At 58.2% G+C, this 213,113-nt stretch carries 192 protein-coding genes, 8 tRNA genes, 1 other RNA gene and 4 pseudogenes; 70 read left to right on the top strand and 135 right to left on the bottom strand.

Annotated elements, in window-relative coordinates:
* Nucleotides 1-344 precede the first annotated feature (344 nt).
* From ABD827_RS13580 to ABD827_RS13570, 3 genes and pseudogenes are all read right to left on the bottom strand, one after another.
* Nucleotides 345-488 (bottom strand): annotated as a pseudogene (locus tag ABD827_RS13580) (transposase family protein); the annotation flags it as partial.
* A gap of 85 nt (nt 489-573) precedes the next feature.
* Nucleotides 574-1,008, bottom strand: a complete 435-nt coding sequence (locus ABD827_RS13575; protein ID WP_344965249.1) for a potassium channel family protein — start codon at nt 1,006-1,008, stop codon at nt 574-576.
* A 170-nt stretch (nt 1,009-1,178) separates the two neighbouring features.
* Nucleotides 1,179-2,255: a nickel/cobalt efflux protein RcnA gene (locus tag ABD827_RS13570; protein ID WP_344965248.1), complete on the bottom strand. Its 1,077-nt coding sequence runs from the start codon at nt 2,253-2,255 to the stop codon at nt 1,179-1,181.
* Between the two features lie 134 nt (nt 2,256-2,389).
* Here ABD827_RS13570 and rcnR point away from each other — a divergent pair, with 134 nt between their 5' ends.
* Nucleotides 2,390-2,662 carry a Ni(II)/Co(II)-binding transcriptional repressor RcnR gene (gene rcnR / locus ABD827_RS13565; RefSeq protein ID WP_344965247.1) on the top strand — a complete coding sequence of 91 codons (273 nt, stop codon included), beginning with the start codon at nt 2,390-2,392 and terminating at the stop codon, nt 2,660-2,662.
* Nucleotides 2,663-3,030: 368 nt separating this feature from the next.
* Complete coding sequence (locus ABD827_RS13560; protein ID WP_344965246.1) at nt 3,031-4,431, top strand: heavy metal sensor histidine kinase; 1,401 nt, start codon at nt 3,031-3,033, stop codon at nt 4,429-4,431.
* A gap of 59 nt (nt 4,432-4,490) precedes the next feature.
* On the opposite strand, the gene ABD827_RS13555 is transcribed toward ABD827_RS13560, so the two are convergent.
* The 9 genes from ABD827_RS13555 to ABD827_RS13515 form a co-directional block, all read right to left on the bottom strand.
* The gene (locus ABD827_RS13555; protein ID WP_019933363.1) at nt 4,491-4,841 is read right to left on the bottom strand and encodes a hypothetical protein; all 351 of its coding nucleotides are present in this window, start codon (nt 4,839-4,841) and stop codon (nt 4,491-4,493) included.
* 50 nt (nt 4,842-4,891) lie between these two features.
* Nucleotides 4,892-5,332 carry a hypothetical protein gene (locus tag ABD827_RS13550; RefSeq protein WP_019933362.1) on the bottom strand — a complete coding sequence of 147 codons (441 nt, stop codon included), beginning with the start codon at nt 5,330-5,332 and terminating at the stop codon, nt 4,892-4,894.
* Between the two features lie 92 nt (nt 5,333-5,424).
* Complete coding sequence (locus ABD827_RS13545; protein WP_083928679.1) at nt 5,425-5,712, bottom strand: DUF2933 domain-containing protein; 288 nt, start codon at nt 5,710-5,712, stop codon at nt 5,425-5,427.
* Between the two features lie 72 nt (nt 5,713-5,784).
* Nucleotides 5,785-6,138, bottom strand: a complete 354-nt coding sequence (locus tag ABD827_RS13540; protein WP_344965245.1) for a cupredoxin domain-containing protein — start codon at nt 6,136-6,138, stop codon at nt 5,785-5,787.
* Nucleotides 6,139-6,149: 11 nt separating this feature from the next.
* A complete protein-coding gene (locus ABD827_RS13535; RefSeq protein ID WP_344965244.1) occupies nt 6,150-8,456 on the bottom strand; it encodes a heavy metal translocating P-type ATPase in 2,307 nt (768 codons plus the stop codon).
* Nucleotides 8,457-8,632: 176 nt separating this feature from the next.
* Nucleotides 8,633-9,046: a c-type cytochrome gene (locus ABD827_RS13530; protein ID WP_344965243.1), complete on the bottom strand. Its 414-nt coding sequence runs from the start codon at nt 9,044-9,046 to the stop codon at nt 8,633-8,635.
* A gap of 80 nt (nt 9,047-9,126) precedes the next feature.
* Nucleotides 9,127-9,615 (bottom strand): cupredoxin domain-containing protein, encoded by a 489-nt coding sequence (locus ABD827_RS13525; protein ID WP_344965242.1) that lies wholly within the window; start codon nt 9,613-9,615, stop codon nt 9,127-9,129.
* A gap of 39 nt (nt 9,616-9,654) precedes the next feature.
* The gene (locus ABD827_RS13520) at nt 9,655-10,497 is read right to left on the bottom strand and encodes a copper resistance protein B (RefSeq protein ID WP_344965241.1); all 843 of its coding nucleotides are present in this window, start codon (nt 10,495-10,497) and stop codon (nt 9,655-9,657) included.
* Nucleotides 10,494-12,263, bottom strand: a complete 1,770-nt coding sequence (locus ABD827_RS13515) for a copper resistance system multicopper oxidase (RefSeq protein ID WP_344965240.1) — start codon at nt 12,261-12,263, stop codon at nt 10,494-10,496. The genes ABD827_RS13520 and ABD827_RS13515 overlap by 4 nt, the downstream gene beginning before the upstream one ends.
* Before the next feature lie 208 nt (nt 12,264-12,471).
* Between ABD827_RS13515 and ABD827_RS13510 the strand changes: the two genes are divergently transcribed.
* The gene (locus ABD827_RS13510) at nt 12,472-13,149 is read left to right on the top strand and encodes a heavy metal response regulator transcription factor (RefSeq protein WP_019933354.1); all 678 of its coding nucleotides are present in this window, start codon (nt 12,472-12,474) and stop codon (nt 13,147-13,149) included.
* 274 nt (nt 13,150-13,423) lie between these two features.
* Here the strand turns inward: ABD827_RS13510 and ABD827_RS13505 are convergent, their stop codons facing one another.
* The gene (locus tag ABD827_RS13505; protein WP_344965239.1) at nt 13,424-13,924 is read right to left on the bottom strand and encodes a TonB-dependent receptor domain-containing protein; all 501 of its coding nucleotides are present in this window, start codon (nt 13,922-13,924) and stop codon (nt 13,424-13,426) included.
* Here ABD827_RS13505 and ccmI point away from each other — a divergent pair.
* Nucleotides 13,905-14,777, top strand: a complete 873-nt coding sequence (ccmI, locus tag ABD827_RS13500) for a c-type cytochrome biogenesis protein CcmI (protein ID WP_344965238.1) — start codon at nt 13,905-13,907, stop codon at nt 14,775-14,777. The two genes, ABD827_RS13505 and ccmI, sit on opposite strands and share 20 nt — an antisense overlap.
* A gap of 20 nt (nt 14,778-14,797) precedes the next feature.
* On the opposite strand, the gene ABD827_RS13495 is transcribed toward ccmI, so the two are convergent.
* Together ABD827_RS13495 and ABD827_RS13490 are read right to left on the bottom strand one after the other, a co-directional pair.
* Nucleotides 14,798-15,853, bottom strand: coding sequence for a YVTN family beta-propeller repeat protein (locus tag ABD827_RS13495; RefSeq protein WP_344965237.1), 1,056 nt, complete (start codon nt 15,851-15,853; stop codon nt 14,798-14,800).
* A gap of 95 nt (nt 15,854-15,948) precedes the next feature.
* Nucleotides 15,949-16,209: a DUF2933 domain-containing protein gene (locus ABD827_RS13490; RefSeq protein ID WP_344965236.1), complete on the bottom strand. Its 261-nt coding sequence runs from the start codon at nt 16,207-16,209 to the stop codon at nt 15,949-15,951.
* 269 nt (nt 16,210-16,478) lie between these two features.
* On the opposite strand from ABD827_RS13490, the gene ABD827_RS17845 reads away from it, so the two are divergent.
* Nucleotides 16,479-16,802: a heavy-metal-associated domain-containing protein gene (locus ABD827_RS17845; protein WP_425568004.1), complete on the top strand. Its 324-nt coding sequence runs from the start codon at nt 16,479-16,481 to the stop codon at nt 16,800-16,802.
* Nucleotide 16,803: 1 nt separating this feature from the next.
* Here the strand turns inward: ABD827_RS17845 and umuC are convergent, their stop codons facing one another.
* The 5 genes from umuC to ABD827_RS13465 form a co-directional block, all read right to left on the bottom strand.
* The gene (umuC, locus tag ABD827_RS13480; RefSeq protein ID WP_344965235.1) at nt 16,804-18,075 is read right to left on the bottom strand and encodes a translesion error-prone DNA polymerase V subunit UmuC; all 1,272 of its coding nucleotides are present in this window, start codon (nt 18,073-18,075) and stop codon (nt 16,804-16,806) included.
* Nucleotides 18,072-18,497: a translesion error-prone DNA polymerase V autoproteolytic subunit gene (umuD, locus tag ABD827_RS13475; protein ID WP_344965234.1), complete on the bottom strand. Its 426-nt coding sequence runs from the start codon at nt 18,495-18,497 to the stop codon at nt 18,072-18,074. The genes umuC and umuD overlap by 4 nt, the downstream gene beginning before the upstream one ends.
* Before the next feature lie 108 nt (nt 18,498-18,605).
* Nucleotides 18,606-19,184, bottom strand: coding sequence for an inovirus Gp2 family protein (locus ABD827_RS17840; protein WP_425568003.1), 579 nt, complete (start codon nt 19,182-19,184; stop codon nt 18,606-18,608).
* A gap of 243 nt (nt 19,185-19,427) precedes the next feature.
* A complete protein-coding gene (locus tag ABD827_RS13470) occupies nt 19,428-19,610 on the bottom strand; it encodes a helix-turn-helix transcriptional regulator (RefSeq protein WP_106454187.1) in 183 nt (60 codons plus the stop codon).
* 49 nt (nt 19,611-19,659) lie between these two features.
* Complete coding sequence (locus ABD827_RS13465) at nt 19,660-21,114, bottom strand: hypothetical protein (protein WP_344965233.1); 1,455 nt, start codon at nt 21,112-21,114, stop codon at nt 19,660-19,662.
* Between the two features lie 171 nt (nt 21,115-21,285).
* Here ABD827_RS13465 and ABD827_RS13460 point away from each other — a divergent pair, with 171 nt between their 5' ends.
* Nucleotides 21,286-21,717, top strand: coding sequence for a hypothetical protein (locus ABD827_RS13460; RefSeq protein ID WP_344965232.1), 432 nt, complete (start codon nt 21,286-21,288; stop codon nt 21,715-21,717).
* A 218-nt stretch (nt 21,718-21,935) separates the two neighbouring features.
* Here the strand turns inward: ABD827_RS13460 and ABD827_RS13455 are convergent, their stop codons facing one another.
* Nucleotides 21,936-23,228: a tyrosine-type recombinase/integrase gene (locus ABD827_RS13455; protein ID WP_344965231.1), complete on the bottom strand. Its 1,293-nt coding sequence runs from the start codon at nt 23,226-23,228 to the stop codon at nt 21,936-21,938.
* Nucleotides 23,229-23,457: 229 nt separating this feature from the next.
* Here ABD827_RS13455 and mutS point away from each other — a divergent pair, with 229 nt between their 5' ends.
* Nucleotides 23,458-26,058, top strand: a complete 2,601-nt coding sequence (gene mutS, locus ABD827_RS13450; protein ID WP_344965230.1) for a DNA mismatch repair protein MutS — start codon at nt 23,458-23,460, stop codon at nt 26,056-26,058.
* 599 nt (nt 26,059-26,657) lie between these two features.
* Here the strand turns inward: mutS and rpoS are convergent.
* From rpoS to pyrG, 11 genes are all read right to left on the bottom strand, one after another.
* Complete coding sequence (rpoS, locus tag ABD827_RS13445; RefSeq protein ID WP_298723374.1) at nt 26,658-27,629, bottom strand: RNA polymerase sigma factor RpoS; 972 nt, start codon at nt 27,627-27,629, stop codon at nt 26,658-26,660.
* A gap of 42 nt (nt 27,630-27,671) precedes the next feature.
* Nucleotides 27,672-28,667: a peptidoglycan DD-metalloendopeptidase family protein gene (locus tag ABD827_RS13440; protein ID WP_344965229.1), complete on the bottom strand. Its 996-nt coding sequence runs from the start codon at nt 28,665-28,667 to the stop codon at nt 27,672-27,674.
* On the bottom strand, nt 28,667-29,248 hold the full coding sequence (locus ABD827_RS13435; RefSeq protein ID WP_344965228.1) for a YqaA family protein: 582 nt from the start codon (nt 29,246-29,248) through the stop codon (nt 28,667-28,669). Before ABD827_RS13435 ends, ABD827_RS13440 begins: the two co-directional genes overlap by 1 nt.
* Nucleotides 29,245-29,871: a protein-L-isoaspartate(D-aspartate) O-methyltransferase gene (locus ABD827_RS13430; protein ID WP_344965227.1), complete on the bottom strand. Its 627-nt coding sequence runs from the start codon at nt 29,869-29,871 to the stop codon at nt 29,245-29,247. The genes ABD827_RS13435 and ABD827_RS13430 overlap by 4 nt, the downstream gene beginning before the upstream one ends.
* A 3-nt stretch (nt 29,872-29,874) precedes the next feature.
* A complete protein-coding gene (gene surE / locus ABD827_RS13425) occupies nt 29,875-30,621 on the bottom strand; it encodes a 5'/3'-nucleotidase SurE (protein ID WP_298723386.1) in 747 nt (248 codons plus the stop codon).
* Nucleotides 30,602-31,642 (bottom strand): tRNA pseudouridine(13) synthase TruD, encoded by a 1,041-nt coding sequence (truD, locus tag ABD827_RS13420; RefSeq protein ID WP_344965226.1) that lies wholly within the window; start codon nt 31,640-31,642, stop codon nt 30,602-30,604. Before truD ends, surE begins: the two co-directional genes overlap by 20 nt.
* Nucleotides 31,639-32,115, bottom strand: coding sequence for a 2-C-methyl-D-erythritol 2,4-cyclodiphosphate synthase (ispF, locus tag ABD827_RS13415; RefSeq protein WP_344965225.1), 477 nt, complete (start codon nt 32,113-32,115; stop codon nt 31,639-31,641). The genes truD and ispF overlap by 4 nt, the downstream gene beginning before the upstream one ends.
* The gene (gene ispD / locus ABD827_RS13410) at nt 32,112-32,807 is read right to left on the bottom strand and encodes a 2-C-methyl-D-erythritol 4-phosphate cytidylyltransferase (RefSeq protein WP_344965224.1); all 696 of its coding nucleotides are present in this window, start codon (nt 32,805-32,807) and stop codon (nt 32,112-32,114) included. The genes ispF and ispD overlap by 4 nt, the downstream gene beginning before the upstream one ends.
* Entirely contained in the window at nt 32,804-33,094 is a 291-nt protein-coding gene (gene ftsB / locus ABD827_RS13405) for a cell division protein FtsB (protein ID WP_344965223.1), read from the bottom strand. The genes ispD and ftsB overlap by 4 nt, the downstream gene beginning before the upstream one ends.
* Nucleotides 33,095-33,786: 692 nt before the next feature.
* A complete protein-coding gene (eno, locus tag ABD827_RS13400; protein ID WP_298723401.1) occupies nt 33,787-35,088 on the bottom strand; it encodes a phosphopyruvate hydratase in 1,302 nt (433 codons plus the stop codon).
* Nucleotides 35,089-35,191: 103 nt separating this feature from the next.
* Nucleotides 35,192-36,829, bottom strand: coding sequence for a CTP synthase (pyrG, locus tag ABD827_RS13395; protein WP_298723404.1), 1,638 nt, complete (start codon nt 36,827-36,829; stop codon nt 35,192-35,194).
* A 381-nt stretch (nt 36,830-37,210) separates the two neighbouring features.
* On the opposite strand from pyrG, the gene tenA reads away from it, so the two are divergent.
* A complete protein-coding gene (gene tenA, locus ABD827_RS13390) occupies nt 37,211-37,879 on the top strand; it encodes a thiaminase II (protein ID WP_344965221.1) in 669 nt (222 codons plus the stop codon).
* A 197-nt stretch (nt 37,880-38,076) separates the two neighbouring features.
* Nucleotides 38,077-38,349 (top strand): annotated as a pseudogene (locus tag ABD827_RS13385) (transposase); the annotation flags it as partial.
* A 99-nt stretch (nt 38,350-38,448) separates the two neighbouring features.
* On the opposite strand, the gene ABD827_RS13380 reads toward ABD827_RS13385, so the two are convergent.
* On the bottom strand, nt 38,449-39,336 hold the full coding sequence (locus ABD827_RS13380; protein ID WP_344965220.1) for a LysR family transcriptional regulator: 888 nt from the start codon (nt 39,334-39,336) through the stop codon (nt 38,449-38,451).
* A gap of 330 nt (nt 39,337-39,666) precedes the next feature.
* On the opposite strand from ABD827_RS13380, the gene ABD827_RS13375 reads away from it, so the two are divergent.
* The 3 genes and pseudogenes from ABD827_RS13375 to ABD827_RS13365 all read left to right on the top strand — a co-directional run.
* Nucleotides 39,667-40,233 (top strand): cytochrome b, encoded by a 567-nt coding sequence (locus tag ABD827_RS13375; protein WP_344965219.1) that lies wholly within the window; start codon nt 39,667-39,669, stop codon nt 40,231-40,233.
* A gap of 53 nt (nt 40,234-40,286) precedes the next feature.
* Complete coding sequence (locus ABD827_RS13370) at nt 40,287-41,054, top strand: glutathione S-transferase family protein (RefSeq protein WP_344965217.1); 768 nt, start codon at nt 40,287-40,289, stop codon at nt 41,052-41,054.
* Between the two features lie 66 nt (nt 41,055-41,120).
* Nucleotides 41,121-41,401 (top strand): annotated as a pseudogene (locus ABD827_RS13365) (IS5/IS1182 family transposase); the annotation flags it as partial.
* A 117-nt stretch (nt 41,402-41,518) separates the two neighbouring features.
* Here ABD827_RS13365 and ABD827_RS13360 read toward each other — a convergent pair.
* Together ABD827_RS13360 and ABD827_RS13355 are read right to left on the bottom strand one after the other, a co-directional pair.
* The gene (locus ABD827_RS13360; protein ID WP_344965216.1) at nt 41,519-42,445 is read right to left on the bottom strand and encodes an electron transfer flavoprotein subunit alpha/FixB family protein; all 927 of its coding nucleotides are present in this window, start codon (nt 42,443-42,445) and stop codon (nt 41,519-41,521) included.
* Entirely contained in the window at nt 42,445-43,194 is a 750-nt protein-coding gene (locus tag ABD827_RS13355; protein WP_344965215.1) for an electron transfer flavoprotein subunit beta/FixA family protein, read from the bottom strand. The genes ABD827_RS13360 and ABD827_RS13355 overlap by 1 nt, the downstream gene beginning before the upstream one ends.
* A 133-nt stretch (nt 43,195-43,327) precedes the next feature.
* Between ABD827_RS13355 and ABD827_RS13350 the strand changes: the two genes are divergently transcribed.
* The gene (locus ABD827_RS13350) at nt 43,328-44,974 is read left to right on the top strand and encodes an electron transfer flavoprotein-ubiquinone oxidoreductase (protein ID WP_344965254.1); all 1,647 of its coding nucleotides are present in this window, start codon (nt 43,328-43,330) and stop codon (nt 44,972-44,974) included.
* A 458-nt stretch (nt 44,975-45,432) separates the two neighbouring features.
* On the opposite strand, the gene ABD827_RS13345 is transcribed toward ABD827_RS13350, so the two are convergent.
* The 6 genes from ABD827_RS13345 to ABD827_RS13320 form a co-directional block, all read right to left on the bottom strand.
* On the bottom strand, nt 45,433-46,194 hold the full coding sequence (locus ABD827_RS13345) for an SDR family oxidoreductase (protein ID WP_344965214.1): 762 nt from the start codon (nt 46,192-46,194) through the stop codon (nt 45,433-45,435).
* A 2-nt stretch (nt 46,195-46,196) separates the two neighbouring features.
* A complete protein-coding gene (gene mmsB / locus ABD827_RS13340) occupies nt 46,197-47,099 on the bottom strand; it encodes a 3-hydroxyisobutyrate dehydrogenase (protein WP_344965253.1) in 903 nt (300 codons plus the stop codon).
* 14 nt (nt 47,100-47,113) lie between these two features.
* Entirely contained in the window at nt 47,114-48,241 is a 1,128-nt protein-coding gene (locus tag ABD827_RS13335; protein ID WP_344965213.1) for an enoyl-CoA hydratase/isomerase family protein, read from the bottom strand.
* Nucleotides 48,242-48,566: 325 nt separating this feature from the next.
* The gene (locus ABD827_RS13330) at nt 48,567-49,721 is read right to left on the bottom strand and encodes an acyl-CoA dehydrogenase family protein (protein WP_344965212.1); all 1,155 of its coding nucleotides are present in this window, start codon (nt 49,719-49,721) and stop codon (nt 48,567-48,569) included.
* Nucleotides 49,722-49,807: 86 nt separating this feature from the next.
* Entirely contained in the window at nt 49,808-51,301 is a 1,494-nt protein-coding gene (locus ABD827_RS13325) for a CoA-acylating methylmalonate-semialdehyde dehydrogenase (RefSeq protein ID WP_344965211.1), read from the bottom strand.
* Between the two features lie 33 nt (nt 51,302-51,334).
* Nucleotides 51,335-52,516: an acetyl-CoA C-acyltransferase gene (locus ABD827_RS13320; RefSeq protein WP_344965210.1), complete on the bottom strand. Its 1,182-nt coding sequence runs from the start codon at nt 52,514-52,516 to the stop codon at nt 51,335-51,337.
* Nucleotides 52,517-52,904: 388 nt separating this feature from the next.
* Between ABD827_RS13320 and ABD827_RS13315 the strand changes: the two genes are divergently transcribed.
* The 5 genes from ABD827_RS13315 to ABD827_RS13295 all read left to right on the top strand — a co-directional run bounded on the left by ABD827_RS13315 (nt 52,905) and on the right by ABD827_RS13295 (nt 59,572).
* Nucleotides 52,905-54,068, top strand: a complete 1,164-nt coding sequence (locus ABD827_RS13315) for an isovaleryl-CoA dehydrogenase (RefSeq protein ID WP_344965209.1) — start codon at nt 52,905-52,907, stop codon at nt 54,066-54,068.
* Nucleotides 54,069-54,260: 192 nt separating this feature from the next.
* Complete coding sequence (locus ABD827_RS13310) at nt 54,261-55,865, top strand: carboxyl transferase domain-containing protein (RefSeq protein ID WP_344965208.1); 1,605 nt, start codon at nt 54,261-54,263, stop codon at nt 55,863-55,865.
* Nucleotides 55,866-55,873: 8 nt separating this feature from the next.
* The gene (locus tag ABD827_RS13305) at nt 55,874-56,671 is read left to right on the top strand and encodes an enoyl-CoA hydratase-related protein (RefSeq protein ID WP_344965206.1); all 798 of its coding nucleotides are present in this window, start codon (nt 55,874-55,876) and stop codon (nt 56,669-56,671) included.
* Nucleotides 56,664-58,685, top strand: a complete 2,022-nt coding sequence (locus ABD827_RS13300; RefSeq protein WP_344965205.1) for an acetyl/propionyl/methylcrotonyl-CoA carboxylase subunit alpha — start codon at nt 56,664-56,666, stop codon at nt 58,683-58,685. Before ABD827_RS13305 ends, ABD827_RS13300 begins: the two co-directional genes overlap by 8 nt.
* Complete coding sequence (locus ABD827_RS13295; protein WP_344965204.1) at nt 58,682-59,572, top strand: hydroxymethylglutaryl-CoA lyase; 891 nt, start codon at nt 58,682-58,684, stop codon at nt 59,570-59,572. Before ABD827_RS13300 ends, ABD827_RS13295 begins: the two co-directional genes overlap by 4 nt.
* Nucleotides 59,573-60,036: 464 nt before the next feature.
* Here ABD827_RS13295 and mdh read toward each other — a convergent pair whose 3' ends face one another.
* The 5 genes from mdh to ABD827_RS13270 all read right to left on the bottom strand — a co-directional run bounded on the left by mdh (nt 60,037) and on the right by ABD827_RS13270 (nt 63,909).
* Entirely contained in the window at nt 60,037-60,975 is a 939-nt protein-coding gene (mdh, locus tag ABD827_RS13290) for a malate dehydrogenase (RefSeq protein ID WP_344965203.1), read from the bottom strand.
* Between the two features lie 123 nt (nt 60,976-61,098).
* A complete protein-coding gene (gene artM, locus ABD827_RS13285) occupies nt 61,099-61,776 on the bottom strand; it encodes an arginine ABC transporter permease ArtM (RefSeq protein WP_344965202.1) in 678 nt (225 codons plus the stop codon).
* The gene (gene artQ / locus ABD827_RS13280) at nt 61,769-62,416 is read right to left on the bottom strand and encodes an arginine ABC transporter permease ArtQ (protein ID WP_298722115.1); all 648 of its coding nucleotides are present in this window, start codon (nt 62,414-62,416) and stop codon (nt 61,769-61,771) included. The genes artM and artQ overlap by 8 nt, the downstream gene beginning before the upstream one ends.
* Before the next feature lies 1 nt (nt 62,417).
* Nucleotides 62,418-63,152: a transporter substrate-binding domain-containing protein gene (locus tag ABD827_RS13275; protein WP_298722120.1), complete on the bottom strand. Its 735-nt coding sequence runs from the start codon at nt 63,150-63,152 to the stop codon at nt 62,418-62,420.
* Nucleotides 63,153-63,171: 19 nt separating this feature from the next.
* Complete coding sequence (locus tag ABD827_RS13270) at nt 63,172-63,909, bottom strand: ATP-binding cassette domain-containing protein (RefSeq protein ID WP_344965201.1); 738 nt, start codon at nt 63,907-63,909, stop codon at nt 63,172-63,174.
* A 133-nt stretch (nt 63,910-64,042) separates the two neighbouring features.
* Between ABD827_RS13270 and argR the strand changes: the two genes are divergently transcribed.
* Nucleotides 64,043-64,543: a transcriptional regulator ArgR gene (argR, locus tag ABD827_RS13265; protein ID WP_298722129.1), complete on the top strand. Its 501-nt coding sequence runs from the start codon at nt 64,043-64,045 to the stop codon at nt 64,541-64,543.
* Nucleotides 64,544-64,787: 244 nt separating this feature from the next.
* On the opposite strand, the gene ABD827_RS13260 is transcribed toward argR, so the two are convergent.
* From ABD827_RS13260 to glnK, 6 genes are all read right to left on the bottom strand, one after another.
* Nucleotides 64,788-65,702 carry a Dyp-type peroxidase gene (locus ABD827_RS13260; protein ID WP_344965200.1) on the bottom strand — a complete coding sequence of 305 codons (915 nt, stop codon included), beginning with the start codon at nt 65,700-65,702 and terminating at the stop codon, nt 64,788-64,790.
* A gap of 111 nt (nt 65,703-65,813) precedes the next feature.
* Nucleotides 65,814-66,875 carry an ABC transporter ATP-binding protein gene (locus ABD827_RS13255; RefSeq protein WP_344965199.1) on the bottom strand — a complete coding sequence of 354 codons (1,062 nt, stop codon included), beginning with the start codon at nt 66,873-66,875 and terminating at the stop codon, nt 65,814-65,816.
* Nucleotides 66,875-68,497, bottom strand: a complete 1,623-nt coding sequence (locus ABD827_RS13250; RefSeq protein ID WP_344965198.1) for an ABC transporter permease — start codon at nt 68,495-68,497, stop codon at nt 66,875-66,877. The genes ABD827_RS13255 and ABD827_RS13250 overlap by 1 nt, the downstream gene beginning before the upstream one ends.
* A gap of 34 nt (nt 68,498-68,531) precedes the next feature.
* Nucleotides 68,532-69,545: a Fe(3+) ABC transporter substrate-binding protein gene (locus tag ABD827_RS13245; RefSeq protein ID WP_344965197.1), complete on the bottom strand. Its 1,014-nt coding sequence runs from the start codon at nt 69,543-69,545 to the stop codon at nt 68,532-68,534.
* Nucleotides 69,546-69,850: 305 nt separating this feature from the next.
* Nucleotides 69,851-71,077, bottom strand: coding sequence for an ammonium transporter (locus ABD827_RS13240; protein ID WP_344965196.1), 1,227 nt, complete (start codon nt 71,075-71,077; stop codon nt 69,851-69,853).
* 15 nt (nt 71,078-71,092) lie between these two features.
* The gene (glnK, locus tag ABD827_RS13235) at nt 71,093-71,431 is read right to left on the bottom strand and encodes a P-II family nitrogen regulator (protein ID WP_298722146.1); all 339 of its coding nucleotides are present in this window, start codon (nt 71,429-71,431) and stop codon (nt 71,093-71,095) included.
* Nucleotides 71,432-71,605: 174 nt separating this feature from the next.
* Between glnK and arfB the strand changes: the two genes are divergently transcribed.
* Entirely contained in the window at nt 71,606-72,022 is a 417-nt protein-coding gene (gene arfB / locus ABD827_RS13230) for an alternative ribosome rescue aminoacyl-tRNA hydrolase ArfB (RefSeq protein ID WP_344965195.1), read from the top strand.
* Nucleotides 72,023-72,084: 62 nt separating this feature from the next.
* Here arfB and ABD827_RS13225 read toward each other — a convergent pair whose 3' ends face one another.
* Entirely contained in the window at nt 72,085-72,444 is a 360-nt protein-coding gene (locus ABD827_RS13225; protein ID WP_298722152.1) for a YacL family protein, read from the bottom strand.
* A 62-nt stretch (nt 72,445-72,506) separates the two neighbouring features.
* The gene (locus ABD827_RS13220; protein ID WP_344965194.1) at nt 72,507-73,547 is read right to left on the bottom strand and encodes a sterol desaturase family protein; all 1,041 of its coding nucleotides are present in this window, start codon (nt 73,545-73,547) and stop codon (nt 72,507-72,509) included.
* Between the two features lie 775 nt (nt 73,548-74,322).
* Here ABD827_RS13220 and ABD827_RS13215 point away from each other — a divergent pair.
* A complete protein-coding gene (locus tag ABD827_RS13215) occupies nt 74,323-75,723 on the top strand; it encodes a uracil-xanthine permease family protein (RefSeq protein ID WP_344965193.1) in 1,401 nt (466 codons plus the stop codon).
* A 103-nt stretch (nt 75,724-75,826) separates the two neighbouring features.
* On the opposite strand, the gene ABD827_RS13210 is transcribed toward ABD827_RS13215, so the two are convergent.
* The 11 genes from ABD827_RS13210 to ABD827_RS13160 all read right to left on the bottom strand — a co-directional run bounded on the left by ABD827_RS13210 (nt 75,827) and on the right by ABD827_RS13160 (nt 95,814).
* Nucleotides 75,827-76,507 (bottom strand): Fe2+-dependent dioxygenase, encoded by a 681-nt coding sequence (locus tag ABD827_RS13210; RefSeq protein WP_344965192.1) that lies wholly within the window; start codon nt 76,505-76,507, stop codon nt 75,827-75,829.
* 440 nt (nt 76,508-76,947) lie between these two features.
* Entirely contained in the window at nt 76,948-79,167 is a 2,220-nt protein-coding gene (locus ABD827_RS13205; protein ID WP_344965191.1) for a TonB-dependent receptor, read from the bottom strand.
* A 199-nt stretch (nt 79,168-79,366) separates the two neighbouring features.
* On the bottom strand, nt 79,367-81,964 hold the full coding sequence (gene acnB, locus ABD827_RS13200) for a bifunctional aconitate hydratase 2/2-methylisocitrate dehydratase (protein ID WP_344965190.1): 2,598 nt from the start codon (nt 81,962-81,964) through the stop codon (nt 79,367-79,369).
* Nucleotides 81,965-82,191: 227 nt separating this feature from the next.
* The gene (locus tag ABD827_RS13195) at nt 82,192-84,453 is read right to left on the bottom strand and encodes a patatin-like phospholipase family protein (protein WP_344965189.1); all 2,262 of its coding nucleotides are present in this window, start codon (nt 84,451-84,453) and stop codon (nt 82,192-82,194) included.
* A gap of 173 nt (nt 84,454-84,626) precedes the next feature.
* Nucleotides 84,627-86,501 (bottom strand): HAMP domain-containing methyl-accepting chemotaxis protein, encoded by a 1,875-nt coding sequence (locus ABD827_RS13190; RefSeq protein ID WP_344965188.1) that lies wholly within the window; start codon nt 86,499-86,501, stop codon nt 84,627-84,629.
* A gap of 266 nt (nt 86,502-86,767) precedes the next feature.
* Nucleotides 86,768-88,195: a dihydrolipoyl dehydrogenase gene (gene lpdA, locus ABD827_RS13185; RefSeq protein WP_298722174.1), complete on the bottom strand. Its 1,428-nt coding sequence runs from the start codon at nt 88,193-88,195 to the stop codon at nt 86,768-86,770.
* A 152-nt stretch (nt 88,196-88,347) separates the two neighbouring features.
* Nucleotides 88,348-90,240: a pyruvate dehydrogenase complex dihydrolipoyllysine-residue acetyltransferase gene (gene aceF / locus ABD827_RS13180; RefSeq protein ID WP_344965187.1), complete on the bottom strand. Its 1,893-nt coding sequence runs from the start codon at nt 90,238-90,240 to the stop codon at nt 88,348-88,350.
* A 10-nt stretch (nt 90,241-90,250) separates the two neighbouring features.
* The gene (gene aceE / locus ABD827_RS13175; RefSeq protein ID WP_344965186.1) at nt 90,251-92,911 is read right to left on the bottom strand and encodes a pyruvate dehydrogenase (acetyl-transferring), homodimeric type; all 2,661 of its coding nucleotides are present in this window, start codon (nt 92,909-92,911) and stop codon (nt 90,251-90,253) included.
* Between the two features lie 61 nt (nt 92,912-92,972).
* Nucleotides 92,973-93,734, bottom strand: coding sequence for a pyruvate dehydrogenase complex transcriptional repressor PdhR (gene pdhR, locus ABD827_RS13170; RefSeq protein WP_298722183.1), 762 nt, complete (start codon nt 93,732-93,734; stop codon nt 92,973-92,975).
* A 298-nt stretch (nt 93,735-94,032) separates the two neighbouring features.
* Nucleotides 94,033-94,875 carry a carboxylating nicotinate-nucleotide diphosphorylase gene (nadC, locus tag ABD827_RS13165; protein ID WP_344965252.1) on the bottom strand — a complete coding sequence of 281 codons (843 nt, stop codon included), beginning with the start codon at nt 94,873-94,875 and terminating at the stop codon, nt 94,033-94,035.
* 435 nt (nt 94,876-95,310) lie between these two features.
* A complete protein-coding gene (locus ABD827_RS13160; RefSeq protein WP_344965185.1) occupies nt 95,311-95,814 on the bottom strand; it encodes a retropepsin-like aspartic protease family protein in 504 nt (167 codons plus the stop codon).
* A 100-nt stretch (nt 95,815-95,914) separates the two neighbouring features.
* Here ABD827_RS13160 and ampD point away from each other — a divergent pair, with 100 nt between their 5' ends.
* The 6 genes from ampD to coaE all read left to right on the top strand — a co-directional run bounded on the left by ampD (nt 95,915) and on the right by coaE (nt 101,847).
* Nucleotides 95,915-96,481, top strand: a complete 567-nt coding sequence (gene ampD / locus ABD827_RS13155) for a 1,6-anhydro-N-acetylmuramyl-L-alanine amidase AmpD (RefSeq protein WP_344965184.1) — start codon at nt 95,915-95,917, stop codon at nt 96,479-96,481.
* A 204-nt stretch (nt 96,482-96,685) separates the two neighbouring features.
* On the top strand, nt 96,686-97,144 hold the full coding sequence (locus tag ABD827_RS13150; protein WP_344965183.1) for a pilin: 459 nt from the start codon (nt 96,686-96,688) through the stop codon (nt 97,142-97,144).
* Between the two features lie 3 nt (nt 97,145-97,147).
* A complete protein-coding gene (gene pilB, locus ABD827_RS13145; RefSeq protein ID WP_344965180.1) occupies nt 97,148-98,860 on the top strand; it encodes a type IV-A pilus assembly ATPase PilB in 1,713 nt (570 codons plus the stop codon).
* Between the two features lie 39 nt (nt 98,861-98,899).
* A complete protein-coding gene (locus tag ABD827_RS13140) occupies nt 98,900-100,126 on the top strand; it encodes a type II secretion system F family protein (RefSeq protein ID WP_344965179.1) in 1,227 nt (408 codons plus the stop codon).
* A gap of 264 nt (nt 100,127-100,390) precedes the next feature.
* Complete coding sequence (locus ABD827_RS13135) at nt 100,391-101,245, top strand: prepilin peptidase (protein WP_344965178.1); 855 nt, start codon at nt 100,391-100,393, stop codon at nt 101,243-101,245.
* On the top strand, nt 101,242-101,847 hold the full coding sequence (gene coaE, locus ABD827_RS13130) for a dephospho-CoA kinase (protein ID WP_344965177.1): 606 nt from the start codon (nt 101,242-101,244) through the stop codon (nt 101,845-101,847). Before ABD827_RS13135 ends, coaE begins: the two co-directional genes overlap by 4 nt.
* Before the next feature lie 14 nt (nt 101,848-101,861).
* On the opposite strand, the gene ABD827_RS13125 is transcribed toward coaE, so the two are convergent.
* From ABD827_RS13125 to ABD827_RS13100, 6 genes are all read right to left on the bottom strand, one after another.
* A complete protein-coding gene (locus tag ABD827_RS13125; protein ID WP_344965176.1) occupies nt 101,862-103,049 on the bottom strand; it encodes a CsgG/HfaB family protein in 1,188 nt (395 codons plus the stop codon).
* Between the two features lie 10 nt (nt 103,050-103,059).
* A complete protein-coding gene (locus ABD827_RS13120) occupies nt 103,060-104,469 on the bottom strand; it encodes a DUF6844 domain-containing protein (protein ID WP_344965175.1) in 1,410 nt (469 codons plus the stop codon).
* A 50-nt stretch (nt 104,470-104,519) separates the two neighbouring features.
* The gene (gene lpoB / locus ABD827_RS13115) at nt 104,520-105,128 is read right to left on the bottom strand and encodes a penicillin-binding protein activator LpoB (protein WP_344965174.1); all 609 of its coding nucleotides are present in this window, start codon (nt 105,126-105,128) and stop codon (nt 104,520-104,522) included.
* A gap of 23 nt (nt 105,129-105,151) precedes the next feature.
* Nucleotides 105,152-106,546, bottom strand: coding sequence for a COG3014 family protein (locus ABD827_RS13110; protein WP_344965173.1), 1,395 nt, complete (start codon nt 106,544-106,546; stop codon nt 105,152-105,154).
* Nucleotides 106,547-106,826: 280 nt separating this feature from the next.
* A complete protein-coding gene (gene trmB / locus ABD827_RS13105) occupies nt 106,827-107,552 on the bottom strand; it encodes a tRNA (guanosine(46)-N7)-methyltransferase TrmB (protein ID WP_344965172.1) in 726 nt (241 codons plus the stop codon).
* Between the two features lie 198 nt (nt 107,553-107,750).
* Nucleotides 107,751-108,929 carry an aminotransferase-like domain-containing protein gene (locus ABD827_RS13100; protein ID WP_344965171.1) on the bottom strand — a complete coding sequence of 393 codons (1,179 nt, stop codon included), beginning with the start codon at nt 108,927-108,929 and terminating at the stop codon, nt 107,751-107,753.
* Nucleotides 108,930-109,150: 221 nt separating this feature from the next.
* Here ABD827_RS13100 and mutY point away from each other — a divergent pair, with 221 nt between their 5' ends.
* From mutY to ABD827_RS13065, 7 genes are all read left to right on the top strand, one after another.
* Complete coding sequence (gene mutY / locus ABD827_RS13095; protein ID WP_344965170.1) at nt 109,151-110,209, top strand: A/G-specific adenine glycosylase; 1,059 nt, start codon at nt 109,151-109,153, stop codon at nt 110,207-110,209.
* Complete coding sequence (locus ABD827_RS13090) at nt 110,206-110,481, top strand: oxidative damage protection protein (RefSeq protein ID WP_298722226.1); 276 nt, start codon at nt 110,206-110,208, stop codon at nt 110,479-110,481. Before mutY ends, ABD827_RS13090 begins: the two co-directional genes overlap by 4 nt.
* Nucleotides 110,482-110,575: 94 nt before the next feature.
* Nucleotides 110,576-110,651: transfer RNA gene (locus tag ABD827_RS13085), tRNA-Phe, on the top strand.
* A gap of 63 nt (nt 110,652-110,714) precedes the next feature.
* Nucleotides 110,715-110,790, top strand: a tRNA-Phe gene (locus tag ABD827_RS13080).
* Between the two features lie 28 nt (nt 110,791-110,818).
* Nucleotides 110,819-110,894: transfer RNA gene (locus ABD827_RS13075), tRNA-Phe, on the top strand.
* A 20-nt stretch (nt 110,895-110,914) separates the two neighbouring features.
* Nucleotides 110,915-110,990, top strand: a tRNA-Thr gene (locus ABD827_RS13070).
* Nucleotides 110,991-111,183: 193 nt separating this feature from the next.
* Nucleotides 111,184-112,167 (top strand): hypothetical protein, encoded by a 984-nt coding sequence (locus ABD827_RS13065; RefSeq protein ID WP_344965168.1) that lies wholly within the window; start codon nt 111,184-111,186, stop codon nt 112,165-112,167.
* Between the two features lie 384 nt (nt 112,168-112,551).
* On the opposite strand, the gene ABD827_RS13060 is transcribed toward ABD827_RS13065, so the two are convergent.
* Entirely contained in the window at nt 112,552-112,863 is a 312-nt protein-coding gene (locus ABD827_RS13060) for a putative quinol monooxygenase (RefSeq protein ID WP_344965167.1), read from the bottom strand.
* A gap of 291 nt (nt 112,864-113,154) precedes the next feature.
* Between ABD827_RS13060 and ABD827_RS13055 the strand changes: the two genes are divergently transcribed.
* A complete protein-coding gene (locus ABD827_RS13055; protein WP_071472183.1) occupies nt 113,155-113,364 on the top strand; it encodes a cold-shock protein in 210 nt (69 codons plus the stop codon).
* Between the two features lie 522 nt (nt 113,365-113,886).
* Here the strand turns inward: ABD827_RS13055 and ABD827_RS13050 are convergent.
* Nucleotides 113,887-115,059: an MFS transporter gene (locus ABD827_RS13050; RefSeq protein WP_344965166.1), complete on the bottom strand. Its 1,173-nt coding sequence runs from the start codon at nt 115,057-115,059 to the stop codon at nt 113,887-113,889.
* Nucleotides 115,060-115,181: 122 nt separating this feature from the next.
* Here ABD827_RS13050 and hfq point away from each other — a divergent pair, with 122 nt between their 5' ends.
* Nucleotides 115,182-115,559 (top strand): RNA chaperone Hfq, encoded by a 378-nt coding sequence (hfq, locus tag ABD827_RS13045; protein WP_344965165.1) that lies wholly within the window; start codon nt 115,182-115,184, stop codon nt 115,557-115,559.
* A 111-nt stretch (nt 115,560-115,670) separates the two neighbouring features.
* On the opposite strand, the gene dapA is transcribed toward hfq, so the two are convergent.
* Nucleotides 115,671-116,543: a 4-hydroxy-tetrahydrodipicolinate synthase gene (gene dapA / locus ABD827_RS13040; protein WP_344965164.1), complete on the bottom strand. Its 873-nt coding sequence runs from the start codon at nt 116,541-116,543 to the stop codon at nt 115,671-115,673.
* Nucleotides 116,544-116,835: 292 nt separating this feature from the next.
* On the opposite strand from dapA, the gene rsmC reads away from it, so the two are divergent.
* The 5 genes from rsmC to ABD827_RS13015 all read left to right on the top strand — a co-directional run bounded on the left by rsmC (nt 116,836) and on the right by ABD827_RS13015 (nt 119,585).
* Entirely contained in the window at nt 116,836-117,861 is a 1,026-nt protein-coding gene (rsmC, locus tag ABD827_RS13035; protein ID WP_344965163.1) for a 16S rRNA (guanine(1207)-N(2))-methyltransferase RsmC, read from the top strand.
* 125 nt (nt 117,862-117,986) lie between these two features.
* Nucleotides 117,987-118,072 (top strand) — tRNA-Leu (locus ABD827_RS13030).
* 71 nt (nt 118,073-118,143) lie between these two features.
* Nucleotides 118,144-118,229, top strand: a tRNA-Leu gene (locus tag ABD827_RS13025).
* 73 nt (nt 118,230-118,302) lie between these two features.
* Nucleotides 118,303-118,388, top strand: a tRNA-Leu gene (locus ABD827_RS13020).
* Nucleotides 118,389-118,751: 363 nt separating this feature from the next.
* Nucleotides 118,752-119,585, top strand: coding sequence for an ion transporter (locus tag ABD827_RS13015; RefSeq protein WP_344965162.1), 834 nt, complete (start codon nt 118,752-118,754; stop codon nt 119,583-119,585).
* Nucleotides 119,586-119,612: 27 nt separating this feature from the next.
* Here ABD827_RS13015 and ABD827_RS13010 read toward each other — a convergent pair whose 3' ends face one another.
* The 3 genes from ABD827_RS13010 to ABD827_RS13000 all read right to left on the bottom strand — a co-directional run bounded on the left by ABD827_RS13010 (nt 119,613) and on the right by ABD827_RS13000 (nt 121,890).
* On the bottom strand, nt 119,613-119,813 hold the full coding sequence (locus ABD827_RS13010; protein WP_344965161.1) for a hypothetical protein: 201 nt from the start codon (nt 119,811-119,813) through the stop codon (nt 119,613-119,615).
* Between the two features lie 428 nt (nt 119,814-120,241).
* A complete protein-coding gene (gene rlmD, locus ABD827_RS13005; RefSeq protein WP_344965160.1) occupies nt 120,242-121,579 on the bottom strand; it encodes a 23S rRNA (uracil(1939)-C(5))-methyltransferase RlmD in 1,338 nt (445 codons plus the stop codon).
* 226 nt (nt 121,580-121,805) lie between these two features.
* Nucleotides 121,806-121,890 (bottom strand) — tRNA-Leu (locus tag ABD827_RS13000).
* 214 nt (nt 121,891-122,104) lie between these two features.
* On the opposite strand from ABD827_RS13000, the gene ABD827_RS12995 reads away from it, so the two are divergent.
* Nucleotides 122,105-122,560, top strand: coding sequence for an RDD family protein (locus tag ABD827_RS12995; RefSeq protein ID WP_344965159.1), 456 nt, complete (start codon nt 122,105-122,107; stop codon nt 122,558-122,560).
* A gap of 108 nt (nt 122,561-122,668) precedes the next feature.
* Here the strand turns inward: ABD827_RS12995 and lptG are convergent, their stop codons facing one another.
* Entirely contained in the window at nt 122,669-123,739 is a 1,071-nt protein-coding gene (gene lptG / locus ABD827_RS12990) for an LPS export ABC transporter permease LptG (RefSeq protein WP_344965158.1), read from the bottom strand.
* On the bottom strand, nt 123,739-124,848 hold the full coding sequence (gene lptF / locus ABD827_RS12985) for an LPS export ABC transporter permease LptF (protein ID WP_298721175.1): 1,110 nt from the start codon (nt 124,846-124,848) through the stop codon (nt 123,739-123,741). The genes lptG and lptF overlap by 1 nt, the downstream gene beginning before the upstream one ends.
* A 161-nt stretch (nt 124,849-125,009) precedes the next feature.
* On the opposite strand from lptF, the gene pepA reads away from it, so the two are divergent.
* From pepA to ABD827_RS12970, 3 genes are read left to right on the top strand one after another with little or no spacing between them, the layout of a single operon-like run.
* A complete protein-coding gene (pepA, locus tag ABD827_RS12980) occupies nt 125,010-126,521 on the top strand; it encodes a leucyl aminopeptidase (protein WP_344965156.1) in 1,512 nt (503 codons plus the stop codon).
* A 2-nt stretch (nt 126,522-126,523) separates the two neighbouring features.
* Nucleotides 126,524-126,970 carry a DNA polymerase III subunit chi gene (locus ABD827_RS12975; protein WP_344965155.1) on the top strand — a complete coding sequence of 149 codons (447 nt, stop codon included), beginning with the start codon at nt 126,524-126,526 and terminating at the stop codon, nt 126,968-126,970.
* Nucleotides 126,971-126,974: 4 nt separating this feature from the next.
* Nucleotides 126,975-129,827, top strand: a complete 2,853-nt coding sequence (locus ABD827_RS12970; RefSeq protein ID WP_344965154.1) for a valine--tRNA ligase — start codon at nt 126,975-126,977, stop codon at nt 129,825-129,827.
* An 86-nt stretch (nt 129,828-129,913) separates the two neighbouring features.
* Here ABD827_RS12970 and ABD827_RS17835 read toward each other — a convergent pair whose 3' ends face one another.
* Both ABD827_RS17835 and ABD827_RS17830 read right to left on the bottom strand, forming a co-directional pair.
* Complete coding sequence (locus ABD827_RS17835) at nt 129,914-130,297, bottom strand: methyl-accepting chemotaxis protein (protein ID WP_425568002.1); 384 nt, start codon at nt 130,295-130,297, stop codon at nt 129,914-129,916.
* A gap of 141 nt (nt 130,298-130,438) precedes the next feature.
* Nucleotides 130,439-131,119: pseudogene (locus ABD827_RS17830) on the bottom strand (PAS domain-containing protein); the annotation flags it as partial.
* A gap of 318 nt (nt 131,120-131,437) precedes the next feature.
* Between ABD827_RS17830 and ABD827_RS12960 the strand changes: the two are divergent.
* A complete protein-coding gene (locus ABD827_RS12960) occupies nt 131,438-131,914 on the top strand; it encodes a CAP domain-containing protein (RefSeq protein WP_344965152.1) in 477 nt (158 codons plus the stop codon).
* Between the two features lie 43 nt (nt 131,915-131,957).
* Here ABD827_RS12960 and ABD827_RS12955 read toward each other — a convergent pair whose 3' ends face one another.
* From ABD827_RS12955 to ABD827_RS12945, 3 genes are all read right to left on the bottom strand, one after another.
* Nucleotides 131,958-132,188 carry a glycine zipper 2TM domain-containing protein gene (locus ABD827_RS12955; RefSeq protein ID WP_344965151.1) on the bottom strand — a complete coding sequence of 77 codons (231 nt, stop codon included), beginning with the start codon at nt 132,186-132,188 and terminating at the stop codon, nt 131,958-131,960.
* 124 nt (nt 132,189-132,312) lie between these two features.
* Nucleotides 132,313-132,720 carry a hypothetical protein gene (locus ABD827_RS12950; protein ID WP_298721156.1) on the bottom strand — a complete coding sequence of 136 codons (408 nt, stop codon included), beginning with the start codon at nt 132,718-132,720 and terminating at the stop codon, nt 132,313-132,315.
* A gap of 30 nt (nt 132,721-132,750) precedes the next feature.
* Entirely contained in the window at nt 132,751-135,027 is a 2,277-nt protein-coding gene (locus ABD827_RS12945; RefSeq protein WP_344965150.1) for a DUF6351 family protein, read from the bottom strand.
* Nucleotides 135,028-135,122: 95 nt separating this feature from the next.
* On the opposite strand from ABD827_RS12945, the gene ABD827_RS12940 reads away from it, so the two are divergent.
* The gene (locus tag ABD827_RS12940) at nt 135,123-135,656 is read left to right on the top strand and encodes a GNAT family N-acetyltransferase (RefSeq protein WP_344965148.1); all 534 of its coding nucleotides are present in this window, start codon (nt 135,123-135,125) and stop codon (nt 135,654-135,656) included.
* A 3-nt stretch (nt 135,657-135,659) separates the two neighbouring features.
* Here the strand turns inward: ABD827_RS12940 and rraB are convergent, their stop codons facing one another.
* The 22 genes from rraB to rsmI form a co-directional block, all read right to left on the bottom strand.
* Nucleotides 135,660-136,004 carry a ribonuclease E inhibitor RraB gene (rraB, locus tag ABD827_RS12935; RefSeq protein ID WP_298721147.1) on the bottom strand — a complete coding sequence of 115 codons (345 nt, stop codon included), beginning with the start codon at nt 136,002-136,004 and terminating at the stop codon, nt 135,660-135,662.
* 32 nt (nt 136,005-136,036) lie between these two features.
* On the bottom strand, nt 136,037-136,756 hold the full coding sequence (locus ABD827_RS12930) for a 1-acylglycerol-3-phosphate O-acyltransferase (RefSeq protein ID WP_298721144.1): 720 nt from the start codon (nt 136,754-136,756) through the stop codon (nt 136,037-136,039).
* A gap of 165 nt (nt 136,757-136,921) precedes the next feature.
* On the bottom strand, nt 136,922-138,592 hold the full coding sequence (locus ABD827_RS12925) for a methyl-accepting chemotaxis protein (RefSeq protein WP_344965146.1): 1,671 nt from the start codon (nt 138,590-138,592) through the stop codon (nt 136,922-136,924).
* A 196-nt stretch (nt 138,593-138,788) separates the two neighbouring features.
* Nucleotides 138,789-141,515: a preprotein translocase subunit SecA gene (gene secA, locus ABD827_RS12920; protein WP_344965144.1), complete on the bottom strand. Its 2,727-nt coding sequence runs from the start codon at nt 141,513-141,515 to the stop codon at nt 138,789-138,791.
* A 301-nt stretch (nt 141,516-141,816) separates the two neighbouring features.
* Nucleotides 141,817-142,740, bottom strand: a complete 924-nt coding sequence (gene lpxC / locus ABD827_RS12915; RefSeq protein WP_298721130.1) for a UDP-3-O-acyl-N-acetylglucosamine deacetylase — start codon at nt 142,738-142,740, stop codon at nt 141,817-141,819.
* A 96-nt stretch (nt 142,741-142,836) separates the two neighbouring features.
* Nucleotides 142,837-143,988 carry a cell division protein FtsZ gene (ftsZ, locus tag ABD827_RS12910; RefSeq protein WP_425568000.1) on the bottom strand — a complete coding sequence of 384 codons (1,152 nt, stop codon included), beginning with the start codon at nt 143,986-143,988 and terminating at the stop codon, nt 142,837-142,839.
* A 40-nt stretch (nt 143,989-144,028) separates the two neighbouring features.
* Nucleotides 144,029-145,285 (bottom strand): cell division protein FtsA, encoded by a 1,257-nt coding sequence (gene ftsA, locus ABD827_RS12905; RefSeq protein WP_298721127.1) that lies wholly within the window; start codon nt 145,283-145,285, stop codon nt 144,029-144,031.
* Nucleotides 145,245-146,012: a cell division protein FtsQ/DivIB gene (locus tag ABD827_RS12900; RefSeq protein ID WP_298721125.1), complete on the bottom strand. Its 768-nt coding sequence runs from the start codon at nt 146,010-146,012 to the stop codon at nt 145,245-145,247. Before ABD827_RS12900 ends, ftsA begins: the two co-directional genes overlap by 41 nt.
* 1 nt (nt 146,013) lies before the next feature.
* Complete coding sequence (locus ABD827_RS12895) at nt 146,014-146,931, bottom strand: D-alanine--D-alanine ligase (protein ID WP_344965143.1); 918 nt, start codon at nt 146,929-146,931, stop codon at nt 146,014-146,016.
* Nucleotides 146,928-148,391 (bottom strand): UDP-N-acetylmuramate--L-alanine ligase, encoded by a 1,464-nt coding sequence (gene murC, locus ABD827_RS12890; protein WP_344965142.1) that lies wholly within the window; start codon nt 148,389-148,391, stop codon nt 146,928-146,930. Before murC ends, ABD827_RS12895 begins: the two co-directional genes overlap by 4 nt.
* Nucleotides 148,392-148,405: 14 nt before the next feature.
* Nucleotides 148,406-149,491 carry an undecaprenyldiphospho-muramoylpentapeptide beta-N-acetylglucosaminyltransferase gene (murG, locus tag ABD827_RS12885; protein WP_344965141.1) on the bottom strand — a complete coding sequence of 362 codons (1,086 nt, stop codon included), beginning with the start codon at nt 149,489-149,491 and terminating at the stop codon, nt 148,406-148,408.
* A complete protein-coding gene (gene ftsW, locus ABD827_RS12880; protein WP_344965140.1) occupies nt 149,488-150,663 on the bottom strand; it encodes a cell division protein FtsW in 1,176 nt (391 codons plus the stop codon). The genes murG and ftsW overlap by 4 nt, the downstream gene beginning before the upstream one ends.
* Nucleotides 150,660-151,970 carry a UDP-N-acetylmuramoyl-L-alanine--D-glutamate ligase gene (murD, locus tag ABD827_RS12875; RefSeq protein ID WP_344965139.1) on the bottom strand — a complete coding sequence of 437 codons (1,311 nt, stop codon included), beginning with the start codon at nt 151,968-151,970 and terminating at the stop codon, nt 150,660-150,662. The genes ftsW and murD overlap by 4 nt, the downstream gene beginning before the upstream one ends.
* Before the next feature lie 4 nt (nt 151,971-151,974).
* Complete coding sequence (mraY, locus tag ABD827_RS12870) at nt 151,975-153,057, bottom strand: phospho-N-acetylmuramoyl-pentapeptide-transferase (RefSeq protein ID WP_344965138.1); 1,083 nt, start codon at nt 153,055-153,057, stop codon at nt 151,975-151,977.
* Nucleotides 153,051-154,394, bottom strand: coding sequence for a UDP-N-acetylmuramoyl-tripeptide--D-alanyl-D-alanine ligase (locus ABD827_RS12865; protein WP_344965137.1), 1,344 nt, complete (start codon nt 154,392-154,394; stop codon nt 153,051-153,053). The genes mraY and ABD827_RS12865 overlap by 7 nt, the downstream gene beginning before the upstream one ends.
* On the bottom strand, nt 154,391-155,863 hold the full coding sequence (gene murE / locus ABD827_RS12860; RefSeq protein WP_344965136.1) for a UDP-N-acetylmuramoyl-L-alanyl-D-glutamate--2,6-diaminopimelate ligase: 1,473 nt from the start codon (nt 155,861-155,863) through the stop codon (nt 154,391-154,393). Before murE ends, ABD827_RS12865 begins: the two co-directional genes overlap by 4 nt.
* Nucleotides 155,847-157,559: a penicillin-binding transpeptidase domain-containing protein gene (locus ABD827_RS12855; RefSeq protein ID WP_425567999.1), complete on the bottom strand. Its 1,713-nt coding sequence runs from the start codon at nt 157,557-157,559 to the stop codon at nt 155,847-155,849. Before ABD827_RS12855 ends, murE begins: the two co-directional genes overlap by 17 nt.
* Before the next feature lie 29 nt (nt 157,560-157,588).
* Entirely contained in the window at nt 157,589-157,900 is a 312-nt protein-coding gene (gene ftsL / locus ABD827_RS12850) for a cell division protein FtsL (RefSeq protein WP_425568001.1), read from the bottom strand.
* A complete protein-coding gene (gene rsmH, locus ABD827_RS12845) occupies nt 157,900-158,844 on the bottom strand; it encodes a 16S rRNA (cytosine(1402)-N(4))-methyltransferase RsmH (protein ID WP_298721086.1) in 945 nt (314 codons plus the stop codon). Before rsmH ends, ftsL begins: the two co-directional genes overlap by 1 nt.
* A gap of 1 nt (nt 158,845) precedes the next feature.
* Nucleotides 158,846-159,304, bottom strand: coding sequence for a division/cell wall cluster transcriptional repressor MraZ (gene mraZ / locus ABD827_RS12840; protein WP_344965131.1), 459 nt, complete (start codon nt 159,302-159,304; stop codon nt 158,846-158,848).
* Between the two features lie 258 nt (nt 159,305-159,562).
* An RNA gene (rnpB, locus tag ABD827_RS12835) (RNase P RNA component class A) lies at nt 159,563-159,946 on the bottom strand.
* Between the two features lie 150 nt (nt 159,947-160,096).
* Nucleotides 160,097-160,939 carry a 16S rRNA (cytidine(1402)-2'-O)-methyltransferase gene (rsmI, locus tag ABD827_RS12830; RefSeq protein ID WP_344965130.1) on the bottom strand — a complete coding sequence of 281 codons (843 nt, stop codon included), beginning with the start codon at nt 160,937-160,939 and terminating at the stop codon, nt 160,097-160,099.
* A gap of 134 nt (nt 160,940-161,073) precedes the next feature.
* On the opposite strand from rsmI, the gene ABD827_RS12825 reads away from it, so the two are divergent.
* Genes ABD827_RS12825 through dolP form a run of 4 tightly spaced genes read left to right on the top strand, consistent with a single transcriptional unit; the run spans nt 161,074 to nt 164,342 of the window.
* The gene (locus ABD827_RS12825) at nt 161,074-162,843 is read left to right on the top strand and encodes a penicillin-binding protein activator (RefSeq protein WP_344965129.1); all 1,770 of its coding nucleotides are present in this window, start codon (nt 161,074-161,076) and stop codon (nt 162,841-162,843) included.
* A complete protein-coding gene (locus ABD827_RS12820) occupies nt 162,797-163,162 on the top strand; it encodes a YraN family protein (RefSeq protein WP_344965128.1) in 366 nt (121 codons plus the stop codon). Before ABD827_RS12825 ends, ABD827_RS12820 begins: the two co-directional genes overlap by 47 nt.
* 8 nt (nt 163,163-163,170) lie before the next feature.
* Nucleotides 163,171-163,764: a D-sedoheptulose-7-phosphate isomerase gene (locus tag ABD827_RS12815; RefSeq protein ID WP_298721071.1), complete on the top strand. Its 594-nt coding sequence runs from the start codon at nt 163,171-163,173 to the stop codon at nt 163,762-163,764.
* The gene (gene dolP, locus ABD827_RS12810; protein WP_298721068.1) at nt 163,761-164,342 is read left to right on the top strand and encodes a division/outer membrane stress-associated lipid-binding lipoprotein; all 582 of its coding nucleotides are present in this window, start codon (nt 163,761-163,763) and stop codon (nt 164,340-164,342) included. Before ABD827_RS12815 ends, dolP begins: the two co-directional genes overlap by 4 nt.
* A gap of 79 nt (nt 164,343-164,421) precedes the next feature.
* Here the strand turns inward: dolP and ABD827_RS12805 are convergent, their stop codons facing one another.
* The 8 genes from ABD827_RS12805 to zapE form a co-directional block, all read right to left on the bottom strand.
* Nucleotides 164,422-164,856 carry a ClpXP protease specificity-enhancing factor gene (locus ABD827_RS12805; protein ID WP_344965251.1) on the bottom strand — a complete coding sequence of 145 codons (435 nt, stop codon included), beginning with the start codon at nt 164,854-164,856 and terminating at the stop codon, nt 164,422-164,424.
* An 11-nt stretch (nt 164,857-164,867) separates the two neighbouring features.
* Entirely contained in the window at nt 164,868-165,497 is a 630-nt protein-coding gene (gene sspA / locus ABD827_RS12800; RefSeq protein WP_298721065.1) for a stringent starvation protein SspA, read from the bottom strand.
* Nucleotides 165,498-165,583: 86 nt separating this feature from the next.
* Nucleotides 165,584-166,318, bottom strand: a complete 735-nt coding sequence (locus tag ABD827_RS12795) for a cytochrome c1 (RefSeq protein ID WP_344965127.1) — start codon at nt 166,316-166,318, stop codon at nt 165,584-165,586.
* Entirely contained in the window at nt 166,315-167,532 is a 1,218-nt protein-coding gene (locus ABD827_RS12790; RefSeq protein ID WP_298721058.1) for a cytochrome b, read from the bottom strand. Before ABD827_RS12790 ends, ABD827_RS12795 begins: the two co-directional genes overlap by 4 nt.
* A gap of 2 nt (nt 167,533-167,534) precedes the next feature.
* Nucleotides 167,535-168,125 (bottom strand): ubiquinol-cytochrome c reductase iron-sulfur subunit, encoded by a 591-nt coding sequence (gene petA / locus ABD827_RS12785; RefSeq protein ID WP_298721055.1) that lies wholly within the window; start codon nt 168,123-168,125, stop codon nt 167,535-167,537.
* A gap of 281 nt (nt 168,126-168,406) precedes the next feature.
* The gene (rpsI, locus tag ABD827_RS12780) at nt 168,407-168,799 is read right to left on the bottom strand and encodes a 30S ribosomal protein S9 (RefSeq protein ID WP_298721054.1); all 393 of its coding nucleotides are present in this window, start codon (nt 168,797-168,799) and stop codon (nt 168,407-168,409) included.
* 15 nt (nt 168,800-168,814) lie between these two features.
* Nucleotides 168,815-169,243, bottom strand: a complete 429-nt coding sequence (gene rplM, locus ABD827_RS12775) for a 50S ribosomal protein L13 (protein ID WP_298721049.1) — start codon at nt 169,241-169,243, stop codon at nt 168,815-168,817.
* Nucleotides 169,244-169,494: 251 nt separating this feature from the next.
* Complete coding sequence (zapE, locus tag ABD827_RS12770; RefSeq protein ID WP_344965126.1) at nt 169,495-170,595, bottom strand: cell division protein ZapE; 1,101 nt, start codon at nt 170,593-170,595, stop codon at nt 169,495-169,497.
* A gap of 214 nt (nt 170,596-170,809) precedes the next feature.
* Between zapE and ABD827_RS12765 the strand changes: the two genes are divergently transcribed.
* Both ABD827_RS12765 and degS read left to right on the top strand, forming a co-directional pair.
* Nucleotides 170,810-172,168, top strand: a complete 1,359-nt coding sequence (locus ABD827_RS12765; RefSeq protein WP_344965125.1) for a Do family serine endopeptidase — start codon at nt 170,810-170,812, stop codon at nt 172,166-172,168.
* Between the two features lie 102 nt (nt 172,169-172,270).
* The gene (degS, locus tag ABD827_RS12760; RefSeq protein ID WP_344965124.1) at nt 172,271-173,368 is read left to right on the top strand and encodes an outer membrane-stress sensor serine endopeptidase DegS; all 1,098 of its coding nucleotides are present in this window, start codon (nt 172,271-172,273) and stop codon (nt 173,366-173,368) included.
* A 95-nt stretch (nt 173,369-173,463) separates the two neighbouring features.
* Here the strand turns inward: degS and murA are convergent, their stop codons facing one another.
* The 7 genes from murA to mlaF are packed head-to-tail and all read right to left on the bottom strand — an operon-like array spanning nt 173,464 to nt 177,993.
* Nucleotides 173,464-174,720 (bottom strand): UDP-N-acetylglucosamine 1-carboxyvinyltransferase, encoded by a 1,257-nt coding sequence (gene murA / locus ABD827_RS12755; RefSeq protein ID WP_344965123.1) that lies wholly within the window; start codon nt 174,718-174,720, stop codon nt 173,464-173,466.
* A 12-nt stretch (nt 174,721-174,732) separates the two neighbouring features.
* On the bottom strand, nt 174,733-174,993 hold the full coding sequence (locus ABD827_RS12750; RefSeq protein ID WP_298721031.1) for a BolA family protein: 261 nt from the start codon (nt 174,991-174,993) through the stop codon (nt 174,733-174,735).
* A gap of 17 nt (nt 174,994-175,010) precedes the next feature.
* Nucleotides 175,011-175,280 carry an STAS domain-containing protein gene (locus tag ABD827_RS12745; RefSeq protein WP_344965122.1) on the bottom strand — a complete coding sequence of 90 codons (270 nt, stop codon included), beginning with the start codon at nt 175,278-175,280 and terminating at the stop codon, nt 175,011-175,013.
* Nucleotides 175,277-175,918 (bottom strand): phospholipid-binding protein MlaC, encoded by a 642-nt coding sequence (mlaC, locus tag ABD827_RS12740; protein WP_298721204.1) that lies wholly within the window; start codon nt 175,916-175,918, stop codon nt 175,277-175,279. Before mlaC ends, ABD827_RS12745 begins: the two co-directional genes overlap by 4 nt.
* A gap of 25 nt (nt 175,919-175,943) precedes the next feature.
* A complete protein-coding gene (gene mlaD, locus ABD827_RS12735) occupies nt 175,944-176,417 on the bottom strand; it encodes an outer membrane lipid asymmetry maintenance protein MlaD (protein WP_298721025.1) in 474 nt (157 codons plus the stop codon).
* A gap of 6 nt (nt 176,418-176,423) precedes the next feature.
* On the bottom strand, nt 176,424-177,203 hold the full coding sequence (mlaE, locus tag ABD827_RS12730; protein WP_298721022.1) for a lipid asymmetry maintenance ABC transporter permease subunit MlaE: 780 nt from the start codon (nt 177,201-177,203) through the stop codon (nt 176,424-176,426).
* On the bottom strand, nt 177,193-177,993 hold the full coding sequence (gene mlaF / locus ABD827_RS12725; RefSeq protein WP_344965121.1) for a phospholipid ABC transporter ATP-binding protein MlaF: 801 nt from the start codon (nt 177,991-177,993) through the stop codon (nt 177,193-177,195). The genes mlaE and mlaF overlap by 11 nt, the downstream gene beginning before the upstream one ends.
* Nucleotides 177,994-178,630: 637 nt before the next feature.
* Here mlaF and ABD827_RS12720 point away from each other — a divergent pair.
* The 11 genes from ABD827_RS12720 to mgtE are packed head-to-tail and all read left to right on the top strand — an operon-like array spanning nt 178,631 to nt 186,719.
* Nucleotides 178,631-179,605 carry a KpsF/GutQ family sugar-phosphate isomerase gene (locus tag ABD827_RS12720; protein WP_344965120.1) on the top strand — a complete coding sequence of 325 codons (975 nt, stop codon included), beginning with the start codon at nt 178,631-178,633 and terminating at the stop codon, nt 179,603-179,605.
* On the top strand, nt 179,605-180,156 hold the full coding sequence (gene kdsC, locus ABD827_RS12715) for a 3-deoxy-manno-octulosonate-8-phosphatase KdsC (protein WP_425567998.1): 552 nt from the start codon (nt 179,605-179,607) through the stop codon (nt 180,154-180,156). The genes ABD827_RS12720 and kdsC overlap by 1 nt, the downstream gene beginning before the upstream one ends.
* Nucleotides 180,153-180,701 carry an LPS export ABC transporter periplasmic protein LptC gene (gene lptC, locus ABD827_RS12710; RefSeq protein WP_344965119.1) on the top strand — a complete coding sequence of 183 codons (549 nt, stop codon included), beginning with the start codon at nt 180,153-180,155 and terminating at the stop codon, nt 180,699-180,701. Before kdsC ends, lptC begins: the two co-directional genes overlap by 4 nt.
* The gene (gene lptA / locus ABD827_RS12705; RefSeq protein WP_344965118.1) at nt 180,670-181,200 is read left to right on the top strand and encodes a lipopolysaccharide transport periplasmic protein LptA; all 531 of its coding nucleotides are present in this window, start codon (nt 180,670-180,672) and stop codon (nt 181,198-181,200) included. The genes lptC and lptA overlap by 32 nt, the downstream gene beginning before the upstream one ends.
* Nucleotides 181,201-181,202: 2 nt before the next feature.
* On the top strand, nt 181,203-181,928 hold the full coding sequence (gene lptB, locus ABD827_RS12700; protein WP_298721008.1) for an LPS export ABC transporter ATP-binding protein: 726 nt from the start codon (nt 181,203-181,205) through the stop codon (nt 181,926-181,928).
* A gap of 49 nt (nt 181,929-181,977) precedes the next feature.
* Nucleotides 181,978-183,417, top strand: coding sequence for an RNA polymerase factor sigma-54 (locus tag ABD827_RS12695; RefSeq protein ID WP_344965117.1), 1,440 nt, complete (start codon nt 181,978-181,980; stop codon nt 183,415-183,417).
* 24 nt (nt 183,418-183,441) lie between these two features.
* Nucleotides 183,442-183,729, top strand: coding sequence for a ribosome hibernation promoting factor (gene hpf / locus ABD827_RS12690; protein WP_344965116.1), 288 nt, complete (start codon nt 183,442-183,444; stop codon nt 183,727-183,729).
* Between the two features lie 2 nt (nt 183,730-183,731).
* A complete protein-coding gene (gene ptsN / locus ABD827_RS12685; protein WP_344965115.1) occupies nt 183,732-184,178 on the top strand; it encodes a PTS IIA-like nitrogen regulatory protein PtsN in 447 nt (148 codons plus the stop codon).
* A 10-nt stretch (nt 184,179-184,188) separates the two neighbouring features.
* Entirely contained in the window at nt 184,189-185,049 is an 861-nt protein-coding gene (gene rapZ / locus ABD827_RS12680) for an RNase adapter RapZ (RefSeq protein ID WP_298720995.1), read from the top strand.
* The gene (locus tag ABD827_RS12675; protein ID WP_298720993.1) at nt 185,042-185,317 is read left to right on the top strand and encodes an HPr family phosphocarrier protein; all 276 of its coding nucleotides are present in this window, start codon (nt 185,042-185,044) and stop codon (nt 185,315-185,317) included. The genes rapZ and ABD827_RS12675 overlap by 8 nt, the downstream gene beginning before the upstream one ends.
* A gap of 40 nt (nt 185,318-185,357) precedes the next feature.
* Nucleotides 185,358-186,719: a magnesium transporter gene (gene mgtE, locus ABD827_RS12670; protein ID WP_344965114.1), complete on the top strand. Its 1,362-nt coding sequence runs from the start codon at nt 185,358-185,360 to the stop codon at nt 186,717-186,719.
* Nucleotides 186,720-186,855: 136 nt separating this feature from the next.
* Here the strand turns inward: mgtE and pmbA are convergent, their stop codons facing one another.
* On the bottom strand, nt 186,856-188,196 hold the full coding sequence (pmbA, locus tag ABD827_RS12665) for a metalloprotease PmbA (protein WP_344965113.1): 1,341 nt from the start codon (nt 188,194-188,196) through the stop codon (nt 186,856-186,858).
* A 103-nt stretch (nt 188,197-188,299) separates the two neighbouring features.
* Between pmbA and yjgA the strand changes: the two genes are divergently transcribed.
* Nucleotides 188,300-188,830 (top strand): ribosome biogenesis factor YjgA, encoded by a 531-nt coding sequence (gene yjgA, locus ABD827_RS12660; protein WP_298720984.1) that lies wholly within the window; start codon nt 188,300-188,302, stop codon nt 188,828-188,830.
* Nucleotides 188,831-188,907: 77 nt separating this feature from the next.
* Here yjgA and ABD827_RS12655 read toward each other — a convergent pair whose 3' ends face one another.
* The 9 genes from ABD827_RS12655 to ABD827_RS12615 form a co-directional block, all read right to left on the bottom strand.
* A complete protein-coding gene (locus ABD827_RS12655) occupies nt 188,908-189,102 on the bottom strand; it encodes a hypothetical protein (RefSeq protein ID WP_298720981.1) in 195 nt (64 codons plus the stop codon).
* Nucleotides 189,103-189,232: 130 nt separating this feature from the next.
* A complete protein-coding gene (gene tldD / locus ABD827_RS12650) occupies nt 189,233-190,678 on the bottom strand; it encodes a metalloprotease TldD (protein WP_344965112.1) in 1,446 nt (481 codons plus the stop codon).
* Nucleotides 190,668-191,498: a carbon-nitrogen hydrolase family protein gene (locus tag ABD827_RS12645; RefSeq protein WP_344965111.1), complete on the bottom strand. Its 831-nt coding sequence runs from the start codon at nt 191,496-191,498 to the stop codon at nt 190,668-190,670. Before ABD827_RS12645 ends, tldD begins: the two co-directional genes overlap by 11 nt.
* Before the next feature lie 10 nt (nt 191,499-191,508).
* Nucleotides 191,509-195,291, bottom strand: coding sequence for a YhdP family protein (locus tag ABD827_RS12640; protein ID WP_344965110.1), 3,783 nt, complete (start codon nt 195,289-195,291; stop codon nt 191,509-191,511).
* A gap of 23 nt (nt 195,292-195,314) precedes the next feature.
* Entirely contained in the window at nt 195,315-196,784 is a 1,470-nt protein-coding gene (gene rng, locus ABD827_RS12635) for a ribonuclease G (RefSeq protein WP_298720966.1), read from the bottom strand.
* Between the two features lie 67 nt (nt 196,785-196,851).
* Nucleotides 196,852-197,427: a Maf family protein gene (locus tag ABD827_RS12630; protein ID WP_344965108.1), complete on the bottom strand. Its 576-nt coding sequence runs from the start codon at nt 197,425-197,427 to the stop codon at nt 196,852-196,854.
* A gap of 8 nt (nt 197,428-197,435) precedes the next feature.
* Nucleotides 197,436-197,933, bottom strand: coding sequence for a rod shape-determining protein MreD (gene mreD / locus ABD827_RS12625; RefSeq protein WP_425567997.1), 498 nt, complete (start codon nt 197,931-197,933; stop codon nt 197,436-197,438).
* Nucleotides 197,930-198,808 (bottom strand): rod shape-determining protein MreC, encoded by an 879-nt coding sequence (gene mreC, locus ABD827_RS12620; protein ID WP_344965107.1) that lies wholly within the window; start codon nt 198,806-198,808, stop codon nt 197,930-197,932. Before mreC ends, mreD begins: the two co-directional genes overlap by 4 nt.
* 36 nt (nt 198,809-198,844) lie before the next feature.
* Entirely contained in the window at nt 198,845-199,888 is a 1,044-nt protein-coding gene (locus ABD827_RS12615) for a rod shape-determining protein (protein ID WP_344965106.1), read from the bottom strand.
* A gap of 172 nt (nt 199,889-200,060) precedes the next feature.
* On the opposite strand from ABD827_RS12615, the gene ABD827_RS12610 reads away from it, so the two are divergent.
* Entirely contained in the window at nt 200,061-200,981 is a 921-nt protein-coding gene (locus tag ABD827_RS12610) for a 1-aminocyclopropane-1-carboxylate deaminase/D-cysteine desulfhydrase (RefSeq protein WP_344965105.1), read from the top strand.
* On the opposite strand, the gene ABD827_RS12605 is transcribed toward ABD827_RS12610, so the two are convergent.
* From ABD827_RS12605 to ABD827_RS12595, 3 genes are all read right to left on the bottom strand, one after another.
* The gene (locus ABD827_RS12605) at nt 200,976-202,889 is read right to left on the bottom strand and encodes an EAL domain-containing protein (RefSeq protein ID WP_344965104.1); all 1,914 of its coding nucleotides are present in this window, start codon (nt 202,887-202,889) and stop codon (nt 200,976-200,978) included. The two genes, ABD827_RS12610 and ABD827_RS12605, sit on opposite strands and share 6 nt — an antisense overlap.
* Before the next feature lie 206 nt (nt 202,890-203,095).
* A complete protein-coding gene (gene ssb, locus ABD827_RS12600) occupies nt 203,096-203,707 on the bottom strand; it encodes a single-stranded DNA-binding protein (RefSeq protein WP_298720942.1) in 612 nt (203 codons plus the stop codon).
* Between the two features lie 14 nt (nt 203,708-203,721).
* A complete protein-coding gene (locus tag ABD827_RS12595) occupies nt 203,722-205,095 on the bottom strand; it encodes an MFS transporter (protein ID WP_344965103.1) in 1,374 nt (457 codons plus the stop codon).
* A 411-nt stretch (nt 205,096-205,506) separates the two neighbouring features.
* On the opposite strand from ABD827_RS12595, the gene uvrA reads away from it, so the two are divergent.
* On the top strand, nt 205,507-208,335 hold the full coding sequence (gene uvrA, locus ABD827_RS12590; RefSeq protein WP_344965102.1) for an excinuclease ABC subunit UvrA: 2,829 nt from the start codon (nt 205,507-205,509) through the stop codon (nt 208,333-208,335).
* A gap of 18 nt (nt 208,336-208,353) precedes the next feature.
* Nucleotides 208,354-210,105 carry a PglL family O-oligosaccharyltransferase gene (locus ABD827_RS12585; protein WP_344965101.1) on the top strand — a complete coding sequence of 584 codons (1,752 nt, stop codon included), beginning with the start codon at nt 208,354-208,356 and terminating at the stop codon, nt 210,103-210,105.
* Nucleotides 210,106-210,475: 370 nt separating this feature from the next.
* On the opposite strand, the gene ABD827_RS12580 is transcribed toward ABD827_RS12585, so the two are convergent.
* Nucleotides 210,476-211,279, bottom strand: a complete 804-nt coding sequence (locus ABD827_RS12580) for a glutaminyl-peptide cyclotransferase (protein WP_344965100.1) — start codon at nt 211,277-211,279, stop codon at nt 210,476-210,478.
* 329 nt (nt 211,280-211,608) lie between these two features.
* Between ABD827_RS12580 and ABD827_RS12575 the strand changes: the two genes are divergently transcribed.
* Together ABD827_RS12575 and ABD827_RS12570 are read left to right on the top strand one after the other, a co-directional pair.
* Nucleotides 211,609-212,001 (top strand): PA2779 family protein, encoded by a 393-nt coding sequence (locus ABD827_RS12575; RefSeq protein ID WP_344965099.1) that lies wholly within the window; start codon nt 211,609-211,611, stop codon nt 211,999-212,001.
* Nucleotides 212,002-212,066: 65 nt separating this feature from the next.
* The gene (locus ABD827_RS12570; protein WP_344965098.1) at nt 212,067-212,978 is read left to right on the top strand and encodes a PA2778 family cysteine peptidase; all 912 of its coding nucleotides are present in this window, start codon (nt 212,067-212,069) and stop codon (nt 212,976-212,978) included.
* Nucleotides 212,979-213,113 lie beyond the last annotated feature (135 nt).

Raw genomic sequence — 213,113 nt, 5'->3', positions numbered from 1 at the left:
GTCATGCCTACTATACGCCGGACACCATTTACGCAGCATTCGGAGTTCACTCGTAAACTTGTCCCAGAAGATAGAAGCGCCTCTGGTTTTGATGTCGGTCTGGAAATAACGACGCGTCAACATAGGTTCGGGGTAACTCATCTCTCTGTATCGCACATCACCAGATCTTGTCTGGCTTTTCCCCAACGCTCACTACCATGACTCTTAATCACAGCAGCTTGGGGCTGTTTGAGACCGGCTTCCGACAGCAGATCCCAGTGGGCCCACCACCATCTCTTCGTAAGCTTATGCCTACTCCATGCTCAGCAATCCTCACTGAGCATGTTTTGTGCCTACGGCACACCCTCGATGTCCTCCCAACCTTCGGCGCCGGCGATGACGGCACAGACCGTCAGGAACAGGACATCGAACAAGGGATAGCTGATTTTGGCGGACTGACGAGGGTCTTCCAGCTCACCGAAATACTGAGAAAATGCATCAAGGCTCATCATGGCTCTCCCAAAAAGGGAGTATCAGATCACAACACGATCTGCGGGTCAAATAGAACGAAGTGTCCAAAAAACGTTCGCGATCTCACCCTGCCTGGCGGGTCAGCAGTTCGGGGTGTCCCAGCCAGGCCGCCACCATCTCGCCCATGGCCTGCTCCGGATTGATGGCCCGGCTCACCCCCACCTTCAGCGCCAGCTGGTAATGGTAGTTGTCGCGGGTCTTGCACCAGATCGCCTCCACCCCAACTTCCTTCAGGTTGAGGATGGTGATCAGGCTGCTTTGCAGATCGGTGCCGATGGCCACCACTACCGCAAAGAACTGCCGCCAGTCGATATTGGCGGTTACCTTGGGATCAGTACTGTCGGCGATAATCGCTTCGGCCACATCATCGGCAATGGCGTGCACCCGCCCCTGATCCGAATCCATTGCCATCACCTCCAGGCCAGCGCCCCGCGCCGCCCGGCAAAAGGCGGAGCCAAACCGACCCAGGCCGATCACCGCGATACGTTTTTTTGCCATGGTTTGAAGTCTCCGTAAGCCATGACCCCAGCCTACGCCGGCTCCTGTAAAAAAGCTGTTTAGAGTGCGGAAATGGGTATAAAGAAAATATAAAGAAAGTGCGGTCGGTAACCTGTCATATTGGAGCCGAATTACTGTCCGGGAGCATTAGACCACTACAGGGTGCACGTTTAACCCATCAGCGCCACATAGCCATGAGTACCCATATACAGCCCCACGGCACTGATCAGCAGGCCCGACAAGTAGGGAGCCTTGCGGGCAAGTTCATTCAGGCCATTCCATTTACTGCTGGCTTTTTGAACTCCAACCGCCGCCACAACACCCACCGTAACCAGGATAAGCGCCAACCCAATGCTGAATGACACCACCAGTGTCGCCCCCAGCGTCAAGGCTTTCAGCTGAATACAGATCAGCAGCACGGTTACGGCGGCCGGGCAGGGAATGAGTCCTCCGGTCAGGCCAAACAGCAGAATTTTCCGGTTGCTGACCTCCCGGTTGGCGAAACGCCGCTGAATCTCCAGAGCATGGGCCCGCTCGTGTGTATCCTGATATTCCTGACCATCTTCGCTGTCATGCGCATGGGGGTGAAAATGCACATCGAAGTCATGGGTATGATCGTGGTGCCCTATGCTCAGGGTCAGCGCCAGGTCTTCTGCTTTCTCTACACACGAGGCCGATTCCAGGTAACCTTCTTTCTCAATGAAATGATATACCTCGGGGGATGAGGCATCAGTGGAAGCCACCCGCAGGTGCACATGGTCTGCGCTCAAGAGGCTTCCGCTGAGAGTTTTCAGCTGAAAGCGCTGATATCCGTCTATGTCCGCAATCGACAGGGCGACATGCCCATGCCCTGTATCCACCACTTGGGTTTTCCAGTCCTGAGCATGGCTCTGGGCCCGCTGCCATCTTTGCTCATCGCGCCAGGTTCGCCAGAACATCCAAAGCCCTGTCGACAGTATGATCACCCCCGACACCAGTTGCATCCAGGGCTCTGCGGCTTCTGCGGTGAACTTCTGACTGATGTACATGCCACCCACAGCGATAAGCCAGACGATGGCGGTGTGTGACAAGGTGGCCGCCAGCCCCAGCATGACCGCCTGTCTGACAGTGCCTTTTACTGCCACGATGAACGCCGCCATCATGGTCTTGGAGTGGCCGGGCTCCAGGCCGTGCAAAGCCCCCAGCAAAATCGCACTAGGAATAAAGAACCAGCCATTGCCCTGTTGCAGTAACGCCGCAAAGTCCATGCTCAACCTCTTGAATACCGTTTTAATCGAGCTGAACTATACTCCCCCCTAGTATTAGATGCTACCCCCCAGTATCAGCCGGATGGTACATTCACAATCGGATACAGTGGTTTTTATGACTGAAGAGGTATGCCATGTCTCATACCATGCGAGAACAAAAGAAGCTCAATGCACGGGTCAGCAAAATCCAGGGCCAGGTGAATGGCCTGCAGAAAATGCTACAGGAAGATCATGAATGTCAGCAGGTATTGCAGCAAATTGCCGCCATTCGTGGTGCCGTGAACGGATTGATGCGGGAGGTGATAAAGGGCCATCTCGCCGAGCATCTGGTACTTGAAGAAGACCTCAGCAAGCGCGAGGCCGATATGGACGTGGTTCTGAAGGTACTGGATTCTTATATGAAATAGTTACCCCCGATAGGCCAAGTCAGGGGCCGAAGATAAAGGGGCGAAAGGAAAAGCGCCTTACTGCATACCCCCGCCCCTCTGTGGTTCACATGACAATAAGCAAATCATCTGGCCGTACTTGCCATCGGTGCACAGCATCAGGGTTATATTCGCGCTATTTCTGTTGTGAAGAACCAGGCATTGCTCGCCTGAAGGCCACGGTCAGCTCACCTGTACCACTATGGGCCCTCCATGTGTGATTGATGATCTGTACACCCGCTGACCAAGGTAATACCGGTTGCCTCTTCTTTTACTCGGCTTCCTGTATTTGCTAACATCGCATTCCCTTTATAGATCACGATCGGGATCATTCAACCGGGCGGCATACCATGCGCAATCATCTTTCCCTTACCGCACGCCTGAGCTTGATGTTCAGCCTGACCATGCTGGCTATCTGGGGCTTGGTCAGCATGGTGTTGATACAGTCGTTGGAGCAGCACTTCGCCCGCCAGGACGAGGCCGATCTCAGGGGCAAAATGGTACTGGTGAAAAACCTGCTGGCTACCCAGTTGGACAATGGCCAGCCGGACTGGGCCAGGCTGGAATCCGGGTTGCATAGCGCTCTGGCCGGCTATGGCGACCATAGGTTGCAGATCACCACTCCCCAGGGGCGACTGCTGGCGGGCAGTCAGCTATTCCGACCTCCGGCCACAGACGTCAATGCTGGGCCTGTGATTGAAAGCTGGGAAGAAAACGGCATTCACTACCGCAGCATATCAGCTCCTTTTGCTCTGCCGCCCCGGACATCCGTGTCGGAGATGCCGGATACAGTGATGATCCGCGTGATATTCGACACCCGCTACCACCAGCATTTTATCCATGACATCAAAAACGGCCTGCTTTGGCTGACCGGCGGCATTGCCTTGATCTCAATTTTGCTGGGCTGGATGGCCTCGCGCGCCGGACTCAAGCCCCTACGTTCCCTGGCCAGGCTGTCCACGCAAGTCACCGCCAACAAGCTGGATCACCGGCTGCCGGTAAGCGGTGCTCCGGTCGAGCTGCATGGGCCCATTCACGCCTTTAACAACATGCTGGATCGGCTGGAAGAGTCCTTTCAGCGGCTCACCACCTTTTCCTCCGACATTGCCCACGAATTGCGCACCCCGGTGAACGGCCTGCTACTGCAAACCCAGGTTGCCCTGAGCCAGATCCGCTCGGACCATGACTACCGGGAAGCCCTCTATGCCAACCTGGAAGCCGCCGAAAGATTGAACAGAATGATCAATGAGATGCTGTTTTTGGCCAAATCGGAGCAGGGACAATTAGCCATACAGTGCCAATCGCTGGATCTGGCGGAAGAAGTGGACGAGTTGATCGAGTTTTTCGAGCCGCTGGCCAGTGAACGACAGGTGCGGTTGCAACGCCTGGGCCATGCCCGGTTGTGGGGAGACAGGGCCATGCTGCAACGGGCCATCAGCAACCTGCTGACCAATGCCATTCGTTACACCCCGGCACACCAAGAAGTGAGTATTCGTGTAAACGGCAATGACAGCGCCGTGACTGTGGAGGTGGCCAACCCGGGCTCCCCCATTCCTCCCGAGGAATGGCCTCGGCTGTTTGACCGGTTTTACCGGGCGGATCACACCCGCCAGCAGGTGACCGAAGGCTCTGGACTGGGCTTGGCCATCGCCAAGGCCATTGTGACCAGCCACGGAGGCACCCTGTCGGTACACTCCGACGAACAGGAAACCTGCTTTACCGCCCGCTTTCCTCTTTCCGGCACGGAATGAACGGTAAGCAAATGAGCCCATGCAAGCATATAACCGACAGCATGGGCTGATACATTATTTCAATGGCCAGGTGGAGCTTTATTACAACAATGCGGCTCATGCTTTGCATTATTTTTAATGTTCTCGTCGGTTTGCCGCTGCCAGCCAAGTTTTGTACGACTCCACCAGCTATCTTTTAACGCTGCACCATGCTGCTCAATGATGTCGATAATATCATCGATTTTATGAGATGATGCCTCATAAGCAACCTTCAGCTTTTTCGTTTTACTATCCAGCGCCAGCGTGTCAACCCAGTGCTGCGCTTCAATCTCCGCCAGCATGGCATCCATATTGGCCCGACTCATTTCAGTCAGACTCAGGGTATGGGTTGTCAAAAACCCCGGGTTAATCCCTGCTCTATGATTCGCCATACCTACCCCTCCTTTCATTGAAACATGGCTAGAGTCCCTGCCCCCTTAGATCATTCATCCCTGTGTATTTTCTCACGCCGCTGTTCACTTTCATGCATTTGCATCTGGTCCATCATCATCTTCGTCATATCCATATTTTCGTTCATCATGTTCATGCGCTGCTGCAACATATCCATCATATTAGGCATTGAGAGCTGACCATCATTACCCTCATGCATCATGTCCATCATCTGCATGCCTTCCTGCATCTGCTCCAGGTGTTCCTGCATCAGAGCCTGACGTTTTTCGGGATCGGTTTCTCCCTGCAATTGCATCATGGTGTCAGCAGCCGATCGCATATGTTCACGCATCGTCATCATCTGCTCATGGTTCATCATCATATCCCCCTGAAAGGGTATATTCTGGCCTTGCTGATGATGATTATCCTGTTCAGCCATTGCAGGCATTGCGAACAGGGAGGACAGGGTTAAAGCGAAAATTAACTTTTTCATGATATTTCTCCTGATATGAGTAACTGTATTTCAGTACAAATAACATCGAAACTCTGTAGCAGTGTAATTACTGTTACCACTCCAACTGCATGTTAATCCTCTGGTTTGTCTTTAGCTTCTCGACGCCCCTGCTCCAACCCCCGACGATAAGCTTCTTCCTTGCTCTCATCGGCACCAGGGTCGTGATGGTGATGTTCGCCATGCTTATGCCCTCTGTGCATAAACAGGTGCATTAATGGACACAACAAAAAAATAAGATAGGGTAAAAATATAAATAGGTGCTGTTTATGCTCAACCAATAAGAAGTAAGTGAGAGAAGCAACCACACCTAAAATTAGCCACCCTCTGGGCGTCGATAAAAATGATAGCTTTTTATTCATTTCACACCTCGATCCAATCAATGTACCCGCTTAAAACCGGAAGCCTCACTTTAATCTTCATTGCCCCCGCCTTTACTCAACAACAAGTCGACCTCGGTACATTTTCATCTGACAATGAAACTCATATTCACCTTTTCTCATCGCCGGCAGTGCTATTTTTTTGACCTTGTTTAATGGCAATGTATCGCTAAGCTTCAAGTCGGGTATCAAAATGGTTTCAGAGCAGGGGGACGAATCTTTTCTCAAAAAGTGAAGGCTAGCTGGCTGGTCAGCGAGCAGCTTTATGCGTGACGGCTGATAGGTGCCATTTTCCACTACAATGATCAGTTCACTGTCACCCAGGTCGGTTGCCTGGGGTTGATATAACCAAAACCACCAGACAATCAAGGCAATGAGCAAAACGCCAAGTACGTTAACTAACATCATTCCCCGCCTCCTTAGTGCTCCCGGGTTTTGAACAGTCTCAGGCGGTTGGCATTGGTGACCACCGTCAACGAAGAAAACGCCATGGCGGCCCCCGCAATGACAGGGCTTAGAAGAAGCCCGAAGAATGGGTATAACAAACCGGCGGCAACGGGCACCCCCGCAATATTGTAAATAAAAGCACCAAACAGGTTTTGTTTGATATTACGCAATGTCGCCTTGCTCACGGCAATGGCATCGGCCAATCCATGCAGTGAGCCACGCATCAGGGTAATGTCGGCACTCTCAATCGCCACATCGGTTCCGGTACCGATGGCGAAGCCCACATTGGCCATCGCCAATGCCGGCGCATCGTTGATGCCATCACCGGTCATACCGACCACCTCCCCTTGCATTTGCAGTTCCTGTACTTTTTGGGACTTCTCTTCCGGCAGTACCTCGGCAAAAAACTCGTTGATACCGGCCTTTTCTGCCACGGCCTTGGCTGTGGCCCGGTTGTCCCCGGTCAGCATCACCACACGAATACCGTTCTGTTGCAGACGCTTAATAGCCGCAATGGAGTCTTCCTTGATGGGATCGGCCACGGCAATGAGTGCCGCCAGCCTGCCATCCACGGCAAAATACATGGGTGTTTTTGCCTCTGCCGCCAGCTGTTGTGCCTTGTCAACGAAGTCATCAAGGGCAACGCCCTGATCCTTCATTAACTTTTCGTTGCCAAACAGCAGGTTTTTACCACCGACAACCGCCTCGACGCCATGCCCTGCTATGGCGTTAAATCCGGTAACAGACAACGGTTCAATGTTCCTCTCCTTGGCAGACTCGACCACCGCCAGCGCCAACGGGTGCTCCGATCCAGACTCTAAACTGGCAGCCAGCTGCAATACACGTTTTTCATCCAGCCCGTCAACGGTAATAATGTCCGTCACTTTGGGGCTACCCAAGGTAATGGTACCGGTTTTATCCAGGATCATGGCGGTGATTGTGGAGGAGCTTTGCAGGGCTTCGCCGTTGCGTATCAATACCCCCGCTTCTGCGGCCTTGCCAACGCCCACCATCACCGACATGGGCGTTGCCAGACCAAGGGCACACGGGCAAGCAATAATCAATACCGTGGTCGCCGATACTACCGCCAAGGCCACCGCCGGTTCAGGCCCAAAATTCAGCCAGGCCAACGCACTGACGATGGCAATAATCATGATCACAGGGACAAAATACGCCGAAATCATATCTGCCAGCCGACCAATAGGCGGCTTGGAGTTCTGAGCCCGTTTTACCATACCGATAATTTGCGCCAGAGCCGTGTCCTTACCGACCCGGGTCGCCTTGAACACTATCGCCCCCGTTTTATTGATGGTGCCCGCTACCACCTCATCCTGTTCCTTTTTCTCCACCGGCATGGGCTCTCCGGTCAGCATGGATTCATCAATGGCGGTATGACCTTCAATGACTTCACCATCCACCGGCACCTTCTCTCCAGGGCGCACTCGAACCAGGTCATGCAACCTGACTTGCTCGATGGGAATATCCATGTCATTGCCATCGCGAATGACACGCGCCGTTTTGGGCTGAAGACCAATCAGCCGTTTGATCGCTTCCGAGGTTCGACCACGCGCTTTCAATTCCAGTGCCAGCCCCAGATCGATCAGACCAATAATCATGGCGGTCGCTTCAAAATAAACATGGCGGGCCATGTCGGGTACGACCTGGGGGAAAAACACCACCACCATTGAATACAGCCAGGCCGTGCCCGTGCCCAGGGCAATCAGGGTATCCATGTTGGCAGAATGATTTTTACAGGACTGCCAGGCCCCTACATAAAAATGCTTTCCGGAAAAGATCATCACTCCCAATGTCAGCAGGCCAACCAGCAGCCAGACAATGCGTTCCGCTGTTGTGGTGACGGTCATTTCACCGATAAGCAGACCATAAATCATCAAGGGCACACCCAGACCAAGAGCAATGGTCATTTCCAGCATCAGGCGTTTGTAGTAGGCACGGTCGGCTTTTTCTTTTTCCTCCAGGGCGTCGTCATCGCTGTCTGCAGACTGAGTTTGTGCGCCATAGCCGGCCTGCTCTATCGCCTTGATCAGGATGCTGGCGTCGACCGCCCCTTCAACACTGACAGTACGCTGAGCAAAATTCATTTCGGCATGGGTGACACCAGGCACGCTTTGCAAGGCTGTTTCAATTTTTTTGACACAGCCGGCGCACCTGGCTCCTTGAATCAACAGCTCCTGTTGCTGCTCCTTGCCATCATGGCAACGTTGCTTTTCAGCATCCGCCTTGCCGTGTTTGTCCTGGTGTCGTACCGCTTTCGCCATGATCTGGTTTCCTTGAAAATGAAAAGGTAAAACCAAGGGTCCGTTTCTTTAGATGTGCAGACTGCTCCTGTGTTCAACATGCAAGGGCTTACGGCATATGGACTTTGCAGAGTGTTCGACCTGATATCACCGGCTCAAGCCGACATCACACAGCCACCATCGGGGCCATTTCCCGATCATCTAATGCCATTCTGCCGTTGCTGCTCACGCACATAGCCGATAATGTCGCTCACCTCGTCGCGACTGATACCTTCCACCGGCGGCATGTCGCCAAAGCGCCAGTGATGGGCACGCACACCGTTAGCGGCGGCCCGGTAAAAGGCCTCGTCACCGTGGTGTGACGGCTCGTATACCTTGTGAATAAAGGGTGGCCCCTCTGGGGTGCCTCTGAGGTCAGCACCATGGCAACTGGCGCAATATTCACCGTAAGCGGCCTGTCCCTGCGTCGAAAGTGCCCGATCGTGGGGTATGTCCCCCCACATTTGGCTGCCGCCCATCAGAAAATGGCCGGCGATCATGGCCAGTAACACCAGGGCCACGGCCCCGGCCAGCCAGAGCACCCAGCGGGATGAATCCGATGACTTGCTCACTTCTTTCCCCTTTTGTTCCAGAGTCTTTCGCCCAGCGTCGCCAAAGCAGACAGGCCCGCCTTCAGGCGGGCCTGTTTGTGTTATTGCGTAACCTTAACTTGCCCTGTCATGCCAGCTTCCATGTGCCCCGGGATCAGGCAGGCAAAGTCCACGGTACCGGCCTGGTCGAAATGCCAGACAAGCCCCCCTTTCTGACCAGGCTTGAGGCTCAGCATATTGGGTTCGGCGTGCTGCATATTCGGCATTTCACGCATCATGTCGGCATGCTCCTTCAGCATGGCCAGGTTGCCCAGCACCAGCTCGTGATTAAGCTTGCCAGCATTCTTTACAAAAAAGCGCACGGTTTCTCCCGCCTTTACCTCAATGGCCGCCGGGGTGAAACGCATGTCATCCCCCATGTCTACAGCTATGGTACGGCTGACCTCGGCCGGCTGACCGGAGCGACCCACCCCGTGCATGCTCTGTTGCATGGAAGCGGCATTATGGCCCTCATGGCCACCATGCTCACCGGCGGCCAGCGCCAGGCCGGGCAACAATGACAGCATTAAAACGGACAACGTGGTTTTCATTGGTATTGCTCCTGATAAATAAAAAATAATGTCTGCAGCTTAAAACCAGAACCTGACCCCGGCTACCCAGCGATTTTCCTGAGTAGCCTCGTCTTCTTCTCTGAGTTGATCAGCGCGATCACCCAGGGCAGCCTGCCATTCCCAGCCCACATAGGGAGCGAACTGGCGGCTGAATTCGTAACGCAGGCGGGCCCCGGCCACCAGATCCGACAGCCCCCGGCCCTGACCGCGCTCAGCGTCGTTGCTGCCATAGGCGGTGAGTTCAATGGCCGGCTGCAGCACCAGCCGCTGGGTCAGCAGCAATTCATATTCCGCCTCCAGTGCCAGGGCGGTCTGGCCGTCGTCGCCCAGGTAGGCGGTGGCGTCCAGCTCCAGCCAGTAGGGCGCGAGCCCAGACACACCAGCCGCCAGCCAGCCCTGATCCGGGCCGTGACCGGTGTCGTAACGCACTCCCAGCTCGCGGTTCCAGAATGCGGTCAGGGCATGGCGCCACAGCAGCTCGGTACTGGCTTCCGCCAGCCGGCCCTGTTCAATGTCGCCTTCCGCCCTCACCACGGCCCGGTCGTAATCCAGTCCGGCCCAGGCTTCCAGTTCATAGGCCAGGGCCTGATCATCGCCGTTGTCCACCCGTTCCAGCCGGTCGGCCAGCACACCGTAAAACCAGTGCTCGTCGGCCAGTGTCAGCTGGCGGGGCCCGGGCAGCGCATAAGGCCCTTCGTCCAGGGTAAAGCCGCCGGAGTAGGCATGAGGATCCCGGGCATCGGCGGGCGGCTGGCCGCCCTGCATTTGCATATCGCCGTGATCCATCTGGGCCATGGCAGGAAGGGCGGTCAGCGCCAGCGCGCCCAATACATGTTTCATCATTACTGTATGTTTGCTCATGACACCACCACCATGCGGAACATGCCTGCGTCCATATGGAACATCAGATGACAATGCCAGGCCCAGCGACCAAGGGCATCGGCGGTCACCAGAAAGCTGATGCGCTGGGCCGGCTGCACCGGTATGGTGTGGCGGCGGCATAAAAACCCGCCATCGGGGCTTTCCAGCTCGCTCCACATGCCGTGCAGGTGCATGGGATGGGTCATCATGGTGTCGTTGTGCAGAATAATGCGCACCCGTTCGCCATAGCTCAGGTGAATGGGCGTGGAGCCGCCAAACTCAACGCCGTCGAACGACCAGGTGTAGCGCTCCATGTTGCCGGTGAGGTGCAGTTCAATTTCCCGCTCGGGCGGACGCGGGTCCATGGGGCCACCGGGAGTACGCAGATCCGCCAGGGTCAGTACCCGCCGGCCGTTATTGCGCAGGCCCACGCCGGGGTCATCGAGGTTGGTGCGCGGCATGTCTACTCGCATGTCGACGCTGGGGCCATATTCGGTGCGGGCATGACGGACTTCCTTGCTGGCCGCCGCCAAACCGCCAGCCATGGCACTGTGGTCCATGCCCGCCATACCATTCATGGCACCGTGGTTCATGCCCGCCATGCCATTCATGGCACCATGATCCATACTGCCCATCATGTCGGTCATGGTCAGGGATTGAGGTTCATCCAGTGGCGGCACCGCCGCACTCAGCCCTTCGCGGGTGGCCAGGGTGCCCCGGGCATAACCGGTCCTGTCCATGGCCTGGGCGAACAGGGTATAGGCCTCGGCGGTGGGCTCCACCAGCACATCGTAGGTTTCACCGGGTCCAAAGCGGAATTCATCCACCTCCACCGGCGCAACATTCAGGCCATCGGCCTGCACCACGGTCAGCTTCAGACCGGGAATACGCACATCGTAAAAGGTGTTGCCGGCGCCATTAACAAAGCGCAACCGCACCCGCTCACCGGGTTTGAACAGCCCGGTCCAGTTGCCAGCAGGCGTGGTGCCATTCATCAGGTAGGTCAGGGTTTCGGAAGACAAGTCCGCCAGATCACTGGGGCTCATGCGCATTTCATTCCACATTTGCCGCTTTTCCAGCGCCGCCCCCACACCGCCACTGGCCATATCGCGGAAAAAATCCGCCACCGTCGGCTGGTTGAAGTTGTAGTAATCGCCCTGATTTTTCAGTTTGCCGAATACCCGCATGGGATTTTCGTCGGTCCAGTCCGACAGCACCACCACATGCTCCCGATCGGCCTTGATTGAATCGGCATCGGCCGGATCCACAATCAGCGCACCGTACATGCCGGTCAGCTCCTGCATGCCCGAGTGGGAGTGATACCAGTAGCTGCCGCTCTGTTCCAGAGTGTAACGGTAGGTAAAGGTTTCGCCGGGCGGAATGCCAGCAAAGCTGATACCGGGTACGCCGTCCATTTCGAAGGGCAGAATGATGCCGTGCCAGTGAATGGAGGTAGGCTCCTTGAGCCGGTTGGTGACGCGAATGGTAACGGTATCGCCCTCGCGCATGCGCAAGGTGGGGCCCGGAATAGAGCCGTTAATGGTGGTGGCCATGCGCGCTTTGCCGGTGAAATTGACCGGGGTTTCATCGATCACCAGATCGAATTCGGTTCCGGTAAGCGTGGGCACATGGCCGGTCACGGTAGCCGGCACGGGTGAGCGAGCTGAGGCCAGCATCGGCGCCAACCCCAGCACCACGCCGCCTGCGGCCAGTCCCTGCACAAAGCGCCGCCGAGGCAGATTGAGCGTGTTTTTTGGCTGTGTCATCACATTCCCTAAATTGCCTACTGTCATAGAGACAGCATAGATAGGCGCACCTGAAGCCAACATGACGAGAAGATGACAAAATTGTCCATGACGAGAAGATGACAAAATTGTCATCTTCTGGCGAGACAATCAGCAGCCCGCTATAGCGGGCTTGAGAACAGGGCTAAAGTGCGCCATCATCGGGGTAACCAACCCCACGGAGCTAACCATGAAACTGCTGCTCATCGAGGACGAAGAAAGCACCGGCAATTACCTGCAAAAGGGCCTGCGCGAGGCGGGCCTGGTGGTAGATCTGGTGCGCAACGGCCTCGATGGCCTGCACCAGGCCTGCGCCGAACCTTACGATCTAGTGGTAGTGGACGTCATGCTGCCGGATTTGGACGGCTGGCACATCGTGGCGAGTCTGCGGGAGCAGGGCCGGCAGATGCCAGTACTGTTTTTGACCGCGCGGGACAGTGTGGAAGACAGAGTACGCGGCCTGGAACTGGGCGCCGATGACTATCTGGTTAAGCCCTTTGCCTTTGCCGAGCTGCTGGCCCGGGTGCGCAGCCTGTTGCGCCGGGGTACGCCCCGCCGGGAGGAGCACCGACTGCAGGTGGCCGATCTGGTGCTGGACTTGCCCCGCCGTCAGGTAAGCCGTGCCGACACTCCCATTCACCTGACCAACAAGGAATTTGCGCTGCTGGAACTGCTGGTACGCCGGCAGGGAGAAGTGCTGCCGCGCTCACTGATTGCGTCCCTAGTATGGGACATGAATTTTGACAGCGACACCAATGTGATTGATGTCTCCATTCGCCGGCTGCGTGCCAAGATTGACGATGGCTTTGAGCCAAGGCTTATCCATACCATCAGGGGTATGGGCTACACCCTCGACACGGGCAGGTAACAGCTTTCTCTGGCGTAGGTTCTTCGCTCGTCATTCTGCTTTCAACGCAGGCATGTTGCCAGCTTAATCTAACCCGCCATATCGTTGTAATTAATTGCAGTCTGATAATCATCAGAAGTTTGATAACTGTAGCTTGCTCATCACCGTTACATCCTCCCCAATCTTTTATCCATGATGATATTGCTGGCATGCTTGAGAGTACCTTTAACATTTACGTTTTCTGAAAAAAAAGGGCTGCTTATGCAGCCCCTGTATCATCTTCGAGTGCTTCACCTTAGAAGCTGAGCTCACCTTCCAGCACATAGGTGCGGCCGGGCATGGGAATACGACCGATTGCGCTCAAATCAGCGCCGCGGAAGTAGGCGTCGTCGTCCAGCAGGTTGATCACGCCCATGCCCACGTTCAGGGTCATGTCGTTGCCCAGGGGAATGTCCCGGCCCAGGCGAGTGTTGACCAGGGTGTAGGACGGCAGCTCGCCGACGCTGCCCATGCTGTCTTCGTCGACGGTGTTGGCGGCGTCGCTGAAGCTGCTGGAGGCGTACAGGGCGGTGGCGCTGGCGGTCCACAGGCCGGTGCGATAGACGGCGTCGGCACTCACGTGATGGCGCGGCGCATTTCGAAGCTCGTTGCCTATGTTAACATCTGTCAACTGTTCAGTGTCGAGATAGGTATAACCCAGGCACGATGCTAAGCAACGAAGAACGCAAACAAGCCGAAGCTCTGTTGAGCGAGCCCAACAATATCCCTGATTGACTATGAATCTGATCTTTCTCATCATCGCAGCCTTGCTAATCGGCAGTGCCACTCTGTGGCTCTGTGCAATACTTTGGCGAGGTCCTAAGCAGACAAACCGCGTAGAGCGCGGCGGCGTGAATACCGCCGTGCTGCGCGACCAATGGGCCGAACTTGAGCGGGACCATGCCCACGGCACTATTTCGGCCAACGATTTGGCTGATGCCAGGGCCGACTTGCAACGACGCGCTCTGGACGAAGCGACATCGTCGAACGCGGGTTCAGTTATCAACGCCGGAAGCAGGCGCAGCGCAATAGCGCTTGCCATTGTGCTGCCTGTTGCGGCGACGTTGACGTATCTGTACTTGGGAAATCCTGCCGCGATAAGTCCGTCTTCGGCTCCAGGCACCAGTGCAATCACGCAAGCGGATGTGCAGGCCATGGTAGCTTCTCTGGAGGGGCGACTGAAACAGAATCCCGACGATCCGGCAGGCTGGCTCATGTTGGCTCGTTCTTATCGACATTTTGGACGATACGAAGAAGCCGCCAACGCATTCTCAAATGCCACGAATCTCGTCCAGACCGATCCATTGGCATTGGCAGAATATGCGGAGACACTAGCACGAACACGAAGCTCGGGCTTTGAGGGAGAACCGACCCGGTTGCTTGAGCGCGCATTGTCGCTCAGCCCTGGGTCACCGATGCCCCTAACACTTGCTGGCGCGGCAGCCATGCAACGTGAAGACTATCCTGCCGCCATTAATTACTGGGGTAAACTACTGGAAGTGCTTCCACCTGATTCGGATGCAGCAAAGGTGGTCTCCGAGAGCATCGAACACGCGCGAAAACAGCAGGCTGACCTGGCCCGCAGGTCAGCTACCGACGTCCCGCAGTAGCTGCCCATGCAGGCAACGCCTTATGGAAGCGCGCGATAAGTGATGCCGTTTGGAGCGGGGCCGACCTTATAGGTCCCGACTACTGCCTGCGTGCTCGTGTCGATGGCGCTCACGGTATCGGCCTTGTTGTTCGTAATGAACACCAATTTGCCATCATCACTCGCCACCACCCCGTGCGCGCCCATATCCGTCGTTACAGTATCGACAACGCGCTGCGTCCCGATATCAATTACAGACACCGTATTATCGGGATTGCTGTCACTGCCTTGATTGGCCACATACATTCTGCTGCCGTCTGGCGTGGAAAAAAGCTGGATCGGGTTGCGCCCCACTTGGATATTACCGGCGACTTTCCGAGTGCTCGTATCGATGACCGCAACACTGTTCTCGTCGCGCAGAGACACATAGACCTGTGCCCCATCGGGTGTAAAAGCCACCTGAACCGGCGCTTTACCCACAGGGATACGTGCAGATTCTTTCAGATTCTCCGCGTCGATTACTGACACGCTATTGTCAGTAACGTTCGCTACGTATAGTTCACGCCCATCCGGGCTGAGACGCAAACCATGGGGATAACTGCCGGTAGGAATTTCGGCGACAACGGCTTTCCGGCTGATATCGACTACCGTTACCTGATTCGTATCAGCATTGGTTATATAGGCGAAGTCGCCGCTCTTGCTGGTGACGACATGGGCAGGATGGTCGCCGGAGGGCAGCGTCGCGATTAATTCCCCTGGCTTGCCTGCATCCAAAAGCACCAGGCCCGCCTGACTGCCATGGCCGTGCGTGGCGGCTGAAGTCGTTGGCTCGCTCTTCTCGCCACCATGGCCTCCATGGCCACTGGAAGACGTGCCAACGGCTAGGAGAAGTTTGCCATTGGGCGATATTTGTACGTTATGAGGCACGACGGGAATATCCACCGTACGGACTTCGCCCGAACTTAGTGTGATCACGCTGATGGACCCATCGCCCTCATTAGCGCTATAAACGACTCCATTGGCTAGCGAAGCTGCATTCGCAACTCCTATGGTGGCGGCGAGAACAGCTGTAATCAAGCTAACGCGGAACTTCTGCATTTTAATCTCCAGAATTGAAGCAGGTGGTTTTGGGGGAAGAGACGGCTCAAATGCATGTTGGACGCTGTTGAACAACAGTCGTCGAACTGGCCTCGTCAACGCCGCTCATCAAGAATGTTTTTCGTATCGGGTAGCGGCACCGGTCGTGCTTCGGGCTTCCTGATGTCTTGTTCTTTGTGGCAAGACTGCATGCCTTTCATCATGAAGAACATCATCATGGGACAAATCAGGAAGAACAATGCTGGCGCCCAGGCAGTGATCAATTCACGGGCGGCGGGAAAGGTGGCGTAGGCAACGGCTACCACAGCGGCCAGGCCGGCCCCCGCTTTCAGCATCATCTTGATATCGCATTTCATAGTGTTCTCCTTGTGCGAGCTGCGCTGAACTCTCAGCATGGCCAACGTTGTGCGACCATTAGAAGAACTGTAGCGGGGTGACCCTGTCGGACGCGTTGCAGGCCGATTACATATTTGTCATCTATCGCGAGGCGCGGACGAATGAAATAGTTTGTATCTGTGCGCTTGGCAAGGTTGTCAATGCTTGCGGTGGACGCGTCCCAATCGGAGACGAGTCGGAATTTTTACAATGCCCGGAGAATACGAGTACCTCTTGTGTTGACCTTACCATGGTGGGAAGGTTTATCGTACAGGTATTCAATCACGAACCAAGAGAAGGAACGTCAATGGTCAATTTTCAGGTAAATGACATGACTTGCGGTCACTGTGCGGGCGTTATACGAGCCGCAATAACCACCGCCGCTCCGCAGGCGGACATTGAGGTGGACCTCTCCGCACGTCGAGTAGCCGTAGAAGGCGTTACAGACATAGACGCGGTCGAGCGCGCCATCCGTGAGGCCGGTTACACCCCCGAGCTTTTTTGTAATCGCGATATGGGGTTTCACTCTGAACACCAGATGCGTCTTACCATATTTCGAGTCAATGCCAGTTAGGTTAACTCACTTTAGGAATATCACTTATACGGGTGGTGTATGCCGGTGACAAAAAACCCCGTTTCATCTGCCATTCTTGCTCAATGCCTTCAGCTGCCAGGAACACTCTCCCCTTTCCGGAGGAGTTGATGTTGTCCATCACCTGCATCAAGGCTTGGCTTTTCGGCTTGCTGCACGGTGTTTCGAACAGGTTTTGTTGGTAACTGCCCGGCGGCCAGAAGTCGGTGAGCATCACCGATGCCTTCTGATAACGGTAGCCGGCTTTCCAGATCTGTCTTAAGCCCTGACAGGCAGCCTGTACAAGCTCCCGACTATCAGCGGTTGGGAGTCCCAGCTCCACGATAGCACTGTTGCTGTAGAACGGCTCCTGCGGAGAAAACGGACTGGTTCGGAGCGATACCTGCACAAGCCGGCAGTACTCCTGCTGTACCCTGAGCTTTTCCGCCGCTCGGCTGGTGTATTTGCTTACAGCCTCTCGCATAGATTGAAACTCAGTTATTCTCTCGCCAAAGCTACGGCTACTGATAATTTGTTTTTTAGGCTCAGGCTGCTCATGCAGCGCCAAGCAGCTCAGGCCATTCAGCTCACAGACAGTCCGTTCCACCACCACGGAAAACTGGCGTCGGATCACCTTCTGGTTTGCCTTGGCCAGTTGCCAGGCTGTGCGTATTCCCATCTCATTGAGCTGTCGGGCCAGGCGACGACCGATGCCCCACACTTCTTCCACCGGCACCAACTGCAGCAACTTCTGCTGTCTTATTGGGTCACGCAAATCCACCACGCCATCTGTCGCCGGCCAGCGTTTGGCTGCATAGTTGGCAAGCTTGGCCAAGGTTTTGGTCGGTGCAATCCCTACGCCGACCATGATCCCAACCCAACGCAGCACACGCTGCCGAATGTCGGCCGCAAACTCACTCAAAGAAACCAGGTGTTCGAGGCCACTCAAATCAAGAAAAGCCTCATCAATGGAGTAGACCTCTACCCGTGGCACCTGCATTTCCAGTACCGTCATCACCCGGCGAGAAAGGTCAGCATAGAGTGCGTAGTTGCTTGAAAATACTACGCCACCGGCACGCTCATAAGCCTCTTTAATCTTGAAATAGGGAACGCCCATACCAATCCCCATCGCCTTGGCTTCAGCACTGCGAGCGACCACACAGCCATCATTATTTGATAGCACAACGATTGGCCGGCCATTCAGATCTGGCCGAAACAGGCGCTCGCAGGAAGCATAAAAATTATTACAGTCCACCAGGGCAAAGACCGGTTTCACAGCGGCAACCGGCGGATGATGTTGGTTACCACACCAAAAATCTCCATCGAATCTCCTTCCTCAGGCTCAATGGGCGGGTATACCGGATTTTCGGCCACCAGCCGGAACCGGGGTTTCAGCTCCAGCCGCTTGCAGGTCATCTCGCCGTTCACGCATGCAATCACGATATGGTGATGGGCCGCCTCTATAGAGCGGTCCACCACCAGCAAGTCACCTGAGTAAATCCCCACTCCAACCATGCTGTCTCCGCTGGCCTGCACCAGATAGCTAGCCGCAGGATGTCGGATACAGTAGGCGTTAAGGTCAATCCCCTGCTCCACATAGTCCTGTGCCGGGCTAGGAAAGCCGCATGATGCACGCTCTACCAGTAATGGCAGCAGATAGTCGGAGTCGGCTCTGAGAGAGCCCAGTATGATGGTCATATGAACACCTTTTAACTGTATATTAATACAGTATATTTTCAGGTGTAGAGAAGGGCAAGAGAAGGAAAATATCAGGGCTTAAACATGACTCTAGAACTGAGAAAAGAGCTACCCTCTGGAGCTGCCAAAGGCATGCTGACGTATGCCAAACTCCTTGGAGTGCTCTTTGCACATGTAGCTTGCAGCTTGGAAGAGCGGCCCGATATCTTCACCAGACTTCCAATGGAACGTACCTGCAACATTCACCAGTCCTCGCGTATCAAACTCTTCAATGCCCAGGGCGGTTGCCCAGGCCGAGTTTAGCTTGCTGTAGAGAGTTCCTTCCGAGCTCCTCATGTCCCCTAGGGTAAAGTAAGCATCCCGGTTTAACAGTAGTAATAAGTGATAGTGCGGATGACCATCCTGGCCCAATTCCCTTGCCCATAAATACCTCAAGCCTGGCTCATGCACCCTGCGACCTTGACGCAGGGCACTTTGATAGGCATGCTTCAGCTTTGCTCTAAGGGAGCAAATGAATCTGTTTATCACGTCGCTTGAGTAACACTCTGTGTTCACAAAACTTGGAAACCTCAAGTCCAGGCGTATGGCAAACACTCGGTTGTGGTATGCCAAGTGTGTGTTAATTACCTGGTGTGTTTTATGAAGGTACTCAGTGATGCAAGGCCCATTGCCAGTTAGTACTGGCATACCGTTATACTCCTCATTATGCCATCTACTTAAGTTAGTATTCATTTCAACTCTAACGTTATTCATAACCACCTTCAATAAATTAATTTACCCAATATTACTATACCGACAACAGCACTATCTAAAACAAAGAGAAACAAGCAATAGAAAATAAATAGGCACCGATGAAATCAGATGTTAACGGCAAGAGCTCAACTCTCCAAAAAAATCAAAACAGAAGGGAAATATTTAGTGATTATCCTCTTAGCCATTTCTCTTGGCTAAGCGTTCCAGCATCCAATCCTCTATCTCGCTTTCAAGCCAGCCTGTGGCTTTACCTCCGAGAGGAATACCTTTAGGGAAACAGCCCTCAGCAATCTGACGGTAGATAGTAGAACGAGAAAGGCCAGTTTTATCGATGACGTCTTTAAGTCTTAAAAATCTCATGACCAGCTCCTTGAATATGGTTCATGAGATACGGCGGAGGTGTAAGATTTTACATTTCTACATCATCTAGCACACTGACAATGAGTTTGCTTATATCACCCACCTCCTCAAAAATATCGACCTTCCTTTTGGATCTCCTTCCGCTATCAAGTAACTTATTGCTTGGATATACCTTAATACTGTACTTATCCGGAAGTGGCAGAGTTCCTCTACGTTCGCAGAAATGCATAGAGAAACACCTCATTGAGCGATCGTTACCCACTTTAAAAATTAAGAAATTACACAGCCCCGACCTCTCTTTGCTCAGTTCGCTCAAAGAAAAACTAACTTTGCGAGCCAACATCAAGGATGCCCGAAAGATAAAACTAGCTAATTTGAAAGTCAGTTGACAGGAGTCACGATTTAGTGCAGCTACTACCATCCCATCAAAGTCAAAACATGCCTCTACATTCATAAACCTCCGGGCTATATAGTTGCAGAATGTCACTTCTCCAGCATGAAACTCTGAAGACTTGTAGGGCGGTGTATCAAAAAGAGAAAACCTTACCGCTGACTCAAGCAAACTTTTCCTTTCATTTATCAGGTAAGAGCTGGAGGCTAGCACCACCCAGCGAAGATAGACTCTGAATTTCTCATCTAACACAAAGCGAAGCTCATCAACGCTAAACTTGATCCCGAAGAAGCAAAGTGTACTCTGTGTGTCGGGAGACCTTCTCAAGACTAGAGAGCGAACTCTGGAGTACACAGCATCCACTGCTGATGCTTCATTGAGAAAGGTGACCGCAAGCTCTTCATAATCAACACAACCATACCTGGCTGAACACGCACCAAACACCACATGAGACAAACCTAAAGCGAACTCGCTTTTCACTTTCCCTAACAAAGCCCCCCCATTAAACCCAGGCATGTAACCACAAAGGATAGAACTATCCAGTAAATTTTTAATCTGCCCTCGTAGGCGCTGCTCCGTCATACCTGTCAGCTTGCGCAACTCAGCGTTTGACACCCCAGTGACCATGCCTAGAGCATCAGAGTGAGCCAGCATTACGGCCAGAAGGTATCTGCTGGCGCGACTAAAGCCTCCGCGCTTCACACGTTCTGGGTTATCTCCATGCTCAGGGAAAAGCACAGCGTATATCTGCTCATGTAAAGGTGGCGGAGGTGATCCTGCCGGTGATCTGCTTACTATGTACTGCTGAATGAAGCCGCTGACTTGGTAAAGAGTTTTACCCGATGAGTCTCTTACCTGGGTAATCAAGCCTGCCTGCTTTAGGTAGTCCATACCTTTTCTCACAGCCCGATCATCAGAGTCGCACTCCTTCACCAAGCTCTTCACTGTGCCGGAGAACGAGACCGATGCCCCATGTATCACGAACAACCTGATGATGAAAAGCCTGGCTTCTGGGGGGAGATCACTGCCCTTTTCCAGCACTGCACTGTTCTGTACTGGGGCAAGCTGTATCAGCTCACCGAAGCCATTTTTGAGCAAGTAATAGTGAAGCACAATACGCACCATAGACCAATAAAGGACAAATAATACCTATAAAAAATGACAATATCCATAGACGATTATTTAACGTTGAAACAAACGTTGACAAAAACGTTGACACAAACGAAAATCTGAGAGACTCTCAACCTGCAAAACCTCCAACATTTTCAGCCTCAAGGAAATCTAATGAAAGACAACAAGCCAGGCCTGATAAAGAAATGGGTTTATAAAGCAACGGATGTACAGATCTACCACGCCACTAGCTACATACAGAGCAAGGGGATTGAACTCCCATTCGCTCCAAACCCTCGACAATCATTGATTTATCTATTCACAGGTGGGCCGACTCAAATGTCCCCCTACTCACCAGAAAAATGGATACTTTTTCAGAAGATGACTGCTCACTGCCGCCAGGTGAAACATACTCTTCATTCGGGTAAAGTTAAGCTATCAGCATCGATAGGAAGAGAGTATAAAGAAAAACTAGAGAGAGTAGCGCAAGAGATGAACATATCTAAAAGTGCGGTGCTAGAGCTTCTTATTGAAAACGCTGATAAAATAAAGTCAAAACAAAAGAAGAAAGGCAGCAGCCAAAAACCACTACCCATCAACAGGTGATACCTACCGGACCCGAGACACTACATGTAGTAATTTTTTAGCGATGGCAAAAGGTCTCCAACCCATATCACTCACGACCAGGTCACCCATACCTAACTCAGGAGATAACAAAGATGCAATCTGATAAAAAGCCAATCAATAATCAAATTGGCTAACCCCAAAATATAACTCAAAGTGAAAATTTCAGTCGCACACGAGATACATCTAGTAAAACTCGCTTATAAGGTCAATTCATCAAGATAGTTCGCCCACACCTGCAACCAATGGCGACTTTCCTTTTCATAACGGTGAAGGTCATAGGTCCCTTCAATACCTGAGCGAGAGTGGCCGAGTATAGCTTCAGCAACTTCATTAGGACATTGCAATCTAGCCAGTGAAGTTCTTACAGTCCTCCTCAAGTCATGCGGAGTCCAGCGAGGAAGGTCCAGCATAATCCCTCTTGTTCTCATTACCCAGGTTTGCTCTGTTAGTTTTTTTTGCTGTACGGGCAACCCTGTGCGTTGGGAAGGAAACAAATATTTTGACTTACCATGTGATGGAAGCTTTTTCAACAAATCTACGGCTTGCCGTGGAAGTTGCACATAACGCTCAACATCAGTTTTTGTTTCTCTCAGGTGTAAGGTTTTCTTTTTAAAGTCCACATCCCCCCACTCTGCCGCACACAATTCACCACTACGGCATCCTGTATACAACGTAAGCTTTATTATATTTTTCTGCGCAGGGGTGAATGCAGAGTCTGGAAGCCAGGCTAACAACCTGATCAGTTCTTTATCCGAAAGAATCCGCTTTCCGGGCTGATGTGTTAACTTCACTTTTGCTTGTCTTAAGCTTGCCTTGGCCAGCAAAGCCGGGTTAGCAACATCGTTCGGCAAGCGACCGATACCTATTGCAAACTCATAGGCAGCTGAAAGCTCACGCAACACATTCCCCGCTTGCACATTAGCGCCACGCCTGACGATCTTCATGACTAGATCCACTACATCCTGGCGGGATATTTCGGAAGCAGGCCGGCTACCCAACTCAGGGACAGCATCGCCATAGAGTGTTCTGCGAGTTTCACTCTGACCTTTTGGCTTACGCGCCCCTGGCAAAATCTTGCCACTAGGGGATCTTTTATCTTCAATGTACTCAGTCAGATAAAGCTCAATCAGTCCCTGTATCGTGAGCTGATCCTCAACTCGATTGATACTCTCTTCCCTCTCCTGAGCTTCTTGCTTGGCTCGCTTTATTTGAGCTGCTGGACATATCCCATGGCGTCGCTGAAGCTTCCACTCCTGAAGTATCGCTCTTGCCTGCGCCAGCGACACATCAGGATAGTTGCCAATTTTCGCTTGAACCAGCTTTTGGGTTTCAGGGCTATTATATCGATAAAAGAATGTTTTTAATCCAGTCCGGCCACAGGTGACCCTCAGTCCCCTGTACTCACCCACATCAGCAAGATCCGCCGCTCCAGGCTTCAGCGCTTCGATTGTTCTTGTAGTAAGAGGTTTGCTAATCTTCTCGGCTTTCATGGTCAGGCTCCCAGCTTCTACGCGTGGTGGTGACATAGTGCAGCCTGCTTGTCGTGTGGCTTTTCAGGCTATCAAAGGTGTATGGTCAAAATCCTACACTACTACCTACACTAAAACCTACACTTTTGTGTAGGCTTCAGTGAGATTCATTGGGACAACATGATACGGTCAGAGAAAACAGCAAAAAGTAAAAATCCTTTAAATACAGCAACTAGCGGCATCTAACATCATGAAAAAAGAAGAGATATCACACCAACACACACCTATGATGCAGCAATATCTGGCACTGAAGGCGCAGCATCCGGACATACTGCTGTTTTATCGCATGGGCGATTTTTATGAGCTGTTCTTTGATGACGCCAGGAAAGCCTCGCGCCTGCTGGATATTTCCCTGACCAAGCGCGGCAAATCCGGGGGCAACGCCATTCCCATGGCGGGGGTCCCCCATCATGCGGCGGAAAACTATCTGGCGCGGCTGGTACAAATGGGCGAGTCGGTGGCCATCTGCGAGCAGATTGGCGATCCGGCCACCAGCAAGGGGCCGGTGGAGCGCCAGGTAGTCCGTATTATTACCCCCGGCACCCTGTCGGACGAGGCGCTGCTGGCCGACCGCCAGGACAACTGCCTGGCGGCGGTGTATCACGATGGCCAGCAGTTCGGTTACGGCATCATCGATGTCAGCACCGGCCGTTTCGTGCTCAACCAGTTCGACACCGAAGAGGCGCTGGTCGCCGAGCTGCAGCGCACCCAGCCTGCCGAACTGCTGTATCCGGAGGGCTTTCACTGGTATGCGCTTATCGAAAGCCGCAAGGGGCTGCGTCGCCGTCCGGAATGGGAGTTCGATCTGGACACCGCCCGTCACCTGCTGTGTCAGCAGTTCGGCACCCGGGATCTGATTGGCTTCGGCGTCGAGCAGTCCACCACCGCACTTTGTGCCGCCGGTTGCCTGCTGCAATATGTAAAAGACACCCAACGCACCGCCCTGCCCCATATCGGCAGCGTGAGCCTGGAGCGCAGTCAGGACATGGTGATCATGGATGCCGCCACCCGCCGCAACCTGGAACTGACCCTGAACCTGTCCGGCACCATGGAAAACACCCTGGCCGAGGTGCTGGACAACACCGCCACCCCCATGGGCAGCCGCCTGCTCAAACGCTGGATCCACCAGCCCAGCCGGGATATCGACGAGCTGAGCCGGCGTCAGGACATGATTGCCCTGCTGATGGATCAGGGGCGCCATGACGATCTGCGTCCGCCCCTGCGGCAGGTCGGGGATATGGAGCGGGTGCTGGCACGACTGGCGTTGCGCTCGGCCCGGCCCCGGGATCTGAGCCGGCTGCGCGCGGCATTGCAGGCGCTGCCCGACATTCAGGCCGTAGTAAGCGAGGTCACGCCTTGCTGTCTGGATGCCCTGGCCGCGCGCATCGGCCAGTTTCCGGATCTGGCCGAGCTGCTGGAGCAGGCGGTGGTCGATACACCGCCGGTGTTGATCCGCGACGGCGGCGTCATTCGCGATGGCTTCAGCCCCGAGCTGGACGAGCTGCGCGAGCTGGCCGCCGGGGCTCACCGTTATCTGGAAGAGCTGGAAGCGCGGGAAAAGGCTGCCACCGGTATCTCCACTCTCAAGGTGGCCTACAACCGGGTACACGGTTTTTATATCGAGGTCAGCCGGGCCAGCGCCCATCTGGTGCCGGTGCACTATGTGCGCCGCCAGACCCTGAAGAACAACGAGCGCTACCTCATTCCCGAATTGAAAGAGTACGAAGACAAGGTGCTCAACGCCCAGAGCAAGGGCCTGGCGCTGGAAAAGAAGCTGTACGAGGCGCTGCTGGACCGTTTGCTGGAACAACTGCAGCCGCTGCAGCACAGCGCCGTCGCCCTGGCCCAGCTGGATGTGTTCGCCAACCTGGCCGAGCGGGCCGAAAGCCTGAATTACTGTCGCCCGCAACTGACCGGCGACGAGGTGATCGATATCGAGGAGGGTCGCCATCCGGTGGTCGAGCAGGTGATGAGCGCCCCCTTTATCGCCAACCCGCTGTTGATGTCGGAGCAGCGCAAGATGCTGGTGATCACCGGGCCGAACATGGGGGGTAAATCCACCTACATGCGGCAAACGGCGCTGATCGTGCTGATGGCTTACATCGGCTCTTTCGTGCCGGCCCAACACGCCCGCATCGGCAAGGTCGATCGCATTTTCACCCGTATCGGCGCCTCGGACGATCTGGCTTCGGGCCGTTCCACCTTCATGGTGGAGATGACCGAAACCGCCAATATCCTCAATAACGCCAGCCGCCACAGCCTGGTGCTGATGGATGAAATCGGCCGCGGCACCAGCACCTACGACGGCCTGGCCCTGGCCTGGTCCTGCGCCGATGCGCTGGCCAATCGGCTGCATGCCTACACCCTGTTTGCTACGCATTACTTCGAGCTCACCGAGCTGGCAGGCCTGTGGCCCGACGTGGCCAACGTGCATCTGGACGCGGTGGAGCACGAAGACACCATCGCCTTCATGCATGCGGTACAGGAAGGGGCGGCCAGTCGTTCTTACGGCTTGCAGGTCGCCGCCCTGGCGGGCGTGCCGAGAGCGGTATTGACTCTGGCTCGACAGAAACTGGCCGAGCTGGAAAGCGGCCAGATGCTGCCGGCAAGCGAAGTGGAGAAAACCAGCCCCCCATCGACAAATGGCGAAGCACTGCAGCCGTCGTTGCCACTGTTCGAGGCCGAGCCTGAACCGGCGCTGACTCTGCTCGACGAGCTGGATCCGGACGAACTCACGCCACGACAGGCGCTGGAGCAGTTGTATCGGTTAAAGCAGGCGAGAAAGCCGTAAGCGGGAAGCGGGAAGCGGGAAGCGGGAAGCGGGAAGCGGGAAGCGGGAAGCGGGAAGCGGGAAGCGGGAAGCGGGAAGCGGGAAGAATAGTCATACCAAACTGATTAACTAACTGATTTATTCGGTGCTCTGCAAAGGTCGGACAAATGGCCCGCTCCTCCGACACGCCGTGAACCCATCCATGGGGGCTCCACCGCGCCATCCCTGGCGCGGAGGGTCGGCGGAGCAGATCCCTTTATCCTCCCTGATGCCAAGGAGTTGCCTGTTGGCGTTGTTTACAGGCAGCTCGGTGCTCGAGAAGAGGCAACAGAGATCGACTGCCACGACCGTGAAATGCCATGGACGGCATTTCCCGAGCCCTCAGGGATGAGTTTATGGCGTGTCGTGGGAGGCGGCTGTGTTGCCTCTGAGCTCGGGTTTAAAAATGATCAGATCTTTATTCAAATTGGTATCACTCCGGCGAAGGCCGGAGTCCATGGCCGTTGCACCCTTGTTTGCGAAAAGATGCCCGCTCGAAATCCAGCATATGATAAAGCCCCGACAGAGCCTGTACTCTGCCGGGGCTTAACTTACAGCTTATGGCTGACAGCTTTCTGTGATTAATCGCTGTAGAACAGGGTATCTATCGACAGCCCCTGCTGGGTAAGCACTTCTTTCAAACGGCGCAGGGCTTCCACCTGGATCTGCCGTACCCGCTCCCGGGTCAGGCCTATCTCTCTGCCCACATCTTCCAGCGTCGAGGCCTCGTAACCAAGCAGGCCGAAACGTCGGGCCAGCACTTCCCGTTGCTTGGGATTGAGCTCTTCCAGCCAACGCACCAGGCTCAGCCGAATATCGTCATCCTGAATTTCGGTTTCCGGATCCAGATCATTCTCGTCGGTGATCACATCGAGCAATGCCTTGTCGCCATCCCCGCCGATGGGGGTGTCGACCGAGCTGATTTTTTCGTTCAGCTTGAGCATGCGGGACACGTCGGCCACCGGCTTGTCGAGGGCGTCGGCGATCTCTTCGGCGGTGGGTTCATGATCGAGCCGATGGGCCAGCTCGCGGGCGGTACGCAGATAAACGTTGAGTTCCTTGACCACGTGAATGGGCAGGCGAATGGTGCGGGTCTGGTTCATGATGGCACGCTCTATGGTCTGGCGAATCCACCAGGTAGCATAGGTCGAGAAACGGAAACCGCGTTCGGGATCGAATTTTTCGACGGCGCGGATCAGACCGAGGTTACCCTCTTCAATCAAGTCCAGCAGCGCCAGTCCCCGATTGTTGTAACGGCGGGATATCTTGACCACCAGCCGCAAGTTGGACTCGATCATCCGTTTACGGGCAATCAAATCACCTCGCAGGGCGCGGCGGGAATAGAGCACTTCCTCCTCTGCCGTCAGCAGGGGGGAAAAGCCAATTTCTCCCAGGTAAAGCTGGGTCACGTCCAGCGTGCGGGCGTTGGGTACATTGAGGACTTCTTCTTCCTGAATACTGTCCTTTTCATCGCTACCGGTCATGACATCCTGTTCAGTACCGGTATTCAAACCCACCTCATCGTGATGGGTGTTTTTTTTGCTCTGGCTCATGGCAGTTCTCCCTCAATCCGGGTACTACCTGTTTCCCGGAATCTATCGCTTTGGCAGATATTTCATCGGGTTAACCGAAGATCCCTGATACCGGATTTCGAAATGCAAGCGCACATCGGTGGTATCACTACTGCCCATATCCGCTATGTGCTGACCGGCACTCACCGCTTGCTGCTCCTTGACCCGAAGCACCTCATTGTGAGCGTAGGCAGACAAGTAATCATCGTTGTGTTTGATGATGATCAGATTGCCGTAACCACGTAGCGCATTCCCTGCGTAAACAACCTTGCCAGCGGCGGCCGACTTGATGGCCTGGCCCCTGCTTCCCCTGATATCAATGCCTTTATTACCGGTTTCGGCCAGCGAAAACCCGGTAATCACCGGACCTGCGGTTGGCCATTGCCAGCGAATGGTGGCATTGACAGCGGCGTTTTTTTGTACTCGTGAACCAGCGTATGCTTTTCCCGAAGCGGGCGCAAGTGGCTTGAGTGCTTTTGCCCGAGTGCTCTTACCAGCGGCTGCCGACGGTTTGGATCCGGCCTTGCCCGAGGCGGGCCGAGGGGTTGTTTTGGTTGTCCGCTGGCGGTTATCGGCCGTAGAAGGAGCGCCGCGCAATGCCAGAGTCTGACCCACATAGATGCGATAAGGTGGTTTAAGGCCGTTGAGGGTAGCCAGGTCGGCCACCCCGTGGCCGGTACGGCGCGCTATGGTATTGAGGGTGTCACCCCGGCGAACCCGATACCGGGCACGCGCGGCACCGGGTACATCCAGCCGCAGGGTCTGACCGGGATAAATGGCGTAAGGGGGCGGAATACGATTATGTCGTGCCAGGGTAGGCACATCGGTACCGGCCTGCCAGGCGATGGAATACAGGGTATCGCCCTTGACCACCACATAATGGCGGCCATTCGCCTTGATTTGGCCACGGGCATGCACCCCTACCACCGGCGCCGGACGAGAGGAAGAGCAGGCCGTCAACAGGGTGATCAACAGCAGGTTGAAACACGCCAGTCTGAATGTGCCGCTCCGCCGTTGCATCAGTTTCTCAGTAACAGGTAGGCCACCACCGCCGCCGCCAGACACAGCCAACCGAGGATGTCGATATACTGAATCAGCTTGCGCTCCATTCTGACGCCGCCCCACACCATGAGGCCCGAGACCAGAAAAAAGCGCAGACCCCGCCCGACCAGCGAGATCAGCAGAAAGGGCAGAAAAGCCATCTGCAGCAGGCCGGCCGTGACCGTAAAGACCTTGTAGGGAATGGGGGTGAAACTGGCGATGAAGATGACCCAGACACCCCATTCATCGAACCACTGCTGGGCGATGGCCATCTTGCCCTCATACCCCATGGTGGCGATAAAGGGCTGCACCACCGGCTCCCATAACGCATAGCCCAGCAGGTAACCAAACGCGGCACCCAGCACCGAGAAAAAAGTGGCGAGCGCGGCATAGTGCCAGGCCCGTTCCGGTTTCGACAACGCCATGGGCGCCAGCATCACGTCTACCGGCACCGGCCAGAAGATGGACTCGACAAAGCTGTTCAAAGACAAATAAACCGGCGCATGCCGGTGCACCGCCCACATCATGACCTGCCGATACAACCGAGAAAAAATCTTCACTCAAGATCACCCTTCACCAAAGGTACAAAACGCACCGATTCCAGCTCGGTACGAGAAAATTGATCACCACTGCGTTGATACAACCACAGCGATTGCTGGCTCTGCCCCACCGGTATTACCATGCGCCCGCCATCGGCCAGCTGCGACAACAGCGCCTGGGGCGTTTCCTGCGCCGCCGCCGTCACCATGATGGCATCGAAGGGGGCCTTGCTGGACCAGCCCAGCCAACCATCGCCATGCTTGGTCGACACATTGTGCAAATCCAGCCGCTGCAACCGACGCCGGGCCTGATATTGCAGCGACTTGATCCGCTCAACGGTAAAGACCTGCTCTACCAGTTGCGCCAGTACCGCGGTCTGAAAGCCCGAGCCGGTGCCCACTTCCAGCACCCGCTTCGGCTGCTGGGCCAGCACCACTTCCGTCATCCGCGCGACGATATAGGGCTGCGATATGGTCTGGCCACAACCGATAGGCAAGGCACTGTTTTCCCAGGCCTTGTGGGCCATGGCTTCATCGACAAACTGGGTTCTTGGCAGGCCGGCGATGGCCTGCAGTACCCGTTCGTCACTGATTCCCTGCTGTTGCAGCAAACGATAGAGTTGCTGTCCCGCTAACGTGAGCACCTGTCACTCCACTTCTTTAATCCAGCTGGTCAGCGCCGCCATTTGCGCATAGGCCGTCATATCGATGGTTAACGGCGTGATGGAGACATAGCCCCGTTCCACCGCGTCGAAGTCGGTGCCTTCACCCGCATCCTGAATGGCGCCGGGGGGGCCTATCCAGTAAATGGGGCGACCACGGGGGTCGTACTCCTTGAGCACGGCATCGCAGCGGTGACGGTTACCCAAACGAGTCACCTTGATACCCTGAATCTCCTCCAGGGGCAAGTCGGGTACATTGACGTTCAGGATCTGGTTGGACGCCAGCGGCGCCCGCAGCAGCCCCTGCACCAGCAGGCAGGCATAATGGGCGGCGGTCTCGAAGTAGCGATCGCCGCACAGCGATATTGCCACCGAGGGCAAGCCCAGGTGGCGGCCTTCGGTGGCCGCCGCCACAGTGCCGGAGTAGATGACGTCGTCACCCAGGTTGGCACCGTGATTGATGCCGGCCACCACCATGTCCGGATCCGGGTCCAGCAGGCCGTTCACCGCCCAGTGTACGCAATCGGTGGGCGTACCCTTGACCGAATAAAAGCCGCTGTCATCCAGCTTGTCGGCCCGCAGCGGCACTTCCAGCGTCAGCGAGTGACTGGCTCCGCTGCGGTTACGGTCGGGCGCCACCGTGACCACCTCGGCAAATTCCGCCAGCACCCGGCTCAGAGTACGAATGCCTAAGGCATTCACACCATCATCATTACTCACCAGTATCTTCATCGGTTCCATTATCCTTGATCAATTCCCGCACCAGGCTGGTGGCGTAGCTTCCTGCCGGTAACCAGAACGACAGCGTCAGGCTGTCGCCTTCTCTGTGCCAACTCATCTGCTCGGGCTTGAGCAGCAAGGGCCGCCGTTCCTGTTTGAGGCCGTTGGCTTCCAGCCCAGCACACAGATCTTGCTGCCCTTCAATCGCCGCCTGTTCCAGCTCGCCGGGTTTGCCGCTGCTCGCCAGCCGGCCCCGGCCCCACAGCGGGGCACTCAGGCGTACATCGCCTTCGTCAAAACGGGCCTGCATGGCGTCGTCCAGTGGATTGTCTTCGCCCAGAGTAAAGAAAGACTGGCTACCCGCCAGCATCACACAGTCGCCGTCCTGCAGTTGTTCACCGAGGCCGGCGGCCAGTCGATGACTGACCGCCAGGTTGAACAGGTAGCTGCGGGCAGAAGACAGGTAAAGGGAACGCTTGTTGCGGTCTTTAAACCGGCGACCGTTGAACATGGCTCTGGCCTGATCCAGGTTACCGAACTCCCGGCCAAAACGCTGGTCGCCGTAATAATTGGGCACGCCGCGTTCGGCAATGGCCGTCAGGCGGGACTCCAGATCGCCCTGCCCTTCCAGCTCGGTGATCCTGAGCTCGAACCAGTTGCCCTTGAGAGCACCGGTTTTCAGCTTCTTGTTATGGCGGGCGATGGCCAGAATTTGCACGTCGTCGTTTTCAAGACTGGAAAAGTCCGGCATCTCCTTGCCCGGCAGATGTACCCCAAACCACTGTTCGGTCACTGCATGTCGGTCCTTGAGCCCGGCCCAGGTGACCTCACGCTGGGTCACACCGGCCAGCCGTGCCAGCTCGCGCGCCACCCACTGGGTATTCTGACCGCGCTTGCGAATATGCAGCAGTATATGCTCGCCTTCGCCACCGGGGCCAAAGCCCAGATCTTCGCGTACGATAAAATCTTCCGGTGCCGCCTTCAGGCGGCCACGGTATTCGGGTTGTCCGTGCAGATAGTGCCAGTTGTTCATGCTGTTACCAGTAGCACCACGGCTTCTGCCGCTATGCCTTCTTTGCGGCCCACAAAACCGAGCTGTTCGGTGGTGGTGGCCTTGACGTTGATAAGGGAGGGATCGGCCTGCAGATCGGCGGCGATATTGGCCACCATGTCCCCGATGAAAGGCGCCAGTTTGGGCGCCTGGGCCAGCACGGTAATGTCCGCGTTGCCCAGTGTAAAACCGGCCTGACCGACCCGCTCGAACACGTCGCGCAGCAGGATTCGGCTGTCGATACCGGCATAGGCCGCATCGGTATCCGGAAAGTGGCGACCGATATCGCCGGCGCCGATGGCGCCGAGCAGGGCATCGCTCAGTGCGTGCAGCACCACGTCACCGTCGGAATGGGCCTGCAGCCCCTGGGCGTAAGGCACCGCCACCCCGGCCAGGATACAGGGCCCCTGACCGCCAAATTTGTGCACGTCAAAACCGTGCCCGATTCGCATCATAGTTTGCTCTCGTTCATCTGCTGCAGAAAAAAGCCCGCCAGGCCAAGGTCTTCCGGGCGGGTTATCTTGATATTGTCGGCGCGCCCTTCCACCAGCCGGGGATGAAAACCGGCCCACTCCATGGCCGAGGCCTCGTCGGTGATGGCGCAACCGGCGACCAGGGCATCATTCAGGGCCTGCCGAAGGGGGGCGGTAGCAAAGCATTGCGGTGTCAGGGCGTGCCAGAGTTCGTCGCGAGGCACGCTGCTGCTGATGGCGCCCTGACCATCACCCCGCTTCATGGTGTCACGCACCCGGCTGGCCAGCAGGGCGCCCTGGGGTTGCCGGCCCGCCGCCAGTACGGCATCGAGATCGGCTCGGTGCAGACAGGGCCGCGCCGCATCGTGCACCAGCACCCAGTCGGTTTCTACATGAGCCAGCGCATTAAGCACCGAATCGGCCCGCTCGCGCCCGCCATTCACTCGCAATATCCGCGGCTCACGGGCAATGGCCAGCCGTTCAAACCAGGGGTCCTGCTCGGCAGTGGCCACGATAATGCGACCGATGGCCGGATGATTCAGCAGCCGAGCCAGAGTCTGTTCCAGCACGGTGCAGCCAGCCAACGGCAGGTACTGTTTCGGTATCTCGGCCGCCATACGGCTGCCGATCCCGGCCGCGGGTACCACGGCGGTAAAAGACTGATCGGGTATCATGGTGATGATGGCTCTTCCGCCAGCAACAGGCGGTAAAAGGTTTCTCCGGGCTTGATCATGCCCAAGTCGTTGCGTGCCAGCTCTTCCACCGCCGCCAGACCCTTGTTGAGATCTTCGATCTCCCGGTATAGCAAGGCGTTACGGGCAACCAATTGTTCGTTATCGGTCATCTGGCGGGTAACGTTAGCCTGGGCTTCGTTATATTCGGCCAGACCGTTTTTCCCCCACCACAGGTGGTATTGCAGGGTGCCTAACAGGGCGAGCAGTATCAGCGTCAGGGTGCGCATCAATCCTCCAAAAGTAGCGCGCTAGTTTCCCATATTCGGGAGCCGAACAAAAGAAACCCCGCACGGGGCGGGGTCAGACCACGACGAGAACATTCGTCGACCAAAGTAATACCAAACTAAATAAAAATATGATCTAGGTTAAACTGGATACTCGAGGAAACAGAGCCACCTCCCACGACACGCCATTTAGCCTTGCCACTCGCTGTTTCAGCCTACTGCGAACATTCACTGGATATTCGGTCAGGCTGAAACAACTCGTTACGGCGAGCAAGCTCGCCCCATGGGGGCTCGGGAAATGCCGTCTGACCGCCAGGGAAGGCGGGAATGCCGGAACGGCAGGAGCATTTTCCGGCCATGGCATTTCACGGTCGTGGGAGGCGATCTCTGCTGCCTCTTCTCGAGCATCGAGTTGTCTGTAGACGGCGCTAACAGGCAACGCCGGTGCATCAAGGAGGACAAAGGGATCTGTTCAGCCGACCATCCGCGCCACGGATGGCGCGGCTGAGCCTCCAGGGAGGGATTCACGGCGAGTCGGAGGAACGGGCCCTTTGTTCGACTTTTATACAAAAATGAAATAGATCATTTGTTTAGTGGGATTGGTATAACCTGCTGAGGCTTCGCATTGCGCACCACACCAACAATGAACAAAAAGCCCCGCTCAAGGCGGGGCTTTGTTCATTTCAGGGAAGGCATTAAGCCTGGCCTTTCACCTCGGACAGACCGCGGTACGGGGCCTTGCCTTCCAGCTCTTCCTCGATGCGGATCAGCTGGTTGTACTTGGCAACCCGATCGGAACGGCTCATGGAGCCGGTCTTGATCTGGCCGGCGCAGGTGCCCACCGCCAGATCGGCGATGGTGGCATCTTCGGTTTCACCGGAACGGTGGGAAATCACCGCGGTGTAACCGGCGTCCTTGGCCATCTTGATGGCATTCAGGGTCTCGGTCAGGGAGCCAATCTGGTTGAACTTGATCAGAATGGAGTTGGCGATGCCCTTGTCGATCCCTTCTTTCAGGATCTTGGTGTTGGTGACGAACAGATCGTCACCCACCAGCTGGATCTTGTCGCCCAGTACCTTGGTCTGGTAAGCGAAACCATCCCAGTCAGACTCATCCAGACCGTCTTCGATGGACACGATCGGATACTGCTTGGTCAGCTCTTCCAGATAATGGGTAAACTCCTGAGAAGTGAAGATCTTGCCTTCGCCTTTCAGGTTGTAGTTACCCGCTTCCTTGTCGAAGAACTCGGAGGCCGCACAGTCCATGGCCAGGGTCACGTCTTTACCCAGCACGTAACCGGCCTGCTCTACCGCTTCCTTGATCGCGGCCAGGGCGGCAGCGTTGGACTCCAGATCCGGCGCGAAGCCACCTTCGTCGCCCACCGCGGTGCTCAGACCCTTGGCCTTCAGTACCTTGGCCAGGTTGTGGAACACCTCGGCACCGATGCGCAGCGCTTCCTTGATGTTCTTGGCGCCGACCGGCTGAATCATGAACTCCTGAATGTCGACGTTGTTGTCGGCATGCTCACCACCGTTGATGATGTTCATCATCGGCAGCGGCATGGAGTACTGACCGGGGGTACCGTTCAGTTCGGCAATCCAGGCGTACAGCGGCAAGCCCTTGGCGGCGGCAGCGGCCTTGGCAGCGGCCAGAGACACGGCCAGGATGGCGTTGGCACCCAGGGTGGCCTTGTTATCGGTACCGTCCAGGTCGATCATGATCTGGTCAATCTCGGCCTGTTGGGTTGCATCCTTGCCAATCAGAGCGGCAGCAATCTGGTCGTTGATGTTGGCAACGGCAACTTGTACGCCTTTACCCAAAAAGCGGGACTTGTCGCCGTCACGCAGTTCCAGCGCCTCGCGGGAACCGGTAGAAGCACCGGACGGCGCCGCAGCGCGGCCCATGACGCCACCTTCCAGGTATACGTCGGCTTCTACGGTAGGGTTGCCACGAGAGTCGATGATTTCACGACCGATCACTTTAACGATCTTAGCCATTCTCTAACTTCCTCTTTGTTGAAGGTAAAAATAGTTGAAAGGTAAAAACGAAATAAAGCACTAAAAAAGACGGCTGAGTCGTTGGCTCAGCCGTTATATCAGATTATTCCAGCTCGCCCTGCTGGTATTGCCCCGCCGCCTTCACGAAACCGGCAAACAGGCCATGACCATCACGGGGAGTAGAGGTAAATTCCGGGTGGAACTGCGCCGCCACAAACCAGGGATGATCCGGGTTTTCGATAATTTCGACCAGCTTCTTGTCGGCAGAGCGACCGGTCACCTTCAGGCCGGCGGCTTCAATCTTCGGCAGCAGACGATTGTTCACTTCATAACGGTGGCGATGACGCTCGTAGATGGTGTCGGAACCGTACAGATCGTGAACCTTGGAGCCCGGCTCCAGGTGGCACAGCTGGGCCCCCAGACGCATGGTGCCGCCCAGATCGGACAGCTCGTCACGCACTTCGACATTGCCTTCTTCATCGATCCATTCGGTGATAAGACCCACCACCGGATAAGGGCTCTGCTTGTCGAACTCGGACGAATGAGCACCTTCCAGACCGGCTACGTTGCGGGCGTATTCGATCAACGCGACCTGCATGCCTAAGCAGATGCCCAGGTAAGGTACGCGATGTTCACGCGCATAACGGGCGGCCATAATCTTGCCTTCTACACCGCGTTCGCCGAAGCCACCGGGCACCAGAATGGCATCCAGACCTTCGAGCAGACCCAGACCCTTGCTTTCCAGATCCTGAGAGTCGATGTACTTGATGTTGACGGTCAACCGGTTTTTCAGGCCACCGTGCTTGAGCGCCTCGTTCACCGACTTGTAGGCATCGGGCAGCTCGATATATTTGCCGACCATGCCAATGGTTACTTCGCCCATGGGGTTGGCTTCTTCGTAGATCACCTGCTCCCATTCGGACAGATCCGAGGGCGGGCACTCCAGACCGAAACGCTTGACTACCAGCTCGTCCAGACCCTGAGAGCGCAGCAGCGCCGGGATCTTGTAGATGGAGTCCACGTCTTTCAGCGAGATAACGGCCTTTTCGGACACGTTACAGAACAGCGCTATCTTGCTCCGCTCATTGGCGGGAATGGCGCGATCGCTGCGGCAAATCAGAATATCGGGCTGAATGCCGATAGACAGCAGCTCTTTCACCGAGTGCTGGGTCGGCTTGGTTTTCACCTCACCGGCCGCCGCCATGTAGGGCACCAGGGTCAGGTGCATGAACAGGGTATTTTCCCGGCCCACCACCACCGCCAGCTGGCGCAACGCTTCGAGGAACGGCAGGGATTCGATATCACCCACGGTACCGCCGACTTCCACAATAGCTACCTGATGCCCTTCGGCACCGGCAATCACTCTGTCCTTGATGGCATTGGTGATATGCGGGATCACCTGAATGGTTGCCCCCAGGTAGTCGCCACGTCGTTCCTTGCGCAGCACGTCCGCGTAAACGCGGCCGGAGGTGAAGTTATTGCGGCGAGTCATCTTGGTACGAATGAAACGCTCGTAATGGCCAAGATCCAGGTCGGTTTCAGCACCGTCATCCGTCACGAAGACTTCACCGTGCTGGGTCGGGCTCATGGTTCCCGGATCCACGTTGATGTAAGGATCCAGCTTCATAATGGTCACATTAAGACCACGAGCCTCGAGGATGGCCGCCAGGGAGCCGGCAGCAATGCCTTTACCCAGAGAGGAAACAACCCCACCAGTAACAAAAATATATTTAGTCGTCATGCAGAACCTGAAGAAAGCTAGGGAACGAATGAAATGTGGAATTCAAGACGGGGTAAAAGTATACGCAAGATGGTCGATAACGACAATGAAACAATGTGCGGGTACCGGCGGTAGGGCGATTATTCTGTGCCATATTTCCCCTTGTTCTCATGTGAGCGTCCATTCGAACCGGCTGCCGGCGGCAGACTGGAGGCCACTATAGCCGCTTTAGTTGTTTTATTACAACAGAGCGCAGCTTGAATCCTGATGTTAGTGTGCCTCCTTCATGCTCTCGGTTGATATTGCAGGGAAAAACGCCAGAATGGTCACCGTTCATTCGCCCTCGACCGGGATTCAGGCCGGTGAGGGCGTTTTCGGCAACATCCGCAATAAGGACATGAGATGAGCTTTACTTTCAATGACTTGAAACAAGACAACCAGGCGCCTTGGCGGGCTTATATAGAACATGATTTTGTGTGCCAGCTCGGTGACGGCACCCTGGAACCCAGGGCATTTCGCCATTATCTGAAGCAGGATTATCTGTTCTTGATCCAGTTTGGTCGCGCCTTCGCTCTGGCGGCTTATAAAAGCCCGACCCTGGCCGACTTGCGCCATGCCAAGGCCGGTCTCGATGCCATTATCGATCTGGAACTGGGTCTGCACATCGATTATTGCAAGCAATGGGACATTAGCGAGCAAGACCTGGCCGAATTGCCCGAAGCCAGAGCCACGCTGGCCTACACCCGCTATGTACTGGACACCGGCAACAGGGGTGACTTGCTGGATATGCATGTGGCCCTGGCGCCTTGCCTGGTGGGCTATGCAGAAGTGGCACGCTGGTTGATTTCAAAGCCGTCTACGGTACGCGGCGACAATAATCCCTATGAAGCCTGGCTGGCCATGTATGAAAGCGCCGAGTTTCAGGCGGCAGCCCAGGCAGAAGTGGCCTGGCTAAATGAACGACTGGCGGAGGTGTCTCCCACCCGCTTCAAACAGCTGAGCCGCATCTTCAACGACGCCACCCGACTGGAAATCGATTTCTGGGACATGGGGTTGAATCAGCAGATGTAATTGTTCATGAGGAGTGAGTCGTTAAATGTGAGGGGGAAAACAAGCACACCCGGCTGCAGATTCTGGGGGTGTTGGGTCGATTTCAATCGAGCGTCCCTGAGCGGCATTGTTTCCTAAATCAGGAAACTATCTGCTTCTCCCGTGATCCGATCTCCTGACGAACGGACTCGGGAGCAGCACTATGGGCACGACACAACATCAGTAGCTGGCGGCAGTACAATCGAGCCTTGATTAATCGCGGCTCACTCACCTGCCAGGTCGATGAACAGACCATCGAACAATGGCATTGCCATGAGCACCATGGCCGCCGGGATCGCGGTTTCCAATACAGCGATAGTGCCATTCAAACAGCGCTGATGCTCAAATCCTTCTTCGGTTTGCCGTTGCAGGCATTGGAAGGGGTCATCAACTCCATTTTTCAGCTAATGGATGTGCCGTTAACCTCGTCGGGATACAGCTGCATCTACAAGTGAGCCAAGACCGTAGACAGGGCTGCCTCGGCTCTGATTTGATCAACAATGCCGGTTATTAGGGCTCAGATTAACCATCTACTTTTTCAAACTGATACATTAAGTAGATAAATTCTCAGCTAAAAAATCAATCAATATCCTTACTCTCCGGGGTAAATTGCGACTGAGCGGGTAGAGTGCCGATATAGAGGTCGGTTGTTGATAGTAATTGGTGAGCAATAACTGTAAAGAGCCTTCTTCAACATGTTTCTTGAACAAAAAACTGGGACCAAAACCGATACCTAGGCCCTTTAGCATTCCATCGATAACTAACTTTCCGTCATTACTAGTTAGATTGCCTTTCACTTTCACCGTGATTAATTCACCACTAAGCGTTCGAAAAGGCCAACCATGGTTGGATCTTGAAGCAGCATAGATCAGGCAGTTGTGTTGAGTCAGATCAGCTGGTTGAGTTGGCTCTCCCCTCTTTTCTATATACTCAGGAGATGCTGCCACCTGGAAAGTACAGTCTGCCAACCGGCGGGACATCAGACTGGAATCTTCCAGTTGTCCAACCCGCAGGGCGATATCGATGCCTTCTTCTACCAGATCCTCAACCCGTCCACTGGCAATAACATTCAGGTCGATATCTGGATATTGATGTTGAAACTGAATCAATAGCTGACTGACGCCCGAAATGATGAGACTTTGAGGGACCGTTATGCGGATCTTGCCCCGTGGTGCGCTTTGGCTGTCCATTATTTCGGCACAGGCATTCTCCGCCTCTGCCATGATAAATTTACAGTGGTTGTAGAATTGAGAACCTTCCTCAGAAAGACTTAGCTTACGCGTTGTGCGGTACAGTAAGCGAGCGCCCAAGTCTCGCTCCAACATAGATACCTGTTTACTGACAAACGATTTGGAAAGTCCCAGTCGCTCTGCTGCTGCTGTAAAACTGCCTGCTTCCACAACTGCTGAAAAAGTTTCCATCAACGTTAAAGTATTCAAATTACCACCTGTCAGAAAACAATAAGTTCACTCATAGACTATATATCAAACCACAAGAATACAATAAGCTTGATTCATATGGTTTTCACCAAGCTTTAGGTGCTAAGTAATGAGGTATAACAGGTGTGGTGCTGTCGTAACTCCCGCACGTCCTCTCTTGTCATTCCCGCGAAGGCGGGAATCCAGAGCTTGTAACGCAGAACGGTCAGACTGCGAGTCGCCTGCAAAGCACTGGCTCCCGCCTTCGCGAAGGTGACGATAAAGGAAAACCAGCCCCAGTATCCACATCAGTTATGGACATTACTTAAAAAAATATTATGGAGATGACTTATGAATACAGTGTGCGTTGACGAGCAGAGCTATGGAAAATTAGCGAAATGGCTTCATTGGGGGATGGCGCTGATGTTAATAGTACTAATCTCAGTCGGTACTTATATGACAGGGCTGGATAAATCAGATCCCAGTCGTTTGCAGATTATGGGGGTGCATAAATCTTTTGGTGTAATTTTTATGCAACTGGTCATTCTTCGTTTGATTTGGAGCCGTATCAACCGTTCACCATCGTTGCCGGCCGTACTAGCTGGTTGGGAACGAGGACTATCACGTATCGTCACAGCTTCACTTTATTTATTAATGTTAGCGATTCCCTTTAGCGGGTTTGCCATGACGAACTTTGCGGGCTTTCCCGTCAGCTTATTCGGCTTGATCGAGATGCCGCAGCTGTTTGATAAAAATATAGAAATGGCAGGCTGGGCTAAACAAGCTCATTGGATTTTAGTCTACACTTTGGTGGCAGCGATCTTCATGCATATTGCAGGGGCACTTAAACACCGTTTCCTGGATGCACCTGAAGCCGATGTTCTTCCCCGAATGCTTCCATTAAAGCCACGCGTCTAGGTATTTCAGAAAGCTATTCTTGATAACTTTTTTATAAACTTGAGGTTAACGTGATGTCTTTATTAACGCTTTATCATCATCCACTTTCGGTCTGTTCAATGAAAGTTCGCCTTGCACTAGAGGAGAAAGGTTTAGATTGGTCTTCCCGTATTGTCGACATTGTACGAGAGCAAGAACAGCTTGAGCCATGGTATATAAAATTAAACCCCAATGGTGTTATCCCTACGCTGGAGATCAGCAACGGCACAACGGAAGTCGTCACTAATTCGGCCAGTATCATTCGGTTTATCGCGACATTACCTGAAGGTAATTCTCTGTCACCAACCGATAAGAATGATGTCCAGTTAATGGATAAACTAATTGACCTAGCTGATGAGATTGACCTTCAGATTCTCAGTTATGCACGTCACCCCTCCATGGAAAAGTCTGAGAAAATCCTGGATACCCGCATCAATAAATCGTTGTTACTCGCCGAACAGCATCCCGAGCTTAGGAATAACTATCTTGCTTGTGCTGCCAGATCGGAGAAAAACAAAACGTTCAGGGTAGACGAAAAACATATCAAGGACATTGAGCAAAAGGCTGTTGAGTCCCTTTCTTTTGCTGAAAAAAAATTGAACGGTAACATATTCCTACTGGGCGATAGGTATTCACTGGCTGACGTCATATGGACAGTGGTGCTATCAAGACTTGATTTACTTGGCTATACCGACTGGGTTGACGGTAATCGTTTCCCGTTACTAGGAAGTTATTACCAACGCGCCCAAGACCGTAAAAGTTTCACCCTCGCCCAGATTCAAAATGAGTGGTGGGATAAATAATTTCTAATATCCGATATCCTGACAAACGGACTCGGGAGCAGAGCGATCACGACACAACATCAGTAACTGATCCGGCAAGGCAGCAAAGCGACGCTCCCCCCCGAAAGAATGCCGACCAACGAGGCCGTTACTACACTCAAATCGGGGCATTTGGCCGACTGGAAAACCACGTCTGGTTACTATCATTGGTCGCTGCTGGAAACGGCGATGTCCCGATATAAACAGTTGGTGAACCCCAGGTTCAGCTGCGTAACTACAACGGCCAGGTCGGTGAAATACTGGCCGGAGTCAAGATCATAAACAATGTCATAAGACTTGGCATGCCTGTTCGTCAGCCGGTCAGTTAAGGACGGAAAGCTGCCTAGAGACAGACGGCCTCGGCTCTGGTTTGATCAACAACGCCTCTATGATCGAATACATTCGCCCCTAAAAAAGACGATTATCTGTCTTCTTCACCTCACTCCTCACAACAACTTATTCAGCTCGGGTAATACTTCGAACAAATCGGCGACCAGGCCGTAGTCGGCCACCTCGAAGATGGGCGCCTCGCCGTCCTTGTTGATGGCGACGATGATTTTGGAGTCTTTCATTCCCGCCAGATGTTGTATGGCGCCGGACAGGCCCACCGCGATATAGAGCTCGGGCGCCACTATCTTGCCGGTTTGCCCTACCTGCATGTCGTTGGCGGCAAAACCCGCATCTACCGCCGCACGGGTGGATCCCACCGCCCCGTTCAGTTTGTCGGCCAGTTGTTCCAGCAAGGCAAAACTCTCTTTCGAGCCCATTCCCCGACCGCCGGAGATCACCACCCGTGCCGCCGTCAGCTCGGGCCGTTCGCTGACCGCCAGCTCCTCGCCGACAAAGCGGCTACCTTCAGGGCCGGCAACCGGCGCCAGCACCTCAATTTCCGCCTGTTCATCGCCGGAAGCCATGGCGTCAAAAGCGGTGGTGCGCACGGTCAGCACCTTGACTGGATCCAGCGACTGCACAGTGGCGATGGCATTGCCCGCATAGATGGGCCGCCGGAAAATGTCATCGGCTTCGATGGCAATCACATCCGACACCATGCCCACATCCAGCAACGCCGCCACCCGGGGCAACAGATTCTTGCCCTGAGTGGTGGCCGCCGCCACCAGATGACTGTAACCATCGGCCTGCGACACCACCAGGGCGGCGCAGGGCTCGGCCAGCTGATGTTCATAACGGGCATCATCTGCCAGCCATATCTTGCCGACGCCAAGCCCGCGAGCGGCCTCGGCCACCGCCCGGCAACCATGCCCCATCACCAGCAGATCAACCTCGCCCCCCAGTCGGGCGGCGGCAGTCAGGGCATGTAAACTGGCCGGCTTGAGTTCAAGGTTGTCGTGTTCCGCTATCACCAGAGTCGCCATCAGATCACCTTTGCGTCGTTTTTCAGTTTATCCACCAGCTCGGCCACATCCGCCACCCTGATGCCCGCCTTGCGCACCGGGGGCGCCGTTACCTTCAGCAGTTGGCTGTGCGCCCGGCTTTCCACGCCCAGCTCTTCGAAGCCGAGGCTGTCCAGCGGTTTCTGTTTCGCCTTCATGATATTGGGCAGCGACGCATAGCGCGGTTCGTTCAGCCGCAGATCCGTGGTCACCACCGCCGGCAGCGTCAGCGCCAGGGTCTGCAGGCCGCCGTCGACTTCCCGGGTGACCTGCAGTTCGTCGCCCTGTCGCTCGATGCGGGAAGCGAAGGTTCCCTGCGGCCAGCCGGTGAGTGCGGCCAGCATCTGCCCGACCTGATTGTTGTCGGTGTCGATGGACTGCTTGCCAAGCAGCACCAGGTCGGGCTGTTCTCGCTCGACCAGTTTTGCCAGCAGCCTGGCCACCGTGAGCGGTTCAACCACGCCGTCGGCAAGCACCAGCAGCGCCCGATCGGCGCCCAGCGCCAGCGCCATGCGCAGTTGCTCCTGTGCCGCCTGCGGCCCGATGGACACGGCAACGATTTCCGATACCCAGCCCGCTTCCTTCATGCGTACCGCTTCTTCCAGCGCAATCTCGCAGAAGGGGTTGGCCGCCATCTTCACATTGTTCAGATCCACGTTACTTTCATCATTCAGTACTCTGACCCTGACGTGGTAATCGATAACCCGCTTGATTGAAACCAGCACCTTCATCCTTGCCTCCGCAGGTGTTCGGACGTGACTTAATACTATGCCATCCCCCCGAATCCTGCCGATTTAGCCGTTTGTTAAATACCACAACCAATACAATACTTTAGCCATTAGCCCGAAAGGATGGAGCCGGATGATGCAACGGGAATCGATGGAGTTTGACGTGGTGATAGTGGGAGCCGGTCCTGCCGGCCTGGCCGCCGCCTGCCGACTGATGCAGCAGGCCGCCGCTGCCGGCCTGACGCTCAGTGTCTGCGTGGTGGAAAAAGGCGCCGAGGTAGGCGCGCATATTCTGTCCGGTGCCCTGCTCGAGCCTCGCGCCCTGGACGAGCTGTTTCCCGACTGGCGCCAGCGGGGAGCCCCGGTCACCACCGCCGTCAGTGAAGAACGGCTTTATATGCTGACCAGCGAACAGGGCGGTATCGAGCTGCCCCCTGCACTGCTACCGACACCGCTGCACAATAACGGCAACTACATCATCAGCCTGGGTAATCTGTGCCGCTGGCTGGCGGCACAGGCCGAACAGCTGGGGGTGGCCATTTTTCCCGGCTTTGCCGCCCGGTCACCGCTCTACGACGATCAGGGTGCCGTGTGCGGTATTCTGACCGGCGACATGGGGCTGGCGGCCGATGGTAGCCCCAAGCCCGGTCACGTACCGGGCATGGAATTGCGTGCCCGATACACCCTGTTCGCCGAGGGCTGTCGGGGCCATATCGGCAAGGAGCTGATCGCCCGCTTCGGGCTCGATCAAGGTCGGGATCCTCAGCATTATGCGCTGGGCATCAAGGAATTATGGCGAGCGGCGTCGCATCGTCATCAGCCGGGGCTGGTACTGCACGGCACCGGCTGGCCACTGGCAGAAGCGCAAGGCGGTTTTTTTCTGTATCACGGCGATGAGGGGCTGCTCACCGTGGGCCTGATTGTGGATCTCGACTACAGCAATCCTTATCTCGATCCTTTCGAAGAATTTCAGCGGTTAAAACAGCACCCCTTGCTGGCACACCATCTCTTTGAAGGCAAGCGACTGGCGTTTGGTGCCCGTACCCTTGCCAAGGGCGGTTTGAACTCGCTGCCGCAGATGACCATGCCCGGCGCCCTGTTACTGGGCTGCAACGCCGGCACTCTGAACGGCGCCAAGCTCAAGGGCATTCATACCGCCATGAAGTCGGGCATGCTGGCCGCCGATACCCTGGTACAGTCTTTGGCCGGGGGAGATGCCGGCGCACGCAGACTCACCGACTTCGATGCGATCTTCAAGGACAGCTGGCTGCATCGGGAACTGTATCAGAGCAGAAATTTCATTCCCGCACTGCACAAGTTCGGTCCCTGGCTGGGAGGCGCCTTCAATTACCTGAATCACAACTGGCTGGGAGGCAGGCTGCCATTGACCCTGCACGACCGCACACCCGATCACGCCACCCTGTTTCCCGCCGCCGAGTGCCGTAAAATCCATTACCCCCGGCCAGACGGCCAGTTGTCGTTCAACCGGTTATCATCGGTGTATCTGGCCAATACCGGCCACATTGAGGATCAGCCCTGTCATCTGCAACTCGGGGATCCCGAGTTGCCAATACGCGACAACCTGCCCCGCTTCGATGAACCGGCCCAGCGTTATTGCCCCGCCGGTGTTTACGAAATTATTGATACGGACGGTTCACCCCGCTTTCAGATCAATGCTGCCAACTGTGTGCATTGCAAGGCCTGCGACATCAAGGATCCGGCGCAGAATATTCGCTGGACACCGCCGGAAGGCGGCAGCGGGCCCAACTACCCCAATATGTGAACACTAGGGTCTGTTGACCTTTCGAGATGATTTTTGCAGCAGTTTGTGGGGTCTTGATACAAGGCAGCGCTTATGCCATGTAGTCACGCTACATAAATAAGCGATAACGCAGTAGCAAGCCCCCACAAGCGCTGCCCTGCGGGTTCGGCTAAACGCGTTTTTCTCTTTGTTGAGAGGGCATTGCTTAGAATGACTAGGCTACATCCCTCTCGCCGCGATAAAAACGCGTTTAACTCGAACAAAACTTAACCGCGAAAGGTCAACAGACCCTAAACATAAAAAAATCCCCGAAAGCAGTGATTCAAATGACCGAGGAGAATCAATGCATTCAGGGATATGGCAGTGCTTGTTATTATTTTTTATCGTTAGCTCTGTAGTAACGCCGGGCACGTCCGTTCTTGTGTGCGTTGCAAAAACTCTACGCTTCAGCCCTTCGTTAAACAAGCCAGACTTTAGTCCTACAGCCGCAGGCCGCCGTCCATTTCCAGCATGCGACCATGAAAATAATCGTTGTCGATGAGGTACTGCAGGCTGTGCACCAGCTCGTCGACCTCGGCCAACCGGCCCAGAGGAATGTGTTGGGTAATGCGGGCCATCGCCTCCGGTTTCATCTGCGCCGTCATGGCGGTGTCGATCACGCCGGGAGCGATGCCCGCCACCCGAATACCATAACGGCTGAGTTCACCGGCCCAGCACACCACCAGCGCGGCCACCCCGGCCTTGGTGGCCGCATAATTGCTCTGACCCCGGTTACCGGCCCGGGCCACCGACGAGATATTAACGATAAGCCCGCCTTCGTCCCGTCCGGCCATGACTGCCGCCGCTTCCCGCCCGCAGAGAAAGGTGCCGGTCAGATTGACATCCATCACCTGCTGCCACTGCTCCAGGCTCATCTTGCCGGTGAGTTTGCCATCCTCCAGCTTGACCAGCAGGGCATCACGCATCAGGCCCGCGTTATTGACCAGCACCTGCAGCCCACCCAGCTCTCGCACCAGATGGCCAAAGGTTTCCGTTACCTGGGTTTCGTCGGTGATATCACACAGATAAACGCCTACCCGGGCGCCGGTGGCCGCCACCATTTCGCCGCTTTTGGCCAGCGCCGACTCGTCGTTGTCGATCAGCGCCAACGTCGCCCCCTGCCGGGCCAGATGATGCGCCATCGCCTGCCCCAGCCCCCGGCCCCCACCGGTAATCGCAACCACCTTGCCTTTGATATCCATGATTATTTACCTCCCTCTGTCGGCCGAAACAGTCGGAACAGGCTGGAAAAGTCCAGTTCCTCATGGCCTGCCACCTGATGCAGGTTGAACAACGCCCTGGCCGCCGCTCCCATGGGTACCGGCGAGCCGCTGTCTCGACTCAGATCCATGGCCAGATTCAGATCCTTGCACATCAGTTTGACCAGAAAACCGCCCTGATAACCGCGGGATGCGGGCACCTTGTCCATCACGCCCGGCACCGGATTATAAAGCTGTAGCACCCAGTTATTGCCCGAGCTCAGCTTGATGATCTCCGACAGCACGCCGGGATCCAGGCCGTTGTTGATGCCCATGTTCAGCGCCTCGCAGGTGCCTGCCATCTGCACCGCCAGCAGCAGGTTGTTGCAGGCCTTGGCAATCTGGCCCGCGCCGTGCTCCCCCGCATGCAGCACCTGCTTGCCCATCTGCTGCAATACAGGCTTTGCTTTAGCAAACTGCGCTTCGCTGCCACCGACGATAAAGGTAAGGGTACCGGCCTCGGCGCCGGCCACGCCGCCCGAAACCGGGGCGTCAACGAACTCCAGCCCATGGGTCAGGGCCTGAGCCGCCGTGGCCCTGGCGGTGGCCGCGTCTATGGTAGAGCAGTCGATCACCAGGGTGCCCGCGGGCAGATGATCGAACAAGGGGGTCGGACCACTCACGTAGAGTGAGTCCACCTGGGTACCGCTTTGCAGCATGGAGATCACCACTTGTGCCTGCTGCACCGCCTCAACGGCAGAAGTGGCCGGCACGGCTCCCTTCTCGGCGGCACCTTGCACCGCAGCCTGCTGCAGATCGAACACCTGCACTCTGTGCCCGGCCTTGAGCAGGTTCGCCACCATGGGGCTACCCATGTTGCCCAGACCGATAAATGCGATGGTTGCCATCATGCTTACCTCCGTTACAGATCCACCAGTGGGCTCACCGGCCAGGGTGACGCGAACAAATGCGCCAGCAAGGCCTCATCCACCTCATCGAGACGGCTGAAGGTCCAGTCGGGCCGGTTGTCCTTGTCGATGAGCCGGGCTCGCACCCCCTCGGCAAATTCCCGAAACCGGCACAGTTGCACCGACAGCGCCAGTTCGGACCGAAACACCTCGGCCAGCGAACGATGACGACAACGCTGCAACTGCTCGGCAATGATACGAATGGCCAACGGGCTGCCCGCCGCCAGACTCTGCCGGGCGTGTTGATACCAGGCATCTTCCATTTCGGCACCACGTATCGCCGCCACCTTTTCCGCCAGGCTGTCTTTATCCAGCAAGGAACGGATCTGTTGTTGATGGCGCCGCAACGGCGATACCAATTCGGCAAAAACCTCGTGCGATTCGACTTCCAGCTGGCGCAACACCCGGTTCACCGCCGCCTCGGGCCGACTCCAGTCTGCCACCAACCGCAGGGCCGGCAGCAGCTCGCCCCGCTTGCCGGCGGCAATGGCCCTGTTGCCCAGTCCCAGCCAGTGCGCATCCTTCCCATTGATGGCGCACCCGGTCAGGGCAATAAACTCCCCCAGCCCCGGCGGTAAATGATTGAGAAACCAGCTGCCGCCCACATCCGGATACAGGGCTATGGTCACTTCCGGCATCGCCAGCCGGCTGGTCTCGGTCACGATACGATGCGAGCTGGCGCTGAACAGCCCCAGGCCGCCTCCCATCACAATACCGCTGCCCCAGCACAGCACCGGCTTGCCGAAGGTATGCAGCAGGTAATCGAGCCGGTATTCCTGCTCGAAAAAACGCGCCGCCAATTCGGGAACCGGCGTCAGCCCCCGCTCATCGGCAGGCCCGGTTTCACGTATAGCGTGATACAGACTTACCACGTCACCGCCGGCGCAGAAGGCCCTGTCACCGGCACCATCGAGCAGCACGGCCACCAGCTGCGGGTCCTGCTGCCAGGCCCTCAGGGTCGGCAACATCTGTTCGATCATCTCCAGCGTTAACGCATTGAGACTGCGCTCGGCATTCAGCCGGACATGACCGATAAGCTTGCCATCACCCGTCGGATATTCTTCGATACTCAGGCCGCTCATGCATTCTCCTTATAGCCTCATACCTATGCCTCAGGGGAAACAGGGCCACCTCCACCGACACGCTACGAGTACATCCGTGTAAGCTCACACATGCCATCCATGGCATGTGACGGTCGGCGGAGGCAATCCCTGTTACCCCTTGAATGACTCGGAGTCGCCTGTTGGCTGTGTCATCAGACGACTCTGCGGCCATGAGGAGGGCAAAGAGATCTGCTCCGCCGACCTTCCGTTTCAGGGATGAAACGGAGAGCGTACATGGAAGTATCCACAGCGTGTCGGAGGAGCAGGTCTTTGTCCGACTTGTGCCCCTTTTCCACAATCATCATCACAACTCCCCGCTTCCTTCCGCCAATACCCGCCGGGCGATCAGCAGCTTCATGATTTCGTTGGTGCCTTCCAGAATACGATGCACCCGGGTATCGCGCAGATAACGTTCCAGCGGATACTCCCGAATATAACCGTAGCCGCCATACAGCTGCAGCGCCTGATCACACACCTTAAACCCCACATCGGTGGCAAACCGCTTGGCCATGGCACAATAAGTGGTGGCATCCGGGTGGCCCGCATCCAGCCTGCAGGCGGCCAGCCGTACCAGCTGTCGAGCCGCCACCAGCTCGGTGGCCATGTCGGCAAGGGTAAATTGCAACGCCTGAAACTCGGCCAGCTTGCGGCCAAACTGGCTGCGCTCCTGCAAATACTGCCGCGCCTGATTCAGCGCCTGCTGAGCCGTACCCAACGAGCAGCTGGCAATGTTGATGCGCCCGCCATCCAGCCCCTTCATGGCGATTTTGAAGCCCTCGCCTTCTCGTCCCAGCAGCTGCCCCGCCGGCACCTTGACCCCCTCGAAGGTGACGGTGCGGGTTGGCTGGCTGTTCCAGCCCATCTTGTCTTCGGGCCGACCGTAGCTGATGCCGGGACTGTCGGCATCCAGCGCGAAGGCGGAAATACCGCCCGCGCCTTCGCCGCCGGTACGGGCCATCACCACCAGCACCTGGGTGCTGCCGGCGCCGGAAATAAACATCTTGCTGCCGGTGAGCTCATAATGATCGTTTACCCGCCGGGCAACCGTTTTCAGGGCGGCGGCATCGGAGCCGGCGTTGGCTTCGGTCAGGCAGTAGGAGCCGAGTAAACGGCCGCCGAGCAGTCCCTCACCCCAGCGTTCCCAGCAGTCCTGTGCTCCGAAGCTCGCCACCATCCAGGTGACCATGTTGTGAATGGTGAGAAAGGCGGTAGTAGAAGTGCAGCCCATGGACAGACGTTCGAAGATAAGACTGGCATCGAGCCGGCTCAGCCCGAGGCCACCGGCCGCTTCGGGGGTGTAGAGGCCGCAAAAACCGAGCCCCCCGGCCTTTTGCAGCACCTCGACCGGAAAGTGATGCTCCCGATCCCAATCGGCGGCGTGAGGCTCCAGTTCATTACGGGCAAAGTCATCGGCCAGCTCGACGAAGGCACGCTGTTCGTCACTCAGTTCAAAGTCCATACACACTCCATAAGAAAGCGGTAAGCTAAAAGCACCATTGGTCGAATGAATTCGACCCTACACTGATGGCTTATCGCTTACGGCTGTCATTTCAGGTGAATCGACATGTTGGGTCCGGCCACAACGTCATCATCAAACCAACGGGCGGTGACGGTCTTGGTCTCGGTATAGAAGCGTACCGCCTGCTTGCCATAGGCATGCAGGTCGCCGTAGAAAGAGTTGCGCCAGCCGGTGAAGGAGAAAAACGGCAAGGGTACCGGTATGGGCACATTGATGCCCACCTGCCCTACCTGAATTTCGTGCTGATATTTGCGGGCCGCCGCCCCCGAGGCGGTAAAGATCGAGGTGCCGTTGCCGTAGGGATTGGCGTTCACCAGCGCGATCGCCTCCTCCAGGTTGTCTACCGTTATCACCAATAATACCGGGCCGAAGATCTCTTCTTTATAAATGCTCATGTCGGTGGTCACGCCGCTGAACAAGGTGGGCCCCAGCCAGTTGCCGTCCGGGTAACCGCTTACCTCGGCATGGCTGCCGTCGAGCAGGCAGTTGGCGCCCTCGCGCTTGCCCTCGGCAATCAGCCGCAGCACCCGCTCCCTGGCCGATGTGCTGATCAGCGGGCCGTAACCGGCCTTGGGGTCATTCCAGATACCGGGTCGCACCTTGGCCATCGCCGCCTGCAACTCGGGAATCCAGCTGGCGGCTTCGCCCACCAGCACCGCCACCGAAATCGCCATGCAGCGCTGGCCGGCGGCACCGACCGAGGCGCCGACCAGATTGTTGATCGCCTGCTGCCGATTGGCATCGGGCAGCACCACCATGTGGTTTTTGGCACCGGCAAAGGCCTGTACTCGCTTCAAATGTTCGGTGCCGGTACGATAAATATGCTGGCCCACCGCCACCGACCCGACAAACGAAATGGCGCGCACCTGTGGGTGTACCAGCAGCCGGTCGACCACTTCCTTGCCGCCATGCACCACTTGCAGCAGACCGTCGAGCGCCCCCGCTTCCATAAACAGCTCCGCCAGTCGCATCGGCACCAATGGATCCTGTTCCGAAGGCTTGAGCACGAAGGTGTTGCCGCAGGCGATGGCCAGCGGAAACATCCACAGCGGTATCATCGCCGGAAAGTTGAACGGCGTGATGCCCACGCACACCCCCAGCGGCTGGGTCAGGCTGTAGCAGTCGACGCCACTGGCCACGTTTTCCAGGGCTTCGCCCATGCTGAGGGCCGCGATATTGGCCGCCTGCTCCACCACCTCGATGCCGCGCCAGACATCGCCTTTGGCATCTTCGAAGGTCTTGCCGGTATCACGACTGAGCAAGCGCGCCACATCGTCGTGATGCTCTTTCAGCAATGCCTGATATCGCAGCATTAACCGGGCCCGCTCCGGCACCGGTGTTTCCTTCCAGGTCACAAACGCTTCGCTGGCCGCCTGTATCGCCGCTGCCACTTCCGCCTCGGTGGCACAGGGCAGGCGGGCGATCACTTTCTGGGTGGCCGGGTTGTTGACCTCCAGCCAGTGTTCGGTGCGGCTGGCCACCATGCTGCCGCCAATCAGCAGCGGAATCTGATACGCCATGGCTGTTCCTCCTTCAGGTTCAATTGCACCGGGTTACATCAGCTCCAGTGCCATTGCCGTGGCTTCACCGCCACCGATACACAACGCCGCCACCCCTCGCTTCAGCCCGCGTCGGCGCAGGGCATGCAGCAGGGTCACTACAATACGGGCACCGCTGGCACCAATGGGGTGACCCAGGGCGCAGGCGCCACCGTTGACGTTGACCTTGCCCGCATCGAGCCCGAGTTCGTTTATCGCCAGCAGAGTCACTACCGCAAAGGCTTCGTTGATTTCAAACAAGTCCACCTCGTCGACCTGCCAGCCGACCTTGTCCAGCAGCTTTTGAATGGCACCGATGGGGGCCAGAGTGAATTCGGCAGGCAGCCGGGCATGGGTGGCATGGCCCACTATTCGGGCCAGGGGAACAATACCCTGCGCCCGGGCCTGCTCGGCGGTGGTCACCACCAGCGCGGCGGCACCGTCGGAAATGGAGCTGGAATTGGCGGCCGTGACGGTGCCGTTGCTGGCAAAGGCGGGCTTGAGCCGGCGAATCTTCTCCGGCCTGGCCTTGCCCGGTTGCTCATCGGTAGCCACCGCCACCCTGTCATGCTTATGCTCGACCAGTACGGCGGTAATCTCATCGGTAAATGCCCCCTCGGCCATGGCGCGCTGGGCTCGACTCAGGGAGTCGAGTGCAAAGTCATCCATCGCCTCACGGCCGATGCCGTATTTGTCGGCCGTTTGCTGGGCAAAGCTGCCCATCAGGCCGCCTTCGTAGGCGTCTTCCAGGCCGTCGAAAAACATGTGATCGAGCAGTTGAGTATGCCCCATGCGCAGGCCCGCCCGCGCCTTAGGCAACAGGTAGGGCGCCAGGCTCATGCTTTCCATGCCGCCGGCAACCATCAGCTCGGCACTGCCGGCCCTGAGCTGATCGTGCGCCAGCATCAGCGCCTTCATGCCGGAACCACACATCTTGTTGACCGTGGTGCAACCCGTGCCCACCGGCAACCCCGCCGCCAGCGCCGCTTGCCGGGCCGGCGCCTGCCCCAGGCCCGCCGCCAGCACGCAGCCCATCACCACTTCGTCAATTTGCTCCGGCGTGACTCCGGCCCGTTGCAGGGCGGCGGCAATGGCGGTCCCACCCAATTGTGGCGCCGGTACCGTGCCCAGCTCCCCCATCAGAGCCCCCATCGGCGTGCGGGCCGCCCCCACTATCACTATTTCGCTGTTGCTCATGCTGGCTCCACCCACCTGTAATATAAGGCTTTCATGTTTGCACCAAACCTAACGTTTTCCGGCGCCGCCGCTAGCCCAGAGAAGGGGAAAGAGATCTGTTCCGCCGACCATGAAATGCCATGGATGGCATTTCGAGCCCCCATGGACGGGTTCACGGCGTGTCGGAGGAGTAGACTCTTTGCCCGACCGACATCGCAACTGCCCCAACCATGCCAAGCCGCTCTTTGCCTTCCAGCGCCATCCACTTAATCCCCTTACTACGAATACTTATTCAAGCTTAGCCGCCGCCAATCGCCCTGTGGCAACTATAGTTAATTCGGCAACACCGGCAGCAAACGAACCCATATTTGGCACCGCAGTCCCTGCCCCCCATCAAGAGGAGGACGCCATGACTCTCAACTCCCCCCTGAATATTGGGTTGGACGACACCCTGACCATGCTGCGCGAGCAGGTCGCGGCCTTCGCCAAACACGAAGTCGCCCCGCTGGCCGATGCCATCGATCGGGAGAATCGTTTTCCCGCCGAGCTGTGGCCCAAACTCGGTGACATGGGATTGTTCGGCATCACGGTGGACGAGGCCTACGGTGGCGTGAACATGGGTTATCTGGCCCATGTGCTGGCGATGGAAGAAATAAGTCGGGCTTCGGCGGCGGTGGGGCTGTCTTACGGCGCTCACTCCAACCTGTGCGTCAATCAGATCCACCGCCATGGCAGCGAAGCCCAGAAACAACGCTACCTGCCTCCTCTGCTGAGCGGCGAGCATATCGGCGCCCTGGCCATGTCGGAGCCCAATGCGGGATCCGACGTGGTGTCGATGAGCCTGCAGGCCCGGGCCGACGGCGATCACTTCGTGCTGAACGGCACCAAGATGTGGATCACCAACGGGCCCGAAGCTCAGGTGCTGGTGGTGTACGCCAAAACCGAGCCGCAGGCCACAAGCCGCGGTATCAGTGCCTTCATCGTGGAGCGCGACACGCCCGGTTTCAGTCATGCCCAGAAGCTCGACAAACTCGGCATGCGCGGCTCCAGCACCTGCGAACTGGTGTTTCAGGACTGCCGGGTGCCGGCGGCCAATCTGCTCGGTCCGCTGAACGGCGGAGTGGATGTGCTGATGAGCGGCCTCGATTACGAACGGCTGGTGCTGGCCGGCGGCCCGCTCGGCATCATGCAGGCGGCCATGGATCTGGTGCTGCCCTATGTGCGCGAGCGCAAACAATTCGGCCGGGCCATCGGCGACTTTCAGCTGGTGCAGGGCAAGCTGGCCGACATGTATACCAATATGAACGCCGCCCGTTGCTATACCTACATGACCGCCATGGCGGCGGATCGGGGCGAGCTGAATCGCAAGGATGCCGCCGGCGTGATTCTGCTGGCTTCAGAAACTGCTACCCAGATGGCACTGGATGCCATTCAGATGCTGGGCGGCAACGGCTATATCAACGAGTTTCCCGCCGGCCGCCTGCTGCGGGATGCCAAGCTGTATGAAATCGGCGCCGGCACCTCGGAGATCCGCCGCATGCTGATCGGCCGAGAGCTGGTGCAGAATCGGTGAGGTGGTCGATGACAACTCGTTTCCGACGACATCAGGCGACCAGGAGTCTGAAGAGCGAACAAAGGGATCGGCTCCGCCGACCTTCCGTTTCAGGGACGAAACGGAGAGCCTACACGGATGCATTCATGGCGTGTCGGCGGAGCTGGCCCTTTGGTCGCGGCTCAAGGCTACACAGCAACGCAGGAGTCGGCCATGACTATTCTGCCTAATAACATTAATCCCGAGTCGGATCGGTTCAAGCGCAATCATGAGGCCATGGCCGCCGAAGTGACGGCCTTGCGGGAGCAGGTGGCGATCATCGAGCGAGGCGGCGGCGAGACCAACCGACAACGACACACAAACCGAGGCAAGCTGCTGCCTCGGGAGCGAGTCCGCCTGTTGCTGGACCCCGGGGCGCCCTTTCTCGAACTATCGCAACTGGCGGCCTTTGATGTCTACGACGACGCCGTGCCGGCGGCCGGGCTTATCGCCGGTATCGGCCGGGTCAGCGGCGTCGAGTGCATGATAGTGGCCAACGACGCCACGGTAAAAGGCGGCACCTATTACCCGCTGACGGTCAAGAAGCACCTGCGCGCCCAGGAGATTGCCGCCCGCTGCCGCCTGCCCTGTATTTACCTGGTCGACTCGGGCGGTGCCCACCTGCCCAGCCAGGCCGAGGTATTCCCGGACAGGGAGCATTTCGGACGCATCTTCTTCAATCAGGCGCGAATGTCTGCCGCCAATATTCCCCAGCTGGCGGTGGTGATGGGACTTTGTACCGCCGGTGGCGCCTATGTGCCGGCCATGGCCGACGAATCAGTCATAGTACGCAACCAGGGCACCATCTTTCTCGGCGGGCCGCCGCTGGTACGTGCCGCCACCGGCGAGGTGGTCAGCGCCGAGGAGCTGGGCGGCGCCGAAGTGCATACTCGGCAGTCGGGGGTGGCGGATCACGTCGCCGAAGACGACACTCACGCCCTCTGTCTGACTCGCCGCCTGGTGGCCAATCTCAATCGTTCACCGCTGCCCGCACCGACTCATGCCCCCCTGCCGCCCCGTTACCCGGTAGCAGAGCTCTACGGCATCGTCGGTACCGACTTGCGCAAGAGCTTCGAGGTGCGCGACGTCATCGCCCGGCTGGTGGACGACTCGGCCTTCGACGAATTCAAACGCGACTACGGCACCAGCCTGGTCACCGGCTTCGCCCGCCTGCACGGCTACCCGGTCGGCATTATCGCCAACAACGGCATTCTGTTCAGCGAATCGGCCCAGAAAGGCGCCCACTTCATCGAGCTGTGCTGTCAGCGCCGCATCCCTCTGCTGTTTCTGCAGAACATCACCGGCTTCATGGTGGGTAAAAAATACGAAGCCGAAGGCATCGCCAAGCACGGTGCCAAACTGGTGATGGCAGTCGCCTGCGCCAATGTACCCAAAATCACCCTGATCATCGGGGGCAGCTTCGGCGCCGGCAACTACGGCATGTGCGGCCGGGCCTATGATCCGGACTTTTTATGGATGTGGCCCAACGCCCGCATTTCGGTAATGGGCGGCGAGCAGGCCGCCGGTGTGCTGGCAACGGTGCGGCGCGAAGCAAAGGAAAAAGCCGGTGACGCCTGGAGCGAACAGGACGAAGCCGAATTCAGGGCCCCCATCGTCGCGCGCTACGAGCGGGAAGGCCACCCCTGGTATGCCAGCGCCCGCTTGTGGGACGACGGCGTGATCGATCCCGAAGACAGCCGCACCGTGCTGGCCATGAGTCTGGCACTGGCGCTGAATCGCCCCATGGACGAGCCCCGCTTCGGGGTATTTCGCATGTAGGAGGCAAGATGAAGGATCCCGTGCTGCTGCAGCAATGCCGCCCCGGCGTGTGGGAGCTGATACTGAACCGGCCCGAACGCCGTAACGCCTTCGACGAACGGCTGATTGCCGCCATGCGCGAGCAACTGGAGCAGGCTGCCCGCCAACCCGGACTGCGGGTGCTGGTGCTGCGCGGGGCCGGTAGCCACTTCAGTTCCGGGGCGGATCTGGGCTGGATGCAAAAGGCGGCCAGTCTCGATGAGACGCAGAATCTGATTGATGCCCGGCAATTGGCCCAACTGTTATGGCAACTGGATCGCTTTCCTCATCCCACTCTCGCACTGGTACAGGGTGCCGCCTACGGGGGCGCCTTGGGGTTGATTGCCTGCTGCGATCTGGTGGTGGCCGCGGCGGACGCACGCTTTGCCCTGAGCGAGGTGAAGCTGGGCCTGATTCCCGCCACCATCAGCCCCTATGTGTTACGCGCCATCGGCGCCCGGCAGGCCCGGCGTTACATGCTCACCGCCGAAGTCATGGCAGCCTCGGTAGCCGAGCGGCTGGGGCTGGTGCATCTGCAGGCCTCCCCCGACCAAAGCCTGGATGACGCGGCGGCCCCCCTGATCAAGGCCATAAAACAGAATGGCCCCCAGGCCCTCACCGCCGCCAAGCAGCTGGGGCGGGGTTTTTCCGGCCGGGTCATCGACGAGGCGCTAATCGAAGACAGCGCCCGCCGCCTCGCCGAACTGCGGGTCGGCACCGAGGCCCGGGAAGGGCTGGATGCCTTTATCAACAAACGCAAGCCTGCCTGGGAGGACAAGGATGTTTAACCGAATACTGATTGCCAACCGGGGTGAAATTGCCTGTCGCATCATCCGCACCGCCCACCGACTCGGCATCGAGACGGTGGCGGTGTATTCCGATGCCGATGCAAATGCTGCCCATGTGGAGCTGGCCGACCAGGCCTGGCGGCTGGGGCCGGCCCCGGCCAGCGACAGTTATCTTTGCCAGGACAAGTTACTGGATATCGCCAAGGCCTGTGGCGCCGAGGCCATTCATCCGGGCTACGGCTTTCTGTCGGAGAACGCCGACTTCGCCCACGCCTGCGCCGAGCAAGGATTAATCTTTATCGGGCCGCCCGCCGCCGCCATCACCGCCATGGGTTCCAAGTCTGCCGCCAAGGCGCTGATGAGTGCCGCCGGTGTGCCGGTGGTGCCCGGCTATCACGGGACCAATCAAGATCTCGGCCAGCTGAGAACAGAGGCCGAGCACTGCGGCTTTCCGCTGCTGCTGAAGGCGGTAGCCGGCGGCGGCGGCAAGGGCATGCGGGTGGTCCATTCGATTGATGACTTCGACGAGGCACTGGCCTCGGCCCGCCGCGAGGCCAGTGCCGCCTTCGGTGAAGATGCCATGCTGCTGGAACGCTACCTGCCCCAGGCTCGTCATGTGGAGGTACAGGTATTCTGCGACCAGTTCGGTCACGGCATTTACCTGTCGGAGCGAGACTGCTCGGTGCAGCGCCGTCACCAGAAGGTGCTGGAAGAAGCCCCCGCCCCCCATCTTGCACCACAAACCCGCATCGCCATCGGCGAAGCGGCGGTCAGGGCGGCGCTGGCCATCGACTATCGCGGCGCCGGCACGGTGGAGTTTCTGTATCTGGCCGACGGCGACTTTTTCTTTATGGAAATGAACACCCGCCTGCAGGTGGAGCATCCGGTTACCGAGCTGATCACCGGGCTGGATCTGGTGGAATGGCAGCTGCGCGTCGCCTATGGCGAGCCACTGCCGCTGGCCCAGGAACAAATAAGGCTTCAGGGTCACGCCGTGGAGGCCCGAGTCTATGCGGAAGATCCCGAGCATGACTTTCTGCCCGCCGCCGGTACCCTGCATTATCTGCACGAGCCCGGCACCGGCACCACTGGCAGCCCAGCGGCCGTTATTCGGCTGGATACCGGCGTGCGCCAGGGTGACGAGGTCGGAATTTTCTACGATCCGCTGATCGCCAAACTGATCGTCTGGGCCGAAAGCCGCGAGCAGGCCCTGCGCCAGCTGGCCCGCTCGCTGGCGCAGTATCGCATCGGCGGCGTGCGCACCAATCTGCGTTTTTTGCATACGTTGGCCGAGTCGGCTCCGTTGAAGGCCGCCGAGCTGCACACCGGCTTTATTGAGCAACACGGTGAGCTGTTGTTTACCCCTCCTGCCCTGCAGCCATCCCGGGTGCTGGCACTCTGCGCCGCCTTTGTACTGCTCACCGAATCCGACGAAGACACTTCGCCCTTCGCCTGCCGTCAGGGCTGGCGGCTCAATCTGCCAGCCAGCAGGAAATTAGTGTTGAAACGGGAAGAAAAAATCGGTGAAGTCGACATTAATGCCGATCATTCGGGCTGGCGAATGACGGTTGACGATCAGTCACATAGCATCACCGCCGAACTGCACGGGGACCAACTGCAGGCGGTGCTCGACGGCATACCGCTGCGTTGCCATCTGGCCCGGCATCAGGATCGACTCTGGCTGTTTTATCAGGCCGAGTGTTACCAGGTGCAATTGCACCAGGCCGATGTCCAGCAGACCAGCACCCATGATGGCGGCGGCCTCAGTGCCCCCATGCCCGGGATGGTCAGCCAGCTCAAGGTGGCGGTCGGCGATGTGGTTGCCACCGGCCAGACGCTACTGCTGCTGGAGGCGATGAAGATGGAGCACCCCATCGTCGCTCCCATTGCCGGGCGGGTAGCCGAGTTGTATTACCGGCAAGGCAGCCAGGTCGATGAAGGTGCCGAATTGCTGCGACTAGAGCCAGAGTTGAAGCCCGAGTTACAGCCAGAGCAGGAGCCAAAGGCGCCATGAACGACAAGGTCAAACTGGTGGAAGTCGGCCCGCGCGACGGCCTGCAGAACGAGCCGGGGCTGGTGCCGACGGCGGTGAAAATCGCGCTGGTCGAGCGTCTGGCCGACTGCGGCCTTAGCCATATCGAGGCCGCCAGCTTTGTCTCGCCCAAATGGGTACCGCAAATGGCCGACGGCCACGCCGTGCTCACCGGTATTCGGCGTCGGCCCCAAGTGATCTACAGCGCCCTCACCCCCAATATGCACGGCCTGGAGGCAGCCCTGACCGCCGGTGCCGACGAAGTGGCGGTGTTTACCGCCGCTTCCGAGTCGTTCTGCCGGCATAATATCCATTGCTCCATCGCAGAGAGCCTGACCCGCTTCGCGCCGCTGCTGGCCTTGGCCCGGCAGCATCGGCTGCGGGTACGCGGCTATGTGTCCACCGTGCTCGGCTGCCCCTATGAAGGCAAGGTGTCGCCCGCCGCCGTGGCCCGGGTGGCCGACGCCCTGTATCAACTGGGCTGTGCGGAAGTCTCCCTCGGCGACACCATCGGCATAGGCACCCCGAACCGGGCCCGGGCCATGTTGACCGCGGTGCGCCAGCATGTGCCGATAGAAAACCTGGCCGTGCATTTTCACGATACCTACGGCCAGGCCCTGGCCAATATTCATGCGCTGCTGGAAGGCGGCATTCGCATCATCGACAGTTCGGTCGCCGGGCTCGGCGGTTGCCCCTACGCCCCCGGCGCCTCGGGCAACGTCGCCACCGAAGACCTGGTGTATCTGCTCAACGGGCTGGGCATGGACACCGGCGTCGATCTGGACCGACTGGTGGACACCGGCCGCTGGATCAGCCAACAGCTGGGCCGGCACAACGGCTCCAAGGTGGGCCTGGCCTGGCCAAAGTGAGGATGTAAAAATCTGGCAATGTCGGACAAAGGGTCCGCTCCGCCGACTCGCTATGAATACCTCCGTGTACGCTCTCTGTTTCATCCCTGAAACAGCAGGTCGCCGGAGCAGATTCCTTTGTCCTTCTTGATGCTACCGCGTCTTCGGTTAGCCTTGTCTACGGGCAACTCGGTATTCAAGAAGAGGCAACAGAGAACGGCTCCCACGACCGTGAAATGCCAGGGATGGCATTTCCGAGCTTACATGGACGTACTCGTAGCGCGTCGTGGGAGGTGGCTGTGTTGCCTCTGGAGATAAAGCCAATTCATCGTAAAAGGTTAGATCTGTGCATCATAACCTGCTCTGCAGGTTTTCGCGGCTGAAGCACGCGACTACTCCCCCTCAAATCTCCAATCCCTATTCCCCAACCCCTGAACTGAAAAAGGGAGCCGAAGCTCCCTTTTTTACCGGACCGAATTCGAACCTTACTGGTTAACGAACTCGACACCCTTGACGATATCGCCTTTCAGGGTTTCCAGCATGCCGTCCATCGCGGCCTGCTCGAAAGCGCTGATTTCGCCGTAAGGCAGCACTTTCTCAACGCCGTTCTTGCCCAGCAGTACCGGCTGTGCGAAGAACTGCGCGTGCTCGCTGCCACCATCGACATAGGTGCACTCGACCACGTTGGATTCGCCCTGCATGGCCTTGACCAGAGACAGTGCGAAACGGCAGGCAGCCTGACCCATGGACAGGGTGGCGGAGCCGCCGCCGGCCTTGGCTTCAACCACTTCGGTACCGGCATTCTGAATGCGGTAGGTCAGCTTCTCGATTTCTTCATCGGAGAAAGAAGCGCCTTCTACCTGAGACAGCAACGGCAGAATGGTCACGCCGCTGTGGCCACCGATAACCGGTACCTTGACGTCGGCCACGTTCAGACCCTTGGCTTCGGCCACGAAGGTCTCGGCACGGATCACGTCCAGCGTAGTGATACCGAACAGCTTGTTCTTGTCGTAAACGCCAGCTTTCTTCAGCACTTCGGCAGCAATCGGCACCGTGGTGTTCACCGGGTTGGTGATGATGGCGATGCAGGCCTTGGGACAAGTGGCAGCGGCTTTCTCGATCAGGTTCTTGACGATACCGGCGTTCACGTTGAACAGGTCGGCACGATCCATGCCCGGCTTACGAGCAACACCGGCGGAGATCAGCACGATATCGGCGCCTTCCAGCGCAGGAGTCGGATCTTCACCACCAAAACCAACCACGCTGACGGCAGTCGGGATGTGGCTCAGGTCGGCGGCAACACCGGGAGTGACGGGGGCAATATCGTACAGGCTTAATGCAGAACCGGCAGGCAGGTTGTTTTTCAACAGCAGGGCCAAAGCCTGACCGATACCACCGGCGGCTCCAAGTACGGCAACTTTCATAGCTGAACTCCGTTTTATTATGGGTTGTTAGACGTTTCCTAGGGCTTTAGCAACATAGCGAAAGCGCCGTAGAAAGACAATGGGTAAGGCTGGGTGAATGCGCAGTTCTGTGAAGCGCGCGGCTCATCCTTGAGTCTGAAATTCCAGTGCTCGCCGTTCAAGCAGACGAAACAAAAAGGTCAGCAGACCATTCAAAACCAGATAAATGGCGCCCGCCATCCCGAACACCGCCAGGGTGTCGTAGGTCTGGCCGTTAAGCCGCTGGGCCAGGCCCATGATTTCCATGATCGAGATGGTACTAGCCAGCGAGCTGCCCTTGAGCACCAATACCACTTCGTTGGAATAAGCCGGAATCACCCGTCTTGCGGCATGGCGCAGCTTGACGCTCAGCGTCTGCCAGCCGTTCATGCCCAGCGCCTGGCAGGCCAGGGTTTCGCCTTTCGGCACCGCCTCCAGCGCGCCCTTGAACAGGCGGCAGGTATAGGCACCGGCATTCATGCCCAGCGCCAGAATGGCACAGAACATCGGCTCGCGCAGATACGTCCAGGCCCAGCTGGTCTTGATCCAGTCAAACTGGGCCGGGCCATAGTAAACCAGAAAAATCTGTACCAGCAGCGGCGTCCCGGTCAGTAACAGCAAATAACCTTCCGTCAGTTGCGCCAGCACCGGCACCCGGAGCTCCAGCACCCAGGTCAGCAGCAGCGCGATCACCAGCCCCAGTAACAGGCCGGCACCGGTAATGGTCAGGGTGATTTTCACCCCCTGCAGCAGGGTCGGCAAATAATTAAGCCACTCAGTCATAACGGGTTACCCTGGTTCTCAGCCGTTTCAGCCCCTGCTGGCTAAGCACGGTAATCGCCAGATAAATCAGCGCCGCCATGCCGTACCAGGTAAAGGGCTCGTAGGTGCGGGCAGCAATGGCCTTCGCCTGATACATCAAATCGTGCACCCCGATCAACGACACCAGCGCGGTGTCTTTCAGCAGGATCAGCCACTGGTTACCCAGCCCCGGCAGCGCATGGCGCCAGGTTTGCGGCAACACGATACGCACAAAGGTGTACAGGGGCGGCAGGCCCAGTGCCTGCGCCGCCTGTCGCTGGCCCTTGGGCACCGCGTTCAGCGCCCCGCGCAAGGTCTGGGCGGCGTAGGCGGCAAACAGCAGTGACAAGGCCGTTACTCCACACCAGAAGGGGCTGAATTCCAGATACTCGCCGGTCAGCAAAAACAGTATCTGGGTCGAGCCGAAATAGATGAAAAACACCACCAGTATTTCGGGCAGGCCGCGCAGTACCGTGGTGAGCAGGGTGGTCGGCCAGCGTAACACCGCAAAGCGGCTCATCTCGGCGCCGCACAGCAGAATGGCCAGCACCAGGCCGGCCGCCAATGACATCAATGCCAGCCCCAGCGTCATCAGGCTGGCATTCATCAGGTGAGTCAGCATCTTACTGGGGGAAATACTTTTGGTAGAGACGGTCGTAGCTGCCGTTGGCCTTGAGCTCGCTCAGGCCCTGGTTCAGCTTGTCGAGCAGCTCCTGATTCCCCTTGGTCACCGCGATGCCGAAGCCGGTACCAAAGTAATTGTCATCGGTAATGCGCTCACCCAGTACCGCATAGCCGTCGTTCTTGCCCAGCCACTCCCCCACCACGGCGGTATCGGCAAACACCGCATTCAGGCGGCCATTGGTCATGTCCAGCAGGGCGTCCTGCACACTCTGATAGGGACGCGCTTCCAGTCCTTCGCTTTCCAGCTTGTCCTGAATGTATTTCTGGTGCGAGGTGCCGTTCTGCACGCCGACGGTCTTGTCGTTCAGATCGTCGATGCCGTCGAACTTGCCGGTTGGCGCCACGAATACGGCGGAATTTTCATAATAGATATCGCTGAAGTCCACCTGCTTGGCACGCTCGGGGGTGATGTCCATGGCGGCGATGGCGGCATGATAACGACGGAACTTGAGGCTCGGAATCAGGCTGTCGAAAGACTGGTTGTGAAAGCTGCACTGCAGGGCGGCCACGTCACACAGCGCTCGGGCCAGATCGAGATCGAACCCCTGCATTTCGTTGTTTTCATCGACAAACTCGAAGGGAGGATAGGCCGCATTGGTAACAAACTTCACTTCTGCCGCCTGAGCGGTGCCAACAGTGGCCAGCAGGGCCAGGGATAACAGGGTCTTGTTCATGATGATGTCCTTATGGTCATTAATGGGTCAGAAACTCGGCCAACCGCTGAGTCTGAGGATGTTCGAGCAGCCCGGCATCGCCGTACTCTACCAGACGGCCCTGTTCGAGATAGGCCACCCTGGTCGCTATGCGGCGGGCAAAGCCGACTTCGTGGGTCACAATCACCTGGGTGATACCGGTTTGACCCAGCTGCAGTATGATGTCCGCTACTTCCTTGGTGATCTCCGGATCCAGTGCCGCCGTGGGTTCGTCGAACAGCAGCACCGACGGATTCATCATCAGCGCCCGGGCAATGGCCACCCGCTGCTGCTGACCGCCCGACAAGGCGCCCGGCCAGGCATGCCGCTTGTCGGCCAGCTTCAGCTGACTCAGCAGGTAACCGGCCTTATCCTGCGCCTTGGTCTTGTCCATGCCCAGTACCTTGAGCGGTGCCTCCAGCAGGTTCTGCTCTACCGTCAGATGTGGCCACAGGTGATATTGCTGAAACACCATACCCACCTTGCCGCGCAGTTGCTGCGCTCTTTTCTGCAACTGGCTGCCGCGAACATCGGGAAAGGAAAAATGTTCACCGGCAATGGTCAATTGACCGGAATCCGGAATATCCAGCAGGTTGAGCAACCGTAACAGCGAACTTTTACCTGCACCGCTTGGCCCAAGTAGCACTAATGTCTCTCCGGCATCGCATTTAAGCGAAACCTGGCTTAAAATTTCCTGACCAGCCCAGGACTTGCAAATGCCGCTGAATTCTATGCCCATGCGCTATGTTCACATCATTTGTCAGAGTGTTCGGCTGATTTTATTTTGCATTGTTGTTAATGCAAGCTTATTTTGCATCTTTATGCAAAATAAATGACTATTCCTTGATAAAAAATGGCCACGGATAGACAATATGTCCCATTCAACCACGCTCAGTCGGCTGCAAAAAATGAACGAAAAGCAAGAACAACTGATCAAGGCCTTCAAGGCCCTGCTCAAGGAAGAACGCTTCGGCTCCCAGGCAGAGATAGTGAGTGCGCTGCAGGATTCGGGGTTCGACAATATCAACCAGTCCAAAGTCTCGCGCATGCTGAGCAAGTTCGGCGCCGTGCGTACCCGCAATGCCAAGATGGAAATGGTCTATTGCCTGCCGGTCGAACTGGGCGTGCCCACCAGCAGCAGCCAGTTGAAAAATCTGGTGCTGGATGTGGGCCACAACAGTGCCCTCATCGTGATCCATACCAGCCCCGGTGCCGCCCAGCTGATTGCCCGCATGCTCGACTCGCTCGGCAAGGCGGAAGGTATTCTCGGCACCATCGCCGGTGATGACACCATCTTCATTACTCCCACCAACGATACCCCGATAGAAACCCTGTTCCAGGGTGTACTGGAGCTGTTCGAGCAGTACGTCTGACTCGGGACTCGGACATTGTAGGCCCCGCTTTAGCGGGGCATCAAGCACACACCCGGCCCGATTAGCCCTGAATAAATCAGGGACTGCGAGCATCTCTGTACCAATCCCTAATCCCCAGTCCCTAATCCCTAATCCCCAGTCCCTAATCCCTAATCCCCAGTCCCTAATCCCGGGGTTCATCAGCCCTGAGTGGTCGAATAAATTCGACCCTACGCCCCCCTCGATTTCCCCCTCACAATCGATTTTACACATCGCCCTGCGTAACCAGCCACTCTTGCGAGGGTGCGAAGAAGGCGGCGCCGGTTTCGGCCTGGGTAAACAGCGTCAGGTGGTCGAAGTGCCCGTTGTCGTCGGGCTGAAACATGTTTTCCAGCATGCGGGTAAAGTGCAGCGAGGTGTTGCAGCAGGCTACAAACACCAGCCCCTGTGTGGAGGCCGTGCCCCAGGGCATGCTCTGGCGCAGAATTTCCATGCTGTTGCCGGCCGCATTCTTGAGGCTGGTTCTTCTGGTATGAGCCGTTGGCGCCTTCTGTGCCGATTCGTACTCGATGTTATCCACCTTGGTACGACCGTAGATATCTTCCTGCGCCTTTACCGCCAGCCTTTGCCAGCGAGCCATCTTGTGCTTGTAACGCTGCACATGAAGGTAACTGCCATCGACAAAACGGCCCTCGCTCACCAGCGCCACTTCGGCCTTGTGTTCCCCTTCCGGGTTTTCGGTACCGTCCACAAAACCGGTCATGTCGCGACCATCGAGATAACGAAAGCCCTGCCGCTCGTCTTTCAACTCGACCTTGCCGGCCAGTAACGCCATGACCCGTTGCACCGCGATATAGGCCACATCCAGCCGGTCGGCACGCAGCTGAAAAAACAGATCGAACGGGGTTTCCGGGGCGATACGCTGCCCTTCCTGCTGGGCCGGAAAAGGCGCCAGCTCGGCCGGGCGAGCCGCAGGATAGAGTTCATCCCAGGCCTCGTTGCCCACGGCCACCAGCCCGGTAAAGGCCGCATCGGGATACTCTTGCTGCAGGGTCTGCCACAGGGCCGGCACCTCGGCCAGGGCGGCACGAGTCGCACCAAAAGCATCGGGCTTGATGTCGAACATCAGATAATAGGCATGAAGATTGGGGTCGGCGCAAATACCGGCTTGTGCTGTCATTCTCTGCTCTTCCGTTGCTTCGAAAGAGGCCAGTATAACGACAAAAACGGGAGCTGGGGAACGGGGACTGGCTGTTACGAGTCCCACATCACGAATCCCCAATCCCCGGGGTCAGGCGACGGCGCGCTGGCCTTCGGAATCGGGAAAGAAAGTCAGGGCATGGGGCAGCACCTTCACGCTGACCTGGCTGACCGCCGGCAAGGGCTCGTTGATGCTCACTTCCAGCTGCAGACCCTGACATTCCACCACACAGCGGGTATGGGTACCGAGGAACTGCTGTTCCAGCACCCGGCCATTGCCCTGTTCGGTCAGCGACAGCTGAATTTGCCGCGGCCGCAGCATCAGCTGGCCGCTGGTGCCCGGGTCGACATTAAGTGCCGCCTGACTCGCAATGGGGCCCATGGCGGTCAACAGGGAATTGTTGTCGAGCACGGTGGCGGGCACATAGTTGGCCTGACCGAGAAAATCGGCCACGAAGCGGCTTTGCGGATGCTGGTACAGGGTTTGCGGCCGCCCCACCTGCTCGATATGGCCGGCGCGGAACAGCGCCAGCCGATCGGAAAAGGCGAAGGCTTCTTCCTTGCTGTGGGTGACGAAGATGGCGCTGATGCCCTGCCCCTTGAGCAGATCCCGGATTTCACCGATCAGCCGCATCCGCACCTGGGTGTCGATGTTGGAGAAGGGCTCATCCAGCAACATCAGTCCCGGCTGGCAGATCATGGCCCGGGCAATGGCGACGCGTTGCTGTTGGCCACCGGACAGCTGGTGCGGGTAACGCTCCCCCAGATCCGCCAGGTTTACCAGCTCCAGTACCTCGGCGACCCGCGTCTTGATGCGCGCCTTGCTGCTTTCCTTGCTTTGCAGGCCAAAGGCCACGTTTTTCGCCACATTCAGATGCGGAAACAAGGCGTAGTCCTGAAAAATCATGCCGATATTGCGCCGTTCGGGCACCACCTCCACGCCGTTACCGTTCATCTGCCGACCGTGGATATAAATGTCCCCTTCGGTCACCGGCAGCAAGCCCGCCACCGCCTTCAGCAAGGTGGTCTTGCCGCAGCCACTGGCGCCCAGCAGACACATGATTTCATTTTCGGCCACCTGCAGTGACAGATCATTCAGTATGGGATTACCGTTATAACTACAGCAAATGCCGTTTACATCCAATGCCGCCATCAGTGATGCTGCTCCAGTGATCGATTCAGGAAAATCAGCGGTATCAGCCCGACCAGCACGATGACGATGGCGGGCAGGGCCCCCACCTCCAGCTGTTCGTCGGACACAAACTGATATACGTAGGTCGCCAGGGTCTGAAAGTTGAACGGGCGCAGCAGCAGGGCCGCCGGCAGTTCTTTCATGCATTCGATAAACACCAGCAGGGCACCGGCCAGCATGCCCTTGCGGATCAGCGGCATGTGTACCTTCATCATCATGGCGCCCGGGCCATAGCCCATGGTCTGGGTCACCATATCCAGCGACGGCGATACCTTGCCGAGGCTGCTTTCCACCGCCCCCACCGCCATGGCGCCGAAGCGCACCAGATAACCGAAGGCGATGGCGGTCATGGTGCCGGTCAGCAGCAGGCCGGGCTCGCTCATCCCCAGCCACAAGGCCAGATCGTTGATGGCAAAGTCGAGGCTGGTCAGCGGCACCAGTACGCCAATGGCCAGTACGGTACCGGGCAGGGCATAGCCCATGCTCGCCAGTCGCATCGGCACAACCGTGTAGCTTTTACCGGTGAGTCTGTGGGTCATGCCCAGCAGCATGGCGATGAACAATGCCAGCCCGGCCACCAGGGTCGACAGCGCCAGGCTGTTGATGCTGTATTCGAAGAAGCGCGCATTCCAGGCCTGTTCAAAATAATGAATGGCGTGATAGCAGAGAATGACAAAGGGCAGCAGAAAGCCCACCAGCACCAGCCCCCAGCAAAACGCCAGGGCGCCCCATTTCGCTACGCCGCCCAGTCGATAACCGCTTTCCTGTTCGTGGCCCATTCCCTTCTGAAACACCTGCTGGCGCTTGCGACTGATGCGCTCGACACTCAGCAACAGCATCACCACCAGTAACATCATGGCGGCAATTTTGGCGGCGGCATTGAGGCTGCCATAGCCGAGCCAGGTGTCGTAAACCGCCGTGGTCAGGGTATTGACCGCAAAGAAGTTGACGGTACCGAAGTCGGACAGGGTTTCCATTGCCACCAGCGACAGTCCCACCGCGATGGAGGGGCGCGCCAGCGGCAAACTGACCCGTCTGAAGCTTTGCCAGGGCGTGCAACCCAGCAGGCGGCTGGACTGGATCAGGCTGGTGGACTGCTCCAGAAAGGCGGTTCGCGCCAGCAGATACACGTAAGGGTACAGCACCAGCCCCAGCATCAGGGCGGCACCGCCGAGGGTGCGAATGGGCGGAAAATAATAATCGGCGGCAGACTGCCAGCCAAACCACTGGCGCAAGGTGACTTGCACCGGGCCGGAAAAGTCCAGCAGGTCGGTATAAACGAAGGCGACAATATAGGAAGGCATGGCCAGGGGCAGGATCAACGCCCATTGCAGCCAGCGTTTGCCGGGCAGCTCGCACATGGCCATCAGCCAGGCGGCGGGTACCCCGCATAGCAGACTGAACACCATGACCAGCAACACCAGCCAGAAGGTATTGTTGATATACGCAGGAAGCACCGTGCCCCACAGATGACGGAAGAGGTCTTCTGCGGGTAACAGTGCTTCATATAATAGTGCCATCACAGGCAAGGTCAGCAGCAGAGCCAGTGCCCAGCTGCCGACCGTCCAACCAGGTCTTTTCATCTACAACTCGGAACGGGGGCTGACCCCCGTCTTTTTACAGGTCGTATTGGACTTCGTCCATCAATTGCACCGCTTCTTTGGCATGTTTTGCCACATCGGTCAACGGACGAGCGTCGGATTTGAACTCCCCCCAGCTCTTCACCAGCTCGGACGGCTCCACGCCGGGCTTGACCGGATATTCATGATTGGCGGAGGCATACAGGTGCTGCGCCTCATCACCGGCCAGGAATTCCATCAGCTTGATGGCGGCATCCTTGTTCTTGGCATGCTTGGCCAGGGCCACGGCAGAAATGTTGACGTGGGTACCGCGATCCGCCTGATTGGGGAAGTTGATGTAGGCGGATTCGGCCCACTCGCGCTGCTTGTCGTTGGTCAGCATGACGCCGTAGTAGTAGCTGTTGCCCAGGGCGTAGTCACAGACACCATCGCGGATGGCCTTGACCTGATCCCGGTCACCGCCCTGGGGCTTCTGCGCCAGATTGGCTTTCACGCCTTCGAGCCAGGTCTTGGTGTATTCAGCACCGTGCTCGTCAATCATGGAGGCAGCCAGTGCCACGTTGTAAGGGTGCTTGCCGCTACGGGTACAGATTTTACCCTTGTACTTGGGATCGGCCAGCTCTTCATAGGTGATATCGTCACGCTTGCCAACCCGGTCAACCGAGCTGTAAATGGCGCGGGCACGGGTGGTGAGGGCAAACCACTTGCCGTCGGCATCCCGGTACTGGGCCGGAATGTTCTCTTCCAGCACCTTGCTGTCGACGCCCTGGGTCAGATCCTTGTCGACCACATCCATCAGCCGGCTGACGTCGACCGTCAGTACCAGATCGGCCGGTGACAGACGGCCTTCGCGCTGCAGCCGCTCACCCATACCGTCCTTGATAAACACCACATTGACGTCGATACCGGTTTCCTGGGTAAAGGTGTCGATGATCGGCTTGATCAGAAAATCCTGGCGATTGGAGTACACGTTAACTTCTTCGGCAAACGCCTGGCTGGTGAAGCTGGAAACCAGCAGTGCCGCCGCCGACAGGAAAAATTTCTTAGACATCATCCAGATCCATTTTGTTGAGTGAGAATAATTAACGTTTAGAAGTATACCCGGACGCGACCCGGAATCAATAAGCAACTGGCATCTAAATAGTAAAAGTTTTCATCCTCAATAGTATTCACTGGTTGAGCCGGATTTTCCTTGCGCTAGATCAGCTGGCAGACAAAAAAACAAAGGGAGACCTCATGGCCTCCCCTGACTGCAGACAAACTTCATGTACCTTCTGTTGTCATTCCCGCGAAGGCGGGAATCCAGTGCCACCAGCCATGGATCTCCGCCTTCGCGGAGATGACCAATCCTGCCACTCAGTTACGCTTCAGGGTCACGAATTCGGGATAGGCATCGATGCCGCAGTCAATTCTGTCCATACCCGACAGTTCATCCTCTTCGGTCACGCGAATGCCCATGGTGCGCTTGAGCAGATACCACACCAGCAAACTGGCACCGAATACCCAGCCGCCAATCACCAGGATGCCGGCCAACTGCACCCACAGGGTGGCGTCGGGGTTGGTCACCGGTACCAGCAGCAAGCCCAGAATACCGCAGACACCGTGTACCGAAATGGCCCCGACCGGATCATCGATGCGCAGCTTGTCCAGCGCCACTATGGCATACACCACCACCATGCCCGCAAGCAGGCCGATACCGGCGGCCCACAGATGACCGGGCGACAGCGGGTCGGCGGTAATGGCCACCAGGCCTGCCAGAGCACCGTTGAGGATCATGGTCAGATCGGCCTTGCCCCAGGTCAGCTTGGTCACCACCAGGGCACCGATGGCACCGGTAGCGGCGGCGGCATTGGTGTTGACGAAGATACCGGCGACGGCGGTGGCATTTTCTACATCCGACAGCAACAGCTGCGAGCCACCGTTGAAACCGAACCAGCCCATCCACAGAATAAAGGTACCCAGGGTCGCCAGCGGCATGTTGGAGCCGGGAATGGGGTGAATTTCGCCGTTTTTACCATACTTGCCCTTACGTGCTCCCAGCAGCAGCACCCCGGCCAGCGCCGCACAGGCCCCCGCCAGATGCACTATGCCGGAGCCGGCAAAGTCGGTGAAGCCCCACTCGGACAGGAAACCGCCGCCCCAGGTCCAGTAGCCTTCCACCGGGTAGATAACGCCGGTCATCACCACGCTGAAGGCGAGGAACACCCACAACTTCATGCGCTCGGCCACGGCCCCGGAGACGATGGACATGGCGGTAGCCACAAACACCACCTGAAAGAAGAAATCGGCTTCCAGTGCATGATCGGCACCCGCATCTACTTCACCTATCAAGCCGCCCAGGCTCGGCAACCAGCCGCCCTCGGGGTTATCCAGATACATGATGTGATAGCCCACCAGCAGGTACATGGTGCAGGCAATGGCAAACAGCAGTACGTTCTTGGTGAGAATTTCGGTGGTGTTCTTGGCGCGCACCAGGCCCGCCTCCAGCATGGCGAACCCCGCCGCCATCCACATCACCAATACGCCGGACATCAGGAAATAAAAGGTGTCCAGGGCAAACTTCATTTCGGTTAAGGTATCCATTATGCTCTCCCTCGCTTAAATGGCTGCCATGTCCCGCTCACCGGTACGAATACGCACGGTTTGCTGCAGGTCATATACAAAAATCTTGCCGTCGCCGATCTTGCCGGTGTAGGCGGTTTCGGTAATGGCTTCGATCACCTGTTCCACCTGATCACTCTGGGTGGCAATCTCCAGTTTTATCTTGGGCAGAAAGTCCACCGTGTATTCGGCTCCGCGATACAGCTCGGTGTGTCCCTTCTGGCGGCCGAAGCCTTTTACTTCCGTCACCGTCATGCCGTCGATGCCGACGTGGGCCAGTGCCGAACGTACGTCATCGAGTTTGAAGGGTTTGATAATGGCGCAGATCATTTTCATGGCGAGCTTCCTTGTGTGTCTGGATTGATTAAAGACAAACAAGCTTCGTGCCAGTTTTTTTATTCTTTTATTTTCAAGGTATTAACACGAATCCGCGGATTGGCTTGAGCATGGTGATATGATGCTGGTGCAGTAGATACACTAAAGGCACCAGTATGGTGCAATGGAGTCACCATGTTATCTCTATCGGCCCGGGTGCAGATCCCCGAGCAGGAACTGGAATTTATCACCATGCGCGCCAGCGGGCCCGGCGGCCAGCATGTGAACAAGACCGACTCGGCGGTGCAGCTGCGTTTCGACTACGCCAACAGCCCCAGCCTGCCCGAGTCCTGCAAGGCGGCACTGCGGCAAATGAAGGACAATCGAATACTGGCGTCGGGCTGGATCATGATCCGGGTCGAAAGCCATCGCAGCCAGCTGATGAACAAGGAAGCCGCCAAAGAAGCCCTGCTCGCCCTGCTGCAGCAAGCGGGCAAGCCGGTCAAGGTGCGCCGCCCCACCAAGCCGAGCAAAAACGCGAAACGCAAACGCACCGACAGCAAGACACTCAGGGGAAAAATCAAAAGCGGACGGGGGAAGGTAAAGCTGTGACTGGGGAATGGGGAATGGGGACTCGATCGTATAATCCCTAATCCCTAATCACCAATCCCTGTTTACCGGTTACTACAGAACTCCCGCCATTGCTCCAGTACCCGGGCCAGATCGTCCAGGCCGCAACCGGCGTACAGCTCGTCATCGTAGTAGGCCAGACCGTCTTCCATATCATCGGTGTCGAAAGCCAGGGCGTGAGCGCTGAGCTCGGCTTCTTCCCGGGTCAGCAGCAGGGTGCATTCGGGATAGGTCTTCTTGAATTCCTGCGTTTCGCCCGCTTCAAGAGTCTTGATGGTCTCGAGTAGCGCCGTCGCCTCGGCAATACCGACCTCGTCGGTCAGCCATTGCCCCATCACCTCGTGGCCCATGGTAAAACGGGCTCTATGATGACCATTCAGATCCCGAAAAAATTCAAACTCCACAGACACCTCCAGCAATAAAGCCGCGATTCTACTCCCGGTGGCCGGTACTGAACAGCGCTGTTTCAGCCGGTCATACCGGGTGGCGACCGGCGGCTCATCAGGCGCAATCGCAGTCGGTCCCGTAACCGGCTGAATGTCAGGATAAAAGGCAGAAAGATCAGCGCCCACAGGCTGCGGTAGCGGTTGTTTTCCGGCTTGCCGGCGCCGAAGGTCAGCGGCTCCGGCTGCCAGCCGGTGACATAGAGGGTGCCGAACATCCAGTCCCAGAGCGACAGGTTGGTGCCGAAATTGCGGTTGAAGTGCTTGGGGTTGTTGCTGTGATGGATTTGATGCTGGGCCGGGCTGTTGATCACATGCTCGACCACAGGGCCAAACGACAACCAGATATGGGTATGCCGCAGGTTGGCGGCCAGGGAGTTGAACAGCAGCACCACATAGCTGGAGCCGAACAGGGTATATTTGCTCACGCTGCCGCCACACAGGTAATAAAAGCTCCCCACATAGGCGCCGATAAAGACGCCCTTGGCCAGCTTCTCGGCCACCTTTTCCACCACATGGATACGACTGGCGGTGGCCGGCACCATGACCTCTGCCGAATGATGCACCTTGTGAAACTCCCACAGCCAGCGACAGTGAAAGGCTCTGTGCACCCAGTAATGCACAACATCGGCCACCAGAAACAGGCCCAGGCCATAGAGCAGCATCAGCCCCATGTTTTCACCCAGCTGCGGACGCTCGCCCCAGACCCGTTCAAAGAAACCGACATAGTCCCGGGACTCCCAGATATAGGGATCCACCAACCCGACCACCGGCAGCACAAAGGCCAGCTTGAGCACGCCACGCACCAGATAATACAGATAGTCCAGTCGCGCCGATGGGTGCAGCAGTACCTCGCTGCCGCCGATAAAGCGCCAGTAACTGCTGGCCGTGGTGGTGCCATCCTGCAAGCGCCGCCGATAGAGCAGCAGCGCCGCCAGATAGGAAATCCCCAGAAAAAACACCGAGAAACGACCGTTGAGATCGAAAATGCCAACCAGCCGGTCGATCAGCGGATTCAGCAGCAGGGCCTGCAAAGACAGCAGCAGATCATCGAGGCGTTCCATGGTTCATCTCCGTGCGATTCGTTCGGTCAGGCACTCCAGCTCCGGTGCGCACGAGATTCTAAAAGAAAACTATTCGTAACACTATTGCAAGTCATGAATAGTAAATAATACTAATTCCAGCAATGATCTGGTCATATTGAGGCCCCAGACCAGAGGCAACACAGCCGTCTCCCTCGACACGCCATAAACCTTCCCTGGGGCTCGGAAATGCCGTCCCTGGCATTTCACGGTCGCGGGAGCCATTCTCTGTTGCCTCTTCTGGAACACCGAGTAGCCCGCTGACGGCGCCAACAGGCCTCGCCGGAGCTTCAAGGAGGACGAAGGGATCTGCTTCACCGACCATCACATGACAGGGAAGTCATGTGTTGAGCGTCACAAGGAGGTGCTTGAGCGAGTCGGCGAAGCGGGCCCTTTGTCCGGGGTTGATATCCCAGCCAAAAAGATAGAATGTTGAATGTGAAGGGTATAACGAGTGGCAACCAACAGCCCTCATCGATCCCGAACGATCACGCCTTTTCCGGATTCACAGGCATCCGGTAACGATATTGTTCACAACACTCCATGAAAATTCAGCTCCAGGAAACTGGCCTGATGCATTTATCTCCAGTATCCTATGCCGCTTTCCTCAACCATAGGAAATATTCGGTCACATTCCGCAATATATGCAGATGAAAAGTCTTTATATAAAGAAACCTGACCCATCAGACAGGCTAATCATAAAAACAATCAGGCCGTCTCATTAATAAATTGTATACACCATTGGAACGCAGACACCATGAGTCATGACCCGCACCATCAGACCAGCCAACAGGAACTGGTCTACAAGCTACACGATAAACCGCCCTTCGTTCAGTCGCTGTTCGCCGCCATTCAGCACCTGCTGGCGCTGTTCGTGGCGGTGATCACCCCGCCGCTGATCATCTGTCAGACCCTGGGTATTCCCGCCGCCGACACCTCTCATATCATCAGCATGTCGCTGTTCATTACCGGTGTGGCTTCCTTTATTCAGATGAAACGTTTCGGCCCGGTCGGCACCGGTCTGCTGTCGATTCAGGGCACCAGCTTCAACTTTCTCGGCCCCATCATCGCCAGTGGCCTGGCCATGAAAGACGGTGGCGTTACCACCGAAGCCATGCTGGCGGCCATTTTCGGCACCGCCCTGCTGGCCGCCCCCACCGAGATGATTCTGTCGCGTTTTCTGCATCTGGCTCGTCGTGTCATCTCGCCGCTGGTCAGCGGCATTATCGTCACCCTGATTGGCCTGACGCTGATTCAATTGGGCCTCACCTCCATCGGTGGCGGCTTCGGCGCCATGTCCAGCGGTACTTTCGGTGCCCTCGACAACCTAGCCCTGGCCGGTACCGTGCTAGGTATCATCATTCTGATGAATCGCAGCCGTAATCCCTATGTTCGCCTGTCATCCATTCTGGTTGCCATGGTCACCGGCACCCTGCTGGCCTGGTACATGGGCAAGCTGGCCCCGCTGGAAGGGACTCTGCCGTCCATGGCTTTCCCCATTCCACTGCAATACGGCCTGGGTTTCGACGCCTCGCTGTTTATTCCGCTGGTACTGGTGTTCCTGATCACCGCGCTGGAAGGCATCGGCGACACCACCGCCACCTCGGAAGTGTCCGGCGAGCCGGTCTCCGGCCCCATTTACATGCGCCGCCTCAAGGGCTGTGTACTGGGTGATGGGGTCAACTCGTCGCTGGCCTCGGTGTTCAACACCTTTCCGGTATCGACCTTCAGCCAGAACAACGGCGTGATCCAGATGACCGGTGTCGCCAGTCGTCATGTGGGCTTCTTCGTGGCCGGCATTCTGATGATCATGGGGCTGTTTCCCGCCATCAGCACCCTGGTGCAGCGCATTCCCGAGCCGGTACTGGGCGGCGCCACCCTGGTGATGTTCGGCTCCATCGCCGCCGCCGGGGTACGCATTCTGTCCCGCGAGCGTCTGGACCGTCGCGCCCTGTTCATCATGGCCATCTCCTTCGGCATGGGCCTGGGCATTTCTCAGCGCCCGGAGATCCTGCAGTTCATGCCCGAGCTCATCAAGAACGTGTTCTCTTCCGGCATCGCCGCCGGTGGTATCACCGCCATCCTGATGAACATCATCATGCCGCTGAGCCAGCCGCAGGCAGAAGAAACTACCGAGATCGAAGCGCAACAGGCTTAACAGCAGGGAATAGGGACTGGGGACTGGTGAAAGCCGGTTCCCGGTCCCTTTTTCTTTTCCTCCTCCCTATTCCCTACTCCCTATTCCCTAATCCCTCAACAAATTACAACGCCCAGCGCCGCAGCAGGTTGTGATACACACCGGTCAGCTGAATACTGGCCTCGCTGTCGGCTCCCAGCTGCTGGTTCACCTGCTGTATGCCGGTGTCCATATCAAACAACAGGCTACGCTGGCCATCGTCCCGCACCATGCTCTGAATCCAGAAGAACGAACAGATCCGCGCCCCCGCCGTGACCGGCTTTACCTGATGCAGGCTGCTCGACGGGTACAGGATCAAATCACCCGCCGGCAGCTTGACGCTGTGGGCGCCATAGCTGTCTTCCACCACCAGCTCACCGCCTTCGTATTCATGTGGCTCGCAGAAAAACAGCGTGGCCGACAGGTCGGTACGGATCGACTCGCCGGTGGCCCTGTTGACGCGCACCGCGTTATCCACGTGCACGCCAAACGACTGGCCGCCCTGATAACAATTGAACAGTGGCGGAAAAATTTTGGCTGGCAAGGCACCGGCAATAAACAGCGGGTGCCGGGCCAGGGCCGAGGTGATCAGCTCGCCAATTGCGCGCGCCGTTGCGTCGTCTTCCGGCAACTGCAGGTTGTTCTTGGCCCGGGCCGACTGAAAGCCGGCGGTAACATTGCCGTCGGTCCATTGAGCGGCCAGCAGCTTTTGTCGGCACTCGGCCAGCTGTTCGGCGCTGAGTACGCCGGGAATATGTAACATCATGATGAAATACTCATTTCGTTATAAATGGATAAAGCCCCGTCAGGGGCTTGCAATAACTAGGGTGCTGCCATGACTTGAATGCCACTGTGCTCCTGCTGGAAGGGCAAAAGGAATGACTCCATCGGCCCTCTGCGCCAGGGATGGCGCGGTGGAGCCCCCAGGGAAGGGTTTACGGCGAGCCGGTGGAGTTGGCCTTTTGGCCGACATACACGGCTCCGACAGATGGCTTTGCTATCAGACAGCACTGCTGCCGGCACCTGCACTGCGAAGCACCAGCACGGTTACCTTCGCCGACACGCTTCAAGCCCATCCATGGGACGCTCGGCAAATGCCATCCCTGGCATTTGACGGTCGGCTACGGTAATCCCTGCTGCTACTTCGAGCAACGCCGAGTCGCTGACAGATTGCTTACAGCTCATCATCGCAGTAGATGATTAGCCTCAGAATCGATAGTTAGCGGACAGCACTGCCGAGCGGCCGTCGCCCAGCTCGACTGCCGAGCTGCGCGTATCGGTACCCGGACGACCGCGCACCCGCTCCACGTACTCTTCGTCAAACAGGTTGTTCACGTTAAGTTGCAGGCTCAGTGCCTCGTTCAGCTGGTAAGAGGCCATGGCGTTGTGCAGCCAGTAGCTGTCAATCTTGGCGTCCACATCGGAGGCCACATAACGAGAGCCGACATAACGGGCGCCGTAGCCGATTTCCAGCCCGGAGGCCAGTTCATAGGTGGTCCACAGGTTGCCGCTGTTGCGCGGCGTGTTACCCAATGGCTGACCTTCGGCCGAGCGGCCTCCGGTCTGCGGCGCGGCCGCCGACTTCAGGGTTTCGCTGTCAAGCAGGGTGTAGTTGGCAAATACCTTCCATTGTTCGGTCAGCTCACCGGTCAGCCCCAATTCCACACCCTGCACCCGCTGCTCGCCGGCCAGTTCCAGTTCATTGGTCAGCTCGTTGGTCTCCCGGGCGTTGGTTTTATCGACCCGGAACAGGGCGCCGTCGAGTCCCAAACGGCCATCCAGCAGCTCCCACTTGGTGCCCAGCTCCCAGGTGTTGTTTTTCTCGGGCTTCAGGTTTTCGCCCGAGACTCGGCCAGAGGTGGCCAGCGCTTCGGCCGACGGGTTGAAGGAGGTGCCGTAGGCCAGATAGATGCGACCATTGTCTGCCGGTTTGAATACCAGCCCGGCACGACCGCTGAACATCTGATCGCTGCTGCTGGTAGTGAGGCCGCTGTCTTTGTTGGTGGTTTCACCGGATACCCAGTCGTGGCGCAGGCCCAGGCTGAGATCCCACTGCGGATGCAGGGTGACGGTATCGAACACGTAAAGCGCACGGGTATCCAGCTCGGCATCGGTGCCGCCGCGCGGAGTGTAGCTGGTGTCACCGCTCCAGTGTCCCGGCGGGTTATTGATCTCGTAACCATCCGTCGGATACGGATGCGCTCCGCTACCCAGTCCCAGGTTGGACGAGGTCAGATCATAGCTTTCCCGGGAAATTTCGGCACCGATCAGCATGTCATGCTCAAGGCCGGCAGTGTCAAACTCGGTGCTCAGGCCGGTCTGGTTGACCCACAGTTCGGTCTGGGCATCGCGCCGATAAGCCTGGGGGCCGGCCGGCAGGTAATTACCCTCGGGCAGAACAGTGTTATCCGGTCTGACGATACTGATATGAGCAGCAGAAATGGTGGTGTCTCTGTCTACCCGGCTGTAACGGGTCTGGTTCTCGAGGCGAACGGTATCGTTCAGCTCGTGCTCCAGTTTGAGGGTAACGGCATCGGACTGGATTTTCTCTTCATCCAGGTTGCGCCAGCCGAAGTAACTTTCCGAATCCACACCGGGCAGTATCTTGCCGTCGCGAGCCGGCAGACCGTAGTCGGGCAAGTTATCGTCGGTCTGATGGAAATAGCTCAGGGTGGCCCGGGTCTGCTCGCTCAAGCCGATGGTAACGGAAGGCGCAATACCGAAGCGCTGGCGGTCAACCTCATCGCGCCCCGGCACCTCGTTTTCGTGCGCCATCAGGTTGATGCGGGCCGCACTGTCCACCCCCACACCATCCAGCGTCTTGTTGGCATCCAGCGTCAACCGGTGATAATTATCGGTGCCGATGCCGACGCCCACTTCGGCAAAGTCGCGCTGCTTCGGGGCCTTGCTGACCTGATTGATGGCACCGCCGGTGGTGCCGGCGCCGCCAAATACCGAGTTGGGCCCCTTCAGCACTTCCACCTGTTCGATATTGAAGGTGTCGGTACGGTTGTTCTGGCTGCTGTCACGCAGGCCGTCGATCTGCATGTTGGAATTGGCACTGAAGCCGCGAATATTGATCTTGTCGCCGGAGCCACCACCGCCCTCGCCCGCATCGAAGGTAATGCCCGACACGTTCGACAGCACCTGCCGCAAACTCAGCGCCTGCTGCTCTTCCATCACCTTCTTCGTCACCACGGTCACGGTCTGCGGCGTCTCCAGCAGCGGTTTTACGTACTTGGACGAGGCCGACTCGTTCGCCTTGTAGCCCTGCTCGCGTACATCCTGGACGGTAATGATATCGAGCTGGGTGACATCCGGCGATTCGGCCTGTGCCGGAACGGCCAGGGCCGCCACCGCCAGACCCACGGCCGACGCCATCATTTTTCTGGGAGGAAGAGCGGAGGACTGAATAAAGGTATGCACGAACTACTCCTTGTAAAAACCGAAAGATAAAACCATAAAACCAAAGGAGAAGCATTCTCATTTATTTTTTGATTTAGATCAAATCGAGCTACTACATTTTCGAATGGTTCCCTGTAAGCAGATAAGGCGGCTCGTACGGCAGGATCAAAAAAGCCAGCCCGAAGGCTGGCTTTGACGTTCACACTGTCACTTTGGCGGTTTAGATGGCCTGCTGGAAAATCACCGTGTCGGCTTTTTCCACATAGCTGTCCAGCTCATCGAAGTTCAGGTAACGATAGGTGTCGGCCGCGGTGGCATTCAACTCTCTGGCGTAGGTCTGATATTCCTCGACCGTCGGCAGCTTGCCGTGAATGGCGGCCACGGCAGCCAGCTCGGCAGACGCCAGGTACACGTTGGCGCCCTTGCCCAGACGGTTGGGGAAGTTACGGGTAGAGGTCGACACCACAGTGGTGTTGTCGCCTACCCGCGCCTGGTTACCCATGCACAGGGAGCAGCCCGGAATCTCGATGCGGGCACCGACCCGGCCGAAGATGCCGTAATAGCCTTCGACCGTCAGCTGATCCTTGTCCATCTTGGTGGGCGGTGCCACCCACAGCTTGGTCGGCAGCTGGCCCTTGTACTTGTCGAGCAGCTTGCCGGCGGCACGGAAGTGACCGATGTTGGTCATGCAGGAGCCGATGAATACCTCATCGATCTGCTCGCCGGTCACGTCGGACAGCAGGCGGGCGTCGTCCGGATCGTTGGGGGCACACAGAATGGGCTCCTTGATCTCGCTCATGTCGATTTCCAGTACGTGGGCGTACTCGGCATCGGCATCCGCTTCCAGCAGCTCGGGGTTGGCCAGCCACTCTTCCATGCCCTTGATGCGGCGTTCCAGCGTACGCGGGTCACCGTAGCCTTCGGCCATCATCCACTTCAGCATCACGATGTTGGAGTTGAGGTATTCGGCAACCGGCTCCTTGTCCAGCTTGATGGTACAACCGGCGGCGGAGCGCTCGGCGGTGGCATCGGCCAGCTCGAACGCCTGCTCGACTTTCAGCTGGGGCAGACCTTCGATTTCCACCACACGACCGGAGAACTCGTTGATCTTGCCTTCTTTGGCCACGGTCAGCAGACCGTTCTGAATGCCGTAGTAAGGGATGGCATGTACCAGATCACGCAGGGTGATGCCGGGCTGCATTTCGCCCTTGAAGCGCACCAGTACCGATTCCGGCATGTCCAGCGGCATCACGCCGGTGGCAGCGGCAAAGGCCACCAGACCGGAGCCCGCCGGGAAGGAAAGACCGATGGGGAAACGGGTGTGGGAGTCACCGCCGGTGCCCACGGTATCGGGCAGCAGCATGCGGTTCAGCCAGGAGTGAATAACACCGTCGCCCGGACGCAGCGAGACACCGCCCCGGTTCATGATGAAGTCCGGCAGGGTGTGATGGGTGGTCACGTCTATCGGCTTGGGATAGGCGGCGGTATGACAGAACGACTGCATGGTCAGGTCGGCAGAGAAGCCCAGACAAGCCAGATCTTTCAGCTCGTCCCGGGTCATGGGACCCGTGGTGTCCTGAGAGCCAACGGTGGTCATCTTGGGCTCGCAGTACTGGTTGGGGCGCACGCCTTTCACGCCGCAGGCCTTGCCTACCATTTTCTGGGCCAGGGTAAAGCCCTTGCTGGAGTCGGCCACGGCAGCCGCACGCTTGAACACGGTAGAGGCATCCAGACCCAGCGCTTCGCGGGCCTTGTCGGTCAGACCGCGACCGATGATCAGCGGAATACGGCCGCCGGCGCGAACTTCGTCCAGCAGCACGTCGGTTTTCAGCTTGAAGGTGCTGACCACTTCATCGCTGTCGTGACGGCAGACCTTGCCTTCATAGGGATAGATGTCGATCACATCACCGGTATTCAGCTTGGTGACATCGCATTCGATGGGCAGGGCACCGGCATCTTCCATGGTGTTGAAGAAGATAGGGGCAATCTTGTTACCGATACAGATGCCGCCGGCGCGCTTGTTGGGCACGAACGGAATGTCGTCACCCATGTGCCACAGCACCGAGTTGGTGGCGGACTTGCGGCTGGAGCCGGTACCGACAACGTCACCCACGTAGACCAGCGGGAAGCCTTTTTCTTTCAGCGCTTCGATGGCGGTGATCGGGCCGATCACGCCTTCTTCGTCCGGCTCGATGCCGGGACGACCGTTCTTCAGCATGGCCTGCGCGTGCAGCGGAATGTCCGGGCGGGACCAGGCGTCCTGGGCCGGAGACAGATCATCGGTGTTGGTTTCGCCGGGCACCTTGAACACCGTCATGGTGATCTTGTCGGCCAGTTTGGGGCGCTGCAGGAACCATTCGGCCTCGGCCCAGGACTGCATCACCTGCTTGGCGAAGGCATTGCCGGCCTTGGCCTTTTCGTCCACGTCGTGGAAGGCGTCGAACATCAGCAGGGTGTGGCTCAGGGCCGTGGCGGCGATCGGCGCCAGGGCGTCAACGTCCAGCAGCTCGACCAGGGGGGCGATATTGTAACCGCCCTGCATGGTGCCAAGCAGGTGGGTAGCCTGCTCGGCAGACACTACGGGGGAGCTCACTTCACCCTTGGCCACGGCCGCCAGAAAACCGGCTTTTACATAAGCGGCTTCATCAACACCCGGGGGGATACGGTTGGACAGTAGTTCATAAAGAAAGGATTCTTCGCCGGCGGGGGGATTTTTGAGTAATTCAACCAGGGCGGCAACTTGCTCTGCGTCGAGGGGTTTGGCTACCACTCCCTCGGCGGCACGTTCTTCGACGTGTTTACGATAGGCTTCAAGCACGACTGTATCCTCTTATTATCATTCGCCATCTAGGGCGGGAATATCCTTGTTTGGCGCGTCCTTGCTGGGGGCTAGTCCCTTGCGGATGCCGCAGCAGTATATAAGTTTTAACCGTAAATTAAAATCGAGCCCCCCTGCCCTTTGGTCGAATACGAGACTAAGCCGATGTTTTTAAAATAATTATCGACTCGTTCAACCCCACTCAAGGCTAATACAAGCCATTAACATCAGAAGCTGAACAGGTTGCCGAAATACAGATACACACTGCTTTTATCTCCTTCCCCCAGCCCATAGGCCAGATACAGGGGCCCCCAGTTGGTATCCACACCGATGAAAACACTACCGGCCATCAATGCCGATTCCCAACTGACCTCGGCGCCGGTATTCCACACCCCGCCCCGTTCCAGCGAGCCGCCCAGGTAGACCGGCGAACGGAAGACGCCGAAGTCGTTATCAAACCAGCGGTAGTGGTACAAAAGGCCGCCAAAGCCGCTGTAGCGCCCGTTGAGTTGATCGCGCTGATATCCGGAAAGGTTGAACAGCCCCCCCAGGCTGCGGGCAAATACCGGTACTTCCTGCTCGGCGCTGGAGCCTCCCAGAACCAGCTTGCCGATAAGGGTATGACGCTCAAGCTGATAGGGTCTGAGCCACTCCAGCTCGTAATCCAGTCCGCTCACACTTTCTCTGCTCCCCGCAGCGTTCAGACTGTTGCGGAAATAGCCCAGCCGCAGCTCGGCCGCCTCGCCATGAGTGGGAAAAAACACGTTATCCAGGGTATCGTGACTGAAGCGCAGATAAGGACCAATAGAGTCTATATCCAGCTGATCATCGGTATTGCGTGCCTCGATATCGCCCGTCAGTCCCTGTACCCCCAGCGCCAGCTCGCTCCAGGGGCGCAGGTTGTAGCCCAGCTCGGTGCTGAAACGCCAGGTGGCATAATCCACTACCAGGCTGGTCAGGGGACGAAACAGCTCATACTGGGGATCGGTGGTATCGAAGAAGAAGCTGCGACTGCGTTTGTCATATTCTCCGCGCAGCTTCCAGAACAGGTCGTAGTCGGTGTCCAGCGGGGTATAAAACTCGCTGGCCAGCTGTTTGTTGCTGCCGAAGGTGGTCTCCAGCAACCACTCGCCCCCCAGCATGTTGATATTGGTACGACGGAACTGGGCGCCGATTTCATAATTGGATTGACTGGAGAAATCATCTTCCAGCGCAAACTTCAGATCGACAAAGCCCGGCCCCCAGCCCTTTTCGCTGGTTTCTACCGTCAACACCTGCTTGTCGTCCTGCTCTTCAATGCGATAGCTGACCCGTTCGAAGGCATCCAGCGCATAGAGTCGGCGCACCCCGGCTTCCAGATCCTCGGTTTGATGAAACCGGCCCGGTACCACCCCCAGCACATCGCGGATCACCGCCTCGCTGAGCCCGGAGCGATTCTTGACTTCGATGCGATCCAGATAGACGGCGTCGGAACGTTGCAGCTGCGCTCGCCGGTCGAGCTTGCCGGATTGGTAGGCAAAGTAGTCTTCCTCGCTCAGCGCCAACGCCTGCAGCCGGGGTAGCAAGGCCTGTGCCGCCGCTTCACCACGGCGAATGGCCTCGGGCATCAGCTCGAAGTCGCCGACACCGATGCCGTCGATAGCCGGGGTGAGCAGCATGTCCTGATCCGACATCAGGGCAAGCTGGCGTTGTGTACTGGAGCGGGTCAGGTAATTGGTGAGCTGGCTGACCATGGCCAGGGCGCCGTCCAGCTGTTTTCGGGACAGCATGGCATCACCGATATCGACGGCAATCACCACATCGGCGCCCATCGCCTTGGCCACATCCACCGGCATGTTGTTGACCACTCCGCCGTCGGCCAGCAGGCGCCCCTCAATCTCTACCGGCTGCAGGGCGCCCGGCACCGACATCGAAGCCTGCATCGCCGTCGCCAGGTGCCCTTCTTTCAATACCACCGGAGTGACGGTTTCCATGTCGGTGGCCACGGCACGAAACGGAATGGGCAGCTCGTCGAAGCTGTGCAGACCCGGCAGGTTGAGCGTACTTTGTCGCAGCAGCGCCCCCATGGCCTGGCCCTGAAAGAAACCGGCGGGCAGGCTCAGCTGCCAGTTTTTGTTGATGCCGACATCGGTGCGCAACAAAAACTCGTCGTTCTGACGCTTGCGCCTGAGCGACAGCTGATCCCGCCCCACCTTGTCCTGATAGCCCTGATTCCAGTCGAGCGCCAACAGCTGCCGCTCCAGCTCGGTGGCATCCAGCCCCAGCGCATACATGCCGGCCACATAGGCGCCCATGCTGGTGCCGGTAACGATGTCGACCGGTATACGGTGCTGTTCCAGCACCTTGATCACCCCGATATGGGCCGCGCCTTTCGCCCCGCCGCCACTCAGCACCAGGGCGATTTTCGGCCGCTCAGTCTGAGTCGCGCCCTGAGCATGGGCTGCAATGGTGCTCAGCAAGAACAGCAGGGGGAGTAGGTAACGGCGCATGGGGTTATCTCGAGGCGATAAGGTAACGCCATTGTAGGTGCTGACCACAGCGGCAGGAAGCGAGAATACGGTCGTTAAAAAGCACCGAACACCGTCAGGGGCGACGCTCGGTGCATATAGGAGTCATCGGGGCCGAGGCTCACGCCGATTGAGCGGGCCTCGACACGACGAATTCAGGCGGGCAGTCGAAAGCGGCCAACCTGTCTTTGCAACTCGGCACTGAGCCGGGCCAGCTCGGTACTGCTGGCGGCAGTTTGTTCGGTGGCGGCGGCGGAATGATCCGACAGCTCACGAATACTGAACACCGAGCGATTGATTTCCTCCGCCACCGAACTTTGCTGCTCGGAGGCGGTGGCAATCTGGCTGTTCATCTGCTGAATATCCGATACCGAACGGGTAATAGCTTCAATCGAAGCACCCGCTTCGTTGGCAATGGTGACGGTGTGCGCCACCACATCGGTGCTTTCTTTCATCATCACCACCGACTCCTGCGCCTTGCCCTGCAATCCCCTGATCAGGGTTTCAATTTCGGCGGTGGCCTGCTGGGTACGCTGGGCCAGGGCCCGCACCTCGTCGGCGACCACCGCAAAACCGCGGCCCTGTTCACCGGCCCGCGCCGCTTCTATCGCCGCGTTCAGCGCCAGCAGGTTGGTTTGCTCGGCCACCCCCTTGATCACATCGAGAATGCTGCCGATGTTCAGGCTTTCCGCTTCCAGCTGATTGATGGTGTTCAGCGACTTGCCGATATCTTCCGCCAGCTTGCCGATCTGACTGCTGGTCATATTGACTTTTCGGTTGCCGTCGCCGGCCTCGGTATCCGCCGTATTGGCCGAGCCAAAGGCGGTTTCTGCGTGGCGGGCCACTTCCAGCACGGTAGCGGCCATTTCGTTCATGGCGGTAGACACCTGCTCCAGCTCAAGTCGCTGTTGGTTAACGCCGGAACGACTCTGTTCCGACACCGACGACAACTCTTCCGCCGAACCGGCGATATGGTTGGCACTCTGATTGAGTTCGCTCACCAATTGGCGCAGGTTCACGGTCATGGTCTGCATTCGGTTCATCAGCAGACCCAGCTCGTCCTTGCGCCGGTGTTTGATATCCTGACTCAGGTCGCCCTCGGCAATGCGACTGGCCTGGTCCACCAGCAACTGCAACGGCTTGACGATACCCAGCGTAATCAGCACGGCAAAGAAGATGCCTGCCACCAGGCCGGACAGCGTGACCAGGAGGATCAAGAGCCGCGAGCCATTGCTGTCGGCGGCCATGCTCACCTGCTGACTGGCCAGCAGTGCTTCGGATGCCGTGGCTATCTCTGTGGCCAGCTTATCGATACGCTGCTCGATATCATCCAGCCCATTCACCGTTGCGATAAAGTTCTGCTGCTGTTGCTGAAATTGCTTGAGCAGCTCCAGCAGCTCTTTTATGTCGGCGTCGTCCTGCATGTGCAGTCGATTTTCCAGGGTAAGCAGTAGCCCATTCAAACGGGAAGACAGCTGTATGGCGTCACCTTCATTGCCACTGAGGGCAAAGTCTTTCTGGCTCAGGCGGATGCCGGTCAGGCGCACCAGCCAGCTCATGGCACTGACGTCGCTGGCGCTGAGGTATTCGGCCCGCTGCTGGGCGGAAAAACCCAGCGCATTGAGATCGAACAACTGCTGCTGCGCCGCTTCGTTCAGCTCAAGCATCTGTTTCAGCTCGGTGTCATAGGCCTGGGTGCCGGTCAGGATCCGCTCGATCAGCGCCTGATTTTCCGTCATATCCAGTGACTGCCGCAGCTGCTCCGCCCGCTCCGACGCCTGGGCAATGTGCGATCGAGCCTGGGCCAGCCGCTCGGGATCGTCCAGTAACAGATAGTCCTTCTCGAACAGGCGGGCCTTGGTTACCAGCAGGTCGATGCTGGAGGACTGCGCCAGTTTGTTCGACCGATCCAGCACGGACGACAGGGCATAAAAACTGATACCGGCGATGATTAGCGTCGCCAGTATCACCAACGAAAAACCCAGGGTCAGTTTAACCCTGACACTCAAGGAGCCTAATTTGGAGAACATCGCGTATTCCTTTACAGGGGGCTGTTGTTAATACCTTGTTTCAATCAACAACCATATCGGCTGTCGGTAAAAAGTGTGAAGTATTTCCGCGTGAAAGGTGATCAAGGACACAAATGAAACAAAACCAATTTCTCACCCGCCACACAGACCGGCGGCAAGAAACAAAAAACGGGTATAGATCGGTATGAAGTGAACGGGAGTGGAAAGCAGACAAAAAAACGCCCGGCAAAGCCGGGCGTTTTTACTGACAAAACCGCAGAAGAAACTTACTTCTTCTTCTTGGCCTTGGCGTTCGGCATGTCGGTGATGGAGCCTTCGAATACTTCGGCGGCCATGCCCACAGACTCGTGCAGCGTCGGGTGAGCGTGAATGGTCAGCGCGATGTCTTCGGCGTCGGCACCCATTTCGATGGCCAGACCGATTTCACCCAGCAGCTCGCCGGCGTTGGTACCGATAGTGGCACCACCCAGCACGCGATGAGTTTCCTTGTCGAAAATCAGCTTGGTCATACCGTAGGAAGAGTCGGACGCGATGGCACGGCCGGAGGCCGCCCAGGGGAAGCTGGCCACTTCAACATTCAGGCCTTTTTCCTTCGCTTCCTTCTCGGTGATACCTACCCAGGCAACTTCCGGCTCGGTATAAGCGATGGACGGAATCACTTTCGGGTCGAAGTAGTGCTTCATGCCGGCGATGACTTCGGCCGCCACGTGGCCTTCGTGCACACCCTTGTGGGCCAGCATCGGCTGACCGACGATGTCGCCGATAGCATGGATGTGCGGCACATTGGTACGCAGCTGCTTGTCGACGTTGATGAAACCACGCTCGTCGACGTTGACACCGGCTTTCTCGGCGTCCAGCGACTTGCCGTTGGGGGTACGGCCGATGGCCACCAGTACGGCGTCATAAACGGTGGTGTTGCTCTCGCCTTTCTTGTTTTCCATGGTCACGTGAATGCCGTCGTCTTTGGCTTCTACGGCAGTAACCTTGGTTTCCAGCATCAGGTTGAACTTGTTTTTAACCTGCTTGGTATAGATCTTGATGAGATCTTTATCGGCGGCCGGAATCACCTGGTCGAACATCTCGACCACGTCAATCTTGGAACCCAGTGAGTAGTACACGGTTCCCATTTCCAGACCGATGATACCGCCACCCATGACCAGCAGCTTCTCGGGCACTTCTTTCAGTTCCAGCGCGTCGGTAGAGTCCCAGATGCGGGGATCTTCATGCGGAATGAACGGCAGTTGGATCGGACGAGAGCCGGCGGCGATGATGGCGTTGTCGAAGTTGATGGTGGTGTTGCCACCCTCGCCTTCCACGACCATGGTGTTGGCACCGGTGAACTTGGCAAAACCGTTCACGACCTTGACCTTGCGCATCTTGGCCATGCCGCCCAGACCCTGGGTCAGCTGACCGATCACTTTTTCCTTGTGTGCACGAACCTGGTCCAGATCGATTTTGGGCTCGCCAAAAGTGACACCATGGCTGGCCATCATCTTGGATTCTTCGATGACCTTGGCGATGTGCAGTAACGCTTTGGAAGGGATACAGCCAACGTTCAGACAAACGCCGCCCAGAGTTGAATAACGCTCAACGATTACGGTTTCCAGACCCAGATCGGCAGCACGGAAAGCGGCAGAATAGCCAGCAGGACCCGCGCCCAATACCACAACCTGAGCTTTGACTTCTTGACTCATGGTGACCTCTATTATGATTTTTAGCCCCGTTCAAGCAATGGTCGCTGAAAAGTCCAGACTCGATATGACCACTACAGGTTAAACGGGCCAAAGTTTACTGTTCTGTTATAGAAAAGAAAGTAAAAAGGCAGGCGAATGCCTGCCTTGTCACATTAAAGGGCTAAACGACGAAGGTCGCTCAACACACCACTCATCATGGTGATGAAACGAGCACCGTCGGCGCCGTCAATCACCCGGTGGTCATAAGACAGCGCCAGCGGCTGCATCAGGCGAGGCTCGAACTCTTTGCCGTTCCATACCGGCTTGATGCTGGACTTGGACACACCCAGAATGGCCACTTCCGGCGCATTCACGATGGGGGTGAACTGGGTGCCACCGATGCCGCCCAGAGACGAGATGGTGAAACAGCCGCCCTGCATGTCGGCCGCGGTCAGCTTGCCGGCACGCGCCTTCTTGGAGATTTCGCCCAGTTCCAGCGCCAGCTCGCGAATGCCTTTCTTGTTGACATCGCGTACTACCGGAACCACCAGACCGTTGGGGGTATCTACCGCCACACCGATGTGGATGTACTTCTTCATGATCAAAGACTGCTCGTCTTGTGACAGTGAAGAACAGAACTTGGGATAGGCTTCCAGCGCCTTGGCAGCCGCCTTCATGATGAAGATCAGCGGGGAGATCTTGTAACCCAGCTTCTGCTTCTCGGCAATGGTGTTTTCCTGCTTGCGGAAGTCTTCCAGCTCGGTGATATCGGTTTCGTCAAACTGCGTCACGTGCGGGATTTTCACCCAGTTGCGGTGCAGGTTGGGACCGGAGATCTTCTGAATGCGGGTCATGGCCACTTCTTCGACTTCACCGAACTTGGCGAAATCAACCTTCGGCCAGGCCAGTACGGCCATGCCGCCGCCCGCTACTGCAACACCGGCGGGTTGCGCGGCAACCTGCTTGATGATGCCCTTGACGTAGGTCTGCACGTCTTCTTTCAGGATGCGGCTCTTGGGACCGGTAGCGGCAACCTTGGACAGGTCGACACCGAATTCACGGGCCAGACGACGCACTACCGGCGTGGCGTGCACGTAGGCGTTGTTCTCGACGAACTCGGCCTTGGCGGCAGGCGCGGCAGCCGCAGGGGCTGCTTTAGGGGCTTCTGCTTTCGGTGCTTCTGACTTGGCCGGTGCAGCAGCTGGGGCAGCTGCAGGAGCGGCACCTTCCACTTCAAACACCATCACCAGAGAGCCGGTAGAGACCTTGTCGCCGGTGGCGATTTTGATTTCCTTGACCACACCGGCGAAGGGTGCAGGCACTTCCATCGAGGCCTTGTCACCTTCCACGTTCAGAATGGACTGCTCGGCTTCCACCTTGTCGCCCACGGCAACCATGATTTCAGTCACTTCGACTTCGTCACCGCCGATGTCGGGCACGTTAACGTCTTTGGCTTGCGGTGCAGCAGAAGCCGCAGGCGCTGCTGCCGGAGCAGAGGCCTCGGGGGCTGCCGCAGGAGCCGCTTCGCCCGCCACTTCGAAGACCATGATCAGCGAGCCGGTGTTGACCTTGTCGCCAACGGCTACTTTGATCTCGACCACTTTACCGCCGAAGGGAGACGGGACTTCCATGGAAGCCTTGTCGCCTTCTACCGCGATCAGGGTCTGCTCTTCGGTCACGGTGTCGCCGACGGCAACGGAGATTTCGGTCACTTCGACTTCATCACCACCGATGTCCGGCACCTGAACTTCTTTCAGGGCAGAAGCCGCAGCGGCCGCGGGGGCTGCTGCAGGGGCTTCGGCCGCAGGTGCCTCAGCCGGGGCGGCGGCGGCGCCCTCTGCTTCGAATACCATGACCAGGCTGCCGGTGTTGACCTTGTCACCCACGGCAATCTTGATTTCCTTGACCACGCCGGCGGCGGGGGCCGGTACTTCCATGGAGGCCTTGTCACCTTCCACGGCGAGGATGGACTGCTCTTCCTCGACCTTGTCGCCTACAGCTACCAGAATCTCGGTTACTTCAACCTCGTCTGCGCCGATATCCGGCACCAGAATATCTTTAGACATGTATTACCCCTTATGCGTACAGCGGGTTGATCTTGTCGGCGTCGATGCCGTACTTGGTAATGGCATCGGCCACAACCTGCTTGTCCAGCGTGCCCTGTTTGGCCAGCTCGGTCAGTGCAGCAATCACCACATAGTGCTTGTTGACTTCGAAGTGGCGACGCAGGTTTTCACGGCTGTCGGAACGACCGAAACCATCGGTACCCAGTACCTTGTAGCTGACGGACGGCATGAAGGCACGAACCTGATCGGCGTAGTTCTTCATGTAATCGGTGGCAGCGATGGCCGGCTCATTGCCCATTACCTGAGCGATGTAAGGCACGCGCGGCTCTGAAGTCGGGTGCAGCATGTTCCAGCGCTCGACGTCCTGACCGTCACGGGTCAGTTCGTTGAAGGACGGTACGCTGAACACGTCGGAGCCGATACCGTACTCTTCAGACAGAATCTTGGCCGCTTCACGCACGTCGTTCAGTATGGTGCCGGAGCCCATCAGCTGAACCTTGCCCTGGTCGCCGGCAACGGTATCCAGCTTGTAGATACCCTTGCGAATACCTTCCTCGGCGCCTTCCGGCATGGCCGGCTGATGGTAGTTCTCGTTCAGGGTCGTCAGGTAGTAGTAAATGTTTTCCGGGTTGTCGCCATACATGCGACGCAGACCGTCCTGCACGATAACCGCAACTTCGTAAACGTAAGTCGGATCGTAGGTCACACAGTTCGGGATCACGTTGGCCTGAATGTGGCTGTGGCCATCTTCGTGCTGCAGACCTTCACCGTTCAGGGTGGTACGACCGGAAGTACCGCCGATCATGAAGCCGCGCGCCTGTTGGTCACCGGCTGCCCAGCACAAGTCGCCCACACGCTGGAAACCGAACATCGAGTAGTAGATGTAGAACGGAATCATCGGGAAGTCGTTGGTGCTGTAAGAAGTAGCGGCAGCCAGCCAGGACGAAGTAGCGCCCAGCTCGTTGATGCCTTCCTGCAGAACCTGACCCTTGATGTCTTCCTTGTAGTAAGCCACCTGCTCACGATCCTGCGGGGTATAGGTCTGACCGTTGGGGCTGTAGATACCAATCTGGCGGAACAGGCCTTCCATACCGAAGGTACGGGCTTCATCGGCCAGAATCGGTACGATGCGCTCACCGATGGACTTGTTCTTGAGCATGATGTTCAGGGCACGCACGAAGGCCATGGTGGTAGACACTTCGCGCTTCTGCTCTTCCAGCAACGGCTGGAACTCGGCCAGCTCGGGGATTTGCAGCTTGTCGGTGGTTTGCTCCAGGCGAGTCGGTACATAGCCTTTCAGCGCCTGACGACGGGCATGCAGGTATTCGTGCTCGCGGGTGCCTTCCTTGATGTCGATGTAAGGCAGGTTCGGCAGCTCTTCGTCGCTCACTTCGATGTTGAAGCGATCGCGGAAGTGCTTGAGCGAAGACATGTCCATCTTCTTGACCTGGTGGGCAATGTTCTTGCCTTCGGCCGCGTCACCCATGCCGTAACCCTTGATGGTTTTGGCCAGAATAACGGTCGGCTTGCCTTTGGTGTCGGCGGCATTTTTGTATGCGGCATACATCTTGGCAGGATCGTGACCACCCCGGTTGAGGGCGAAGATTTCTTCGTCGGACATGTCCTTGACCAGTTCCAGGGTCTCGGGATACTTGCCGAAGAAGTGCTCGCGCACATAGGCACCGTCTTTGGACTTGAAGGTCTGGTAGTCACCGTCAACGGTTTCGTTCATCAGCTGAACCAGCTTGCCGCTCTTGTCTTTGGCGATCAGCTCGTCCCAGCGACGACCCCAGATAACCTTGACCACGTTCCAGCCGGCGCCGTTGAAGACACCGTCCAGCTCGTCGATGATCTTGCCGTTACCGATAACGGGGCCATCCAGACGCTGCAGGTTACAGTTGATAACGAAGCACAGGTTGTCCAGCTTCTCGCGGGCGGCGATGGTGATGGCGCCCTTGGATTCCGGCTCATCCATCTCGCCATCGCCCAGGTAGGCGTATACGCGCTGCTCGGAGCAGTCTTTCAGGCCACGGTTGGTCAGGTACTTCAGGAAACGAGCCTGATAGATGGCGTTGATTGGACCCAGACCCATGGAGACGGTCGGGAACTGCCAGAAGTCGGGCATCAGCTTGGGATGCGGGTAAGACGGAATACCCTTGCCGTCTACTTCCTGGCGGAACATGTCCAGCTGGGCTGCAGTCAAACGACCTTCGGCAAAGGCACGGGCATAGATACCGGGCGAGATGTGGCCCTGGAAGAACACCAGATCGCCGCCGTCTTTTTCGTTACGGGCGCGATAGAAGTGGTTGAACGCCACTTCGTACATGGTGGCACTGGAAGAGAAGGAAGACATGTGTCCGCCCAGATCCAGATCTTTCTTGGAGCCACGTAATACGATCATTACCGAGTTCCAGCGGATAATCGCACGAATACGACGTTCCAGATCCCAGTTACCCGGGTACTCAGGCTCGTCTTCAGACTTGATGCTGTTGACGTAGTCTGCGTGGGCATTTCTGGCCACAGCCACACCGGACTTGATGGCTTTGGTGGTGAGACGCTCGTAGATGTACTGGGCGCGCTCAGGTCCTTCTTGACGGATCAATGACTCGAGGGCGTCAAGCCACTCTTGAGTTTCTATTGAATCCACATCGTTGTTCAGGATATCAGACATGGCTGTTTCCTATCTCGTTTGGGGCACCTGCCCATGGGTTTCGTCGTTGCCGAAGGCGTTGTTATTCCTGCTGTCGATGTCGGCGCAAAGACCGCTGAATGCGGTTTTCTTCACGCTGAATGTCGAGCAGGGTTTCTTCAATAAAGGCCAGGTGCTCATGACAAGCATCCCTGGCCTGTTCCGGCTCGCGAGACAATATGCTTTGAATCAGATTGGCGCGATGTACGCGAATCTTTTCCACCATACCGGCGCGCCGGTTAAGAATTTTGATATTGCGCAAGATACTGCTTTCCAGCATCGGCTGAATGGCCCGCAACAGGTGCAGCAGCACCACATTGTGTGCCGCCGCCGCCACCGCGATATAGAACTCGGCGGCGGCCTTGGCTTCGGCCGGCAGATCGCCCAGCTCCTGCGCCTGCACTATGGCCTGCTGGGCATCACGGATGGTATCGAAGTCGGCTTCGTTACCGCGCGTGGCGGCATAAAAGGCGGAGATACCCTCCATCGTATGACGAAACTCCAGCAGGTCGTATTGCGACTCGGGATGTTCCGCCAGCAGCTGAAACAGCGGATCGGCCAGCCCCTTGGTCAGGGCGTTCTGCACATAGGTGCCGCCGCCCTGGCGCCGGGACACCAGCCCCCGCGCTTCCAGCTTTTGAATGGCCTCTCGTACCGAGGGTCGCGATACCGCGAACTGCTCGGCAAGCTCGCGCTCGGGCAACAGGCGTTGTCCGGGCTGCAGGCTGCCTTCCACTATCATCTGCTCGAGTTTGGCGGCGATGGTGTCGGCGAGTTTAGGCTGTTTGATACGCTGGTATGACATCGGGTCCGCTTAAAATTGGTAAGACCAATTAACACTGTTAAAAAAAGGTATCAGAGCGGAGATAAAATGTCCAATAAATTAATCCGGATTGCGCACAATAGATGGCAAAACAAGCAGAAAAACCCGGGCATCATTCAACACTAGATCAGGTATCACAAAACACCAGTCGCGGTGATTGGTAAGGCCAAATAAATTACTGTGAGGTGTGAGGTGTGAGGTGTGAGGTGTGAGGTGTGAGAAGAAGGAAAGTCTGAGAGCTCCTCAGCCCTTCCTCCTCACCCCTTACCCCTCACTGTAGTTAAGACTGCACCCGCAGTGACAGGTCCAGCGCCTGTACATGCTTGGTGAGGGCGCCGACCGAGATGAAGTCCACCCCGGTGGCGGCGTAGGCGGCGATGGTGTCCTGGGTGACGTTGCCGGACACTTCCAGTTGGGCGCGACCGCCGCTGGTGGCCACCGCCGTGCGCATGTCATCGGTAGAGAAGTTGTCGAGCATGATGATATCGGCGCCGGCATTCAGCGCCTGCTCCAGCTCGGCCAGGGATTCCACTTCTACTTCGACCGGTTTTTCCGGCTGCAGGCGACGCGCCTCGGCCACCGCCTTGTCGATGCCGCCACAGGCGAAGATGTGGTTTTCCTTGATAAGGTAGGCGTCATACAACCCCATACGATGGTTATGGCCACCGCCGCAGGTCACCGCGTATTTCAGCGCCTGGCGCAAACCGGGTACGGTTTTACGGGTATCCAGCAGGCGGCATTGGGTACCGGCCAGCAGATCCACGTAGCGGCGGGTCACGGTGGCCACGGCCGACAGAGTCTGGATGAAGTTGAGCGCGGTGCGCTCGCCGGTCATGATGGCGCGAGCCGGGCCGCTCAGGGTCAGCAGCCGCTGGCCGGCGGTGATCCGGTCGCCGTCGGCAACCAACCATTCAAGCCGGACTTCACCACCCAGTTGCACGAAGGTCTCTTCGGCAAAGGCCTTGCCACAGAAGATACCGTCTTCCCGGGTGATCAGGTGGGCCACCACCGGCTGCTGCTCGGGCAGCAGCTGGGCGGTAATGTCTTGCGCGGGATCCACAGTGCCGCCCAGATCTTCGGTCAGGGCCGCGGTCACATTAAAACGTATTTCTTGTTCCAGCATAGAATTCAGCATCTTGTTCAGCCTGTTATCCGATTTTTCATTGTCTTGTCTGTTTATTCGAGCTTTCGTGTTCCCACGAGCCGCATAAAACACAGCTATCAGCTTGCCTCTTAGCCAGTAGGAGAACAGCTTGGTTTTTAGCTCAAGTTTGCACACCGGACAAAGGGTCCGCTCCGCCGACTCGCTATGAACACCTCCATGTGCGCTCTCTGTTTCGTCCCTGAAACAGAAGGTCGGCTGAGCAGATCCCTTCGCCCTCCCTGATGCTGCAGAGTGGCCTGTAAGCACCGTCTTCGGGCAACATCGTATCAAGAAAAGGACAAAGATCCGGCGGCGTCTGCTCCGCCAGCTAAAGCGGCGGCTACAGCAATATTTGGGATCTCATCGCCATGCTTGTTTGGCTTATAGCTGACAGCTTAAGGCTTACAGCTTTCTTTATCGCTTCAGCGTCATCTGCCCGCCCCGCTGGATCAGTTCGAACTGTCGCAGGGCGTTCATGCCCAGCAGGATCTCGTCGCTGTCGGCAGGCATGATAATGGCGTTCAGATCGTACAGGGTGAAGGGACCCAAAGACAGGGTTTTCAGCCGGGTACGATAGCCGGTAACCACGCCCGCCGCCGTGCTCAGTCGTACCGCTTGTTCGACGTCCAGTCCCAGTCGGGCCGCCACCGCCTGCGGGATGGCCACCTGAGTGGCGCCGGTGTCCAGCAGAAACACCACCGGCTCGCCGTTGATACTGCCGCCGGCCAGATAATGCCCCTGCCGATTCTGCTCCAGCACTATGGTTCTGGCATCCAGCCGCTGTACCTGTTGGTTGGGGTTGTAATCATGCTCCAGCTTTTGCTGAAAATACCAGGTCAGCAGCACCATCCCCAGTCCCCACGCCAGCAGCCACATAATGCGGCCCAGCCGGCGCTGAGTATTGGTTGTCTTACCCATGCTGCCTTCCCCGGGGCTTGCCCCTTTGCTGTCGAGGCTTTTAGTATACCCCCAAGCTCCCTTACCTTGTGTGCCAATCATGTGCAAAGAGTGTGCAACCATGTCCCTGACCCCGCCCCTGAATCTGAATAACGACGGCTGGCTGTCTCCCGCCCGCCACTGCCCTTCGCCCCATTGCGATGAACGGCCGGACGGCGAAATTTCGCTGCTGGTGGTGCATTGCATCAGCCTGCCACCCGGGCGCTTCGGTGGCCCCCATATCGATCGGCTGTTTCTGGGCAATCTGAACCCGGATGAGGATCCCTACTTCGCCGGCATTCATCAACTGACGGTGTCGGCCCACTGCCTGATCCGCCGCGATGGCGAGCTGGTGCAGTATGTGCCCTTCAGCAAGCGGGCCTGGCATGCGGGCCGGTCCTGCTTCGAGGGGCGGGAGCGATGCAACGACTTTTCGATAGGAATCGAGCTGGAGGGCACCGATACCGGCAACTATACCGCCGCCCAGTACCGACAGCTGACCGCGGTCAGTCGGCTGCTGCTGGCCCACTATCCGGCCATCACCCCCGCGCGCATCGTCGGCCACAGCGACATTGCGCCCGGGCGCAAGACGGATCCGGGCACCGGCTTCGACTGGGACTTTGTCGAACGGTTACAGGAAACGCCGTAGTGCAGAAAGAGGAAAACAACCAATACAAAAAATAGGCATATTTGCGGGTGTTTTTCGCCGTTTGAACCCAAAATTTCTATCAATACATTGGGAAAAATTTCAAAGGCTTGCTATAGCTATTAGGCGGGCTTCAATTAGCGCCCCACTTAGGCACCCAGTGCGATAGCGTTAGCAACAACGTTTTATTGAATCAAGGATGACGATATGAACCAGCTTCCCGTTACACGCCGCCAGGGCGGCTTTACCCTGATAGAACTGATGATAGTGGTGGCGATCGTGGCCATACTGGCCGCCGTGGCCCTGCCGGCGTATCAGACCTATACCAAGCGAGCCAAGTTCAGTGAGGTAATAGCTGCGGTTGGTCCGGCAAAAACTGCGGTGGAAGTCTGTGTGCAAGGTGCTGTTGACGATACTGCCGCTGCAGGATGTGATGACGCCGGTACGAACGCTGCTTCTAGCTCATTTAACGATAAAATCGTCGCTAGTGTAAATGCAACAGAAACCACTGGAGTAATCACAATAACAGCGACAGGTGACTCCCAGTTTGATACTGGTACCGTATCCAATGTAACTTTCATACTCGAAACATCTGGCGCTGTATCCGCAGGTAGCCAAGTGGTATGGAATAGAAAAGGTAATTGTGTGACCGCTGGCCTCTGCTAATACATGACTATACCCATCAACACCTCCCAAAGCGGCCTGGCCAGAAGCCTGGCCGCTTCCGACCAGTTGAGCGCCGACCAGCTGACCCAGGCGCTCGCGCTGACCCGGCAGGAAGGCAAGTCGCTCAGTACCGTGCTGGTGGAACATCGGTTTCTGTCCAGTATCGAGCTGGCCCACTTCTGCGAGCGGGAATACGGGCTGCCGCTGACCGACCTGGACGAGATAGCGCCGGATCAGGTGCCGCCCCAGTACATGAGCATGGATCTGATTGAGCGCCATCATGTGGCGCCAGTCATGCTGCAGGGCCGGGTGCTGTATCTGGCGATGTCGGACCCTACAGACGTTGCCGCACTGGAAGACTTCGGCTTTCGTTTCAGCTTGGTTACCGACGCCGTTCTGGTAGAGGAAGACAAGCTGCAACTGCTGCTTGCTCGCCTGCAACAGGCCGGTGATACACTCGATCTGGATCATATCGAAGACACCGATATTGCCGATCTGGAGCTGGGTGAAGATCCCGAAGAGCGTTATCACGACGATCTGGGCAAGTCCGACGACGATGCTCCCATCGTCCGCTACATCAACAAGATCATACTGGATGCGGTGCGTCGCGAAGCCTCGGATCTGCACTTCGAACCCTATGAGCGCTTCTATCGTATTCGCTTTCGCATCGACGGCATGCTGCACGAAATCGCCTCGCCACCGGTCAACCTGGGCACCCGTTTTGCCGCCCGACTCAAGGTAATGGCGCGACTGGATATCGCCGAGCGACGATTACCGCAGGATGGTCGTATCAAGATCAAGCTGACCCGCAACAAGTCGGTGGACATGCGGGTCAACAGCCTGCCCACCCAGTGGGGCGAAAAAATCGTGATGCGAATCCTCGACAGTTCGGCCGCCAAGCTGGATATCGACAAACTCGGCTACGACGAACAGCAAAAACAGCTGTATCTGGATGCGCTGAAAAAGCCCCAGGGCATGATACTGGTAACCGGCCCGACCGGCTCGGGCAAGACGGTGTCGCTCTATACCGGCCTGAGCATACTGAACACCGTCAGCGCCAATATTTCCACTGCCGAAGATCCGGTCGAGATCACCCTGCCCGGCATCAATCAGGTGCAGATCAATCCCAAGTCGGGACTCAGCTTCGCCCATGCCCTGCGCGCCTTTCTGCGGCAGGATCCGGATATCATCATGGTGGGGGAAATACGGGATCTGGAAACCGCCGAAATCGCGGTCAAGGCCGCCCAGACCGGCCACCTGGTGCTTTCTACCCTGCACACCAACTCTGCCGCCGAAACCCTGACCCGCCTCAGCAACATGGGGCTGCCCGCCTATAACATCGCCTCGTCGGTCACCCTGATCATGGCCCAGCGGCTGGCGCGCAAACTCTGCCTCCATTGCAAGACGGAAGATACGCTGCCGGTGGAGCAGTTGCACCGGCTGGGCTTTCTCGCCGGCCAGGTTCACGAAACCATGACACTGTACAAGGCCGTCGGCTGCAAAGACTGCACCGACGGCTACAAGGGCCGCATCGGCATCTATGAGGTGCTACCGATGAACGATACCCTGGCCAACCTGATCATGGAGGGTGCCAACTCGCTGACACTGGCCCGGGCGGCGGCAGAGTCCGGCATGATCAGCCTGCGCCAGGCTGCGCTGGAAAAGGCCCGGCTCGGCATCATCAGCCTGGCGGAAGTCAACCGCATCACCCTTTAGCCGACGGCTCTCACCGGCCAGGAAACATAAGGATGTGTCATGGCAGCAGCCAAAAAAAACGGCGCTCAGCCCTACCAGTGGGAAGGCCTGAACCGACGCGGACAGAAGGTGTCCGGCTTTATGCTGGCGGCCAACGTGCAGGCGGTCAAGCGCGACCTGCAACGCCAGGGGGTCAGTACCACCAGGGTTAAACGCAAGCGCGAGAGCCTTCTTTCCCGGCGCAAGAATGTCATCAAACCGATGGACATCGCGGTAATCACCCGCCAGGTGGCCACCATGCTCAGCGCCGGGGTGCCTCTAGTGCAAACCCTGCAGATCATCTCCCGCTCCTCCCAGAAAAGCAGCATTCGCGAACTGACCGGAATCATTGCCAGCGATGTGGAAGGCGGCACCCCGCTCTCCGAGGCGCTGAAGAAATTCCCACGCCAGTTTGATGAGCTGTATTGCGATTTGGTGCATTCCGGCGAGCAGACCGGCGCCCTGGATCATATCTTCGCTCAGATTGCCATTTACCGGGAGAAGGCCGAGGCGCTGAAGTCGAAGATTAAAAAAGCCCTGTTCTACCCGGCCATGGTGATACTGGTGGCCATTATCGTCACCTCGATCCTGCTGCTGTTCGTGATTCCGCAGTTTGAAGAAATTTTCGCCGGCTTTGGCGCCACCCTGCCCATGTTTACCCAGATGGTCATCATGCTGTCGCGCTGGATGCAGGACTACTGGCTCTATATTCTGGCCGCCGGCGTGGCGGCGGTGTTCGCCTATGTACGCGCCTGGCGTCATTCGGAAAAAGTACGCGACGCCACCGATCGCTTTGTGCTGCGCCTGCCGGTGGTGGGCGACATATTGCACAAGGCCGCCCTGGCCCGTTTTGCCCGCACTCTGGCCACCACCTTTTCTGCCGGTATTCCGCTGGTGGAAGGGCTGGTCTCTTCCGCCGGCGCCAGCGGCAACGTGGTCTATCGTCAGGCGGTGATGATGGTTCGCACCGAGGTGATGGCCGGCATGCAGATGAACCTGGCCCTGCGTTCGACCCAGCTGTTTCCGGATATGGTGGTGCAGATGGTGATGATTGGCGAGGAGTCCGGCGCCATCGACGACATGATGAACAAGGTGGCGGTGATTTACGAACGGGAAGTGGATGATGCGGTAGACGGCCTTACCAGCCTGATTGAGCCGCTGATCATGGTGGTACTGGGTATTCTGGTTGGCGGCCTGGTCATTGCCATGTATCTTCCCATCTTTGACCTGGGTAACGTGGTACGCTGATGTGTGCCAACCGCCGGCCCCTATCAGACAAAGGGCACTGCTGGTTGACTGGCTGCCCTCGACAGACGATAGCGCTGCCTGGCGAAGCAATAGCAGGGATTGCCGGAGCCGACCGTCAAATGCCATGGAAGGCATTTGCCGAGCGCCCCAGGGAGGGGCTCGAAGCGTGTCGGCGCAGGTAACGCTGCCATTGCTTCGCTTTGCAGGCCTAACCTGCGATTCGTACCCCAAGTCAGATTAAAAGAAGCTCATCGTGGAAACCTCATGACCCAACTGCTCGACAATACCGCTCTGCTTTATATTATTATCCCCCTGCTCGGCCTGCTGGTGGGCAGCTTTCTCAATGTGGTGATCCACCGGCTGCCGCTGATGCTGCAACGCGACTGGCAGCAGGAATGCGCCGAGTTTAACGGTCAGCCGCCGGCCGAACTGCCGACCTTCAACCTGTGCACCCCCCGCTCCCGCTGCCCCCATTGCCAGCATCAACTGAGCGCGCTCGACAATATTCCCCTGCTTAGCTGGTGCTGGTTGCGGGGCCGCTGCCGCTATTGCCGGGCCGGCGTCAGCAAGCGCTACCCGCTGGTCGAACTGGCGTCGGCGGCGCTGGCGGCACTGGCGCTGTGGCGTTTCGGCGCCAGCCCCCAGCTACTGGCCGCCCTGCTGTTCAGCTGGGTGTTGCTGTGCATGACCCTGATCGACATCGATCACCTGCTGCTGCCCGACAACCTGACCCTGCCGTTACTGTGGCTGGGGCTGCTGCTGAACATCAACGACTTGTTCGTGTCCCTGTCCTCGGCCGTGCTCGGTGCCGCCCTGGGCTATGGCATACTGTGGAGCCTGTTCTGGCTGTTCAAGCTGGCCACCGGCAAGGAAGGCATGGGCTACGGTGACTTCAAGCTGCTGGCCGCCATCGGTGCCTGGTTTGGCTGGCAGGCGCTGCTGCCGGTGCTGTTGCTGGCGTCTCTGGTGGGCTCGGTGCTGGGGCTGGCGCTGATGGCCAGCAAGCGACTGGGGGAAGACAGGGTGCTGCCCTTTGGTCCGGCTCTGGCGCTGGCCGGCTGGGTGTATTTGTTGTGGGGAACCGACGTGATAAACATTTACTGGAGTCTGGCGCTGTGAGCTATGTCATCGGGCTGACCGGCGGCATCGGTAGCGGCAAGAGCACGGTGGCCAACCTGTTTGCCGAACTGGGCGTAGAGGTGGTGGATGCGGACATTATCGCCCGCGAGGTAGTCGCTCCCGGCGAGCCGGCGCTGGCCGCCATTGCCGCCCGTTTCGGGCCCGATATCATAGCGGCAGACGGCAGCCTTAACCGGCGCGAACTGCGCACCAGAGTGTTCGACAATCCGGCGGATAAAGACTGGCTCAACGCCCTGCTGCATCCGCTGATCCGTGAACGGATGATCTCGGCCTGCGCCGCCGCCCATTCTGCTTATTGCCTGCTGGTGGTGCCGCTGTTGGTAGAAAACAAGCTGACCGGTTTATGCCAGCGAGTACTGGTGGTGGATGTCTCACCCGAACAGCAGCTGGCCCGCACCATTCGGCGCGATCAGAGCAACGAGTCGCAAATTCGCGCCATCATGGCCGCCCAGGCCAGCCGGGAACAACGCCTGGCCGCCGCCGACGACGTTATCAATAACAACAGCCCCGACCAGGCGGGGCTGAAACAACAGGTGGCACGGCTGCACAGAGAGTATCTGGCCCGGGTCCGGAGCAACTAGTCCGGACCAAATGCTCAGAGGATCACACCGCCGCCCTCGGCGGTTTGCGTGCTTTCCCGGGGCGGTGACTTGCTGGCCGAGCTTTTACGCGGGGCCGGCTTGCGAACCGGCGCCTTGGCGGGACGCACTATCTGGCCTTTTTCCACCAGGCCGGCGTCTCCTTCCACCAGTCTGGCATAGGCCATTTTGGGCTTGACCGTGGTAATGCGAATCTTGCCAATGGCTTCTTCATCCTGGCCCAGCACCTCGCCGGTGTAGGGATCCACCAGTTTTTCGCCCAAGCTGTAGACGGTAAAGTAACTACCGTTTTTCAGGGTCTTGCCGCCCTGGTTGATGATCACCCGGTTTCCGGTCACGCCGATCACCCGCAGCGGATAGATATTCTCCATCGACTCCTGGAAAATCCGCGTTACCGCCTGGTTGATCAGCCCGTTCAGGTTGCCGTTGTTGGCACTCAGGCTGACGGTGTCGGACCACTTCACCTGCCGGGTGGGCACCTCGATGATCTGGTAGCGTACCCGCAACGCACTGCTGGCATAATGATTGACCTCGCCGGTGAGCGCCACGGTTTCGGACCAGCGGCGGGTGCCGACCTTTTCCACCTTGCCCACCACCATGTAGTCGAGCCCCAGCACCTGACCCATGCGGGCTTTTTCGGTCAGGGCGGTGTTATCGCTCTCCCACAGCCGGCGTTCTTTCTGATAGGCCTGATCCTGCTCTCGATCCAGCACCGCAAAGCGCCGGCTCTGGGTGTAGAGATCCTGCAAATCACGGCTGAAGGTGGCGCCATGGCTGCCCTTGAAAGGCAGCACCGCCAGCTTGCGCCGGCTGTCGGCGGACCTGCCCGCCGGCTTGTAGCGCAGCACGTTTACATGCAACTCCACCCGGCAACCGGCCTCATCGCACCGCTGCGACAGCATCTGGTAGCTGTCGACCATGCCCTTGGCGGCCATGCGGCCGTCTCGCTGGGTGTGGGTCAGGCTTTCGGTTTCACCGTTTTTCTTGTGCAGCAACTGCTCAACCTGCTGCGAGCTGTTGATGTCCACGCCGTTGACCTGACGCACCGCTTCCACCAGGGCGTTTTCTACCGCCAACTGCTCGGTCACACCAAAACCGCTCACCTGCACCGGCGTCACATCGGCCCAAGCGTGACCGGCCAGCAGGCACAATGGCAGCAGCGCTGCCAGCAACCATGTTTTCATGCTCTGCTCCTCAGAAATCCGATATGTCCATCATATCCATGCTGGCGCCCTGGTTGCCGCCACCCTGATAGCCGGTGGCCCCTTTCTGTCCGGGTACCTTGCCGGCCTTGAAGGTACGCATGGCCTGCTCTTTCTGCGGATGCCAGGCCACCACCACGCCGTTAATTTCACGATCGGAGGTCGGGTGTTTATGGGTCCAGCGCTTGGCCACCTGCAACCCCACCAGACCTTTGACCGACGAGCTCATTTTGGACATCTGCCGGGTCTCCTTGAGCAGCTTGGTGGTCAACTCTTCCAGGGTTTCCTCACCGGCATCGGTTTTGGTCAGGGTGGCGTTTTTTTCCCGCACCTGTCCCTTGCTGGTCTCGGTATTGACGCTGCCGTAGAGGTTGTAGGCCTCGGAAATATGGGCATAAGCCTCCTGCTCCGCCTCGATAAAGGCAAAGTCCCGGTTGTCGTTGCACTCTTCGTAGTCCACCGGGTTACAGTCGTTGCCGGCCATGCCGAAAGACACCAGCATGGGGTAACCCTGCTCGTCATGCATCAGCTTGACGCCGTATTCGTACATCAGGTTGGCCTTGTTGGACTCAAGAAAATTGTCCAGGTTAATCCCGCGCTTTTCCGGCTCGGGCTGCACATGCCCCTTGCTCTGACGCAGTGACGCCAGCACGTTTTTCATCTTGTTGGAGGTAGACAGTACCGCCGCCACCGAGGTGTTGCCGTTTTTATCGGTGATCTCGAAGGTGCGAATGATCATGGCACCGCCAATTTCACCCCGGGATTGGGTGTTTACGGTACGGCTGATGGCCTTGCGCATCATCAGCTTGCGCTTGGAAGGCGGTGCGGCGTTAAACTCCTGGGGATCCACCCCAAGCTCGACCAGCTTTTGATCGAGCGAGGCATCGGCCACCGCCACTACCTTGTCGAACATGGCTTCCAGCTTGCCGCTGCGCTGCAGCTCTTCCGGGGTAAATTCCGGCTGCTGGTTGGTCTTGAACGCCTCGCGCATCACCTCGGAAGAAATGCTGATATACAGCTCCTTGATCAGCGCTTCCCGCGCCTTGGTCTGGGCCTGCAGGTAGGCAATGCTGCGGGCATCGGCCCAGTCGGGCGAGGTGGGCGGGCGGGACACATCGGCCACGCCGAATTGCAGGAACACTTGCTGTCCGCGCCCCTGACGCCGGTAGGCGGCCTTGCGTGCCCGCACGTACTTGTCGGCCTGCTCCCTGACATGCTGGTGGGCGTTGTCGATGCCACGTTCGGCCGCCTTGACGATTTCTATTTCGGTCTGGGCCGGGGCGGCCTCGTCGACGATGACCGCAGCCGGCTGCGGCAACGAAGCCGGAGCCGGCCCTTCATGTGCAACCACGCAAGCGGAAGAAAGCCCCAGCAGCGCGGCCCAGTATAGATGCTTGTTCATATTTGCTGTCCTTTATTCAAAAAAACGGGGCTGCTTGAGCCCCGCCTTCATTACCAGGTGACGGTGCGATTATCACCGCGCTTGATGATGGGGTATTCTCCTTCCCAGTAGGCCAGACCGTTCTCCAGATTGGTCAGCGTCAGCTGGAAGTAGTAGTCGGACTGCTGGGTACGACGGTCCACCCGGTTGTTGCGCTGAATGATCTTGCCGCTCAAGCTGTAATCGGGCGCGATCACCTTGTGGTTTTTCTTGACGGTACTGCCCTTGACCATGGCCGAGTTACGCAGCTGGCGCACCTGCTGGGTCATGGCGTCTTCCGGCCCGTTCAGACCAATGGCGGTGGTGGTGATGAACTTGCCGCTTTGCAGCAGGCGCACGCGAATTTTCTTGGTGAGCTGATCGGTGTCGATACGCTGGGTGGTGTCGTTGATCATGGACGACACCGCCATCACGTAACGCCCGCCCTGGGCCGCCTTGGGATGCACCAGCAAGGGGCTGGCCACCATCTCGTCCACAGCCTGGGATGCCGCGCTTTCAAAGTCCTTGTAATCCAGCCCCATGACCACTGTCTGGTCCTGACCCGGGTTAACGTAGTGGGCGGTGGTGGCACAGCCGGACAGGGCCGCCATCAGGATCACCACGGAAACTTGTTTTTTCATTGTGCTCTCTCTTTTCTTAATTGTTACAGATTCATGACTTCAATCTGGGGCTGCTGTTGCGGGGAGGTGGCCTTCACATACACCAGGTGAAAACGACTTTCCGGATCCAGCGTCACTTCAAGCGGCTGATCCAGCTCGGACACCTTGATGTCCAGCTTGCCATTGGACGGGCGCTGAACCCTCGCCAGCTGCCACTCCTTGGGCAGGGCGCTCCAGTGACGAATATCGGCGCCGGTGGTGGCAGCCTGAGTGACACCAGCCACCATGCCCAGCAACTGGTTTTGATCCTTAAGCTGTTTCTGGGCCACGGTTTTCAGGGTGGCGCGAATCACTTCGCGGCTGAGGATGTAGGGAAATTCCGTTTTGAATTCGGCCTGAATAATGCGATCCATACTGGCCAGCGGACGGGTTTTTACCGGCCCCATCTTCAGGTTGGAAAAGGCCGCCGGACGCTCCACCAGTTTGGGCAGCGCAATGCCGCTGTAGCTGACATTGGAGGTAAAGACAAACAACGGCAGGTCGATGCGGAACTCTTCTTTTTTGCTGCCCAGACCATTTTCAAACAACACCCAGACCGTGGGTTTCTGGCGCTTCATGGACTGACCCCGGCGCAGGGCATTGGCCATGTTCATGTCGGTTTTTACATCGGCATGTTTGGTCAGGCCATAAACGCGCTTGAAGCTGGCGTGAGCCTTGCTGTAATCGCTTTTGTCCTGGGCCTTGAGCATGAAATACAAGCCGTGCAGGTAGGTGGCGAAGGGATTGACGTAACCGTCGTAGGCTTGCCACGCGGAAAGATCAACGCCCTGCTCGGCCAACAGGGGATCGGCCGCCTCCAGGGTGCGGTTGACGTTTTCCTTATCGACTTTTTCTTCCTCTTCTGCCAACTCTTTTTGCTGGTCGGCGATTTTCGAGGCGAAATGCTCGGCCGCCCGGCGCTGGCGATCCTCGGTGCGGTTCCATTCAATCCGGGCATTGCTGTAATCACCCTGAGCCATGAAATTCAGGGCCTTGTAGGCATTGAGCATGACGCCGTCATACTGGGTCTGGTGATAGCTGGTAATGCTGTCGTTCACCAGCATGGAGCCGGCCAGCTCGACGCCCTGCATCAGAAGATGCTTGGTGTCTTCATCCTTCATGCCGTTTTCGGCCTGATCAAACAGGCTGTTGGACTTGTCGTATATTTTTTCCTGGCGCATCAGGCTGGCAGCCTGCAAGGACCACAGCAGGTCGTCTGCTTTTCCCTCTTCATTCAGGCCGGAATGCTGTTCGGCAATGGTCAGGGCATCCAGGCTGCGTCCATCAACCAGCGCCTTGTCGAAATCACCAAATTTGTTTTTCTGATGCATGGTGGTACATCCGGACAATATCAGTACGCCGGCCAATACCAGGGGGAATTTTCCTGAAAGAGGGATCATGTTGTGTTCTTCCGTGCTCTTTTAATCGAGTTAATGAGTCCGTCAAATTCTGACGCACCCTATTTAACACAAAAAGAAGACCTATTTGAACCACTCATTAGTACTATAATGATATAGGTGCGATGAAATATGAAAAAGCGAAAGAAAAAACAACAACATTGTTCAATAAGCGATCAACAAGACGGGCTTTATCGAGCCGTCGGCCCGGCGGGTCATTACAGAACGAAAGAAGGCCGGCGATGCCGGCCTTCTCGATAAGGTCAGGATATAAAACGAAGGATTACGCGGTGCGGGTAAAGATCAGATCCCATACACCGTGACCCAGGCGGTGACCGCGCTGTTCAAACTTGGTCAGCGGCCGATAGTCGGGTCTGGGCATATAATCACCCTCTACCGTGGCATTGGTATAGCCGGGGGCGGCGTTCATCACTTCCAGCATGTGCTCGGCGTAGTTTTCCCAGTCGGTGGCCATATGGAATTCACCACCGATTTTCAGCTTGCTGCGCAACATTTCCACGAAGGCCGGCTGCACGATACGACGCTTGTGATGGCGGGTCTTGTGCCAGGGGTCGGGGAAGAACAGCTGCACCCGATCCAGGCTCTGCTCCGGCAGCATCTGCTCGAACACTTCCACCGCATCGTGACACATCACCCGCAGGTTGGTCAGTCCGGTCTCGGCCGCGCCCATCAGGCAGGCGCCCACGCCCGGGGTATGCACTTCGATGCCGATAAAGTCCTGCTCCGGAGCCACACGAGCCATTTCCACCAACGAAGCACCCATGCCGAAGCCGATTTCCAGCACCCGAGGGGCGGCTCGGCCAAATACCGCATCCAGATCGAGCAGCTCGGCGCTGTATTCGATGCCCATGATCGGCCATTGCTCGGTCATGGCTTTCTCCTGACCCTTGGTCAGGCGGCCTTCACGACGCACAAAGCTGCGGATCTTGCGCTTGCGCAGTTCGTTTTCGGCTTGTTCGGTTTGGTCGGGCTGCTGTTCGTCTGTCATCTGTATTCTCCGGCGGGCTTGGGAAGGCGAATTATCCAAAGTTCGGCTCAAGGTGCAAGGCCAAAAGCAGCGGTAAGCTTGAAGCTGTCAGCTGTAAGTTATTTTTAAACCACGGTCTTAAGCCGTAAAAACAAACAAGCACCGAGATGAGGTGCTTGTTTTACTTACAGCTTATGGCTTAAAGCTTCCAGCTGTGGGTTAAAGTACTTGCCGGATCACCCGGCCCAGCCGGCTGATGCCTTCTTCTATGGTGGCCTCGTCGGCACCGGCATAGCTCAGGCGGGCCGTGTTCAGAATATCCGGCCGCACATAGAAGGGCTGGCCCGGCACGAAGGCCACGTTTTCCTTGATGGCCAGGTTGAACAGCGCCATGGCATCGATATGCTGCGGCAGCTTCAGCCACAGGAACATTCCCCCTTCGGGCCGGGTAAAGTCGATGCCCGGGCAGTGCTTCAACAATGCCTTTTCCATGGCAATTTTCTGGCGGCCATACACGGTGCGAATGCGGTCGATATGGTCATCCAGGTTGTTTTCCTGCAGATAGGCATGCAGTACCTGCTGCACGAAACCGTTGGTATGCAGATCCGCGGCTTGCTTGGCGATGGTGACCTTCTGGCGCAGCCAGTCCGGCACCAGCATCCAGCCCAGGCGGAACGAAGGCACCACCACCTTGGAGAAAGAGCCCATCAGTACCACGTTATCCGGCGCCAGCTGGGCGACGGGTGGCAGGTGCTCGCCTTCGAAGCGCAGCTCACCGTAAGGGTTGTCTTCGATCATCAGCACATTGTGCTTGATCAGTCGCTCGGCTACCGCCTGACGATTTTCGCGGCTGTAGCTAAGGCCGGTCGGGTTCTGGAAATTGGTCACACCATAGAGCAGGCGGGCATGGTCGGGCTGGGCCAGCAAGGTATCCAGTTCATCCAGATCCAGACCGTCATCATTCAGTGCCACGCCCTGAAACTCGGGCTGATACACCGACAGTGCCTGAATGGCGCCCAGGTAGCCCGGCTCTTCGATAATCAGCTTGTCACCTTCGTCGACCAGCACCTTGCCCAGCAAATCCAGTGCCTGCTGAGAGCCGTTGGTGATCAGAATGTTGTCGGGCGACACCCGCATGCCATGCTGCTGAAAATAGCGTTCGGCAATATATTCCCGCAGTGGCGCAAAGCCTTCGGTAGCGGAATATTGCAGGGCGCCATTGCCCTTGTTCTGCAGCACCCGGGCGCTGGCAACGGCCAATTCTTCATTGGGGAAAAAGGCCGGGTTGGGCAAACCACCGGCAAAGGAGATCACTTCCGGGTTAACCGCGACCTTGAGAATTTCACGGATGAAGGACGGCTCTACCTTGGCAAAGCGCTGGGCAAAAAAGGGCTGCATAAGAGTCTCTCTAAAAACGGGCTTGGCGGGCGCCAACAAAACCCTTCTTTTGTATCAGAAAACAGTCGAATAACAAACTGCCAACAACAAAAGAGTATTCGAAACAGCCGCATCATCTTGCGCCGATTACAGATAACATGAGCCGAGACCGAGCCGGCCGGTTTGCACTGCCTGCCCCGCTGTGCTCTGATCCGGCCATTCATTTTTATGCAGTCAATATTGTGAACACAGCTTCTTTTGCCGAACGCGTGCTGACCTGGTATGAACAGCATGGCCGTAAAACCCTGCCCTGGCAGCAGGATAAAACCCCCTATCGGGTCTGGGTATCCGAGATCATGCTGCAGCAAACCCAGGTCACCACCGTCATTCCCTATTATCGGCGGTTTATGACGCGCTTTCCCGATGTGGTGAGCCTGGCCGACGCCCCCCAGGATGAGGTGCTGCACCTGTGGACCGGGCTGGGCTATTACGCCCGCGCCCGCAATCTGCACAAGGCCGCCCAGGTGATTCGTGACCATTATCAGGGCCATTTTCCCGAGCGTTTCGAAGAAGTACTGGGCCTGCCGGGTATCGGTCGTTCCACCGCCGGGGCCGTATTGTCGCTCTCGCTCGGTCAGCATCACGGTATTCTGGACGGCAACGTCAAGCGGGTGCTGGCGCGCTGGCTGGCGCAACAGGGTTGGCCCGGTAAAAAAGAGGTGGAAAATGCACTCTGGCAACGGGTGGAGCAACTGACGCCACAGCAGGGGGTAACGCAATACAATCAGGCGATGATGGATCTGGGTGCCACTATCTGTACTCGCTCCAAACCCAAATGCGAACTGTGTCCGGTACAGAATGATTGCCAGGCGCGGGCGCTGGATACCCCCACCGCCTTTCCTCACTCCAGGCCGAAAAAGACGGTGCAGCCGGAAAAACAGTCCTGTTTTCTGTTGCTCAAGCAGGGCAATCACATCCTGCTGGTGCAGCGCCCACCCCAGGGACTATGGGGCGGGCTTTATTGTTTTCCCGAATTTCGTGACCAGCAGGAACTCAGAACCTGGCTCAAGCGCTATCCACACGCGTCCGAGCCTAGTCCCCTGCCCGGCTTTCGCCATACCTTCAGCCATTTTCATCTGGATATCGAGCCCTGGCTGGTAGAATTACCCCGGATACCGGACGAGGTCATGGCCGGAACAGAGCGACTTTGGTATAACTTGCAGCAACCGGCGTCGGTCGGCCTGGCGGCTGCCACCAAGAAGCTGCTCGCCTACCCGCAATTGCAAGAGAGGAATTTATGAGCCGTACTATTTTTTGTCAGCGTTTACAGAAAGAGGCCGAAGGGCTGGATTTTCAACTCTACCCGGGCGATCTGGGCAAGCGCATTTATGAAAATATCTCCAAGGAAGCCTGGGCCGGTTGGCAGCAGAAGCAAACCATGCTGATCAACGAGAAGAAGCTCAACATGATGAATGCCGAGCACCGTCAGTTGCTTGAGCAGGAAATGATCGCCTACCTGTTTGAAGGTGCCGACGTAAAAGTGGATGGCTACACCCCCCCTTCCGCAGACTAAATCACCGCTTTGTTCAAGGCTTGAGCGAACGCGCTTGAGCCTTCCAAAAAGCGGTTGACTTGAATGGGGCAATCTTATTTAATGACGCCCCGTTGCCCAGATAGCTCAGTCGGTAGAGCAGGGGATTGAAAATCCCCGTGTCGGCGGTTCGATTCCGTCTCTGGGCACCATATTTGAATAAGCAATAAGCTTGAAACCAGTTTCAATGTGCTCTTGGTAAAAGATCACGTTAAGCCCAGATAGCTCAGTCGGTAGAGCAGGGGATTGAAAATCCCCGTGTCGGCGGTTCGATTCCGTCTCTGGGCACCATTTCGGTGCTTTTATATAAAAGTCCAACGCCCAGATAGCTCAGTCGGTAGAGCAGGGGATTGAAAATCCCCGTGTCGGCAGTTCGATTCTGTCTCTGGGCACCATTTTAAAGCAAGTGCCAAACGCCGGCATAGCTCAGTTGGTAGAGCAACTGACTTGTAATCAGTAGGTCCCGAGTTCGACTCTTGGTGCCGGCACCATTTAAACCAGCCTCAGCGCTGGTTTTTTTGTGTCTGCGTTTTACCAACTGCATTTCCTCTTGTTGCTCACTGCAAGACTCCCTCACTGCCCTCCCCCTCCAGTTGCCGAGTTCGGCGCTGATGGTAGTACCGACGCATTGGCATTCTGCTTGCGATAAACATAGTCTTAAGCAAACGGCAAAAGGATGCTGCCATGAAAAAGATATACTTGATTGCCATGCTGGCCGTTGCCGCCGCCAGTGCCGAGACAGAGTCAGAGATAAGAGAAGACGACACCGACTTGCCGGGCTGGGCCGTGGAGAGGATCACGCCCATGCACGACAGCATTTCTCACTGGGTTACCAACAATTCTCGTAATATCGACGGCTTTTTCGGTACCGACGACAGTCTGCATGTAGAAAACGGCTCCTACCTGCGCCTGAGCCAGGAGCTGGAATGGAGTGACGCAGAAGACTTCAGCGCCGAAACGGCGGCGCGTTTTCGCCTCGATCTGCCTACCACCAAAGAGCGACTACGCTTCATTATCGAAAGCGATCCGGAAGAGACCGAGGGCACCCTGGCCGAACAAGGTTCCAACCGGCTGCGTACCGATCAGCGCAGCCTCGGCAGCACCATTCTCGGTCTGAACAGACTCGGCAAACGGGATAAAAGAGAAGCCTGGAACCTGCAGGCCGGAGCCGGGGTCAAGGTACGCTGGCCGCCGGATCCTTATGTGCGTTTTACCGGTGAACGGCTGTGGCAACTCGAGTCACCATGGCAGCTGGAGTCCTACAATCGCGCCTCCTGGTTCAACGAGGAAGGCTATTCCATACGCAGCCGATGGGATGTCGGCCGGCCGCTGGATGAAAACCATCACCTGCGCTTTATCACCAATTTTCAGTGGCAGGAAGAAGTCGATACCCTGGAATATTCCGAGTCGGTGGAGCTGAACCAGATACTGGGCAAACGCAGCGTCATGCGTTACGCCATCGCCGCAGTGGGAAGAAGCACCTCGGATCCGAGGCTGCATGATTATTACCTGTACAGCCACTATCGACGCAATCTGCACCGGGAAATCCTGTTTGTCGATTTTATCCCGGAGCTGCATTTTCCCCGGGATCAGGACTATGACGCCCAGTTCGGCGTGACGCTTCGGCTGGAAGTCATGTTCAAGGGTGATTTGGTGTTTAGACGCTGAGTAAACGCTGATTAATACCAATCTGGAAAACTAACTGATCTACTTGGCTTCACGGTAAAGGTCGAACGAAGCGTTCACTCCATCGACACGCTGAACCGCATCCCTGCGACGCTCAGCACATGACGTCCTGTCATGTGATGGTCGCTGGAGTAGAACCCTTCATCCTCCCTAATGCTGCGGAGTCGCCTGTGGAGCGACCTGCAGACAACTCGGCGCTCAGAAGAGGCAACAGAGATTAGCTCCCACGACCATGTAATGCCAAGGATGGCATTTACCGAGCCCCCATGGATGGGTTTATGGCGTGTCGTGGGAGGTGGCTCTGTTTCCTCGAGTATCCAGTTTTAAATAGATCATATTTTTACTTAGATTGGTATAAACGAAAACTTAAAGCGGGCGGAACAACCGGACATCGGCGTCAGCCACCAGGGCCGGGGCCAACTGCTCGAAATACTCCTTGATGTAAGGCTGGGCACAATGAACTTCAAACGCTTCTCTGCTGGCCCACTGTTCGATAAAAACACAATCCCAGGGCTCGCCGTTGGCACCGGCATAAGGCACTTCCTCGGTTAGCTGATACAGCAGACAACCGTCTTCCCTGTGGGTATTGGCGATCAGGCTTTTCAGCGCCTGTTGTAATTCCTGGGCCTTGCCCGGCTTGGCGTTAAAACGGGCAACACAATATAAATCAGACATCATCGACTCTCGGTAAGAATAAAGCCGATATGCTAATACATACCGGCCCCGCCTGCACAGTCCGGGCCCCTCGCCCGGCGCCACCGTATTTTTTCCTTCAATCGAACATTCCGCCCAAAATACCTGTTGACCCTCATCGGGTAACCGGTTAGAGTGACCGCAGCTCGAAAAATACGGCTATATTTATGTTCTTGTTACGATGTTCTAGTAGTACCTCGTCCTGTATTTCATAAGTTAAATCTGTATTTTTCCAAGCTCGTTTATTTATGGTAGATTTGTTTACAGGATTTAGGTATGTCTAATATCGTTAAAGGTAAAGTAAAGTTCTTCAATGAGTCCAAAGGTTTTGGTTTCATCGAGCAAGAGCAAGGTCCTGACGTGTTCGTACACTTCAGCGCCATCCAGAGCCAGGGTTTCAAGACTCTGGCCGAAGGCCAAGCAGTACAGTTCACTGTAGCTCAAGGTCAGAAAGGTCCTCAGGCTGAGAACGTAGTTCCTCTGTAAGAGACTACCTCACCAAGAATTCCTAAGCCGTGCCTCCGGGCGCGGCTTTTTTATTGCCTTTTTTCAACCCTCCCCTGCTCGCCCTCTTTCCCAAAAGACTGATACCAATAATACCAATCTGGAAAACTAATTGATCTGTTTATCTGCCCGGTAAAGGTCGAACGAAAGATCTACTCCACCGACACGCTGCAAGCACCTCCCTGTGGCGACCATCACATGACGTCCTGTCATGTGATGGTCGCTGGAGTAGAACCCTTCATCCGCCCCAATGCTCCGGAGTCGACTGTAGGAGCGACCTGCAGACAACTAGGTGCTTAGGGAGAGGTAACAGAGCTCGGCTCCCACGACCGTGACAATGCCAGGGATGGCATTTCTCGAGCCCCCATCGATGGGTTTATGGCGTGTAGTGGGAGCTGGCTCTATTTCCTCGAGTATCCAGTTTTAAATAGATCATATTTTTACTTAGATTGGTATAACCGCTTCACTGCATTCATCCCGCTCTGCTCTTCCTCTCCATGACCACTAAAACCGGCCGATGGCATACCAGGACAGTAACTTGAGTAACACGGCTCCGCTCAAGATACAGAGGCCGAGACTGAAGGCGGTATCCACACCGTAATAGACCAGTCCGGCGGTCAGCAGACTGGCGGTCAGCATTTGCAGTGCGCCGGACAGGGCGGCGGCGGCACCGGCCAGATCCCGATAGGGCTCCAGCAAGCGGCTCATCGCATTGGAGAAAGCCATACCATTACCCAGCGCCTGAATAAAGATGGCGCTGATCACCCAGACCGGCTGTAATGGCATCACCAGTATCCAGACACCGGCAGACATCTGAACAAAAGGACTCAGGCGCAGCATGTCTTCGGCCGATACCCGGTGCTGAATCCTATTATTGATAATCCCTCCCAGCAATAATCCCATCGCCGGCAGCAGTGCCCAGCTGCCATATTCTGCCGCACTCATGCCGATTTGCCGCTGCATCACGTAAGGCATTACCGACACCGACACCATCATCAGTGAAAACTGCCCCCACAACATGCCGCCATAACCCAGAAAGTGGCGTAACCCCAACAAATGGCGGTAGTTGAGGATAATGCTCTTCAACTTCATCGAGCGGCGTTCGCCGTTATGGGTTTCCTTAAAGCCGGCCAGCAGCAATGTCCATAGACCCAGCAGGTAAATAAACATGGCCACAAATACACTCTTCCACCCCAGGTGGTGACCGAGAATACCTCCTACCGCCGGTGCCGCAATCGGCGTAAAGGCCGCCGCCATGGCCACATAAGACAGCGCATTGCGCAAGGCCGCGCCCTCGAAGCGGTCGCGCAGCATGGCACGGGAAACCACGGCCCCACAGCCGGCGCCCAACCCCTGCAGTAACCGTCCCAATAATAGCCATTCGAATGATGCCCCGGGCAACAGACACAGACCTACTCCCAGCAACGCCAGTGCCAGTCCCGCCAGCAGCACCGGGCGACGCCCCCGGGCATCACTCAAGGGGCCATACAACAACTGTACCGGACCAAAGGCAAACAGATAGGCAGAAACCAGCCACTGTATTCGATCCGGATCTTCGGTCAGGGTCTGACTGATGGCCGGCAGCACTGGTAACAACAGGCCAATGCTCAATTGTCCCATGCTGACAATAAGACAGGCCAGAACAAGGGTATGGGTCGTCGTAGTGGATGTTGCCACGCATCTTCCTCTGATTATGGTAATGGGATCAGGGCTGCAGGATTAAAGTGAGCTTTACTTTGACAAGTCGGGCATTCATTAAGCACAATCAAGGTTGAAAAATAACAAACAGGACTGCCTACATGACTGCCCAACCAGCAAACCCCCAATCGCTTCAACAGGCTTTTTCATTGGGTAACGGACAGGATGCGGCACTGAACTGGTTGCGCAAGAATCAGACTCATTGCGCCATCTTCCTCACCAATGGCATCAAGCTGGAAGGAATGATCAGTGCCTTTGATCAATACAGCATTCTGCTATCTGACCCCCGCGGTCAGCAGCAGTTGATTTATAAAGCCAAGATTTCCACTATTTCTCCCGCGACCCGCCGGCCGCCGCGTACCGGGGTTATTCTCAACAAGCCCCGCCGCCCCCGTTACGAAAGCCATCACACTCCGCGAGAAGATAATCATCGCCGGGATGATCAATACGATCACCCCAACGACGACGATCAGGGCTAATTGCTTTCGTTGCTCAATAACAAAAAGGTCAGCTCAAGCTGACCTTTTTGTTATCAACGGGGAGGCTTTTGTCTCCCCGCTCCCGGATTTCCGCTTACGCGGCCACCAAGGTTAAATCAGTTCCAGCTCTTCCATCACCCGGCGAATGCGTGCCTTGGTGCTTTCCTGCAGCGGCACCACGGGAATACGACAGTGCTCGCTGGCCAGCCCCAGCAACGACAGACCATATTTGGGACAGGCCGGATTAGGCTCGGCAAACATCACCTGATGCAGCGGCAGCAAACGGTCCTGCAAGGCGCGGGCTTCTTCCCACTTGCCGGCCAGGGTCAGCTCCTGCAGCTGAGCACAGAGGCGTGGGGCCACGTTGGCGGTCACCGAGATACAACCCTGACCACCGGCCACGTTGTAAGACACGGCGGTACCGTCTTCGCCGGACAACCAGGCAAACGGCTTCTTGATCAATTGGCGTTCGGCCCAGGGGCGCGCCAGATCACCGGTCGCGTCTTTCACCCCGGCAATACGCGGCAGCTCGGCGATGCGCGCCATGGTCTCGGGCTGAATATCGACCACGGCCCGCGGCGGAATGTTGTAAACGATAATCGGCAGTTCGGTGGCATCGTGCAGCATCTTGAAATGCGCGTAAAGGCCATCCTGGCTCGGCTTGTTGTAATAACCGGCCACATGCAGGGTGGCATCGGCACCCACCTTCTGGGCACAGTTACTGTATTCAATCGCCTCTACCGGGTTGTTAGAGCCGGCACCGGCAATCACCGGTACTCGCCCTGCGGCCTGTTCCGCCACAATTTCAATCACCCGGCAATGCTCGTCATGAGTCAGGGTCGGACTTTCCCCGGTGGTGCCGACCGGCACAATGCCGTGAGTACCCTCCTCGATGTGCCAGTCAACCAGCCGGCGCAATGCCGCCTCGTCGAGTCGGTCACCGTCAAAGGGGGTAAGCAGGGCAACTAAAGAACCGCGAAACATGGAAACTCCTTCTCCTGGCTAGAGGATTGAAAAATTTAAATAAAAAACCCCGGTCGCTGTTGCATCACCGGGGTTTGAGAACATCTTGTCTTGATGAAAATCAGGCGTCGGTCACGCAACAGAGGCTGCCGCTTTTCGTTTAAGCGGTTTTCCCGGTTTACGTTTAACGATAAAAACCATGAGTTGCACCTGAAAAGACCTTGAACAGCATCTTTTGCTAATGACCGACAAATGTCAAGAGTACCGGTGGCATGTATAATGCCCAATTGATTTATTTACCGCGGAGCCCGCGATGTTTGAGGCCTTGACCCCGGTCAGCGAAATGCTGACCCGTAATCTGGATATTCTGAGCCGCCAGCCCTTGCTGGTATGCGGTTTGCTCGAAGACAAGCTTCCCGGTCTGCTGGCCGAGGCCGGCCCCGCGCCCCGGGTGTTTACCACCGATTTTCGCTATTTTCAGTGGCAACAGGCCCAGGGTTTTGCCGATATCGAATTTGGCACCCGCCCCGCTCCCGGTAGCGCTGCCGGCCTGCTGTTGCTGATGCCCAAGGCCAAGGCCGAGGCAGAGTACCTGCTGGCCGCCTGCCTGCCATTGCTGGCGGTCGGTGCCCCGGTGTTTATCGCCGGAGACAACAAGGGGGGCGTCAAGTCGGCGCCCAAATTACTGGCGCCCTACTGCGAGCAGGTCAACAAGCTGGACAGTGCTCGACGCGCCAGCCTGTATCAGGCCGAACTGACGACCCTGCCAACCCCCTTTGCCCTGGCCGACTGGATTAGTCGTTATCCGCTGGAAGAAGAGCAACTGCAGATCTGTGCCCTGCCTGGCGTATTCAGTGCCGGCCATCTGGACTCGGGCTCTCGCCTGCTGCTGAATACCATCAGCTCCCTCAAGGGGCGGGTACTCGACTTCGGTTGTGGTGCCGGCGTCATCGGCGCCAGCCTGTTGAAGCGTAATGCCGACATGGCGCTGGAATGCATCGATATCAACGCCCTGGCATTGGAAGCCAGCCGAATGACCCTGGCGGAAAACCGGCTCGACACCAACGCCAGGGTCTATGCCTCCGACGGCCTGAGTCAGGTGAGCGGCAAGTTCAATCACATCATCAGCAACCCGCCCTTTCATGCAGGCCTGAAAACCTTTTATCACACCACCGAAACCCTGCTGAGCTCCGCCGCCGATTATCTGCTGCCCGGCGGCTCGCTGATCCTGGTGGCCAATGCCTTTCTGCCCTATCCGGAGTTGATAGAAAAGAGCTTTGGTCACTGCGAAACCCTGGCCGCCACCGGCAAGTTCAAGATCTATCGAGCCAGACGCTGACTTTACGTGCGTAATTAGCCCACTTTTTAACCAACCGGCCATGAGCGCCGGTTTTTTTAACTTTTCTCGAAAACTTCGTATTGACGAGCGGAAAAAAATCTATAGAATTCGCAGTCCTTGGCAACGCGAGGGTGGCGGAATTGGTAGACGCGCTAGCTTCAGGTGTTAGTGTCCTATGGATGTGGGGGTTCAAGTCCCCCCCTTCGCACCAAGTTACCGCAAGGTAACGGACGCCAGGAAACGATGACGGCCTCATCTAAAACAGCCGGACAATTTGAGTATGCGAGGGTGGCGGAATTGGTAGACGCGCTAGCTTCAGGTGTTAGTGTCCTATGGATGTGGGGGTTCAAGTCCCCCCCTTCGCACCAGACTCCCAGGGTCTGTTAATATACTCAGATAAAAAGATGGTGGCTCATCTCAAATAGCCGAACAATCAGGTATGCGAGGGTGGCGGAATTGGTAGACGCGCTAGCTTCAGGTGTTAGTGTCCTATGGACGTGGGGGTTCAAGTCCCCCCCTTCGCACCACGATTGTTATATCAGCTAATAGCCCCCTGCTATTTAAGCAGTACCACTCTGAAATATCCCTCTGTTATTCGAACCATCCCCTTTGTAAAGCGAATGCTCGCAAGTCTCTTGCCGAGTTCAATTTCTTGATTTGTAAGCCAATTTTAATAAAGATCCGATCATTAATTTAAATCTGAGATCGAGGCAACACAGCCACCTCTGGGGTACAGGCCAAAATCCTGATCAGGTGCTTAATGTAATTGGTATCACTATCCCCAACGTCCAGATCCGCGCGATTAGATAAGGTTTGTGCGTCACTGCACAATAGAGTAATTTTAGCGCCGCACGCTGTTGTGCGATGGCTTTGTGAGTTTGAGATAGAACATGAATAACGGATTTGCCCAACTGCAGGCCCAATTTTTACGTTTACGCAGCAACAAGCTGTTCGAAGGTTTTGTCATTACCGTCATCGTGTTGTCCGCCCTGGTGGTGGGCGCCAAAACCTACGACAACACCAGCCGTTTCGAGCAAATACTGGCGGTACTGGACGCCGCCGTTACCCTGTTCTTCCTGGTGGAGATCGCCATCCGCATGGCGGCTGAACCCCGTTTCAGGGACTTTTTCAAGTCCGGCTGGAATGTTTTCGACCTGGTGATAGTGCTGGCCAGCATAGTACCCATCGACAGCACCGACACAGTGCTGATTGCCCGCCTGCTGCGAGTGTTCCGCGCCTTGCGATTGATCTCCATGATCCCCGAGCTGAGGGTACTGCTCAACGCCCTGGTGGTGTCCATCCCGCGCATGGGCTATGTGGCGCTGCTGATGTTCATCATCTTCTATATCTACGCCGCTGTCGGCAGTTTCGTGTTCGAACAGGTCGATCCCTTCCTGTGGGGCAATATCAGCCAGGCGATGCTGACCCTGTTCCGCATCGCCACCTTCGAGGACTGGACCGATGTGATGTATGCCACCATGGAGCCCTATCCCTACAGCTGGATTTTCTACATCACCTTTATCTTCCTCACCGCCTTTATCTTCCTCAACATGATGATCGGCATAGTACTGGAAGTAATGCAAAGCGAGAGTGCCAAGTTCAAGGCGGAAAATGGAGAAGGACCGGAGCAGGAGAGCCGGGCGCTGCATCAGGAGCTGGGCCAGTTGCGGGAACAGCTGAACCGGGTTGAAGCCCTGCTGCAGAAAAACAACCGCCGGCCTTGAAGCGGCAGGCAAAGATGCTTCCCCACGTCAGGTGCCCAGCAGCAAGCCCAGGGTCAGCCCCAGCCCGGCCAGCCCGCCGACAGGTAGCCAGTACCAGTGACGGCTGACCGCGGGCACCATCAACAGCAACGCAAACAGCGCGAAACCCGCACTAAGCCACAGGGTCAGCGCCGAGTTCGGCACCCACCACACCACCGTCAGCCAGCACAATACCAACAACACGACCATGTTCGCCTCCTCCGTCGAGATGATGATAATAGTTATCATTAACTTTTATTGCAATATCTTATACCAACCCCAGTAATGATCTGATCATATTAAGGCCTCAGATCAGAGGCAACACAGCCGCCTCCCACGACACGCCATAAACTCATCCCAGAGGGCTCAGGAAATGCCTTCCATGGCATTTCACGGTCGTGGCAGTCGATCTCTGTTGCCTCTTCTCGAGTACCGAGTTACCTGTAAACGACGCCAACAGGCAGCTCCTTGGCATCTGGGAGGATAAAGGGATCTGCTCCGCCGACCCTCCGCGCCAAGGATGGCGCGGCGGAGCCTACACGGATGTATTCACGGCGTGTCGGAGGAGCGAGCCATTTGTCCGACCTTTGCAGAGCACCGAATAGATCAGTTAGTTAATCAGTTTGGTATTATTCGCCTTATGCCCGCGTCAACAGCGCCACCGTTTCCACATGCATGGTGTGGGGAAACATATCCACCGGTGTGGCCTGTTCCAGCTTGAAGCTATGCTCACACAACCAGGCCAGATCCCGGGCCAGGGTCTTGGGATTACAGGACACATACACCAGCCGACGGGGCTGCATCTCGGCTAGGGTCACCAGCAGCGCCGTATCACAGCCCTTGCGCGGCGGATCCACCACCACTACATCGGCGGTCACGCCCTCGGCATACAGCCGGGGCACCAGCTGCTCTGCCGCCCCCTGATGGAACTCGATATTGGTGATGCCGTTCAGCTCGGCATTGGCACGGGCGTCGGCAATGGCCTCGGGCACCAGCTCGATGCCGATCACCTGTCTGGCGTGGCGGGCCATAAACAGGCTGATGGTACCGATGCCGCAGTAAAGGTCGAACACCACTTCATTGCCCTGCAGCTTGGCCAGTCGCATCGCCTCCCGGTACAGCACCTCGGTCTGGCGTGGGTTGACCTGATAGAAAGACAGCGGTGAAATGGCAAACTCCAGTCCATCCAGGCTATCGACGATCAGCTCTTTACCCCACAGTAGTCGGTTCTCCGGCCCCAGCACCCGATTGCCGACAGCCGCATTGATATTCAGCATCAGGCTGGCCAGCCCGGTAACAGACTCAAGCTCGGTTACCAGCTGGGCCAAGGCCTCATTCGAGGGAGATTCGGCCACCACCAGCACCACCATCAACTCACCGCTGTGAATGCCGTCACGCACCATGATATGGCGAACGCTGCCGCTGTGAGTGGCTTCGTTATAGGCCGATACGGCACAGCGGCGCATCCAGGCTCTTGTTCGTTGCACCACCTCGGTGGTTACCGGCGCCTGCACTCGACATTCATCGACTTCCACCAGCTGATGGCTGTGTTTGGCATAGAAGCCGACTTCGGGTCCGGGCTTTACCGCATATTGAGCCTTGTTGCGATAATGAAAGGGCTCGCTCATGCCCAGGGTATTTGCCACCGGGCAGTCCAGGCCTTTGGCCTGCAACACATCGACCAGCAGCCGGCGCTTCAGCTCGAGCTGAGCCTCATCGTTCATCACTCGCAGCTGGCAGCCGCCACAGGCGGTGTAGCGGCAAAAGTCCTCACGCCGCGCCGCCGCAGGCTGCAGCACCCGTACCAGGGTTCCCTGACAGAAGTTGCGCTTGACCAGATTCAGCTGCACCTCAACCTGTTCGTCGGGCAGCGCGCCTTCGATATACAAGGGCCGCCCTTCCAGAGTGGCGATGCCATCTCCTTTCTCGGTAAGGCTGTGAACGGAGACGCTAACCAACAGGCCGGGCTTTAACATGACAATACACTCTAGGTAAGATGCAAAAAACAGCTCATTCTACGTGATCCCGCCGCTGGCGGGAATGGACCTTGAAAGGTCGCATGTCACCGGTCATCAGGGATAGGTGGACAGGATAGGATTAGCGCCGGCAATAGGCTGGAAACGGGTGTTTTACACGGTACCAAGCGGGAAGGTGAAGACCAGAAAGCAAAAAACCACCTCGCGGGTGGTTTTGATTATCAAGTGGTAGCGGTGGGCGGACTTGAACCGCCACGCCCGAAGGCAACGGATTTTGAATCCGTCGTGTATACCAATTTCACCACACCGCCTCTTGATAACTCACCTAGGTGAGCGGTTTGCATTATACGTATCCGCCGGCTGCCCGCAAGCAGATTATGACAACAAGCGTCACGAATGCATATAAATTATGCAATCGAGTATCGATTACTCCCGGCCACTGCATTTGCTAGAATACGGCCACTTTTCAGCAAACGGCGGATAATGGTAGTGAATTCTTATACGGGGCTGCCCAGGGCAGGTGTAATGCGGCGACTGGGTGCCTGGCTTTATGATTTACTGGTGGTGATATCGCTGCTGATGGTGGCGGGATTTATCTTCTTCGGCCTGACTGCGCTGGCCCTGAGTCAGGGTTGGATAACACTGGGGCCCTATCAGGATACCGCCGAGCTGCTCAGTGCCAACCGGCTGTACCAACTGAGCCTGCTGACAGTGGCCCTTGGCTTTTATTGCTGGTTCTGGCGTACCAGCGGCCAGACCATCGGCATGCGCGCCTGGCGCCTGCGGGTGCAGAATACCGATGGCCGCCGCCTTAGTCTGGCACAGTGCATTATCCGCGCCGTCACTGCGCTACTGGGACTGGGTAACTTCTGGATCTGGCTGAACCCGCGCACAAAACTGGCGCTGCAGGATAAAATCGCCGACTGCGAGATGGTGGTGATGAGCAAGGAGCTGAACAAGCAGCTGCTGGATAAACAGTAACCGGGACTGGGGAATAGGGAATAGGGAATAGGGAATAGGGAATAGGGAATAGGGATTAATCCAGTCCCCAGTCCCTAATCCCCAGCCCCTATTCCCCAACCCCCGCTTTCAGGCCCTGCGATTGAGCAAAAACAGCGCCACGCCGATAAACAGCAGGCTGGGACCCAGGGCTCCGATCACCGGCGGCACCTCATAGACCAGGCTGATGGGGCCAAACACTTCGTTGGCCACATAGAAACCGAACCCGAACAGAATACCCATCAACAGTCGCGCCCCCATGGTCACGCTGCGCAAGGCGCCGAACACGAAGGAAGAGGCCAGCAACATCATGGCAATCACCATCACCGGCTGCAGTGCCTTGCGCCAGAATTCCAGTTCATAGAGGCTGCTGTCCTGACCGTTGTCTTCCAGATAGCCTCGGTACTCCCACAGGCCGCGCATCGACAATTCGCCCGGATCGATGGCCACCACCCCCAGTTTTTCCGGCGTCAGGCTGGAATGCCAGACCCGGCCGGCCTCTTGTTCGGTCTCGACGGACACGCCGGGGGTGAACAGGGTGTCGGTCACGCCGCTCAGCTGCCATTGCTGATCCTGATAAGTCGCACTGGCCGCCTGAGTGATACGGCTGAGTTGCATGTCATCGTTGAAGTAATAGAGAGTGATATTACTCAGGGTGCCGTCACGCCGGGCCTGGCCGATATTGATATAGGATTCGTTGTCCTTGGCCCAGACGCCGTTGACCGACAGCACCACCTGCCCGTTGGAGCGGGACTGGGTTCGCAGATCGTCCGCCGCCAGCTTGGTGGTCGGCACCGCATATTCGCCAATCAACATGATGATCAGCATCAGCGGCAAGGCCGTTTTAAGGGCGCTGGTGACGATATTGAAACGGGAGCTGCCGGAAGCCTGCATCACCACCAGCTCGCTGCTGCTGGCCAGCTGACCCAGTCCGATCAGGCCACCCAGCAAAGCCGCGATGGGAAAGAACAGTACGATTTCCTTGGGCATCGACAGCAGCACATAATAAAACGCCGTCAGCAGGGTATAGCTGCCCTCACCCACGCTGCGCAACTGCTCCACATAACGAATAATGGCGGACAGCCCCACCAGCGTCAGTTCGCACAACAGCATGGACATCAGCACGGTACGGCCGATGTAACGATCGAGAATAGTCAGCATCAGGCCGCCTTGTTTCGTTTTAATTTTTCCCGGGTTCGGTTCCACCAGGCCGTTTCCAGCAAATTAAGCGGCACCGTCACCAGCAGCAAGAACAGCAGTGGCACCGTATAGAGACCGGGCAACACCGGCAGCTCCCCTCCCTCCACCGCCGAGCGGGAGGCACTCTGCAACAGAAAATAAGCCAGATACAGCAGTATGGCCGGCAGCAACTTGGCATAACGGCCCTGGCGCGGATTCACCACCGCCAACGGCACGACCGCCAGGGTCAGCACCAGCATCGACAGCGGCAACACCAGTCGCCACTGTAACTCGACCCTGTCCAGCAATGCGTCCGACTGCCAGAGAGAAGAGCTGTCTATCGACGCCTCTTTGCGCTCCGCTTCGCCCACCTCGGATGCACGAATATAGGCGCTGTATTCGTCGAACTCGGCCACATCAAACTCCCGGTTACCGGGAGTTCCGCTGTAGCGACGACCATCTTCGAGCGTCAGCCACTGACCGCCACTGCGCTCGTGCAAACGGCCGCCGTCGGCCACCACTATGCTGGGATCCTGCTGGGCCTGGCCCCGTTGCACCACAAACAGGCGATTAAGGCGGTTTCCCTCCTCTTCGGGCTCCAGCTCTTCCACATAGGCCACGATGCGACCGCCGTCCAGGCTCATGAAGCGTGCTTCACGCAATACGGCAAAGCCCGGGTCGGCCTTCACCTCTTCCAGTAACTGATAGACTTGCGCCTTGGACCAGGGCGTGAGCCAGAGCGAGTTAAACAGCGCAACGCCGGTCCAGAACAAGGCCAGAATCATGGTGGCGCGCATGATTTTACCGGGGCCAATGCCCACCGCCCGCATCACCGTCATCTCGCTTTCGGCGTACAGGCGGCCGTGTGCAAACAGAATACCGATAAAGAGGCTGATCGGCAGCATCAGCGTGGCCATGTCAGGCAGGTTAAGCAGCAGCAATTTACCGACCAGGGCGCCGGGTATCTCACCGTTGGCGGCGTTCCCCAAAACCTCGATAAAATTCTGGCTGACAAAGATCAGCAGCAGCACGAACAACACGGCCAGCTGAGTCTTCAGGGTTTCCCAAAACAAATAGCGGAATGCAATCACCGTTAATCCCAGTGTAAACTTGTCTTTTTAATGGAAACGCTTAAGAATAAGCGTAAAATTACGATTTTCGCATATTAAGTACGCGAAGTTCGGCGTCTTTTAGCGATGGCCACCATTATCGTTGATCTGACGCTCATTGTCTTCAAGCTGTAGGAGAATCCATGGAGTTCAGTGTTAAAAGTGGTAGCCCCGAAAAACAGCGCAGCGCCTGCATCGTGGTTGGCGTATTCGAGCCCCGCCGTTTGTCTCCGGTCGCCGAACAGCTGGATAAAATCAGCGACGGTTACCTGAGTTCACTGTTGCGCCGCGGCGATCTGGAAGGCAAGGCCGGCCAGATGCTGTTACTGCACCATGTGCCTGGCGTGCTGAGCGAACGCGTACTGCTCGTCGGTTGCGGCAAGGAACGAGAGCTCGACGAGCGCCAGTATAAACAGATCATCCGCAATACCATCAGCACCCTGAACGACACCGGCTCGATGGAAGCCGTCTGCTTTCTGACCGAGCTGCACGTCAAGGGCCGCGACACCTACTGGAAGGTACGCCAGGCGGTAGAAACCACCAAGGCCAGCCTCTATACCTTCGAACAGTTCAAGACCAACAAGGCCGAACCCCGTCGCCCGCTGCGCAAGCTGGTGTTCAACGTACCCACCCGCCGGGAGCTGACCATCGGCGAGCGCGCCATTACCCATGGTCTGGCCGTGGCCAGGGGCGTCAAGGTGTGCCGGGATGTGGCCAACATGCCGCCCAACGTATGCAACCCCGCCTACCTGGCGTCCCAGGCACGCCAGCTGGCCGACGCCTGGGACAACATCAGCACCCGGGTGATCGGCGAGGAAGAAATGGCCGAGCTGGGCATGAATGCCTACCTGGCCGTCGCCCGCGGATCCCATAACGAAGCCATGATGTCGGTCATCGAGTACAAGGGGCATCCGGATCCCGAGGCGCGTCCCATCGCGCTGGTCGGCAAGGGCCTGACCTTCGATGCCGGCGGTATTTCACTCAAGCCCGCCGAAGGCATGGATGAAATGAAATACGACATGGGAGGCGCCGCCTCGGTGCTGGGCACCATGCAGGCGCTGGCCGAGCTGCAGTTGCCGGTGAACGTGGTCGCCATTCTCGCCGGCTGTGAAAACATGCCCGACGGCAATGCCTATCGTCCCGGTGACATTCTGACCAGCATGTCCGGCCAGACCATAGAGGTGCTCAATACCGATGCCGAAGGCCGACTGGTACTGTGCGATGCCCTGACCTTTGTCGAGCGGTTCGAACCGGAAGTGGTGGTCGATGTCGCCACCCTGACCGGCGCCTGCATCATAGCACTGGGTCATCATACCTCCGCGCTGCTGGCCAACCACAATCCGCTGGCCCATGAGCTGCTCAATGCCTCGGAACAGGCCGGCGATCGCGCCTGGCGCCTGCCGATGGGCGACGAGTATCAGGAACAGCTGGAAAGCCCGTTTGCCGACATGGGCAACATCGGTGGCCGTGCGGCCGGTGCCATTACCGCCGCCTGCTTCCTCAGCCGCTTCACCAAGAAGTACAACTGGGCTCACCTGGATGTGGCCGGTACCGCCTGGAACAGCGGCAAAAACAAGGGTGCCACCGGTCGTCCGGTACCGCTGTTGACCCAGTTTCTGCTGAACCGGGCCGGCGTTAACAACATCGAAGAGTGAGCATGAGCCAAGGTTGTTTTTATCTGCTGCCGGACGCTTCCGGCCCCGAGCTGCTCGAGCAGCTGGTTTGTCGGCTTACCACCGACTGTTACCGCCAGGGGCTGGGTGTCTTCATTCATACCCGCGACCAGGCTCAGGCCGAGGCGCTGGATGAACGGCTGTGGCAACAGCCCGCCGACGGCTTTGTGGCGCACAATCTTCAGGGCGAAGGCCCCCGCCAGGGCGCGCCCGTGGTGATCAGTCATCAGGCGCCGCACAGCGGGCGCCCTGTGCTGATCAACCTGGCACCCCAGGCGCCCGCCTTTGCCCGGCGTTTCAAGCAGCTGATTGACTTCGTGCCCTCCTATGAGGAGGGCAAGCAACAGGCTCGGGAACGCTTTAAAGCCTATCGTCAGGCCGGTTTTGAACTCACTACCGCCCCTGTACCACCCCAAACTCAAGACGAATAACATCATGGAAAAAACCTTTAATCCCAACGCCATCGAGCAGGCCCTGTACCAGCAATGGGAAAGCAGGGGTTACTTCAAGGCCCACGGCGACACCAGCAAAGACCCCTACAGCATCATGATACCGCCACCCAACGTGACCGGTAGCCTGCACATGGGGCATGCTTTCCAGGACTCCATCATGGATACCCTGATCCGTTACCAGCGCATGCAGGATAAAAACACCCTGTGGCAGGTAGGAACCGATCACGCCGGTATCGCTACCCAGATGGTGGTGGAACGCAAGATCGCCGCCGAAGAAGGCAAGAACCGTCACGATTACGGTCGCGAAGCCTTCATCGACAAGATCTGGGACTGGAAAAAAGAATCCGGCGGTACCATCACCAAGCAGTTGCGCCGTCTGGGTGCCTCGGTCGACTGGGAGCGCGAGCGCTTTACCATGGACGAAGGCCTGTCCAATGCGGTGAAGGAAGTGTTCGTACAGCTGTATGAAGACGATCTCATCTACCGTGGCAAACGCCTGGTGAACTGGGATCCCAAGCTGCACACCGCCATCTCCGATCTGGAAGTGGAAAACCGGGATGTAAAAGGCCACATGTGGCAATTCCGCTACCCGCTGGCCGACGGCGTCAACACCGCCGACGGCAAAGACTATCTGGTGGTGGCCACCACCCGTCCGGAAACCATGCTGGGCGATACCGCCGTGGCGGTAAACCCGGAAGATCCGCGTTATAAAGACCTGATTGGCAAATTCATCATGCTGCCGCTGGTCAATCGCCGTATTCCCATCGTTGGCGACGAGCATGCCGACATGGAAAAAGGCACCGGTTGCGTGAAAATCACCCCGGCCCACGACTTCAACGATGCCGAGGTCGGCAAGCGCCACCAGCTGCCGCAGATCAACGTGCTGACCCTGAATGCCGACATTCGTGCCGAAGCCGAAGTGTTCACCAGCAAGGGCGAGCCCAGCACCGTTTATTCCGCCGAGCTGCCGGCGCAGTTCCAGGGACTGGAGCGTTACGAGGCCCGCACGGCCATCGTCTCCGCCCTCGACGAACTCGGTCTGCTCGACAGCATCAAGGATCACGATCTGACCGTGCCTTACGGCGATCGTGGCGGTGTGGTCATCGAACCCATGCTGACCGACCAGTGGTATGTACGTGCGGCCCCGCTGGCCAAGGTCGCTACCCAGGCGGTGGAAGACGGCGAAATCCAGTTCGTGCCCAAGCAGTACGAAAACATGTATTTTTCCTGGATGCGCGACATTCAGGACTGGTGTATCTCGCGCCAGCTGTGGTGGGGCCACCGTATTCCGGCCTGGTACGACACCGAAGGCAAGGTCTATGTAGGTCGTGACGAAGCCGAAGTGCGCGCCGCCAACCAGCTTGGCGACGAGGTGGTACTGAGCCAGGACAACGATGTGCTCGACACCTGGTTCAGCTCGGCGCTGTGGACCTTCTCCACCCTGGGCTGGCCGGAAAAGACCCCGGAGCTGGCCACCTTCCATCCGACCAGCGTGCTGGTCACCGGCTTCGACATCATTTTCTTCTGGGTGGCGCGCATGATCATGATGACCATGCACTTCATCAAGGACGAAAACGGCAAACCGCAGGTTCCGTTCAAAACCGTTTACGTCACCGGTCTGATCCGTGACGAAAACGGCGACAAAATGTCCAAGTCCAAGGGCAACGTGCTGGATCCGCTGGACATGATTGACGGCATCGATCTGGAGTCGCTGGTGACCAAGCGTACCGGCAACATGATGCAACCCCAGCTGGCGGCCAAAATCGAAAAAGCCACCCGCAAGGAATTTGCCGACGGCATAGAGGCGCACGGCACCGATGCCCTGCGCTTTACCCTGGCGGCCATGGCCTCGACCGGTCGTGACATCAACTGGGACATGAAGCGTCTCGACGGCTACCGCAACTTCTGCAACAAGCTGTGGAACGCCTCCCGCTACGTGCTGATGAGCACCGAAGAGCAGGATTGTGGTCTGAAGGGCGGCGAGCTCAAGTACTCGCTGGCGGATCGCTGGATTCAGGCACAACTGCAGGTCACCATCAAGGACGTGCGCGACGCACTGGACAGCTATCGCTTCGACCGGGCCGCCAATGCGCTGTACGAGTTTATCTGGAACCAGTTCTGCGACTGGTATCTTGAGCTGACCAAGCCGGTGCTGTGGCACGGCTCCGAGGCCGAGCAGCGCGCTACCCGCAAGACCCTGATCGAAGTGCTGGAAACCCTGCTGCGTCTGGCTCACCCCATCATGCCCTTCATCACCGAAGAGATCTGGCAGCGGGTGGCTCCGCTGGCCGGTCGTGGTGGCGACAGCATCATGCTGGCCGCTTATCCACAGGCCGATGCCGCGCTGGAAGACAGCGCCGCCATGGCCGATCTGGAATGGGTGAAACGCTTCATCGTGTCTATCCGCAACCTGCGGGCCGAAATGAACATTCCGCCCAGCCAGGCATTGAATGTGCTGTTGCGCCCGGCCGGTGACGACAGCCGTCGCGCTACCGACAACGACGCCTTCCTCAAGGCCATGGCCAAGCTGGACACCATTACCCAGCTGGCGGCAGACGAAGAAGCGCCCACCTCCAGCAAGCAGCTGATCGGTGACACCGAACTGCTGCTGCCGATGGCGGGCATCATCGACAAGGATGCCGAGCTGGCCCGGCTGCAGAAGGAACTGGGCAAGGTAGGCGGTGAGATCAAGCGACTGGAGGGCAAGCTGAACAATGCCAGCTTCGTCGCCAAGGCGCCCGCCGAGGTGGTGGAAAAAGAGCAGGAAAAGCTGGCCGACTACCAGGCCACCCTGGTCAAGCTGCAGCAGCAGCAGGAGCAGATAGCCAACCTGTAATACTTCATCGGGTGCCAGACGCCCGACATGGAGTAAGAAGCCGGCTCGAGAGCCGGCTTTTTTATCGGTGAAAAACGTAGCGGAAATTAAGCCAGGCCGGCCACCGCCCGTTGTACCGCCAAGGCTCCCTGATGGATTTCATCCATGATGGCCTCCACTTCCTGTACCTGCAGTTTTCCCTGTTCAGCCACCCCGGAAACGTCGGTGATCGCGGTCGAGACCTGTGCCGTCAGCTCCCGGTTCTGCTGCACCACCTGACCTATTTCTGCCGTCGCCCGGCTGGTACGCCCGGCCAACTGTCTGACTTCATCGGCAACCACCGCAAAGCCACGCCCCTGCTCACCGGCTCGGGCCGCCTCAATGGCCGCATTCAAGGCCAGTAAATTGGTCTGATCCGCCACACTGCTGATGGTCGCGACTATATCTTCGATATTGCGTGCCCGTTCGTTGAGACGTTCGATCAGCTGCATCGCCTGCGCGAGATCACCGGCGATACGGGATGAGGTATTTACCGATGCCAGCAAGGAGCCGGCACCTCGTTCGGCGATATGTGAGGTTTGTATCGCCGTTACGCTGGCCAGTTCCGACGCTTCCCGGGCTTGCTGGGCCTGTTGTACCCGAGTGGTAATATCGGAGGCAAACTTGACGACCCGCGCCACCTTGCCCTGCGCATCCAGAATCGGGTTATAGGTGGCTTCCAGCCAAAGCTCGCGCCCGGCCGCATCAAACCGCTTGAAACGCCCCGACTTGTGCTCTCCCCCCGCCAACTCTTGCCAGAAACCGGGATTATCACGATGAAAATTGTCTTCACAAAAGAGTCGGTGGTGTTTGCCGGTCAATTGCTCGAGCCGGTAACTCATAGTGGTCAGAAAATTTTCGTTGGCACTGATAATGGTGCCGTCGGGCATGAATTCGATCACCGCCATGGACTTGTGCAGCGAGTCCAGTACCGCCTGTTGGGATTCCAGTTGTCGCTGTTTGACCGTGATATCACTCGCCAGCTTCAGCACCTTGATGACGGTACCGTTTTTATCGCACACCGGAAAATAATTGGCCTCCAGCCAGATGGGGTCTCCCTGGCGGTTACGACGGGCAAAGGTTCCGCTCTGCCCCCGTCCCTGCTGCAGTTGCTGCCAGAAGCGGCGATACTCGGCCGACTGAACCAGGGCCGGATCGCAGAACAGGCGATGATTTTCTCTTTGCAGCTCCGCCAGCGAATAACCGACAACAGACAGAAACGCCGGATTGGCATCCAGAATGTCGCCATTGGGGGTGAATTCGATCACCGCCATATGATTTTTAATTGCACTCTGCTGTGCCAGTACTTGCTCGTACAGATCTTGATAATGAGCGGCCTGCTGCTTCAGTTTTCTGCTACCGAGCATGATGTTTCAATCTCCTGACATCTATCATATTAAATAAAAAGGGACGTTGCGGAGTAGTGACCCGTGAACAGAGGTTTTATTTTCACCTGATACGGTAATGAGAGCCGATAACTGCGCCACCGCATTGGATCCGACTTCTACGCCGATAGGAAAGGAATGCAATAAAAAGTTGTACTCAATGAGAGCCGGTCAGCATTATTACCATACAACCTGAAGGGAAAAGCCATGAATCCTCACGCCTTGCTCGTTTCTCTGCTGCTCGGTCTGCCATCGGTGATGGACGACAACACGCTTTCAGCGCAGCTATTGCAGGCCCACAATCAAATTCGCGCCGAGGTGCGGGCACCTCCGCTCGTCTGGTCTGATCTCGCCGAAGTGCAGGCACGGCGCTGGGCCCGTGAGCTGGCCCGGCGCTGCGACATAGAACACAGCCAGGGCTCCGGCTTCGGTGAGAACCTGTTTATGGGCACGCTCGGATATTATGACGAACTGGATGGCATCAAGGCCTGGGAGGAGGAAAAGCGGAATTATAGCGGGCAGCCACTGAGCCGCAGCCTGGTACCCAGCGTCGGTCATTATACCCAGATGATCTGGCCTCAGACCCGCGAGTTGGGCTGTGCCACCTCGGTCTGCAACAACAACCTGATACTGGTGTGCAACTATTATCCACCGGGTAACTATCTGGGTGAGTCGGCCTATTAAAACGGAAGACTCGACCGCGCCTTCCGTTTGGGGTATGGCGTTGTTATTTCTTGTCTTTATCTACCTGGTTGCCGATGACGCCACCGACCACGGCACCCCCTATGGTTCCCATAGTGCTGCCACCGGTAAGCACCGAGCCGGCAACACCGCCGGCGCCGGCGCCGATGGCGGTATTGCGATCCCGGTCCGACATGTTGCTACAGGCAGACAGGCCCAGCAGCAGAACGGCGGTTACAGCCGCTACCTTTATATTGCCATTGTTCGTCTTCATCATTGCCTCGACTGAATAAATACTCGCCACATGTATACACACTTATTAGTGTAATCCCTTTACTCACGGGCGGCGCGTCGTCGAAGCGGGTCTGTGTCTGATGCTGTCGCCCGCCGGACCGAATGCATCAGGCACCCGTCCCAAGCCATAACAAGCGCACCACCGCCACGTTGGCGATGCTGACCAGCAGCAGAAAACCGACATAGGTCATGACCAGGTAACGAAAATAGTTGTGTCGGCTGTGCCTGATCAGCCCCAGTTTTTCCTGATGCGCACGGTGAGACACGGCTATCTTGGCAAACAGCGCCAGCTCGAAGTGCATCAGCACCAGGCTGATCAGCGTCAGCACGGTACCGAGCAGCGGCGCTATCAGGATCCAGCCTTTCAGCACCTGGGTAATCTCGGGCTTCAGATAGGGCACAGCCCCCAGCAGCACCACGGCGATGGTGATCTGAAACAGTTTTTGCCAGATATGATCGTGGCGATATTTGTATTCATCCCACAGCTGCGCATGCGGGTCGTACGGGTGACACATCCGAGAGCTCCTGATCTCCAGTTTGCGCCACTATAGCATGGGACTCAGGCCCAGCTCTGCATCCTCGGGCCGGGCCATGTCTCCCTGCCGATAATCGCAAACGCCATCGGGGAACACCGCCTCCAGCATGGCGGTATAGGGTTCCACTTCCTGGGGCTGATAAAAGCCCAACGCCACCGCCTCGGCCACCGGCACCCGCGCGCATTTGAACAGATCGCCGGTCAGCGGACTGCCGGCGGCATTGCGCGGAGAGCGGTAGGCCGGATAACGGTTAAGGCAGGCGCCAATGTCTACATCTCCTCGCCAAGTGCCGTTCCAGACGTTGTTTCCTTCGGCAATCAATTCGCCCTGATCGGTCCAGCAGGCGTCTTTCGCCGCCGCCGGCCGTTGGCCCGTGGTCAGCCACTCGTCGAGCAGCACGAAGGCGCGATCACTGGGATCATAGGGTTTGCCACTTTGCCAGATAATCACGTTATCCGTATTACCCCGTGCCTGACGGATACGCAGCCAGGACGACAGGGTGGCGTAGGAGTGGTGCATGTCGAGCTGGCCGTCCAGATAGTGGCGCAGATCGATCACCGGTATATCGATGTTACCGAGGAAAACATGGCCGGAGTAGTAGGTTGCCGCCATGGCGCCGCTATGCCCCTGGCTGCGGGGCGCCGTCTTGATAAGCTCAACCTGGTTGCGTTCGAACACTCGCAACGGCACCGGACTGCCCGGCGTCTTCTGCATGTTATGGTCACTCCAGATGGACACCTCCGCCAGGCTGTCGTCTCCGCTCAGCACCCACAGTTTTTCCTGCGCCATGTCTTTTGGTGCCTTCCAGCTGCCGATATTGGCGTTGAGGTGCAGAAACTCGGCCATGCTGATCTGCCCCAACCTCAGGGCTTCCAGCCCATACTGCACCCCGACGTTATCATGGGTACGATGAGCAAAACCGTCTTCACCGACGCCATAGAAAGCGGCCAGATCGTGCCAGTGGCTGAAGCGGTCGGTGCCGGCCACGGCCGGTGCATAATGATTGGCCCGATGAAAATAACGGGGATTGTTGGTCAGCGGCGCCAGCCCGCGCCAACTCTTGGAGCATTCGTTGGCTCCCGGCGGCAGGGCCGGCAAGGTCAGCCCCAGGCCGGCAACCCGGGCCCAGCGATAGTATTTCTTGAACTCGTGCTCCACATCACTGCTGGCTGCAACGCCCATCACCTGGCCCCGGTTTTCCTGCACCCGCCAGCGTGGATTATCCCGCGCCGTGACGTCGAAATAGTATTCCAGCAGCTCGCAATCCAGTGCCCAGATGCTCTGGGTAATCATGTCCGGATAACTGTATTGGGGAATGATGGCGTCGAGCAGACCGGGTTTGTTCTGGGCAATCAGATACTGCTGTACCGCCCCACCGGAGCCACCGATGCCGACCGTATAGTCCGGCGTGCCGTAGCGGGCCACAAACTGCGCCTTGACCATCTCGGCGGTGTTGGCCGCCAGCCACACGTTATAGTGATTGCTGGTCATGTTGCCGCTGGATCCGGCCAGGGCGTAGCCCTGTGCCAGCTGTTCGGTCAGACGGGAGGCAATGCGCCCCAGACTCATCTTGCCCTGGCGCTTGCCGATGCCCACGCCACCCTTGAAGTGATAGATAAGCTTTTGGTTCCAGTAAGGACTGTGGGTTTCGGTCACCGGCGCCGCGGGATCGGCCAGCATGGCGATCACATAGATAAAGCGGTTGATGGTGCCGCGCTCCACTCGCAGCACGAAGGGAATCGACCTGCCCTGCCAGTCAAGCCAGGCCAGGTCGGCCGGCTCGCCATTTTCGGGCCAGAGGTGATAGTCGTCCCGCCCTTCCACCTTGTAGAAATAGTCGACCCGCGTCGGTAGCAGACAGTCCTGACTGTGGCCAAGCAGCCGGGTCTTGTCTTTCACGCCATCGAGCTCGGCATACACAGGGGTGCCGATGCCCAGGCGATTATCCACCAGCGGCTGGCCCAGCCCGACTTCTTCGGTATTACAGGCGAAGGGGTATTGCAGCGGGCCGAGTGAGGTATCCACCGGGCCCGTTTGACCGAGACCGACGGGAAAGTCGAAAACGGACAGGTCCAGCGGCACCCGGGAGGCATGGGGGCCCTGATAGACGGGTCTGGGCGCGGCAGGATCATAACCGGGCGGCAGCGCCTCCACCACCAGCTCGGGGGGATCCGATAACAGATGACGTCCCAGCCTCGCCTGTAACTGCGGCCAGCTCGCCAGCAGCCCCAACACCACCACCACCAGTGGCAACAGCCACCACCAACGTCTGCTTTTTATGTTCATATCGCGTCACCTCTGAGCTAAGCATAGCGGAGAGAAAAAGCGTTGCATCTCTCATTAAAGCGGTTATGGTCACGCCGATGAGAAGGAGAGGATTGATGATTGAAACATCGAAAAACGGAGCAAGCGCCTACAGATGGCCCCCGACTCTCGGCAGAATAATGCCGCTGGAATCCCGGCATGATGGCGGGCTGGCAGCACTTATTCGGACGATATCGGCAGAGTATGGCCTGACCGCCGATAAGGGCTTCAGCGTGGCCGATCCCGATCTCGACCGTCTGAGTCAGGTGTATCGGCAGCACGGCGCCGGATACTGGGTAGTGGAAGATGGTGAGGGGCGCCTACTGGGCGGTGCGGGTCTGGGCCCGATGCCGAAAGATAACGCCGTATGCGAACTGCAGAAAATGTATCTGGACTCAACAGCCAGAGGCAAGGGACTGGGCAGAGCGCTGGCACTGTATGTGTTGCAACAGGCCCGTATCTTGGGTTACCGACACTGCTATCTGGAAACCACGGCTATCCTGCCCGAGGCGCTGGCGCTTTATCGAAAGCTGGGGTTCCTGCCCTGCGAACGACGGGGCAACACCGGGCATCATGACTGTGAAATCACCCTGATGCTGCCCCTCGGCTAGCGATTACTCTTCGAAGTAGGTGCCCCAGCCGTCGTACTCGATACCATATTTCCGGGCGATCGGCAGCAGTTGTTCAATCTGCGCCATGATGGCCTCTTCGGCCAGGGGCCCTTCCTTGATGGCATCAAAACACAAAATGGTCTGGCCCCGCTCCAGGGTCAGCTCTTCCGCATCGGTCACCTCGAATTCCGCCTTGAAACAGTCAACCGCGGCCTTTTCGAGCCGGTTGAAGTCCTGGCCGGAAAAGTGATGTTCTATGGTGTATTCCGCATCCGGGTTACTGCCATCTTCCAGCAGAGAGGTAATAATTTCACGGGTCTCTTCCCGCCAGTTTTGCTGTTCAGTCATGAGTGGCTCCTTGGCCGGATAACGGTATGGGTTCAGGGACGGCGGGCTTCGCTGTCCAGTTCGGCAATGCGCTCGGCAATCAACTGACGACTGTGCTTGAGCAGATCCCGAATCTGATTGGGTGCATAACCCTCAATCGAAATCGGCGGCATGATTTCGACGATCAGCTCACCGTTGTCCCAGCGGTTCAGATCCACCTGACCGAAATAACTGGAGCAGGCGATGGGCACTATGGGAACACCGGCCTGCAGGGCAATATGAAAGGCCCCGGTCTTGAACGGCAACAGCCCCTTGCCCTTGCTGCGAGTGCCTTCGGGAAACATCCAGATCGACATGTTGCGCTGGCGAATCTTGTCCACCACTTTGCCGATGGTGCTGGCAGCCTTGGCCTTGTTCTCGCGGTTGATCAGCAGGTTGCCACTCAGCCAGAACAATTGCCCGAACAGCGGTATCCAGAACAGACTGTTTTTGCCGATGGCCACGGTGCGCGGCATTACGGCACCGGGCAGGGCGATAATATCCCAGTTGCTCTGGTGGTTGGCGATATACACCGCCGAGTGCAAATCCTTGACATGCTCATAGCCCCGAAAAGTCACCTTGAGCCCCACCAGCGGGCAGGCCTTGTTGAACAGACGCCCCAGCAGATGGACGTTATTGGGGTGACGGGGGCGCAGCAGGCACATCAGGGTACCGAGTACAAAGACCATCACCATGGCCAGAGCCAGCAAGAACAGCCGCAACAGCTTTAACATGAACAAACCTCGCGTTTTGAGAGACGGCAGTATACTGAGCAGACCCACAAGGAACAAGGCCCGGTCGCTGATTGACAGCGGCCGGGCCCTGGGTGGTTGTGCTCGAAATGATTGAAGCTAAAACATCAGCACCTTGCCATTTTCATCGTACTCTTCACATCGATATCAACGCCGATAGCCAGGCGCATCCGACTCCAGCCTGAAGCCCTGTACCAGCTGTTGCAGCCCGGCGGCCAGTTCCGACAGCTCACGGCTGGCGCTGGCGGTCTGTTCGGCGCCGGCGGCGGTTTCACCGCCCATTTCGTGAATACCGGTGAGATTACGACTGATGTCTTCGGTGACTGTCGCCTGCTCTTCCACCGCGGTAGCAATCTGGGTGTTCATATCGTGAATGGTCTGTACCGCCGCGCTGATCAGCTCCAGCGCCTGTTCGGCTTCACGCGCCTGGGTCACGGTCAGCTCCGCCTGCTGGCGACCGCCGTTCATGGCGGCCATCGCCTGCTCCGCATCGGCCTGCAGCTTGGTAATGGTAGAAACAATCTCCTGGGAAGAATGCTGGGTCTGCTCCGCCAGGTTGCGCACCTCGGAGGCCACCACCGCAAAGCCCCGCCCCTGCTCGCCGGCCCGCGCCGCCTCGATGGCCGCGTTCAGCGCCAGCAGATTGGTTCTGTCGGCGATTTCCTGAATCACCTGCACCACCGAGCTTATCCGGGTGCTGCTGTCGGCCAGTGACTGCACCACCAGGCCGGTAGAGGCCACATCATCCGCCAGTCGCGTAATGGAAGAGACCGTCTGCTGTACCACCTTCTTGCCCTGCTCCGCCGCCTCGTTGGCAGAGCGGGCAGACGCGGCCGCCAGGCTGGTATTCTGGGATACTTCCTGCACCGTGGCCGACATCTCGTTGATGGCGGCCGCCACCTGATCGGTATCCTGCTGCTGGCGACTCAGGTTGGCACTGGTCTGCAGCGATACCGCCGAGGTTTCTTCCGCCGCCGCCGACAGACTGGTGCTGGACTGATGAATATGGCCGATAAGCTCACGCAGCTTGTCGGTCATGTGATGCAACTTGCCATAGACCCCCTGAGTGCCGGAACCAAACTGCAGGCTCAGATCACCATCGGCAATGCGGGATGCAACTCGCTCCATCTCACTCGGCTCGGCACCCAGCGGCTGCAGCACCATGCGTTTGAGCGCCCAGCCCAGCAGCAGGCTGAGGCCAACCAGCAGCAGCACCAGCGACACCATCAGCACCACCATCTGCTGGTTTTGTTGTTCTTCCGCTTGCAGTTGCTCTGACTGACGGGCAAGTAACAGAGAAACGAAGTTATCCACCGAGTTGCTCAGCGTCTTTCGCGCATTGTCGTACTCACGACCCATCACTCGATTCTGGGCTTCGTCCAGTCTTCCCTGCCCCACCAGATCAAGCGCCTCCTGTTCCAGCCTACTCATGATCAGGGTCTCCTGACGCCCCTGCTCCAGCAGTGTCATTTCTTTCGGCAACAGCTGCATTTCCGCAATCATGTCTTCGTTGGAGATATTGCGGCCATTGGCTCTGGGAGCCTTGCCCTGAGTGATGTCCATCACTTTATGGTAGGCATCCAGTTTTTCGCGATTACCGGTTACCACATAATTACGAATATGGGTCGACAACTCGGTCGAATACATGCGCAGCATATTGGCAGAATTGAAATAATTGTAGCGAGCTTCATGAGCCCGGCTCAGTCCCTGCTGCGACTGCAGCAGCAAATAGAGAGCACCTCCCAGCGTCAGTGCCAGTGCCAGCACCACCAGAAACACCAGGCGAATTACCGCCTTCAGGGTCAAATTCTTATGCATAAAAGCACTCCAGTCGCCAAAAAAACGCCTTAAAAAAACAATAATATTGTAAACGACATTTGATACATAAAACTCAATTAAATGGATACAATTTTAAAAACCGTCAAATGCGAAGACTCGTATAGAATAAAACCGGCACTTCCCCATAAAAAAAACCGCCCCGATAGGGCGGTTTTTACGTCAGGCGAGAATTCGTTTAACTCAACTTGCCATGGCACTGCTTGTACTTTTTGCCCGAACCACAGGGACAAGGATCGTTACGCCCCACCTTCTGGCCTTCGCGCACGAAGGGGGCGGCATCGCCGGTCGCCGCCGCCGCGCCTTCTTCTTCCAGCAGGCTGTCCGCCACCGCATGGCTGTAGCTCTGGGGCAGACTTTCTGCCGCTTCACGCCGTTTTTCTTCCGCCGCTTCCACTTCTTCCTGGCTCTGTACCCGTACCCGGCTCAGTATGCTGACCACTTCCCGCTTGAGGTTGTCCAGCAGCTGGGTAAACAGCTCGTAAGACTCGCGCTTGTACTCTTGCTTGGGGTTTTTCTGGGCATAACCGCGTAGATGAATGCCCTGACGCAGATGATCCATGGCCGCCAGATGCTCTTTCCACAGGGTATCCAGCGTCTGCAGCATCACCGAGGTCTCGAACTGGCGCAGCACCTCGGGGCCGACCACCGCTTCTTTCTCGGCATAGGCCTTGGCGGCGGCTTCCAGTATCTGCTCGCGCAGCTGTTCGTCGTGCAGTTTTTCGTTCTCTTTCAGCCAGGCGCCGACCGGCACTTCCAGACCAAAGTCGGCCTGCAACCGTTGCTCCAGCCCGGGCACATCCCACATCTCTTCCAGCGACTGGGGCGGAATGTACTCGTCGATAATGCCGTTCAGCACATCTTCGCGGATCACCGTGATGGTGTCGCTGATATCGCCGGAGTCGAGCAGCTCGTTGCGCTGCTCGTATACCACCTTGCGCTGATCGTTGGCGACGTCATCGAATTCCAGCAGGTTCTTACGAATATCGAAGTTGCGGGTTTCCACCTTGCGCTGGGCGTTTTCAATGGCCCGGCTCACCCAGGGATGCTCGATGGCCTCGCCTTCTTCCATGCCCAGCTTCTTCATCATGCCGGTGACCCGATCCGAGGCGAAAATACGCATCAGCGCATCTTCCATCGACAGATAGAAACGGCTGGAGCCCGGATCGCCCTGACGACCGGAGCGGCCGCGCAGCTGGTTATCGATGCGGCGGGATTCATGGCGTTCGGTACCGATGATATGCAGACCACCGGCGGCAATCACCTCGTCGTGACGCAGCTTCCACGCGGCCTTGATGGCGGCAACCTGCTCCGCATTCGGGTTGTCCAGCGCTTCGATTTCGGCCTGCCAGTTGCCACCAAGCACGATGTCGGTGCCGCGACCGGCCATGTTGGTGGCAATGGTTATCACGCCGGACTGACCCGCCTGGGCGATGATTTCCGCCTCGCTGGCGTGGAACTTGGCGTTCAGCACCCGATGCGCAATGCCTTCTTTGTCCAGGATACCCGACAGCAACTCGGAGTTTTCGATGGAGACGGTGCCGACCAGTACCGGCTGGCCCCGCTCCACGCAATCCTTGATATCCGCCACTATGGCCTGGTATTTCTCGGCGGCGGTCAGGTAGACCAGATCGCCCATGTCCTTGCGCACCATCGGCTTGTTGGTGGGGATCACTACCGTATCCAGGCCGTAGATATGCTGGAATTCGAAGGCTTCGGTATCGGCGGTGCCGGTCATGCCCGCCAGCTTGTCGTACAGGCGGAAGAAGTTCTGGAAAGTAATGGAAGCCAGGGTCTGGTTTTCGTTCTGGATTTTTGCCCCTTCCTTGGCCTCCACCGCCTGATGCAGGCCTTCGGACCAGCGACGACCCGGCATGGTACGGCCGGTGTGCTCGTCGACGATGATCACCTCGTTGTCCTGCACTATGTAGTCGACATTGCGCTCGAACAGGGTATGCGCCCGCAGGCCGGCGTTGACGTGCGCCAGCAGGGTGATATTGCCGGCCGAGAACAGCGAGTCTTCCTGTTGCAACAGCCCCATGCGCTTCAGCTCTTCTTCCACGAAGATCTGGCCGTTTTCGGTCAGCAGCGCCTGCTTGTTTTTCTCATCTACCGTGTAGTGGCCGTCACCGGTGTACTCTTCGGTGTCTTCCTGGTCCTGCTTGACCAGCTTGGGGATCAGGGTATTGATGCGGGTGTAGAGCTCGGAGCTGTCTTCTGCCGGACCCGAGATAATCAGCGGAGTACGGGCTTCATCGATCAGCACCGAATCCACTTCATCCACCAGCGCATAGTACAGCGGCCGCTGTACCCGCTGCTGGGGCGAGAACGCCATGTTGTCGCGCAGATAGTCGAAACCGAATTCGTTGTTGGTGCCGTAGGTGATATCGGCGGCATAGGCTGCGTGCTTTTGTGCCGAATCCATGCCCGGCAGGTTGCAGTCGACGGTCAGCCCCAGAAACTCGAACAGGGGCCGGTTGGCTTCCGCATCACGACGGGCCAGATAATCATTCACCGTCACCACGTGCACGCCGCGTCCGGTCAGGGCATTCAGGTACACCGGCAGGGTACCGGTCAGGGTCTTGCCCTCACCGGTTTTCATTTCGGCGATCTGATTGTTGTGCAACACCATGCCGCCAATCAGCTGCACGTCGAAGTGACGCATCTCGAATACCCGGCGGGAGGCTTCGCGTACCGTGGCGAAGGCTTCCGGCAACAGCTGATCCAGAGTTTCGCCCTGCTCCAGCCGACTGCGAAACTCGACGGTCTTGGCCTGCAGTTCGGCATCGGACAGCGCCTCGAACTTCGGCTCCATCGCATTGATTTCATTTACAACTTTACGTAGCCGCTTGAGCGTTCTGTCGTTACGGCTACCGATTATCATGGTAAAAAGTTTAGTAATCATGTTTGGCCAATAATGATGATGAAAAAATAAAGCCCCGTATGGGGCCAAACTCTTGGTCAGGCAAACAGGCGCCGTATGCCCGGAGTCAGGATAATGAAACAGATATGGAGATTAAGCAGCAAAGATTCAAGGACTGCAAGCACTGCAGACGTCCTGCGTGGCAACAGAATACCGGTATCCGGAGCCAGGGTGGCCACTGCCGGCCATGATGAACAACCTGATACAACAACGGGAATACAGAAAAACAGGCGTAAATAAAACACGCCGGCGCGGAGAGGATACCGGCGTGTTTTCAATGGGTTCAGGCGGGGCTGAACGCGGTATCGTAGTAACGAATCGGCGACTCGGCACCCTGTTCACCGAAGGTAACGATTTCCCAGGCTTCGGTATTGGCCAGCATGGCGCGCAGCAGGGTGTTGTTCAGGGCATGACCGGTTTTATAGGCACAAAACTCGCCCAGAATGCTGTGGTTGCACATGTAGAGATCACCGATGGCATCCAGCATCTTGTGCTTGACGAACTCGTTGGGGTAACGCAGCCCGTCGTCGTTCAGTACCTTGTAGTCATCCAGTACCACGGCGTTTTCCAGGCTGCCGCCCAGTGCCAGATTCTGGGAATGCAGATATTCGATATCGCGCATAAACCCGAAGGTCCTGGCCCGGCTCAGCTCCTTGACGAAGGCGGCACCGGAAAAGTCCAGCACCAGATGCTGACTCTGGCCTTCAAACACCGGGTGTTTGAAGTCGATGGTCAGATCCATCTTGAAGCCACCGCGATAAGGCCGGAATTCCGCCCATTTGTCGCCGTCTTCTACCCGTACCGGCTGTTTGATGCGAATGAAGCGCTTGAGTGCGTTCAGCTCGCGAATGCCACCGGATTGCAGTAGATAGATAAAGGGGTGTGAACTGCCGTCCATTACCGGCACCTCGGGAGCATCGACCTCGATAACGAGGTTATCGATGCCCAACCCCGCCAACGCGGCGGACAGGTGCTCTATGGTCGACACCCGCACGCCCTGCTCGTTGACCAGCGCAGTGCAGAGCATGGTGTCCTTGACCAGGGCGGCATCGGCCCGAATATCGACCTGCGGGTCCAGATCGGTACGACGAAACACAATACCTGTGTTAGCCGGCGCCGGTACAAATGTCATTTGCACCTTGTGGCCGGAGTGCAGGCCGATTCCGGTGGCCTGTACTGTATTTTTCAACGTTCGCTGTCTAATCATAAGGTTACCCGCAAGTAAAAAGGCCCGATTCGAACCGAATTCAAATGGTCCGATATGTTAGCACAATAATCCACCGTCGCCAATTGAGAGCCTTTCTCAGTCTGCCTGCTTACGCAAAAATGCCGGAATATCCAGGTAATCCATATCGGACTTGGCCTGGGTGGCGTCACCATTGACTGCCAGCTTGCCGGGCTGCTCTTCGCGCTGGGTTTCCACCTGACGCATGCCGTTGTCGTCCCGGTTGCTGGAGCCGGACTTGACCAGGGTGATGTCCGGCTTGCGCTCGGCACCGATACCGGTGGCCACCACGGTCACCCGCAGTTCGTCGCTGATGTCCGGATCCAGTACCGTACCCACCACCACGGTGGCGTTTTCGGAAGCGAAGGCCTTGACCGCATTACCCACGGTTTCAAACTCTTCGATGGTCATGTCCAGACCGGCGGTGATGTTGACCAGGATGCCGCGGGCACCGGCCAGATCCACGTCTTCCAGCAGCGGGCTGGAAATCGCTTTTTCGGCTGCTTCTTCGGCTCTGTCTTCACCGGTGGCGTGGCCGGTCCCCATCATGGCGGTGCCCATTTCACGCATCACGGTACGCACATCGGCGAAATCGACGTTGATCAGACCCGGACGGGTGATCAGCTCGGCGATACCCTGTACCGCACCCAGCAGCACGTCGTTGGCGGCCTTGAAGGCGTCGAGCAGGGAAATACCCCGGCCCAGCACTTTCAACAACTTGTCGTTGGGAATGGTGATCAGGGAGTCGACGTGCTTGGCCAGCTCGTTGATGCCCTGCTGGGCGTAGTTCATCCGCTTCTTGCCTTCGAAGGCAAACGGCTTGGTGACCACGGCCACGGTCAGAATACCCAGCTCCTTGGCCACTTCCGCAACCACGGGAGCCGCACCGGTACCGGTGCCGCCGCCCATGCCGGCCGCGATAAACACCATGTCGGCACCATCCAGCAGGTCACGGATCGCGTCTCTGTCTTCCAGCGCCGCGTCGCGGCCTACTTCCGGGTTGGCGCCGGCGCCCAGTCCCTTGGTGATATCGCCACCCACCTGCAGGGTACGGGAAGCACTGGAGTTGCGCAGCGCCTGGGCATCGGTATTGATGGCCAGAAACTCGACCCCTTCCAGGTTTTCACGCACCATGTGCTCGACGGCATTACCGCCGCCGCCGCCAACACCCACCACTTTAATGACGGCTTCCTGCTCGTGATCATTCATCAATTCAAATATATTACTCATAAGAGTCTCTCCACTTTGCTCTTGGTTATGGGTGCCAAGCTTAAAATTCGCCACGCAACCAGTTACCGATCCGTTTCAGCAGTCCGGTGACACTGGATTTGTTGTTATAGTCCTGTTGAGGCATCGATTGATGCTCCTTGCCGTAATGCAACAAGCCGACGGCGGTGGAGTACACCGGTGTTTCAACGTAATCCGACAAACCTTTTACTCCGTCCGGCTGGCCGATACGCACCTGACACTGGAAAATCTGTTCGGCACATTCCACCAGGCCTTCTATCTGCGCGGCACCGCCGGTCAGTACCAGACCCGCCGCCAGCTGATGCTTGACCCCGGCTTTCTTCAGTTCGCCCTGAACCTTGCTCAGCTCCTGATTGATCATGCCAAGCAGCTCGCTGTAGCGCGGCTCTATTACCTCGGCCAGGGTCTGACGCTGCAAACTGCGCGCCGGACGCCCCCCCACGCTGGGCACTTCTATGGTGTCTTCCTTGCTGACCAGCCGGCTGAAGGCGCCACCGTGACGCACCTTGATCGCTTCCGCATCGAGCGGAGGCGTGCCAAAAGCATAGGCGATGTCGCTGGTGACCGTGCTGCCCGCATAGGGAATCACCTTGGTATGACGCAGGGCGCCACCGGTAAACACCGCCATGTCCATGGTGCCACCGCCGATATCCACGACGCAGACACCCAGTTCTTTCTCATCATCGGTCAACACCGCATAACTCGATGCCAGAGCGCTGAAAATCAACTGATCGACCCGTAATCCCAGACGTTCAACGCATTTTTCGATGTTGCGTGCCATGTCGTTGTGGCAGGTGATCAGGTGTACCTTGGCGTGCATGCGCACCCCGGACAGCCCGATGGGATTCTTGATCCCCTCCTGAAAGTCGATGGAGTATTCCTGCGGCAACACATGCAGCACCCGGTGCTCATCGGACAGTCGTACCGACTTGGCGGTATGGATCACGCTGTCCACGTCTTCCTGGCTGACTTCCTCGTCCGAAATCGGCACCATGCCGGTTTCGTTGCGGCATTCGATATGCTTGCCCGACAAGCCCAGGTAGACGGAGGTGATCTGGCAATCCGCCATCATCTCGGCTTCGTCCACCGCCCGCTTCAGCGACTTGACCACCGACTCGAGGTCGTTGACGCCGCCCTTGTCCATTCCCTTCGAGGAATGGCTGCCAAGCCCGATGATATTCAGATCGCCATCCGGTAACACTTCCCCTACCAGGGCCGTGACCTTAGCCGTGCCGATATCAAGCCCGACGATCAGATTTCGTTCCGCGCTTTTTGTCATTATCTGTCTCTTCGTCCTGCTTCCATCCCACTGCCAGCCCGGTATCGTAGCGCAAATCGAGATAAGCCACTCGCTCCCGCTCCGCAATGCCCGGATAGACATCAATAAATCGTTGCAGGCGCGCCTCAAGATCCTCGCGCCCCAGCAACAGCGTAACCCCGTCCGACAGGGTCAGTTCCCAGGAACGTCGAGGGGTCAGATGAACCCGCTCTATTCGATAGCCCCTGGGCTGTAACAATGTTCGTACACTGCGATACTCTTCCAGTACCCGCTTCGACTCTTCATCCGGCCCCGACAGCGAGACCAGTTCGGGGTCGTCGTGACGAACCCGGAAAATCTCGCCATGGGTGTTCACCATGGCGTCCTGATTCCAGCGCGCCGCCACCGGTTGCTCCACGATGTAAACCCGCAGAATATCGGGCCATTGCTTGCGCACCGACGCCTGATAGACCCAGGGCAACGACTGCAGTTGCCGCTGCACCCGGTCCACCTCCAGGGTGAAGAAGTTGCCGACTTCCGGCAACGCCAGCACCGACTCTCGCACCTGGTCCCGGCTGAGGTAATGATGTTCGCCCTGAATCATCAGGCTGTTGACCGGTACCTGATTGGCCGTCGTCATCCATATCATCAACGACCACAGCCCCCACAGCAGCGCCGACAACACCACCAAAAAAAAGCTCAGTCCGCCGATAAAGGCCAGCCGGGTACGGATCGCGACGGCGCTCATATCAACGCGCCATCTCCAGTACCGCGACCACCAATTCATCAAATGACAGGCCGGCGACCCGTGCCGACTTGGGCACCAGACTGGTTTCGGTCATGCCCGGCACCGTATTCACCTCCAGCAGCCACCAGCGGCCCTGACGATCCAGCATCAGATCGACCCGGCCCCAGCCGGTGGCGGCCACCGCCTTGAAGGCGGCCAGGCTCAAGGCACCCAGCGCCTGCTCATCGGCCTCATTCAGGCCACATGGGCACAGGTATTCGGTATCGCCGGACTGATACTTGGCCGAATAGTCATAAAAATCATGGGTCGTACGCAAGCGGATCGCCGGCAACGCCTGCTCCCCCAGGATGCTGACCGTATATTCGTCACCTTCGATGAAGCGCTCGATCAGCACCTCGTCGTCGAAGGTGAACGCCTCAACCACTGCCCGGGCCAGGGTCTCGGCATCGGCCGCCTTGGTCATGCCGATGCTGGAACCTTCGTGCGAGGGTTTGACGAACACCGGGCCGTCAAACTGTGCCAGCAGCGCCGCCGCATCCTCGGCCTTGAAACTGCTTTTATGCACGACTCGAAAATCGGCGGTGGGCAGATCCATCGCCTGCCACACCTGCTTGGTGCGAACCTTGTCCATCGCCAGTGCCGCGCCCAGCACGCGGGAGCCGGTATAGGGCAGCCCCAGGTGTTCCAGCGCGCCCTGCAGGGTACCGTCTTCACCACCACGGCCGTGAACCACGATAAAGGCCCGCTCGAAGGCGTCTTCCTTCAGCCGCGCCAGGGGATAATCGCGGGTATCTATGCCGTGGGCGTCCACCCCGGCCCGCTGCAGGCCGGCCAGAACCGCCGCACCGGAACGCAGCGACACTTCCCGCTCGGCGGAGTGACCGCCGAACAATACCGCGACTTTACCGAACTGTGTCATGCCTGCTCTCCCTGTTGCTTCATCGCTTCAATCGATAGCTGTAGCTGACCCAGCTTGCGGGCCAGCCCCCCCACGTTGCCGGCGCCCTGGGTCAGGACCAGATCGCCATCCTGCAGCAGCTCGGCCAATACCAGCGGCACCTCGTCGGGCGTGGCCACATAAATAGGCTCCATATGACCTCGACTGCGAATGGAGCGGCACAGAGCGCGACTGTCGGCACCGGGGATGGCTGCTTCGCCGGCACTGTACACTTCCAGCAGGATCAGTACATCGGTTTTCGACAGCACGTCGACAAAATCTTCATACAGATCCCGGGTGCGGCTGTAACGATGCGGCTGATAGATGGTCACCAGGCGACGTTCGGGCCAGCCGGCGCGTACCGCATTCAGGGTGGCACGCACTTCACTCGGGTGGTGGCCGTAGTCATCCACCAGCTTGGCCAGGCCGCGACCGGTCTCGAATTCGCCATATTGCTGAAAACGACGGCCGACACCCTCGAATTTCATCAGCGCCGTCCGTATGGCGTCGTCGGCCACGCCGTCTTCACAGGCCACGGCAATGGCGGCGGCGGCATTCTGGGCATTATGCCGACCGGGCAGATTGAGCTGCACGTCCAGGCAGCTGCCGTCGGGACGGCACACCTTGAAGTGGCTGTGGTCCCGCTGCTGGCTGAATGCCTCGATCCGGTAGTCCGCATCTTCGGCAAAACCGTAGGTAACAAACTGGCGCCCGATACGCGGTATCAGCTCGCGCACCACCTCGTCGTCGACACAGAGCACCGCCAGGCCATAAAACGGCAAATTGTGCAGAAAATCGACGAAGGTGCCTTCCAGCTTGCTGAAATCGCCGCCGTAGGTGTCCATGTGATCCGCTTCGATATTGGTGACAATGGACACCATCGGCTGCAGGTGCAGGAAGGAGGCGTCGCTTTCGTCGGCCTCGGCGATCAGATAACGGCTGGATCCCAGGCGGGCATTGCAGCCGGCACCGTTGAGCAGGCCACCGATAACAAAGGTCGGATCCATGCCCGCTTCACCATAGATGCTGGCGACCAGGCTGGTGGTCGTGGTCTTGCCGTGAGTACCGGCCACCGCCACCCCGTGGCGAAAACGCATCAATTCGGCCAGCATTTCGGCCCGGCGCACCACCGGAATACGCAGCTCGCGGGCCGCCACCAGCTCGGGGTTATCGGCCTTGATGGCGGTAGACACCACCACCACACTGACGTCGGCAACCTGTTCCGGCGCATGGCCCAGGTAAATGGTGGCGCCCATCGCCGCCAGCCGGTCGGTGACCGGGTTATAGGCGATATCGGAGCCGGAAATGGCATAGCCCTCGTTGGCCAGCACCTCGGCAATACCGCCCATACCGGCACCACCGATGCCGATAAAGTGGATGCGTCGTACCCGTCTCATCTCGGGTACCATGCTTCTGAGTTTTGCCAGTTCAACCTTGGTCATGCCATTCTCTCGTTTTATTTCGCCACGGCGCAGAGGCACTCGGCCACCCGCTCTGCAGCATCGGTAATCGCCAGCGACCGGGCCCGGCTGGCCATGGCCAGCAATTGCGCCCGGTTGTCGCCAAGTTGTTTCAATTGCGCCGCCAACCCCTGAGGCGTCAGTTCGGACTGGGGCAGCAACACCGCCGCACCGCTGTCGGACAGGGTGCGGGCATTTTTGGTCTGGTGGTCATCCACCGCATGGGGCAGCGGCACAAACAGCGCACCCACACCGGCGGCGGCCACTTCGGACACCGTCAGCGCGCCGGCGCGACAGACCACCAGATCCGCCGCGCCGTAGGCCGCCGCCATGTCGTCGATAAAATCGCTCACCTCGGCCTCGATACCCAGCGCAAGATAGGCCTGGCGCACCGCCTCGGCGTTGCCCTTGCCGGTTTGATGGCGCACCGCTATGTTGTTGCCTGCGTTGCCGGCCAGCGCCACCGCCTCGGGCACGGTTTGGTTCAGTATTCTGGCGCCCAGGCTGCCGCCCACCACCAGCAGCCGCAGCGGCTGAGGCTCGGTCGCAATGCGCTCGGCAGGCATCGGCAGCGCCAGCACGTCGGCCCGCACCGGGTTGCCCACCACGGCGGTGTTCTCACCCTCGGCAAAGGCACCGGGAAAGGCCATCAACACTCTGCTGGCGATGCGGGCCAGCAGTCGGTTGGTCATGCCGGCGGCGGCATTTTGCTCGTGCAGTACCAGCGGAATGCCCGCCAATCTGGCCGCCACGCCACCGGGGCCGGCGGCAAAGCCGCCCATGCCCAGTACCACCTGCGGCTGCACCTGACGCAACACCCGCCGCGCCTGCCATACCGCCTTCAGGATCTGAACCGGTGCCAGCAGCTTTCGTTTGAGGCCGTTACCGCGCACACCGGCGATATTGATGGTATGCAGCGGGTAGCCGTGCTTCGGTACCAACTGCGCTTCCATTCGCTCGGCGGTGCCCAGCCAGTGAATATTCCAGCCCTGCTCCCGCAGCCGGTCCGCTACCGCCAGACCGGGAAAAACATGGCCCCCGGTGCCACCGGCCATTACCAGCAGGGTTTTGGACTCGCTCATGTTACCTCCCGCTGTCGTGCCTGCATATGGTCCCGCCGCCACTCGAAGTCGATGCGCACCAGAATGCACACGGCGGTGGTGATCACCAGCAAACTGGAACCGCCGTAGCTGACCAGCGGCAGGGTCAGGCCCTTGGTGGGCAACATGCCCGAGGCCGCGCCCACGTTGACCACCGTTTGAAAGCTGAACCAGATGCCGATCCCCATGGCCAGATAACCTTCATACTGACGACCGCCCAGCAACACCTTCTGGCCGATATGCAGCGCCTTGAACGCCAGCCAGGCCTGCAGCAGCAGTACCAGCAGCACGCCGGTAAAGCCCAGCTCTTCGCCCAGAATGGCGAACACGAAGTCGGTATGGGCCTCGGGCAGGTATTCCAGCTTCTGAATGGAATTGCCCAGCCCCTCGCCAAACCAGCCGCCCCGGCCGAAGGCCATCAGCGACTGGGTCAGTTGATAGCCGCTGCCGAACGGATCTTCCCAGGGATTGAGAAAGGAGGTCACCCGCCGAACACGGTAGGGGGCGCTGATGATCAGAAATACCAGCAGGCCGGCTCCCAGCGCAACCAGACTCAAAAACTGGCTGAGCCGGGCGCCGGCCAGAAACAACATGCCCAGGGTGGTGACAAACAAGACCACCACAGATCCCAGATCCGGCTGTTTCAGCAACAACAGCGACATCAGGCCCATCACCGCCAGCGGCTTGAGAAAGCCCTTCCACTGACCGCGCACCTCGTCCTGACGGCGCACCAGATAACCGGCCAGAAAGGTAAACAGGGCCAGCTTGGCGATTTCCGCCGGCTGCACGTTCAGCGGCCCCAGTGGCAACCAGCGCTGACTGCCGTTGATTTCACGTCCCACTACCAGCACCACCACCAGCAGCACGATCGCCAGTACCAGAAAACCGGTGTTGAATTGCTGCCAGCGCGCCATGGGCACCTGCAGCATCAGGCTGGCCAGCATCAGGCAAATCAGTAGAAAAGCGCCGTGGCGCTTGACGAAATAGAAGGGATCATCGCCCAGATTGATGCCCTCGGCAATGGAGGCCGACGACACCATCACCAGGCCGATGGCCATCAGCGACAGCGACAATATCACCAGTTGCCGATCGTAGATCAGCCCCTGAGAGGGCCGTAGCAACCAGCCGCTGCCAAAAGAAGGCCACCACTTCATAGCGCCTCCACCAGGGCGATAAAATGCTCGCCCCGCTTCTGATAGCTGGGATACATGTCCAGGCTGGCACAGGCCGGGGCCAGCAATACCCAGTCACCCGGTTGAGTCTGCTCACTGCACCAGGTCACCGCCTCGTCCAGCGTCGCCACCTCATGGGTGTTGTCTGCCAACGCAAGCAACTGCTTGCTGTCCTGACCGAAGCAGACCATGCCGGCCACGGTACCGTTCAGCAAGGGTACCAGGGGGCCGAAGTCCTGCCCCTTGCCCTGGCCGCCGGCAATCAGCCACAGCCGCCCGGTCACCGCCTCGCCAATACCGGCAATGGCCGCCAGGGTGGCGCCGACATTGGTGGCCTTGGTGTCGTTAACCCAACGCACACCGTTTTTCTCGGCCACAAACTGGCAACGGTGCGCCAGACCAGCGAAGCGACGCAACACCCTGAGCTGAGCGTCCGGGGCAATGCCTGCCTTGTCCGCCAGCGCCATCGCCGCCAGGGCGTTGAGCTGATTATGCGCGCCGAGTATCTTCAGTGCCGATACCGGCAACACCGGCTCGCCAAAGCGACTGAGCCAGAGCTCGCCGCCATGCTCCATGCGGCCATACTCGAACGAGTCTAGACCGAAACTGACCGCGGCCTGTTCCTGCTGCGGCCGGGTCTCGCCGTCTTCCCGGTTGTATACCGCAAGCGCGGCACCGTCATAGATTCCCAGCTTGGTATCCCGGTAATGGGCCAGCGAGTCGTAGCGATCCAGATGATCTTCGCTGATGTTGAGCACGGTGGCAGCAACCGCCCGCAGGCCGGGCGTGGTTTCCAGCTGAAAGCTCGACAGCTCCAGTACCGCCAGCTCCAGCGGCGGTTCCGCCTCCTGCGGCAACAGGTCCAGCGCCGGAGTGCCGATATTGCCGCCCACGCCAACCGTCATGCCCGCCTGTGCCGCCATCTCGCCCACCAGGGTGGTGACGGTGCTCTTGCCGTTGGAGCCGGTAATGGCGACGATGGGTGCGCTGCACTCGCGCACGAACAGCTCGACATCGCCGATAACCTCGATGCCGGCGGCCAGCGCCTGCTGCAATTCGGGGGTGGCCAGCGCCACGCCGGGGCTGGCGATAATCAGCTCGGCCGCCAGTATCGGCGCCAAGGCAAGGCCACCGAAATGACGCTCAATCTGCGCGGGCAACCGCTCTGCGCCCGGCGGGCGGGCTCGGGTATCCATCACCACGGGGCTGACGCCTCGTTGCAGGCAGTAACGCAGACAGGAAAGTCCGGTCTGCCCCAGGCCAATAATCAGGATACGCTCGGGTAACATCGACTTATCTCACCTTCAGGGTGGCCAGGCCAATCAGCACCAGCATCAGGGTAATGATCCAGAAACGCACTATCACCCGCGGCTCGGGCCAGCCCTTCAGCTCGTAATGGTGATGAATGGGGGCCATGCGAAAAATCCGCTGGCCACGCAACTTGTAGGAGCCCACCTGCAGGATCACCGACAGGGTTTCGATCACGAAGATGCCGCCCATGATCACCAGCAGAAATTCCTGCCGCACCAGCACGGCGATGGCGCCCAGCGCCGCCCCCAGTGCCAGAGAGCCCACATCGCCCATGAACACCTGGGCCGGAAAGGTATTGAACCAGAGAAAGCCCAGCCCGGCACCCACCATGGCGGTACACACCACGGTCAGCTCGCCCGCATGGGCCACATAGGGAATGTGCAGATAAGCGGCAAAGTTGACGTTGCCGGTCGCCCAGGCCACCAGGGCAAACCCGGCTGCCACCATGACGGTCGGCATGATGGCCAGGCCGTCCAGACCGTCGGTCAGGTTGACCGCGTTGCTGGAGCCGACGATGACGAAGTAGCTAAGCACGATGAAGAAGAGGCCTAGCTGGGGCATGACGTCCTTGAAAAAAGGCACCACCAGCTGGGTCTGGGCCGGATCCTTGGCGATCCAGTAGACAAAAACCGCCGCCGCCAATGCCGCCGCCGATTGCCAGAAATACTTCCAGCGCGCCACCAGGCCGTCGGTGTTCTTGCGCACCACCTTGCGATAATCATCGACAAAGCCGATGGCACCAAAGGCGCCCAGCACGAACAGCACCACCCACACATAGGGGTTGTCCAGCCGCGCCCACAGCAACACCGAAACGAAGATGGCGATCAGTATCATCAGGCCGCCCATGGTAGGTGTGCCGGCCTTGCTGAAATGGGACTCGGGGCCGTCGTTGCGTACCACCTGGCCGATTTGCAACGCCTGTAACCGGCGGATCAGGCGCGGGCCTATCCACAGGCTGACCACCAGGCCGGTAAGAATGGAAATCACCGCCCTGAAGGTCAGATAGGAGAAAACGTTAAGAAAGCTGAAATGAGGCGTCAGCCACTCCGCCAGCCAGACTAGCATGCCTCACTCTCCTGAATCGCCCGGACGATCTCTTCCATCCGGGCACTGCGCGCGCCCTTGATCAAAACGACTACCTTATTATGTTGTGACAGCGCCTCGAAAAGAACGGGCTGCAATTGTTGTTTCTGTTCAAAGTGCCGGCCCTGGGCCGCACTCGCCGTATGTTTGCTGTCTCGACCCACGGTCAAGACTCGATCTATGCCCAGCTTGCGGGCATGTTCACCGACTTGCGTATGCATCTCTTTGCTGTACTCACCCAGCTCGGCCATGTCACCGAACACGAAGATCCGGTAACCGGGCAGACTGGCCAGGGTATCCAGCCCCGCCAGTACCGAGGCGACGCTGGCGTTATATGTATCATCCAGTACCGTCAGACCGGGTCGCGTCCAGACCTGCAGTCGTCCTGCAGGCGACCCGAACTGACTCAGGCCGGCGGCAATCTCTTCCAGCGTCGCGCCCAGCACCTCGGTACCGGCGGCGGCGGCCAGCGCATTGGCCACATTATGTTTACCGGGTATCGGCAAACGAACGTCGACTTCTCCCAAAGGGGTCAGCAGGCGAAAGTGAGCGCAGCCGGACTTGTCGAGGCTGACTTGTCGGGCCTGATACTCCCGCTGCTCACCGAAATACACCAGCTCATGCTGCTGGCGCCACAGGCTGCAGAAGGCGCTGTCACCATTGGCGATAGCCACGCCGCCGTCAGCCAGGCCGTCGTAAATTTCGCCTTTGGCCCGGGCCACACCGTCGAGTGAGCCGAAGCCTTCCAAGTGAGAGGCTGCCACGTTGTTGATCAGGGCCGCATGGGGCCTCACCAGCGAGCTGGTCCAGGCAATCTCGCCGATGTGATTGGCACCCAGCTCGACCACCGCGTATTCGGTATCGGCTGTCAGTTCGCACAGGGTCAGCGGCACCCCGATTTCGTTGTTGAGGTTGCCACGGGTGGCCAGCACCTTGCCTTTTTGACGCAGAATCGACGCCGCCATTTCCTTGACCGTGGTCTTGCCACAGCTGCCGGTAATGGCCAGCACCCGAGCCGGGCTCAGCTCCCGCACCAGACCACCGAGCACCCCCAGTGCCAAACGGGAGTCCGCCACCCTGATCTGGGGCACGTCCAGTTCCAGCCAGCGCTCTACCAGCAGGGCGGTCGCGCCCTGCTGCTGTGCGGCGGCGGCGGCGAAGTCATGGCCGTCGAAGCGTTCGCCACTCAGGGCCACGAACAGGCCGCCGTCGGGCAGCGGCTGTCGGCTGTCGGTGGTCACCGCCGTGATGAGGCCATCGGCACCGCGCAGTTCACCGCCGGAGGCCTGAGCCAACTGCTCGAGACTGAGCGGTATCATGTATTCAGCCCCAACAGGCCGGACACGGTTTCGCGGTCGCTGTAATGCATTTTGTCAGTACCCACTATCTGATAATCCTCATGGCCCTTGCCGGCCACCAAAATAATATCTTCCGCCGCCGCCTGCTCGATGGCATGAGCAATGGCCTTCGCTCGCCGGTGGATCACCTGCACGGCATCGGGCTCGCTCAAGCCCCGCTTCATGTCTGCCACTATGGCATCGGCCGATTCGGTGCGCGGGTTGTCGTCGGTCAGTATCACCCGGTCGGCACCGGCCTCTGCCGCCGCCGCCATCAGCGGTCGCTTGCCCTTGTCACGGTCGCCGCCGCATCCGGTCAGGCACCACAGGCGGCCCTTGCAGTGCTGGCGCAAGGCCTGCAATGCCTGCTCGAGCGCATCGGGGGTATGGGCATAATCCACCACCACCAGCGGCTGGCCGGGGGCGGAAAAGGGTTCCATTCGTCCGACTACGCCAGCCAGCTGCGGCGCCGTGGCCAGCAGCCGTTCAAAGGGTTCACCCAGCGCCAGCAGGGCGGCCATGGCCGCCAGCAGGTTGGACACATTGAAGCGGCCCATCAGGGGGGCGGATAATACACCATTCCCCCAGTCGGAGTTAATGGTCACTTTCAAGCCGTCGCCATAAAAATGAACGGTTTCCGCCACCAGCTGGCGGCCGCTGAAATCACCCAGTCGACCATGCAGGCCATAGGCAATGGCATCGGGATACTGATTGAGCCAACGCCGCCCGAGCGGGTCGTCGGCATTGATGATGCGCGCCTGGCGATCCTGCTCGAACAGCTGCCGTTTGGCCTCGCCGTAGGCGGCCATGGTGCCGTGATAATCCAGATGATCCCGGCTGAGATTGGTGAACACCGCCACGTCAAAATTCAACGCAGCCACTCTATGCTGACTCAGGCCATGAGAAGACACCTCCATCGCCAGCCGCCGGGCACCGGCCCGCTTTTGCTCGGCCAACTGATGCTGAACCTCCAGGGCCGATCCTGTGGTATTGACTGCCTCCTGCAGCTGGCCATAAAGGCCGTTACCCAGGGTGCCCATAATGCCGGCCCGAGTGCCCAGCAGACAGCTCCAGTTGGCAACAAGCTGGGTCACTGTGCTCTTGCCATTGGTGCCGGTCACGCCTATCAGTTGCAGTTCGGTAGACGGCTCGCCGTAAAACAGCCCGGCCAGCAGCGACAGACTTTCGGGCAGACGGTACACCCCAAGCCTGCGGTGATCCCGATGATCCAGACCGGACTGCTCCGGGCTGTCCACCTCGAACATCACCGCCGCCGCGCCCTTGTTCAGCGCGGATTCAATATACTGACGACCGTCGACACTATGACCTTTAACGGCAACAAACAAAGCGCCGGGCGTCACGGCCCGGCTGTCGAGGGTCATGGCATCAATGGCGATAGCCGGGGCTGACAGGCCCAGTGGTACCGCCAGATCTCTAAGTGTGAGGGACACGTTTTTCCTCCTGTCCGGCCAGCTGGAACTGTTCCTCTGTCGCGCCATCCGGACGAATATTCAATAATTGCAGGGCTCCGCTCATGACCTCGGCAAACACCGGGGCCGCCACGTCGCCGCCGTAGTATTTGTCACCCTGAGGTTCGTTCATCACCACCACCATGGCCAGACGCGGATTGCTGGCCGGCGCCATGCCGGCGAACAGTCCCACATAGTCGCTGCCGTAGCCGCCGGCAATGGCCTTGCGCGAGGTACCGGTCTTGCCGGCCACCCGGTAACCGGGAATGGCGGCCTTGCGCGCTGTACCGCCGGGACCTATGACACTTTCCAGCATATGCAGTACCGCATCCGCATGTTGTTTCGGCACCACCTGCTCGCCTACCGGAGGCTTGCTGCGTTTGATAATACTGAGCGGATAGCGTACGCCGCCATTGGCCAGCACCGCATAGGACTGGGCCAGCTGCAGCGGGGTCACGGTCAGGCCGTAACCGAACGACAGCGTGGCCCGTTCAATATCGGACCAGCGCCGACGCTGGGGCACCAGGCCGGTGCTCTCACCCACCAGCCCCATGCCGGAGTCGATACCCAGACCGAAGCGATACAGGGTATCGAGCAGCTGTTCCGGCGTTTCCTGCAGTGCCATGCGCGCCATGCCCATATTGGACGAGCGCTGCAGTATGGTTTGCACGCTGATGGGACCCAGGTTGCGATGGTCGGCTACCCGCTTGCCGCCGAGACGCATCCAGCCGGGGCTGGTATCGACGATGGAGTCGGCGTTGACTACGCCGTTTTCCAGCGCGCTGACCACGATCAACGGCTTGATGGTAGAGCCGGGTTCATAGGTATCGGTGACCGCCCGGTTGCGCGCCCGAAAGCTTTGATACTGACTGCGATTGTTGGGATTGAAGGAGGGGCTGTTGACGATGGCCAGCACTTCGCCGGCTTTCACGTCGATCATCACCAGCGACGCGGAGGTGGCACGATAATATTCGGTGGCCCGCTTGAGCGAACGGTAGGCCAGCGCCTGAATACGCTGATCGATGGTCAGCTGAATATTGTTGGCCTGCCGCGCTTCCGACACCACGCCCAGATCCTCGATCACCCGCCCGTTTCTGTCCTTGCGCACCCGGCGCTCGCCGGCCTGGGCGGTCAGCCACTCGTTGAAGCCCCGCTCTATGCCTTCGATGCCGTTGCCATCGATGTTGGTCAACCCCACCAGATGGGCGTTGATTTCACCGGTAGGATAGAAGCGGCGCTCTTCCGGGCGCAGGTGCACCCCGGGCAGGCGCAGCTTGCGAATATACTCCGCCACCGCCGGGGTAACCTGACGCTGCAGATAGACAAAGCGACGCTGAGGGTTTTCGACCCGTTTCATCAAGGTTTCATGCGGAACGCCCAGCACATCGGCCAGCGCCTGCCAGGCCTGGCCTTTTTCCAGGCTCAGCTCGGTGTGCACCTGTTTGGGATCGGCCCATACCGCCTGTACCGGCACCGACACCGCCAGCTCTTCACCGTTACGATCCATGATCATGCCACGGGTGGTACTGGTGACCGTGGTGCGCAGCGAGCGCATGTCGCCTTCCAGCCGCAGCCGATCCGGAGATACCACCTGAATCCAGGCCGCCCGGGCAAACAGGGCAACAAAAGCAAACAGGATCACCCCGCAGACGGTCAGAAAACGCCAACCGGTCAGCATGGGTTCTTTTTTATTCTGCCTGCGCCGTCTCATCGTTGCGTCACCAGTTTTTCCTGAGCCGGGGCCGGCCGTTGCATGTCCAGCTTGTCACGGGCCAGCGCCTCGATACGGCTGTGCTCCATCAGGGTGCTTTGCTCCAGCAGCAAATGCCGCCATTCGATGTCCAGCCGGTCCTGCTCTGCCATCAATTCGTTGTATTCACTGGTCAGCTGGCGAGTGCCCTGGGTGATGACGATCACCAGCAGGGCCGAACTCAGGGTCACCAGCGTCAGCAGCAATTGCCACTTGTGCCGCAGCAGATCCTGGCCAATTTCTTTGGCCAGGTTGATGCGCCCGGCTATCACGCCGGTGTATCCAGCCGCTCGGCGACGCGCAACACGGAGCTGCGTGAACGCGGATTGGCTTCCACCTCGGCGGCCGACGGCTTTTGCGCCTTGCCTACACTCTTCAACAGGCGGCCACCGGACAGCTGGGCCTCGGTCAACGGCAGACCGGGCGGAACTTCGGGGCCCTTTTCCTGTTTACGGATGAAGTGCTTGACCAGCCGGTCTTCCAGCGAATGGAAGCTGATCACCGATAAGCGCCCGCCCGTGGCCAGCACCTTTAAGGAACCGTTCAACGCCTGCTCGATTTCTTCCAGCTCGCTGTTGATATAGATACGAATGGCCTGAAAGCTGCGGGTGGCCGCGTGCTTGTTTTTTTCCCGGCTGGGGCTGACCCGGGCAATCATTTCCGCCAGGGGGCGGGTGCGGGTATAGGGTTCGGTGACTCTGTCATGCACGATGGCGCGGGCTATTTTCTTGGCAAATTTTTCTTCACCAAAGGTCTTCAGTACCCAGGCGATATCATCCACATCGGCACGGGCCAGCCACTCGGCGGCACTCTGGCCACTGGTGGGGTCCATGCGCATATCAAGCGGGCCGTCTTTCTGAAAACTGAAGCCGCGTTCGGCCTGATCCAGCTGGGGCGAAGAGACACCCAGATCGAGCAGGACGCCATCGATGCGCCCCGTCAATCCAAGCTCTTCCACCATCTCGGCCAGACGGGAGAAAGGACCGTGCAGTATCTGAAAACGCGGGTCGTCAATCTTGCCCGCTTCGGCGATGGCTTGAGGATCCCTGTCGATCGCCAACAGGCGCCCCTCGGGACCCAGTTGGGAAAGGATATGACGGGAATGTCCGCCGCGGCCAAAGGTACCGTCCACGTAGATGCCATTCGGCTTGATCTTCAAGCCGTCCACGGCTTCGTGCAGCAGTACTGTGATATGTGTCTGTTGTTGACTCATGTTATAGCGCGAAGTCCCGCAGTCGTTCCGATGATTCCCAGCCTTCCCGAGGAAGCGCCAGCAAGTCATCGCTGATTTGTTGTTGCCAGCGGGTGTCATCCCATAATTCGAATTTGTTGAGTTGCCCCACCAGCATGATTTTTTTTTCGAGTCCCGCATGTTGCCTGAGTGGACCGGGTATTAAACATCGGCCCTGAGCATCCAGCTCACACTCCGCAGCATGTCCCAGTAATACTCGTTGCAGGCGCCGCTCCACCGGATTGGTGCTCGACAGGGCCTGCAATTTTTTCTCGATCAATTCCCATTCGGCGAGGGGGTACAGCAGCAGACAGGGATTGCTGATATCTATGGTGCAGATCAGTAGTCCGTCACATTCTTCACGTAACGCATCGCGAAATCGTGTCGGTATTGCCAACCGGCCCTTGCTGTCCAGGCTGATGGCGTGAGCACCACGCAGCATGCCAAGCCCTCAAGATCTACTTTGTTCCACAAAAAACCACTTTTTCCCACCCCGCCCAAGTGTAAGGAGCGGACACAAGCTTTTCAAGCGAGCAAAGAAGAGAAAGTTGATGTTCGGGCCGGTACCGAATATTAAGCGCGTTATAAATGGCGGTCTAAACGGAGATAAAGTCAAAAGAAGGGGAATAAATAACGCGGTGCATCCTGTTCGGCGAACAGCCTAAACAGAAAACGCAGCCGAAGCTGCGTTTTAAAGAATAGTGGGAGTTGGCCTGTAAGCCGGGTTCTGTATCGAGCAAGCTCGATTAGTAATCATTCCTCTAGGCCAGCAATCGCTCACTGGCTCCAGCAACCTACCCGCCTCCAGCGCGGGCCGCGCCTGTAGGAGGCCTATTTGGTCTTGCTCCGGGTGGAGTTTACCATGCCACGAACTGTTGCCAGTCGCGCGGTGCGCTCTTACCGCACCCTTTCACCCTTACCTGTGCCCGAAGGCCATCGGCGGTTTACTCTCTGCTGCACTGGTCGTGGGCTCGCGCCCCCCAGGCGTTACCTGGCACCCTGCCCTGTGGAGCCCGGACTTTCCTCCCCTCCGCCCGTATGCCCGAAGACACAACGACGAAGCAGCGATTACCCGGCCAACTCCGCGGCGGAGTGTACACCAGTCACCGACGTGACACCAGCCCCACCGATACTCGCATGGTGCACGAATGTAGTCGCGCTCTTTAGCCGCGAAATCCAGCAACGCGGGATCTGATGCACAATGCCTGCCTTAACCTCTTAGAGCCAATAGCCCTTAAAGCCCATTCTCGAGTCCGTGTTTATAGAGGGCGTTTTTCTTGACCCCGTGGATCTCGGCGGTGAGCGCCGCCGCCTTCTTCAACGGCAGCTCGCCACGCAGCAGGGCCAGGGTACGCAGCACCTCGGCCGACAGCTCATCATCGCTGGCGGGCCGGTAACCGGCGACCATCAGCACGATTTCCCCCCGGCTGCGATTGCTGTCTTGCTGCAACCAGACCAGCATCTCGGCGGCGGGCAGACTGTGTATGGTTTCAAAGGTCTTGGTCAGCTCCCGCGCCACCACAATACGACGTTCGTCGCCCAGCACCGCCACCAGTGCGGCCACGCTGTCGAGCAGGCGGCGGGGCGATTCGTAAAACACCAGAGTACGAGGTTCGTCCTTCAGGCTTTCCATCTTGTCCAGCCGCGCCTTTTCCTTCGCCGGTAAAAAACCTTCGAATGCAAAGCGATCCGTGGGCAGGCCGGCAGCAGACAATGCCGTTACCGCCGCACAGGGGCCGGGCAGAGCAATAACCTGTACACCCGCGTCACGACAGCTGTTGACCAGATGATAACCCGGATCGCTGATCAGGGGAGTTCCGGCATCCGATACCAGTGCCACCGACTGACCGTTCAGCAGGCGTGTGACCAGCTGCTCGGACTTATATTGCTCATTATGGTCATGTAGCGCCCAGGTTGAGGTACTAATCTGGTAATGAGATAGCAGTTTCGCTGTATGACGGGTATCTTCACAGGCAATTAAATCAACCTGTTGTAATGTGTCCAGTGCACGCTGGCTGATATCATTCAGGTTGCCGATTGGGGTAGGCACAATATAAAGTGCAGCCGCTTGGCTCATAGGGACTCCTGTGCAAGCAATTGTTTCACCGTCATGGCCCTATTACACTTAGGGCCAGAATGACACAGCTTGGGATAAAGGGATTGGCGACAAAAATTCAACGTAATAGTCTAACACGACTGTTGTGCACCCTGGTGCTTTCATCCGTTCTGATGGCCTGTGGTATCGGCCCTCTGCAAAAGGCGCCGTTGGAGCCGGCGCCGGACATGTTCGGCATCACCGACCGTAGTGCCGAGCAATATCTGGCCCGGGCCGAGCAAGCTCCCGAGCCGGATGCCTTTTCCTGGCGGGTGCTGGCCATTCGCGCCTGGCTGCAACAGGGCAATGTGGCCGCCGCCGAGCCCCAACTGGAGCGCCTGCGACAGCAAGCCACGCTGGCACAGCGGCCGTTGCTCACCCTGCTCGAGGGTGCCACCGCCCTGGCAGCCGGTAATACCGGCCTGGCCGGTCAGCGACTGGCCGCCGTGGATACCAAGGCACTGGCGCCCGGCGCGGCCGGCTATTACCTGTTGCTGCAAGCCAATCGGTTTGAACAGCAGCAGCAGCCGATCGACGCCGCCAAAATGCTGATTGAACGTCATGACACCCTGGCTGGTCAGGAGCAAAACGCCGGCCTGGAGCGTATTTATCAGTTGCTGACGCAAGCGTCGCCACTGGCCCTGCGCCAGGCTCAGAATGACGGCAACAGTGAGGCGGTCAATGGCTGGCTGCGACTGATGGCGATTCTGAACGACACCCATGCCCAACCCGGCCAGCGTCGCTGGCAGTTGCAGTCCTGGCGCAAGGCCTACCCGAATCACCCCGGACACCGTTATCTGTCCGACAGCGCCGAAGCCGCCGCTCGCCTCGACGCCTACCAGCCGGCTCATATTGCCGTGTTATTGCCGCTTGGCGGCCAGCTGGCAGAGCAGGCCGACGCCATTCGTAACGGCATGCTCAGCGCCCATCAGGGCCAGGCATCACGCCTCAGCTTCTTCGACACCAATGGCCGGGACATGGCCCGTCTGTATCAGGACATTCAGCAGGCCGGCGTCGACTTTATTCTGGGTCCGCTGCTGAAAGAAAATATCGATGCCCTGACCAGCCTGGATCCTGCCCTGCCGGTGTTCGCCCTCAACCGGCCCGCTCATCAGCCGGTGCTGCCGCATCGCTATTATTTCTCGCTGTCACCGGAAGCGGAAGCGGCCGAAGCGGCTTATCACATGTGGGAGCAGGGCCACCATCAGCCGCTGGTCTTCGCTCCCGGTAACGAGCTGGGTCGGCGAGTCGCGGCCGAGTTCAATAGCCAATGGCAACAGCTGAGCGGCCAGCAGGCCCGATTGGCCTATTTCAATAACCAGCAGTCCATCGAGTCCGACGTACGCCGTGCTCTCAATAGCGGCAACCCGGCCGTGGCGGGTGCTGGCGTGATCAGAGGCAGCAGCGAGGTCGCGCTACCGGCAGGTCCCATCGATTCGGTATTCATGGTGAGCAATACCACCGAAACCCGCTTTATTCTGCCCTATTTCGATTTCGTTCGAGATAGCCGCGCCGCCCGCTTGCCGACCTATGTCACCTCGCGCAGCTATGTGCCCGGCGGTGAGCCGCCGATGAGTGAACTGAACGGCCTGCAACTGGCCGACATGCCCTGGCTGTTCGGCGGAGCGCCGCAACTGATGGAAGAAGTAGAGACCCTGTGGCCCACCGTTGGCTCAAGCTGGTTGCGGCTGTTCGCCTTTGGTTATGATGCCCTGACTCTGATTCCGCAACTGACCCAGCTGCGAGAGGGTGCGCCCCCGGTACCGGCTCTGAGTGGCCTGCTGAGTCTGGGTGAAGACGGCGTGGTACAGCGCCGACTGCAATGGATGGAGTATCGTGATGGCGAATGGCAGTCAGGAAACGAACAGCCGGTCCCGGGGGAATGAGTTCGAACGCCGGGCCGAACGGTATTTACTCGAGCAGGGGCTTCGCCTGCTCGAGCGCAACTATCAGTGCAAACTCGGTGAAATCGATCTGGTCATGAGCCAGGGTCCCACCCTGGTTTTTGTCGAGGTGCGTTATCGCAAAAACAGCCTCTTCGGCGGTGCCGCCGCCTCGGTGACCCCGGCCAAGCAGCAGCGCCTGCGCCGGGCCGCCCACAGTTACATGCAATCAAAAGGACTGAATGAATCACAACAGTCCTGTCGATTCGATTTGGTCGCCTGTGAAGGAAGCCATGTTCACTGGATACCCAACGCCTTTTAAGGAATCCCATGCAGGAAGAAATCAAAGCCAGTTTTACCGAAAGCATTCAGACCAAAATCGCCGCCGCCGAAGCGCTGCCGGACGATATTCTGGCCGCCGCCCAGATGATGGTGATGTGCCTGCTCAACGGCAACAAGCTACTGGCCTGTGGCAACGGGGGCTCCAATGCCCTGGCGCAGCTGTTTGTCAGCGAGCTGATGAACCGCTACGAAACCGAGCGCCCGGCCTTGCCCGCCCTTTGCCTGACCCTGGATACCAGCAGCATCAGCGCCATTGCGGTCGATCAGCATTTCGACGAGGCCTACGCCCGCCAGATCCGCGCCCTGGGCCAGACCGGCGACGTATTGGTGGTGATCTCCACCAGCGGCAACAGCCGTAACCTGATTAAGGCCGCCGAAGCCGCGCTCAGCCGGGACATGACCATAGTGGCATTGAGCGGCGGTGACGGCGGCGAGCTCGCCGGCCTGCTTGGCCCCAACGACGTGGAAATCCGGGTGCCGGCACTGCGGGCACCGCGCATTCACGAGGTTAACTTGCTGACCCTGCATTGCCTGTGTGATCTGATCGATCGCACGCTGTTCCCTCAACAGGAAGATGAATGATGAAACGAGGATATACGCTGATACTGGCTTCAACGCTGCTGCTGCAAGGCTGTGCCGGCGTCATGCTGGCCGGCGCCGGCACCGGCGTCAATTCCGCCACCGACCGTCGAACCCTGGGCACCCAGCTCAGCGATCAGACCATCGACATGCGTGCCCTGCACCGGCTCGGCGCCACCAAACCCTTGTGGGATGACAGCCGGCTCGCGCTGATCACCACCAACGGCAAGGCACTGCTGATCGGCCAGACTCCGACCGAAGCCTATCGCCAGCAGGCGGAAGAGATCGTCCGGGGAGTGCCCGGGGTTGCCGAAGTATTCAACGAGGTGCGTATCGGCAAGCCGGTCGAGCTGGCGGGCCGCAGTCAGGACACCTGGCTGACCTCCAAGGTCAAAAGCACCCTGCTGGCAGAAAAAAATATCGACGGTACCAAAATCAAGGTGGTGACCGAAAATGGCGAGGTGTTTCTGATCGGCCTGGTTACCCAGAAGGAAGCCGACATCTCGGTGCAGTTGACCCGTAATATCAGCGGCGTGAAGCGCGTGATCACCGTGTTCGAATTTGTGCAGGCCGCGCCTTAGACCACCTGACGAGTGAAGAGGATGCCTCCCCTTCCTGTCACGCAGACATAAAAAAACGCAGCCAGTTGGCTGCGTTTTTTTATTTAATCACCCTGAGGGTGGGCTTGCCTTTCTTCGGTACAGAAGCAACGGGCTCTGGTGCCGGCGGCGTATCGGCTTCATCTGCCGTTACCTCGTCAGCCGCGGCCAGCCAGGCCTCATAGGCCGGCTCCGGCGGGAAAAAGGTGCCGGCGCCGTTTTCCCGCGCCTGAATCGACACCACCGCCGCCATCGGTACATACACCTGGAACGGCGAGCCGCCGAAACGGGCACTGAAGGTGACCGCGTCGTTGTCCATGTGCAGGCCGACCACCGCCTGAGGGGCGATACTCAACACTATCTGTCCGTCCTGCACATACTGGTGCGGCACCGTGGTGTGAGCCACTTCGGCATTGACCAGCAGGTGCGGCGTCAGTTCGTTATCCAGCAGCCAGTCATAGAAAGCGCGCAGCAAATAGGGCCGGCTGGGCGTCATCTCATCCATACTCAGACCTTACCGCCGATATCACGCTCGTCTTCGGTCAGCGAAGCCTGGAAGGAATCACGCTCGAACAGACGGATCATGTAACCCTTCAGCTCTTTGGCGCCACGACCGGACAGTTCGATACCCAGAGACGGCAAACGCCACAGCAGGGGAGCCATGTAGCAATCTACCAGGCTGAACTCCTCGCTCATGAAGTAAGGATACTCGGCAAATACCGGCGCTATGGCCAACAGGGCTTCACGCAGTTCCTTGCGGGCATCGTCCGCCTTTTCATTACGCTGAATGCGCTTGACCAGCGAGTACCAGTCTTGCTGTATACGATGCATCATCAGACGGCTGGTGCCACGAGCAACCGGATATACCGGCATCAGGGGCGGATGAGGAAAACGCTCATCCAGATATTCCATGATGATATGAGATTCGTAAAGCACCAACTCCCGGTCGACCAGAGTCGGCAGGGTGCCGTAAGGGTTCAGCTCCAGCATATCCTCGGGCAGGTTGTCAGGTTCAACATGGCTGATCTCGACACTCACCCCTTTTTCTGCCAGGACGATACGTACTTGGTGGCTGTAAATATCTTCAGCCCCTGAAAACAGCGTCATGATGGAACGCTTATTAGCTGCAACTGCCATTGAATCCTCCGCAAATCATAAATAGGAACGGCAATGGAACATATTGCCCCATTGCCGTTCCCCTGCCTAGCTTAGACGACGTCTAATCAGTGTACGTCACGCCAGTATTCTTTCTTCAGCATGTAGGCAAAGATGAAGAAGATAACCAGGAAACCCAGCACCCAGTAGCCCAGGCGCTGACGTTCCAGCTTCATCGGCTCACCGGAATAGACCAGGAAGTTGACAATATCCAGTACCGCATTGTCGTACTCGCCGGGGGTCAGCTCACCGTTACCTTCACTCTCGATACCCACGGGTGTAGCCACCTCATGGCCGTCCACTTTGTGCATTTCGGTTTTCAGATTGGCACTACCCTGCAGCGGCTCCAGCACATGGGGCATGCCCACGGACGGGAACACCAGGTTGTTCACCCCGAACGGACGGCTGTCGTCCTTGTAGAAGGAACGCAGATAGGTATACAGCCAGTCGGCACCACGAACCCGGGCGACCAGAGTCAGGTCGGGCGGCGGTGCGCCAAACCAGTTGGCCGCGTCTTTCTCGGGTATGGCATTTTCCATCAGTTCACCGATACCGACACCGGTGAAATTCAGGTTGGCCTGCATGATCTCTTCCGGAATACCCAGATCCTCGGCCACCCGGTTGTAGCGTTGATACTGGGTGCTGTGACAGCCGGAGCAATAGTTCATGAACAACTTGGCACCGTTTTGCAGTGATGCCTTGTCGCTCAGATCATAGTCGGCCTTGTCCAGATGAACATTTCCACCCGCGGCCATGGCCAGTGCCGGCAAAAAGGCAAATACAGCAATGATTAACTTCTTCATTTGAATGTGACCCTCTCTGGCAGCGGCTTGGTTTTCTCGTTTTTGCTGTAGAAGAACAGCAGTACAAAGAAGGCGAAATAGCCAAACGAACAAATCTGGGCCAGCAGCGTCAGCAGCGTGGTAGACGGCAGAGCCCCCAACACACCCAGAACGATGAAGCAGATCACGAACTGAATGATGTTCAGCAGGTGCAGCTTGCTGCGGTAGCGGAATGAACGCACCTTGCAGCGATCCAGCCAGGGCAGTACGAACAGCACGGCAATCGACAGACCCATCAGGATAACGCCGATCAACTTGTCGGGTACGGCGCGCAAAATGGCGTAGAAGGGAGTGAAGTACCATACCGGTGCAATATGCTCGGGGGTCTTCAGACCGTTGGCCGCTTCGAAGTTAGGCGCTTCCAGGAAGTAACCGCCACCTTCAGGCATGAAGAAAATCACGAAGGCAAACAGGAACAGGAAGCCTGCCACGCCCACCACATCCTTGACGGTGTAGTACGGGTGGAACGGAATAGCGTCTTTCGGCCAGCCGTTTTCGTCCTTGTTTTTCTTGATGTCGATGCCGTCCGGGTTGTTGGAACCCACTTCGTGCAGCGCAACGATGTGCAGGAACACCAGAATCACCAGTACCAGCGGCAAGGCAATCACGTGCAGCGCAAAGAAGCGGTTCAGGGTGGCACCGGAAATGACGTAATCACCCCGAATCCACAGGGTCAGATCGTCACCGATAACCGGAATGGCACCGAACAACGAGATGATAACCTGAGCACCCCAGTAGGACATCTGACCCCAGGGCAGCAGATAGCCCATGAAGGCTTCGGCCATCAGCACCAGGAAGATCAGCATGCCGAACAGCCACAGCAGCTCACGAGGCTTCTGATAAGAGCCGTAGATCAAACCACGGAACATGTGCAGATACACCACCACGAAGAAGGCGGACGCCCCTGTGCTGTGCATGTAGCGCAGCAACCAGCCGTAATCCACATCACGCATGATGTATTCGACAGAGGCGAAGGCGCCCTCGCCGGACGGGTTGTAGTTCATGGTCAGCCAGATACCGGTCAGGATCTGGTTGACCAGTACCAGCATGGCCAGAGAGCCAAAGAAGTACCAGAAGTTGAAGTTTTTCGGTGCCGGATACTGACCTACGTGCTTGTTGTAGGTCGCCGTCATCGGAATCCGTTCATCGATCCAGGCTACGAGTTTACCCAGCATGATTAGGCTCCTTCCTTGTCGGCACCAACCAGAATGGTGGCGTCATTGACATAGTAATAAGGGGGGATCACCAGGTTCAGCGGAGCGGGTACGCTTTGAAAAACGCGACCGGCCATATCGAACTTGGAGCCATGACAGGGGCAGAAGAAACCGGAGCTGACACCCTGAACCTGTTCGCCGAAAGAATCCGGCAGGTAGGTAGGTGAACAGCCCAGATGGGTGCAGAGCCCCACCGCCACAAACAGTTCGGGTTTGATCGAGCGGTAGCCATTCTGGGCATAACCGGGTTGTTGCGGCTGCTCGGAAGCAGGATCACGCAACTGGTCATCATGCTTGGGCAGGGCATCCAGGATTTCCTGGGGGCGGCGAACTATCCAGACGGGTTTCCCCCGCCACTCTACCCGGATCAACTGACCGGGTTCGATTTTACTGACATCTACTTCCACCGGGGCCCCTGCCGCTTTCGCTTTTGCGCTGGGATTCCATGAAGTAATAAAAGGCACAGCGGCAAACGCAGCTCCAACCCCACCCACTGCTGTGGTTGACCAGGTCAGAAATCTGCGGCGACCGGTATCAACTGGCGCATTGCTCATCCAAAAACTCTCCCATTTTGGTCTCCGCGCGTTATTGTTCGTTCCATGCATCGAGACGGCTGTGACAACTGCGGCGGATATTATGGTTTCAATTGTCACAAAAACCCCGAAATTCTAAAGAAAATCGCGGTCGTTTACAAGGACGGGTAAAATATCAACAAACATTATTTCGCAGCAAAACCTGTTTTAAAACAAAGAATTGCCTGTGAAACTGTTCTATTTCCTTTAAAGATAAAAAAAGCCCGGGTAAACCCGGGCTTTGATGTAAAACGCAATCCCAATTAACGCTTGGAGAACTGAGGGCGCTTACGTGCTTTATGCAGACCGACTTTCTTACGTTCAACGCGACGAGCGTCACGAGTAACGAAGCCAGCCTTGCGCAGCGAACCGCGCAGGGTTTCGTCGTATTGCATCAGGGCACGAGTAATGCCGTGACGAATAGCGCCGGCCTGACCGGAAATGCCACCACCGGAAACGGTGATGTACAGATCGAAGTTTTCGGTCATCTCGACCAGTTCCAGCGGCTGACGTACCACCATGCGGGCGGTCTCGCGGCCAAAGTACTGTTCCAGTGAGCGCTTGTTGATAACGATGTTACCGCTGCCCTGCTTCACGAATACACGTGCAGTAGAGCTTTTGCGACGACCGGTACCGTAGTATTGAGTTTCTGCCATTTGCCTAATCCCGCCTTAGATGTCCAGTACTTGAGGTTGTTGCGCAGCGTGGTTGTGCTGGCCGCCGACAAAGACTTTCATCTTGCGGAACATAGCACGACCCAGGGGGCCACGGGGCAGCATGCCGCGAACGGCAGACTCAATTACCATCTCGGGCTTGCGTACAATCAGCTTCTCGAAGCTGATGGACTTGATGCCACCCGGAAAACCGGAGTGAGAGTAGTAGATTTTGCCTTCGGCTTTATTGCCGGTTACCTGAATTTTCTCGGCGTTGATCACGACGATGTAATCGCCACAGTCAACGTGCGGAGTAAATTCCGGCTTGTGCTTACCGCGCAGGCGATGAGCAATCTCGGTGGCCAAACGACCCAGAGTTTTGCCCTCTGCATCAACAACATACCAGTCACGCTTTACGGTTTCTGGCTTAGCAACAAAAGTTTTCATGGATAAACCCAAATTACTTAAAATGAATTATACACTTGCGCACATGCGCAAAACACGACAAGACCTGTACCCCTTCGAGCACCAGTCTGTTTACAGTGATGCTGTCTTATCGACAGCTGTGTAACGTGGGCCGAGCGATTATAGGTAAAGTTGCCTTAAAAATCACCTGCTAATTTTAATGCCCATTAAAATTAATCGGTCCGCCCGCCCCTTCCCGGCATCATGCCCGAATACCGGGGCGGGTATTGTGACTAAGGAAGGTGCTCTCTGGCAAGATATTCGTGGGATTGCATTTCAGTCAGTCGCGACAGGCAGCGCTTGAACTCGAAATCGAGCCGCCCCCGACCGTAGAGCTGGGTCATTGGCACCGCCGCCGAAATGATCAACTTGACGTGTCGCTCGTAGAATTCATCCACCATGGCGATAAAACGGCGGGCCGCATCGTCGCTGTCCTGCCCCATGGGCACCACGTTGGCCAGCAGCACCGAATGATAGCACCGTGCCAGCTCGATATAATCGAGTTGGGAGCGCGCCGTGCAACACAACTGCTGAAAGTCGATATGGAGCACACCGTCGCCTTCGGCCAGGGTTTTGAGCCGGCGATGGTTGATTTCAATCTCGGCTCCCCGGGTACCGGGCACGCTGGTCAGGCTGTCGAAATACCGTTCGAGGTTGGTTTTAGCCTCGGCATCGAGCGGTGAATGATAGATTTCGGCCTGCTCCAGGGTACGCAGTCGGTAATCCACCCCCGAGTCGACGTTGACCACCTCGCAATGCTGCTTGATAAGCGCGATGGCCGGCAGAAAACGAGCCCGCTGCAAACCGTTGCGATACAGCTCATCGGGAGGAATGTTGGAGGTCGCCACCAGAATCACCCCGTGGCCGAACAGGTACTGGAACAGGGTACCCAGTATCATGGCGTCGGTGATGTCGGACACGAAAAACTCGTCGAAACAGATCACCCGGGCCTCACCGGCCAGGCGCTCGGCCACCAGCTTGAGCGGATCCGCCTGCCCCTTCAGGCTCTGCAGCTCGTCATGCACCCGCACCATGAAGCGGTGAAAATGGACCCTGAGCTTGTTATCGAACGGCAGACAGTCGTAGAAGGTGTCCACCAGATAGGTCTTGCCCCGACCGACTCCCCCCCAGAAGTAAAGCCCCTGAATCGACTTCACCGGCTCCGGCTTGTTACCAGTCAGCTTCTGCCACAGGCTGAGTCGCGGCTGGGCCGGAGGGGGTGCCATCAGCTCGTCAAACAGCCGTTGCAGGTGCGATACCGCCAGGGCCTGAGCCGGATCGTGGACAAAGTCGTGACGGCTGAGATCAGCCTGGTATTTTTTACTCGGGGTCATTAGGGTATATAACAACTTGGCTAAACACGAATGATGACCGCCAGTGTAAATGCCTCTTCACTGCCCGGGCAAGCGCTGCCGGTTACCGGGACTTGATCTCGCCAGCAAAAACCACAATAAATAATGCAGGCCGTATCGGAACTCTTTTTCCCCGACGAGGGTCAGAATGAACTCTTTCTTTTCTTCAAGAATCCATCGATTTAGGAGCATCCGCATGAAACGTCGACTCCCCCTGGTCTCCGCCCTGGCTCTGAGCCTGGGTCTGGCTATGCTGCCCCAGGCTCAGGCCGCCCTGCCATTCGGTGCCGGTAGCGACATTCGCAGCCTGGCTCCGGTGCTGGAAAAAGTCACCCCCGGCGTGGTCAATATTTCGGTGTCCGGCAGCAAGGTCAGCCGTCAGGCGCTGCCCGAGCCCTTTCGCTTTTTCTTCGGCCCCGGCATTCCCGGCGAACAACTGCAGGAAAGGCCCTTTCAGGCGCTGGGCTCAGGCGTGATCATCGATGCGAAGAAAGGCTATGTGATCACCAATAACCACGTGATCGACGACGCCGATAAAATCATCATCACCCTGATTGACGGCCAGGAATACGAAGCCGAGTTGATCGGCACCGATAAACAGAGCGACATCGCACTGCTGAAAGTCGAGGCCAAAAATTTGGTCGAAGTCGAATTTGCCGACTCCGACCAGCTCAGGGTCGGAGACTTTGCCATCGCCATCGGCAATCCCTTCGGCCTGGGGCAGACCGTCACCTCCGGCATTATCAGCGCCCTGGGTCGTTCCGGCCTGAATGTGGAGAATCTGGAAAACTTCATTCAGACCGATGCCGCCATCAACTCCGGTAACTCCGGCGGTGCCCTGCTGGATCTGGACGGCAAGCTGGTCGGCATCAATACCGCCATCCTCGGCCCGGGCGGCGGTAACATCGGCATCGGCTTCGCCATTCCCGCCAACATGGTCAAGAACCTGGCCGAGCAAATCCTGGAATACGGCGAGGTCCGCCGCGGGGTGCTGGGGGTGATGGGGGGAGAACTGACCTCGGAGCTGGCGCGTACCTTCGGCTATCGCAGCCAGCACGGCGCCTTTGTCAGTCAGGTGCTGGAAAACTCGTCGGCCGACAAGGCCGGACTGAAAGCCGGTGATATCATCATCAGCCTGGATGACAAGCCCATTCGCTCCTTCGGCGAATTGCGCGCCAAGGTGGCCACCATGGGGGCCGATAAAACCGTCACCCTGGGACTGTTTCGCGATGGCAAGGAACAGCAGGTCGAAGTGACCCTGTCCCGGGCCGACGAAGAGAACATTCAGGCCAATACCCTGAATGAATCGCTGGAAGGTGCCGAGCTGGCCCAGACCGGCGGTGAAGACAAGATACAGGGCGTCAAGGTAACCGAGGTGACCCCCCGCTCTCCCGCCGCCATGTCCGGCCTGGAAAAAGGTGACATCATTATCGGCGTCAATCGCCAGCGGGTAAAAGACCTGAATGATTTACGCCAGATAGTGCAGAACAAGCCGGAAGTCTTGGCGCTGAATATACAGCGCGGCAACTCCTCAATTTATCTGGTAATCAGATAAACCGGCAAGGCGTGAGGGGTTTTTACCCCTCACGCCTCACCTCTCACTCCTCATGACCCTGTATGTTATGCTGTAGTCATTCGACAACAATCACGACATTCCATGCGGCTAGCCTCTTCTCTCAAGTTTCTGCTTCAGGCCGGGGCCTTCGGCGTCCTGATGGCTCTGATCCTGCTATTGCTGTTTCCGCAACTCAAGACCCAGCCCTTCGAGCACTGGTGGCGTAACCAGCAGGTGGGTGTGTCCAGCTTTTCCTATGCCGCCAGCCGGGCCGGACCTGCCGTAGTCAATATTTATACCCGCAGCTTTCAACGGGGCAGCGAGTCACCCGAACTCAGCGCCACCGGCCTGGGATCCGGCGTCATCATGTCGGATAAAGGCTATGTGCTCACCAATTATCATGTGATTGCCGATGCGGATCAGGTCATCGTTGCCCTGCAGGATGGCCGCATTCTCGCCGGTGACGTCACCGGTTTTGATGTACCCACGGATCTGGCGGTACTGAAAATTACCGCCGGCCAGTTGCCGGAGATCCCTCAGGATGATGAACTCTCACCTCAGGTCGGCGACATAGTGCTGGCCATCGGTAATCCGTATAACGTGGGCCAGACCATTACTCAGGGCATTATCAGTGCCACCGGCCGCACCGGTTTATCCAGCATGGGGCCGGACAGCAACGGCCGCCAGGATTTGCTGCAGACCGACGCCGCCATCAACGCCGGTAACTCCGGCGGTGCTCTGGTCAACGTCTATGGCGAGATGGTCGGCATCAATACCGCGTCTTTTCAGAGCCTGGCCCACCAGGAAAGCTACGGCATCAACTTCGCCATTCCCTATGCCCTGGCCCACCGCATCATGCAGGAGCTGATTATCAACGGCCGGGTGATCCGCGGCTATCTCGGCATCAGTGGCGCCGATATTCCGCCGATGATGGCACAACTGCTGAAACTGGAAGATCGCAGCGGTATCTATGTGGAAGCGGTCAACGAGCTGGGGCCCGCGGCCAAGGCCGGCATCATCCAGGAAGATGTACTGATGAATATCGATGGCAAGGCCATTCGCAATATGCGCCATGCCATGGACATGATCGCCGAAACCCGCCCCGGCAGCGAAATACAGATAACCCTGCTGCGAGACGGCAAGATACTGACGCTACCGGTGATGATTGAAGAAGATAGCCGCTTTCAGCGCCTGCGGTGAAAAAGGGATTGGGGATTAGGGAATGGGGATTAGGGACTTGAAGGATGGGGCTGGAAACCGGGCAGTCCCCAGTCCCCAGTCCCTAATCCCGGGGGTTAGCCCTTGACGCGTTTGATCTTGCCGCCCAGGGCGGACAGCTTGTCTTCGATAAACTCGTAACCCCGGTCGATATGATAGATGCGATCCACTGTTGTGGTGCCCTCGGCCACGAAACCGGCCAGCACCAGGCTGGCAGACGCCCGCAGATCGGTGGCCATCACGGTGGCACCGGTCAGCTGTTCGGTGTCGTCACAGATCGCCAGGTTGCCGTTCAGCTCGATATGAGCGCCCATGCGATTCAGCTCGGGTACGTGCATGAAGCGGTTTTCGAAGATGGTCTCGGTCACCCGGCCCACCCCCTTGGCCACCGCGTTGAGCACGGTAAACTGGGCCTGCATGTCGGTCGGAAAGGCCGGATACGGCGCCGTCTTGATATCGACCGGCTTCAGTGTGCGACCGGTCATATCCAGGCGAATCCAGTCTTCGCCGGTTTCCACCAGCGCACCCGCATCCTTGAGCTTGACCAGTACCGCTTCCAGCAGGTGCGGATCCGTATTGCGACAGGTGACATCACCGCCGGTAACCGCCGCGCCGACCAGAAAGGTGCCGGTTTCAATGCGGTCGGGCTGAACCCGATACTCGCCGCCGTGCAACGCCTCGACACCATCGATGATCAGCGTGTCCTGGCCAATGCCCTGAATTTTGGCGCCCAGCGCATTGAGGAAGTTGGCCAAATCGACCACTTCCGGCTCGCGGGCGGCATTTTCGATGATGGTACGGCCTTCGGCCAGCACCGCCGCCATCATCAGGTTTTCGGTACCGGTCACGCTGACCATGTCCATCAGGATATGCGCGCCCTGCAGGCGGCCGTCGACCCGCGCCTTGATGTAACCGTCTTCCACCCGGATCTCGGCCCCCATCTGCTCCAGACCGTGAATATGCAGGTTCACCGGCCGGGCACCGATGGCGCAGCCACCGGGCAGAGAGACGTCGGCCTGGCCAAAGCGGGCCACCAGCGGCCCCAGTGCCAGGATGGAGGCACGCATGGTGCGCACCAGCTCGTAAGGCGCTATGTGGCTGTTCACCGCCCCGGAAATAACGATAACGCCATCCTGCTCGCCGACCTTGAGGCCCATGGAGGCCAGCAGCTGCAGCGTGGTGTCCACGTCTTTCAGCTTGGGCACGTTGGACAGGTGCACCGCTTCATCACACAATAGGGTACCAAAGAGTATCGGCAGCGCGGCATTCTTGGCGCCGGAGATGGTCACTTCGCCGGCAAGCCGGCAAGGTCCCTGAATTTCAAATTTATCCATTTCGGTTCCTGCTCAGGAAGGCATTATAAATTTTCGTTCCCGCGCCCATTGCTCGGGAGTAAAGGTCTTCACGGTCAACGCATGGATGGTGTTCTGGGCGATCAGTTCCATAAGAGGACCATTGATCGCCTGCTGCCGCTTGACCCGGCTCATGTCGGAAAAATCGGCCGACACCGCAATCACCTCGAAATGACTGCCTTCGCTTTTGATATAGAGTTCGTCCAGGGGCAGGGCCTGCCGCAGTAAACGTTCGACTTCGTTATTCAGATCCATGTTGGCTCCCGCTCATGTTAGCTCTCGGCTGTATTGTCGGTCAGTTCAAACAGCGAACTGACACCGTATAAATCGGCCAGTGGATAAAAACTGGTCGGGGGGGATATCAGGGTCAGCGCCTTGTTGCCGGCGGCCAGCGCCTGACTCCATTGCACCAGAAAAGCCAGGCCGACCGAATCGATCTGCTTCAATTTGCTCAGGTCTGCCCGCTCGGCACCGAACAGGGTATGACGTTCGGCCCAGTAGGCCGGCAGCATATCCCGTGTCAGTTCCCGTTCGAGTTTCATTGGGTTCTTTCCAGCGGCGTCACCGGCTTATCGGTGTGCGCCTGCAACTGAAGGGTAACCTTGTCAATGCCGTTCTGACGGATAAGGCCGCTCAGCTCGGCCTGCTTGGCAGACAGCAGGCTGATGCCCTCGGCCACCATGTCGAACACCCGCCACTCACCGGTGCGGCCGTTCTGGCGCAGTTTGAACTCCAGTTTGATGGCCGGCTGGTTCGTCTCCAGCACCGACACCGGTACCGAGACCAGCTTTTCGCCCTTGGCGACGCTACCGGTACCTATGTCCAGCTGCTGCTCCTTGTAGGCCGCCAGAGCATCGGCATAGGTCACCACCAGGTAGTCGCTGAAGGCGGCAACAAAACGATCCCGTTGCTCGGGCGTGGTGTTGTTGAGCTGATTACCGATCACCCGGTAGGCGGAAAAACGCACATCCACCGCCGGCAGCATTTCTTCCCGCACTATGGTGCGCAGGTATTCCGGGTTGGCCTTGATTTGTGCCTGCTGTCGACTCAGTCGGTCAAAGGTACTCTGGGCGACTTCGTTCACCAGCACATAAGGATTGTCCAGCGAGATGGCACTGGCCAGCGGGGCCCAGAGCCCGGCCAGCATCAACAGCCCCGATATCAGTAATTTTTTCATTATTGGCTCCTAGGGAGTGGGCTTCGGCTCAGTTGTCGCCGATGGAATAAATGAACTTTCCAATCAGCTCTTCCAAGACCAGTGCCGATTGGGTATCCGTTATGGTGTCGCCGTCCTTGAGCATGCCGATGCCCATGTCCTCATCGGCAAAACCGGGGGTCAGCCCCAGATACTGCTCACCAAGCAGACCCGAGGTCTGAATGGCCGCCGTGCTGCTTTCGGAAAATTCACCGGCGCTGCGGCCGACCGTCAGCGTCACCACCGGCACCTGATCCTTTGCGTCCAGGCTTATCTGCGTGACTCGTCCCACCACCACGCCGCCTACCTTGACCGGAGAACGCACCTTGAGGCCTCCGATATTATCGAACTTGGCATAGAGGGTATAGCTTTCTCCCTGACCATTGACGCTGACACCGGCGACCTTGAACGCCAGCAGCAACAAGGCGCCGATACCGGCCAGCATAAAGCAGCCGACGCTGAATTCCAGTTTGCTGTATTTCATTGTTATTTACCCGAACATGACGGCGGTAAGGGCGAAATCGAGCCCCAGTACCGCCAGAGAAGAATGAACCACGGTACGCGTCGTGGCCTGACTGATCCCGGCCGCCGTCGGCTGTGCATCGAAACCGTTAAACAGGGCAATCCAGGTCACCACCAAGGCAAACACCAGACTCTTGATCACCCCCTGCATGATGTCCTGCTGCCAGTCGACCGCCGCCTGCATCGTCGACCAGAACCCCCCTTCGTCAACCCCCAGCCAATCCACACCTACCAGCTTGGCGCCCCAGATGCCGATCAGGCTGAACATCAGCGCCAGCAAGGGCATGCTGATAACACCGGCCCAGAAACGCGGCGCCACCACTCGGCGCAGGGGATCTATGCCCATCATCTCCAGGCTGGAGAGCTGCTCGGTCGCCTTCATCAGCCCCAGCTCGGCGGTCAGTGCCGACCCGGCCCGCCCGGCAAACAGCAGCCCGGTCACCACAGGACCCAGTTCCCGCAGCAGTGACAAGGACACCAGCGGGCCCAGGCTACCTTCGGCACCGAAGTCGACCAGCACGTTGTAGCCCTGCAGCGCCAATACCATGCCGATAAAAATGCCCGACACCAGGATAATGGCCACCGACTGCACGCCCACTATCTGTAATTGCTGTACCAGTAATGGAAAGTGTTTTCCGGGTTGTGGTCGCCCTACCAGCGCATGCATCAGCATGATGCCGGCGCGTCCGCTGGCGGCAATGCCCACCATTCCCTGTCGTCCCAGCCGCCCTATCATATCAATCAACATTGGTTAACGACTCCCTGAAAGAAGGCGCCGGGTAATGAAACGCCACCGGGCCATCCGCCTGCCCCTGCAAAAACTGAATCACCTGCGCATCGGTATGCTCACGCAGCTCATCCGGTGTGCCGGCGGCAATCACCTGCTTGTTGGCGATGATATAGGCGTAATCGGCAATATTCATCACCTCATCCACGTCATGGGTCACCACGATGGAGGTCAGCCCCTGGGCCCGGTTCAGCTCGGCGATCAGCTTGACCAGCACCGCCATGCTGATGGGATCCTGACCGGCAAAGGGTTCATCATACATGATCAGCTCGGGATCCTGTGCAATCGCCCGCGCCAACGCCGCCCGCCGCCCCATGCCGCCGGACAATTCGGACGGCATCAGCCTGGCCGCGCCACGCAGACCCACCGCTTCCAGCTTCATCATTACCAGGGTACGAATCATGGCTTCCGGCAGGCCGCTGTGCTCGCGCAGCGGAAACGCCACGTTGTCGAATACCGACATGCCGGTGAACAGGGCGCCGCTCTGAAACAGCATGCCCATGCGCTGGCGCACCTGATAGAGACGGGAGCGGCCCATAGCGGGAATCGATTCGCCATCAAACAGCACATCACCGCTGCTCGGCTTTATCTGGCCACCGATCAGGCGCAACAGGGTGGTTTTACCGATACCGCTCGGGCCCATGATTGCGGTGATTTTGCCTTTCGGGATCTGCAGATTAATCCGGTCATACAGGGTCCGGTCGCCATGGCTGAAGCAAAGATCCCTGATTTCGACGAGGCTCTGGCTCACACTGATTCCCCAATGAAAAGAAGGAATTGTATGAGTTCCCCGCAGGATGGGCAACCAAGCCGACGGCTTTTCCTTTGCCGATGCGCCATTCCCTGTCTTCTTATACCAATCCCACTAAACAAATGATCTATTTCATTTTTGTATAAAAGTCGAACAAAGGGCCCGCTCCGCCGACTCGCCGTGAATCCCTCCCTGGAGGCTCAGCCGCGCCATCCATGGCGCGGATGGTCGGCTGAGCAGATCCCTTTGTCCTCCTAGATGCAGCAGAGTCGCCTGTTGGTGCTGCTTTCGGGCAACTCGATGCTCGAGAAGAGGCAACAGAGATCGATTCCCACGACCGTGAAATGCCAGGGACGGCATTTCCGAGCCCCCATGGGGCAGCTTGCTGCCATATATCTTTGCTGGGTAATGGACCGAATATCCAGTGAATATTCGCAGCCGTTGCCCGGCAAAGATGGCTAGCCCAGTGGCGTGTCGTGGGAGGCGGCTGTGTTGCCTCTGATCTGAGGCCTTAATATGATCAGATCATTAGGGGTTGGTATGAGACGCCTCTCAGCCCCCTACCGTTTTTGTTACACCAGTCGCTTATCGGCACAAGCTTTTCTATAATGGCGCCGCCTAAGGTGTGGAGAAAGCTATGACTGCAGAATTTGATTATCGGAAAACCGCCAAGCAGGTACTGGATATTGAAAAGGCAGCCATCGATGGCCTTTATCAATATCTGGACCAGGCTTTCAATCATGCCTGCCGGCTGATGTTCCAGTGTCCGGGAAAAGTCATCGTGACCGGCATGGGTAAATCCGGGCACATCGCCCACAAGATTGCCGCCACCCTGGCCAGTACCGGCACGCCCGCCTTTTTCGTGCATCCGGGCGAGGCCAGCCACGGGGATCTCGGCATGATCGGCAAGGACGATGTGGTGCTGGCCCTGTCCAACTCGGGTGAGAGCAGCGAAATCATTTCTCTGCTGCCGGTGCTCAAGCGCCGCGGGCTGCCGTTGATCTGTCTGACCGGCAACCCCGCCTCCACCATGGCACGAGAAGCCAACGTGCATCTGTGCACCCGGGTGGAGCAGGAAGCCTGCCCGCTTGGCCTGGCTCCGACCGCCAGCACCACCGCCGCCCTGGTGATGGGCGACGCCCTTGCCGTTTCCCTGCTGGAAGCCCGCGGCTTTACCGCCGATGACTTCGCCCTCAGTCACCCCGGCGGCGCCCTCGGCAAGCGCCTGCTGCTGCGGGTGGGCGATGTGATGCACAAAGACGATCAGGTACCGAAAGTCGGACTGGACACGCTGATTATCGACGCACTACTGGAAATCGGCCGCACCGGTCTGGGCTTTACCGCCGTGGTCGATGACCGGCAAAAACTGGTGGGTATCTACACCGATGGCGACCTGCGCCGCACCCTGGATCATAAAATCGATCTGCATCACACTTGCATCGCACAGGTGATGACCCGCAGCTGCACCACGGTACACGCCGCCATGCTGGTGGCAGAAGCGGTCAATCTGATGGAAGAAAAGAAAATAAGCGGTCTGCTGGTGCTGGATGAACAACAGCATCCAGTGGGCGCCTTCAACATGCACGATCTGTTACGGGCAGGAGTGATCTGATGGAACAACCAAGCCTTTACGGCCCGGTGGCCGGCGACGTCTGGCAGCGGATGGCCGGGATAAAACTGCTGATCTGCGATGTGGACGGCGTGCTGTCCGACGGCATGATCTATCTCGGTAATCAGGGTGAAGAATACAAAAGCTTCTGCACCAAGGACGGTTTCGGCATCAAGGCGCTGCTCAACGCCGGTATTCAGGTGGCGGTAATCACCGGGCGGGACTCCCGCATCGTCAGCGAGCGCATGGCTTCACTCGGGGTCACCCATGTTTATCAGGGTCAGAGCGACAAGATACACAGCTATCGCGCCCTGCTGGATACCCTCAAGTTCGGACCGGAGCAGGTCGCCTATATTGGCGATGACGTGGTCGATTTGACGGTGATGCTGGACTGTGGCCTGGGCGTGGCGGTGGCCGATGCTCACCCGCTGGTGCTGCGACAGGCCGACTATGTTACCCGCATCGACGGCGGCCGAGGCGCGGTGCGCGAAGTATGCGACCTGCTGCTTGAGGCGCGGGGCGAGCTGGAACAGGCCAGGGGCATGAGCCTGTGAGCCGCCAGATCTGGTGGTTTGGTGGCCTGTTTCTGGTCGCGCTGGTCTGCTGGCAGTGGTTTCGGCCGGTCACCGATGCCCCGGTCAATCAGCAGGATTATCAGCCGGATTTTATTGCCAAAAACCTGCGCAGCGTGCAATACAACCAGCTGGGTCTGCCCTACCGCGGACTGGATGCGGAATATGCGGAGTACTACCAACCGCTGGCCATGACCCTGATGGAAAAACCTGTTATCTTGCTCTATTCGCCCGATGGCCAGCCCCAATGGCGGCTGAGCGGTGACGAGGGCATGCTCAACACCAATGATAACGCGGTACTGAACGGCACCGTGGTCGGCCGGGGGCTGCAACCGGATGCCCTGGTGAGAACCCTGACCACCGAATATCTGGAACTGGATTTTATTAAGAATCAGCTGCGATCCAACCGGAACGTACAACTGAACAGCCCCACTTATCAGGCCCAGGGCCAGGGGCTGCTGGGCAAGCTTGATCAACAAACGGTGGAATTACTGCATGAAACCCGGGCAACCTACTTTACTCCTTAGCATCGGTGGCCTGCTGGCCCTCGGCCTGAGTCTGGCCGAGGCCAAAGAGGCAGACTTCAACCAGCCGGTGACCATCGATGCCGGTCGTCAGCTGGTGGAGCTGGTCGACAACAAGGTCACCTTCAGCGATCGGGTCGTGGTCAAACAAGGCACCATGGATGTGCAGGCCGACAAACTGGTGGTGATCCGCAACGACCAGGGCCTGCAATCGATGACCGCCCACGGCGCACCGGCCACCTACTATCAGGTGCTCGACAGCGGCCAGCCGGTCAAGGCCGAGGCCCGGGAAATCCACTACGATATGAAGGCACGCACCATCACCCTGCTGAAGGAAGCGAAGCTCACGCAAAACGACAATATCGTGACCGGCTACCGAATCCGCTACCATATCGACAAGGAGCAGATGGAAGCCGAAAGCCAGGGCGGAAAAGACCGCGTCACCACCATTTTTCTGCCCGAACAACTGCAGGACATAAATAAAAAAGAGACGCAGAACTGATCATGGCAACACTGAAAGCCCGCGGGCTGCAGAAAAGTTACAAGGGCCGCCAGGTGGTGGCCGATGTCAGCCTGACCGTCAACACCGGTCAGATCGTCGGCCTGCTCGGTCCCAACGGCGCCGGCAAGACCACCTCCTTCTACATGATAGTGGGCCTGGTACAGCGCGATGCCGGCAGCATCACCATCGACGAACAGGACATCAGCCATGAGCCCATGCATGTGCGAGCCCGGGCCGGTATCGGTTACCTGCCCCAGGAAGCGTCCATTTTTCGGCGCCTGAGCGTGGCCGACAACCTGATGGCGGTGCTCGAAACCCGCCAGGATCTGGATGCCGCCGGCCGCGACGAAAAAATGGAGCAGTTGCTGGAAGAGTTCAATATCACTCATATCCGCGACAGCGCCGGCATGAGCCTGTCCGGTGGCGAGCGCCGCCGGGTGGAAATAGCCCGGGCGCTGGCGGCCGATCCGCGTTTCATTCTGCTGGATGAGCCCTTCGCCGGGGTCGATCCCATCTCGGTGATCGATATCAAGAAAATCATCCTGCACCTGCGTGATCGCGGCCTGGGCGTGCTGATTACCGACCATAACGTGCGTGAGACCCTCGATGTCTGCGAACGGGCCTACATTGTCAGCCACGGTCATCGTATCGCCGCCGGCACACCGACCGAAATACTCGCGAACGAGCAGGTCAAGAAAGTCTATCTTGGTGAACAATTCAGCCTCTGAGCTGGCCCGCTGAAGACCCATGCGGTTGACATAGAAGGACTTTTCTACAATGAAGCCAACTCTTCAGTTACGTCTGGGGCAGCAACTGACCATGACCCCCCAGCTGCAACAGGCCATTCGCCTGCTGCAGCTGTCGAGCCTGGAGCTGCAGCAGGAAATTCAGCTGGCCCTGGAAAACAATCCCCTGCTGGAGCAGGAAGAGCCGGACAGCATAGAAGTGGCCGACGGTGGCAGCGACGAGCAAATGGCTGCCGATACCTCCATGGAGCAAAGCCAGCTGTCCGACGAACTGCCGATGGACACTCATTGGGATGATATCTATACCGCCTCCTCCGGCAGCAGTGGTAACGGCGGCCTGCCCGAAGGAATGGAAGATACCGTCTATCAGGGAGAAACCACCGAAACGCTGCAGGATTACCTGCTGTGGCAGATGCAGCTGACCCCCTTTAGTGAAACCGATCAGGCCATCGCCCTGGCCATTATCGACGCCATCGATGACGCCGGTTATCTGACCCAGGATCTGGAAGATATCCTCGCCGCCGTCTCCGGTGGCGACCAGGAAATCGAGGCAGACGAGGTGGAAGCGGTGTTGAAGCGCATTCAGCACTTCGACCCTGTCGGCGTCGCCGCCCGCAGCGTGCAGGAATGCCTGCGCATTCAACTCGAGCACTTTCCCGCCGACACTCCCTGGCTGAACGAGGCCCGTCTGGTGCTTGAGCAACACATGGATCTGCTCGGCAACCGGGACTATCGCACCCTGCAACGTAAAACCAGGCTGAAGGAAGAAGAACTCAGGGATGTGCTGGCCCTGATCCAGCAGCTGGAGCCCAGGCCCGGCAACAGCGTGATTCAGAGCAGTTCCGAGTACGTGATCCCGGATGTGGTGGTGACCAAACGCCAGGACGTCTGGGTTGCCGAACTCAATCATGACGCCATGCCCAAGGTACGGCTGAATCAGACCTACGCCGCCATGGCGCGCCAGCCCAGAAACAGTGAAGACGGCCAGTTTATTCGTAACCATTTGCAGGATGCCAAATGGTTTATCAAGAGCCTGGAAAGCCGAAATGAGACCTTGCTCAAGGTTGCCAATTGTATTGTTGAACAACAACAGGCATTCTTTGAGTACGGGCCCGAGGCCATGAAGCCGATGGTGCTGAATGATGTGGCCGAAGCGGTGGAAATGCACGAATCCACCATCTCCCGAGTGACCACGCAGAAATTCATGCATACCCCCAGAGGGGTGTTCGAGCTGAAGTATTTTTTCTCCAGCCATGTGGGTACCGACAGTGGCGGAGAATGTTCGTCGACGGCAATTCGCGCCCTGATCAGGAAACTGGTCGGTGCGGAAAACCCGGCCAAGCCACTGAGCGACAGTAAAATTGCCCAGTTGCTGGCCGAACAGGGGATACAGGTGGCCAGGCGGACCATCGCCAAGTACCGGGAGTCGCTGGCCATCCCCCCTTCCAATCAGCGTAAGCGCCTGATGTAAAGGCAGATCTAGAAGGAAGACGATATGCAAATAAATCTGACTGGACACCATGTAGAAGTCACCGATTCCCTGCGTGACTATGTGAACAGCAAGTTTGCCCGACTGGAGCGTCACTTCGACAACATCACCAATGTACACGTCGTCCTCACCCTGGAAAAATTGCAGCAGGTGGCCGAAGCCAAAATGCATCTCAGCGGCGGTGAAATTTTTGCCAACGCCCAACATGACGACATGTACGCCGCCATCGATGGCTTGATCGACAAGCTCGATCGCCAGATCATCAAACACAAAGAGAAGCTCAAGCAAAAATAACCATGGAAGTCGCCGACATACTGAGCAGGGACTGCACCCGCAGTGCAGTCCCCTGCACGAGCAAAAAACGAGCTCTCGAAATCATCAGCGAGCTGGCCGCCCTGCATCTCGATATCAGCAGCCAGCAGCTGTTCGACTGCCTGCTGGCCCGGGAAAAAATGGGCAGCACCGGCATCGGCAACGGTATTGCCATTCCCCATGGCCGTATCAGCAATGACAACCAGGCGACGGCGGTGCTACTCACCTTTGCCGAGCCGGTGGAGTTTGATGCCATTGACAATCAGCCCGTAGGCCTGGTATTCGCCCTGCTGGTACCGGAACAAGAATGTAAGCAGCATCTCAAGACGCTGTCATTGATTGCCGAAAAGCTCAGCAACAAACAGGTCTGCAAGCAGTTGCGCCAGGCCGGCAGCGATGACGAGCTCTATCACATCATGGTGTCTTCCTGAGGAGAACAATATGCAGCTGGTGATCGTCAGTGGTCGTTCGGGCTCGGGTAAAACCGTGGCCCTGCGTGTGCTCGAGGATCTGGGTTATTACTGTGTCGACAACCTGCCCGTCGAGCTGCTGCCCGAGCTGGTACAGATGCGTCGGCGCGAACCCGGTGAGGTGGCGGTCAGCATCGATGTACGCAACCTGCCCGACAGTGCCGACAAACTGGAAGCCTGTCTGGCCGACATCGGCGCCATGGAAGGGGTCAGCCTGTCCAGTATTTTTATCGACGCGGACAATGCCGCCCTGATCCGTCGCTTCGGCGACACTCGCCGGCTGCACCCCTTGTCTCGTCACAGCCTGACCCTGGACGAAGCCATCCGTCAGGAAACCCACCTGCTGGCGCCTCTGTCTTCCACCGCCGATCTGCGTATCGACACTTCCGATCTCAGTATTCACGATCTGAGCGAAATTATCCGCGCCCGTATTCTCGGCAAGAAGGAACGGGAACTGAACTGGGTATTCGAGTCTTTCGGCTACAAATACGGTATTTCTCAGGATGCGGATTTCGTGTTCGATGCCCGCTTTCTGCCCAACCCCCACTGGATAGCCGAGTTGCGCCCTTTCAGCGGCCAGGACGAGCCGGTCGCCAGCTACCTGAGCAGCCAGCCCGAGGTCACCAAATACCTGTGGCAGATTGAAAACCTGCTGGTCACCTGGATGCCGCACCTGGAACGCAACAACCGCAGTTACGTGACCGTCGCCATCGGTTGTACCGGTGGCAAGCACAGATCCGTGTATATCGTCGAGCAGCTCGCACAGATATTCCGGCAAATGGGCAAAAGCGTACAACTGCGCCACCGGACCCTGGAAAAGCAACATGACTAGAATCGAGCGGGATCTGCAAATCGTCAACAAGCTCGGGCTCCATGCCCGAGCCGCCATTCAGCTGGTACAGTTAACCCAGCAATTCGATGCCACCGTGACCGTTTGCAACCAGGAAAAACAGGCCCCGGCCAACAGCGTCATGGGCTTGCTGATGCTGGAAACCGCCCAAGGGCACGCCATTCGCGTCGTTGCCGAAGGGCCGGATGCAGAAGCAGCCATGAACGCCGTCTCCCGCCTGGTCGCCGACCGCTTCAACGAATCAGAATAATTCCCCTATCGCCTTCCCCCCGCAGAAGGCTGGAGTCCGGATGACAGAATCATTAGAAAAGCCAAGAACGCAGGATCATCTGGACACCATTACCCAGGCGCTGAACAGCGGCATGTTCGTGCACGTTCGCCGCATGCTGCAACAGATGCGCCCCGGCGACGTCGCCTGGCTGCTGGAGTCCTCTCCCTCTCCCAGTCGCAAGGTATTGTGGCAGCTGATCGACCCGGATGAATACGGCGAAATCCTGGAAGAGCTGTCGGAGGAAGTCAGAGACGGCATCATCCGGCTGATGGATCCGGGCAAACTGGCCGCCGCACTGGAAGACATGGAGTCGGACGATCTGGCCTATGTACTGCGGGATCTGCCCGAGCAGCTGTTCAATCAGGTACTTACCCAGATGGATGAGCAGGATCGGCAGCGGGCCCAGCAGGCGCTGTCGTATCCGGAAGACACCGCCGGCTCCATCATGAATACCGAGTTCATCACCCTGCGGGCCGATGTCAGCATCGAGGTGGTACTGCGCTACCTGCGCCTGCATACCGAACTGCCGGAGGGCACCGATACGCTTTATGTGGTCGATCAGAATAACCGGCTGCTGGGCGATATTTCCCTCGCCAGTCTGGTGGTGCAGGATCCGGCCACCACGGTTGCCGAGGCCATGGATACCCAGGTGGAAGCCATACCGCTGACCATGACCGACACCGACGTGGCCAACCTGTTCGAGCGTCACGACTGGCTGTCGGCGCCGGTGGTCGATGAGGACTATCAGTTGCTGGGCCGTATCACCATCGATGACGTGGTGGACATCATTCGAGAGGAAGGCGAACACTCGATGATGGGCATGGCCAAGATGGACGATGACGAAGATACCTTCGCGCCGGTACTGACCAGTGCCCGCCGTCGTTCCATCTGGCTCACCGTCAACCTGGGCTCGGCCCTGCTCGCCGCCAGCGTCTCCAACATGTTCGAGGAAACCCTGTCACAGCTGGCTACTCTGGCGATTCTGATGACCATAGTGCCCTCCATGGGCGGTATCGCCGGCAATCAGACCCTGGCATTGGTGATCCGCGGCATGGCGGTCGGCCATATCGGCGACAGCAACGCCCGTTGGCTGCTGACCAAGGAAGCGCTGGTGGGGCTGTTCAACGGTCTGCTGTGGGCGGTGATGGTGGCGGTAGTGGTGAGTCTGTGGAAAGGCAGCTGGGAGATAGGCCTGGTACTGGCCTCGGCCATGTTTATCAATCTGTCGGTCGCGGGGCTGGCCGGCGCCGCCATTCCGCTGGTGATGCGCAAGCTCAATATCGACCCGGCGCTGGCCGGCTCCATGGCCCTGACCACCGTCACCGACATCGTCGGTCTGTTCTCCTTCCTGGGTCTCTCGACCCTGATCCTGCTGCACTGACCGGGAATAGGGAATAGCAGTAGATTGGCGATAAGCGCAGCTCCCAACCCAGGCTCCTGGTAAGAAGGAGGGAACGGGAACTGGTGATTAGGGACTCGCTCCCGAACTTCCAGTCCCTAATCCCAATTCCCTGCAGTTACTGTCCGGCGATTTTCATCTCGTCGATCAGTACAGAGCCGGTCTGCAGGCTGGAACGGGTTTCCACGTCGGTGCCGATGGCCTGAATGCCCGCAAACATCTGCTTCAGATTACCGGCGATGGTGATCTCTTCCACCGGATAGGCGATTTCGCCGTTTTCCACCCAGAAACCGGCCGCGCCACGGGAATAGTCACCGGTAACGATATTCACGCCCTGGCCCATCATCTCGGTTACCAACAGACCGGTACCCATCATCTTCAGCAACTGCTCCAGGCTCTGGCCGCTGTTCGCCACCGTCCAGTTGTGAATACCGCCGGCGTGTCCGGTCAGCGCCATGCCGAGCTTGCGGGCCGAATAGCTGGTCAACAGGTAGGTTTTAAGCTCACCCTTTTCGATGATGTGGCGCTCTTGAGTACGCACCCCTTCGTTATCAAACGGCGAGCTGGCCAGCCCCTTGTGCAGATGCGGCTGTTCGTGAATGTCGAACCAGTCGGGGAAAATCCGCTCGCCCAGCGCATCGAGCAGAAAGGAAGACTGGCGATACAGGTTACCGCCGCTGATCCCCATCACCAGATGACCGAACAGGCTGGCGGCCACATCCGGATGAAACAGCACCGGCGCCCGGGTGGTGTCGATTTTACGACCGCCCAGGCGGCCCAGGGTACGGCTGACCGCTTCGTCCGCCACCTGCTCGGGCGTCCAGAGATCCCCGAAGCTGCGCGCCGAGGTATAGCCGTACTCCCGCTGCATGTCGCCATCCTGCTCGCCGATCAGCACGCAGCTCATGCCGAAGCGGCTACCGGCGTAACCCTTGATGAAGCCGTGACTGTTACCGTAAACCTTGATGCCCAGATTACTGGAAAAGCTGGCGCCGTCCGACTGCTTGATACGAGGATCCCGGCCCAGCGCCTGCTGCTCGCAGCGCAGGGCCAGTTCGATACCGTCGGCAGGCTCAAGCTGACGAGGAAAACACAACTCAAGCTCCGGTGCATCCCAGGCCAGGGTATCGGCATCGGCGATGCCGGCGAAGGGATCGGCGGTGGTATAACGGGAAATATCCAGCGCCGCCGCCACGGTGCGGGTGATGGCATCGGGGCGCAAATCGGACGTGGAGGCCGAGCCCTTGCGGCCATCCCGGTAGACGGCGATCCCTAAGGCACCGTCCTTGTTGAACTCGATATTTTCCAGTTCACCGTTACGGGTGTTGACCGAAAGCCCGGTCTGCTTGCTGATGGACACTTCGGCGCTGTCGGCGCCCAGTCGTTTGGCGCTGTCCAGGGCCTGCTCTACGGCCAGCTCTAGCTGGCGCTGTTCGGTTTGAATTTCTGCTGGGGTCATGATTCACATCGCTGGCTCAGTTTGGAGTTAGCATAACAGACCCCTGCGCGCCTTGGGAGAAGCTGGTAATATATATGTATATGTTAATCGAGACGGAAAAACTATGAGCCAGCACGACGCCCCCAACGGCCACGATGATGAAATCGAATGGGTCAGTAAAAGCGAGATGAAGCGGGAAAGCCGCGCCCTGCAAAAACTGGGGGAGTCGCTGGTCAAGCTTCAGCCTCACGAACTGGCCAAGGTGCCACTGGACGAAGATTTGCTGGAAGCCATAGAGCTGGCACACAAGCTTCACAACAAGCGGGAAGGTCTGCGCCGCCACATGTCCTATATCGGCAAGCTGATGCGCACTCGGGACGTCACCGATATCCAGAAAGCATTGGCGGGCTTCGAGCACAAGAGTGCCGTTGCCAATGCCCATTTCCATAAGCTGGAACTGTGGCGTGACCGGCTGATCAAGGAAGGCGACAAGGGCGTCAATGCCCTGCTGGCCGAGCACCGCAATCTGGATCGGCAAAAGCTGCGCCAGCTGGCGCGTCAGGGCCGCAAGGAGCTGGCTGCCGGTCTGCCCCCCCAGGCCTACCGCGAGCTGTTCCAGTATCTGAAACAGACCCTGGGCTCAGACCCTTCGTAATTACTGCCACACCGGAATGAAGATGCAGACAGCACAACGGGAGCCTGGGCTCCCGTTGTTATTAATAGGCTCGGCAGTTAAAAACACATACCCGCCGGTTTTTTACCCATTTTACGTAACTTGGCACATTCACGGGCATCAACACCGTCGCCCCTGCTTGCCATTTCCTGCACTACAGGCTGCTGCACATTTAGCACCGAACCGGCCTGAGCCGGCATCAACATCAACCCTAGAACAGAGGCAAAGGCTATCGATAGCAATGTTTTCATCATTATCGCCTCCAGTTTGCTTCCACGCATTCACGTGACTCAGCAAACATTAGACACCGCATCGGCCCCGAATCGCACAGAAAAAAACCGTTAACCTATGGTTAACAATCAGGTTGATAATCAACCAGAGAGCTTACTGAGTACCACCCACCGTCATTCGATCCAGCTTGAGGGTTGGCTGACCGACACCCACCGGTACGCTCTGGCCTTCCTTGCCACACACACCTACACCGGCATCCAGCGCCAGATCGTTACCGACCATGGACACCTGGCTCATGGCCTCGGGACCATTGCCTATCAGGGTGGCACCCTTGATTGGCGCGGTCAGCTTGCCGTCTTCGATGAGATAGGCCTCGGAGGCGGAAAACACGAAGCGTCCGGAGGTAATATCCACCTGACCACCGCCGAAGTTGGGCGCATAGATGCCCTTCTTCACGCTGCGGATGATCTCTTCCGGCGGTGTCTCGCCCGGCAACATATAGGTGTTGGTCATCCGCGGCATCGGCAGATGAGCATAAGACTCCCGCCGGCCGTTGCCGGTGGGCGCTACGCCCATCAGCCGGGCATTGAGCTTGTCCTGCATGTAGCCCTTGAGCGTGCCGTTTTCGATCAGCACGTTATAAGCGCTTTCGGTACCTTCATCGTCGATGGTCAGCGAGCCGCGGCGGTTGGCCAGGGTGCCGTCATCCACTATGGTGCACAAACCGGAGGCGACCTGTTCGCCGATACGACCGGCGTAGGCGGAGGAGCCCTTGCGGTTGAAGTCGCCTTCCAGTCCGTGTCCCACCGCCTCGTGCAGCAAGACACCGGGCCAGCCGGCGCCCAGCACCACCGGCATGGTACCGGCCGGAGCGTCTATCGCTTCCAGATTGACCAGCGCCTGACGTACCGCTTCTTTCACATAGCTCATGGCTCTGGGCTGGCCGTCCAGCTCTTCCAGAAAATAGTCGTAGCCGACCCGGCCGCCGCCACCGCTGCCACCCCGTTCGCGCCGCCCCTTGCGCTCCACCAGCACCGAACAGTTCAGCCGCACCAGCGGGCGCAAATCGGTGGCCAGGGTGCCATCGGTAGCCATCACCAGTATCTCTTCATACACACCGGAAATGGAGGCAATCACCTGGGTGACCGCCGGATCCAGGCTACGGGCGAAAGCATCCATCTGCTGCAACAGGGCAATCTTCTGCTCCCGGGTCAGGGTATCGAGCGGGTTGAGACCAAAATAACGCGGCGCAATGGCGCGTTCGCGGCCAATCTGGAAGCGACCATCGCCGCCCTGTTCGGCAATGCCCCGGGCGGCGCTCACCGCTTGATCGAGCGCCGTTGCCGTTAGTTCGTCGGAGTAGGCGAAACCGGTCTTTTCACCGCTGACCGCCCGCACACCTACCCCCTGCTCTATGTTGTAACTGCCATCCTTGACGATGCCGTCTTCCAGCACCCAGGACTCGTGCACACTGTTCTGAAAATAGAGATCGGCAAAATCGATCTGATGCCGGCTCAGTCGGGCCAGCTGGGCGTCCAGCAGCGCCATATCCAGTTCGTTCGGGATCAGCAGGCTGCGATTAATCTGTTCAATACTCATGCTTGTCTCTCCAAACCGCGCTCAGGCGGGCATGTTGTGCAACCGGCATCTGACGGCGAATGCGTGACAGTCGTTCCGGCTCCAGCGGGGCGACCACCAGTCCCTCGCCATTGGGCAGGCAGGCCTGAACCTCGCCCCAGGGATCGAGAATCACCGAATGGCCCCAGGTCTGTCGTTGGCCCTGTTCGCCATAGAGGCCCGCCGCCAGCACATAACACTGGTTTTCGATGGCGCGGGCCTGTAACAAGGGCAGCCAGTGCGCCTGACCGGTGACCCGGGTAAAGGCCGCCGGCACCATCAGGATCTCGGCACCCCGTTCACGCAACGCCCGGTATAACTCGGGAAAACGTAAATCATAACAGATAGACAACCCCAGACGCCCGAAGGGACTGTCGATCACACACAGTTCGTCGCCGGGCGCATAGGTGGCCGACTCCCGATAGCTCCCCTGATCATCGGCGACATCCACATCGAACAGGTGCAGCTTGTGATAATGACCCATTCGCTCGCCCCGATCGTTATAGACCAGACTGGTGGCGTGCAGCCGTTCGCTGCCCTCGATACGGGTCGGCATGGAGCCGACCAGCAGCCAGATGCCCAGTTCGCGGGCCCATTGACTGAACCGGGCCTGTATCGGGCCTTCGCCCAGCGGCTCGGCCAGCTGCCGCGCCGCCGCCTTGCTGCCAAACACCACGGCATTTTCCGGCAGTTGCACCAGCAAGGGACGCGTCGACGGTAATTGCTCCAGCCAGCTTTCCAGCCTGGCCCGGTTTTCCGGCCAGTCGGGCCCGGCCGTTATCTGTATCGCAACCAGTTCCATGGCGTACTCCTTATTCGTTACCGGGTACGGCGACCCGTTTTCGCTCCCGTTCCAGCTCGGTCACCTTGGGCCGTTCCAACGGGCCCTCTACTCGGTAGCGAATGCGGGTAAACACATCCACCACCGGGCCCAGCACCTTGGACAGCGCCAGCACGTAAAGCCCGGTCACCGGGGTGACCGCAAAGGCCGCCAGCACCGGCAGGTTGCCGGTGAGATTGGGTGTAAACTCCAGACGATAATCGAGCCGCTCCGCCGCCAGATCCACCCGTCCGCCGCCGCGCAGGTTACCGGCTGCCCCATCAAGGGCCAAATCGTCGTTCTGTAATACCCCGTTGTGCAGCGCGCCGCTGGCGCTGATACGATCAAAATAGAAACCCTGCTCGAACACGTCACGAAAGTCCAGTCTTAGCCGACGCAATACCGACTCCATGCTCAGTACCGACAACAGACCGGCGCCCCTGTCGTTCACTTCGCGCAATACACCGGCATCGGTGTCGGCTTTCAGTTGACCGTTAAGACTGGCCAGATCCGGTCGCCAGGGTACATCCAGCCAGCGCAGTTGCCCTTCGAGTCGGGCCGGCGTTTCGCTGAACGGCGACGCTTTACCCAATGCCTGCCACAGCCGCTGCAACGATGAGGTGCTGCTTTGCCACTCCAGTCGGCTCAGGTTGCCGCTCTGATGCTGCAACCACTGGCCATGAGCCCGGGCCTGCAGCAGCGGGCCATCCAGACTCAGTTCGGTCAGCTGCATCCCATTCTGTTCCGGCTGGGGGCGTAATTCAAAAGCCACCTTGCCCAACGCCAGCTGCTGCCAGCGGCAGTCGTCACAGCGAAACTGCACGGCCGGCAGCCGGTCGGGGGTTACCCCGTCTGGCACAGCAGCGGATTTTACTGTTGATACAGCGCTTGGCGCACTCGCATTCGGCGTCAGCCAGAGTCGCCTGAACTGCGCCTGCACCGGCTGATTATCACCCCAGCTCAGGGTGCCATCCGCCTGCTCGGCGGTCACATTCAGCTGCTGTCGCTGCCTCTCCGCCGGGCCAATCGACAACCTAAGCTGGTTAAGGGGATACTGCCAGAGCCGAGCCCGACTGGCCTGCACCGACACCCGGTAAGGGGTCGGCCAGGTAATTCGGGGGCTGGCACCCGGCGGCAAGGAGGCATCGGGGCCGGAAGACGCCGGTTGTGCATCCCTTAACAGCACCAGCCAGTCATCCAGCGGTAAGTCCGCTACCCGCACCGCGATATCCAGTGGTGCCCGAGGCAGAGTGGGCTGAACGCCGGCCCCGGCCGACAACCACAGCCGCTGCACCCTGGCACCGTTCGGCCCGAACCCCACCCCGGCCAGCCCGCGAATCTGCTCACCCAGGGTCAGCTCAATCCGCGCCTGCTGACCATCCCCCGTCAGCTCGAGCTGACTGGGCCAGGCTTGGTTGCCGGCCTTGTTCAGCGGCGGTGGCAGGCGGCTGGAAAGCCCCTGCAGCGCCGAGTCGGCCTGAAAGCGATAATCCAGCTTGCCTCCCTCCGCCAGCGTCAGCTTGAGTTTGCCGCGCCAGTCGGCCGCGCCGTCCAGCGCCTGCAGCGGCGGGTAAGCTCGCGCCAGCGCGGCGGCCTGCAGCCGCCCCCGCATATCGATACCTACCTCGTAGCCGGCGGCAGTCTGCTGCCCACGGTAATCCAGCTGCAGCGGTTGTCCGTTCCAGTTGGCCTCCATGCCCTCGAAGCGGGTCTGCCGCTCATCGAACAGCAGGCGGCCACTCACCTGATCGAGCGGCAGATCCAGCGGTTTTACCCGCACCCGGTTGCGTGCAAAGTCGACCTGGCCCGCTACCGCCACCGGGCCGCCGTGCAAGGGAATCGCCAGCGCCAGCCGGCCCGTCAGGGGACCCGTTACCTGCACCTGCTCCAGAGTGGTCCCGACCGAGGCCGCCAGAGAGGAGTTCTGCAGATAGGCGGTGACCGCCTCACCGGCGCCTGCAATGTCGGCACTGAGTTCGAGTTTGGCCGCCTTGTTCAGCGGCACTATGCGCGCATCGATGGCGCGGGCATTTACCGCGCCCAGGCGCCCTTCCGGCCCCCGCATGTAGAGGCCATCATTTTCAAACAGCAGATCCAGGCTGAGATCGGTCAGCGGTTGCCAGTGGGGATCGAAGCGAAATTCGGCCTGGCGCAGCGGCACCCGGGCCTGAAAAATACCGCTGTCATCGTGATAGGGAAACCCGGTGAGTCGCCCGTACCAGAGCACTTCGGCACCCTCGGCCTGGCCACCACGAATGGCCCCCTGCAGATAGTTCACCAGGCGTGAGCCCATCAATGGCTCGGGAAAATAGCTGAAGGCCCGTTCGGCTCGCAAGACATTCACCCGCGCCGAGGTACTGAGCAGAGGTGCGCCCCGGCTCGGCAACTGCAGGCTGAACCAGCCCTGCAGCGCCAGGTCGGCGGTATTCACTTCCAGTTCATCGCTCCACAGCAGCCAGCCGTCCGGCTGCTTTTGCCAGCGCAACCCGGTCGACAACCGCTGCATCGGCCAGGGCTCGCGAAAGACACCGTCATAGACCCAGTCGGCCGCCGCTTGCTGGTTCAGGCTCAACTGGCCATGATCAGCGGCCAGCAGAAAATCACCGTTAAGGCCCCGGGTTTGCGGTGTCCACTCGAAGGCGCGGGTGCTGACGTCTTCCAGCTCGCCCTGCCAGCGCCAGTCGTCACCGGCGGCGGCAGAGGAAAAATAAAGGTTGGCCAGATGGCCGCGGGGGGCAATGCCGGCCAGCTGACGGGCACTGGTCGGCCAGAAGCTTTCGCCCCACTGGGCCAGCAGGGCAAGGTCGGTAAAGGTCAGTCGATCCAGATAACCGTGCAATCGATCCTGCTGCCGGTCTAGCTGAAGAGACCAGCTCGGCCAGGTATCGCCGTCGACACTGATATCGACATCGCTGCTGGCGAGCTGCCAGCCGGCATCGGTCGGTTGCCACTGCAACCGGCCGCCATCCACCAACACCTGATGATCATCGCCCCAGCGCAACCGGTTTTCACCCAGTTCCAGCACCCCGGCGCTTAGCCGGCCCTGCTGCCACTCCAGCCATAATTCGAAGTCGAGATCGGCGCTCACCGATGAATCGGCGGGGCGAATACGGGAGAGGACGGCGGAAGCATCGACGTCATCGGCATGCAGATAAATACTGCCGTCGAGTCGGTCAACCGGTCCGGTGAAACGGCTGCTGAGGCGCACCTGTTGCTCGGCGTCGGGACCAAAGCCCAGACGGCCCCGCCCCTGATGCAAACCGGGCGCATTCTGCCAGTGCAGGGCGGGAAGGTGCAGTTCGAACAGGTCCTGCTGCGGTGTGGTCACCACCAGCAGGGCATCGTTGAGGGAAAAGCGTTCCACTCCCTCGAGCGCCAGCTGGGGCAACCAGCTCAAGTCGGGAGGCCGGACGGCATTCTGCTCGCCGCTCAGATTCAGCGGCAAACGCAGACCATCCAGGGTCAGTTCATTCAGTACCGGCCGCCACTGACGCAGACTTTGCCATAACTGCACGCTCACCAGGGCCCGCCGCAGGGTGATGGCCGGCGCATCCTGCGGGTGCAGGCTGACCTCGTTCACCACCAGTACCGGGCCGTAATCCTGCCAGCTTAGGCCCAGGCGGCCCACTTCCAGCGTCAACTGCTGCTCACTCGACAGCCGGTCCAGCCATTGTTGTTGCCAGCCGGCCAGCCAGGGCGAGCCAAAGCGCAACAGGGTGACCAGTACCGCCAGCAGGACCGCCGTTGCCGCCAGTCCCAGCCAGGCCCAGCTCAAGCCCCGCCTGAACAACACAGACACTACATCATCACCACGTCGAACTGCTCCTGGTTATACAGGGGTTCGCTGCTCACCTTGACCTGCTTGCCGATAAACACTTCCAGCTCGGCCAGCATGTGGGACTCGTCTTCCTGCAGGGCGGACGCCACCGCCAGCGAGGCATAGACCACAAACTTGTCGGCGTCATAAGCCTTGTTGACCCGGGTTATCTCGCGCAGTATTTCGTAGCTGACGGTTTCCACCGTTTTGACTCTGGCCCGGCCATTGCACTCGGGGCAGGCGCCGCAGAGCACATGTTCCAGGCTTTCGCGGGTGCGCTTGCGGGTCATTTCCACCAGCCCGAGCTGGGAGAAACCGTTGACGTTGGTCTTGGCCCTGTCTCTGGACAAGGCCAGCCCCAGGCTGTGCAGCACCCGCCGTTTGTGATCCTCATCGTACATATCGATGAAATCGATGATGATGATGCCGCCCAGATTACGCAGCCGCAGCTGGCGGGCGATGGCCTGGGTGGCTTCGGTGTTGGTATTGAAAATGGTTTCTTCGAGATTGCGGTGGCCGACGAAGGCGCCGGTATTGATGTCGACCGTGGTCATGGCCTCGGTCTGATCGATGATCAGATAACCGCCGGACTTGAGTTCGACCTTGCGATCCAGCGCGCGCTGAATTTCGTTTTCCACGTCATAAAGGTCGAAAATCGGCGAACTGCCATGGTAATACTCGATCTTTCCGGACAGCTCGGGCACGAATTCCTCGACGAAGGTACACAGTGTCTCGTAGGTGGCGCGCGAGTCGACCCGAATCCGATCCAGTTCGGCACCGACGAAGTCCCGCACGATGCGACAGGCCAGCCCCAGATCTTCATACAGCATGGAGCAGGAGCGGTATTTGCCACGTCGTTCCAGGATCTTGCGCCACAATCGCTTGAGAAAGGCGGCATCCTGCGCCAGTTCATTCTCGCCGATGCCTTCGGCGGCGGTACGAATAATGTAGCCACCCTGTTCGTCGACGTAACCACCCACTATCTGCTTGAGCCGCTCCCGCTCCTGCTCCGAGTCGATACGCTGGGAAACCCCCACATAGGCGCTGCCCGGCATGAACACCAGATAGCGTGAAGGTAGCGTGATATCGGTGGTCAGGCGCGCGCCCTTGGTGCCCAGGGGATCCTTGACCACCTGCACCATGATGTCCTGGCCCTGGCGAACCAGCTCGGCGATGTTGCCAGCCTGGAAGTGCGCCTGCTCCCGGGTGTCTACGCATTCGGTATGGGGCACTATGTCGGAAGCATGCAGAAACGCCGCCCGCTCGCCGCCAATATCGACGAAGGCCGCCTGCATACCGGGCAGTACCCGACTGACCTTGCCTTTGTAGATATTGCCGACGATGCCCCGCCGGGCCTGACGCTCCACATGCACTTCCTGCAGAATACCGTTTTCCACCAGTGCCACCCGGGTTTCCGCGGGGGTCATATTGATTATCAGTTCTGCAGACATGCGAGCTCCGCCCATAGGTGAATAAAATGGCCTCTAAACTACCATAGAATGGCGGACAGATAAGGGATCAGCCCAACAAAACCCCACCCCGGCGCAACAGGGCTTCGGTTTCCACCAATGGCAAACCGACCACGGCGCTGTAACTGCCGTTGATGCGGGACACGAAACGCCCGCCCAGCCCCTGAATACCGTAACCGCCGGCCTTGTCGGTCGGCTCACCACTGGCCCAGTAACGCGCGATGTCGGTGTCGCTCAGGGGGCGAAAACTGACCTCGGTGGTGACCAGCACCACCTCGATATGCCCCTGCCAGGCCAGCGCCATGGCGGTCATCACCTGATGGCTGCGCCCGGACAGCCGCCGCAGCATGGCCATACCGTCGGCCTTGTCGGTCGGCTTTTCCAGCACATCGCCATCCAGTACCACTATGGTATCGCCGGCCAGCACCGGCAGCGGCTCGGTCGCCATCGCCGCCCCGGCGGTGGCCTTGTCCCGGGCCAGGCGTTGCACATAGTCGACCGCCGTTTCCGTGGGCCGACGTTGCTCTTCGACCCGAGGCAGGACCAGCTCGAACGGCACCTCCAGCTGAGACAGCAGTTCACGGCGACGGGGCGAGGCGGAAGCAAGGTAAAGCAGAGGGGACATGAATGGGCTCACGACAGGGCGAATTGCCGCCGGCATTTGCGCAGCAGCAGAAAAATCCAGGGCCAGAACACCATGCTGCTGACGATGGACCAGAAATAGTGGTAATCAAGCTGTATATCCCGGTTTACGTAGGCGGCCCAGAAAATCAGCACTTTATTTAAAATCGCCAGGGCGCCAACCACGAAGGCCTGCTGCCAGACCGAATAGTTGCGCATACGCTGAAACTGGGACGCGGCCAGATACACGGGGATCACCAGCGCCAGCGCATGCACGCCCAGCACGGAGCCGAGCAGCAGATCCAGCATCAGACCGGAGAAAAAGGCGGTACCCACGTTGGCCCGGTGCGGCAGGGCTATGGTCCAGTAAATCAGCGTGACTAGCAGCCAGTCGGGACGAAAGGGGGCGATCAGCTCCGGCAGCGGCAAAATGGACAGGATCAGCGCCAGCAGCAGGCTGATACCAATCACCAGCCGCCCTTTCAGGGAAAAGCTTCTCATCGACGTCATTGCGGGGCTCCTTCTGCCGCCGGCGAGGCCGCGACGTCATCCACATCGATGACCTGTGGTTCCGGCCACAGCAGCAGCAGGTAACGCACCCTATCGAGGGCGGCAAAGGGTTTTACCCGAATATCGGCAAAGGGCTGACCTTCTTCGTAGCCGACCCGGCTGACCCGCCCGACCGGATATCCTTCGGGAAAACGCCCCGCCAGGCCGGAGCTGAGCAGTACATCCCCTTCGCGGATATCGGTGTTACGGGTAATATTGTGCAACAGCAGCCGATCGAGCTGGCCACTGCCACTGGCGATGGCCCTGATGTCGTTACGCGCCACCCGCACCGGTATGCCATGGCTGGTGTCGGTGATCAGCAGTACCCGGCTGGTGGTCTTGCCTACCGAAATCACCTGCCCGACCACGCCCTGCTCATTGAGCACCGGCTGGCCTTCAAATACCCCGACCAGGCTGCCCTTGTCGATCACCACCTGGTGAGAGAAGGGATCCGTGTCCACCGCCATGATCTCCGCCACCATGCGGCGGGTATCGAAGCGCACCGGCGAGCCGAGCAAATCTCGCAGGCGCTGGTTTTCCTGCTCCAGGTGACGCAGCCGCAGCAGATCGTCACGCAGCAGGAACAGTTCCTGCTCCATGCGCTGGGACTGGGCCAGCAGAGACTGGCGCGACATCAGCTGACTGGAGGCGGAGTCGAGCAGCAATCGCGGGCTGTTGGCCACATACTGCAGCGGGCTGACCAGCGAGTTGAGATAGACCTTGGCTTCGGTAAAGCTGTGGTAGCGGCTGTCGGCGATGATCAGGACCAAAGAGGCCACCACCGCCAGTGCCAGGCGGATAGGAAGGGAGGGGCCACGACCGAAAATCGGTTTCATAAGAGAATGGACAGGCCGGTTATTCCGGCCCCGTTATCAATCGTAATGGAACAGATCTCCGCCGTGCATGTCGATCATTTCCAGTGCCTTGCCGCCGCCACGGGCAACACAGGTCATGGGATCATCGGCCACCACTACCGGGATGCCGGTTTCTTCCATCAGCAAGCGGTCCAGATCGCGCAGCAGGGCGCCGCCGCCGGTCAGTACCATGCCCCGCTCGGAAATATCGGAAGCCAGCTCGGGCGGAGACTGCTCCAGCGCCACCATAACGGCGCTGACGATACCGGAAAGCGGCTCTTGCAGCGCTTCCAGAATCTCGTTGGAGTTCAGGGTAAAGCTGCGGGGAACCCCTTCGGCCAGGTTACGGCCGCGCACTTCGATTTCCAGCACCTCATCACCCGGATAGGCCGAGCCCACCGCATGCTTGATGCGTTCGGCGGTGGCTTCACCAATCAGCGAGCCGTAGTTGCGGCGCACATAATTGATGATGGACTCGTCGAAACGATCGCCGCCCACCCGTACCGACTGGGAATACACCACGCCGTTAAGGGAGATGATGGCTACTTCGGTGGTACCACCACCGATGTCCACCACCATGGAGCCGGTGGCTTCGGAGACCGGCAGGCCGGCACCGATGGCGGCGGCCATGGGTTCGTCGATCAGATAAACCTCACGAGCGCCGGCACCCAACGCCGACTCCTTGATGGCCCGGCGTTCTACCTGGGTAGAGCCACAGGGCACACACACCAGCACGCGCGGGCTGGGGCGAAAGAAATTGTTGTCGTGCACCTGCTTGATAAAATGCTGCAGCATTTTCTCGGTGACATAAAAATCGGCAATCACACCGTCTTTCATCGGACGGATGGCGGCGATATTGCCGGGAGTCCGTCCCAGCATCTGTTTGGCGGCATGGCCTACGGCGGCAACACTCTGGGCCGAACCGGCTCTTTCCTGGCGAATGGCCACGACAGAAGGCTCGTTCAGAACAATGCCCTGATCTTTCACGTAGATGAGGGTGTTGGCCGTTCCCAGGTCGATCGAAAGATCGTTGGAAAACATGCCTCTTAGCTTTTTAAACATATGCTGAAGGGGATCCTGGAATTGAAAAACCGGAAAGTGCGGCTAACTTTATCAACGCAACCGGTTACAGGCAAGGAGCACGCACAGCTAAAGCCGCTCACCGACGGGGTTAGCTTGAATAACGGGATAAGTTCCTTACACTTGCATTCTCATTCCTGTGGTAATCATTTTCGTGTCCGATCCTTTCTGCTGGCAACGGCTGTACCAACGGCAGCCTCCCTCGCCACTACAGCGCCTTCACCACCCCCTGCTGGAGCATCATCGGCTGATCCTGTGGATCAAGCGCGATGACCTGTTGCACCCGTTAATCTCGGGCAACAAGTGGCGTAAACTGAAGTACATACTGCGCCAGGCATTGTCGGAGCAAGCCTCCGGCATACTCAGTTTTGGCGGCGCCTATTCCAATCATCTGCACGCCCTGGCCGCCGCCGGCCACCGGCTGAGCCTGCCCACCATCGGCGTGGTGCGCGGCGAGCCTCACAGCAACAATCCTACCCTTGAGGACGCCCGCCGCTGGGGCATGACGCTGGAGTTTGTCGACCGGCAGCAATACCGCCGCCGCCAGGACGCCGACTGGCTGGCCGAGCTGGCCCGACGTCATCCCGGTTATCTCATCGTTCCCGAAGGCGGCAGTTGCCCCCGGGCCTTGCCCGGTGTGGCCGAATTATGGCACGAGCTGGACCCGGAACCGTCCGAACTGAATGAGCTTATATTGCCGGTGGCCAGCGGCGGTACCCTGGCGGGCCTGCTGTCGGCTCGCCCGGCCAACATTCGAGTGCGCGGTTATGCGGTATTGAAGGGGGCCGGCTGGCTGACCGAAGAGGTATGCCGGCTGTATCCGCCGGCGGCGCAGGATAGCGGCTGGCAACTCGAGCTGGGCCACCACGGTGGCGGCTATGCCAAAAGCCCGGCCACCGACAAAACGGCCATCGCCGCGCTGGCAGAGCGGCTCAGGGTGCCGCTGGAGCCTATCTACAGCGGCAAGGCGATGCTGGGGCTGTTTCGGGATATTGAAGCCGGCCGCTATGCCGCCGGCAGCCGGCTGTTGTTTGTGCATACCGGTGGCATGCAGGGCGCACGAAGTACCTTATAGCAGTTGAAATCGTTCCGGGCGGGAGAAGAAGTATCCCTGACCGGCATACACTCCCAGCTGATGCAGGCATTCCCATTCGGCTTCGGTTTCAACGCCCACCGCAATCACTCGGGTTCGACTGCCGACGCTGTTGCCGACCAGGCTTCTGACCGCCATCTGGTTGACCGGTTTGCGGTTGATGTCCCGCACCAGGCTGGGGTGCAGCTTGAGATAGTCCAGGGCGTAATCCTTGATATATTGCGCACTCACCACATCCTGCCCCGCATGATCCACCGCCAGACCACAACCCAGCGCCTTGAGCGCACGCAGCGGCTTGCCCAACACCTGAAAATGCCGGCTCACCTGCGCTTCCGACAGCTCGATCACCAGCCCGTTGAGTTGCACCTTGGGCAGTTGAATCAGTTCAAAGATCAACCAGCGATGAAAGCCGCTATTCAGCAGGCTGGCCGCGGAAACATTGAGCGCCAGCGGCGCACGGCGATCGCTTTCCTGCAACAGGGTCAGGGTGCGCAACACCATGGCACAATCCAGATCCTTCAACAGGCCGCATTTTTCCGCCATCGGCAAAAAGTGTCCGGCCGACAGCTCTCTCCCCTGCTCGTCATGAATGCGGGCCAGCAGCTCATACATGATGGGATCCTGCTCCGGCCCGGCATAGATGCCCTGCCGGTCAAGCCGAACCCTGTCCTGCTCCAGCTGGCGCCCCAGCAGAGTGCGCCAGCGTACCGTTCCCTTGCCGCTGCTCTCTTCGGTCACGCCCTTGTAATACATGAAGTAGCCATCACCGCCCTGCAAGCCGGCGCTGCGCAGCGCCAGCTCGGCTTCTTCTTCCACCTGCGACAGTACTTCACCACAGCGAAAACAGACGCCGCCGATAAACAGCGCCGGCTCTCGTACCGCATCCGGCCAGTGCAGGCGGCGCAGCAGCTTCATCACCTGGCGGGCCGCTTCCTGCGCTTCGCTTTCCACCAGGTTGGGAAACAGCAACGCGAAGATATTACCGGTATAACGCGCCTGCAGGGCACCGGGATAACGGCGGATGAGGTGGCCCAGATAAACGGAGGCCGACGTCAGCAATTCGTCACCCCGCTCATATCCCAGGCGGTAGTTGATGTGCTCCAGATCCTGCAGCTCCACCAGCAACAGGGCCCCGGAGTGACTGGAAGGATCATTGAGAGCCGCTTCCAGCCGGTTATCGAAGAACACCCGATTGCCGATACCGATGGTTTTGTCCACAAACACATTGGCCCGCATAAAAGTATCGAACCGGCTGCGCTCCTTGCCCGCCTCCTTCAACTCACACAACAGCTTGTCCAGCGCCTGACTGGCCTGATGTGGCCATTCTTCCTGCGGGTTATGCTGCAACATGCCGAGTTTGCCTTCGAGGATCAGCTGGCCACGTAAATCGAGCAACTCGGCCCCCCTAAGCTGACGTCGAAACCAGCGCAGGCTGAACAGCAGGCCAACAAAGACCAGAATAATGGCGGCAGTCACCCCGGACAGCGCAGCCAGAGAGTGATCGATGTCATAAAAAGGGGGCCGTAGTACCAGGTGCACCTTCAAGCCCGGATGCGCACTCAGTTCATGCCAGTATTCCAGCGACAGCTCATTGGCCGACAGAGGAGTATCGGACTGGTAGCGATACAGGGGGGTCGACTGCTCCTGCACCGCGAATTCGATGATATCGTTGACATCAAGCAGCGCCGGCAGCCAGCGATCGATGCTTTCCTGTTGCTCGGCGCCATTTTGCCAGCCCTCGTCGACCAGACGCACCACCGAATCGACCTGTCGCTGCTGGTAGGCGACGCCCATCTGATAGAAGCTGATCCCGGCTCCCACCAGCACCATCAGCACGGCCGCCAGAATGCACATGGTGATGGTGGCAATAAACTGATTGGTAAATCTCATTAAGGTTCCCTGACTGACTCCGGCTGATTCCGGCGTTCCTTCCCTGGTGTTCCGTTATCGTGAGCCTGTCACGAGACAGAAAATGCGAGTCATTCTCGTAGCCCAACCTGAAAGATAAGGCTTTTCGGCCGTTATCGCCAGAACAACTGCTAATAAAAAGCCCCTGATTACAGGGGCTTATCTGGCATTCTTGACAAACTTCCAACTTAGAACGGGATATCGTCATCGAAGTCCATCGGCGGTTCGTTGTAGACCGGTGCCTGATTCTGCGGCTGGCTCTGGGGCTTGCTGGCCGCCGGCTTGTTTTGCTGGCCGTACTGGGGTTGCCCCTGCGGCGCCGCCTGCTGCTGGCCGCCCTGCTGCTGACCCCAGTTACCCTGACCACCCTGGGTTTGACCGCCTTGCTGCTGGCCACCTTGTTGCTGACCCCAGCCGCCCTGGCCGCCGCCTTGCTGACCACCACCTTGAGGACGTCCGCCCAGCATCTGCATGGTACCGCCGATATCGACCACGATTTCGGTGGTGTAGCGATCCTGACCGTCCTGCCCCTGCCACTTGCGCGTCTGCAAACGACCTTCCACATAGACCTGGGAGCCTTTGCGCAGATATTCACCGGCAATTTCGGCCAGCTTGCCGAAGAACACCACCCGGTGCCATTCGGTACGCTCTTTCTGCTCGCCGGTCTGCTTGTCGCGCCAGGTTTCGCTGGTGGCCAGGGTAATATTGGCCACGGCGTTACCGTTGGGCATGTAACGCACTTCCGGGTCCTGGCCCAGGTGGCCGATCAGAATAACTTTATTGATGCCTCTATTGGCCATAACTCGCTCCGTACTCACAGGTTGATCAGGCGCCGGGCCTGATCCAGTTCAAAAATATTGCCGTCTACCTTCAGGTAGGCGGACCCCTCTTCGGGGATAATCAAGGCTTCATGCACGCCGGGCAGGGCCATCAGCCGCTGCAACAGCTGCTCGCGCCGATCATGACTTTCTATATTAACACCGATGGACAGGATATGAGACCGAACCTTGCTGACATTGGTCATGCCCGCCGCCAGCCAGAACCACACCGCCATGCAGGCCGCCACCAGCACAAACACGCCGCTGCCGCCAAGTTGTTGAAACAACAGACCACCCAGCACACCGCCGAGAAAGGCACCAAAGAACTGGCTGGTGGAATAAATGCCCATGGCGGTGCCCTTGGCGCCCGCCGGGGCCAGCATCGACAAAAACGCCGGTAACGAGGCTTCCATGAAATTGAAGGCGGTAAAATACAGCACCATCGCCAGCGCCAGCAGCCAGATCTGGCCCTTGCCCACCGCCATCAGCAACAGGGCGACCATCATCACCAGAATGGAGGCCTGAAACAGCTGCTTGTTCATGTTGCGCCGCGCGCCGAGGATCAGAAAAGGCACTATCAGCAAGAAAGACAACAGCAAGGCGGGCAGATACAGCCACCAGTGATGCTCTGCCGCCAAGCCGGCGTCGAGCAGGGTCAGCGGAAAGGCCACGAACACCGCGGTCAGGGTCAGGTGCAACAGCATGATGCCGAAGTCCAGCCGCAGCAATTGTCGATCTTTCAGCAACCGGCCGAACAGCTCGGGCGCGGCGGTCACATCACGGATCTGGCCGCGATGGGCCGACTCCGGCAGCAGAAAGCGCACCATCAGAATACCCACCAGCGCCAGCAGTGCCGTGGTCCAGAATACGCCCGACAAGCCGAAAAATGACGCCAGTACCGGCCCCAGCACCATGGCGATGGCGAAGGAAATGCCGATACAGACCCCGATGATGGCCATGGCTTTGGTGCGGTTTTCTTCCCGAGTGATATCGGCGGCCAGCGCCAGAATGGCGCCGGCAATGGCACCGGAGCCCTGCAATACCCGGCCGACGGCCACGCCGTACACCGAGTCGGACAAGGCCGCGACTGCAGAACCCAGGGCAAACAGCGCCAAACCGGCATAGATCACCGGCTTGCGGCCGATGCGGTCCGACAGCCAGCCGGCCGGAATCTGCAACACCGCCTGGGTCAGGCCATAGATACCGATGACGATGCCGACCCACAAGGGCGAAAAGCCAATCAGGTCCTTACCATACAAGGCAAATACCGGCATGATCATAAACAAACCGAGCATCCGCATGCCGAAAATGCCCGCCAGGGTAAACGAGGCCCGCCGTTCGCGGGGGCTGAAGCCTTGCTCGTCGCTCATGGATATTCTTCCGTCGTTAACAGGATCAAAAAGAGGCCTAGTTTAGCACGGGGACACGGTCGGGATTAGGGTCTGTTGACCTTTCGATATGATTTTTGCAGCAGTTTGTGGGGTCTTGATACAAGGCAGAGCTTATGCCGTGTAGTCGCTCTACATAAATAAGCGATAACGCAGTAGCAAGACCCCACAAGCGCTGCCCTGCGGGTTCGGCTAAACGCGTTTTTCTCTTTGTTGAGAGGGCTTTGCTTAGAATGACTAGGCTACAACCCTCTCGCCGCGATAAAAACGCGTTTAACTCGAACAAAGTTTCACCGCGAAAGGTCAACAGACCCTAATGCTTATTGTCCCTTGGCTGGCTATTCATCCAGTGCCATACTAGCCGGTCGAATTTACACCAAGGTAATGCAGCAGATGGATAAAATCGAAGTTCGCGGGGCCAGAACCCACAACCTGAAGAACATCAGCCTGGACCTGCCCCGGGACAAACTTATCGTGATCACCGGCCTGTCCGGCTCGGGTAAATCGTCCCTCGCCTTCGATACCCTCTACGCCGAGGGCCAGCGGCGCTACGTGGAATCGCTCTCCGCCTACGCCCGCCAGTTTCTCTCGCTGATGGAAAAACCGGACGTGGATCATATAGAAGGATTGTCACCGGCCATCTCCATCGAGCAGAAGTCGACCTCCCACAATCCGCGCTCCACCGTCGGCACCATCACCGAAATCTACGACTACCTGCGGTTGCTGTTCGCCCGCGTCGGCGAACCCCGCTGCCCGACCCATTCGCTGCCGCTGGCGGCCCAGACCATCAGCCAGATGGTCGACAAGGTCATGGAGCAACCGGAGGGGGCACGGCTGATGCTGCTGGCGCCGGTGATCCGCAACCGCAAGGGCGAGCACAGCAAGCTGCTCGATAACCTGTCTGCCCAGGGCTTTATTCGCGCCCGCATCGACGGCGAGGTCTGCGATCTGTCGGATCCGCCCACACTGGAGCTACAGAAAAAACACAGCATCGAAGTGGTCGTGGATCGCTTCAAGGTACGCGAGGATCTGCAGTTGCGGCTGGCGGAATCGTTCGAGACGGCGCTGGAGCTGTCCGGCGGCATCGCCTCGGTGGTGTCGATGGACGACGCCGATGATCCCGGCCTGGTGTTTTCCGCCAACTTCGCCTGCCCCCAGTGTGGCTATTCCATTGCCGAGCTGGAGCCGCGCATCTTTTCGTTCAACAACCCGGCCGGCGCCTGCGACAGCTGCGACGGCCTGGGCGTGCAGCAGATCGTCGACCCCGACAAGGTGATCAGCAATCCGGAGCTGAGCCTGTCCGGCGGCGCCATCCGCGGCTGGGACAAACGCAGCTATTACTACTATCAGATGCTCAAGTCCCTGGCCGAGCACTACGACTTCGACCTCGAGGTTCCCTATCAGGAGCTGCCGCAGTCGATACAGCAGGCGGTGCTGTACGGCTCGGGCCGTACCAGCATCGAATTCAAGTACATGAACGACCGTGGCGATGTGCTGGTACGCAAGCATCCGTTCGAAGGCATATTGCACAACATGGAGCGCCGCTACCGGGAAACCGAGTCCAACTCGGTACGGGAAGAGCTGGCCAAGTACCAGAGCCACCGTGCCTGCCCCGGTTGCAGCGGCACCCGCCTGAAAGAAGGCCCGCGTAACGTGTTTGTGGCCGGCCATACCCTGCCCCAGGTCGCCGACATGGCCATCGGCGAGGCCCATGCCTTCTTCACCGGCATGGAGCTGACGGGACAGAAGGCGCAGATCGCCGACAAAATCTTCAAGGAAATCGTGGCGCGGCTGGGCTTTCTGGTCAACGTCGGCCTCAACTACCTGACCCTGTCGCGCAGCGCCGACACCCTGTCCGGCGGCGAGGCCCAGCGTATCCGGCTGGCCAGCCAGATTGGCGCCGGCCTAGTGGGGGTCATGTATGTACTGGATGAGCCCAGCATCGGCCTGCACCAGCGTGACAACGAACGACTGCTGTCGACCCTGACCCACCTGCGGGATCTGGGCAATACCGTGATCGTGGTAGAGCACGACGAAGACGCCATTCGCGCCGCCGACCATGTGCTGGACATCGGCCCCGGCGCCGGCGTACACGGCGGCGAGATCGTGGCCCAGGGCACCCCCGCCGAGGTGATGGCCAACCCGGATTCCCTCACCGGTGCCTACCTGTCGGGCCGGGAGAGCATTGCCATACCGGAACAGCGTACCCCGGTCGGTGAGCACTGGCTCACGCTGAGTGGCGCCCGTGGCAACAACCTGCAGAACGTCGAACTGAAGCTACCGCTGGGGTTGATGACCTGTATCACCGGCGTGTCCGGCTCGGGCAAGTCGACGCTGGTCAACAACACCCTGTTTCCCATCGCCCACCGGGAGCTGAACAAGGCGACCGTCAGCCAGCCCGCCCCCTACGACCGCATCGAGGGCATGGACAAGCTGGACAAGGTGGTGGATATCGATCAGAGCCCCATCGGCCGCACCCCCCGCTCCAACCCGGCCACCTATACCGGTATTTTCACCCCGATTCGCGAGCTGTTTGCCGCTACCCATGAAGCCCGCTCCCGAGGCTACAAGCCGGGCCGCTTCTCGTTCAACGTCAAGGGCGGCCGCTGTGAGGCCTGCCAGGGCGATGGCCTGATCAAGGTGGAGATGCACTTTCTGCCCGACGTCTATGTGCCCTGCGATGTGTGCAAGAGCAAACGCTACAACCGGGAAACCCTGGAGATCAAATACAAGGGGCTGAGCATCCACGAGGTGCTGGACATGACGGTAGAGGAAGCCAGCGACTTCTTCGCACCGGTGCCGGCCATCTCCCGCAAGCTGCAAACCCTGATGGATGTGGGCCTGTCCTACATTCGGCTGGGTCAGTCGGCCACCACCCTGTCCGGCGGCGAAGCCCAGCGGGTCAAGCTGGCCAAGGAGCTGTCCAAACGTGACACCGGCCAGACCCTCTATATTCTGGACGAGCCCACCACAGGCCTGCATTTTCACGATATTCAGCTGTTGCTGACGGTGCTGCACCGGCTGCGTGATCACGGCAATACCGTGGTGATCATCGAGCACAATCTGGACGTGGTTAAAACCGCCGACTGGATCGTCGACATGGGGCCGGAAGGCGGTAGCGGCGGTGGCCAGATCCTGGTCACCGGCACTCCCGAGCAGGTGGCGGAACACAAAGAATCGCACACGGCTCGCTTTTTACGGCCTATGCTGAAAGGGCGCTAAATCTGCATGGAAGCAAGGATGACACGGATTTCATTACCCTACCTCTGGTTCTGGTGTTTTGCCGCCTGGGCACTGGGCGGCATGCATTACTTCATGCACAACCCCGGCGGCTCCGGTTTCTACCTGCCGTTCAACATGGTGGGCTGGATCTTCATCTCGCTGATGACGGGCCTGGGGCTGTGGCAGATGACCCTCAACCGCAGCGTCAGTTACAGCCGCTTTCACCTCTGGTGCTGGCTGGTGCTGCTACTGCTGCTGGTGCCGCTGCTGTATCCCAACCGGGGCTTTGCCGATCACGCCCTGCCCCGGCTGGCGGGACTGGCCGGCGGTTTGCTGTTCTATTTTGCCCTGCTGCAGTGCCGCCTGAACGAAGCCGCCCGCTATCGGCTGCTGTATCTGCTGCTGGCCGCCGTCAGCCTGGAAGCCCTGCTCGGCCTGACACAGTATTATCTGCTGACGCCCGGCAACTGGATTGGCTACAACACCGAGACCAACCGCTCCTACGGCATCTTTCAGCAACCCAATGTGATGGCCAGCTTCATGGCCACCGGTTTGATGCTGGCCTGTTACCTTGGGCTGGCCGATACTCGCCGGTTGCCGGTCGTGAGGCAGTTCTGGCTGGGCGCCGTGCTGGTTAGCGGTTCCCTGTTGCTGACGGTGCTGCAATCCCGGGTCGGCCTGCTCGGCGGCCTGGTGGGGCTGCTGCTGCTGCTGCCCTGGGCCTGGCAACAAAACCCGAAATACTGCCGGTGGGGGCTGGGACTGATCGGGCTGGGTATCGCTATCGGTCTGATATCGATGGCCCTGGTGGAAGGCGTACAGCGCGGCGCCGAAGTGTATACCGATCCCGGTATTCGCAAACAGATCTGGTTGCAAAGCCTGGCACTGATTGCCGAGCACCCCTGGTTCGGCGCAGGCTATGGCGACTTCGAGCGTCAGTTCATGGAGTTCTATCACGCCCAGCGGGAACAAATCCCCAACCTGCCCATGATACCGCCCAACCTGGATCATCCTCATAACGAACTGCTCTACTGGGGGGTGGAAGGCGGCCTGCTGCCGGTACTGGCCATCGTTTCGGTGGCACTGGCCTTCATCCGCCTGCTGTTCAAGGCGCCCTGGCGGCAGGCGCTGGCGCTGGCCGCCCTGGTCTGGCCCATCGCCCTGCACAGCCAGACTGAATACCCCTTCTATCACTCCCTGGCCCACTGGATAACGCTGCTGGTGCTGCTGTACTGGATAGACACCCGGCTGGAAGCACAGCGCAGCCAGCCCTATCGCCCCTGGCTGCTGGCCCGCTTTGCCGCTTTGCTGATCCCGGCGCTGGTGGTGCCCTTCATGCTTACCGGGTTGCAGACCGCCCGAGTGGTCACCCAGTATGAACGCGGCGGTGGCAAAGAGCCCGAGCTGTTGCTGTCGGCCAGCAATCCCCTGGCCTGGCTGACCCGACTGGAATTCAACGCCATGTCGCTGCGACTGGCGGTAGGCTCGGCGCAACAAAATACCGAAGAGCTGCAGGCCTATGTGGACTGGGGCCGGCAGTTTGTGCGCCATACTCCCAGAGCCAACATTTACTACAACATGGCGCTGGCCCTGAACCGGCTGGATAGACCGCAGGAAGCGGATGAATTGCTGCAAGAGGCACGCTATTACTATCCGAGTGACGCCTCACTTCAGCAGGACAATATCAGCCAGGCACTGCAGACCCTGAGTCAGGGCCGCAGCAGCCAGGCCGACGACACGGCCATGGTCATCCACGCCAAGGAGTCCTGAGCCGTATTTATACCAATCTGGGAAACTAACTGATCTACTTGGCTTCACGGTAAAGGTCGAACGAAGGGCTCACTCCACCGACACGCTGAACCGCATCCCTGCGACGCTCAGCACATGACATCCTGTCATGTGATGGCCGCTGGAGTAGAACCCTTCATCCGCCCCAATGCTGCGGCGTCGCCTGTGGGAGCGACCTGCAGACGACTCGGTGCTTGAGGAGAGGCAACAGAGATCGGCTCCCACGACCGTGAAATGCCATGGACGGCATTTCCCGAGCCCTCAGGGATGAGTTTATGGCGTGTCGTGGGAGGTGGCTCTGTTTCCTCGAGTATCCAGTTTCAAATAGATCATATTTTTACTTAGATTGGTATTACCGCGCCGTCGGCACGAAACGAACCCGAAACATTCTGGGCCAGTGCTTGCCGGTGAGATAAAACTCGTTACTCTGGGGATCATGAGCGATGCCGTTGAGCACCGCCTCGGGATCCGCCGGGCGGCCGCTCAGGGCCAGCAAGGGGGTGGCGTCAATGTCGGCATCGACTCGCCCGCTGTGCTTGTCGATTCTGACGATGCGCTGCTCCTTCCAGATGTTGGCGTAAATGTAGTCACCGACACAGGCCAGATCGTTAAGCCGATCCCGAGGCCAGTCTTGCTGCATCACGGTCACGCTGGACTGGTGTGAAAAATCCACCGGATCACGTCGGTACAGGGTGGCACTGCCGTCACTCATCCACAGCGACTCGCCATCAAAGCATAAGCCCCAGCCCTCGCCGCCGTATTGATGCGCCTGCACCAGCGTCAGCGTATCCAGGTCATACACCAGCGCCAGCCCTTCTTTCCAGGTCAGCTGAATCAATCGGTTACCGACCCGCTCCAGCCCTTCGCCGAAATAACCGGGATCCAGCGCCAGCCGTTGCACCACCTCGCCGCTTTCCGGATCCACCTTGCGCAGACTGGATCGCCCATAGAGACCGGTACTTTCATACAGGTAACCATCATGCAGCAAGAGCCCCTGGGTAAAGGCATCGGGCTCATGGGGCAGGGTTGCCACCACCTCCAGCGCCCAGCGTTCGACGACGGTCTCTTTCGCCTCAACAGGCAGCCAGCATCCACAGAGAAACAAGAGCCCCCGGGCCCACTTTATATCACCGAAAATAACGCCTCCTTGCCACATCGATTGCTCGCGAAGGCGTAACGCCTGCGCATCCTTGTCGGTTGCGAGAGCCCCTCTGAAACCGTGTTCATGTCTGTTGTTGTCGCAATCCGAATTCGGCTCAAAGGGAACCAGACCCTTGTCGGGCAAGGGATCCGCCGAAAAGCATTCAATAATGCAACCGGACAAGAGAGAAACTCCCTTGCTATTACCGTGATTTAAATGGAAATTCAGGGCCAACACTCGGTCTATACTTGTGGCGGAAGATAACATGGTTCGGCGCCTGATATGGTGTATTAGCGCCCGGAACGAATCCATATTGTTACCCACACACTTGCAGGAGCACAACAATGAAAAGACTCTTCCGGATACTTAATCCCTTACTGATCCTGTCTCTGATGATGGGCACCATGCCGCTGGCGGTTCAGGCCCAGCCAAGTCAGCTGGTATCCACCCAGAGCGCGCTGGATGCGGTACAGATCGACGCCGAACGCGAGCGTATCGGTCACCTGCTGGCCCGTGCAGACGTGCGCGAACAGCTGGTCAACCACGGTGTTGAACTAAACGAAGTCGAGGCCCGGGTCGCCGCCCTGTCGGATCGGGAAGTGCAGCAGATGGCCGAACAGCTGGATAACATGCCCGCCGGGGCCAACGGGGTGGTCGGCGCCCTGCTCACCGTCTTTATCATACTGCTGGTCACCGATCTGCTGGGCCTGACCCACGTCTTCCCCTTCACCCGCTGATGTCTTTGTTAGCGCAGCCGCAGGCGCTCCCTCGCCGCTTGCAAAACGTCCGCCTGGCGGGCGTTTTGCCATTATTGATGCTGACGAGCCTGGCAATCAGCCTGCTGAGCGGTTGTGCCGCCACGCCCCAACTGTCATCGGACGCCGAAAGCCGACTGCCGGATAAGGCCTATGTCAGCGACGTGCCCTTTCACAGTCAGCGAGACTACCAGTGTGGCCCGGCCTCGCTGGCCATGGCACTTAATGCCAGCGGTATAGAGGTGAGTGTGGATCAACTCATTCCCCAGGTATTCGTGCCCGGACGCGAAGGCAGTGTACAGCCGGAAATGATGGCGACGGTGCGCCGTCACCAGCGTATCAGCTATCCATTGGACGGCAGCTTCGAGGCTCTTCTGTCGGAAGTGAACGCCGGACACCCGGTGGTGGTGTTGCAGAATCTGTCGCTGCCGCTGTTACCCATGTGGCATTACGCGGTTGTCATCGGTTACGACCGTGAGCGTGAGCAGCTGATACTGCACAGCGGCGAACAATCGCGTCAGGTGACCGACATGAGCCGCTTCGATGCCACCTGGGCGCGCAGTGGCCGCTGGGCCATGGTGGCACTGCCGCCGGGGCAGTTGCCACATAGCATCACCTCGCAGCAGGCCACCGACAGCATCGCCGCGTTTGAAGCCACGGCGGGCGCCGAAGCTGCCCTGCCCGCATGGCAGGCACTGATCGCACGCTGGCCCGGCTACGCCATGGGCTGGTTCGCCCTGGGCAATGCGCTGCATGCCAGCGATGAACCACAGGCCGCGGTCGATGCCTTCGTGAAGGCCACCGAACAGGACCCCGCGCTGGCGGTCGCCTGGCTTAATCTCGGGCTGACTCAACAAGGCCTGGGCCAACAACAGCAGGCATTGGCCAGCCTGCGCCAGGCGGCAGCCCTCCCCGGCCAATGGCAGGCCCAGGCTAAAAAAGCGTTGGCAGAAATGTAACGAGTAAGGGGTAATACCAATCCCACTAAACAAATGATCTATTTCATTTTTGTATAAAAGTCGAACAAAGGGCCCGCTCCGCCGACTCGCCGTGAATCCCTCCCTGGAGGCTCAGCCGCGCCATCCGTGGCGCGG

It is taken from the genome of Oceanisphaera sediminis (assembly GCF_039539745.1).
Taxonomy (GTDB): domain Bacteria; phylum Pseudomonadota; class Gammaproteobacteria; order Enterobacterales; family Aeromonadaceae; genus Oceanimonas; species Oceanimonas sediminis.
Note: the sequence above shows the minus strand (reverse complement) of the source record. Positions and strands in the feature narration are given on the sequence as shown.

Excerpts from the sequence above, each read along its gene's own strand:
- ABD827_RS13575 (WP_344965249.1), bottom strand. The coding sequence starts at position 1,008 with ATGGCAAAAAAACGTATCGCGGTGATCGGCCTGGGTCGGTTTGGCTCC.
- ABD827_RS13570 (WP_344965248.1), bottom strand. The coding sequence starts at position 2,255 with ATGGACTTTGCGGCGTTACTGCAACAGGGCAATGGCTGGTTCTTTATT.
- rcnR (WP_344965247.1), top strand. The coding sequence starts at position 2,390 with ATGTCTCATACCATGCGAGAACAAAAGAAGCTCAATGCACGGGTCAGC.
- ABD827_RS13560 (WP_344965246.1), top strand. The coding sequence starts at position 3,031 with ATGCGCAATCATCTTTCCCTTACCGCACGCCTGAGCTTGATGTTCAGC.
- ABD827_RS13555 (WP_019933363.1), bottom strand. The coding sequence starts at position 4,841 with ATGGCGAATCATAGAGCAGGGATTAACCCGGGGTTTTTGACAACCCAT.
- ABD827_RS13550 (WP_019933362.1), bottom strand. The coding sequence starts at position 5,332 with ATGAAAAAGTTAATTTTCGCTTTAACCCTGTCCTCCCTGTTCGCAATG.
- ABD827_RS13545 (WP_083928679.1), bottom strand. The coding sequence starts at position 5,712 with ATGAATAAAAAGCTATCATTTTTATCGACGCCCAGAGGGTGGCTAATT.
- ABD827_RS13540 (WP_344965245.1), bottom strand. The coding sequence starts at position 6,138 with ATGATGTTAGTTAACGTACTTGGCGTTTTGCTCATTGCCTTGATTGTC.
- ABD827_RS13535 (WP_344965244.1), bottom strand. The coding sequence starts at position 8,456 with ATGGCGAAAGCGGTACGACACCAGGACAAACACGGCAAGGCGGATGCT.
- ABD827_RS13525 (WP_344965242.1), bottom strand. The coding sequence starts at position 9,615 with ATGAAAACCACGTTGTCCGTTTTAATGCTGTCATTGTTGCCCGGCCTG.
- ABD827_RS13520 (WP_344965241.1), bottom strand. The coding sequence starts at position 10,497 with ATGAGCAAACATACAGTAATGATGAAACATGTATTGGGCGCGCTGGCG.
- ABD827_RS13515 (WP_344965240.1), bottom strand. The coding sequence starts at position 12,263 with ATGACACAGCCAAAAAACACGCTCAATCTGCCTCGGCGGCGCTTTGTG.
- ABD827_RS13510 (WP_019933354.1), top strand. The coding sequence starts at position 12,472 with ATGAAACTGCTGCTCATCGAGGACGAAGAAAGCACCGGCAATTACCTG.
- ccmI (WP_344965238.1), top strand. The coding sequence starts at position 13,905 with ATGAATCTGATCTTTCTCATCATCGCAGCCTTGCTAATCGGCAGTGCC.
- ABD827_RS13505 (WP_344965239.1), bottom strand. The coding sequence starts at position 13,924 with ATGAGAAAGATCAGATTCATAGTCAATCAGGGATATTGTTGGGCTCGC.
- ABD827_RS13495 (WP_344965237.1), bottom strand. The coding sequence starts at position 15,853 with ATGCAGAAGTTCCGCGTTAGCTTGATTACAGCTGTTCTCGCCGCCACC.
- ABD827_RS13490 (WP_344965236.1), bottom strand. The coding sequence starts at position 16,209 with ATGAAATGCGATATCAAGATGATGCTGAAAGCGGGGGCCGGCCTGGCC.
- ABD827_RS17845 (WP_425568004.1), top strand. The coding sequence starts at position 16,479 with ATGGTGGGAAGGTTTATCGTACAGGTATTCAATCACGAACCAAGAGAA.
- umuD (WP_344965234.1), bottom strand. The coding sequence starts at position 18,497 with ATGACCATCATACTGGGCTCTCTCAGAGCCGACTCCGACTATCTGCTG.
- ABD827_RS17840 (WP_425568003.1), bottom strand. The coding sequence starts at position 19,184 with ATGCCAGTACTAACTGGCAATGGGCCTTGCATCACTGAGTACCTTCAT.
- ABD827_RS13470 (WP_106454187.1), bottom strand. The coding sequence starts at position 19,610 with ATGAGATTTTTAAGACTTAAAGACGTCATCGATAAAACTGGCCTTTCT.
- ABD827_RS13460 (WP_344965232.1), top strand. The coding sequence starts at position 21,286 with ATGAAAGACAACAAGCCAGGCCTGATAAAGAAATGGGTTTATAAAGCA.
- ABD827_RS13455 (WP_344965231.1), bottom strand. The coding sequence starts at position 23,228 with ATGAAAGCCGAGAAGATTAGCAAACCTCTTACTACAAGAACAATCGAA.
- mutS (WP_344965230.1), top strand. The coding sequence starts at position 23,458 with ATGAAAAAAGAAGAGATATCACACCAACACACACCTATGATGCAGCAA.
- rpoS (WP_298723374.1), bottom strand. The coding sequence starts at position 27,629 with ATGAGCCAGAGCAAAAAAAACACCCATCACGATGAGGTGGGTTTGAAT.
- ABD827_RS13440 (WP_344965229.1), bottom strand. The coding sequence starts at position 28,667 with ATGCAACGGCGGAGCGGCACATTCAGACTGGCGTGTTTCAACCTGCTG.
- surE (WP_298723386.1), bottom strand. The coding sequence starts at position 30,621 with ATGAAGATACTGGTGAGTAATGATGATGGTGTGAATGCCTTAGGCATT.
- truD (WP_344965226.1), bottom strand. The coding sequence starts at position 31,642 with ATGAACAACTGGCACTATCTGCACGGACAACCCGAATACCGTGGCCGC.
- ispF (WP_344965225.1), bottom strand. The coding sequence starts at position 32,115 with ATGATGCGAATCGGGCACGGTTTTGACGTGCACAAATTTGGCGGTCAG.
- ispD (WP_344965224.1), bottom strand. The coding sequence starts at position 32,807 with ATGATACCCGATCAGTCTTTTACCGCCGTGGTACCCGCGGCCGGGATC.
- ftsB (WP_344965223.1), bottom strand. The coding sequence starts at position 33,094 with ATGCGCACCCTGACGCTGATACTGCTCGCCCTGTTAGGCACCCTGCAA.
- eno (WP_298723401.1), bottom strand. The coding sequence starts at position 35,088 with ATGGCTAAGATCGTTAAAGTGATCGGTCGTGAAATCATCGACTCTCGT.
- pyrG (WP_298723404.1), bottom strand. The coding sequence starts at position 36,829 with ATGACGACTAAATATATTTTTGTTACTGGTGGGGTTGTTTCCTCTCTG.
- tenA (WP_344965221.1), top strand. The coding sequence starts at position 37,211 with ATGAGCTTTACTTTCAATGACTTGAAACAAGACAACCAGGCGCCTTGG.
- ABD827_RS13375 (WP_344965219.1), top strand. The coding sequence starts at position 39,667 with ATGAATACAGTGTGCGTTGACGAGCAGAGCTATGGAAAATTAGCGAAA.
- ABD827_RS13370 (WP_344965217.1), top strand. The coding sequence starts at position 40,287 with ATGTCTTTATTAACGCTTTATCATCATCCACTTTCGGTCTGTTCAATG.
- ABD827_RS13360 (WP_344965216.1), bottom strand. The coding sequence starts at position 42,445 with ATGGCGACTCTGGTGATAGCGGAACACGACAACCTTGAACTCAAGCCG.
- ABD827_RS13355 (WP_344965215.1), bottom strand. The coding sequence starts at position 43,194 with ATGAAGGTGCTGGTTTCAATCAAGCGGGTTATCGATTACCACGTCAGG.
- ABD827_RS13350 (WP_344965254.1), top strand. The coding sequence starts at position 43,328 with ATGCAACGGGAATCGATGGAGTTTGACGTGGTGATAGTGGGAGCCGGT.
- ABD827_RS13345 (WP_344965214.1), bottom strand. The coding sequence starts at position 46,194 with ATGGATATCAAAGGCAAGGTGGTTGCGATTACCGGTGGGGGCCGGGGG.
- mmsB (WP_344965253.1), bottom strand. The coding sequence starts at position 47,099 with ATGGCAACCATCGCATTTATCGGTCTGGGCAACATGGGTAGCCCCATG.
- ABD827_RS13335 (WP_344965213.1), bottom strand. The coding sequence starts at position 48,241 with ATGAGCGGCCTGAGTATCGAAGAATATCCGACGGGTGATGGCAAGCTT.
- ABD827_RS13330 (WP_344965212.1), bottom strand. The coding sequence starts at position 49,721 with ATGGACTTTGAACTGAGTGACGAACAGCGTGCCTTCGTCGAGCTGGCC.
- ABD827_RS13325 (WP_344965211.1), bottom strand. The coding sequence starts at position 51,301 with ATGGCGTATCAGATTCCGCTGCTGATTGGCGGCAGCATGGTGGCCAGC.
- ABD827_RS13320 (WP_344965210.1), bottom strand. The coding sequence starts at position 52,516 with ATGAGCAACAGCGAAATAGTGATAGTGGGGGCGGCCCGCACGCCGATG.
- ABD827_RS13315 (WP_344965209.1), top strand. The coding sequence starts at position 52,905 with ATGACTCTCAACTCCCCCCTGAATATTGGGTTGGACGACACCCTGACC.
- ABD827_RS13310 (WP_344965208.1), top strand. The coding sequence starts at position 54,261 with ATGACTATTCTGCCTAATAACATTAATCCCGAGTCGGATCGGTTCAAG.
- ABD827_RS13305 (WP_344965206.1), top strand. The coding sequence starts at position 55,874 with ATGAAGGATCCCGTGCTGCTGCAGCAATGCCGCCCCGGCGTGTGGGAG.
- ABD827_RS13300 (WP_344965205.1), top strand. The coding sequence starts at position 56,664 with ATGTTTAACCGAATACTGATTGCCAACCGGGGTGAAATTGCCTGTCGC.
- ABD827_RS13295 (WP_344965204.1), top strand. The coding sequence starts at position 58,682 with ATGAACGACAAGGTCAAACTGGTGGAAGTCGGCCCGCGCGACGGCCTG.
- mdh (WP_344965203.1), bottom strand. The coding sequence starts at position 60,975 with ATGAAAGTTGCCGTACTTGGAGCCGCCGGTGGTATCGGTCAGGCTTTG.
- artM (WP_344965202.1), bottom strand. The coding sequence starts at position 61,776 with ATGACTGAGTGGCTTAATTATTTGCCGACCCTGCTGCAGGGGGTGAAA.
- artQ (WP_298722115.1), bottom strand. The coding sequence starts at position 62,416 with ATGCTGACTCACCTGATGAATGCCAGCCTGATGACGCTGGGGCTGGCA.
- ABD827_RS13275 (WP_298722120.1), bottom strand. The coding sequence starts at position 63,152 with ATGAACAAGACCCTGTTATCCCTGGCCCTGCTGGCCACTGTTGGCACC.
- ABD827_RS13270 (WP_344965201.1), bottom strand. The coding sequence starts at position 63,909 with ATGGGCATAGAATTCAGCGGCATTTGCAAGTCCTGGGCTGGTCAGGAA.
- argR (WP_298722129.1), top strand. The coding sequence starts at position 64,043 with ATGTCCCATTCAACCACGCTCAGTCGGCTGCAAAAAATGAACGAAAAG.
- ABD827_RS13260 (WP_344965200.1), bottom strand. The coding sequence starts at position 65,702 with ATGACAGCACAAGCCGGTATTTGCGCCGACCCCAATCTTCATGCCTAT.
- ABD827_RS13255 (WP_344965199.1), bottom strand. The coding sequence starts at position 66,875 with ATGGCGGCATTGGATGTAAACGGCATTTGCTGTAGTTATAACGGTAAT.
- ABD827_RS13250 (WP_344965198.1), bottom strand. The coding sequence starts at position 68,497 with ATGAAAAGACCTGGTTGGACGGTCGGCAGCTGGGCACTGGCTCTGCTG.
- ABD827_RS13245 (WP_344965197.1), bottom strand. The coding sequence starts at position 69,545 with ATGTCTAAGAAATTTTTCCTGTCGGCGGCGGCACTGCTGGTTTCCAGC.
- ABD827_RS13240 (WP_344965196.1), bottom strand. The coding sequence starts at position 71,077 with ATGGATACCTTAACCGAAATGAAGTTTGCCCTGGACACCTTTTATTTC.
- glnK (WP_298722146.1), bottom strand. The coding sequence starts at position 71,431 with ATGAAAATGATCTGCGCCATTATCAAACCCTTCAAACTCGATGACGTA.
- arfB (WP_344965195.1), top strand. The coding sequence starts at position 71,606 with ATGTTATCTCTATCGGCCCGGGTGCAGATCCCCGAGCAGGAACTGGAA.
- ABD827_RS13220 (WP_344965194.1), bottom strand. The coding sequence starts at position 73,547 with ATGGAACGCCTCGATGATCTGCTGCTGTCTTTGCAGGCCCTGCTGCTG.
- ABD827_RS13215 (WP_344965193.1), top strand. The coding sequence starts at position 74,323 with ATGAGTCATGACCCGCACCATCAGACCAGCCAACAGGAACTGGTCTAC.
- ABD827_RS13210 (WP_344965192.1), bottom strand. The coding sequence starts at position 76,507 with ATGATGTTACATATTCCCGGCGTACTCAGCGCCGAACAGCTGGCCGAG.
- ABD827_RS13195 (WP_344965189.1), bottom strand. The coding sequence starts at position 84,453 with ATGCGCCGTTACCTACTCCCCCTGCTGTTCTTGCTGAGCACCATTGCA.
- ABD827_RS13190 (WP_344965188.1), bottom strand. The coding sequence starts at position 86,501 with ATGTTCTCCAAATTAGGCTCCTTGAGTGTCAGGGTTAAACTGACCCTG.
- lpdA (WP_298722174.1), bottom strand. The coding sequence starts at position 88,195 with ATGAGTCAAGAAGTCAAAGCTCAGGTTGTGGTATTGGGCGCGGGTCCT.
- aceF (WP_344965187.1), bottom strand. The coding sequence starts at position 90,240 with ATGTCTAAAGATATTCTGGTGCCGGATATCGGCGCAGACGAGGTTGAA.
- aceE (WP_344965186.1), bottom strand. The coding sequence starts at position 92,911 with ATGTCTGATATCCTGAACAACGATGTGGATTCAATAGAAACTCAAGAG.
- pdhR (WP_298722183.1), bottom strand. The coding sequence starts at position 93,734 with ATGTCATACCAGCGTATCAAACAGCCTAAACTCGCCGACACCATCGCC.
- nadC (WP_344965252.1), bottom strand. The coding sequence starts at position 94,875 with ATGCTGGAACAAGAAATACGTTTTAATGTGACCGCGGCCCTGACCGAA.
- ABD827_RS13160 (WP_344965185.1), bottom strand. The coding sequence starts at position 95,814 with ATGGGTAAGACAACCAATACTCAGCGCCGGCTGGGCCGCATTATGTGG.
- ampD (WP_344965184.1), top strand. The coding sequence starts at position 95,915 with ATGTCCCTGACCCCGCCCCTGAATCTGAATAACGACGGCTGGCTGTCT.
- ABD827_RS13150 (WP_344965183.1), top strand. The coding sequence starts at position 96,686 with ATGAACCAGCTTCCCGTTACACGCCGCCAGGGCGGCTTTACCCTGATA.
- pilB (WP_344965180.1), top strand. The coding sequence starts at position 97,148 with ATGACTATACCCATCAACACCTCCCAAAGCGGCCTGGCCAGAAGCCTG.
- ABD827_RS13140 (WP_344965179.1), top strand. The coding sequence starts at position 98,900 with ATGGCAGCAGCCAAAAAAAACGGCGCTCAGCCCTACCAGTGGGAAGGC.
- ABD827_RS13135 (WP_344965178.1), top strand. The coding sequence starts at position 100,391 with ATGACCCAACTGCTCGACAATACCGCTCTGCTTTATATTATTATCCCC.
- ABD827_RS13125 (WP_344965176.1), bottom strand. The coding sequence starts at position 103,049 with ATGAAAACATGGTTGCTGGCAGCGCTGCTGCCATTGTGCCTGCTGGCC.
- ABD827_RS13120 (WP_344965175.1), bottom strand. The coding sequence starts at position 104,469 with ATGAACAAGCATCTATACTGGGCCGCGCTGCTGGGGCTTTCTTCCGCT.
- lpoB (WP_344965174.1), bottom strand. The coding sequence starts at position 105,128 with ATGAAAAAACAAGTTTCCGTGGTGATCCTGATGGCGGCCCTGTCCGGC.
- ABD827_RS13110 (WP_344965173.1), bottom strand. The coding sequence starts at position 106,546 with ATGATCCCTCTTTCAGGAAAATTCCCCCTGGTATTGGCCGGCGTACTG.
- trmB (WP_344965172.1), bottom strand. The coding sequence starts at position 107,552 with ATGACAGACGAACAGCAGCCCGACCAAACCGAACAAGCCGAAAACGAA.
- ABD827_RS13100 (WP_344965171.1), bottom strand. The coding sequence starts at position 108,929 with ATGCAGCCCTTTTTTGCCCAGCGCTTTGCCAAGGTAGAGCCGTCCTTC.
- ABD827_RS13090 (WP_298722226.1), top strand. The coding sequence starts at position 110,206 with ATGAGCCGTACTATTTTTTGTCAGCGTTTACAGAAAGAGGCCGAAGGG.
- ABD827_RS13065 (WP_344965168.1), top strand. The coding sequence starts at position 111,184 with ATGAAAAAGATATACTTGATTGCCATGCTGGCCGTTGCCGCCGCCAGT.
- ABD827_RS13060 (WP_344965167.1), bottom strand. The coding sequence starts at position 112,863 with ATGATGTCTGATTTATATTGTGTTGCCCGTTTTAACGCCAAGCCGGGC.
- ABD827_RS13055 (WP_071472183.1), top strand. The coding sequence starts at position 113,155 with ATGTCTAATATCGTTAAAGGTAAAGTAAAGTTCTTCAATGAGTCCAAA.
- hfq (WP_344965165.1), top strand. The coding sequence starts at position 115,182 with ATGACTGCCCAACCAGCAAACCCCCAATCGCTTCAACAGGCTTTTTCA.
- dapA (WP_344965164.1), bottom strand. The coding sequence starts at position 116,543 with ATGTTTCGCGGTTCTTTAGTTGCCCTGCTTACCCCCTTTGACGGTGAC.
- rsmC (WP_344965163.1), top strand. The coding sequence starts at position 116,836 with ATGTTTGAGGCCTTGACCCCGGTCAGCGAAATGCTGACCCGTAATCTG.
- ABD827_RS13015 (WP_344965162.1), top strand. The coding sequence starts at position 118,752 with ATGAATAACGGATTTGCCCAACTGCAGGCCCAATTTTTACGTTTACGC.
- ABD827_RS13010 (WP_344965161.1), bottom strand. The coding sequence starts at position 119,813 with ATGGTCGTGTTGTTGGTATTGTGCTGGCTGACGGTGGTGTGGTGGGTG.
- rlmD (WP_344965160.1), bottom strand. The coding sequence starts at position 121,579 with ATGTTAAAGCCCGGCCTGTTGGTTAGCGTCTCCGTTCACAGCCTTACC.
- ABD827_RS12995 (WP_344965159.1), top strand. The coding sequence starts at position 122,105 with ATGCGGCGACTGGGTGCCTGGCTTTATGATTTACTGGTGGTGATATCG.
- lptG (WP_344965158.1), bottom strand. The coding sequence starts at position 123,739 with ATGCTGACTATTCTCGATCGTTACATCGGCCGTACCGTGCTGATGTCC.
- pepA (WP_344965156.1), top strand. The coding sequence starts at position 125,010 with ATGGAGTTCAGTGTTAAAAGTGGTAGCCCCGAAAAACAGCGCAGCGCC.
- ABD827_RS12975 (WP_344965155.1), top strand. The coding sequence starts at position 126,524 with ATGAGCCAAGGTTGTTTTTATCTGCTGCCGGACGCTTCCGGCCCCGAG.
- ABD827_RS12970 (WP_344965154.1), top strand. The coding sequence starts at position 126,975 with ATGGAAAAAACCTTTAATCCCAACGCCATCGAGCAGGCCCTGTACCAG.
- ABD827_RS17835 (WP_425568002.1), bottom strand. The coding sequence starts at position 130,297 with ATGCAGCTGATCGAACGTCTCAACGAACGGGCACGCAATATCGAAGAT.
- ABD827_RS12960 (WP_344965152.1), top strand. The coding sequence starts at position 131,438 with ATGAATCCTCACGCCTTGCTCGTTTCTCTGCTGCTCGGTCTGCCATCG.
- ABD827_RS12955 (WP_344965151.1), bottom strand. The coding sequence starts at position 132,188 with ATGATGAAGACGAACAATGGCAATATAAAGGTAGCGGCTGTAACCGCC.
- ABD827_RS12950 (WP_298721156.1), bottom strand. The coding sequence starts at position 132,720 with ATGTGTCACCCGTACGACCCGCATGCGCAGCTGTGGGATGAATACAAA.
- ABD827_RS12945 (WP_344965150.1), bottom strand. The coding sequence starts at position 135,027 with ATGAACATAAAAAGCAGACGTTGGTGGTGGCTGTTGCCACTGGTGGTG.
- ABD827_RS12940 (WP_344965148.1), top strand. The coding sequence starts at position 135,123 with ATGATTGAAACATCGAAAAACGGAGCAAGCGCCTACAGATGGCCCCCG.
- rraB (WP_298721147.1), bottom strand. The coding sequence starts at position 136,004 with ATGACTGAACAGCAAAACTGGCGGGAAGAGACCCGTGAAATTATTACC.
- ABD827_RS12930 (WP_298721144.1), bottom strand. The coding sequence starts at position 136,756 with ATGTTAAAGCTGTTGCGGCTGTTCTTGCTGGCTCTGGCCATGGTGATG.
- ABD827_RS12925 (WP_344965146.1), bottom strand. The coding sequence starts at position 138,592 with ATGCATAAGAATTTGACCCTGAAGGCGGTAATTCGCCTGGTGTTTCTG.
- secA (WP_344965144.1), bottom strand. The coding sequence starts at position 141,515 with ATGATTACTAAACTTTTTACCATGATAATCGGTAGCCGTAACGACAGA.
- lpxC (WP_298721130.1), bottom strand. The coding sequence starts at position 142,740 with ATGATTAGACAGCGAACGTTGAAAAATACAGTACAGGCCACCGGAATC.
- ftsZ (WP_425568000.1), bottom strand. The coding sequence starts at position 143,988 with ATGAGTAATATATTTGAATTGATGAATGATCACGAGCAGGAAGCCGTC.
- ftsA (WP_298721127.1), bottom strand. The coding sequence starts at position 145,285 with ATGACAAAAAGCGCGGAACGAAATCTGATCGTCGGGCTTGATATCGGC.
- ABD827_RS12900 (WP_298721125.1), bottom strand. The coding sequence starts at position 146,012 with ATGAGCGCCGTCGCGATCCGTACCCGGCTGGCCTTTATCGGCGGACTG.
- ABD827_RS12895 (WP_344965143.1), bottom strand. The coding sequence starts at position 146,931 with ATGACACAGTTCGGTAAAGTCGCGGTATTGTTCGGCGGTCACTCCGCC.
- murC (WP_344965142.1), bottom strand. The coding sequence starts at position 148,391 with ATGACCAAGGTTGAACTGGCAAAACTCAGAAGCATGGTACCCGAGATG.
- murG (WP_344965141.1), bottom strand. The coding sequence starts at position 149,491 with ATGAGCGAGTCCAAAACCCTGCTGGTAATGGCCGGTGGCACCGGGGGC.
- ftsW (WP_344965140.1), bottom strand. The coding sequence starts at position 150,663 with ATGAAGTGGTGGCCTTCTTTTGGCAGCGGCTGGTTGCTACGGCCCTCT.
- murD (WP_344965139.1), bottom strand. The coding sequence starts at position 151,970 with ATGTTACCCGAGCGTATCCTGATTATTGGCCTGGGGCAGACCGGACTT.
- mraY (WP_344965138.1), bottom strand. The coding sequence starts at position 153,057 with ATGCTAGTCTGGCTGGCGGAGTGGCTGACGCCTCATTTCAGCTTTCTT.
- ABD827_RS12865 (WP_344965137.1), bottom strand. The coding sequence starts at position 154,394 with ATGATACCGCTCAGTCTCGAGCAGTTGGCTCAGGCCTCCGGCGGTGAA.
- ABD827_RS12855 (WP_425567999.1), bottom strand. The coding sequence starts at position 157,559 with ATGCTGACCGGTTGGCGTTTTCTGACCGTCTGCGGGGTGATCCTGTTT.
- rsmH (WP_298721086.1), bottom strand. The coding sequence starts at position 158,844 with ATGAGTCAACAACAGACACATATCACAGTACTGCTGCACGAAGCCGTG.
- mraZ (WP_344965131.1), bottom strand. The coding sequence starts at position 159,304 with ATGCTGCGTGGTGCTCACGCCATCAGCCTGGACAGCAAGGGCCGGTTG.
- rsmI (WP_344965130.1), bottom strand. The coding sequence starts at position 160,939 with ATGAGCCAAGCGGCTGCACTTTATATTGTGCCTACCCCAATCGGCAAC.
- ABD827_RS12820 (WP_344965128.1), top strand. The coding sequence starts at position 162,797 with ATGGCGAATGGCAGTCAGGAAACGAACAGCCGGTCCCGGGGGAATGAG.
- ABD827_RS12815 (WP_298721071.1), top strand. The coding sequence starts at position 163,171 with ATGCAGGAAGAAATCAAAGCCAGTTTTACCGAAAGCATTCAGACCAAA.
- dolP (WP_298721068.1), top strand. The coding sequence starts at position 163,761 with ATGATGAAACGAGGATATACGCTGATACTGGCTTCAACGCTGCTGCTG.
- ABD827_RS12805 (WP_344965251.1), bottom strand. The coding sequence starts at position 164,856 with ATGACGCCCAGCCGGCCCTATTTGCTGCGCGCTTTCTATGACTGGCTG.
- sspA (WP_298721065.1), bottom strand. The coding sequence starts at position 165,497 with ATGGCAGTTGCAGCTAATAAGCGTTCCATCATGACGCTGTTTTCAGGG.
- ABD827_RS12795 (WP_344965127.1), bottom strand. The coding sequence starts at position 166,318 with ATGAAGAAGTTAATCATTGCTGTATTTGCCTTTTTGCCGGCACTGGCC.
- ABD827_RS12790 (WP_298721058.1), bottom strand. The coding sequence starts at position 167,532 with ATGCTGGGTAAACTCGTAGCCTGGATCGATGAACGGATTCCGATGACG.
- petA (WP_298721055.1), bottom strand. The coding sequence starts at position 168,125 with ATGAGCAATGCGCCAGTTGATACCGGTCGCCGCAGATTTCTGACCTGG.
- rpsI (WP_298721054.1), bottom strand. The coding sequence starts at position 168,799 with ATGGCAGAAACTCAATACTACGGTACCGGTCGTCGCAAAAGCTCTACT.
- rplM (WP_298721049.1), bottom strand. The coding sequence starts at position 169,243 with ATGAAAACTTTTGTTGCTAAGCCAGAAACCGTAAAGCGTGACTGGTAT.
- zapE (WP_344965126.1), bottom strand. The coding sequence starts at position 170,595 with ATGACCCCGAGTAAAAAATACCAGGCTGATCTCAGCCGTCACGACTTT.
- ABD827_RS12765 (WP_344965125.1), top strand. The coding sequence starts at position 170,810 with ATGAAACGTCGACTCCCCCTGGTCTCCGCCCTGGCTCTGAGCCTGGGT.
- degS (WP_344965124.1), top strand. The coding sequence starts at position 172,271 with ATGCGGCTAGCCTCTTCTCTCAAGTTTCTGCTTCAGGCCGGGGCCTTC.
- murA (WP_344965123.1), bottom strand. The coding sequence starts at position 174,720 with ATGGATAAATTTGAAATTCAGGGACCTTGCCGGCTTGCCGGCGAAGTG.
- ABD827_RS12750 (WP_298721031.1), bottom strand. The coding sequence starts at position 174,993 with ATGGATCTGAATAACGAAGTCGAACGTTTACTGCGGCAGGCCCTGCCC.
- ABD827_RS12745 (WP_344965122.1), bottom strand. The coding sequence starts at position 175,280 with ATGAAACTCGAACGGGAACTGACACGGGATATGCTGCCGGCCTACTGG.
- mlaD (WP_298721025.1), bottom strand. The coding sequence starts at position 176,417 with ATGAAATACAGCAAACTGGAATTCAGCGTCGGCTGCTTTATGCTGGCC.
- mlaE (WP_298721022.1), bottom strand. The coding sequence starts at position 177,203 with ATGTTGATTGATATGATAGGGCGGCTGGGACGACAGGGAATGGTGGGC.
- ABD827_RS12720 (WP_344965120.1), top strand. The coding sequence starts at position 178,631 with ATGACTGCAGAATTTGATTATCGGAAAACCGCCAAGCAGGTACTGGAT.
- kdsC (WP_425567998.1), top strand. The coding sequence starts at position 179,605 with ATGGAACAACCAAGCCTTTACGGCCCGGTGGCCGGCGACGTCTGGCAG.
- lptA (WP_344965118.1), top strand. The coding sequence starts at position 180,670 with ATGAAACCCGGGCAACCTACTTTACTCCTTAGCATCGGTGGCCTGCTG.
- lptB (WP_298721008.1), top strand. The coding sequence starts at position 181,203 with ATGGCAACACTGAAAGCCCGCGGGCTGCAGAAAAGTTACAAGGGCCGC.
- ABD827_RS12695 (WP_344965117.1), top strand. The coding sequence starts at position 181,978 with ATGAAGCCAACTCTTCAGTTACGTCTGGGGCAGCAACTGACCATGACC.
- hpf (WP_344965116.1), top strand. The coding sequence starts at position 183,442 with ATGCAAATAAATCTGACTGGACACCATGTAGAAGTCACCGATTCCCTG.
- ptsN (WP_344965115.1), top strand. The coding sequence starts at position 183,732 with ATGGAAGTCGCCGACATACTGAGCAGGGACTGCACCCGCAGTGCAGTC.
- rapZ (WP_298720995.1), top strand. The coding sequence starts at position 184,189 with ATGCAGCTGGTGATCGTCAGTGGTCGTTCGGGCTCGGGTAAAACCGTG.
- ABD827_RS12675 (WP_298720993.1), top strand. The coding sequence starts at position 185,042 with ATGACTAGAATCGAGCGGGATCTGCAAATCGTCAACAAGCTCGGGCTC.
- mgtE (WP_344965114.1), top strand. The coding sequence starts at position 185,358 with ATGACAGAATCATTAGAAAAGCCAAGAACGCAGGATCATCTGGACACC.
- pmbA (WP_344965113.1), bottom strand. The coding sequence starts at position 188,196 with ATGACCCCAGCAGAAATTCAAACCGAACAGCGCCAGCTAGAGCTGGCC.
- yjgA (WP_298720984.1), top strand. The coding sequence starts at position 188,300 with ATGAGCCAGCACGACGCCCCCAACGGCCACGATGATGAAATCGAATGG.
- ABD827_RS12655 (WP_298720981.1), bottom strand. The coding sequence starts at position 189,102 with ATGATGAAAACATTGCTATCGATAGCCTTTGCCTCTGTTCTAGGGTTG.
- tldD (WP_344965112.1), bottom strand. The coding sequence starts at position 190,678 with ATGAGTATTGAACAGATTAATCGCAGCCTGCTGATCCCGAACGAACTG.
- ABD827_RS12645 (WP_344965111.1), bottom strand. The coding sequence starts at position 191,498 with ATGGAACTGGTTGCGATACAGATAACGGCCGGGCCCGACTGGCCGGAA.
- rng (WP_298720966.1), bottom strand. The coding sequence starts at position 196,784 with ATGTCTGCAGAACTGATAATCAATATGACCCCCGCGGAAACCCGGGTG.
- ABD827_RS12630 (WP_344965108.1), bottom strand. The coding sequence starts at position 197,427 with ATGTCCCCTCTGCTTTACCTTGCTTCCGCCTCGCCCCGTCGCCGTGAA.
- mreD (WP_425567997.1), bottom strand. The coding sequence starts at position 197,933 with ATGACGTCGATGAGAAGCTTTTCCCTGAAAGGGCGGCTGGTGATTGGT.
- mreC (WP_344965107.1), bottom strand. The coding sequence starts at position 198,808 with ATGAAACCGATTTTCGGTCGTGGCCCCTCCCTTCCTATCCGCCTGGCA.
- ABD827_RS12615 (WP_344965106.1), bottom strand. The coding sequence starts at position 199,888 with ATGTTTAAAAAGCTAAGAGGCATGTTTTCCAACGATCTTTCGATCGAC.
- ABD827_RS12605 (WP_344965104.1), bottom strand. The coding sequence starts at position 202,889 with ATGAGATTTACCAATCAGTTTATTGCCACCATCACCATGTGCATTCTG.
- ssb (WP_298720942.1), bottom strand. The coding sequence starts at position 203,707 with ATGGCCAATAGAGGCATCAATAAAGTTATTCTGATCGGCCACCTGGGC.
- ABD827_RS12595 (WP_344965103.1), bottom strand. The coding sequence starts at position 205,095 with ATGAGCGACGAGCAAGGCTTCAGCCCCCGCGAACGGCGGGCCTCGTTT.
- uvrA (WP_344965102.1), top strand. The coding sequence starts at position 205,507 with ATGGATAAAATCGAAGTTCGCGGGGCCAGAACCCACAACCTGAAGAAC.
- ABD827_RS12585 (WP_344965101.1), top strand. The coding sequence starts at position 208,354 with ATGACACGGATTTCATTACCCTACCTCTGGTTCTGGTGTTTTGCCGCC.
- ABD827_RS12580 (WP_344965100.1), bottom strand. The coding sequence starts at position 211,279 with ATGTGGCAAGGAGGCGTTATTTTCGGTGATATAAAGTGGGCCCGGGGG.
- ABD827_RS12575 (WP_344965099.1), top strand. The coding sequence starts at position 211,609 with ATGAAAAGACTCTTCCGGATACTTAATCCCTTACTGATCCTGTCTCTG.